The 224707-nt window shown below is 56.7% G+C and carries 226 protein-coding genes, 6 tRNA genes and 1 other RNA gene (2 of these 233 only partly in view); 116 read left to right on the forward strand and 117 right to left on the reverse strand.

Annotated features, from left to right (window positions below; all coding sequences use genetic code 11):
• From ACR0BZ_RS03635 to ACR0BZ_RS03655, 5 genes are all read left to right on the forward strand, one after another.
• Window positions 1-210, forward strand: partial view of a DctP family TRAP transporter solute-binding subunit gene (locus ACR0BZ_RS03635; RefSeq protein ID WP_480472519.1) — the end only. 792 nt of this gene lie to the left of the window's left edge; only the last 210 of its 1002 coding nucleotides appear in the window; its start codon lies off the left edge, out of view; it ends in the stop codon at window positions 208-210.
• Between the two features lie 116 nt (window positions 211-326).
• A complete protein-coding gene (locus ACR0BZ_RS03640; RefSeq protein ID WP_480772642.1) occupies window positions 327-1004 on the forward strand; it encodes a TRAP transporter small permease in 678 nt (225 codons plus the stop codon).
• On the forward strand, window positions 1004-2380 hold the full coding sequence (locus tag ACR0BZ_RS03645; RefSeq protein WP_480505350.1) for a TRAP transporter large permease: 1377 nt from the start codon (window positions 1004-1006) through the stop codon (window positions 2378-2380). The genes ACR0BZ_RS03640 and ACR0BZ_RS03645 overlap by 1 nt, the downstream gene beginning before the upstream one ends.
• 153 nt (window positions 2381-2533) lie before the next feature.
• Window positions 2534-2845 carry a DMT family transporter gene (locus ACR0BZ_RS03650; RefSeq protein WP_480485775.1) on the forward strand — a complete coding sequence of 104 codons (312 nt, stop codon included), beginning with the start codon at window positions 2534-2536 and terminating at the stop codon, window positions 2843-2845.
• Complete coding sequence (locus ACR0BZ_RS03655; protein WP_480481129.1) at window positions 2842-3357, forward strand: nucleoside deaminase; 516 nt, start codon at window positions 2842-2844, stop codon at window positions 3355-3357. The genes ACR0BZ_RS03650 and ACR0BZ_RS03655 overlap by 4 nt, the downstream gene beginning before the upstream one ends.
• Window positions 3358-3366: 9 nt before the next feature.
• Here ACR0BZ_RS03655 and tpiA read toward each other — a convergent pair whose 3' ends face one another.
• Together tpiA and ACR0BZ_RS03665 are read right to left on the reverse strand one after the other, a co-directional pair.
• Window positions 3367-4116 carry a triose-phosphate isomerase gene (tpiA, locus tag ACR0BZ_RS03660; RefSeq protein WP_480481128.1) on the reverse strand — a complete coding sequence of 250 codons (750 nt, stop codon included), beginning with the start codon at window positions 4114-4116 and terminating at the stop codon, window positions 3367-3369.
• Window positions 4117-4265: 149 nt separating this feature from the next.
• A complete protein-coding gene (locus ACR0BZ_RS03665) occupies window positions 4266-4631 on the reverse strand; it encodes a HesB/IscA family protein (protein WP_480831021.1) in 366 nt (121 codons plus the stop codon).
• A gap of 217 nt (window positions 4632-4848) precedes the next feature.
• Between ACR0BZ_RS03665 and ACR0BZ_RS03670 the strand changes: the two genes are divergently transcribed.
• Complete coding sequence (locus tag ACR0BZ_RS03670) at window positions 4849-5190, forward strand: hypothetical protein (protein ID WP_480919489.1); 342 nt, start codon at window positions 4849-4851, stop codon at window positions 5188-5190.
• 229 nt (window positions 5191-5419) lie between these two features.
• On the opposite strand, the gene ACR0BZ_RS03675 is transcribed toward ACR0BZ_RS03670, so the two are convergent.
• From ACR0BZ_RS03675 to ACR0BZ_RS03685, 3 genes are all read right to left on the reverse strand, one after another.
• Entirely contained in the window at window positions 5420-5782 is a 363-nt protein-coding gene (locus tag ACR0BZ_RS03675) for an SUF system Fe-S cluster assembly protein (protein WP_480481125.1), read from the reverse strand.
• 94 nt (window positions 5783-5876) lie between these two features.
• Window positions 5877-6155 (reverse strand): NfeD family protein, encoded by a 279-nt coding sequence (locus ACR0BZ_RS03680; RefSeq protein ID WP_480516877.1) that lies wholly within the window; start codon window positions 6153-6155, stop codon window positions 5877-5879.
• A complete protein-coding gene (locus tag ACR0BZ_RS03685) occupies window positions 6155-7045 on the reverse strand; it encodes an SPFH domain-containing protein (protein WP_480472533.1) in 891 nt (296 codons plus the stop codon). The genes ACR0BZ_RS03680 and ACR0BZ_RS03685 overlap by 1 nt, the downstream gene beginning before the upstream one ends.
• 175 nt (window positions 7046-7220) lie before the next feature.
• On the opposite strand from ACR0BZ_RS03685, the gene ACR0BZ_RS03690 reads away from it, so the two are divergent.
• The 3 genes from ACR0BZ_RS03690 to lon all read left to right on the forward strand — a co-directional run bounded on the left by ACR0BZ_RS03690 (window position 7221) and on the right by lon (window position 12014).
• Entirely contained in the window at window positions 7221-8132 is a 912-nt protein-coding gene (locus tag ACR0BZ_RS03690; RefSeq protein WP_480919490.1) for a nucleoside hydrolase, read from the forward strand.
• Window positions 8133-8195: 63 nt separating this feature from the next.
• The gene (gene tgt / locus ACR0BZ_RS03695; RefSeq protein ID WP_480919491.1) at window positions 8196-9326 is read left to right on the forward strand and encodes a tRNA guanosine(34) transglycosylase Tgt; all 1131 of its coding nucleotides are present in this window, start codon (window positions 8196-8198) and stop codon (window positions 9324-9326) included.
• 279 nt (window positions 9327-9605) lie between these two features.
• Window positions 9606-12014: an endopeptidase La gene (lon, locus tag ACR0BZ_RS03700; RefSeq protein ID WP_480919492.1), complete on the forward strand. Its 2409-nt coding sequence runs from the start codon at window positions 9606-9608 to the stop codon at window positions 12012-12014.
• Between the two features lie 138 nt (window positions 12015-12152).
• Here the strand turns inward: lon and ACR0BZ_RS03705 are convergent.
• Window positions 12153-12227: transfer RNA gene (locus ACR0BZ_RS03705), tRNA-Val, on the reverse strand.
• 181 nt (window positions 12228-12408) lie between these two features.
• Here ACR0BZ_RS03705 and ACR0BZ_RS03710 point away from each other — a divergent pair.
• From ACR0BZ_RS03710 to uvrA, 3 genes are all read left to right on the forward strand, one after another.
• Window positions 12409-12485, forward strand: a tRNA-Asp gene (locus tag ACR0BZ_RS03710).
• 45 nt (window positions 12486-12530) lie between these two features.
• Window positions 12531-12607: transfer RNA gene (locus ACR0BZ_RS03715), tRNA-Asp, on the forward strand.
• Window positions 12608-12784: 177 nt separating this feature from the next.
• Window positions 12785-15643, forward strand: coding sequence for an excinuclease ABC subunit UvrA (gene uvrA, locus ACR0BZ_RS03720; RefSeq protein WP_480919493.1), 2859 nt, complete (start codon window positions 12785-12787; stop codon window positions 15641-15643).
• A gap of 16 nt (window positions 15644-15659) precedes the next feature.
• Here uvrA and ACR0BZ_RS03725 read toward each other — a convergent pair whose 3' ends face one another.
• From ACR0BZ_RS03725 to ACR0BZ_RS03745, 5 genes are all read right to left on the reverse strand, one after another.
• Window positions 15660-15983, reverse strand: a complete 324-nt coding sequence (locus tag ACR0BZ_RS03725; RefSeq protein WP_209504052.1) for a hypothetical protein — start codon at window positions 15981-15983, stop codon at window positions 15660-15662.
• A gap of 107 nt (window positions 15984-16090) precedes the next feature.
• The gene (mmsB, locus tag ACR0BZ_RS03730; RefSeq protein ID WP_480919494.1) at window positions 16091-16963 is read right to left on the reverse strand and encodes a 3-hydroxyisobutyrate dehydrogenase; all 873 of its coding nucleotides are present in this window, start codon (window positions 16961-16963) and stop codon (window positions 16091-16093) included.
• Window positions 16964-16966: 3 nt separating this feature from the next.
• Window positions 16967-18007 (reverse strand): 3-hydroxyisobutyryl-CoA hydrolase, encoded by a 1041-nt coding sequence (locus ACR0BZ_RS03735; protein ID WP_480919495.1) that lies wholly within the window; start codon window positions 18005-18007, stop codon window positions 16967-16969.
• Window positions 18008-18014: 7 nt separating this feature from the next.
• Window positions 18015-19157: an acyl-CoA dehydrogenase family protein gene (locus ACR0BZ_RS03740; protein WP_209596109.1), complete on the reverse strand. Its 1143-nt coding sequence runs from the start codon at window positions 19155-19157 to the stop codon at window positions 18015-18017.
• A 110-nt stretch (window positions 19158-19267) separates the two neighbouring features.
• Entirely contained in the window at window positions 19268-20383 is a 1116-nt protein-coding gene (locus tag ACR0BZ_RS03745; protein ID WP_480485758.1) for a carboxylate-amine ligase, read from the reverse strand.
• 137 nt (window positions 20384-20520) lie between these two features.
• Between ACR0BZ_RS03745 and ACR0BZ_RS03750 the strand changes: the two genes are divergently transcribed.
• Together ACR0BZ_RS03750 and ACR0BZ_RS03755 are read left to right on the forward strand one after the other, a co-directional pair.
• The gene (locus ACR0BZ_RS03750) at window positions 20521-21372 is read left to right on the forward strand and encodes a class I SAM-dependent methyltransferase (protein ID WP_480919496.1); all 852 of its coding nucleotides are present in this window, start codon (window positions 20521-20523) and stop codon (window positions 21370-21372) included.
• A gap of 71 nt (window positions 21373-21443) precedes the next feature.
• Window positions 21444-21920, forward strand: coding sequence for a fasciclin domain-containing protein (locus tag ACR0BZ_RS03755; RefSeq protein ID WP_480472555.1), 477 nt, complete (start codon window positions 21444-21446; stop codon window positions 21918-21920).
• 68 nt (window positions 21921-21988) lie between these two features.
• Here ACR0BZ_RS03755 and ACR0BZ_RS03760 read toward each other — a convergent pair whose 3' ends face one another.
• Window positions 21989-22534 (reverse strand): L,D-transpeptidase, encoded by a 546-nt coding sequence (locus tag ACR0BZ_RS03760; RefSeq protein WP_480919497.1) that lies wholly within the window; start codon window positions 22532-22534, stop codon window positions 21989-21991.
• Window positions 22535-22773: 239 nt separating this feature from the next.
• Window positions 22774-24273 (reverse strand): CoA-acylating methylmalonate-semialdehyde dehydrogenase, encoded by a 1500-nt coding sequence (locus ACR0BZ_RS03765; protein WP_209596112.1) that lies wholly within the window; start codon window positions 24271-24273, stop codon window positions 22774-22776.
• Window positions 24274-24398: 125 nt separating this feature from the next.
• Between ACR0BZ_RS03765 and ACR0BZ_RS03770 the strand changes: the two genes are divergently transcribed.
• The 3 genes from ACR0BZ_RS03770 (at window position 24399) to coaD (ending at window position 26355) form a co-directional block, all read left to right on the forward strand.
• Complete coding sequence (locus tag ACR0BZ_RS03770; RefSeq protein ID WP_480919744.1) at window positions 24399-25280, forward strand: LysR family transcriptional regulator; 882 nt, start codon at window positions 24399-24401, stop codon at window positions 25278-25280.
• A gap of 60 nt (window positions 25281-25340) precedes the next feature.
• Window positions 25341-25778 carry a CBS domain-containing protein gene (locus tag ACR0BZ_RS03775; protein WP_267363439.1) on the forward strand — a complete coding sequence of 146 codons (438 nt, stop codon included), beginning with the start codon at window positions 25341-25343 and terminating at the stop codon, window positions 25776-25778.
• A gap of 85 nt (window positions 25779-25863) precedes the next feature.
• Entirely contained in the window at window positions 25864-26355 is a 492-nt protein-coding gene (gene coaD, locus ACR0BZ_RS03780) for a pantetheine-phosphate adenylyltransferase (protein ID WP_209596116.1), read from the forward strand.
• On the opposite strand, the gene gap (ACR0BZ_RS03785) is transcribed toward coaD, so the two are convergent.
• Window positions 26347-27351: a type I glyceraldehyde-3-phosphate dehydrogenase gene (gene gap, locus ACR0BZ_RS03785; protein WP_480485751.1), complete on the reverse strand. Its 1005-nt coding sequence runs from the start codon at window positions 27349-27351 to the stop codon at window positions 26347-26349. The genes coaD and gap (ACR0BZ_RS03785) overlap by 9 nt on opposite strands.
• 297 nt (window positions 27352-27648) lie before the next feature.
• Window positions 27649-28650, reverse strand: coding sequence for a type I glyceraldehyde-3-phosphate dehydrogenase (gene gap, locus ACR0BZ_RS03790; protein WP_480919498.1), 1002 nt, complete (start codon window positions 28648-28650; stop codon window positions 27649-27651).
• A gap of 181 nt (window positions 28651-28831) precedes the next feature.
• On the opposite strand from gap (ACR0BZ_RS03790), the gene ACR0BZ_RS03795 reads away from it, so the two are divergent.
• Complete coding sequence (locus tag ACR0BZ_RS03795; RefSeq protein ID WP_480919499.1) at window positions 28832-29791, forward strand: DUF808 domain-containing protein; 960 nt, start codon at window positions 28832-28834, stop codon at window positions 29789-29791.
• Complete coding sequence (locus ACR0BZ_RS03800) at window positions 29778-30200, forward strand: hypothetical protein (RefSeq protein WP_480919500.1); 423 nt, start codon at window positions 29778-29780, stop codon at window positions 30198-30200. The genes ACR0BZ_RS03795 and ACR0BZ_RS03800 overlap by 14 nt, the downstream gene beginning before the upstream one ends.
• 45 nt (window positions 30201-30245) lie before the next feature.
• Here ACR0BZ_RS03800 and tkt read toward each other — a convergent pair whose 3' ends face one another.
• The gene (tkt, locus tag ACR0BZ_RS03805; protein ID WP_480919501.1) at window positions 30246-32270 is read right to left on the reverse strand and encodes a transketolase; all 2025 of its coding nucleotides are present in this window, start codon (window positions 32268-32270) and stop codon (window positions 30246-30248) included.
• A gap of 236 nt (window positions 32271-32506) precedes the next feature.
• Between tkt and ACR0BZ_RS03810 the strand changes: the two genes are divergently transcribed.
• The 3 genes from ACR0BZ_RS03810 to ACR0BZ_RS03820 are packed head-to-tail and all read left to right on the forward strand — an operon-like array spanning window position 32507 to window position 33989.
• Window positions 32507-33250 carry a hypothetical protein gene (locus tag ACR0BZ_RS03810; RefSeq protein ID WP_480481109.1) on the forward strand — a complete coding sequence of 248 codons (744 nt, stop codon included), beginning with the start codon at window positions 32507-32509 and terminating at the stop codon, window positions 33248-33250.
• On the forward strand, window positions 33250-33645 hold the full coding sequence (locus tag ACR0BZ_RS03815) for a cell division protein ZapA (RefSeq protein ID WP_209504034.1): 396 nt from the start codon (window positions 33250-33252) through the stop codon (window positions 33643-33645). The genes ACR0BZ_RS03810 and ACR0BZ_RS03815 overlap by 1 nt, the downstream gene beginning before the upstream one ends.
• Complete coding sequence (locus ACR0BZ_RS03820) at window positions 33642-33989, forward strand: MliC family protein (protein WP_480558491.1); 348 nt, start codon at window positions 33642-33644, stop codon at window positions 33987-33989. Before ACR0BZ_RS03815 ends, ACR0BZ_RS03820 begins: the two co-directional genes overlap by 4 nt.
• Before the next feature lie 6 nt (window positions 33990-33995).
• Here the strand turns inward: ACR0BZ_RS03820 and grxD are convergent, their stop codons facing one another.
• The 6 genes from grxD to ACR0BZ_RS03850 form a co-directional block, all read right to left on the reverse strand.
• The gene (gene grxD / locus ACR0BZ_RS03825; protein WP_480481103.1) at window positions 33996-34358 is read right to left on the reverse strand and encodes a Grx4 family monothiol glutaredoxin; all 363 of its coding nucleotides are present in this window, start codon (window positions 34356-34358) and stop codon (window positions 33996-33998) included.
• Complete coding sequence (locus ACR0BZ_RS03830; protein WP_480558487.1) at window positions 34345-34635, reverse strand: hypothetical protein; 291 nt, start codon at window positions 34633-34635, stop codon at window positions 34345-34347. Before ACR0BZ_RS03830 ends, grxD begins: the two co-directional genes overlap by 14 nt.
• Window positions 34636-34870: 235 nt before the next feature.
• On the reverse strand, window positions 34871-35107 hold the full coding sequence (locus tag ACR0BZ_RS03835) for a BolA/IbaG family iron-sulfur metabolism protein (RefSeq protein ID WP_267363417.1): 237 nt from the start codon (window positions 35105-35107) through the stop codon (window positions 34871-34873).
• A 135-nt stretch (window positions 35108-35242) separates the two neighbouring features.
• Entirely contained in the window at window positions 35243-37402 is a 2160-nt protein-coding gene (gene purL, locus ACR0BZ_RS03840; RefSeq protein WP_480564918.1) for a phosphoribosylformylglycinamidine synthase subunit PurL, read from the reverse strand.
• A 180-nt stretch (window positions 37403-37582) separates the two neighbouring features.
• Entirely contained in the window at window positions 37583-39829 is a 2247-nt protein-coding gene (locus ACR0BZ_RS03845; protein ID WP_480919502.1) for a mechanosensitive ion channel family protein, read from the reverse strand.
• 269 nt (window positions 39830-40098) lie between these two features.
• Complete coding sequence (locus ACR0BZ_RS03850) at window positions 40099-41007, reverse strand: LysR family transcriptional regulator (protein WP_480481095.1); 909 nt, start codon at window positions 41005-41007, stop codon at window positions 40099-40101.
• Window positions 41008-41176: 169 nt separating this feature from the next.
• Between ACR0BZ_RS03850 and ACR0BZ_RS03855 the strand changes: the two genes are divergently transcribed.
• From ACR0BZ_RS03855 to ACR0BZ_RS03900, 10 genes are all read left to right on the forward strand, one after another.
• Window positions 41177-44596 (forward strand): indolepyruvate ferredoxin oxidoreductase family protein, encoded by a 3420-nt coding sequence (locus ACR0BZ_RS03855; RefSeq protein ID WP_480919503.1) that lies wholly within the window; start codon window positions 41177-41179, stop codon window positions 44594-44596.
• A 78-nt stretch (window positions 44597-44674) separates the two neighbouring features.
• On the forward strand, window positions 44675-45553 hold the full coding sequence (locus tag ACR0BZ_RS03860) for a lysophospholipid acyltransferase family protein (protein WP_480919504.1): 879 nt from the start codon (window positions 44675-44677) through the stop codon (window positions 45551-45553).
• A gap of 8 nt (window positions 45554-45561) precedes the next feature.
• Window positions 45562-46371 carry a glutamate racemase gene (gene murI, locus ACR0BZ_RS03865; RefSeq protein WP_209596136.1) on the forward strand — a complete coding sequence of 270 codons (810 nt, stop codon included), beginning with the start codon at window positions 45562-45564 and terminating at the stop codon, window positions 46369-46371.
• A 94-nt stretch (window positions 46372-46465) separates the two neighbouring features.
• A complete protein-coding gene (argC, locus tag ACR0BZ_RS03870; protein ID WP_480830993.1) occupies window positions 46466-47494 on the forward strand; it encodes an N-acetyl-gamma-glutamyl-phosphate reductase in 1029 nt (342 codons plus the stop codon).
• A 7-nt stretch (window positions 47495-47501) separates the two neighbouring features.
• Window positions 47502-47948, forward strand: coding sequence for a cytochrome c maturation protein CcmE (gene ccmE, locus ACR0BZ_RS03875; RefSeq protein ID WP_209504023.1), 447 nt, complete (start codon window positions 47502-47504; stop codon window positions 47946-47948).
• A gap of 116 nt (window positions 47949-48064) precedes the next feature.
• Window positions 48065-48676, forward strand: a complete 612-nt coding sequence (locus ACR0BZ_RS03880) for a holin-associated N-acetylmuramidase (protein ID WP_480919505.1) — start codon at window positions 48065-48067, stop codon at window positions 48674-48676.
• The gene (locus ACR0BZ_RS03885) at window positions 48667-49245 is read left to right on the forward strand and encodes a holin family protein (protein ID WP_480919506.1); all 579 of its coding nucleotides are present in this window, start codon (window positions 48667-48669) and stop codon (window positions 49243-49245) included. Before ACR0BZ_RS03880 ends, ACR0BZ_RS03885 begins: the two co-directional genes overlap by 10 nt.
• A 75-nt stretch (window positions 49246-49320) precedes the next feature.
• Entirely contained in the window at window positions 49321-51285 is a 1965-nt protein-coding gene (locus ACR0BZ_RS03890) for a heme lyase CcmF/NrfE family subunit (protein WP_480919507.1), read from the forward strand.
• Window positions 51282-51737 carry a cytochrome c-type biogenesis protein gene (locus ACR0BZ_RS03895; protein WP_480481083.1) on the forward strand — a complete coding sequence of 152 codons (456 nt, stop codon included), beginning with the start codon at window positions 51282-51284 and terminating at the stop codon, window positions 51735-51737. The genes ACR0BZ_RS03890 and ACR0BZ_RS03895 overlap by 4 nt, the downstream gene beginning before the upstream one ends.
• Window positions 51738-51813: 76 nt before the next feature.
• Entirely contained in the window at window positions 51814-52590 is a 777-nt protein-coding gene (locus ACR0BZ_RS03900; RefSeq protein WP_209504018.1) for an enoyl-CoA hydratase-related protein, read from the forward strand.
• Between the two features lie 6 nt (window positions 52591-52596).
• Here the strand turns inward: ACR0BZ_RS03900 and bmt are convergent, their stop codons facing one another.
• Both bmt and ACR0BZ_RS03910 read right to left on the reverse strand, forming a co-directional pair.
• Window positions 52597-53610, reverse strand: coding sequence for a betaine--homocysteine S-methyltransferase (bmt, locus tag ACR0BZ_RS03905; protein WP_267364607.1), 1014 nt, complete (start codon window positions 53608-53610; stop codon window positions 52597-52599).
• A 124-nt stretch (window positions 53611-53734) separates the two neighbouring features.
• On the reverse strand, window positions 53735-54055 hold the full coding sequence (locus ACR0BZ_RS03910) for a DUF1476 domain-containing protein (protein ID WP_267364605.1): 321 nt from the start codon (window positions 54053-54055) through the stop codon (window positions 53735-53737).
• 186 nt (window positions 54056-54241) lie between these two features.
• Between ACR0BZ_RS03910 and purC the strand changes: the two genes are divergently transcribed.
• From purC to ACR0BZ_RS03945, 7 genes are all read left to right on the forward strand, one after another.
• Window positions 54242-54997 carry a phosphoribosylaminoimidazolesuccinocarboxamide synthase gene (gene purC, locus ACR0BZ_RS03915; RefSeq protein ID WP_209504015.1) on the forward strand — a complete coding sequence of 252 codons (756 nt, stop codon included), beginning with the start codon at window positions 54242-54244 and terminating at the stop codon, window positions 54995-54997.
• 285 nt (window positions 54998-55282) lie between these two features.
• A complete protein-coding gene (gene purS, locus ACR0BZ_RS03920; protein WP_480485730.1) occupies window positions 55283-55513 on the forward strand; it encodes a phosphoribosylformylglycinamidine synthase subunit PurS in 231 nt (76 codons plus the stop codon).
• A 3-nt stretch (window positions 55514-55516) separates the two neighbouring features.
• Window positions 55517-56560 carry a zinc-dependent alcohol dehydrogenase family protein gene (locus tag ACR0BZ_RS03925; protein WP_480919508.1) on the forward strand — a complete coding sequence of 348 codons (1044 nt, stop codon included), beginning with the start codon at window positions 55517-55519 and terminating at the stop codon, window positions 56558-56560.
• A gap of 11 nt (window positions 56561-56571) precedes the next feature.
• Entirely contained in the window at window positions 56572-57240 is a 669-nt protein-coding gene (gene purQ, locus ACR0BZ_RS03930; protein WP_480919509.1) for a phosphoribosylformylglycinamidine synthase subunit PurQ, read from the forward strand.
• A 69-nt stretch (window positions 57241-57309) separates the two neighbouring features.
• A complete protein-coding gene (locus ACR0BZ_RS03935) occupies window positions 57310-59055 on the forward strand; it encodes a sensor histidine kinase (RefSeq protein WP_480481076.1) in 1746 nt (581 codons plus the stop codon).
• A 12-nt stretch (window positions 59056-59067) separates the two neighbouring features.
• A complete protein-coding gene (locus tag ACR0BZ_RS03940; protein ID WP_480919745.1) occupies window positions 59068-60402 on the forward strand; it encodes a sigma-54-dependent transcriptional regulator in 1335 nt (444 codons plus the stop codon).
• A gap of 503 nt (window positions 60403-60905) precedes the next feature.
• Window positions 60906-63698 carry an Rne/Rng family ribonuclease gene (locus ACR0BZ_RS03945; RefSeq protein WP_480919510.1) on the forward strand — a complete coding sequence of 931 codons (2793 nt, stop codon included), beginning with the start codon at window positions 60906-60908 and terminating at the stop codon, window positions 63696-63698.
• Window positions 63699-63741: 43 nt separating this feature from the next.
• Here ACR0BZ_RS03945 and ACR0BZ_RS03950 read toward each other — a convergent pair whose 3' ends face one another.
• Window positions 63742-63975, reverse strand: coding sequence for a sulfurtransferase TusA family protein (locus ACR0BZ_RS03950; RefSeq protein ID WP_480558467.1), 234 nt, complete (start codon window positions 63973-63975; stop codon window positions 63742-63744).
• A gap of 106 nt (window positions 63976-64081) precedes the next feature.
• On the opposite strand from ACR0BZ_RS03950, the gene ACR0BZ_RS03955 reads away from it, so the two are divergent.
• The 4 genes from ACR0BZ_RS03955 (at window position 64082) to ACR0BZ_RS03970 (ending at window position 68400) form a co-directional block, all read left to right on the forward strand.
• Window positions 64082-64834, forward strand: coding sequence for a cytochrome c biogenesis CcdA family protein (locus tag ACR0BZ_RS03955; protein ID WP_480919511.1), 753 nt, complete (start codon window positions 64082-64084; stop codon window positions 64832-64834).
• Window positions 64835-64896: 62 nt separating this feature from the next.
• Complete coding sequence (locus ACR0BZ_RS03960) at window positions 64897-66099, forward strand: hypothetical protein (protein ID WP_480919512.1); 1203 nt, start codon at window positions 64897-64899, stop codon at window positions 66097-66099.
• A complete protein-coding gene (locus tag ACR0BZ_RS03965; protein ID WP_480919513.1) occupies window positions 66096-67445 on the forward strand; it encodes a cytochrome P450 in 1350 nt (449 codons plus the stop codon). Before ACR0BZ_RS03960 ends, ACR0BZ_RS03965 begins: the two co-directional genes overlap by 4 nt.
• 73 nt (window positions 67446-67518) lie before the next feature.
• On the forward strand, window positions 67519-68400 hold the full coding sequence (locus tag ACR0BZ_RS03970) for a fructose bisphosphate aldolase (RefSeq protein WP_480830977.1): 882 nt from the start codon (window positions 67519-67521) through the stop codon (window positions 68398-68400).
• A 3-nt stretch (window positions 68401-68403) separates the two neighbouring features.
• Here ACR0BZ_RS03970 and ACR0BZ_RS03975 read toward each other — a convergent pair whose 3' ends face one another.
• The 4 genes from ACR0BZ_RS03975 to fumC are packed head-to-tail and all read right to left on the reverse strand — an operon-like array spanning window position 68404 to window position 70854.
• Window positions 68404-69006: a DNA-3-methyladenine glycosylase I gene (locus ACR0BZ_RS03975; protein ID WP_480830975.1), complete on the reverse strand. Its 603-nt coding sequence runs from the start codon at window positions 69004-69006 to the stop codon at window positions 68404-68406.
• A 59-nt stretch (window positions 69007-69065) separates the two neighbouring features.
• Window positions 69066-69287, reverse strand: coding sequence for a ribbon-helix-helix domain-containing protein (locus tag ACR0BZ_RS03980; RefSeq protein ID WP_209504003.1), 222 nt, complete (start codon window positions 69285-69287; stop codon window positions 69066-69068).
• The gene (locus ACR0BZ_RS03985; protein WP_480481060.1) at window positions 69284-69460 is read right to left on the reverse strand and encodes a DUF4169 family protein; all 177 of its coding nucleotides are present in this window, start codon (window positions 69458-69460) and stop codon (window positions 69284-69286) included. Before ACR0BZ_RS03985 ends, ACR0BZ_RS03980 begins: the two co-directional genes overlap by 4 nt.
• Window positions 69460-70854 (reverse strand): class II fumarate hydratase, encoded by a 1395-nt coding sequence (fumC, locus tag ACR0BZ_RS03990; protein WP_480919514.1) that lies wholly within the window; start codon window positions 70852-70854, stop codon window positions 69460-69462. The genes ACR0BZ_RS03985 and fumC overlap by 1 nt, the downstream gene beginning before the upstream one ends.
• A 206-nt stretch (window positions 70855-71060) precedes the next feature.
• Between fumC and ACR0BZ_RS03995 the strand changes: the two genes are divergently transcribed.
• Window positions 71061-71624, forward strand: a complete 564-nt coding sequence (locus ACR0BZ_RS03995) for a hypothetical protein (protein ID WP_480919515.1) — start codon at window positions 71061-71063, stop codon at window positions 71622-71624.
• A 27-nt stretch (window positions 71625-71651) separates the two neighbouring features.
• Here ACR0BZ_RS03995 and ACR0BZ_RS04000 read toward each other — a convergent pair whose 3' ends face one another.
• The 9 genes from ACR0BZ_RS04000 to ACR0BZ_RS04040 all read right to left on the reverse strand — a co-directional run bounded on the left by ACR0BZ_RS04000 (window position 71652) and on the right by ACR0BZ_RS04040 (window position 78641).
• A complete protein-coding gene (locus tag ACR0BZ_RS04000; RefSeq protein ID WP_480919516.1) occupies window positions 71652-72113 on the reverse strand; it encodes an SspB family protein in 462 nt (153 codons plus the stop codon).
• A 76-nt stretch (window positions 72114-72189) separates the two neighbouring features.
• A complete protein-coding gene (gene chrA, locus ACR0BZ_RS04005; protein WP_480919517.1) occupies window positions 72190-73443 on the reverse strand; it encodes a chromate efflux transporter in 1254 nt (417 codons plus the stop codon).
• Window positions 73440-74255 (reverse strand): chromate resistance protein ChrB domain-containing protein, encoded by an 816-nt coding sequence (locus ACR0BZ_RS04010; protein WP_480919518.1) that lies wholly within the window; start codon window positions 74253-74255, stop codon window positions 73440-73442. The genes chrA and ACR0BZ_RS04010 overlap by 4 nt, the downstream gene beginning before the upstream one ends.
• Window positions 74256-74386: 131 nt before the next feature.
• Window positions 74387-74818 (reverse strand): ester cyclase, encoded by a 432-nt coding sequence (locus tag ACR0BZ_RS04015; RefSeq protein ID WP_267364373.1) that lies wholly within the window; start codon window positions 74816-74818, stop codon window positions 74387-74389.
• Window positions 74819-74918: 100 nt separating this feature from the next.
• Window positions 74919-75265, reverse strand: a transfer-messenger RNA (tmRNA) gene (gene ssrA / locus ACR0BZ_RS04020).
• Window positions 75266-75301: 36 nt separating this feature from the next.
• Window positions 75302-75664 (reverse strand): DUF4345 family protein, encoded by a 363-nt coding sequence (locus tag ACR0BZ_RS04025; protein ID WP_480919519.1) that lies wholly within the window; start codon window positions 75662-75664, stop codon window positions 75302-75304.
• Between the two features lie 65 nt (window positions 75665-75729).
• The gene (locus ACR0BZ_RS04030) at window positions 75730-76380 is read right to left on the reverse strand and encodes a hypothetical protein (protein ID WP_480485707.1); all 651 of its coding nucleotides are present in this window, start codon (window positions 76378-76380) and stop codon (window positions 75730-75732) included.
• Window positions 76381-76393: 13 nt separating this feature from the next.
• Window positions 76394-77794 (reverse strand): selenium-binding protein SBP56-related protein, encoded by a 1401-nt coding sequence (locus ACR0BZ_RS04035; RefSeq protein ID WP_480919520.1) that lies wholly within the window; start codon window positions 77792-77794, stop codon window positions 76394-76396.
• Window positions 77795-77909: 115 nt separating this feature from the next.
• Entirely contained in the window at window positions 77910-78641 is a 732-nt protein-coding gene (locus ACR0BZ_RS04040; RefSeq protein ID WP_480564863.1) for a FadR/GntR family transcriptional regulator, read from the reverse strand.
• A 115-nt stretch (window positions 78642-78756) separates the two neighbouring features.
• Here ACR0BZ_RS04040 and ACR0BZ_RS04045 point away from each other — a divergent pair, with 115 nt between their 5' ends.
• From ACR0BZ_RS04045 to ACR0BZ_RS04135, 19 genes are all read left to right on the forward strand, one after another.
• Window positions 78757-79521, forward strand: coding sequence for a DUF2182 domain-containing protein (locus ACR0BZ_RS04045; protein ID WP_480545815.1), 765 nt, complete (start codon window positions 78757-78759; stop codon window positions 79519-79521).
• Between the two features lie 4 nt (window positions 79522-79525).
• A complete protein-coding gene (locus tag ACR0BZ_RS04050) occupies window positions 79526-80230 on the forward strand; it encodes a DUF1326 domain-containing protein (protein WP_209596177.1) in 705 nt (234 codons plus the stop codon).
• A 154-nt stretch (window positions 80231-80384) separates the two neighbouring features.
• Window positions 80385-80519 carry a DinB family protein gene (locus ACR0BZ_RS04055; protein WP_480564860.1) on the forward strand — a complete coding sequence of 45 codons (135 nt, stop codon included), beginning with the start codon at window positions 80385-80387 and terminating at the stop codon, window positions 80517-80519.
• Window positions 80520-81623: a dimethylsulfoniopropionate demethylase gene (locus ACR0BZ_RS04060; RefSeq protein WP_480919521.1), complete on the forward strand. Its 1104-nt coding sequence runs from the start codon at window positions 80520-80522 to the stop codon at window positions 81621-81623.
• Window positions 81624-81727: 104 nt separating this feature from the next.
• A complete protein-coding gene (gene acuI, locus ACR0BZ_RS04065) occupies window positions 81728-82723 on the forward strand; it encodes an acryloyl-CoA reductase (RefSeq protein WP_480919522.1) in 996 nt (331 codons plus the stop codon).
• 181 nt (window positions 82724-82904) lie between these two features.
• A complete protein-coding gene (frr, locus tag ACR0BZ_RS04070; RefSeq protein WP_480481034.1) occupies window positions 82905-83468 on the forward strand; it encodes a ribosome recycling factor in 564 nt (187 codons plus the stop codon).
• 9 nt (window positions 83469-83477) lie between these two features.
• A complete protein-coding gene (locus tag ACR0BZ_RS04075) occupies window positions 83478-84209 on the forward strand; it encodes an isoprenyl transferase (RefSeq protein ID WP_480919523.1) in 732 nt (243 codons plus the stop codon).
• On the forward strand, window positions 84206-84988 hold the full coding sequence (locus tag ACR0BZ_RS04080; protein WP_480919524.1) for a phosphatidate cytidylyltransferase: 783 nt from the start codon (window positions 84206-84208) through the stop codon (window positions 84986-84988). Before ACR0BZ_RS04075 ends, ACR0BZ_RS04080 begins: the two co-directional genes overlap by 4 nt.
• Entirely contained in the window at window positions 84988-86160 is a 1173-nt protein-coding gene (gene dxr, locus ACR0BZ_RS04085; protein WP_480919525.1) for a 1-deoxy-D-xylulose-5-phosphate reductoisomerase, read from the forward strand. Before ACR0BZ_RS04080 ends, dxr begins: the two co-directional genes overlap by 1 nt.
• 4 nt (window positions 86161-86164) lie before the next feature.
• Window positions 86165-87517 (forward strand): RIP metalloprotease RseP, encoded by a 1353-nt coding sequence (gene rseP, locus ACR0BZ_RS04090; protein WP_480919526.1) that lies wholly within the window; start codon window positions 86165-86167, stop codon window positions 87515-87517.
• 79 nt (window positions 87518-87596) lie between these two features.
• On the forward strand, window positions 87597-87725 hold the full coding sequence (locus tag ACR0BZ_RS04095) for a hypothetical protein (protein WP_267364732.1): 129 nt from the start codon (window positions 87597-87599) through the stop codon (window positions 87723-87725).
• Between the two features lie 128 nt (window positions 87726-87853).
• Window positions 87854-90214, forward strand: coding sequence for an outer membrane protein assembly factor BamA (bamA, locus tag ACR0BZ_RS04100; RefSeq protein ID WP_480545594.1), 2361 nt, complete (start codon window positions 87854-87856; stop codon window positions 90212-90214).
• Between the two features lie 6 nt (window positions 90215-90220).
• The gene (locus tag ACR0BZ_RS04105; protein WP_480616718.1) at window positions 90221-90799 is read left to right on the forward strand and encodes an OmpH/Skp family outer membrane protein; all 579 of its coding nucleotides are present in this window, start codon (window positions 90221-90223) and stop codon (window positions 90797-90799) included.
• A 73-nt stretch (window positions 90800-90872) separates the two neighbouring features.
• The gene (gene fabZ / locus ACR0BZ_RS04110; protein WP_267364735.1) at window positions 90873-91346 is read left to right on the forward strand and encodes a 3-hydroxyacyl-ACP dehydratase FabZ; all 474 of its coding nucleotides are present in this window, start codon (window positions 90873-90875) and stop codon (window positions 91344-91346) included.
• A complete protein-coding gene (gene lpxA / locus ACR0BZ_RS04115) occupies window positions 91343-92128 on the forward strand; it encodes an acyl-ACP--UDP-N-acetylglucosamine O-acyltransferase (protein ID WP_480564843.1) in 786 nt (261 codons plus the stop codon). Before fabZ ends, lpxA begins: the two co-directional genes overlap by 4 nt.
• Window positions 92129-92132: 4 nt before the next feature.
• A complete protein-coding gene (locus tag ACR0BZ_RS04120; RefSeq protein WP_480558440.1) occupies window positions 92133-92927 on the forward strand; it encodes an LpxI family protein in 795 nt (264 codons plus the stop codon).
• Entirely contained in the window at window positions 92927-94093 is a 1167-nt protein-coding gene (gene lpxB / locus ACR0BZ_RS04125) for a lipid-A-disaccharide synthase (protein ID WP_480919527.1), read from the forward strand. The genes ACR0BZ_RS04120 and lpxB overlap by 1 nt, the downstream gene beginning before the upstream one ends.
• Complete coding sequence (locus tag ACR0BZ_RS04130) at window positions 94086-94661, forward strand: hypothetical protein (RefSeq protein WP_267364740.1); 576 nt, start codon at window positions 94086-94088, stop codon at window positions 94659-94661. Before lpxB ends, ACR0BZ_RS04130 begins: the two co-directional genes overlap by 8 nt.
• Before the next feature lie 98 nt (window positions 94662-94759).
• A complete protein-coding gene (locus tag ACR0BZ_RS04135) occupies window positions 94760-95305 on the forward strand; it encodes a carboxymuconolactone decarboxylase family protein (RefSeq protein ID WP_480919528.1) in 546 nt (181 codons plus the stop codon).
• On the opposite strand, the gene mnmA is transcribed toward ACR0BZ_RS04135, so the two are convergent.
• Window positions 95302-96447 carry a tRNA 2-thiouridine(34) synthase MnmA gene (gene mnmA / locus ACR0BZ_RS04140; RefSeq protein WP_480919529.1) on the reverse strand — a complete coding sequence of 382 codons (1146 nt, stop codon included), beginning with the start codon at window positions 96445-96447 and terminating at the stop codon, window positions 95302-95304. The two genes, ACR0BZ_RS04135 and mnmA, sit on opposite strands and share 4 nt — an antisense overlap.
• A gap of 128 nt (window positions 96448-96575) precedes the next feature.
• On the opposite strand from mnmA, the gene sciP reads away from it, so the two are divergent.
• From sciP to ACR0BZ_RS04165, 5 genes are all read left to right on the forward strand, one after another.
• Window positions 96576-96869 carry a CtrA inhibitor SciP gene (gene sciP, locus ACR0BZ_RS04145; protein WP_267364743.1) on the forward strand — a complete coding sequence of 98 codons (294 nt, stop codon included), beginning with the start codon at window positions 96576-96578 and terminating at the stop codon, window positions 96867-96869.
• Window positions 96870-96954: 85 nt separating this feature from the next.
• On the forward strand, window positions 96955-97671 hold the full coding sequence (ctrA, locus tag ACR0BZ_RS04150; RefSeq protein ID WP_267364745.1) for a response regulator transcription factor CtrA: 717 nt from the start codon (window positions 96955-96957) through the stop codon (window positions 97669-97671).
• A 123-nt stretch (window positions 97672-97794) separates the two neighbouring features.
• Window positions 97795-100047 carry an NAD-dependent DNA ligase LigA gene (gene ligA, locus ACR0BZ_RS04155; RefSeq protein ID WP_480919530.1) on the forward strand — a complete coding sequence of 751 codons (2253 nt, stop codon included), beginning with the start codon at window positions 97795-97797 and terminating at the stop codon, window positions 100045-100047.
• Window positions 100044-102134: an ATP-dependent DNA helicase RecG gene (gene recG, locus ACR0BZ_RS04160; protein WP_480919531.1), complete on the forward strand. Its 2091-nt coding sequence runs from the start codon at window positions 100044-100046 to the stop codon at window positions 102132-102134. Before ligA ends, recG begins: the two co-directional genes overlap by 4 nt.
• 112 nt (window positions 102135-102246) lie before the next feature.
• A complete protein-coding gene (locus ACR0BZ_RS04165) occupies window positions 102247-102369 on the forward strand; it encodes a hypothetical protein (RefSeq protein WP_480772677.1) in 123 nt (40 codons plus the stop codon).
• 184 nt (window positions 102370-102553) lie between these two features.
• On the opposite strand, the gene ACR0BZ_RS04170 is transcribed toward ACR0BZ_RS04165, so the two are convergent.
• Both ACR0BZ_RS04170 and ACR0BZ_RS04175 read right to left on the reverse strand, forming a co-directional pair.
• Complete coding sequence (locus ACR0BZ_RS04170) at window positions 102554-103192, reverse strand: MarC family protein (RefSeq protein ID WP_209596212.1); 639 nt, start codon at window positions 103190-103192, stop codon at window positions 102554-102556.
• Window positions 103193-103250: 58 nt separating this feature from the next.
• Window positions 103251-103703, reverse strand: a complete 453-nt coding sequence (locus tag ACR0BZ_RS04175) for an iron-sulfur cluster assembly scaffold protein (RefSeq protein WP_480919532.1) — start codon at window positions 103701-103703, stop codon at window positions 103251-103253.
• Window positions 103704-103751: 48 nt separating this feature from the next.
• Here ACR0BZ_RS04175 and hisI point away from each other — a divergent pair, with 48 nt between their 5' ends.
• Complete coding sequence (hisI, locus tag ACR0BZ_RS04180) at window positions 103752-104141, forward strand: phosphoribosyl-AMP cyclohydrolase (RefSeq protein ID WP_480481004.1); 390 nt, start codon at window positions 103752-103754, stop codon at window positions 104139-104141.
• 4 nt (window positions 104142-104145) lie between these two features.
• Here the strand turns inward: hisI and gluQRS are convergent, their stop codons facing one another.
• The 4 genes from gluQRS to ACR0BZ_RS04200 form a co-directional block, all read right to left on the reverse strand.
• Window positions 104146-105027, reverse strand: coding sequence for a tRNA glutamyl-Q(34) synthetase GluQRS (gluQRS, locus tag ACR0BZ_RS04185; RefSeq protein WP_480919533.1), 882 nt, complete (start codon window positions 105025-105027; stop codon window positions 104146-104148).
• The gene (locus ACR0BZ_RS04190) at window positions 105024-105638 is read right to left on the reverse strand and encodes a class I SAM-dependent DNA methyltransferase (protein ID WP_480919534.1); all 615 of its coding nucleotides are present in this window, start codon (window positions 105636-105638) and stop codon (window positions 105024-105026) included. The genes gluQRS and ACR0BZ_RS04190 overlap by 4 nt, the downstream gene beginning before the upstream one ends.
• A 37-nt stretch (window positions 105639-105675) precedes the next feature.
• Complete coding sequence (gene trmFO, locus ACR0BZ_RS04195; protein ID WP_480919535.1) at window positions 105676-107016, reverse strand: methylenetetrahydrofolate--tRNA-(uracil(54)-C(5))-methyltransferase (FADH(2)-oxidizing) TrmFO; 1341 nt, start codon at window positions 107014-107016, stop codon at window positions 105676-105678.
• Window positions 107017-107271: 255 nt separating this feature from the next.
• Window positions 107272-108057 carry an enoyl-CoA hydratase gene (locus ACR0BZ_RS04200; protein ID WP_480919536.1) on the reverse strand — a complete coding sequence of 262 codons (786 nt, stop codon included), beginning with the start codon at window positions 108055-108057 and terminating at the stop codon, window positions 107272-107274.
• 58 nt (window positions 108058-108115) lie between these two features.
• Between ACR0BZ_RS04200 and ACR0BZ_RS04205 the strand changes: the two genes are divergently transcribed.
• Entirely contained in the window at window positions 108116-108559 is a 444-nt protein-coding gene (locus ACR0BZ_RS04205) for a PaaI family thioesterase (protein WP_480558422.1), read from the forward strand.
• Between the two features lie 60 nt (window positions 108560-108619).
• On the opposite strand, the gene ACR0BZ_RS04210 is transcribed toward ACR0BZ_RS04205, so the two are convergent.
• Complete coding sequence (locus tag ACR0BZ_RS04210; RefSeq protein ID WP_480472702.1) at window positions 108620-108847, reverse strand: DUF1127 domain-containing protein; 228 nt, start codon at window positions 108845-108847, stop codon at window positions 108620-108622.
• 99 nt (window positions 108848-108946) lie between these two features.
• Here ACR0BZ_RS04210 and ACR0BZ_RS04215 point away from each other — a divergent pair, with 99 nt between their 5' ends.
• The 3 genes from ACR0BZ_RS04215 to rpsI all read left to right on the forward strand — a co-directional run bounded on the left by ACR0BZ_RS04215 (window position 108947) and on the right by rpsI (window position 111462).
• A complete protein-coding gene (locus ACR0BZ_RS04215; protein WP_480919537.1) occupies window positions 108947-110350 on the forward strand; it encodes an aminotransferase-like domain-containing protein in 1404 nt (467 codons plus the stop codon).
• Window positions 110351-110511: 161 nt separating this feature from the next.
• A complete protein-coding gene (gene rplM, locus ACR0BZ_RS04220; RefSeq protein ID WP_209503960.1) occupies window positions 110512-110970 on the forward strand; it encodes a 50S ribosomal protein L13 in 459 nt (152 codons plus the stop codon).
• Between the two features lie 6 nt (window positions 110971-110976).
• Window positions 110977-111462, forward strand: a complete 486-nt coding sequence (rpsI, locus tag ACR0BZ_RS04225) for a 30S ribosomal protein S9 (RefSeq protein WP_209503959.1) — start codon at window positions 110977-110979, stop codon at window positions 111460-111462.
• 68 nt (window positions 111463-111530) lie between these two features.
• On the opposite strand, the gene ACR0BZ_RS04230 is transcribed toward rpsI, so the two are convergent.
• The 9 genes from ACR0BZ_RS04230 to ACR0BZ_RS04270 form a co-directional block, all read right to left on the reverse strand.
• Window positions 111531-112691, reverse strand: coding sequence for an ABC transporter substrate-binding protein (locus ACR0BZ_RS04230; protein WP_480919538.1), 1161 nt, complete (start codon window positions 112689-112691; stop codon window positions 111531-111533).
• Window positions 112692-112716: 25 nt separating this feature from the next.
• Complete coding sequence (locus tag ACR0BZ_RS04235; RefSeq protein ID WP_480919539.1) at window positions 112717-114603, reverse strand: AMP-dependent synthetase/ligase; 1887 nt, start codon at window positions 114601-114603, stop codon at window positions 112717-112719.
• A 5-nt stretch (window positions 114604-114608) separates the two neighbouring features.
• Window positions 114609-115382, reverse strand: a complete 774-nt coding sequence (locus tag ACR0BZ_RS04240) for an ABC transporter ATP-binding protein (protein WP_480919540.1) — start codon at window positions 115380-115382, stop codon at window positions 114609-114611.
• Window positions 115379-116143, reverse strand: a complete 765-nt coding sequence (locus ACR0BZ_RS04245) for an ABC transporter ATP-binding protein (protein ID WP_480919541.1) — start codon at window positions 116141-116143, stop codon at window positions 115379-115381. The genes ACR0BZ_RS04240 and ACR0BZ_RS04245 overlap by 4 nt, the downstream gene beginning before the upstream one ends.
• The gene (locus tag ACR0BZ_RS04250) at window positions 116140-117237 is read right to left on the reverse strand and encodes a branched-chain amino acid ABC transporter permease (RefSeq protein ID WP_267364860.1); all 1098 of its coding nucleotides are present in this window, start codon (window positions 117235-117237) and stop codon (window positions 116140-116142) included. Before ACR0BZ_RS04250 ends, ACR0BZ_RS04245 begins: the two co-directional genes overlap by 4 nt.
• Before the next feature lie 3 nt (window positions 117238-117240).
• A complete protein-coding gene (locus ACR0BZ_RS04255; RefSeq protein ID WP_480485668.1) occupies window positions 117241-118116 on the reverse strand; it encodes a branched-chain amino acid ABC transporter permease in 876 nt (291 codons plus the stop codon).
• A gap of 75 nt (window positions 118117-118191) precedes the next feature.
• Entirely contained in the window at window positions 118192-119199 is a 1008-nt protein-coding gene (locus ACR0BZ_RS04260) for an alcohol dehydrogenase catalytic domain-containing protein (protein ID WP_480919542.1), read from the reverse strand.
• A 230-nt stretch (window positions 119200-119429) separates the two neighbouring features.
• Window positions 119430-119984: a hypothetical protein gene (locus ACR0BZ_RS04265; protein WP_480919543.1), complete on the reverse strand. Its 555-nt coding sequence runs from the start codon at window positions 119982-119984 to the stop codon at window positions 119430-119432.
• A gap of 249 nt (window positions 119985-120233) precedes the next feature.
• Window positions 120234-120323, reverse strand: a tRNA-Ser gene (locus ACR0BZ_RS04270).
• Between the two features lie 123 nt (window positions 120324-120446).
• On the opposite strand from ACR0BZ_RS04270, the gene ACR0BZ_RS04275 reads away from it, so the two are divergent.
• From ACR0BZ_RS04275 to ACR0BZ_RS04315, 9 genes are all read left to right on the forward strand, one after another.
• Window positions 120447-121289, forward strand: a complete 843-nt coding sequence (locus ACR0BZ_RS04275; RefSeq protein ID WP_480919544.1) for a DUF2059 domain-containing protein — start codon at window positions 120447-120449, stop codon at window positions 121287-121289.
• Entirely contained in the window at window positions 121289-122092 is an 804-nt protein-coding gene (locus tag ACR0BZ_RS04280; protein WP_480919545.1) for a DUF2059 domain-containing protein, read from the forward strand. Before ACR0BZ_RS04275 ends, ACR0BZ_RS04280 begins: the two co-directional genes overlap by 1 nt.
• A gap of 219 nt (window positions 122093-122311) precedes the next feature.
• A complete protein-coding gene (locus tag ACR0BZ_RS04285) occupies window positions 122312-122923 on the forward strand; it encodes a 50S ribosomal protein L21 (RefSeq protein WP_480480969.1) in 612 nt (203 codons plus the stop codon).
• An 11-nt stretch (window positions 122924-122934) separates the two neighbouring features.
• Window positions 122935-123204: a 50S ribosomal protein L27 gene (gene rpmA / locus ACR0BZ_RS04290; RefSeq protein ID WP_050602452.1), complete on the forward strand. Its 270-nt coding sequence runs from the start codon at window positions 122935-122937 to the stop codon at window positions 123202-123204.
• A gap of 96 nt (window positions 123205-123300) precedes the next feature.
• Window positions 123301-123909 carry a LysE family translocator gene (locus ACR0BZ_RS04295; protein ID WP_480919546.1) on the forward strand — a complete coding sequence of 203 codons (609 nt, stop codon included), beginning with the start codon at window positions 123301-123303 and terminating at the stop codon, window positions 123907-123909.
• Window positions 123906-124442 carry a GNAT family N-acetyltransferase gene (locus ACR0BZ_RS04300; RefSeq protein ID WP_480472732.1) on the forward strand — a complete coding sequence of 179 codons (537 nt, stop codon included), beginning with the start codon at window positions 123906-123908 and terminating at the stop codon, window positions 124440-124442. The genes ACR0BZ_RS04295 and ACR0BZ_RS04300 overlap by 4 nt, the downstream gene beginning before the upstream one ends.
• Before the next feature lie 37 nt (window positions 124443-124479).
• Complete coding sequence (gene obgE / locus ACR0BZ_RS04305) at window positions 124480-125514, forward strand: GTPase ObgE (protein ID WP_480919547.1); 1035 nt, start codon at window positions 124480-124482, stop codon at window positions 125512-125514.
• Window positions 125502-126608 (forward strand): glutamate 5-kinase, encoded by a 1107-nt coding sequence (gene proB / locus ACR0BZ_RS04310; protein ID WP_480869285.1) that lies wholly within the window; start codon window positions 125502-125504, stop codon window positions 126606-126608. Before obgE ends, proB begins: the two co-directional genes overlap by 13 nt.
• A gap of 32 nt (window positions 126609-126640) precedes the next feature.
• Window positions 126641-127903, forward strand: a complete 1263-nt coding sequence (locus ACR0BZ_RS04315) for a glutamate-5-semialdehyde dehydrogenase (protein WP_480919548.1) — start codon at window positions 126641-126643, stop codon at window positions 127901-127903.
• On the opposite strand, the gene ACR0BZ_RS04320 is transcribed toward ACR0BZ_RS04315, so the two are convergent.
• Window positions 127900-128496, reverse strand: a complete 597-nt coding sequence (locus ACR0BZ_RS04320; RefSeq protein ID WP_480480960.1) for a histidine phosphotransferase family protein — start codon at window positions 128494-128496, stop codon at window positions 127900-127902. The two genes, ACR0BZ_RS04315 and ACR0BZ_RS04320, sit on opposite strands and share 4 nt — an antisense overlap.
• Window positions 128497-128538: 42 nt before the next feature.
• Here ACR0BZ_RS04320 and ACR0BZ_RS04325 point away from each other — a divergent pair, with 42 nt between their 5' ends.
• The 5 genes from ACR0BZ_RS04325 to tsf all read left to right on the forward strand — a co-directional run bounded on the left by ACR0BZ_RS04325 (window position 128539) and on the right by tsf (window position 132322).
• Window positions 128539-128721, forward strand: a complete 183-nt coding sequence (locus ACR0BZ_RS04325; protein WP_267364751.1) for a DUF3553 domain-containing protein — start codon at window positions 128539-128541, stop codon at window positions 128719-128721.
• Between the two features lie 102 nt (window positions 128722-128823).
• Window positions 128824-129579: an L-ornithine N(alpha)-acyltransferase gene (gene olsB / locus ACR0BZ_RS04330; protein WP_480480957.1), complete on the forward strand. Its 756-nt coding sequence runs from the start codon at window positions 128824-128826 to the stop codon at window positions 129577-129579.
• Complete coding sequence (gene olsA, locus ACR0BZ_RS04335; protein ID WP_480919549.1) at window positions 129545-130420, forward strand: lyso-ornithine lipid O-acyltransferase; 876 nt, start codon at window positions 129545-129547, stop codon at window positions 130418-130420. The genes olsB and olsA overlap by 35 nt, the downstream gene beginning before the upstream one ends.
• A gap of 166 nt (window positions 130421-130586) precedes the next feature.
• Complete coding sequence (gene rpsB, locus ACR0BZ_RS04340; protein ID WP_480919550.1) at window positions 130587-131369, forward strand: 30S ribosomal protein S2; 783 nt, start codon at window positions 130587-130589, stop codon at window positions 131367-131369.
• A gap of 77 nt (window positions 131370-131446) precedes the next feature.
• Window positions 131447-132322 carry a translation elongation factor Ts gene (tsf, locus tag ACR0BZ_RS04345; protein WP_480919551.1) on the forward strand — a complete coding sequence of 292 codons (876 nt, stop codon included), beginning with the start codon at window positions 131447-131449 and terminating at the stop codon, window positions 132320-132322.
• A 354-nt stretch (window positions 132323-132676) separates the two neighbouring features.
• Here tsf and ACR0BZ_RS04350 read toward each other — a convergent pair whose 3' ends face one another.
• The 3 genes from ACR0BZ_RS04350 to ACR0BZ_RS04360 form a co-directional block, all read right to left on the reverse strand.
• Window positions 132677-133432, reverse strand: a complete 756-nt coding sequence (locus ACR0BZ_RS04350) for an autoinducer binding domain-containing protein (RefSeq protein WP_480564792.1) — start codon at window positions 133430-133432, stop codon at window positions 132677-132679.
• A complete protein-coding gene (gene aroQ / locus ACR0BZ_RS04355; protein WP_480480949.1) occupies window positions 133429-133878 on the reverse strand; it encodes a type II 3-dehydroquinate dehydratase in 450 nt (149 codons plus the stop codon). Before aroQ ends, ACR0BZ_RS04350 begins: the two co-directional genes overlap by 4 nt.
• Window positions 133879-134001: 123 nt before the next feature.
• On the reverse strand, window positions 134002-135003 hold the full coding sequence (locus tag ACR0BZ_RS04360; RefSeq protein WP_480919552.1) for an NADPH:quinone oxidoreductase family protein: 1002 nt from the start codon (window positions 135001-135003) through the stop codon (window positions 134002-134004).
• Window positions 135004-135154: 151 nt separating this feature from the next.
• On the opposite strand from ACR0BZ_RS04360, the gene ACR0BZ_RS04365 reads away from it, so the two are divergent.
• A complete protein-coding gene (locus ACR0BZ_RS04365) occupies window positions 135155-135973 on the forward strand; it encodes an SDR family oxidoreductase (protein ID WP_480537861.1) in 819 nt (272 codons plus the stop codon).
• 14 nt (window positions 135974-135987) lie between these two features.
• On the forward strand, window positions 135988-137022 hold the full coding sequence (locus tag ACR0BZ_RS04370) for a phosphotransferase family protein (protein ID WP_480919553.1): 1035 nt from the start codon (window positions 135988-135990) through the stop codon (window positions 137020-137022).
• A gap of 7 nt (window positions 137023-137029) precedes the next feature.
• Here ACR0BZ_RS04370 and ACR0BZ_RS04375 read toward each other — a convergent pair whose 3' ends face one another.
• Entirely contained in the window at window positions 137030-137764 is a 735-nt protein-coding gene (locus ACR0BZ_RS04375; RefSeq protein ID WP_480564780.1) for a DsbA family protein, read from the reverse strand.
• Between the two features lie 106 nt (window positions 137765-137870).
• On the opposite strand from ACR0BZ_RS04375, the gene ACR0BZ_RS04380 reads away from it, so the two are divergent.
• The gene (locus ACR0BZ_RS04380) at window positions 137871-139085 is read left to right on the forward strand and encodes a serine hydrolase domain-containing protein (protein WP_480919554.1); all 1215 of its coding nucleotides are present in this window, start codon (window positions 137871-137873) and stop codon (window positions 139083-139085) included.
• Window positions 139086-139136: 51 nt separating this feature from the next.
• Window positions 139137-140006, forward strand: coding sequence for an acyl-CoA thioesterase (locus ACR0BZ_RS04385; protein WP_480564774.1), 870 nt, complete (start codon window positions 139137-139139; stop codon window positions 140004-140006).
• Here the strand turns inward: ACR0BZ_RS04385 and ACR0BZ_RS04390 are convergent.
• The 11 genes from ACR0BZ_RS04390 to ACR0BZ_RS04440 all read right to left on the reverse strand — a co-directional run bounded on the left by ACR0BZ_RS04390 (window position 140003) and on the right by ACR0BZ_RS04440 (window position 150439).
• Window positions 140003-140770 carry an SDR family oxidoreductase gene (locus ACR0BZ_RS04390; RefSeq protein WP_480564771.1) on the reverse strand — a complete coding sequence of 256 codons (768 nt, stop codon included), beginning with the start codon at window positions 140768-140770 and terminating at the stop codon, window positions 140003-140005. The two genes, ACR0BZ_RS04385 and ACR0BZ_RS04390, sit on opposite strands and share 4 nt — an antisense overlap.
• Window positions 140771-140948: 178 nt before the next feature.
• Window positions 140949-141638, reverse strand: coding sequence for a phosphate regulon transcriptional regulator PhoB (gene phoB / locus ACR0BZ_RS04395; protein WP_480480935.1), 690 nt, complete (start codon window positions 141636-141638; stop codon window positions 140949-140951).
• A gap of 12 nt (window positions 141639-141650) precedes the next feature.
• Window positions 141651-142352: a phosphate signaling complex protein PhoU gene (gene phoU / locus ACR0BZ_RS04400; protein ID WP_267366515.1), complete on the reverse strand. Its 702-nt coding sequence runs from the start codon at window positions 142350-142352 to the stop codon at window positions 141651-141653.
• Window positions 142353-142368: 16 nt separating this feature from the next.
• Window positions 142369-143166 carry a phosphate ABC transporter ATP-binding protein PstB gene (gene pstB / locus ACR0BZ_RS04405; protein WP_480480931.1) on the reverse strand — a complete coding sequence of 266 codons (798 nt, stop codon included), beginning with the start codon at window positions 143164-143166 and terminating at the stop codon, window positions 142369-142371.
• A gap of 12 nt (window positions 143167-143178) precedes the next feature.
• Window positions 143179-144510 (reverse strand): phosphate ABC transporter permease PstA, encoded by a 1332-nt coding sequence (gene pstA / locus ACR0BZ_RS04410; RefSeq protein ID WP_480480929.1) that lies wholly within the window; start codon window positions 144508-144510, stop codon window positions 143179-143181.
• Complete coding sequence (gene pstC, locus ACR0BZ_RS04415) at window positions 144507-145979, reverse strand: phosphate ABC transporter permease subunit PstC (protein WP_480919555.1); 1473 nt, start codon at window positions 145977-145979, stop codon at window positions 144507-144509. The genes pstA and pstC overlap by 4 nt, the downstream gene beginning before the upstream one ends.
• Window positions 145980-146067: 88 nt before the next feature.
• Window positions 146068-147108 (reverse strand): substrate-binding domain-containing protein, encoded by a 1041-nt coding sequence (locus ACR0BZ_RS04420; RefSeq protein ID WP_267365708.1) that lies wholly within the window; start codon window positions 147106-147108, stop codon window positions 146068-146070.
• A 185-nt stretch (window positions 147109-147293) separates the two neighbouring features.
• Complete coding sequence (locus ACR0BZ_RS04425; RefSeq protein WP_480772696.1) at window positions 147294-148340, reverse strand: ATP-binding protein; 1047 nt, start codon at window positions 148338-148340, stop codon at window positions 147294-147296.
• A 28-nt stretch (window positions 148341-148368) separates the two neighbouring features.
• Window positions 148369-148893, reverse strand: coding sequence for a gamma carbonic anhydrase family protein (locus ACR0BZ_RS04430; protein ID WP_480919556.1), 525 nt, complete (start codon window positions 148891-148893; stop codon window positions 148369-148371).
• Entirely contained in the window at window positions 148890-149531 is a 642-nt protein-coding gene (gmk, locus tag ACR0BZ_RS04435) for a guanylate kinase (protein WP_480584254.1), read from the reverse strand. The genes ACR0BZ_RS04430 and gmk overlap by 4 nt, the downstream gene beginning before the upstream one ends.
• A gap of 17 nt (window positions 149532-149548) precedes the next feature.
• Complete coding sequence (locus ACR0BZ_RS04440) at window positions 149549-150439, reverse strand: YicC/YloC family endoribonuclease (protein WP_480919557.1); 891 nt, start codon at window positions 150437-150439, stop codon at window positions 149549-149551.
• Between the two features lie 245 nt (window positions 150440-150684).
• Between ACR0BZ_RS04440 and ACR0BZ_RS04445 the strand changes: the two genes are divergently transcribed.
• Window positions 150685-151359 carry a PAS domain-containing protein gene (locus ACR0BZ_RS04445; RefSeq protein ID WP_480919558.1) on the forward strand — a complete coding sequence of 225 codons (675 nt, stop codon included), beginning with the start codon at window positions 150685-150687 and terminating at the stop codon, window positions 151357-151359.
• A 69-nt stretch (window positions 151360-151428) separates the two neighbouring features.
• On the opposite strand, the gene ACR0BZ_RS04450 is transcribed toward ACR0BZ_RS04445, so the two are convergent.
• A complete protein-coding gene (locus ACR0BZ_RS04450) occupies window positions 151429-152799 on the reverse strand; it encodes a class II 3-deoxy-7-phosphoheptulonate synthase (RefSeq protein WP_480919559.1) in 1371 nt (456 codons plus the stop codon).
• Between the two features lie 169 nt (window positions 152800-152968).
• Between ACR0BZ_RS04450 and ACR0BZ_RS04455 the strand changes: the two genes are divergently transcribed.
• The gene (locus tag ACR0BZ_RS04455) at window positions 152969-153973 is read left to right on the forward strand and encodes a GlxA family transcriptional regulator (protein ID WP_267365697.1); all 1005 of its coding nucleotides are present in this window, start codon (window positions 152969-152971) and stop codon (window positions 153971-153973) included.
• A gap of 2 nt (window positions 153974-153975) precedes the next feature.
• Here ACR0BZ_RS04455 and ACR0BZ_RS04460 read toward each other — a convergent pair whose 3' ends face one another.
• Window positions 153976-155073 carry a PQQ-dependent sugar dehydrogenase gene (locus ACR0BZ_RS04460; RefSeq protein WP_480919560.1) on the reverse strand — a complete coding sequence of 366 codons (1098 nt, stop codon included), beginning with the start codon at window positions 155071-155073 and terminating at the stop codon, window positions 153976-153978.
• A gap of 154 nt (window positions 155074-155227) precedes the next feature.
• Between ACR0BZ_RS04460 and ACR0BZ_RS04465 the strand changes: the two genes are divergently transcribed.
• From ACR0BZ_RS04465 to ACR0BZ_RS04475, 3 genes are all read left to right on the forward strand, one after another.
• Window positions 155228-156409, forward strand: coding sequence for an ABC transporter substrate-binding protein (locus tag ACR0BZ_RS04465; protein WP_209503916.1), 1182 nt, complete (start codon window positions 155228-155230; stop codon window positions 156407-156409).
• A gap of 106 nt (window positions 156410-156515) precedes the next feature.
• Window positions 156516-157304: an ABC transporter ATP-binding protein gene (locus tag ACR0BZ_RS04470; protein WP_209596275.1), complete on the forward strand. Its 789-nt coding sequence runs from the start codon at window positions 156516-156518 to the stop codon at window positions 157302-157304.
• Window positions 157305-157312: 8 nt separating this feature from the next.
• Window positions 157313-158143, forward strand: a complete 831-nt coding sequence (locus ACR0BZ_RS04475; protein ID WP_267366696.1) for an ABC transporter ATP-binding protein — start codon at window positions 157313-157315, stop codon at window positions 158141-158143.
• Window positions 158144-158281: 138 nt separating this feature from the next.
• Here the strand turns inward: ACR0BZ_RS04475 and ACR0BZ_RS04480 are convergent, their stop codons facing one another.
• Window positions 158282-158635 (reverse strand): hypothetical protein, encoded by a 354-nt coding sequence (locus tag ACR0BZ_RS04480; protein WP_480919561.1) that lies wholly within the window; start codon window positions 158633-158635, stop codon window positions 158282-158284.
• Window positions 158636-159196: 561 nt separating this feature from the next.
• On the opposite strand from ACR0BZ_RS04480, the gene ACR0BZ_RS04485 reads away from it, so the two are divergent.
• From ACR0BZ_RS04485 to ACR0BZ_RS04500, 4 genes are all read left to right on the forward strand, one after another.
• Window positions 159197-159526: a hypothetical protein gene (locus ACR0BZ_RS04485; RefSeq protein ID WP_480919562.1), complete on the forward strand. Its 330-nt coding sequence runs from the start codon at window positions 159197-159199 to the stop codon at window positions 159524-159526.
• 215 nt (window positions 159527-159741) lie between these two features.
• Window positions 159742-160752 carry a branched-chain amino acid ABC transporter permease gene (locus ACR0BZ_RS04490; RefSeq protein ID WP_267366195.1) on the forward strand — a complete coding sequence of 337 codons (1011 nt, stop codon included), beginning with the start codon at window positions 159742-159744 and terminating at the stop codon, window positions 160750-160752.
• Window positions 160749-162062: a branched-chain amino acid ABC transporter permease gene (locus ACR0BZ_RS04495; RefSeq protein ID WP_480919563.1), complete on the forward strand. Its 1314-nt coding sequence runs from the start codon at window positions 160749-160751 to the stop codon at window positions 162060-162062. Before ACR0BZ_RS04490 ends, ACR0BZ_RS04495 begins: the two co-directional genes overlap by 4 nt.
• Before the next feature lie 181 nt (window positions 162063-162243).
• On the forward strand, window positions 162244-162498 hold the full coding sequence (locus tag ACR0BZ_RS04500) for a hypothetical protein (protein WP_480919564.1): 255 nt from the start codon (window positions 162244-162246) through the stop codon (window positions 162496-162498).
• A 32-nt stretch (window positions 162499-162530) separates the two neighbouring features.
• Here ACR0BZ_RS04500 and ACR0BZ_RS04505 read toward each other — a convergent pair whose 3' ends face one another.
• Window positions 162531-164078 (reverse strand): helicase HerA-like domain-containing protein, encoded by a 1548-nt coding sequence (locus tag ACR0BZ_RS04505; RefSeq protein WP_480919565.1) that lies wholly within the window; start codon window positions 164076-164078, stop codon window positions 162531-162533.
• 432 nt (window positions 164079-164510) lie between these two features.
• Between ACR0BZ_RS04505 and ACR0BZ_RS04510 the strand changes: the two genes are divergently transcribed.
• The gene (locus tag ACR0BZ_RS04510; RefSeq protein WP_480919566.1) at window positions 164511-165089 is read left to right on the forward strand and encodes an invasion associated locus B family protein; all 579 of its coding nucleotides are present in this window, start codon (window positions 164511-164513) and stop codon (window positions 165087-165089) included.
• Between the two features lie 48 nt (window positions 165090-165137).
• Here the strand turns inward: ACR0BZ_RS04510 and ACR0BZ_RS04515 are convergent, their stop codons facing one another.
• The 4 genes from ACR0BZ_RS04515 to ACR0BZ_RS04530 are packed head-to-tail and all read right to left on the reverse strand — an operon-like array spanning window position 165138 to window position 169379.
• Window positions 165138-166346 carry a beta-ketoacyl-[acyl-carrier-protein] synthase family protein gene (locus ACR0BZ_RS04515; protein ID WP_480485622.1) on the reverse strand — a complete coding sequence of 403 codons (1209 nt, stop codon included), beginning with the start codon at window positions 166344-166346 and terminating at the stop codon, window positions 165138-165140.
• A 9-nt stretch (window positions 166347-166355) separates the two neighbouring features.
• Window positions 166356-166613: an acyl carrier protein gene (locus ACR0BZ_RS04520; protein ID WP_171723262.1), complete on the reverse strand. Its 258-nt coding sequence runs from the start codon at window positions 166611-166613 to the stop codon at window positions 166356-166358.
• Between the two features lie 32 nt (window positions 166614-166645).
• Entirely contained in the window at window positions 166646-167737 is a 1092-nt protein-coding gene (locus ACR0BZ_RS04525; RefSeq protein WP_480584270.1) for a UDP-3-O-(3-hydroxymyristoyl)glucosamine N-acyltransferase, read from the reverse strand.
• Between the two features lie 34 nt (window positions 167738-167771).
• The gene (locus ACR0BZ_RS04530; RefSeq protein WP_480919567.1) at window positions 167772-169379 is read right to left on the reverse strand and encodes a L,D-transpeptidase family protein; all 1608 of its coding nucleotides are present in this window, start codon (window positions 169377-169379) and stop codon (window positions 167772-167774) included.
• Between the two features lie 353 nt (window positions 169380-169732).
• Between ACR0BZ_RS04530 and mepK the strand changes: the two genes are divergently transcribed.
• Window positions 169733-170302 (forward strand): peptidoglycan L,D-endopeptidase MepK, encoded by a 570-nt coding sequence (gene mepK / locus ACR0BZ_RS04535; RefSeq protein ID WP_480472813.1) that lies wholly within the window; start codon window positions 169733-169735, stop codon window positions 170300-170302.
• 273 nt (window positions 170303-170575) lie between these two features.
• Here the strand turns inward: mepK and ACR0BZ_RS04540 are convergent.
• From ACR0BZ_RS04540 to iscR, 10 genes are all read right to left on the reverse strand, one after another.
• Window positions 170576-170652, reverse strand: a tRNA-Arg gene (locus ACR0BZ_RS04540).
• Between the two features lie 77 nt (window positions 170653-170729).
• On the reverse strand, window positions 170730-171950 hold the full coding sequence (locus ACR0BZ_RS04545) for a cysteine desulfurase (RefSeq protein ID WP_480919568.1): 1221 nt from the start codon (window positions 171948-171950) through the stop codon (window positions 170730-170732).
• A gap of 13 nt (window positions 171951-171963) precedes the next feature.
• Window positions 171964-172497, reverse strand: a complete 534-nt coding sequence (locus ACR0BZ_RS04550; protein ID WP_480919569.1) for a YIP1 family protein — start codon at window positions 172495-172497, stop codon at window positions 171964-171966.
• A 29-nt stretch (window positions 172498-172526) separates the two neighbouring features.
• Window positions 172527-173012: a YIP1 family protein gene (locus ACR0BZ_RS04555; protein ID WP_480919570.1), complete on the reverse strand. Its 486-nt coding sequence runs from the start codon at window positions 173010-173012 to the stop codon at window positions 172527-172529.
• Window positions 173012-174292: a Fe-S cluster assembly protein SufD gene (sufD, locus tag ACR0BZ_RS04560; RefSeq protein ID WP_480919571.1), complete on the reverse strand. Its 1281-nt coding sequence runs from the start codon at window positions 174290-174292 to the stop codon at window positions 173012-173014. Before sufD ends, ACR0BZ_RS04555 begins: the two co-directional genes overlap by 1 nt.
• Window positions 174292-175047, reverse strand: a complete 756-nt coding sequence (sufC, locus tag ACR0BZ_RS04565) for a Fe-S cluster assembly ATPase SufC (protein WP_480505147.1) — start codon at window positions 175045-175047, stop codon at window positions 174292-174294. The genes sufD and sufC overlap by 1 nt, the downstream gene beginning before the upstream one ends.
• A gap of 48 nt (window positions 175048-175095) precedes the next feature.
• A complete protein-coding gene (locus tag ACR0BZ_RS04570) occupies window positions 175096-175299 on the reverse strand; it encodes a hypothetical protein (RefSeq protein ID WP_267365771.1) in 204 nt (67 codons plus the stop codon).
• Window positions 175299-176819 carry a Fe-S cluster assembly protein SufB gene (gene sufB, locus ACR0BZ_RS04575; protein WP_267365773.1) on the reverse strand — a complete coding sequence of 507 codons (1521 nt, stop codon included), beginning with the start codon at window positions 176817-176819 and terminating at the stop codon, window positions 175299-175301. Before sufB ends, ACR0BZ_RS04570 begins: the two co-directional genes overlap by 1 nt.
• An 18-nt stretch (window positions 176820-176837) precedes the next feature.
• On the reverse strand, window positions 176838-177917 hold the full coding sequence (locus ACR0BZ_RS04580; RefSeq protein WP_480480881.1) for a cysteine desulfurase family protein: 1080 nt from the start codon (window positions 177915-177917) through the stop codon (window positions 176838-176840).
• A 51-nt stretch (window positions 177918-177968) separates the two neighbouring features.
• Window positions 177969-178427, reverse strand: a complete 459-nt coding sequence (gene iscR, locus ACR0BZ_RS04585) for a Fe-S cluster assembly transcriptional regulator IscR (RefSeq protein WP_209596301.1) — start codon at window positions 178425-178427, stop codon at window positions 177969-177971.
• 179 nt (window positions 178428-178606) lie between these two features.
• Between iscR and ACR0BZ_RS04590 the strand changes: the two genes are divergently transcribed.
• The 6 genes from ACR0BZ_RS04590 (at window position 178607) to ACR0BZ_RS04615 (ending at window position 184161) form a co-directional block, all read left to right on the forward strand.
• Window positions 178607-179260, forward strand: coding sequence for an alpha/beta hydrolase (locus tag ACR0BZ_RS04590; RefSeq protein WP_209503893.1), 654 nt, complete (start codon window positions 178607-178609; stop codon window positions 179258-179260).
• The gene (locus tag ACR0BZ_RS04595) at window positions 179260-179505 is read left to right on the forward strand and encodes a hypothetical protein (RefSeq protein WP_267366187.1); all 246 of its coding nucleotides are present in this window, start codon (window positions 179260-179262) and stop codon (window positions 179503-179505) included. The genes ACR0BZ_RS04590 and ACR0BZ_RS04595 overlap by 1 nt, the downstream gene beginning before the upstream one ends.
• Entirely contained in the window at window positions 179502-180671 is a 1170-nt protein-coding gene (locus tag ACR0BZ_RS04600; RefSeq protein WP_480919572.1) for an HD domain-containing protein, read from the forward strand. Before ACR0BZ_RS04595 ends, ACR0BZ_RS04600 begins: the two co-directional genes overlap by 4 nt.
• A 362-nt stretch (window positions 180672-181033) precedes the next feature.
• Entirely contained in the window at window positions 181034-181369 is a 336-nt protein-coding gene (locus ACR0BZ_RS04605) for an SMR family transporter (RefSeq protein WP_267366185.1), read from the forward strand.
• Window positions 181370-181445: 76 nt separating this feature from the next.
• Window positions 181446-183263, forward strand: coding sequence for a translational GTPase TypA (gene typA, locus ACR0BZ_RS04610; RefSeq protein ID WP_267366184.1), 1818 nt, complete (start codon window positions 181446-181448; stop codon window positions 183261-183263).
• 301 nt (window positions 183264-183564) lie between these two features.
• Window positions 183565-184161 (forward strand): hypothetical protein, encoded by a 597-nt coding sequence (locus tag ACR0BZ_RS04615; protein ID WP_480919573.1) that lies wholly within the window; start codon window positions 183565-183567, stop codon window positions 184159-184161.
• Window positions 184162-184376: 215 nt separating this feature from the next.
• Here ACR0BZ_RS04615 and ACR0BZ_RS04620 read toward each other — a convergent pair whose 3' ends face one another.
• From ACR0BZ_RS04620 to recA, 4 genes are all read right to left on the reverse strand, one after another.
• On the reverse strand, window positions 184377-185000 hold the full coding sequence (locus ACR0BZ_RS04620; RefSeq protein ID WP_480480872.1) for a transglutaminase-like cysteine peptidase: 624 nt from the start codon (window positions 184998-185000) through the stop codon (window positions 184377-184379).
• A gap of 371 nt (window positions 185001-185371) precedes the next feature.
• Window positions 185372-185659, reverse strand: coding sequence for a DUF1330 domain-containing protein (locus tag ACR0BZ_RS04625; RefSeq protein WP_480485606.1), 288 nt, complete (start codon window positions 185657-185659; stop codon window positions 185372-185374).
• 1 nt (window position 185660) lies between these two features.
• Entirely contained in the window at window positions 185661-188333 is a 2673-nt protein-coding gene (alaS, locus tag ACR0BZ_RS04630) for an alanine--tRNA ligase (RefSeq protein ID WP_480919574.1), read from the reverse strand.
• 169 nt (window positions 188334-188502) lie between these two features.
• Window positions 188503-189570, reverse strand: coding sequence for a recombinase RecA (recA, locus tag ACR0BZ_RS04635; RefSeq protein WP_267366220.1), 1068 nt, complete (start codon window positions 189568-189570; stop codon window positions 188503-188505).
• Between the two features lie 192 nt (window positions 189571-189762).
• Here recA and ACR0BZ_RS04640 point away from each other — a divergent pair, with 192 nt between their 5' ends.
• Window positions 189763-190356 (forward strand): sulfotransferase family 2 domain-containing protein, encoded by a 594-nt coding sequence (locus ACR0BZ_RS04640; RefSeq protein ID WP_480919575.1) that lies wholly within the window; start codon window positions 189763-189765, stop codon window positions 190354-190356.
• A 4-nt stretch (window positions 190357-190360) separates the two neighbouring features.
• Here the strand turns inward: ACR0BZ_RS04640 and ACR0BZ_RS04645 are convergent, their stop codons facing one another.
• From ACR0BZ_RS04645 to guaB, 3 genes are all read right to left on the reverse strand, one after another.
• Entirely contained in the window at window positions 190361-192652 is a 2292-nt protein-coding gene (locus tag ACR0BZ_RS04645; protein ID WP_480919576.1) for an ATP-binding protein, read from the reverse strand.
• A gap of 108 nt (window positions 192653-192760) precedes the next feature.
• Window positions 192761-193918 (reverse strand): RsmB/NOP family class I SAM-dependent RNA methyltransferase, encoded by a 1158-nt coding sequence (locus ACR0BZ_RS04650; protein ID WP_480919577.1) that lies wholly within the window; start codon window positions 193916-193918, stop codon window positions 192761-192763.
• 93 nt (window positions 193919-194011) lie between these two features.
• Window positions 194012-195460 (reverse strand): IMP dehydrogenase, encoded by a 1449-nt coding sequence (guaB, locus tag ACR0BZ_RS04655; RefSeq protein WP_480485596.1) that lies wholly within the window; start codon window positions 195458-195460, stop codon window positions 194012-194014.
• A 217-nt stretch (window positions 195461-195677) separates the two neighbouring features.
• Between guaB and ACR0BZ_RS04660 the strand changes: the two genes are divergently transcribed.
• Window positions 195678-197723, forward strand: coding sequence for an ASKHA domain-containing protein (locus ACR0BZ_RS04660; RefSeq protein WP_480919746.1), 2046 nt, complete (start codon window positions 195678-195680; stop codon window positions 197721-197723).
• A gap of 53 nt (window positions 197724-197776) precedes the next feature.
• On the opposite strand, the gene ACR0BZ_RS04665 is transcribed toward ACR0BZ_RS04660, so the two are convergent.
• From ACR0BZ_RS04665 to ACR0BZ_RS04715, 11 genes are all read right to left on the reverse strand, one after another.
• A complete protein-coding gene (locus ACR0BZ_RS04665) occupies window positions 197777-198883 on the reverse strand; it encodes an alpha-hydroxy acid oxidase (protein ID WP_480545566.1) in 1107 nt (368 codons plus the stop codon).
• Window positions 198883-199437, reverse strand: coding sequence for a sulfopyruvate decarboxylase subunit beta (comE, locus tag ACR0BZ_RS04670; RefSeq protein ID WP_209503877.1), 555 nt, complete (start codon window positions 199435-199437; stop codon window positions 198883-198885). Before comE ends, ACR0BZ_RS04665 begins: the two co-directional genes overlap by 1 nt.
• Window positions 199434-199940, reverse strand: a complete 507-nt coding sequence (comD, locus tag ACR0BZ_RS04675) for a sulfopyruvate decarboxylase subunit alpha (protein ID WP_480919747.1) — start codon at window positions 199938-199940, stop codon at window positions 199434-199436. The genes comE and comD overlap by 4 nt, the downstream gene beginning before the upstream one ends.
• A 46-nt stretch (window positions 199941-199986) precedes the next feature.
• Window positions 199987-200397, reverse strand: a complete 411-nt coding sequence (locus ACR0BZ_RS04680) for a universal stress protein (protein ID WP_480564692.1) — start codon at window positions 200395-200397, stop codon at window positions 199987-199989.
• 23 nt (window positions 200398-200420) lie between these two features.
• Complete coding sequence (locus tag ACR0BZ_RS04685; RefSeq protein WP_480919578.1) at window positions 200421-201401, reverse strand: alcohol dehydrogenase catalytic domain-containing protein; 981 nt, start codon at window positions 201399-201401, stop codon at window positions 200421-200423.
• Entirely contained in the window at window positions 201398-202159 is a 762-nt protein-coding gene (locus ACR0BZ_RS04690; protein WP_480919579.1) for an SDR family NAD(P)-dependent oxidoreductase, read from the reverse strand. Before ACR0BZ_RS04690 ends, ACR0BZ_RS04685 begins: the two co-directional genes overlap by 4 nt.
• Window positions 202152-203459 (reverse strand): histidinol dehydrogenase, encoded by a 1308-nt coding sequence (hisD, locus tag ACR0BZ_RS04695; RefSeq protein WP_209503872.1) that lies wholly within the window; start codon window positions 203457-203459, stop codon window positions 202152-202154. The genes ACR0BZ_RS04690 and hisD overlap by 8 nt, the downstream gene beginning before the upstream one ends.
• Before the next feature lie 12 nt (window positions 203460-203471).
• On the reverse strand, window positions 203472-204800 hold the full coding sequence (locus tag ACR0BZ_RS04700) for a TRAP transporter large permease (RefSeq protein ID WP_480564680.1): 1329 nt from the start codon (window positions 204798-204800) through the stop codon (window positions 203472-203474).
• A gap of 11 nt (window positions 204801-204811) precedes the next feature.
• A complete protein-coding gene (locus tag ACR0BZ_RS04705; protein WP_209503870.1) occupies window positions 204812-205324 on the reverse strand; it encodes a TRAP transporter small permease in 513 nt (170 codons plus the stop codon).
• A gap of 108 nt (window positions 205325-205432) precedes the next feature.
• A complete protein-coding gene (locus ACR0BZ_RS04710) occupies window positions 205433-206578 on the reverse strand; it encodes a TRAP transporter substrate-binding protein (RefSeq protein ID WP_480485587.1) in 1146 nt (381 codons plus the stop codon).
• A 23-nt stretch (window positions 206579-206601) separates the two neighbouring features.
• A complete protein-coding gene (locus tag ACR0BZ_RS04715) occupies window positions 206602-206787 on the reverse strand; it encodes a hypothetical protein (protein ID WP_267366030.1) in 186 nt (61 codons plus the stop codon).
• A 134-nt stretch (window positions 206788-206921) separates the two neighbouring features.
• Here ACR0BZ_RS04715 and ACR0BZ_RS04720 point away from each other — a divergent pair, with 134 nt between their 5' ends.
• From ACR0BZ_RS04720 to ACR0BZ_RS04730, 3 genes are all read left to right on the forward strand, one after another.
• The gene (locus ACR0BZ_RS04720; protein ID WP_480480847.1) at window positions 206922-207944 is read left to right on the forward strand and encodes a LacI family DNA-binding transcriptional regulator; all 1023 of its coding nucleotides are present in this window, start codon (window positions 206922-206924) and stop codon (window positions 207942-207944) included.
• 370 nt (window positions 207945-208314) lie between these two features.
• Window positions 208315-209535: an APC family permease gene (locus ACR0BZ_RS04725; protein WP_480919580.1), complete on the forward strand. Its 1221-nt coding sequence runs from the start codon at window positions 208315-208317 to the stop codon at window positions 209533-209535.
• 48 nt (window positions 209536-209583) lie between these two features.
• Complete coding sequence (locus ACR0BZ_RS04730) at window positions 209584-211200, forward strand: MFS transporter (protein WP_480919581.1); 1617 nt, start codon at window positions 209584-209586, stop codon at window positions 211198-211200.
• Here ACR0BZ_RS04730 and ACR0BZ_RS04735 read toward each other — a convergent pair whose 3' ends face one another.
• The 7 genes from ACR0BZ_RS04735 to ACR0BZ_RS04765 all read right to left on the reverse strand — a co-directional run bounded on the left by ACR0BZ_RS04735 (window position 211201) and on the right by ACR0BZ_RS04765 (window position 218530).
• The gene (locus ACR0BZ_RS04735) at window positions 211201-212793 is read right to left on the reverse strand and encodes a trypsin-like peptidase domain-containing protein (RefSeq protein WP_480919582.1); all 1593 of its coding nucleotides are present in this window, start codon (window positions 212791-212793) and stop codon (window positions 211201-211203) included.
• Between the two features lie 190 nt (window positions 212794-212983).
• A tRNA-Gly gene (locus tag ACR0BZ_RS04740) sits at window positions 212984-213057 on the reverse strand.
• A 69-nt stretch (window positions 213058-213126) separates the two neighbouring features.
• Window positions 213127-213954 carry a polyphosphate kinase 2 family protein gene (locus ACR0BZ_RS04745; protein WP_480919583.1) on the reverse strand — a complete coding sequence of 276 codons (828 nt, stop codon included), beginning with the start codon at window positions 213952-213954 and terminating at the stop codon, window positions 213127-213129.
• A 126-nt stretch (window positions 213955-214080) separates the two neighbouring features.
• On the reverse strand, window positions 214081-215136 hold the full coding sequence (locus ACR0BZ_RS04750) for a methyltetrahydrofolate cobalamin methyltransferase (RefSeq protein ID WP_267365939.1): 1056 nt from the start codon (window positions 215134-215136) through the stop codon (window positions 214081-214083).
• 9 nt (window positions 215137-215145) lie between these two features.
• A complete protein-coding gene (locus ACR0BZ_RS04755; protein ID WP_267365938.1) occupies window positions 215146-216072 on the reverse strand; it encodes a methylenetetrahydrofolate reductase in 927 nt (308 codons plus the stop codon).
• 25 nt (window positions 216073-216097) lie between these two features.
• Entirely contained in the window at window positions 216098-216394 is a 297-nt protein-coding gene (locus ACR0BZ_RS04760) for a virulence factor (protein WP_209503861.1), read from the reverse strand.
• A 249-nt stretch (window positions 216395-216643) separates the two neighbouring features.
• Window positions 216644-218530: a PhoX family protein gene (locus ACR0BZ_RS04765; protein ID WP_480919584.1), complete on the reverse strand. Its 1887-nt coding sequence runs from the start codon at window positions 218528-218530 to the stop codon at window positions 216644-216646.
• 178 nt (window positions 218531-218708) lie between these two features.
• Here ACR0BZ_RS04765 and ACR0BZ_RS04770 point away from each other — a divergent pair, with 178 nt between their 5' ends.
• Together ACR0BZ_RS04770 and ACR0BZ_RS04775 are read left to right on the forward strand one after the other, a co-directional pair.
• Window positions 218709-219821: a Ppx/GppA phosphatase family protein gene (locus ACR0BZ_RS04770; RefSeq protein WP_267365936.1), complete on the forward strand. Its 1113-nt coding sequence runs from the start codon at window positions 218709-218711 to the stop codon at window positions 219819-219821.
• Window positions 219821-220537: an RlmE family RNA methyltransferase gene (locus ACR0BZ_RS04775; protein WP_267365935.1), complete on the forward strand. Its 717-nt coding sequence runs from the start codon at window positions 219821-219823 to the stop codon at window positions 220535-220537. The genes ACR0BZ_RS04770 and ACR0BZ_RS04775 overlap by 1 nt, the downstream gene beginning before the upstream one ends.
• 2 nt (window positions 220538-220539) lie before the next feature.
• Here the strand turns inward: ACR0BZ_RS04775 and ACR0BZ_RS04780 are convergent, their stop codons facing one another.
• The 3 genes from ACR0BZ_RS04780 to ACR0BZ_RS04790 form a co-directional block, all read right to left on the reverse strand.
• Window positions 220540-220731 (reverse strand): hypothetical protein, encoded by a 192-nt coding sequence (locus ACR0BZ_RS04780; protein ID WP_480919585.1) that lies wholly within the window; start codon window positions 220729-220731, stop codon window positions 220540-220542.
• A gap of 87 nt (window positions 220732-220818) precedes the next feature.
• The gene (locus tag ACR0BZ_RS04785) at window positions 220819-222720 is read right to left on the reverse strand and encodes a tetratricopeptide repeat protein (protein ID WP_480919586.1); all 1902 of its coding nucleotides are present in this window, start codon (window positions 222718-222720) and stop codon (window positions 220819-220821) included.
• Window positions 222717-223583 (reverse strand): YihY/virulence factor BrkB family protein, encoded by an 867-nt coding sequence (locus ACR0BZ_RS04790; RefSeq protein ID WP_480472895.1) that lies wholly within the window; start codon window positions 223581-223583, stop codon window positions 222717-222719. The genes ACR0BZ_RS04785 and ACR0BZ_RS04790 overlap by 4 nt, the downstream gene beginning before the upstream one ends.
• A gap of 170 nt (window positions 223584-223753) precedes the next feature.
• Between ACR0BZ_RS04790 and ACR0BZ_RS04795 the strand changes: the two genes are divergently transcribed.
• Window positions 223754-224707 carry the 5' portion of an AI-2E family transporter gene (locus tag ACR0BZ_RS04795; protein ID WP_480919587.1) on the forward strand. The gene runs 135 nt beyond the window's last position, so 954 of the gene's 1089 nt are visible here — the first part of the coding sequence; it begins with the start codon at window positions 223754-223756; the stop codon falls past the right edge of the window.

Below are 224707 nucleotides of genomic sequence, written 5' to 3' on the forward strand. Positions count from 1 at the left end.
GAAGTTACTGACACCCGGAACAAAGAAGCCTTTGCTGTGAACGAAGCGGCCAAAGCCTCGATCATCGATGCGGGCGGCGTCATTCGTGAACTGACCCCTGAACAGCGTCAGGCCTGGGTCGACGCAATGAAACCGGTCTGGGACAAATTTGCAGGTGACGTGGGTCAGGACAAGATCGACGCGGCGCAGGCCATCAACGCCGGGTTCTGATCCGGTCAAAGGCCGCGCGTCAGGGGACTGGGGAGTATTCGACGCGCAGGCCGGGCGGGCTGAAATGGCCCGCCCCATTCTCAACTCTCTCTTCAATAAAATGCGGGGACTGAAAGATGTCTGGTGCGAACTCCGGCCAGGGCGGGCTGATCGACCATATCGAAGAAACCCTGATCGCGTTGCTTTTGGGCCTTATGACGGTCGTTACATTTGCCAACGTGATCGCGCGGTTTGTCTTTAATTCAAATATCCTATGGGCGCTTGAGTTGACAGTGTTCACGTTTGGCTGGCTGGTGCTGCTGGGCGCATCTTACGCGGTCAAGAAACATGCTCATCTGGGTGTGGATGCAATCCTGAACATGCTGGCACCAGCACCGAGGCGCATTATGGCGCTGGTCTCGGTCGGGTTCTGTCTGATGTTCTCGCTGCTGATGCTCAAAGGGGCATATGACTATTGGGCCGTCTTTGCAGATCTGCCGCCAACATCGGGCCGCTGGTTCCCGACCGGGTTCGATTTCGGCGCACGCAGCCAGAGTTTCTACGAGGTAGACGACATCCCCATGGTCGCTCCGCTGCGCTTTCTGGAAGACCTGATCAACTATGGCGAGGGGTATGAAAAACTGCCCAAGGTCGTACCTTATCTGGTTCTGCCGGTGTCCATGCTGCTGCTGGTGATCCGGTTTACGCAGGTCGCCGTTCAAATTTGGCGTGGTGAGACCGATCGCCTTGTCGCCAGCCACGAAGTCGAGGACGAGATTGAAGAAGTCCGCGCACAACAAGGGGTGCATGACTGATGGACGTTATCCTTCTTTTCTCGATGGTCATCGGCCTGCTGCTGATCGGGGTTCCGATTGCGGTTGCACTTGGCCTCAGCTCGACCCTGTTCCTGCTGATCTATTCCGACAGTTCGCTGGCTTCAGTTGCAGGCACGCTGTTTGAGGCGTTCGAGGGGCATTTCACCCTGTTGGCGATCCCGTTCTTCATTCTGGCCTCGTCCTTTATGACGACAGGTGGTGTAGCGCGTCGGATCATCCGTTTCTCGATTGCTTGCGTGGGGCATCTGCCCGGCGGTCTGGCGATTGCGGGTGTGTTTGCTTGTATGCTGTTTGCCGCGTTGTCAGGATCGTCCCCGGCCACGGTTGTAGCTATCGGTTCGATCGTCATCGCAGGTATGCGCCAGGTTGGGTATTCCAAAGAGTTTGCCGCTGGTGTGATCTGTAACGCGGGTACGCTGGGCATCCTGATCCCTCCGTCCATCGTGATGGTTGTGTATGCTGCCGCCGTCGAAGTTTCGGTTGGGCGTATGTTCCTGGCTGGCGTTATTCCCGGTCTGATGGCTGGCTTCATGCTGATGATCACCATCTATGTCATGGCAAAGGTCAAGAACCTGCCCAAGGGTGAATGGAAGGGGTGGGGTGAGGTCTTTACCTCGGCCCGCGAGGCCGGTTGGGGCCTGTTCCTGATCGTTATCATTCTGGGTGGCATTTATGGGGGTATCTTTACCCCAACCGAGGCTGCCGCGGTTGCTGCCGTCTATGCCTTCTTCATCGCCAGTTTCGTCTACAAGGACATGGGGCCGCTGAGTACGGAAGGGGACGCACAGAACCTGCCGCTGCTGAAAAAGCCCTACGCTTTGGTCACGGCGTTCTTTCATCCCGACACCAAGCATACTCTGTTCGAGGCAGGAAAGCTGACGGTGACGCTGTTGTTCGTGATCGCCAACGCGCTGATCCTTAAGCATGTTCTGACGGACGAACAGGTGCCGCAGCATATCGCCGAGGCGATGCTGACCGCAGGGCTAGGGCCGGTGGCGTTCCTGATCGTTGTGAACGTGATCCTGCTGATCGGTGGTCAGTTTATGGAGCCGTCGGGCCTGTTGGTGATCGTCGCACCGCTGGTGTTCCCGATTGCCATCGAGTTGGGCATCGATCCGATCCATCTGGGCATCATCATGGTGGTGAACATGGAGATCGGGATGATCACGCCTCCGGTTGGTCTAAACCTGTTCGTAACCTCGGGCGTTGCAGGTATGCCGATGATGAGCGTTGTTAGGGCAGCGCTGCCGTTCCTCGCTGTTCTCTTCGTCTTCCTGATTATGGTGACGTATATACCGTGGATCTCGACATTCCTGCCCAACACTTTCATGGGCCCGGAAATCATAACCAATTAAGTGGTTTGACGATGTACGTAGCCGGGCGGTTTCGACTGCCCGGTTTTTTCGTATCTTGAACCCCGGCATCAAGTGCTTAACTCGGGTTCAGAGGACGACCTCCCCATAATGGGACATCTTTCGGGACGACCCGAACGAATACGAGGTTGTCATATGCCCTGGATCTTTCTTCTTTTTGCTGGCCTGTTGGAAATCGTCTGGGCTGTAGCGATGAAGCAATCGGCTGGTTTCACCCGATTGTGGCCTACGGCCTTGATGGCTCTTTCGATGATCGGCTCTTTCGGCCTGTTGGCGCTGGCGATGCGCGACCTGCCATTAGGCACGGCTTACACCATCTGGACGGGTATTGGGGCAGTGGGGGCGTTCTGTGTCGGTATCCTGTTTCTGGGCGAAGCCCTAAGCCCTGCGCGGATTCTCGCGGCCCTTCTGATCGTGACGGGTCTTATCCTGATGAAGCTGGCATGAGCCCTTTATTGACCAAGCTATTGCGCTTGGGCAGGGTTCAGGAAACACGGGAAATGGAGACCGGAATGCTGACCGAGACCGACAAGCGCCTGCTACGCGTTGCTTATGACGAGGCCAAAGCCGGGTTTGACGAAGGTGGATGCCCGATCGGGTCAGTTCTGGCGCGGGGTGGCGATATTGTTTCACAAGGGCGTAATCAACGTGTGCAGGGCGGGGATCCGATCGCACATGGCGAAATGGATGCCTTGCGTAAAGCGGGACGTCAGAAAACCTATCGGGATACGGTTCTTTACACGTCGTTGTCACCTTGCATGATGTGCTCGGGCACTATCGTTCAGTTTGGTATCCCGCGTGTGGTGATCGGCGATACCCAGAACTTTGGTGGCAACGAAGACTTCCTGCGCGAACGCGGTGTCGAGGTGGTGATAGTCAACGATCCTGACTGCATCGCACTGATGCAGCGGTTCATCGAAGAAAAGCCAGAGCTTTGGGCCGAAGATATTGCCGAGTAAAGGCGAATCCTAGACGCTCTCCAGCGCCTGAATAATGCCCGTGAAATCCCCGGCCTTCAGGCTGGCGCCACCCACAAGCGCACCATCGACATTTGAAACCGCAAAGATCTCCGCCGCGTTGGAGGGTTTGACCGACCCACCATACAGAAGACGGACAGAGCGGCCCACACCTTCGCCAAAGCGGCGCTCTAGCCGGGCGCGGATGAAGTCGTGAACTTCCCCAATCTCATCAAGCGTCGGAACCTTGCCGGTGCCGATGGCCCAGATCGGCTCATATGCAATGATCAGGTTCTCGCCGGTTGCCTGATCCGGGATCGACCCCGACATCTGACCGCCGATTATGTCGAGCGTATTGGCCGCCTCGCGTTGCTCCAGACTTTCGCCTACGCAAATGATCGCTTTTAACCCCGCGTCCATCGCTGCACGGGCCTTGGCGCGTATATCCTCGTCATGCTCTTCATGGTCTACGCGACGTTCGGAATGACCCAGGATGACTGACGTCGCGCCCGCGTCCAGCAGCATCCCGGCGCTGATATCGCCTGTATGCGCGCCCGCGCTTGCCGCGTGGCAATCCTGCCCGCCGACGGTAACCGCTGACCCGCGTACGGTGTCCGCTGCGCGGCTGAGCAATGTTGCCGGAGGGCAGATCAGGATATCGACCGAAGCGTCTGGGTAGGACTTGCACAGTGCTTCAAGCTCGCTCAGCGCAGCACCGGTTCCGTTCATTTTCCAGTTTCCTGCCGCAAGCCTGCGCCGCATACCCGTATCTCCCTGATCATTCGATGATTTAGGATGCGGATAGCATTGTCGACGCGATCTTACAATTCCACGGATCGGGTGGGTTCAAGCGCTATGATCGACAATACGTCGTTCGGTCGGGCCCGTGTCACAGGATTACCCGGCGCAAACTAGGATTGCTGCGTGATGCTTTCATCGAATTTGATGGATTCACCACAACCGCAAGCGTCGACAACATTCGGGTTCTTGAACTTGAAACCTGATTCCAGCAACGACACCTCGTAATCGATTTCAGTGCCGAACAGGAACATCTGCGCCATTGGCGCGATCATGACGCGTGCTCCATTCTGTTCGACAACTTCGTCATGCGGATCGGCTTGATCGACATATTCCATGGTATATTCCATACCCGCACAGCCGCCTTTCTTGACGCCAATGCGCAAGCCAGCGTGGCCACCCGAGTTCATCAGGCGGGTGATTTGTTCTGCGGCTTTAGGTGTCATGGTCACAGCCTGTTTGCCGGGAATGCCGAACATGTAAGTCTCCGTTGTCGCGCGTTGCGTTTAATTTAGGGCTCAGGAGGTCAAGGCTCAAGACGGTGTGTTATAAAGAGTTTTATCCGGATGAAACAACCCGGCATTCAGAATGGGTTCGCTGAAGATATCCAACTGTGAGACCGTGGAACTGAATGGGTTCAAGTTGGTCAGCCGTTAATTCGGTTTGCTTTGATATACTATCGGAAAGGATATTATTGTGAATGATTTACAGGCGATTGTTAATTCGATCTTGATGCGCGCGGTGCTTACCATTGCAGTTCTTCTGTTTGTTCCGGATGATGCGGCGGCCACCAATGATGGAGAGAGGCATCCATTAAACTGCGCGACCGCCGAGGGCGATTTGCGCGCCATCGCGGCCGAGAAAAAGCACGCGCAGGACCAACAGTTGGAAAGTGTTGCCGCCATTACTCCTGCCGGGGCACTTTTGGGGCTGGTCACAGGAACGGAACACAAACGGCTGCAAATGCTGTCGGGCGACTACATCAATCAACTTGACGCCAGATCTGCGGAGATCAAAAAGACCTGCAATTTTAACTGATTACCCGACGTTCGGTGGTTTGGATAAGAAAAAGGACCGTTCTCGGGCAAGAACGGTCCGTGTTTCGGGGCCGGAACTCGGGGGGCGGTCAAATCATGTCTGGCCCGAGGCGACACTGATTGGTGCCGTCCACAGGTCTTTTCCTGCATCATTGTGACAGGGACAGCACGAGCAGGTAACAAAAACGCCAATGTTTTGTGACAAATACCCGGGAAACTGTGGCAGGTGCCTACATAAATCCCAGTTCCAGACGTGCTTCGTCTGACATCATCTCCATACCCCAGGGCGGCTCCCAGGTCAGTTCCACGTCAACCTCTTTGATGCCTGCAACAGGCTCGATCGCTTCCATGATCCATCCGGGCATGTCGCCGGCAACAGGGCAACCGGGTGCTGTCAGTGTCATGATCACCTTCACGGCGTTGTCCGAGGAAATGTCGATCGTGTAGATCAGGCCGAGGTCATAGATGTTCACCGGGATTTCCGGATCGTAGACCGTGCGACACGCCTCGACCACGGGCTCGTACAGGGGGTGCTCAATGGTTGACGGCGCAATCAGCGGCGTGCCTTCAAACTGTTCGCTGGGGTGAGTCATCTTTGCCTCGGGTCAGTTGCCTGAGTGATTATATAGGGAATTGGCGCAACAGGGTCCAGTAGGGCGGCGGCGCCGATTGGGGCGCCGCGGCAATTTAGTCGTTGATGTCGTGGTTGAAGGTTTTGACCTGACCTTGCGGCAATGCAAACAGTTTCCGCAAAACAAGCCACGCAATCAGTGACATCACTGCGAAGATCAACGCCAACACATTCAAAGACAGAGCCATACCGGATACGGCAAGGATAAGGCCCGTGACTGCGGCCCCGATTGCAAAGCCCAGAAAAATGAACCCTGGCAGGACAATCTCAAGGATACCCAGCGCCAATGCGGCGGCGAGCCAGATCCACCAGGTCAACCAGAAGGGGTCTGCCATCATTTTCCTCCTTTTAACATCTTGAATGCGTCACCAAAGGCTTCCAGTGCGTTGGCAGGCACAACAATAGTTTGCTTGCCAGTACCGTTTCCAAGCGCATTCAGGGCTTCAACCTGCTTCAAGGCAACCTGATACTGGGCCGCTTCAATGCCGTTATCCTGAATGGCCTTGGCGACCACACCTGTGGCATAAGCTTCGGCTTCGGCCTGAATGCGCCGCGCCTTGGCGGTTTGTTCCGCCGCATAAAGCTCGGCGTCGGCATGCAGCTCGACTGCGCGCTTTTTGCCCTCGGCTTCTGTCACCTGCGCACGACGGGCGCGTTCGGCGTTCAGCTGTTGCAGCATGGCGTCACGGGTGGCCTGATCCAGATTTACGTCCAGAATCTCGGCGCGGGTGACTTCGATGCCCCAGTCATCGACAGCGGTTTCAACGCTTTCCTGAATACGCGTGATCAGTTGGGACCGGTTCGACTGGACCTCATCCAAATCCATTTTACCGATCTCGGCGCGAACGATCCCGGCGACAGTGGTAGCAATCGCGCCATCAACGTCGCGGATTCGGTAGACCGTCTTTTCAGGTTCGAGAATACGGTAGAAGACCGATGTATCGATCTGCACCAAAACGTTGTCCTTGGTGATTGCGTCCTGCGTCGCGTTTGGCAGTTGGCGTTCCAGGATCGAGATCTTGTGGCGCGCAATGTCCAGCAGCGGAACGATAAAGTTGATGCCGGGGCCAAGCACGGAATGCAGGCGCCCAAACCGTTCTACCACGTATTTTTCGGACTGAGGTACAATCTTGATGCCCTTGAAAATGATAACAATTACCAGCACCGCGGCCAGCAGGTAAATGATGTTTGACGAAAGCAATCCGATGATTTGGTCTTCGGTCATACTGTCCTCTTGTTTTTGTGTACTATAGTATACATGTGGCGATTGAGTCGCTCGATTTCAACTCTGGTATGAGGGGAAAGCAGTCCCATGCAAATGCCTCGATAATGAAACGCTGTATCGAAAAATCGTGCTGTGACCGCTTTGCATCCCTAATTGTTTGCGGTATCGGGCGGGGATGAAACTGATAATCGATACAGATCCTGGCATCGATGATGCCATGGCTATCGCCTATGCCGCTGCAGCACCCGAGATCGAGCTGATCGGCCTGACCACGGTGTTTGGAAACACGCATGTACATCAATCCAGCCGCAATGCCCGATTCCTGCTTGATAAACTGGGTCTGGATTTGCCTGTCGCGGAAGGGGCTGCCGTTGCATTGGGTGCCGATGCGCATTCGCCATCCGAACATGTGCATGGTCCCGAAGGATTCGGTGACCTGACTGACATTCCCGAGATTGGAAGTAACCACGCCCTGCCGGCTGCTGAATTTCTGGTCGACATGGCACGAACCCATAAGAAAGAACTGGTGGTTTGCGCCGTGGGCCCTCTGACCAACATCGCCAACGCCATTCGTCTGGATCCGGAATTCGCCGACAATCTGGGGCGTTTGGTTATCATGGGCGGCGCTGTGTACTGCCCGGGCAATATAACCAACCATGCCGAGGCAAACATCTACCATGATGCTATTGCGGCTGAAGAGGTCTTTGCCACACCGCCGGATACGGTACTTGTCGGCTTGGATGTCACGCTGAAAACGCTCTACGAGACTGCGGATTTCGAAAGCCTGGCAATGCGATCACCTGACATGGGGTCCTTTCTGCGCGATATCTCTCGCTTTTACCTGAAGTTCTACAAGGACGTCGGTGGTCTGGAAGGTTGCGGCCTGCACGATTCGACGGCTGTGATCGCTTGTTCTCATGGTGCTATGTTTGACATGGTCGAAACGGGTCTGCGGGTTGTCACCGAAGGCGACCAGAAGGGTGCGACGCGACCTGATCCGGAACGTCCCGCAGTTCGGGTCTGCCGCGACGTGGATGGGGCAGGGGTTGTTCAACTGTTTACAGACCGTGTTGCCTCGCTACCCTGACGGGTTGCAAAGACCGAACGGATCGGGCAAAGCCTGCCCGGTTCGGCGACCCGAGGCGATGACATGACCCAACAGTTTTCTTTTGATCTGAAAGCCACAGACGGCAAAGCCCGGACCGGTGTGATCAGCACACCGCGCGGCGACGTGCGAACGCCTGCCTTTATGCCGGTTGGCACGGCGGCAACGGTCAAGGCGATGATGCCGGAAAGCGTTCGGGCGACAGGTGCAGACATCCTTCTGGGGAACACCTATCACCTGATGTTGCGCCCGACCGCTGAGCGTATTGATCGACTGGGTGGACTGCACAAATTCATGAACTGGGATCGGCCCATTCTGACAGATTCCGGCGGATTTCAGGTCATGTCGCTGGCCGGTTTGCGCAAGCTGACTGAAAAGGGCGTGACCTTCAAATCCCATATTGACGGGTCAAAGCACGAATTGACGCCGGAACGGTCGATGGAGATCCAGCGCCTGTTGGGCTCGGACATTGTCATGTGTTTCGATGAATGCCCCGCACTGCCAGCGGATCGTGACCGCATTGCCGAGTCGATGCGCCTGTCGATGCGTTGGGCCGAACGGTCGCGCGATGCGTTTGGCGATCGTCCGGGACATGCGCTGTTTGGCATCATGCAAGGTGGGCTGGAAAAAGACCTGCGCGAAGAAAGCGCCAAGGTTTTGAAATCTATTGGTTTCGAAGGCTACGCAGTTGGTGGCCTGGCCGTCGGCGAAGGGCAGGAGGCCATGTTCTCTTGCCTCGACTATGCCCCCGATTTCCTGCCATCGGACAAGCCGCGCTATCTGATGGGCGTCGGCAAGCCCGACGACATCGTCGGTGCTGTTGCCCGCGGGATCGACATGATGGACTGTGTGTTGCCCTCGCGGTCCGGGCGTACAGGGCAGGTTTTCACCCGCTACGGTGTGGTGAACATCAAGAATGCCCGTCACGCAGACGATCCGCGGCCGCTGGACGAACACTGCACTTGCCCGGCTTGTTCGAATTATTCCCGCGCTTACCTGCACCACGTGTTCCGTGCGAATGAGATGATTTCCGGCATGTTGCTGACATGGCATAACCTGCATTATTTTCAGGAGATCATGGCCGGCATGCGCGACGCGATTGCCGCGGGTGCGTTCGAAGTCTGGCAAGCCGATTTCCACGCGCAGCGCGCGCAGGGGGATATCGAACCGCTGTGATGTTTTGCCCCCTCCAAGGCGAAAACGGGCAATTCTGCACAGCCGGGCTGTTTTCTGGCGACTGATCGCGCAAGACCGGGGCGTATTCTACTATTTTGGTGGATATGTTCCCGGCACGCCTTGCAGTCCGCCAAACCTCGGTTCATTCTGATTGGTGATACATGGCGGTAAGGTTGAAAACGGGCGATGAGGCCCCACCTTTATCGTCCAAGACAGGAGACGGTCAAATGTTGCCTCGATGAGGGACAAGTGCCGTCTTGCCAACGATAAGGATAGAGCATGCAAGAGCCTCTGAATTCCTCCTACCCCGTCCTGCCGCTGCGCGATATTGTGGTGTTCCCACATATGATCGTGCCGCTTTTCGTAGGCCGTGACAAATCGGTCCGCGCGCTGGAAGAGGTGATGCAGGATGACAAGCAAATTCTGTTGTCCAGCCAGATCGATCCCGGCGTTGACGATCCGGATGAAGAAGGCATCTATCGCACCGGCGTTTTGGCAAATGTGCTGCAACTGCTGAAGTTGCCCGATGGCACGGTAAAAGTGCTGGTCGAAGGGCAGGCGCGCGTTCAGATCACCGAGTTTCTGGAGAACGAAGAGTTCTTCGAAGCCCGCGCGGAATACCTGACCGAAATTCCCGGCGACGTCACCACGACCGAAGCACTGTTGCGCACTGTCGCGGACGAGTTCGAGCGTTATGCCAAAGTGCGCAAGAACATCCCCGAAGAGGCACTGACCGCAGTGGGCGATACAACCGAGCCTGCGAAGCTGGCCGACCTTGTGTCGGGGCATCTGGGCATCGAAGTCGAACAAAAGCAGGAGCTTCTGGAAACCCTTAGCGTCAGCGAGCGGCTTGAGAAGGTCTATGGCCTGATGCAGGGCGAGATGTCTGTTCTGCAGGTCGAGAAGAAGATCAAGACCCGCGTCAAATCCCAGATGGAGAAGACGCAGCGTGAATATTATCTGAATGAGCAGATGAAGGCCATTCAGAAGGAACTTGGCGATGGTGAGGACGGCAGCAACGAAGTTGCTGAACTGGAAGCCAAAATCGCCGAAACCAAGCTGTCGAAAGAAGCGCGGGAAAAGGCCGAGGGTGAGCTTAAGAAGCTCAAGAACATGTCGCCCATGTCGGCCGAAGCCACAGTTGTGCGCAACTATCTGGATTGGATTCTTGCTCTGCCTTGGGGCACCAAATCCCGTGTCAAAAAGGATCTGGGCCGCGCGCAGGAGATTCTGGACGCGGACCATTATGGGCTTGAAAAGGTCAAGGAACGGATCGTTGAATACCTCGCGGTTCAGCAGCGCTCGAAAAAGCTGAAAGGGCCGATTTTGTGCCTTGTCGGCCCTCCGGGCGTGGGCAAGACCTCGCTGGGTAAGTCGGTTGCGAAGGCAACCGGGCGCGAGTTCATTCGCATCTCATTGGGTGGTGTACGTGACGAATCCGAAATCCGGGGCCATCGTCGGACTTACATTGGCTCGATGCCCGGCAAGATCATCCAGGCGCTGAAGAAGGCGAAAACCACGAATCCGCTGATTTTGTTGGATGAAATCGACAAGATGGGGCAGGATTTTCGGGGTGATCCGGCATCAGCAATGCTTGAGGTGCTGGACCCGGAGCAGAACAACACGTTCATGGACCATTATCTTGAGGTTGAATATGACCTGTCCAACGTGATGTTCCTGACCACGTCGAACAGCTACAACATGCCTGGGCCTTTGCTTGACCGGATGGAGATCATCCCGTTGGCCGGTTACACCGAGGACGAAAAGCGCGAGATCGCCAAGCAGCACCTGATCAGCAAACAGGTCAAGAACCATGGTTTGAAAGCCAAGGAGTTCGAGCTGACCGACGAAGCGCTGCAGAAGATCATCCGCACCTATACCCGCGAGGCGGGCGTACGGAACCTTGAACGTGAAATCGCCAAGGTTGCGCGGAAGTCGCTGACCAAGATCATCAAGAAGGACGCGGAGACCGTTAAGGTCACACCCGAAAACCTGCAAGATTTCCTGGGTGTTCCGAAATTCCGTTACGGTCTGGCTGAGCAGGACGATCAGATTGGTGTTGTCACCGGTCTTGCGTGGACATCAGTGGGTGGCGACCTGCTGCATATCGAAGCGTTGAAATTGCCCGGCAAAGGGCGGATGAAGACGACCGGTAAGCTGGGCGATGTGATGAAGGAATCCATCGACGCCGCTTCGTCCTATGTGCGCTCGATTTCGCCTCAGATCGGGGTGAAGCCGCCGCAGTTTGACAAGATCGACATTCACGTTCACGTGCCGGATGGCGCGACACCCAAGGATGGCCCATCCGCTGGTCTGGCCATGGTCACGTCTATTGTCTCGGTTCTGACCGGTATTCCCGTTCGGAAAGACATTGCTATGACCGGCGAAGTCTCACTACGCGGGAATGCGATGCCGATTGGTGGTTTGAAAGAAAAACTGCTGGCCGCGCTGCGTGGTGGGATAAAGACCGTTTTGATCCCGGAAGAGAATGAAAAGGATCTGGCGGATATCCCGGACAACGTCAAAGAAGGGCTGAAGATCATCCCGGTCAAACATGTCTCGGAAGTTCTGGAACATGCTTTGGTGCGTAAACCGGAACCGATCGAATGGGACGAAGCCGCGGAAGAGGCCGCGGCAGCGGCGGCCGCGTCGCCCGGTAATACCGGACCTTCCGCGACCGCGCATTAAGTCTTTGGTGAGTCAACAAAAGGCGAAGCAATAGCTTCGCCTTTTTTGTTGAGGGATGTAGTGAAGACCGCACCATGCAGCGCCAAGACGTTGCATGAAACCAGCGTTTCATTTTGGGCATCGGTGTGCTCTGGAAAATGGTGGGTGATAACGGATTTGAACCGCTGACATCTTCGATGTGAACGAAGCGCTCTACCACTGAGCTAATCACCCATGGGACGGGGTGATATCTTTCCCGAAGGTTGGCTGCAAGGGAAATAGAACCTGCGGCATCCGCAAAAAATCGCGCCGTATACAAAATTCTGGAATCTGACAAAAAACTTGAAAACGCCGCTTGACGCTGCCCGAGCGTAGCCATAATACACCCAAACGTTCAGCAATGAACATGCAGCGGGCGGTTGTAGCTCAGTTGGTTAGAGTACCGGCCTGTCACGCCGGGGGTCGCGGGTTCGAGCCCCGTCAACCGCGCCACCGCTGCCAACCTTGGTCCAGGCAAAAGGCCACGAAAATAGATGCGCGGTTGTAGCTCAGTTGGTTAGAGTACCGGCCTGTCACGCCGGGGGTCGCGGGTTCGAGCCCCGTCAACCGCGCCATTTTCATCCTCAAGCAGATCAACGGTTGCGCCTTTACGGGCACCTTTTTCCAATCCATTGATCATTGCAGGTTCTAATCGGCGAAATTTCGACTGTTCACTAAATGTTCTAACTTTTCTGTTGGAGTCTTGGTCTGGCTCGCCTATCTCTTAACCACTTGTTTGTTGGGGGCCGCATATGGCTGAGCTGAAGAATATCGAGGTGCGCGGCGCGCGCGAACATAACCTCAAAGGTATAGACGTTGATATCCCTCGGGATCAGTTGGTGGTCATCACCGGACTGTCGGGTTCGGGGAAGTCCTCATTGGCGTTTGACACCATCTATGCAGAAGGCCAGCGCCGGTATGTCGAAAGCCTTTCGGCCTATGCCCGGCAATTCCTGGATATGATGGAAAAGCCGGATGTCGACCATATCAGCGGCCTGTCTCCGGCAATTTCGATTGAACAAAAGACGACGTCCAAGAACCCGCGTTCAACTGTGGGCACGGTAACCGAGATCTATGACTATCTGCGTCTGCTGTTTGCCCGCGCCGGAACGCCCTACAGCCCAGCCACCGGGCAACCGATTGAGGCGCAGCAGGTGCAGGACATGGTCGACCGGATCATGACAATGGAAGACGGTACGCGCGGTTATCTTCTGGCCCCCATCGTGCGCGATCGGAAGGGTGAGTACAAAAAAGAATTCCTGGAGCTGCGCAAACAGGGTTTCCAGCGCGTCAAGGTGGACGGAGAGTTCTACGAACTGGATCAACCGCCTGTATTGGATAAGAAATTCCGTCACGATATCGATGTGGTTGTTGATCGACTGGTTGTGCGGGAAGGTATGGAAACGCGCCTGGCCGACAGCCTGCGCACCGCTCTGGATCTGGCGGACGGGATTGCCATATTGGAAACTGCCCCGCGTGTGGATGATCCGGAACGCATCACATTCAGCGAGAATTTTGCCTGCCCGGTCAGCGGTTTCACCATTCCCGAAATCGAACCACGCCTGTTTTCATTCAACGCGCCGTTCGGTGCCTGCCCGGATTGCGACGGTCTTGGGGTCGAGTTGTTTTTCGATGAGCGCTTGGTGGTGCCGGACCAGACGCTGAAACTCTACGATGGCGCTTTGGCCCCATGGCGCAAGGGTAAATCCCCGTATTTCCTGCAGACCATCGAGGCCATTGCGCGCCATTACGAGTTTGACAAGAACACGCCCTGGAAAGACCTGCCTAAAAATGTGCAGGAGGTCTTTCTGCGTGGGTCCGGGGATGATGAAATTCAGTTCCGGTACGACGAAGGCGGGCGCGTCTATCAAGTGACCCGCAGTTTTGAAGGCGTGATCCCGAATATGGAGCGCCGATACCGCGAAACCGACAGCGCATGGATTCGTGAGGAATTTGAACGATATCAAAACAATCGCCCCTGCGGTGCCTGCGAAGGCTACAGGCTTCGGGCCGAAGCGCTGGCGGTAAAGATCGCCGGGCTGCATGTGGGGCAGGTGGTGCAGATGTCGATCCGTGAGGCTCTGGCGTGGATCGAAGATGCGCCCAACCACCTGAGCGCCCAGAAAAACGAAATTGCCCGCGCCATCCTCAAGGAAATTCGCGAGCGACTTGGTTTCCTGAATAACGTTGGTTTGGAATACCTTACGCTGTCCCGTTCAAGCGGAACACTGTCGGGTGGCGAAAGCCAGCGTATTCGTCTGGCCAGTCAGATCGGCTCGGGGCTGACCGGGGTTCTCTATGTGCTGGATGAGCCCTCGATCGGACTGCATCAGCGTGACAATGACCGGCTTTTAGGCACGCTCAAGAACCTGAGGGATCAGGGCAATACGGTGATCGTTGTTGAACATGACGAGGAAGCCATCCGTGAAGCTGACTATGTTTTCGACATCGGTCCGGGGGCAGGCGTACATGGCGGGCAGGTGGTCAGTCACGGAACGCCTGCGGAAATCGCGGCAGATGCGGCCTCCATTACCGGGCAGTACCTTGCGGGAACGCGTGAAATCGCGGTTCCGGTGCAGCGCCGTAAAGGCAAAAAGCAGAAAGTCACGGTGGTCAAAGCCACGGGCAACAACCTGAAGAATGTCACAGCCGACTTCCCCTTGGGCAAATTCGTTTGTGTCACCGGTGTGTCGGGCGGGGGTAAATCCACCCTCACGATCGAGACATTGTTCAAAACCGCGTCAATGCGGCTGAACGGGGCGCGTCAGACACCAGCACCCTGTGAAACCATCAAGGGGCTGGAACACCTCGATAAGGTCATCGACATCGACCAGCGCCCCATTGGGCGAACGCCGCGTTCAAACCCGGCGACTTACACCGGGGCCTTCACCCCGATCCGAGATTGGTTTGCCGGCCTGCCTGAGGCTAAGGCACGCGGGTACAAACCCGGTCGCTTCAGCTTTAACGTCAAAGGCGGGCGGTGTGAGGCTTGTCAAGGTGACGGTGTCATCAAGATCGAGATGCACTTTCTGCCTGACGTCTACGTGACTTGCGAAACCTGCAAGGGAGCGCGGTACAACCGCGAGACGCTTGAGATCAAGTTCAAGGGCAAATCCATCGCGGATGTGCTTGATATGACAGTGGAAGATGCGCAGGAGTTCTTTAAGGCCGTGCCCTCAATCCGGGACAAGATGGACGCCCTTGCGCGTGTGGGTCTTGGCTATATCAAGGTGGGTCAACAAGCCACGACTTTGTCAGGTGGCGAGGCGCAGCGGGTAAAGCTGTCTAAGGAACTGTCGAAGCGTTCAACCGGGCGAACGCTCTATATTCTCGACGAACCGACAACAGGTCTGCATTTCGAAGATGTGCGCAAGCTGTTGGAAGTGCTGCACGAACTTGTCGATCAGGGCAATACTGTGGTGGTGATTGAACATAATCTGGATGTGGTTAAAACCGCGGATCATATCATCGACATTGGACCTGAAGGTGGTGATGGCGGTGGCGAAATCGTCGCCACAGGAACACCGGAAGACATAGCCGATGTTGAACGCAGCCACACCGGGCGATACCTGAAGTCGATGCTGAAAGGCGCGCGCGTCGCGGCAGAATAAGTGCCCAGACGCGGCCTCAGTTCAGGATATCTGCGATCGCGCCGATCAGGTTCAGGACTTTGCGTGTCTCGGGGTCGACCCGGTACACATAATCACCGGCACGGACATATGAGTAGTTTCGGTTCAACCCATAGCGATAAGGGTCATTGATCCAACGGTAATCATTGGTAATGAAGTCACCATCGCGATAGATTTTCTTTGCCTGACCAGGCGGCACGCAGGGAACGGATTTCTTGGCCAGACCCGGAGGGCAATGCCCGGCCTTGTTCTTTGCAACCGCGGCAACCGGGGAAAGGGCCAAAGCCGCCAGAGTTGCCGTCGTTACCAAAAATCTCGTCATGTCGCCGTCCTTTGCGAATTGGCCAGCCGGGCCTTTTGTTCATGACTGCCTAGATGGTCGCTTGCCCAAGATCTGTCAAATCGTTGGGCAAGATGCCGCCAGTTGTTTCAGTCACGTCCGCGGTTTTCGAACCGTGGCAACATGGCACTGAAATCGCGTCCCTTGCCATCTTCGTTCTCGACAAATTGCTCATAAAGCGCGGTGGCCGCCTGACCCATCGGTGTATCTGCATCTGCACTCTCAGCCGCCTGCTGGCTGAGGCGCAGGTCCTTCAGCATCAGCTCGGCCGCAAAACCGGGGGCGTACCCATTGTCGGCCGGGCTTTGCGGGCCGACACCGGGGGCAGGGCAATAGGCGTTCATCGTCCAGCTGTATCCGGACGACGTACTTACCACGTCAAACATCTTCTGCCGGTCCAGACCCAGTTTGTCGGCCAAAGCGAAGGCTTCACAGGTTGCAATCATGGTGACACCAAGGATCATGTTATTGCAGATTTTGGCAGCTTGACCGGAACCGGCCTCACCACAGTGAACAGCTTTCTGCCCCATGATGTCGAACAGAGGGGATGCCTTGGCAAACGCGGCTTCTGATCCGCCAGCCATGAAGGTCAGCGTGCCAGCCGCAGCACCACCGATGCCGCCAGAAACTGGCGCGTCTACGGACAACAGTCCGGCGTTGATGGCCTGATCCGCAACTGCCCGCGCGCTTTCCACATCAACTGTCGAGCAATCGATTAGCACGGCACCTTGTGCCATTGCAGGAATGATCTGATCCGCAACGGCCCTCAGAATCGCACCGTTTGGCAGCATCGTGATGACAGCATCGGCCGCTGCAACAGCTTCCGAAGCGGTTGCGGCTTGAGAAACCCCGTCAACCGTCACGCCTGCTGTGTCAAAGCCAAGTACTTTATGACCGGCTTTTGCAAGATTGGCTGCCATTGGCGCGCCCATGTTTCCCAGTCCGATGAAACCGATTTGCATCTCTTAATCCTCTTCGAATGTCAGGGCGTCCGCACCCAGGGGCTGAAGCATTTTCGACACGGTAACCAGAGGGACGTTCATGTCAGGAAACTGCCAGTTCGGGTTGCGATCCTTGTCGATGATCTGCGCGCGGATGCCTTCCAGAAAATCGCCATGCTCCATCGCGCGGTGGGTGAAACGATACTCCATCTCCAGAGCTCGGCGTATGGTCAGAGAAGGGGAGCGCAGGCGATGAAGAACCTCGATTGTGCAAGCCACGGAAAGCGGCGCGTTTTTCCTCAGCATGCCCAGAGTTTTCGCCGAAAACTCAGTGTCGTTGCTGTGCAGACTGTTCAGAACGTCGCCAAGGGTGTCACCGGAAAAATGCTGATCGATTTGGGCCTGCAAGTTCGCCAATTCACCAACAGGCGGTGTACCGGCATGGTCAGCCAATAGTTCAGCGTTTCCAGAGGCTTCGAGCAACTCGATCAGATCGGACCATTGTGATTGCGGGATGAAAAGGTCGGCAAACCCGGCATAGATCGCATCCGCAGGCCCCATCCGATAGCCGGTTGTTCCCAGAAACTCACCCGCGCGTCCAGGCGCAAGGGCCAGCATCAACGAGCCGCCGACATCCGGCACCAGTCCGATGGAACATTCTGGCATGGCAATCTTTGCGCTTTCTCCAACAACGCGATGGCTGCCATGGCATCCGATGCCAACACCGCCGCCCATCGCGAACCCCTGAAGAAAGCTGATGACCGGTTTAGGATATTCGAAGATCAGGGCATTCAGACGGTATTCGTCACGCCAGAATTTTTGACCGTAAGAAAAATCACCCTTGGTGCCGGTTTCATAAAGTTCAGCAATATCACCACCCGCGCAGAAGGCTTTTTCCCCCTCGGCGTCCAGGATGATCAGGTCAATCTCATCATCCTCGCGCCAGTTGCGCAGCGCTGTGTCGATGGCCATGCACATGTCATAGGTCATCGCGTTCAGCGCATGAGGACGGGTCAGGGTGATACGCCCGGCACAGCCTGTGGTGCGGATATCGATATCTGACATGGGTGCCTCAGCGATTGGCAAGCAACTGGCGCGATACGATCACACGCATGATCTCGTTCGTGCCTTCCAATATCTGATGCACACGAAGATCACGCACAAGCTTTTCGATGCCGTAATCCGCAAGATAGCCATAACCGCCATGCAATTGCAGGCACTGGTCCACCACTTTCGATCCGGTCTCGGTAACGAACTTCTTGGCCATGGCGCAGAATTTCGTGGCATCGGGTGCGCCCTGATCCAGCTTCCAGGCTGCCTGCCTAAGGAACGTTCGCGCGGCCTGCAATTCGATCTCCATATCCGCCAGACGGAATTGAAGGGCCTGAAACTGGTCGATGGACTGGCCAAAAGCCTTGCGTTCGGACATGTATTGCAGCGTCATATCCAGCCCGGCCTGAGCGGCCCCAAGCGAGCAGGCAGAAATGTTAAGCCGTCCGCCATCCAACCCCATCATCGCATATTTGAATCCGTCACCTTCCGTGCCCACAAGGTTTCCGGCCGGTATCTTGCAATCGTCGAACTGAACTTGCGCGGTGGGTTGGCTTTTCCAGCCCATCTTCTGCTCGAGCGCGCCAAAGCTGAGGCCGGGCGTGCCGTCTTCAACGTAAACGGTCGAAATTCCTTTGGGCCCGTCCTGGCCGGTACGCACCATACAGACGTAAGCGTCGGAATATCCGCCGCCTGAAATGAAGGCCTTTGTTCCGTTCAGCGTATAGCCTTCGTTGGTCCGTTCGGCGCGTGTTTTCAGCGCTGCCGCATCCGATCCAGAACCGGGCTCGGTCAGGCAATAACTCAACACAGTTTTCAAGCTCAGAACATCGGGCATGATGCGCGCCTTGAGGTCATCGTCTGCAAAGTTGTCGAGCATCTTGGCGCACATATTATGGATCGACAGGAACGCCGCGACCGACGGGCAGGCCATCGATAGGGCCTCAAAAACCAGAGTTGCATCCAGACGGGTCAGGTTTGACCCACCGCTGGCCTCGGACACGTAAAGGGCGCCGAAGCCAAGCTCTCCGATTTGGGGCCATAAGGTTTTGGGGATCGTTCCATCAGCCTCCCATTGCCGGGCAAAAGGGGCGATATGTTCCTGACCAAAGGCATGTGCCATGTCGAAAATGGCTGTTTGTTCCTCGCTGAGTGCGAAATCCATGGCGCTCCCTCCCATCGGCAATGAATTGAACAGTTGTTTATTTCTGAATTCTTACAGAAATTTTGCAGGCTCAACAATGGCTCTGGGCAGGGGACTGTTGTCGCCAGTGTCTAAAGATCCGCGTGGAACTCTTCGATCAGGTGGCGCACGACGGCCTTGCCAGGATCTTCCCCGCGCGCGGAAGCCTCGGCATGAACGCGGCGCTGGCGTGTGGCCGAGGTGCCGTTTTCGGCGATCTGCCGCAGGCGGGCCAGTTCCGACATTGTGCCCAGTGCCTCGGCGTCTTCGGCCAGCAATCCCATCAGATCACCGATCAGGTCGGACATGGGTTTGATCGAGCGATCGCCGAAATCGATCAATCCTTCGCCCACACCATATCGCTGCGCGCGCCAGCGGTTTTCACCTATCAGAAAGCGATCATATTGCCGCCAGCGCAAGTTGCGATCTTTCAAGCGGCACAACATTCTGGTCAACGCCTGAACAAGGGCGGCCAGTGAAAGCGTGTGTTCCAACCTTGGCTGGACATCCATAATCCGCGTTTCAAGCGTTGGAAAGCGATGCGAGGGGCGCAGGTCCCACCAGATCTTAGTGGTATCTTCGATGACCCCAAGTTCAATCAAAATACCCGTGGTGCGCTCATATTCGCCCCAGCTTGCAAAGACCGGTGGCAGACCGGTACGTGGCAGATTGTCAAAGACGGTCAGACGGTACGACGACAGGCCCGTATCCTCGCCGTTCCAGAAAGGCGAGGACGTTGACAACGCCAGAAGATGCGGCAGGAAGTAAGACAATTGCGGCATCAGATCAGAACGCAAGGCTCGGTCTTCGACCCCGACATGAACATGCATGCCGCAGATCAACATCCGGCGGGCCACGCCCCCAAGCGCGTGTTGCAGCGCATCATAGCGTTCCTTTCGGGTGTGATGCTGATCCTTCCAGTTCGCAAAAGGGTGGCACGACACGGCTATTGGTGACAGGTTATATTCCGCAGCCCGTTCCGATACACAGGAGCGCAGGCGTTTCAGGTCCTCGCGCGCCGAAGCAACGGTTGCATGCGGGCGGGTGCCGACTTCTATCTGACATTGCAGGAATTCGGGGCTGACCTGTCCTTCGAAATCATTCTGACAGGCTTCCATCAGCGCTTCGGGAGCTTCGGACAATTGGAGGCTGTCGCGGTCTACAAGAAGGTATTCTTCTTCGATCCCGATCGTGAATTCCTGCTGCATGGCGGCCCTCGCGGTAGTTATTTTGATCAGTGAATACGGAAATTTTCTTTTTGCCAAGGGTTTGCCCGGCTTGTCCTTGCAGAGGAACGACCACCAAAGGTATGGAATAACGCAGCAAAGACCACGGAGCCAGCGACTTGAAACCCAGAAAATTCCCGCAGATCAACGCCGCCCTGGATGACCTGGGTGTGAAACTGGTCGACAAGGTCACCGAACAGGATGAGCGCGCGCGGCTGGAAGCTTTTGAGGCTGCCGGAGGTCTGACGCGCCCCGTCTATGCTTTGTCGCCGGGAATGGATGGGTTTGATATTTCGCAACTGGTCAGTGAATACGCCGCGCATAAGCATGCGCTGGACGCGCTGAAGGATCCTGAGCGCAATCAGACCGGCTATCGTGCTGGAAACGGCTATTACGACAGCCCCGACGCGGATGCCTTGTATCTGATGATCCGACGCTTTCAACCCCGGCGGGTGATTGAGGTTGGATGTGGTAATTCGACCCGAGTAACCCGGCAGGCGGCCATCGATGGCGGGTTTGACACCACGATTACGGCAATCGATCCGTATCCCCGCGCTGACATTGCCCATGTTGTTGATCGGTTCGAGCAAAAACGGCTGGAAGAGGCCGACCCGGTACTGTTTTCAGAGCTGGAAGCCGGCGACGTCCTGTTTATCGACTCCAGCCATGTTGTGCGGATGAGCAACGACGTCGCACACTTGTTCTGCCGCATCATTCCGACACTGAAGCCCGGAGTGGTGATCCATGTGCACGATGTTTTTCTACCCTACGAATACCCCAAGCGGTTCTTCTATGACTGCCCGGGTTGGGGTGAGCAGTATATGCTGCACGCTTTGCTGCAATCTGGAGCGTATTCAATGCTTTGGCCGGGATATTACTTGCAACAGGATCGACCCGATGCTGTCGCCGATTTGCCCTTTTTGGCTGAAGGGCGCGCGCAAAGCATCTGGGTGCAGCTAAAAGAAAAATGATCTCAGACTGATCCGGCGTGACGAAAGCCCCGTATCCCTTTCCATAACAAGCTGGAGAGGAGAAGACAGCCATGTTTCGTCGTACTTTTATGGGTGCCGTCGCCGCATTTGCATTTGCCATGCCGCTCAAAGCGCAGGCTGCAGATATCGTTGATACCGCTGTAGCAGCCGGATCGTTCAACACGTTGGTGGCCGCAGTTCAAGCCGCAGGTTTGGTAGATACCTTGAAAGGAAAAGGTCCATTCACCGTCTTTGCCCCGACAGACGAAGCCTTTGCCGCACTACCCGAAGGCACGGTGGAAACGTTGTTGTTGCCGGAGAACAAGGATCAACTCGTATCGATCCTGACATACCATGTAGTACCAGCCAAAGTGATGTCCGGCGACATTGCTGGCAAGCGCGCCAAGGTTCTGACTGTTCAGGGTGATCGGCTTAGCGTGAATGCCAAAAACGGCGTCAAAGTGAATGACGCCAAGGTCATACAGGCAGATATTGAAGCCAGCAATGGCGTGATCCACGTGGTCGACGCTGTTATCCTGCCGGAATGACGCTCTGTTCCTTAAGAGATCAAAGCCCCGGCGTATGACCGGGGCTTTTGCTTTTCTGAGCTGGTAGATTAGATCAAACGAACCTGTGTGTCGACCTTAACCAGCGGATACAGTTCTTCGACATGCTGGTTGTAAAGGCCGATACAGCCAGAAGAGCTCTGCCGGCCGATCTTGCGGGTGTCATGCGTGCCATGAACCAGGTAAGCGGGCCAGTCCAAATACATTGCACGTGTGCCCAGCGGGTTTCCGGGATCACCGCCATCGATCCGAATAGGCAGGCTGGGGTCACGCTCGCGCATCGAGGCAGTCGGTGTCCAGCTTGGAAACTCGGTCTTGCGCACAACTTTTGTGTAGCCGCGTTTTGTAAGCTCTTCGCTCATGGGCACAGAGCTGGGGTACAGCTTATAGGTGCCATCCGGTGCCCAATAGTGAACCGCGCGGCTGGTAATGTCGGCCAACAGGCAGCCTACGCCCAGCTCATCAAAATGGTCCTGCCAGTTTTGCTGCGAGAAGGACGACACATTGCGCCGTACCGGCAACTGTGTGCTGATCGCGTCTTCGGTTTGCGGGAAAGCATCAGTGCTTTGTGCCCGAACAAGGGCGGGGGTCGCCATCAGGGATGCAACGCCTAGCAGGGCGGAACGACGGGTTATTCGGGAGTGGGACAAGGGTGCCTCCGGTAAATTCACTGCTCAATGTGTATTTGGCGGCAAGATATTTCCATTGGTCGCAATTTTCCAGAGTGACGCACCTGAATTTCTTGTGAACGTGGGGAATTTGAACGCTGCTCGGCGGAAAAATGCAAAAACCCGGCCCTGAATAGGGCCGGGTTCCATAGTCATGCAGGCTGAAATCAGTCCATGGCTTTGAAGTTGAACTCGCCACCTTCCTTGATGCCCGACGGCCAGCGTGCGGTTACTGTTTTGGTGCGGGTGTAGAACTTGAAGCTGTCCGGGCCATGCTGGTTCAGATCGCCAAACATGGATTTTTTCCAACCACCAAAAGTGTGATAAGCCAGCGGAACAGGGATCGGAACGTTGATACCCACCATGCCGATATTGATCCGGCTGGCAAAATCGCGCGCTGTGTCACCGTCGCGGGTAAAGATCGCTGTGCCGTTGCCGTATTCGTGGTCCATCGCCAGGCCGATCGCCTCTTCGTAGGAACCTGCACGGACAGTCGACAGAACCGGGCCAAAGATCTCCTGTTTGTAGATGTCCATGTCCGGAGTGACGTGGTCAAACAGGTGCGGGCCGACAAAGAAGCCGTCCTCATAACCTTGCAGGCTGAAATCACGGTTATCGACGACCAGCTTTGCGCCTTGCTCGACACCCGAATTGATCAGACCAAGGATACGCTCTTTCGCGGCGGCGGTTACTACAGGACCCATGTCGACATCGTCACCAGCGGTGTAGGGGCCCACTTTCAGCTTTTCGACGCGCGGGATCAGCTTTTCGATCAGCTTGTCCGCGGTTTCTTCACCAACCGGAACCGCAACAGAGATTGCCATGCAGCGTTCGCCTGCTGCGCCAAACCCGGCACCGACCAGCGCGTCGGCGGCCTGATCCAGATCGGCGTCGGGCATGACGATCATGTGGTTCTTGGCACCGCCAAAACACTGGGCGCGTTTGCCGTTTGCGGTGGCACGGCTGTAGATATACTGAGCGATCGGGGTAGACCCTACAAAGCTGACGCCCTGAATGATCTCGCTGTCGAGGATCGTATCAACGGCCTCTTTGTCACCATTCACGACCTGGAACACACCCTTGGGCAGACCGGCTTCGACAAACAGTTCGGCCAGCATCAGCGGAACCGAGGGGTCACGCTCGGACGGTTTCAGAACAACGGCGTTACCGCAGGCCAGTGCAGGACCGACATGCCACAGGGGCATCATCGCAGGGAAGTTAAAGGGCATGATCGAACCCACGACACCCAGCGGCTGGCGCATGGAATACATGTCGATGCCGGGGCCTGCGCTGTCGGTGAACTCGCCCTTCAGCATCTGCGGTGCACCGATGCAGTATTCGATCACCTCCAGACCACGCTGCAAGTCGCCCTTGGCATCGGGAATGGTCTTGCCGTGCTCGCGGCTTAGTGCCTCGGCCAGTTTGTCCATGTCGCGGTTCATCAGGCCGACCATTGCCATCATGACACGTGCACGTTTCTGAGGGTTGGTTGCGCCCCATTCCGGCTGGGCAGCGGCTGCGGCCTCAATGGCCGCCGTGGTTTCCGCAGCACTTGCCATCGGGCACTTGTATTGAACCTCGCCCGTAGCCGGGTTGTAGACGTTGTCGAAACGACCGGATGTACCGGCGACCATTTCGCCGTTCAGGAAATGGGTCAGATCTTGCATCAATAACTCCTCCGATAGATTTGTGCGCACAATAGGCTTGCAGAAATCCCGCGAACAGAGGCAATATCTCAAAAGAGTTTTGCAAAAATGCAAAGGTTAATGGTGTGACCCCAAACTGGGATGATATGCGGATCTTTCTGGCCGTGGCACGCGAGGAAAGTCTTTCTTCCGCAGGTCGTGTCCTGAAAATCGATCCCGCTACGGTGGGGCGACGTGTTGCGCGATTGGAAACGACGCTGGATTCTGCGTTGTTCACAAAGTCGCAGCAGGGATATGTCCTGACACCGGCAGGGCAGCGCCTGTTGGAGCATGGGTTGCATGCAGAAGAGGCGATGCGCGCAGCGGCCGGAGCTGTGGCCGGATCCACGAAATCACTCAGCGGGCAAATCCGAATAGGCGCGCCAGATGGCAGCGCAAATTACCTGTTGCCCCAAGTCTGTGCCAGGATCAGCGATTCAAACCCGGAACTGGATATTCAGATTCTGGCTCTGCCGAGGGTGATCAACCTGTCCCGTCGCGAGGCCGATATGGCCGTGACTGTCAGCGCGCCAACCGCAGGGCAGCTTTTGGTCAAGAAAGTCAGTGATTACAAACTGCATATGGTCGCGACCGATGAATATCTGAAACGTCACGAACCAATCCACTCGGTCGCTGACCTCAAGGGGCACCGGTTGATCGGTTACATTCCCGACATGATCTTTGACCGCGAACTGGATTACCTGAACGATATTGGGGTTGACCGTGTCGCGCTTGCATCGAACTCGGTCTCGGTGCAATTGCGGCAGGTCAGTTTGGGAACTGGCGTTTGCGTGGCGCATGACTTTACGTTGCCGTTCCATCCGGGGCTTCGGAAAATCCTGACGGATCAAGTGAGTCTGACGCGCAGTTTCTATCTGGTCCGGCATGAAGGAGATCAGCGCAACGAACGGTTGAACCGCTTTGCCGATGCCCTGACGCGCGGTATTCGCGAGGAAGTGCTTCGATTGGAAGCAGATGCCGGTGCTTGACAGGTCGCCACAATCGCGCAACGCTTTGGAATAAGTGTTATTATTCCGGAGGAATTCTTCATGTTGGTACAGGCTATCCTGACGTCCAAAGCGACAGACGGCGTTGTAACGGTGGCGCCAATGGCGACGGTTTCAGAAGCCTCGAAGATTCTTGCGGAAAAGCGGATCGGGACGGTTGTTGTTTCTGACGATGGCGGAGAAACCGCGATTGGAATTCTGTCTGAACGCGACATCGTCCGCGAGCTTGCCGCCAGCGGTAGTGGCTGTCTCGACCAGCCTGTAAAATCCTACATGACGCAGGACCTGATCACGACGACGCGTCAGGCCTCGGTTCAGGATATCATGGCCCGCATGACAGAAGGGCGCTTTCGCCATATGCCGGTTGTCGAAGACGGTAAACTGATCGGCATCGTCACACTTGGTGACGTGGTAAAGGCCCAGCTGGCCGAACTGGCGATGGAAAAAGATGCCCTGGAAGGCATGATAATGGGGCACTAACAGCAAGGGGTGCCAAAGCAATCACTTGCACCTGCAGCAAAGTTGTGTTTGCTTGCGCAGAAATTTTATTGCGCAGGAGGGCGTGATGCGGGTTGGTTTGTATCCGGGAACCTTTGACCCTATCACCATAGGGCACATCGATATCATTCGCCGGGCGGCTGCATTGGTGGATAAACTTGTCATTGGCGTCGCTATCAACCGGGACAAAGGCCCCTTGTTCTCGCTGGAAGAGCGCGTCGCGATGATCGAGGCCGAATGCGCCGAACTGACCGAACAAACCGGCACAGAAATCATCGCTCATCCCTTCGAAAACCTATTGATCGATTGCGCAAGGGATGTCGGTGCACAGATCATCGTGCGCGGTTTGCGCGCTGTCGCGGATTTCGAGTATGAATTCCAGATGGTTGGTATGAACCGCGCACTGGACGACTCGATCGAGACTGTCTTTTTGATGGCCGAGGCACGCCATCAGGCGATTGCTTCAAAACTGGTGAAAGAAATTGCCCGTTTGAACGGAGACGTGTCGAAATTCGTCACGCCCCGTGTCAATGCGGCACTGCGTGAGCGGTTAGGCTAGGGCACCCATCGCGGCGGCCGTATCCAGCATCCGGTTCGAAAATCCCCATTCGTTGTCATACCAGGCCAACACGCGAACCAGCGTACCGTCGGTGACTTTGGTTTCTGCCAGTGACACGGTCGAGCTGTGCGAGTCGTGGTTGAAATCGACAGAGACCAGAGGACGGCTTTCCGCCGCCAGAACACCGGGAATCTTTGCTGCGGCATCAATGAACAGTTGATTGACCTCATCTTCGGTCGTTGGGCGCGAAACCTCGGCAACCAGATCAACGACCGAAACGTTCGGGGTTGGTACCCGGATGGCCTGACCGGTCAATTTGCCCTTGAGTTGCGGCAGTACCAGCCCCACAGCGGCGGCTGCACCGGTTGTAGTAGGGATCATCGACAGGGCTGCGGCGCGCGACAGGTAGGGGTCTTTTCCAACCGTGTCATGCACAGGCTGGCTGGCGGTATAGGCGTGAACGGTGGTCATGTTGCCATGTTTGATGCCAAGACCAGCGTCCAGCGCTGCGGCAACCGGAGAAAGGCAATTCGTGGTGCAGGATGCGTTCGAAACGACCAGATCTTCGGCCGTCAACTCGCTGTCGTTGACGCCAAAGACGATGGTTTTCACACCGCCGTCACCCCGTGCAGGGGCTGAGATCAGGACTTTCCGTGATCCGTTCTTGAAGTGACGTTCAGCCGCTTCGCGTGTGCGGAAAACCCCGGTGCATTCCAGAACAACGTCGATATCAGACCATGGCAGGTCTTCGGGATTACGCTCACTGCTCAGGCGGATCGGGCCGCGCCCCACATCCAGGCCGGCGTCTGTAAGCGTGACAGGGTTGGGATAACGGCCATGAACGCTGTCAAACTCGAACAGATGCGCGTTCATGTCGGGCTTGCCTAAGTCGTTGATCGCGACGATCTCAACGTCTGTACGCCCGCTTTCCATCACCGCGCGCAGAACCCCGCGCCCGATCCGTCCAAATCCGTTGATCGCTAGTTTCAGGGTCATGGTTCGCTCCGTACAAATATCTCAGCCATATGAGTTAGCGCTAACAATTACAGATCAAGAGAAATGTCAAGAAAAACCTCAGTCATCGCCAAAAAGCGAGCCAATCCAGAAAGTCGTATAGCTTCTTACCGAGGAACAACATGTGCTCGGTACCATACAAGGCCACGTCCAGCATCATGCCCCCAAGCAATAGGACGCCAAGCCACATAGCAATTTGATTGTTCATGTCGGTTCCGAATGAAAATGCCCGCTCAGATAACCTGAGTGGGCACCAACGTACAAGCGAAGTCCGAAGGGTCAGTTAAGGCGGCCCATGGCGACGGCTACGTCTGCCATGCGAACCGAAAAGCCCCACTCGTTGTCATACCAGGCCAGCACGCGCACCATGCGATCATCGACGACACGGGTTTGGTCGGGTGCGAAGATCGAGCTTTCTTCGGTGTGGTTGAAATCGGTTGATACCAGAGGCGCGGGCTCATATCCCAGAACACGCTGCATCGGGCCTTTGGCTGCTTCTTCGACGATTGCGTTGATTTCGGTCACCGAGGTGTCACGCGACGCACGGAACGTCAGGTCAACCGCAGAAACATTCGGGGTAGGAACCCGGATGGCGGACCCGTCCAGACGGCCTTTCAGGTTTGGCAGAACTTCACCCAAAGCTTTGGCAGCACCGGTTGAGGTCGGGATCATCGACATTGCGGCAGCGCGGGCGCGATAGAGATCACTGTGGCGACGGTCCAGCGTGGGCTGGTCTCCGGTATAGGCGTGAATGGTGGTCATGATGCCATGTTCAATGCCGACACCCTCGTCCAGCACCTTGGCTAGCGGGGCCAGGCAGTTTGTGGTGCAGGAGCCGTTCGACACCATGTTGTCGTTCGCGGTCAGGGTGTTGTGGTTCACACCAAAAACGATGGTCTTGTTCACATTTTTGCCGGGGGCGGACAGCAGCACCTTGCCCGCACCGCGATCCAGATGTGTTTTGGCCTTGGTGCCATCATTGAATTTACCGGTGCACTCCAGAACGACGTCACAGCCGTCCCAGTCCAGTTCATTCATATCGTAGGTCGAAAACATCTGCATTGGGCCACGACCCAGATCCATCGTGTTGCCTTCGATTGAAACTTCGCGCGGGAAACGCCCATGAACGCTGTCATATTTCAGCAGATGCGCAGAGGTTTCCAATGGGCCGGTTGCGTTGACTTTGATCACTTCGATGTCGTTACGCCCCGACGCGGCGATGTGCGACAGGGTGCAGCGGCCAATACGGCCAAAACCATTGATACCGACCTTGATGGTCATGTGACGTCTCCTGATGCGCTTGCGTTGAGGGCCATATAGCGGCGAAATGGGAATCTCAAAAGGGCAAAAACGGCATATTTTTAAGGTGTTAGCGCAAACCTGCGACGGTTGCGCTAACGCTTGCGCTAGCCGTTGGATCAGGTAGGGTCCAGATGCGGCAGTGATTGGGAAAGGAAACGCAATGAGTGGTCTTTTGGCCTTGTTGGACGATGTGGCCGGGATCGCCAAGGTTGCGGCGACATCGGTGGACGATGTCGTGGCCGCGGCGGGCAAGGCAGGGGCCAAGACGGCCGGTGTGATCATTGACGACGCTGCGGTAACACCAAAATACGTTCAAGGCTTTGCCCCGGCGCGCGAATTGCCGATCATCTGGCGTATCGCGCGCGGTTCGGTTTTCAACAAAATCATACTCCTGTTGCCGGTAGCCTTGCTGCTGGCCAATTTCGCCCCGTGGCTGATCACCCCACTGTTGATGCTGGGTGGATCATATTTGTGTTTTGAAGGCGCCGAGAAGATTTTTCACGTTCTGTTTCCTCATGGAAGTCACGTCATAGAGGAAGACATGAAAAACCGGGATCCGGGCCACTTGGAAGAACAGAAGGTCAAGGGCGCGATCAAAACTGATTTTATCCTCTCAGCCGAGATTATGACCATTGCACTGGCGGCGATTGAAGCGCCGAACCTTTGGATGCAAGCCGCAACTTTGGCCGTTGTGGGGATTGGCGTGACGGTGGCGGTTTATGGCTCGGTGGCGTTGATCGTGAAGATGGATGATGTTGGGCTTTATCTGGCGCAGAACGCGCCGACACCTATCGGTCGCGGTCTGGGCCGAGGGTTGGTCAAGGCAATGCCCGCGGTGATGAAAACACTGTCCATTGTCGGAACAGCGGCGATGCTGTGGGTGGGGGGCTCGATCGTCATCCACGGGATGGAGGTGTTGGGCTTTGAATGGTTGGGCCATCATATCCATGATTGGGCCTATGCCATTGGGCATACTGTGTCTGATCAATGGGTTGGCGCGGTTGAGTGGGTATCCAAGGCCACGATGGATGGCGTATTTGGTTTGGCTTGGGGATTGGTTTTGATCCCTGTTGCAACCCGGATCATAGCACCACTGTTAAGTAAGAATGCGAAACACTGAATTGACCCGTTACCGTCTGGGCACGACCATCGATGGCCCGCTTAATCGAAAAGTGGGCACCCGCGGATCAAACGGCAGATCCTCAATTATTTCTGCTTTGAGTGTTGCTGCCGACGAGGTCCCATTCGATGAATCCGAGCTGTACAGTTTCTTGCATTTTCGTGTTGATACCGCTTTCAGGGCGCAGGAGCGTAGCCGTTGGTTCGGGGGACGCTTTTTCAACGCTTTAGTGGGTCAATCGGCTACTTATGTTCAGCTGTCTGGAACACATCTTCGCCAAGCATTGTCTTGCCTCGGCCTGCAAGCACCTGAGAAAGTGGTGGTGCAAGGACGGTATGAGTTGCGACTGGACTACGCTCTAAAAGCCTTTGAAGAACTTGCGCTTCGGGTAAAGGCTGAACCCAAATGAAAAGGGCGGCCAAGGCCGCCCTTTGCTCGATCAGGTGGGACTGATTTACAGCCCCAACAATTCCTTGACCTTTGCTACGGTCTCTTCGGCGGTGATGCCGAAATGCTTGTACAGTTCTCCCGCAGGGGCCGAGGCACCAAAGCTGGACATGCCGATGAACCCGGCTTTGGCTTCGCGGCCACGTTCACCCAGCAACCAACGATCCCAGCCACCAGCGCGAACCGCGGCTTCGATACCAACGCGGACCGGACCCGCCGGAAGGACGCGCTTGCGGTAAGCTTCATCCTGCTGTGCGAACAGCTCCATGCACGGCATCGAGACGACGCGGGTGCCGATGCCCTCGGCCTCGAGCATCGCTTTGGCTTCCATGGCCAGCGACACTTCGGAACCTGTGGCGATCAGGATTGCCTGACGCTTACCTTCTGCTTCGGCCAGAACGTAAGCACCCTGTGAGGTCAGGTTCTTGGTCTTGTGCTCGGTACGTACCGTTGGAACACCCTGACGGGTCAGCGACAGGACCGACGGGCTGTCCTTGAAGGTCAGCGCCAGTTCCCATGACTCGGCGGTTTCAATGGTGTCAGCGGGGCGGAACACAAAAGTGTTGGGTGTTGCGCGAGAGATTGCCAGATGCTCGACCGGCTGGTGGGTCGGGCCGTCTTCGCCCAGACCGATCGAGTCATGGGTCATCACGAAAACCGAAGGGATCTTCATCAGCGCCGCCAGACGCATGGACGGGCGGGCATAATCGGTGAAGGCCATGAATGTACCGCCATAGGGGCGGATACCACCATGCAGCGCCATTCCGTTCATCGCCGCCGCCATGCCGTGTTCACGGATACCATAATGGATATAGCGACCCTTGCGGTTTTCCGGAAGGAACACGCCCATATCGGCCGATTTTGTGTTATTTGACCCGGTCAGGTCCGCCGAACCGCCAACGGTTTCGGTCATGATCGGGTTTACAACGTTCAGGACCTTTTCCGAAGACGAACGGGTGGCCAGTTTCGGCTGATCTTCGGACATCTGTTTTTTGAAAGCGCGAATGGCTCCGGCCAGACGCTTGGGGGCCTCGAATGCATATGCGCGGGTGAACTCAGCCTGCTTACGCTCGGACAGTTGTGCGAAACGCTCTTCCCATTCCGAACGCTCGGCAGCGCCACGCGCACCGATAGCTTCCCATGCGGATTTGACACTGGCAGGCACGTCAAACGCGTCATGCGCCCAGCCATAAGCCTTCTTGGCGGCCTTCAGCTGATCCGCATCGGTCAGCGCGCCGTGCCCTTTTGACGTGTCCTGCGCCGCGTGGCCCAGAGCAATGTGGGTTTTACACGCGATCATGGTCGGCTTGTTCGACTTCTTCGCCTGAACGATGGCTGCGTCGATGGCCTTGGGGTCATGACCGTCGATTTCGATCACATGCCAGCCCGAGGCCGCAAAGCGGCGAACCTGATCGGTGCGGTCGGCGATGTCGACGGTGCCGTCGATGGTGATGTTGTTGTTGTCCCAGAAGACGATCAGCTTGCTCAGCTCGTGACGACCGGCCAGGGTGATTGCCTCCTGGCTTACGCCTTCCATAAGGCAGCCGTCGCCCGCGATGACATAGGTATAGTGGTCGACAACCTTCTTGCCATAATGCGCGCGCTGGATTTCCTCGGCCATCGCAAAGCCCACGGCGTTCGAGATACCCTGACCCAGCGGTCCGGTCGTGGTTTCAACACCAGCGACCAGAAAGTTTTCTGGGTGGCCTGCGGTTTTTGCGCCCAACTGGCGGAAATTCTTGATCTCCTCCAGCGTCACATCTGCATATCCCGTAAGGTACAGCAGCGAATAGACCAGCATCGAACCATGGCCGGCGGACAGGATGAAGCGGTCGCGATCCGGCCAGTTCGGGGCCGAGGCGTCAAACTTCAGATGCTTTTCGAACAGGACGGTGGCGACATCAGCCATGCCCATGGGCATACCGGAATGTCCGGAGTTTGCAGCGGCGACGGCATCAAGGGTCAATGTGCGGATGGCCGCAGCTTTGTCCCAGTGTTCGGGGTTGGCATTGCGCAGCGCAGTCAGGTCCACGGGCGTTGTTCCTTTGGATAAAAAGCAGATTGCGGGCTCAATACCACTCAGCACTCAAAGTGCAAGCAGAACCGGGGTTTATCCGCCTGGATTGCTTGAAGTGCGTGGCCCAAGTGGTTGAAAGCAAACAGTGGGTATTTTCTGTCGCATTCCGTTAGACTGGCGGCAGGCGGGATTCGATTTTGATTCGGATCGCTTCGCAACAGAATGAACCTTGATAAAGAGGTGACAGGGGCATGAGCCAACTTGAGGAATTACAGCACCGCATTATTGCGGCGATGGACCGTATCGGAGCGGGCGTCGACGCATTGGGCGGTGCGACCGTAGATGCCCGGCCAGATGACGGCCTCCAGGCAGCGCTTGAAGATGAAAAAGTTGCGAACGCGCAGCTTCAGGAACGTCTGAGAACCCTGAAGGAACAGCACGAACAGGAAGTGGACGGGTTGCGTGCCGATCTTGAGGAGTTGCGAACCGCTCCGGCCGATACAGCCGAAACAGACGCTCTGCGATCCGAGCTGGAAGAAGCCCGTGCGAAAATCGCATCGGTCGAAGCCGCACGCGCTGAACTGGCCGAAGCCAAGGCCGCATTGGACAATAGCACCGAGCTGGAGGCGCTGAAGGCGGAAAACAGCCGTCTAAAGGAAGAACTGTCAGACACTGTCCGCGTCGACGACCTGAGCGCCGAGCTTGAGATGCTGCGCGCTGAACGGACCAGCCACGGCGCTGCAATGTCGCGGCTGGACGACGATCTGCAACGGATGCGCAAGGCAAACGAGCAGTTGCGCACTGCGATAGACGAATTGCGCGCCGCCGCCGCCGAAGGTGTCGCAGATGCCGAGCTGCTGAACCGGGCCACCGTCGCGGAACTGGAAGCAACGCGCGCGGCGCAGGCGTCAGACGCCGCCGAAGCGCAGGCCGTTCTTGCAAGGTTGGAACCTCTGCTGTCGCAGGCGAAACTTGTTGAAGGTGAGGTAGAGTAATGCCCGAAGTGACCATTCATATCGGCGGGCGCGGTTTTGACGTATCCTGCCGGGACGGGGAAGAGCCCTTTCTGCACGCTGCCGCCAAAGTGTTGGACGACGAGGCACAGGTGCTGTCCGATCAGATCGGTCGTATGCCGGAATCCCGCATGTTGCTGATGGCCGGTTTGATGCTGGCCGACAAGACTGCGGCAACAGAGGACAAGGTCAAGTCGCTCGAAGGGAAACTGGCCGAAGCCGAAGCCGAGCTTCAGGCGCTGCGAAGCGCCCCGGCGCCCGAACCTGAGCGCATTGAAGTGGCTGTGGTTCCACCATCCGTTACAGATACGCTGGCCGAACTGGCCGCACGGGCCGAAGCGCTGGCCGCAGTAGTTGAGGAGAAAAAGGCACGATGAAGTTCCTGCGCAAATTCATCTGTGCGGTGGCGCTGATTGCGCCCGCGACAACAGCATTGGCTGAGATCGATATTCTGTCTGTCACCTTCACCTGTGAAAACGGAATACCGCTGCCTGTCACCTATTTCAACGCGCCGGACAGTACGGGTGCAGCGGCAACCTTGGTGGACAATTCTCTGGTTGTGATGCGTCAAGTCCAAAGCGGGTCTGGTATCCGCTACGAATCCATTGGTGATGGTGGAACCTACATCCTGCGCTCGAAAGGGTGGGACGCGTCCGTAAGCTATTTGGCGGCAGGCGCCGCCGTTGAGCAGGATATCTACCGGGGTTGTTCCAGCCGTTAGGCTGGATTACGCGTTTGCTTCGCGAATTTTGTCGGCTGCTTCCTTGTTGTAGCCGACGTTGTTTTCGTCGAACAACGCGTCCAGTTCGCCCGACAGAGTCATCTCGGTGATGATATCGCAGCCGCCAACAAACTCACCTTTGACGTAAAGCTGGGGCACAGTGGGCCAGTCGGAATAATCCTTGATCCCCTGACGCACCTCTTCATCGGCCAGAACGTTCACATCCGTGTATTCAACGCCCATGTAGTTCAACACGCCAGCCACGCGCGAGGAGAACCCGCATTGCGGCATTTCCTTGGTGCCTTTCATATACAGCACCACATCGTTGGCTTTGACGGTTTGGTCGATCTGGGTCTTAACGTCGGTCATCTTGTTTTTCCTTTTCATCCGCACCTGCGGGGATTGTTCCATCACTGGGCAAACTGGGTGCCCATCCTTCCGTTTCAAGCCGCCGGTGTTCGGCCTGCGCCATTTCCACCGGATCAAGCCCGTACCTCTCAAGGCCGCCCACTTTGCTGAGTTCACCCGGATCTGGACGCATGTCGGCGAGGTTGCGTTTTCTGTTCCGCTTCACATAGGCTTCGATCAGCGCGGCGGCAACTATCAAAGCTGCGATTGCTGATATCCAAACCTGCCATGAACTCATTTTTTGGGAACCATCGCTTTGGCGTAGGCCTGTGGGTCTCTGGTGACCCGAGACACGGTTACATGACCACCGCCGCCTCCCAACACGGTTCCGTGGTCTATCAATTGGTCTCCGTGACCAGGTTTCACACCCCGAATTTTGTCGGAGCGCCTATTTTTCATTGCCGATCTGATAATAAAGGCGCTGCCGGCAAAGGCAATCAGTCCACAAATGCCGTATATCCAGACGGTTGCACTCACTCAGGTACTTTCGTCGTCAGCGCCAGCGCGTGCAGCTCACCATCTGGGCCATCCATCTTGCCTTTCAGCGCGGCATAAACCGCGCGTTGTTGCTGCACCCGGTTTTTGCCGCGAAAGCTCTCGTCCACCACCATGGCGGACATATGAACACCGTCGTTGCCGCCGACCTGAATATCCGCGTCAGGAAAAGCTTCTCGCAGCAGGTGTTCGATTTGATGGGCGCTCATCGGCATGTAGGTAACTCCTGAAGGTCTTTCCAAAGATGTAGAGCGCCTGAACCGGGCGCGCAAGGGCACATGAATATGCCAAAACGACGAAACCTGCGCTTATTCAGAACGCAGGTTTCGAGCGAGATTTATTCAGCCTGATCAGGCGACGGCGTCGGCAAAGCTGTTGCGGAAAACGGTCGTCAGGTCTTCTAGCGAGGCCTCCGAACCGCCGATCCTGACGGTATCTCCAGTAAAACGACCTACAGAGACCAGCGGCACACCTGCCTGACCTGCCGCGATCATCAACGCCTCGGCCTGATCAAAGTTGCACGCGACCAGATACCGTGCCTGATCTTCCCCGAACAGGAATTCCGTCGGTGCATCATCGAGACAAACGCCAACCCCGGCCGCCTCGGCCAGTTCGAAGGCCGCAAGCGCAAGACCGCCATCACTCAGGTCTGTGCAGGCCTTGATCATTCCACGATTGGCGCGAATGAAATCACCATTGCGTTTCTCGGCGTCCAGATTCACATGTGGCGCGTCGCCATCTTCTCGGTTGAAGACCTCGGCCAGAAGGGCGGACTGACCCAGATGGCCTTTGGTTTCGCCGATCACCAAAGCCACGTGGCCTTCGCGCACCTCATTGCCGATGATTTCATCACTGTGTTTCAGCAGCCCGACAGCGCCAATTGTGGGGGTGGGCAGGATCGCCTGACCGTCGGTTTCATTATACAGTGACACGTTGCCTGACACGATCGGCATATCCAGCGCGCCGACTGCGGCGCCGATGCCCTGAATGGCGCCGACAAACTGACCCATGATTTCGGGCTTTTCCGGGTTGCCGAAGTTCAGGTTGTCGGTGGTAGCCAACGGTTTCGCCCCAACAGCCGTCAGGTTACGGTAGGCTTCGGCCACCGCCTGTTTGCCGCCTTCAACCGGGTTGGCGCGGACGTAGCGCGGGGTCACGTCAGAGGTAAACGCCAGCACCTTGTCGGTGCCGTGCACGCGCACCATACCCGCACCCAGGCCCGGTGTCCGGTTTGTATCCGCCATTACCATCGTGTCGTATTGCTCATAAACCCACTGCTTGCCCGCGTAGTTGGGCGACGATAGCAGGGCGCGCAGGCCGTCAATCGGGTCGATCTGAGGCACTTCAGCCAGTTCTTCGGCTTCGGGCGTCGGCACCCAAGGGCGATCATATTCGGGCGCGGTCGAAGACAGTTTGGACAGGACGAGATCGGCCTTGACCTCACCGTTGTGCATGATCAGGAAGCGGTCTTCGGCAATGGTTTCGCCAACGATTGCGAAATCGAGATCCCATTTTTCGAACACGGCGCGGGCCTCGGCCTCAAGTTCGGGTTTGAGAACCATCAGCATGCGTTCCTGAGATTCGGACAGCATCATTTCATAAGCTGTCATGTTCTCTTCGCGCTGGGGGACGTTTTCCAGATCCAGACGTACGCCCAGACCGCCCTTGTCGCCCATCTCAACCGCGGAACAGGTCAGGCCCGCGGCACCCATGTCTTGAATCGAGATCACGGCACCGGTCTGCATCAGCTCAAGCGTTGCTTCCATCAGGCGTTTCTCGGTGAAGGGATCACCCACCTGAACAGTAGGGCGTTTTTCCTCGATGGTGTCGTCAAACTCGGCCGAGGCCATCGTCGCGCCGCCAACACCGTCGCGTCCGGTCTTGGCACCCAGATAAACCACAGGCATTCCCACGCCCGACGCGGCAGAGTAGAAAATCTTGTCGCTGTCGGCCAAACCGGCGGCAAAGGCGTTCACAAGGCAGTTGCCGTTGTAAGCCGGGTGAAAGCGGACCTCGCCCCCAACGCAAGGCACACCGAAACAGTTGCCATAGCCGCCAATGCCTTCGACCACGCCGTTGACCAGCTGGCGGGTTTTGTGGTGGCCGGGTTCACCGAAGGACAGCGCGTTCATCGAAGCGATCGGGCGGGCACCCATGGTGAACACGTCCCGAAGGATGCCGCCGACACCCGTTGCCGCGCCTTGATAGGGCTCGATGTAAGACGGGTGATTGTGACTTTCCATCTTGAAAACAACGGCCTGACCGTCGCCGATATCCACGACACCGGCATTCTCGCCCGGTCCGCAAATGACCTGAGGTCCCGAGGTCGGAAGAGTGCGCAACCACTTCTTCGACGACTTGTAAGAACAATGTTCGTTCCACATAGCCGAGAAAATGCCAAGCTCGGTAAAGGTCGGTTCACGCCCGATGATCTCGAGGATCATGTCGTATTCCTCGGGCTTGAGCCCATGTGCGGCAATCAGATCGGGTGTGATGGCGGGCTCTTGCATCTTCTGTCCTGTGTCCAAGTGGGCCGAGATTGCGCGCCTTGTAGGGCAAGCACGCGCGTGTGGAAAGGGTCAAGACGGCGCAGGTCGCGTCTTTCAAAGAAAAACGGAACCGGCATCACGGCCGGTTCCGAATAACCGTACAGCAGTCCTGCTGCAAATCGCCGACGTAAACCCCGAAGGTTACGCCGATCCCTGGTCTTTGTTGACCTCGGCAGCAGCTGCGGCGCCAACAGCAGTCTTCTGTTCGGGCGTCAGATGCTCGACCTCTTCCAGTCCGGGAATTGCAACGCGCACCTCGCGGCGGGCAAAGTCGATGCCGTTGGCCTTGAACTCGGCCTTGACCTTGTTGAAGATTTCCTTGCGCAAGGTGAACTGCTTGCCGGGCTTTGCCATGAATTTACCGCGAATGATCATGCCGACATCGTCGAAGTCGAACACACCCTGAGACTTGAAGGGTTGCAGGAAGCCTTCTTTGTGGGTTTCGTCCTCCATCATCTCGGCCCCGATCTTCTTGAAGATTTTCTTGACCTTGTTGGGATCGGTATCGAAAGGCACGGTGAATTTCAGCTTCATGATCACCCAGTCACGGCTGTAATTCGTCAGCTTCTGGATTTCACCATAAGGGATTGTGTGCACAGGCCCCCTGTGATGACGCAGTTGCATTGAACGGATCGAGATTTTTTCGACCGTTCCGGTGGTTCCGCCCACATCGACATATTCGCCGACGCGGAAGGCATCATCGACCAGAAAGAAAACACCACCGACGATATCCGCCACCAGTTTCTGAGCACCAAAGCCGATGGCCAGACCCAGAACACCGGCACCGGCCAGAAGCGGTGTGATGTTGATACCCAGCGCACCCAAGGCCAGCAGGCCAAAGATTACCGAAATTGTGACTTGGGCCGTAATCCGCATCAGCGGCAGAACCGTCGCCAGACGAGAGCCCCCGGCACCGCCGCCTTCACCGCTTGCTTCCTCGTCGACTGCTTCAGCTGCGGTCTGTTCCTTGGCCAGCCTGCGGTTGATCCATAGTGAAACAACCTCGTTCAGGATGTAGCCGACCGCAATGATCAGAAGGAATTCAATGACAGCGCCGCCAACTTCGGCACTGACACCGGCCGAGGCGACATTGCGCAGGTCAAGATGCCACGTGCGGGCGATCATGAAAACCACGACCAAACCCGCAATAACCCGCCCAATCCGGATATAGCTGCGCTTGGCCGCGCGATGAGCGCGTTCGGCCAGCGGGCCTTCTCCTGACATTGGCGGCTGCAAGTGGCGCACCAGCCCGCGGATCAAAGTGTCGAGGGCAGGGGCAATCAGCAACCAGAACATGGTTGTGAAATGCGCACCACCTCCAAGCAATCTGAGCGTCGACGGATCGCGTTGCGCGACCAGGAATTCGACCAGCAGCCAGATTGTCACCGAAACGCCAATGGCGAAGTAGGGATAATAATGCGCAACTTCTTCATCGAATTTTGTGCGGTCCGGGTCTGTTCCCAGCATCATCTGAGACAACCCGTCGCGCGCGGTCCAAGCGATGACGGCGATATAGACATGGATTGCCGCATTCAGCCAGAAGGCGATGCGTGTGTCGTCCCCTGTGATACCATTTAGGGCGTTGAATCGCACAACAAACAGTGTGAACCCGATCAGGATCAACAGCCCGATCAGATTGCGATGCAGATATTTTGCCCAATGGTCGTCAATACTCACCAGCCGATATTTTGGCTTCTCCGGTGCCAGAACAAAACGTGAGGCCGCAGCCCCCAGGCGCGGAATCCAGATCAGATAGAACACAAACGGAGCGGCATAAGTGATCTGTTCGGGTGTCAGAAGCCCGCGACCAATCGCGCGAATGACAACATAGAACACGATCAGCCCGGCAATTTCGCGGCAGAACCTGCGGAACAGGTAACTGATGGCGCCCCTGAGATCGGCCTCATCCCCAACTTCGGTCGCTTCATGCCAGCGACGGGTCAGGAAAATGAACAGTTTCTCGGCTATGAAACCCGCAATCAACACAGAAAGAACAAGCCCAAACAGGGTAAGGACGCCGGACGTTCCAAACGTGTCGCTGAAATTGCCAAACGCAGTTATCTGTGCCGTGACAATATTGGGAAGCGTGGTCAGAACATGTGTCCAGGACGAGACCATCTCGGCCCATATCTCACTGATTTCGGTCAGCGGGTCTTCCACGTTCGCCTTCTCGGCAGCCTGCTTTTCGGCGACCGCATCAAGGCGCTCTAACAGAATGGCGCGCACCTGGTCATCTGACATGCGGGCAACCAGACCATCGACCTGCTCAGGTGTTAGATCGTCCGGAATGGTCACTGAAGAAGTTGAGCCGGTATCTTGCGCATAAAGCGGAACCGCCAAAAATAGAGTGCAGACAATCGCCAACATAAGGCGGAATGGGTGGAACATGATTCTCCCTCGAACACGAAATTATCTCGTTTTTTTGGGATCATATGCCTATGCGTGTATTTTTCCCAGAGCTTTCGCTGACTTGATGCAACGCCTAGAGCAAAAAAAAGGCCGAGCAATAAGCTCGGCCGTAGTCCAACAGGGAGGTATGAAGATGATGAGCGTTTCAGCATCACCGCCTTCGAGTGCTCATTTAGGGGTCAGATTGTAAACGTTCAAGGAATTTAACCCTGAAATGTCCTCATGCCCGCTATGCCATTTATGCATAGCTAAAGTTTTCCCATCTTTTTCAGTTGTTTGCGCTGTGCGATGATCTCGTCCTGCACAAAGTCGCGGAACGCCCCGACACGTTTGGAGTGTCGGAGTTCTTCGGGATAAGCCAGATAGACCGGCACGTCAGCGGTTTCGACATCCGACAGAACTGGCACAAGATGCGGGAAATCCTGTGTGACGTAATCTGGCAGAACCCCAATGCCGAGATTGTGCAACACTCCCTGAAGGACGCCGAAGTAGTTGTTTACCGTCAACAGGGATGCGGGATTGTAGGTCATAAGGTGGCGAACCATGGCCGCGCTGGCGCCCACCTGGGGTGCCGCGGGTGTTTGACAGATCAGCCGGTGATTTTGGATATCCTCCAGAGATTTCAGCATTCCGCCATGCGCTTCGATGTAGTTGTGCGTCGCGTAAAGCGCCATCTGAACCGTCATAAGGCGTTTTCGCACAAGATCTGCCTGGCTGGGTTCCTTCATGCGAATGGCGACATCCGCTTCTCGCATGGGAAGGTCCAGAACTCGTTCTTCCAGCATCAGGTCGATGTTCAGATCAGGATATTGTTCATAAAGCTTGGGCAGGCGAGGGGCGAGCCACAGTGTGCCGAACCCAAAGGTCGTCGTGACCCGAAGAACGCCAAAGACCTCTTCTTCACTGTCGCGAATGCGTGCGGCAGCTGCGTCCAGCCGTTTTGACATGGCGGATGTGGCGTCGAACAACAATTCACCCTGTTCGGTGAGAATCAGCCCCCGGGCGTGACGGTGAAAAAGGGTGGCATCCAACGACTCTTCCAGCGCACGGATCTGTCTGCTCACGGCGGATTGAGACAAATTGAGCTTGTCCCCTGCATGTGTGAGGCTGCCCGCATCGGCCACCGCGTGAAATATTCTAAGCTTGTCCCAATCCATCGCCGCAACTTTCGTTATCTTTTCGAACGCCTATATGAAACAGGTAACAAGTTCTACAATCAAAGGCCGAAATCGTTACAGTTCAGTGCATAAAACCTATACAGGTCAGAAATTATGACCTAAAATGCGCTGAGTACATGCACACTGATCTGGCGAGGGGAGACGTCTGATGAGTCAGCCACAGATTACGTTAAACGACCGGTTCGATCTTGAGAAAAGCCCCGTTCTTCTGAACGGAACACAGGCGCTTGTCCGGTTGATGCTGATGCAAAAGGCCAGAGACCGGCTGGCGGGACTGAACACTGCGGGGCTGGTGACTGGATATCGTGGCTCGCCACTTGGCGCTGTTGATCAGCAGATGATGCGGGCGCAAAGGCAGTTGTCCCAAAGCGATGTTACGTTTCAGTTCGGATTGAACGAAGATCTGGCAGCAACGGCGCTGTGGGGCAGCCAACAGGCCGGCTTGCGCGGCGACGGCAAGTTCGATGGGGTTTTTGGGCTTTGGTACGGCAAGGGGCCGGGCGTAGACCGGTCCGGTGATGTCATGCGCCACGCGAATATGGCCGGAACCGCCAAACATGGCGGTGTGCTTATGGCGATGGGTGATGACCATACCGGCGAAAGCTCGACCGTGTTGCATCAGTCCGAATGGTCACTGGTAGATATGTATATGCCGGTCGTCAGCCCGGCGGGCGTGCAGGAAATCCTCGACTACGGAATATACGGCTTTGCGCTCAGCCGTTTTGCCGGGGTTTGGGTCGGGCTAAAGACCATGAAGGACACAATCGAGGTTACCTCGGTTGTGGATGGTCGCCCCGACCGAATGCAGGTCGTCGTACCTGATTTCGATATGCCGGAAGGCGGTTTGAATATCCGCCTTGGGGACACGCCGCACCTGCAAGAAACGCGCGTTATCGATTACAAAAGGTTTGCAGCCGAGACGTTTTCGCATGCCAACAAGCTGGACAAGCGGATTTGGGGCAAACCGGGTGCAAAGATCGGGTTTGTTGCCGCGGGCAAGAACTGGCTAGACCTGACCCATGCGCTGTCGCTGTTGAACATCGATGAATCCGAAGCCGAACGGCTGGGGATCACGACCTACAAGGTGGGGCAGACTTTCCCGCTGGACATGGTCGGGTTCCACGACTGGGCCGAAGGGCTGGACCTGATCGTGATCGTCGAGGAAAAGCGCAAGCTGATCGAGGTTCAGGTCAAAGAAGCTATCTTTGACGACCGCCGCGGTCGCCGGGTTTATGGGTGGTACAAGGGCGGCGCCGGTACGTTGCACCGCGATGAACTGTTCCCGACCCGTGGCGCGCTGGACCCGATCATGATTGCTGAAAAGCTGGGTGAGATCCTGATCGAAGAAGGGCGTGAAACCGATGGTATTCGGGCCGGGCTGGCCTCTTTGTCCGAGGCGCGCCGGGCCGACAACGCACAGGAAATCGCAACACGGCTTCCGTATTTCTGCTCGGGCTGCCCGCATAACAGTTCGACCAAAGTCCCCGATGGCAGCCGTGCCTATGCAGGGATCGGTTGTCATTACATGGTCCAGTGGATGGACCGGAATACCACGGGCTTTACCCAGATGGGCGGTGAAGGTGCGAACTGGATCGGTGAGGCCCCGTTTTCGACCACCAAACACGTGTTCCAGAACCTTGGCGATGGCACCTATAACCACTCGGGCGTTCAGGCGATCCGCGCGGCGTTGTCTGCGGGCACGAACATCACTTTTAAGATCCTGTTTAACGATGCCGTCGCCATGACGGGCGGGCAGGAGAATGAAGGCGATCTGACCGCAGAACGGATCGTTGCCGAAGTCAAAGCCATGGGTGTCCGTGAGGTTGCTCTGGTCTATGACGAAAAGGAAGACGTGAACTTCAAGGCTCTGCCGTCGAGTGTTCAGACATTCGAGCGTGCGGAACTGATGCAGGTGCAGGAGAAGTTCCGCGAGATTGAGGGTGTTTCGGTCATCGTTTATGTTCAGACCTGTGCGGCCGAGAAGCGCCGCCGCCGCAAACGCGGCACGTTCCCGGACCCGGACAAGCGTGTGTTTATCAATACCGATGTTTGCGAGGGCTGCGGCGATTGCGGGGTGCAATCGAACTGCGTGTCGATCGTTCCCAAGGAAACAGAACTCGGGCGCAAGCGGGCCATCGATCAGTCAAGCTGCAACAAGGATTATTCCTGCCTGAACGGCTTTTGCCCGTCCTTCGTTACGCTTGAGGGGGCGAAGATCCGCAAAGAGGCAACAACCGAAATCGACTTGCCCGACCTGCCGATGCCGGTGCTGCCCAAAATCAGCGGTACGCATAACGTGGTGATCACGGGTGTCGGGGGAACCGGTGTTGTCACGCTGGGTGCGATCCTTGCGCAAGCTGCCCAGATTGACGGCAAAGGCGCGGGCATGATGGAAATGGCGGGCTTGGCGCAGAAGGGCGGCGCGGTACACATCCATTGCCGTCTGGCCAACACACCCGAAGACATCAGCGCCATCCGTGTCGCAACCGGCGAAGCCCATGCGCTGATCGGCGGTGATCTGGTGGTATCCGCCGGAGCCAAAACATTGGGCCTGACCCGCACTGGCCGTACAGGCGCCGTTGTGAACAGCCATGAGACGGTAACAGGCGACTTTACGCGCAATACCGAGTTCCGCATTCCCGCCGATCAATTGGAACTGGCTCTTCAAGCACGACTGAAAGAAGATGTCTCGCTGTTTGACGCGACCGAGTTGGCACGCGCCGTGATGGGCGACTCGATCTATTCCAACATGATGATTTTTGGCGCAGCGTGGCAGCGCGGGTTGTTGCCCGTCAGCCATCAGGCGATCTTTGATGCCATCGAATTGAACGGAACTACGATTGAACGAAACAAGCGTGCGTTTGATATCGGGCGTTGGGCGGTTCTTCATCCGGCAGAGGTACAGTCCATTCTGTCCCCGACCGTAACCGAGATGCCCAAATCGCTGGATCAGAAGATCGAATCCCGCGCAAGCCACCTGACCGACTACCAAAGTGCGCGGCTGGCCAAGCGGTATCGCAAGCTGGTCGACAGTGTTGAGGATGCGGATATCCGCGAAGCGGTGGCAAAAGGCTATCACAAGCTGTTGTCCTACAAGGATGAATACGAAGTCGCGCGCCTTCTTCTGACAAGCCGTGACAAAGCGGCCGCCGAGTTCGATGGCGATTTCAAGATGACATTCCATCTGGCTCCGCCCTTTTTGGGGGGATCGGGCAGCAACGACAGACCCCGCAAACGTGCGTTTGGCGAAGCCATCCTTGGCCCACTGAAGCTTTTGACCCGGTTGAAGGTGCTGCGCGGTACGCCATTGGACATCTTTGGCTATTCGTCGGAACGCAGGATGGAGCGTGCGTTGATCCGTCAATATGAAAAGGACATGCGCGAGGTTCTGCCGCGTGTGTCGCAGACCACACGCGATGCGATTGCCGCCCTGGCCCGTTTGCCGCTGGATATCCGTGGGTTTGGCCCCGTATTGCGCGCGAACGAGGCCAAAGCAGCCAAGCGGCGCGAGGAATTGCTGGCCGTCATTCGCGGCGGAGGGGCAGGGTTGCAGGCCGCGGCAGAATAAAACGTCACAAGCGAGTCACGATAGCTAGGCAAAATTGTTACTTGCACTTATTTTGCAGGCAGCAAGCCGGAGACCCATATGCCTTCTCGTCGTCATGCCGTTCGCGACATTTCCTACGCGCATTCCGCCGAAACCAAAGGCGGGCGGATGGTTATCAAGCTGATGGAGAACACGACGGGCCGTATGCGCCTGATCAAACGCGCGGACGGGTACGAGAAAGACGTTGCCAATGGGCGCGACTTTTGGGCCGTGATGGTCGAACGCTATGGGCTGACTCTGGACGTGGCGGGGGGATCGCTTTCGAATATTCCGAAAGACGGTCCTCTGATCCTGATTGCCAATCATCCCTACGGAATTCTGGATGGCCTGATGATGGGACATATCCTGTCCGAGACGCGGGGAGATTTCCGCATTCTGGCTCATCGGGTGTTTCGCAAGGCCGAAGACCTGAATCGCATCATTTTGCCAATTTCGTTTGATGAAACGAAAGAGGCGATGCAACTGAACCTTGAGACCCGCAAAACCGCGCTCAGCTATCTGGGCGAAGGCGGCGCGATCGGCATTTTTCCCGGTGGGACGGTCAGCACCGGGGTTAAGCCGTTTTCCCACCCCATGGATCCGGGTTGGCGCGGGTTTACCGCGCGGATGGTGGCCAAATCGAATGCCACGGTTGTTCCGGTTTTCTTTGATGGCCACACGTCTCGTCTGTTTCAGATCGCCAGCCATCTGCACAGTACTTTGCGCATGGGCCTGCTGATTAAAGAGTTCAAGAAACGCGTTGATACATCGGTGAAAGTCGTGATCGGAGAGCCGATACGCCGTGACATTCTGGACCCGCTCAGCAAGGATACGCGCAAGATGATGGATTTCCTGCGCAAAGCCACGTATGAGCTGTCTCCAACGCCGTTGAAGTCTTATGATTACGGCTATGAGTTTGAGGAACGGCATCGCGCCTGAAGGATCTAATGGCAGTAGGTATCTTCGATTCCGGTTTGGGCGGTCTGACCGTCCTGAGCGCCGCGCAGCAACGTCTGCCGGACGTTGATTTCCTGTATTTTGCAGATAGTGCACACGCGCCTTACGGAGTGCGTGATGCCGAGGATATCTATCAGCTGACCCGCAAGGCGGTTCAGGATCTGTGGTCGCGTGGCTGCAATTTGGTGATTCTGGCCTGCAACACGGCTAGCGCCGCAGCGTTGCGGCGCATGCAGGAAGAGGGCGTGCCCAGCGGCAAACGCGTTCTTGGCGTTTTTGTCCCGTTGATCGAAGCGCTGACCGAACGGCAATGGGGCGACAATTCTCCGCCGCGCGAAGTGGCCGTCAAACATGTGGCATTGTTTGCAACGCCTGCCACGGTATCCAGTCGGGCCTTTCAGCGTGAATTGGCCTTTCGGGCCATCGGTGTGGATGTCGAGGCACAGGCCTGTGGCGGCGTTGTGGATGCCATAGAAGACGGCGACATGATCCTGGCCGAAGCCCTGGTGCGCAGCCATGTGGATGCGCTCAAGCGCAAGATGCCGGAACCTCAGGCCGCTATTCTGGGCTGCACGCATTACCCGTTGATGGCCGAAGCATTCCAGGCTGCGTTGGGTGAAGATGTGCAGGTTTACAGCCAGGGTGCGCTTGTTGCTGACAGTCTGGCAGATTACCTGCAACGTCATCCCACCATGTTGGGCGAGGGCCCAAGTGGTTTTCTGACAACGGGCAAACCCAATGTTGTCAGCGACCGGGCGACGCAGTTCCTCCGACGACAAATCACGTTCCAGGCTGCCTGACTTAGGTCAAGGACGCAGCCGCTCTGCTTCCCTTATTTCAAGGCCGTCGCATCGGCGGTCGAAACATGTGACACTCAAGTGAAAGAGGTCTGACATGACCCATAAAATCGCAATTCTGGGCGCTTCGGGCTATACCGGCGCTGAACTGGTGCGGCTGATCGCCGAGCACCCGAACATGGATATCGTCGCGTTGGCCGCCGAACGTAAGGCTGGCATGACAATGGCGCAGGTCTTCCCGCATCTGCGCCACTTGGATCTGCCGGACTTGTGCAAAATCTCCGAGATCGACTTTGCGCAGGTCGACCTGTGTTTTTGCGCCTTGCCGCACAAAACCAGTCAGGAAGTGATCCGGGACTTGCCGAAAGGCCTGAAAATCATTGACCTGTCCGCAGACTTCCGGCTGGCAGACCCCGACGAGTACGAAAAATGGTACGGTAATCCGCATATCGCGCTAAAACAGCAGGAAGAGGCGATTTATGGTCTCACCGAGTTCTACCGCGAAGACATCAAGGGGGCACGGCTTGTTGCGGGTACCGGGTGCAATGCGGCGACCGGGCAATATGTTCTGCGGCCACTGATATCCGCCGGGGTCATTGATCTGGACGATATCGTTCTTGATCTGAAATGCGCCGTATCAGGGGCAGGGCGGTCACTGAAGGAAAACCTGCTGCACGCTGAACTGAGCGAAGGCAGCAATGCCTATTCCGTCGGTGGGACACACAGGCATCTTGGCGAGTTCGATCAAGAGTTTTCGAAACTTGCCGGTCGGGCTGTGCATGTGCAGTTCACGCCCCACCTTATCCCTGCAAACAGGGGTATTCTGGCCACAACCTATGTGAAGGGTGACCCGCACAGCATCTACGAAACGCTTGCCAAAGCCTATGCGGATGAGCCGTTCATCCAGATGCTGCCGATGGGTGAGACCCCTTCGACCCACCATGTGCGGGGGTCGAATTTCTGTCACGTCGGTGTTGTGGCCGATCGGATTGAGCGGCGCGCAATTGTGATTGCGGCGCTGGATAACCTGACAAAAGGTAGCAGTGGGCAAGCCTTGCAGAACGCGAACCTGATGTTAGGTGAAGATGAAACTCTGGGCCTGATGATGGCCCCGCTTTTCCCGTGAGGATGGTATGAAAACGCTCAAGAAACGTCGGCGCGTACAAGTCATTCTGGTGGCAGTTGTTGCCTTGGTGGCGGCAACTGCGTTGATTGGTTGGGCATTGCAGGACGGGATCAACTTTTTCCGCTCGCCCAGCGAGGTGATTGCAGAGCCGCCGAAACCGACCGAAGTGTTTCGGATTGGCGGCTTGGTCGAAGAAGGCTCGATCATCCGCGGACAGGGCGAAACCATCCGTTTTGTTGTAACGGATGGCGGCGAAAGCGTTCCGGTCTCGTTCACAGGTGTTCTGCCTGACCTTTTCTCGGAAAATCAGGGAATGATCGGCACGGGAAGTTACGTGAACGGCGTCTTTGAAGCGACTGAAATTCTTGCCAAACATGATGAGACCTACATGCCGAAAGAGGTCATGGACGCTCTGAAAGAGCAAGGTGTCTACAAAGGCGCGGAAGAAAGCTGAAGCCGTTTGACTCTGTTACGGAGCGTTGCGTGCATGGTGCATGCAGCGCTCCGTTTCGTTTTAAATCATTAATTTCTGTCGGAAACGGTGTGGCCACCTAACGTTACGAGGGTGGTATGCAAACGGTTCGGCAAATTGCCAAAGAGATTGTGGCCCGTGAAGGGGGCTTTGTTGATGACCCCGACGATCCGGGCGGGGCAACCAAGTTCGGGGTCACGATTCACACCCTGCGCAGGCTGGGTTTGGATCTGACTGGCGACGGTCGGGTTGACGAGGCGGATGTGCGCGCAGTGTCCGCTCGACAAGCGGTCGACATCTTTGTGCAGCACTATTTCGACAAGCCGCACATTGCGGAGCTTCCCGAAACCCTGCATGCTTCGGTTTTCGACATGTATGTGAATGCCGGTGCGCAGGCGGTGAAGATCCTTCAGCGGCTGCTACAGGAAATGGGGTTTAACGTCACCGCCGACGGCGTGATAGGCCCGCAAACCGTGGCGGCCTGCGAAAGCGCGGCGCAGCCAGAGCCTGACGTCTTGCGCGACGCATACGGAATTGCGCGGCGAAACTACTATTTTCGCCTTGCTGATCGGCGGCCTGCATCCAGAAAATACGCGCGTAGCCGATCAGGCGGCAAAGGTGGCTGGATAATACGGGCGGAAGAGTTCCTTTCGCCGCGTTATCACCTGTCGGACAGCGATTTTAACAGAAGGATCGCGGCATGGGGCTGATTTCAGGTGTGTTGGCGCTGCTGTTTGGCAACGGGCGCAACGTCTTGCAGGAAACCGCAGAACTCTATCGTGAAAACACCGAAGCAAGCGCAGTACGCGCTTACGAGGTTCAAACTCAGGCCATGTTGCAGTTCGGTAGCGAATTTCAGGCACCTCAGAAGGGCCTGTTTGACCGTGTCATGGACGGCGTAAACAGGTTGCCGCGCCCGGCACTGGCATTGGGAACGCTTGGCTTGTTCGTTGCCGCCATGGTCGACCCAATATGGTTTGCCGCACGGATGCAGGGCATAGCCTTGGTGCCAGAGCCGTTGTGGTGGTTGCTGGGCGTGATCGTTTCGTTTTACTTTGGCGCGCGTCACCAAAGTAAAATGCAGGATTTTCAGCGGGATATCCGCTCAACCATGACGCAACTGCCAACGGTCATGAGCAATATCGAAGCCTTGCGCACAATGCAGAGCGACAGCCCCGGTGTTGCTGACCCCGGGCCGGATGCTGTGCTGAACCGCGATGTCATACGTCCCGAGGAAAACCAGGCGCTAAACGATTGGCGAAAGCTTCGCGGTATCTGACCCGCGACACTTTGTGCGTGCAGAACAAGCTAAAGGTCATGGCCCCCGGTTCCGCACCGGCGTATATTCCGGGGCATGATTACAGAACTTGGCCACTTCACCCTGATCCTCGCGTTCTTTGTCGCAATTGTGCAAAGCGTTGTGCCGCTGATCGGCGCCTCAAAACGCTGGACCGGCTGGATGGTTTTTGCAGAGCCCGCCGCCATCGTGCAGTTCCTGCTGACGGCGTTTGCGTTTGGTGCTTTGATCTGGGCGTTTGTAACCTCTGACTTTTCCCTCAGGATCGTGGTCGAGAACAGCCACACGGCAAAGCCGATGCTGTACAAGATCAGCGGAACATGGGGCAACCACGAAGGATCCATGCTGCTTTGGGTGCTGATCGTCACCCTGTTTGGAGCGATGGCGGCTTTCTTTGGTGGCGGCTTGCCACCGACACTCAAAGCCCGTGTTCTGGCCGTTCAATCGGCCATTGCCGTGGCGTTTTTCGGTTTTATCCTGTTAACGTCGAACCCGTTTGACCGGCTGGCCATCGCTCCGTTTGACGGGCGCGACCTGAACCCGCTGCTGCAGGATCCCGGGTTGGCCTTCCACCCACCGTTTCTGTACCTCGGCTATGTCGGGCTGAGCATGGCTTTCAGCTTTGCGATTGCTGCCCTGATTGAAGGGCGTATCGATGCGGCCTGGGGCCGGTGGGTGCGCCCCTGGACGCTGGCGGCCTGGGTTTTCCTGACTATCGGTATCGCGCTGGGGTCCTGGTGGGCCTATTACGAACTCGGTTGGGGCGGTTTCTGGTTCTGGGACCCGGTCGAAAACGCGTCCTTCATGCCCTGGCTGTTGGCGGCGGCGCTGTTGCATTCGGCAATAGTTGTGGAAAAGCGCGAAGCATTGAAAAGCTGGACCATTCTGCTGGCAATCATCGCGTTTGGATTTTCCCTCATCGGCACCTTTATCGTGCGTTCAGGTCTGCTGACCTCGGTACATGCTTTTGCCAATGATCCTGAACGGGGAGTGTTCATCCTGATCATTCTGGTCTTCTTCATCGGTGGCGCGCTTACCTTGTTTGCCGCGCGGGCACAGGCGATGGAGGCCAAGGGCGTTTTTGGCATGGTCAGCCGCGAAAGCGCGCTGATCGTGAACAATGTCCTTCTGGCGGTCAGTTGCTTCGTCGTCTTTGTCGGGACGATGTGGCCGATGGTGGCCGAGATGATGTTTGACCGCAAACTTTCGGTTGGGGCACCGTTTTTCAACGCGGCGTTTTCTCCGTTCATGGTTTTGCTGGGGTTGATTCTGCCAATCGGGGCGATGCTGCCGTGGAAACGCGGTCGGCTGGGCAAAACGGCCTGGTCCCTGCGCTATGCCTTTGGTCTCGCGCTGGCGATTGCGCTGTTGGTTTGGGCCATGCAGACCGGCCGCAGCGCGTTAGGGCCCGTAGGCCTGTTCCTGGGGGCATGGATCACATTCGGTGCAGCCATTGATTTGTGGAGCCGGACAGGCCGCAATGGCAGCTTCAAACGTCTGATCCGACTTCCAGGCGCCGATTGGGGTAAGGCAGTTGCCCATACAGGCCTTGGGGTGACGATCTTTGCGATTGCCGGTCTGACCGCATGGGAGGCAGAAGATATCCGTGTGGCGCAGCTGAACCAGCCCTTCGAAGTAGGTCAGTTCACACTGACGTTGCAGGACGTGCGACGGGTTCAGGGGCCGAACTATTTTTCAACCACGGCTGATGTTCTGGTCGAAAAGGGCGGTCGCGTCATCGGAACGCTGCATCCCGAGAAACGGGATTATCCCGTTGCACGCATGCCGACGACCGAGGCCGCGATTGACTATCGTTTTCTTGGTGATCTTTACGTCGTCATCGGGGATCAGCAGGCAGATGGCGGCTGGGTCATGCGCACCTATATCAAGCCTTTGGCGAACTGGATCTGGGGTGGATGTATCCTGATGGCGCTCGGCGGTGTCCTTAGCCTGAGCGACAGGCGGTTCCGTGTCGCCGCAGGTGCGCGCAAATCCCCCGCTGGCGGAGTACCCGCAGAATGAAACGCCTTGTATTGATCCTGCTGCTGCTGGCAGCGCCGGTGTTTGCGGTACAACCTGATGAAGTTCTGGACGACCCTGTACTGGAGCAGCGCGCGCGCGACCTGAGTGTTGGGTTGCGATGCCTGGTGTGTCGCAATGAAAGCATTGACGAAAGCAACGCTGAACTGGCACGCGATCTGCGCTTGCTTTTGCGTGAACGCCTGGTTGCGGGTGACAGCGACGAAGAGGCCGTCGCGTTTATCGTTGACCGCTACGGCGAATATGTCTTGCTCAAGCCCACCACCAGCGGCTCGAATCTGCTGTTGTGGCTCGCCGGGCCGATCATGTTGCTGATCGCTGCCGCAGTCGGGTTGAACTTTCTTCGCACACGCGCCAGGGCGCAGGTTTCAGGTGAAACCGAAGCTCTAAGCGCAGAAGAACAGGAACGCCTTCGCCAAATTCTTGAAGACTGACGTTTGGTTCTGCTTTTCCCAACCTGCCCGGACAAGTAAATGTGCTGAAACACGTGGCGCGAGGGAAAAAGTCTTCATGAATTACGAAACGGTTCTATTGGACATATCGGACGGTCTGGCGGTTCTGACCCTGAACAGACCGGACAAGATGAACGCGCTGACCACTCGGATGCGGGCAGAGATTACCCACGCGATGAAAGACGCCGCGGTTAAAGCGCGCTGTATCGTTATCACCGGGGCAGGTCCGGCGTTTTGTTCCGGGCAGGATCTGGGCGATGCATCATCGACCGGCAAGATCGATCTGGAACGATCATTGCGCGACGAATACGAGCCGATGCTGGAAACCATCCACAGCTGTCCGGTTCCGACGATCGCGGCTGTGAACGGACCTGCTGCGGGTGCAGGCGCCAACCTTGCGCTGTGTGCGGATGTGGTTATTGCAACGGAAAGTGCGTATTTCCTACAGGCGTTTGCACGTATCGGCTTGCTGCCCGATGCCGGGGGCACCTGGTTCATGCCGCGCCAGATGGGCTTGGCCAAAGCGATGGGGGCCGCCTTGTTTGCTGACAAGATCAGCGCCCGGCAGGCCGAAGAATGGGGCATGATCTGGGAAGCTGTGCCCGATGATGCGTTTGCCGCACATTGGCACAAAAGGGCAGAATATCTGGCCAAAGGTCCAACTGCGGCCTATGGCGCGATCAAACGTGCCATTCGCGGGACGTACGAAAACACACTGCAGCAGCAGCTTGCGACCGAGGCGCATCTTCAAGGCGAATGTGGCCGGTCGCGGGATTTTGCTGAAGGTGTAGTGGCGTTCATGGAAAAACGCCCTCCGAAATTCGAAGGGCGTTGATAAGCGTTAGGCGCGGCGGCGGCGACGCGTACGGCGTTCGGGGCCCGCGTCGTCCTCGGTTCCGTCGGAAGCCGACGAAAACGGCCCCAATGCCTCGGTGATCTGATCCAGTGTCGGGCGCTCGCCGCGCGAAGTGGTATCCAGCGCTTCGCGCATTTTGCGCAGATGATCGGGCATGGTGCCGCAGCACCCGCCAATGATTGTGGCGCCCGAATCCCGCGCCATGGCAGCATACCGACCCATCAGTTCGGGTGTCCCGTCATAGTGGATATGGCCATCCACGTATTTCGGAATGCCCGCATTGCCCTTTGAGATCAGCGGGCGCTCGGTGCCTTGCGCAGCAAAACCCAGAACCGTGCGCAGGATATCCGACGCGCCGGTACCACAATTGGCCCCAAAAGCGATCGGTGGGTTTGGCAAGGTTTCAACCAAAAGCGCAAGATCGGCCGAGGTGACACCCATCATTGTGCGCCCGGCCGTGTCAAAGCTCATCGTGCCGCACCAGGGCATGTCGGCCAGTGCAAAGGCCTCGGCTGCCGCGCGGAACTCCTCGGGCGCGCTGATGGTTTCTACCCAAAGAACGTCAACCCCGCCCGCTTTCAAAGCCTCGGCCTGTTCATGGAACATTTCAACCGCTTCGGAATGCGACAGGCTGCCGACCGGCTCCATAATCTCGCCGGTGGGTCCAACCGATCCGGCCACGACAACAGGGCGCCCGGCTTTGTCTGCGACTTCACGTCCGAGTTCTGCGCCGATACGGTTCAGCTCGCCCACGCGGTTCTGCGCATCATGCAGTTTCAGACGCGCCGCAGTACCTCCAAACGTATTGGTCAGAAACAGGTCGCTGCCCGCATCGACTGACCCCTGATACAGCGCCCTGATCTTGTCCGGAGCATCCACGTTCCACAGCTCAGGCGCATCACCTGATTGCAGACCCATGTTAAATAAGTTGGTCCCCGTTGCACCGTCCGCAAGGATGGCGTCTTTGGTGTCCAGAAGTTTGCTCAGCGCGTTTGTCATAGGGTTATTCCAGAAAAAGCGTATAAACGCTGCTAAAAAACAGAGACGCCCCATGTCTCATGACCAGGGCGTCAAATCAAATTCATAAAACTCATGAAGATCATGAGTTTTGCAATTCAGGCAATCAATGCTCGCCTTCCGCCATCACCTGTTCTTTGGCCTCAACCAGAAGCTCGGCCATTTTCGAACGGATCGTGGCTTCGTCCGCAAGATCACCCAGGTAGGCTTTGACTGCCTCGACAACATCGTCCTCGCCGACATGCTGCAGGTCGGTATGAACCAGTTCCTGTCCGTATTTCCGTGCCTGTTCAACAGTTTCGCCCTTCAGCGCTGACGCCCAGACAGCCATAAAGCGGTTGCGGCGCATCCGTGCGATAAACTGCATCTTTTCGTCATGGGCGAATTTGCTTTCAAACGCGGCTTCACGTTCGTCGAATGTGGTCATTGGTTGGGGACCCCTTGGATTACCGTTTCTCACTGATGATATGACAATAGGACACTCTGGGTGCAAGGTATTTGCGCTGCGTCAAAGGCCCTCGGGGCAGCGAACTTGCGGGAACGCAGGGCTTGCACTATGAGGACGCCAACGTGAAGGGACTCATTCCCTTTCGCCAGTCTGGAAAGGTCGCTTATGGCGCGTCGCAAGAAAATTTACGAAGGCAAGGCCAAAATTCTGTATGAAGGCCCCGAGCCGGGCACCATCGTACAGTATTTCAAGGATGACGCCACCGCATTCAACGCCGAGAAGAAGGACGTGATTGACGGCAAAGGCGTGCTGAACAACCGTTTGTCCGAGTTCTTCATGACCGGGCTGACCCAGATTGGCATTCCGAACCACTTCATCCGGCGCCTGAACATGCGTGAACAACTGGTGCGCAATTGCGAGATCATTCCGCTGGAAGTGATCGTGCGCAATTACGCGGCCGGTTCGATGTCGAAACGTCTTGGCATTGCCGAAGGGACGCAATTGCCACGTCCGATCGTTGAATATTGCTTCAAGGATGATGCCTTGGGCGATCCTCTTGTCACCGAGGAACACATCGCCGCGTTTGGCTGGGCCAGCCAGCAGGACATGGACGACATCCTCAGCCTTGCGCTGCGCGTGAACGATTTCCTAAGCGGCGTGATGCTGGCGGTGGGCATCCGTCTGGTTGACTTCAAGATCGAAATTGGGCGCGTGTTTGAAGGCGACTATCAGCGGCTGGTTGTTGCGGACGAAATCAGCCCGGACAGCTGCCGCCTGTGGGATATCAAGACCGGTCAGAAACTGGACAAGGATGTATTCCGCCGCGATCTGGGCAGCCTGACAGATGCCTATTCCGAGGTCGCCCGAAGGCTGGGTGTGCTGCCTGCCAGTAATGTCACCAAGCCGACGCTGATCAACTAAACATTCCATCTCAGCAGCGCCGCCCCCTCAGGGCGGCGTTTTGCCTTTGCCAAGTTGTTGGCAGAGCAGGGTGTTTGCGTGTGGCCGGGCCGTTAAATCAGATGACTATACCGAAGTTTCCAGCTGCTGCGCCAACAAAACTACTCAGGTCCAACTGACGGCGCAGGATCGTCACTCGCCTGCGGCAAACTGCGTTTGAAACAGGGTTGTCGAAACCCATCAGGCGCGCTATCCCCCGCGCAACGAAATGGGCCTTGTATGCGGCCCACAGTTGGAGTTGCCAAAATGAAAGCACGGGTTCATGTGATGCTCAAGAACGGGGTGCTGGACCCGCAGGGCGAAGCAGTACGGCACGCATTGGGTGCTATGGGCTTTGATCAGGTCGAAGGCGTGCGCCAAGGCAAAGTCATCGATCTTGAGCTTGCCGATGGCGCGACCGAGGCAGACGTGACCGAGATGTGCGAGAAGCTTTTGGCCAACACCGTCATCGAACGCTACGAGATCGAACTGGCCTGATTGATGCGGGCCGCGCGTCTGATCACCTATCGTCAACCGCTTGAGGTGTCGACGATCCCCGACCCGGTTCCCGCCGAAGACGGTGTTGTGGTGCGGGTGCTGGCCTGCGGCGTGTGCCGGTCCGACTGGCACGCCTGGTCGGGCTCAGACCCCGACGTTGTCCTGCCCATGACACCCGGTCACGAGTTTTGCGGCGAGGTGGTCTCGGTCGGAACGCGCGTCGCACGGTGGCGTGTCGGGGACCGGGTGATTGCGCCCTTCATCCTAGCCTGTGGGCATTGTCCGGACTGCGCGCAGGGTCATCAGACAATCTGTCCTAACCAGGTCGTACCCGGCTTTACCTGTGACGGGGCTTTTGCTGAATATGTTGCCGTCGCTCATGCCGATGCCAACCTGACATCCTTGCCCGACAGCATCGCGCCTGAAATCGCCGCCGCATTGGGGTGCCGCGTAACCACGGCGTGGCAGGCGCTTGTTGGCCGGGCGCAGGTGCGGGGTGGTGAGTGGATTGCTGTCTTTGGCGGCGGCGGTGTCGGAATATCAACGCTTCTTCTGGGCAAGGCGCTTGGCGCGTGTGTAATCGTTGTCGATATCGCCGAAGACAAGCTGGCCTATGCCAAAACTCTGGGCGCCGATGCGGTGGTCAACGCCGCGACATGTGATGCCCCACAGGCGGTGAAGGACATCACCGGTGGCGGTGCCGATGTTGCGATCGAGGCACTTGGCGTCCAAGCCACGACCGTTTCCGCCATGCGATCCCTGCGTAAAATGGGCCGCATGGTGCAAATCGGAATGCCCGCGGGGGACCATGTGCAGATGTCGCTGCCGATGGATGTGCTCTATTCTGGTCAGCTCTCCGTGTTTGGCACCCGTGGAATGCCAAGCTGGCGCTATCCATCGCTGTTGTCCCTGATCACCGGTCAAGGGGTCGACCTGAGCCCGCTGGTGACCCGGAAAATAACCCTGAACCAGGTAAGCGCCGAGCTTGCCGCTTTTGACCATCCAACGCCTCCGGGTGTTGCGGTTGTCACAGATTTTGTCTCGTAGGAGGGCCCGCCATGCGCGCAGCCGTAATCGTATTCCCCGGATCCAACTGTGACCGAGATCTTGCCGTCGCCTTTGAGCAGGCCGGTTTTCAGGTCGATATGGTCTGGCACAAAGACGCGGCTTTGCCCGAAGGTATTGATATCGTGGGTGTTCCCGGCGGGTTCTCTTACGGAGATTACCTGCGTTGCGGCGCAATCGCGGCGCAATCGCCGATTTGCAAGGCCGTGGTCGAACACACGCAACGTGGCGGTTATGCCGTTGGAATTTGCAACGGTTTTCAGGTTCTGACCGAAACCGGCATTTTGCCGGGCGCCTTGCTGCGTAATGCCGGGCTGAAATACATCTGCAAGACCGTTGGCCTAAGGGTTGAAACCAGCGACAGCGCGTTTACCAGCGGTTACAACGCAGGCGATGTGATCGGTATTCCGATTGCGCACCACGATGGCAACTATTTTGCGGATGACACGACACTGGCCGCTTTGAAAGATCAGGACCGGATCGCGTTCACCTATGCCGAAAACCCGAACGGCTCGGTCGGGGATATCGCCGGGATCCTGTCGGAAAACCGCCGCGTGCTTGGAATGATGCCGCACCCCGAACGCGCAGCAGATCAGGGCCATGGCGGCACAGATGGGGTGGCGTTGTTCCGCGCATTGTCAGGTGTGTTTGAAGCGGCGTGACTTGAGGTCTCGCCCGCCGGGGCGTAACCTTTCGCCATGAACCCCGAAGTTCGATCTGGCTGGTCAAATATGTTGAAACCGTTTCGTGGTGCACCGCTGGGCTGGCGGTTGCGGCTGGCGGTTCTTGTTCTGCTGGTCGCGACAATTGCAACGGTGTGGGTCACGAACCGGCTGTTGACCGACAGGTTCACCGAATCCACGCGCAACCGGGCGGAACTGCGGCTGACGCTGTATTCGGGCAACTTGCTGAGTGAACTGCGCCGCAACTCGATTGTTCCGCAATTGCTTGCCCGCGACCCGACGTTGATTTCGGCATTGCAGTCAGGCGATTACACCCTGTCGACACAGCGCCTTATTTCATTCGTGGAAGAGATCGGCGCGGCCTCACTGGTATTGCTGGACAGCGACGGGCGCACAGTTGCCGCGACCGACCGGAACAGGTTGGGCGAGGGGCACCGGAACACACCCTATTTTGTGGATGCGATCCGCTCGAACGCGACGATATTTTCCGTTATTCCCAAGGATGCAGGCGGATACAGCTTTGTGTATTCGCGCCGGTTGGAGAACGGGGCGGAGTTTCTGGGGGTGATCGTCGTCGAGGTTGACCTGCAGAAGTTCGAACGCGCCTGGGCCGGTATCTCGGATGCAGTGATGGTTACCGACAGCACCGGCAACATCATTCTGTCTACTGAACCCCGGTGGCGCGGGCTGGATGAGAACACGGCGATGCTGCGCCAACCGCCACAAGGTGCGATCCAGCGCGCCATCCGGGCAACAACCGATTGGACCGCGCTGCCGCCTGATGCCTATCTTCAGGGCGAAGCGGTGATGCGGATCGAGACGCGTATTCCTTTCCGCGGCTGGCAGATGACCTCGTTCACGACCTATGCCTCGATCCGGGAAAAGGTGAACAGTGTTCTGGCGCTGGAAATCATGGGGTTTGCGATTCTTCTGGCGCTTGCGTTCTATGCGTTGAGCCGCCGTGCCACGTTGCGCATGACCCTGTTCCAGCGCGAGTCGGCAGAGCTTCGCGCATTGAATGCACGGCTACAGCGGGAAATCGCTGAACGTGAACGGGTTGAAAAGACGCTGGATTTGGCCGAACAGACGCTTGCGCAAAGCTCGAAACTGGCCGCCCTGGGCGAGATGTCGGCGGCGGTCAGTCACGAGTTGAACCAGCCTCTGGCGGCAATGAAAACCTATCTGGCCGGGGCCCGTCTGCTGCTGCGCCGCAACCGGCCGGAAGAGGCCCTTGCCAGCTTTGGTCGCATCGATGGTCTGATCGAACGGATGGGCGCAATTACCCGGCAGCTGAAGTCTTATGCACGCAAGGGGGCAGATGCGTTTTCACCAGTAAATCTTGGTGAAGCGCTGGCCTCGTCCCTGTCGATGATGGAGCCGCAATTGCGTCAGCGACACGTGAAGATCACACAGATCGTACCAGAGGAACCCGTGATCGTGATGGGGGACCGAATGCGCATCGAACAGGTCATGGTCAACCTCTTGCGAAACGCGCTGGACGCCACCAAATCAGTGGCGGAGCCGGATGTGGAAATCATCTTGGCAGCTGGTGACACGGCTGTGCTGACCGTACGCGACAACGGGCACGGAATCGAGGATATCGAAAACCTGTTCGAGCCGTTCTACACAACCAAACAGCCCGGAGACGGTGTTGGTCTGGGGCTTGCCATCTCGTCGGGGATCGTGAACGACCATGGGGGACGGCTGACTGCACGCAACGGCCAATATGGCGGTGCGGTGTTTGAAATGCAGTTGCCTGCACTGGGAAGCGACGGCCTTGAAGCCGCGGAATAACGAGGAATGACTATGGCACAAGCCATGAAAATTGCCATTGTTGACGATGAACAGGACATGCGCCAATCGATCAGCCAGTGGCTCGCTTTGTCCGGCTATGACACGGAAACCTTCGCCAGCGCGGAAGATGCGCTCAAGGTGTTGGGTCCGGATTATCCGGGGATAGTGATTTCGGACATCAAGATGCCCGGAATGGACGGCATTCAGCTTCTCAAAAAGCTGATGGGCGCTGACAGCACCTTGCCCGTGATCATGATCACCGGTCACGGCGATGTTCCGATGGCTGTTGAGGCGATGCGTGTCGGTGCATTCGATTTCCTTGAAAAACCCTTCAACCCCGACCGCATGTCTGAACTGGCCAAACGGGCCAGCAGTGCGCGGCGTCTGACATTGGACAACCGCGCGCTGCGCCGGGAATTGTCCGGCGGCACCCAGATCATGAACAAACTGATCGGTGCCAGCCCGGTTATGGAACGCCTGCGCGAGGATATCCTCGATCTAGGTCAGGCGGATGGCCATGTGCTGATCGACGGAGAGACAGGGACCGGAAAGACGCTTGTCGCACACGCCCTGCACGCGGTTGGAAGCCGTGCCGGCAAGAAATTCGTGCTGGTGTCCTGCGCGGCGCACGAGGAAGACGCGTTGGCCAAACGTCTGTTTGGGCCGATGATGCCTGAAGACGCCCAATTGCCCGCCATCGAAGAGGCGCGGGGCGGAACGCTGGTTTTGGAAGATGTCGAAGCGCTCAGCGATTCCCTGCAAGCCAAGCTGCTCAGCGTGATGAACGAGCAGGGCACGCCGGCCGAGACACGCATCGTAGCGATCTCGAACCTGCAAGAGGCCGGAAAAACCTCCGAAGATGTCTTGCGGCCTGACCTGTTCTATCGATTGGCCGCCTTGCGCATCACCATGCCGCCCCTGCGCCAGAGGGGCGAGGATATTCTGACCCTGTTTACCCGTCTGAGCGAGCAGTTCGCCGAAGAATACGGCTGTGATGCGCCTCAGGTAAGTGCTCAGGAAGCGGCGCAGCTGTTACAGGCGCCCTGGCCGGGGAACGTGCGCCAGTTGATCAATATTGCCGAACGCGCGGTGCTGCAATCGCGCCGCGGGTCCGGAACGATCGCTTCACTGTTGATGTCGGATCACGAGGAAATGCAGCCGGTCATGACCACCGAAGGCAAGCCGCTGAAGGAATATGTCGAAGCCTTTGAACGGATGCTGATCGACAACACGATGCGGCGGCACAAAGGTTCGATTGCGTCTGTGATGGATGAGCTGTGCCTGCCGCGCCGGACGCTGAATGAAAAGATGGCCAAATACGGTCTCCAGCGCTCGGACTATCTGTAAACTTTGTGGCGGAGGCTCTGCCCCCGTCGCCTTTGGCGACTCCCCCGGGATATTTTTGGCCAGATGAAGGCGATCCCGCACGCCGTGGCAGGGGCGGTGCAGTTTGCCCATTGTCTTTTCCACAGGACTGCTTTTATTGTGTCCGGACGGGCCGGGCCAGTTTTTGTGTCCATAAGCCCCGAATCATTGAGTTTCGCTGCTTTGCTGATGGTGATGACGGATTGTTCGCCGCAAAGCAGACCGATTGTGCCTCATTTGGGGCAATGTAGTACCTGAGTCCGACATGTCGGGCGAAAGGAATAATGGGCAGGCTGCGGCTAACGCGCCTGTCGGAGAAGAACCGCGATGACGCGCGCGCAACGATTGAGTGACCGGGCAGGGGGCCACAGCGCCAGACCCTGCCGCGCGCCGTCCAATATCGCCCTGACAAGACACCTCCCCAAATGTGCCTGTCCACCTGGACGGGTCAGGACAACGCGTTTGGCGCGGTGCACCAAGGACACATGGCTAAGAAAATGCTTATCGATGCCACCCACGCGGAGGAAACCCGCGTCGTGGTGGTCGACGGAAACAAGGTCGAGGAGTTCGATTTTGAATCCGAAAACAAGCGCCAGCTTGCTGGCAACATCTATCTTGCAAAAGTAACACGGGTTGAGCCGTCGCTTCAGGCGGCCTTTGTGGATTATGGCGGGAACCGGCACGGCTTCCTGGCGTTTTCGGAAATTCACCCGGACTATTACCAGATCCCCATCGCCGACCGCGAGGCGTTGATGGAGGAAGAGCGCGCCTATGCCGAGGCCATGAAGGCGCGGGATGAGGCCGACGAGGGCAAGCCGAAAAAGCGGCGTTCTCGGTCCCGATCAAAGGCCGCGGATCTGAAGTCGGACGATTTGGTCGAAACGATGGAAGTTTCGACCGAGCCGACCGGTATGGAAACCATCGATTTTGACGACAGTGACGAAGCGGACATGGAGGTGCCCGAGGGGACATCGCCAATGGAAGTCGTCGCTGAAACACCTGTTGAGGAGCCTGAGGACAACGAAGCGCCGGAAGCTGTGTCAGATGACACTGCAGAGGAAGCGGCTTCGGAAGACGAGGCTGAGGTTGAAACGGTTGAGTCTTCACAAGACGACGCAGCAGGGGATTCTGATGACGCGGCGGATGCTTCAAGCGCTGACGATGGCGATGAAGCGTCTGAATTGTCTGAAGATGACCAGGACGCAGATGATGGCGACGCGGATGAAGAACACGCTGACGCTGCCGCGAAAGATGACACGATTGAATCCGTGGCCGAGGAAGACGACAGCGAAGACATCCGCCCTCCGCGCAAGCCACGCCCGCGCCGGTACAAGATTCAGGAAGTGATCAAAGTGCGCCAGGTTTTGCTGGTGCAGGTCGTCAAGGAAGAGCGCGGCAACAAAGGGGCGGCCCTGACGACATATCTGTCGCTGGCCGGTCGCTATTGTGTTTTGATGCCAAACACCGCCCGTGGCGGTGGGATCAGTCGCAAGATCACCAACGCGGTTGACCGCAAGAAACTGAAAGAAATTGCCGCGGATATTGATGTGCCCACGGGGGCAGGTTTGATTATCCGGACTGCGGGCGCCAAGCGCACCAAATCGGAAATCAAGCGCGACTATGAATACCTGCAACGCCTGTGGGAGCAGATCCGGGCATTGACCCTGGAATCCATCGCACCTGCGAAGATCTATGAAGAAGGCGATCTGATCAAACGGTCGATCCGGGACCTTTATAACCGCGATATCGATGAGGTTTTGGTCGAGGGCGAGGGCGGATACCGCATCGCCAAAGACTTCATGAAGATGATCATGCCGTCGCACGCCAAGAATGTGAAACGGTACGAGGACGCGCTGCCGCTGTTTGCACGCTATCAGGTGGAAAGCTACCTGGCGGGGATGTTCAACCCGACTGTTCAGCTGAAATCTGGCGGGTATATCGTGATCGGCGTAACCGAAGCGCTGGTGGCAATCGACGTGAACTCGGGCCGGGCCACGAAAGAAGGCTCGATCGAGGAAACGGCGCTGAAAACCAACCTGGAGGCCGCGGAAGAAGTGGCGCGCCAGTTGCGTCTGCGTGACCTTGCCGGTCTGATTGTCATCGATTTCATCGATATGGACGAGCGCAAGAACAATGCGTCCGTTGAAAAGCGTCTGAAGGACAAGCTGAAAACCGACCGTGCCCGCATTCAGGTCGGCCGGATTTCAGGTTTTGGCCTGCTCGAGATGAGCCGTCAGAGGCTGCGCCCCGGTATGATCGAGGCGACCACGCAGCCATGCCCGGCATGCCACGGCACCGGCCTGATCCGTTCGGACGACAACATGGCACTGTCGATCCTGCGTCAGATCGAAGAGGAAGGCACGCGCCGCCGCTCACGCGAGGTTCTGGTGCGCTGCCCGGTCAGTATCGCGAACTTCCTGATGAACCAGAAGCGCGAGCATATTGCGCAGATCGAATCGCGCTATGGCCTGTCTGTGCGGATCGAAGGCGATGTGCATCTGGTCAGTCCGGATTTCTCGATGGAGAAATTCAAGACTGCCAGCCGCATTGTTCCCGAAGCGACAGCACCTGTCGTGTCGGTCGATGCCTCGCTGATGGATCTGGTCGATTCTTCGGACGAGGAAGAAACCGAAGAGGATATCGCGCCGACCGAAGATGACACCAAACCCAAGCGCAAGCGCCGCCGTCGTCGTCGCAAGAAGGGCGGGGGCAATGGTGACGCGCCGGAACAGGGCGCGGATGAAGGTGAAGGGACAGAGCAGGAGGATGCCGCAGGCGAATCCGCTGAAACCGAGACCGCCGTCGAGGCAACCGAAGCCGAAGCGACGGAAGAGGAAAAACCCGCCAAGCCCAAACGCAAGCGCGCTCCGCGCCGTCGTAAGAAAGATGCGGTGGCAGAAGAGGCTTCGGAACAGACAGAAGCAACTGGTGCCGATGCTGGGGCTGATGCACCGACGGTTGAAGAGGCGGCCTCAGACGCTGAATCCGAACCTGCCGAGGCGACTGTCGCCGAGCAAAGCGAAGCCGCTGAGGCCGCTGATGCTGCGCCTGAAGCAACAGAGGTTGCCGAGCAGACTGAGGAAGTCGCCCAAGCTGAAGCGATCGTTGCGGTGGAAGAACCTGAAGTTCAATCTGCCGATGAGCCGGTCGAAGACGCGCCCGTGGAAGAAACACCCGTGGCAGCAGAACCTGAACCGGTGCTTGAAACTGTGGCAGATGAACCTGAGCCAGAATCCGACAGGCCCAAACGGCGCGGATGGTGGTCGTTGGGCAACTGATGAAAGGGCGGGCAGATTTGCCCGCCTTTCTTATTTCATTAAGTCAGTCGGATTTTCGGATCAGATAGACCTGATGTTCGCCATCCAAATCCTGAGACAGCAATGTGTGGCCAGCTTCGGCGCAAAAATGCGGGACATCGATGATGGCTGCCGGGTCATCAGCCAGTACACGCAGCACAGAACCTTGCGGCATGGATTTTAGCCGTTTGCGGGCCTTGAGGACGGGCAGGGGGCAAAGAAGGCCCAGCGCATCCAGCGTATCTGTAATCTCTGACATGATTTTCGGGATAGGGCGTAGTTGTAATATTGTCCAGATTCCAAGCACGAGGATGTGACTCATTGGCCCCGTGACGGACCGCCAATCATCACTTATGTGCTTAGACATGTTCGGAATAGAAATCATTGACGCGGGGCTGCTGCCCGCCATGTTTGTTGCCCTGCTGGGTGGCCTGATCAGCTTTCTGTCGCCTTGTGTGCTGCCCATCGTGCCGCCCTATCTGGCATATATGAGCGGCGTCACGATAAACGAAATGCAGGATGAGACCCGCGCCCGGCGCAAGGCAACCATGTCAGCGCTGTTCTTTGTGCTGGGCCTGTCGACGGTTTTTCTGCTGTTGGGCTTTACCGCATCTGCCTTTGGAGTGTTCGTGCTGCAAAATCAGGTGCTTTTTGCCAAACTGTCCGGTGCCGTTGTCATTGTCTTTGGCCTGCATTTCCTGAATGTCTTCCGCATCCCCTTTCTGGACCGCGAAGCGCGGATCGAAACCGGTGATTCCGGTGGCTCGGTCTTTGGTGCTTATATTCTTGGATTGGCCTTCGCATTCGGTTGGACGCCTTGCATAGGCCCCCAACTTGGCGCGATCCTGTCACTTGCGGCATCCGAGGCCTCGGTGGCGCGTGGAACGCTGTTGCTGGGTGTCTATGCGGCTGGATTGGGTATTCCGTTCCTGCTCGCAGCCATGTTCCTCAACCGCTCTATGACCGTGATGAACCGGATCAAGCCCTATATGGGTGTGATCGAAAAGGTCATGGGGGGGCTGCTGCTGTTCGTGGGCATCATGCTGGTGACAGGCCTGTTCACCCGCTTCAGCTGGTGGTTGCTGGAAACCTTTCCGGCGCTTGCGAATTTCGGCTGAGCGTCTGACCCCCTTACCTTGACCTAAAGCCTGCGTTAACCTGCGCGGCAGAAGGTAAAGGCATGAGCAGTCAGAGAAATCAGTCACAGGTGCGCAAACGCCGGGTGTTCTACATCCCCGGTTATGACCCGATGCCGCCGCGACGATATCGCGAGCTTTACCGAACCGAGTCGCAAGCGCAGGCCCGGATTTCGGGATATGAGATCGCCATGGCTCCCAAGTCCGCGGAGGGTCTGTTCGGCTGGTCCGTGACGTCCATTCAGGACGGTGCGTCCGTCGAGACAGAGATCGAAGTACTGGTCTGGTCAGACATCGTGCGCGACAGCATGTCCGCGTCGATCCCTGCCACCTATGCGCAGTTGGCCCACACGGCGTGGATATACATTTCGACCGGTGCTTTGTGGCGCCTGATGCGGTTGCGCAAAGGCCCGGTGATTGCGGCGCTCTATCCGGTGGCGATGTTGGTGTCTCAGCTGCTGGTTGCGTTTGCAGTCGTGTGGGCATCCGTGGCGACGGCTGGCTGGTGGGGTCTGTTTCCGGGTATCGCCGTTGCGGTTGCGCTGATGCTGTGGTTCCGCAAGATCGACAACCGGTTGTTTGCCTACTACCTGATGCATGATTACGCCTATTCCGCACAGTTAAAGGGGGAAACTCCGCGCAAACTGAAAGACAGGCTGGCCGCATTCCGCAAAGCGATTGAAGCCGCGCTGATATCCGGTGTGGATGAGGTTCTGGTGGTGGGCCACAGTTCGGGTGCGCATCTGGGGGTGTCTGTTCTGGCCGACCTGATCCGCGACAGGGCGGTGCCGCAACAAGGGGCAGAGTTGTCCTTTCTCAGCCTGGGACAGGTGATGCCTATGGTGTCCTTTCTGCCAAATGCGCATGGCCTTCGGTCCGACCTTCAGTTCCTTTCCTCCAGTTCAGCCGTCACATGGGTCGATGTCTCGGCCCCCGGGGATGGCTGTGCATTTGCGCTGTGTGATCCGGTGGCCGTTACAGGGGTGGCCGGGAAGGAGAAACGGTGGCCGCTTGTCCTGTCGGCAGCCTTTACCCAAACCCTGGCGCCTGAACGTTGGAAAGCCCTGCGCTGGCGGTTTTTCCGGCTGCATTTTCAATACCTTTGCGCATTCGATAAGCCGGGTCTGTACGACTATTTTCGGATAACAGCAGGCCCTTTGACGCTGAAACAGCGTTTCCGAGGACGTGCCCCCTCACGCAGCCGGATTGAGACGCCTGTGTCCAAATACACTTCGGTTCGCCCATGATCCCGCCCAAGCCCCAGCCGCGCGCAGACAAGGTTTCCCTATTGCGTTACCTGAAACTGTTTCGTCAGGATCTGCTGTCTGCACAGCCAGCGCGCCTTTATCGCGCGTGGATGGCCGAATTCAGGACACCCTTCTTCCGGTCCTTCCTGATCAATCAGCCGGACCTGATTGACACCGTCCTCAGGAAAAGACCCGAAGATTTTCCTAAATCGGGCCGGATCAGCGAAGGCCTGCGCCCCTTGCTTGGAAATTCGGTGTTCCTAACCAATAGAGAGACGTGGAAACGACAGCGGCGCATCATTGACCCGGCATTTGAAGGCGGGCGGCTGAAAGACACGTTTCCTGCCATGCTGGCCGCGGCAGACGCTTGTGTTGAGCGGTTGCGCCCCCATGTCGGCAAACAGATCGAAGTCGAAGAACAGACAAGCCACGCCGCAGCGGATGTGATTTTTCGCACCTTGTTTTCGGTGCCAATCGACCACGCCATAGCTAGCAAGGTGTTTGAAAAGTTCCGCAACTACCAGCGCGAACAACCTTTGCTGAACCTTGCAGCCTTCGTTCCGCTGCCCAAATGGATGCCTCGGTTTCACTCCCGGACGACACGGAAAAACGCCGAAGACATTCGTAACCTGATCACTGACCTGACCCATGAGCGGGCCGAGGCGATCAAGGCCGGAACCGCCCCCGATGATCTGGCAACCAAGATCATGACAACCGCTGATCCTGAAACCGGCCAGTTTTTCGGGCCCGAGGAAATGGTCGATCAGGTCGCGATCTTCTTTCTGGCAGGCCATGAAACCAGCGCATCGGCTCTGGCGTGGACATTGTACCTGCTGGCAATTTATCCCGAGTGGCAGGAAAGGATTGCTGACGAAGCTGCCGCTCTGGACGATCCGACCTTTGCCTCGGTTTCCAAACTCAAGATCAGCCGCGACGTGTTTCGCGAGGCACTGCGCCTTTACCCACCAGTTCCCATGATGGTGCGAGAGGTCACGTGCCCACACCAGTTCCGAAACAGAGACGTTCCGAAAAGGTCACAAATCGTCATCAGCCCCTGGCATCTGCACCGTCACGAACGGTTATGGGAAAACCCCGACGGCTTTGACCCCACCCGCTGGAACAGTGAAAACGGCAAAACATGCCAGCGTAAGGCATATATCCCATTTTCCGCAGGTCCCCGCGTCTGTACCGGGGCCGGGTTTGCCATGGTCGAAGGGCCGCTGATCCTGTCGATGCTGGTGCGGAATTTCAAATTCGAAACAATCAGCGGCAAAACGCCGGTTCCGGTGGCCCATCTGACCGTTCGATCCAGGGATGGCATATGGTTGCGGCTGGTTGAGCGCTAACAAACTACCATCGGTCCTGACTGTGATGTATGCGGGGGAAGACATCGGAATCATCATTGAACGGGAAAACATTATGGCCAAAGCAGAACAGCGCGCGCAGATGATCAACGGCGCAGGCTTTATCGCGGCATTGGATCAAAGCGGCGGCTCGACCCCGAAAGCTCTGGCGTTGTACGGCGTTGACGCGTCGACCTACGGCTCGGACGCTGAGATGTTCGGCGAAATTCAAAAGATGCGCGCGCGGATCATTCTGGCAAATGACTTCACCAAAGACAAAGTCATCGGTGCGATCCTGTTCGAACGCACCCTTGGTGAAGAGATCGAGGGCCGCAAAGTCGCTGATTACCTCTGGTCGGTCAAAGGAATCGTGCCATTCCTGAAAATCGACAAGGGCCTTGAGGATCAGGCCAACGGTGTTCAGTTGATGAAACCGATCCCCGGTCTGGCCGACACGCTGGCTAAGGCAGAAGGCGTGTTCGGTACCAAAGAACGTTCGGTCATCCACGAGGCCAATGCCGAAGGCATCGCGGCCGTGGTTGGCCAGCAATTCGACGTTGCCCGTGAAGTGACTGACGCCGGAATGGTTCCGATCGTCGAGCCTGAGGTCAACATTCATTCAGAAACCAAGGCTGAGGCCGAGGAGATTCTGAAAGCTGAAATCCTGAAGAACCTCGACCAGCTGGGTGAGGGGCAGGAGGTCATGCTGAAGCTGACGATCCCGACACAGGCAAACCTGTATGACGAACTGGCCGACCATCCTCGCGTTCTGCGCGTTGTTGCGCTGTCAGGTGGGTATTCGACCGAAGAGGCCTGCGACCTGTTGGGGCAAAACGGCAAGATGATTGCGTCTTTCTCGCGCGCACTGACCGAAGGTCTCTCGAAACAGCAGTCGGACGCCGATTTCAACGCCGCCTTGGGCGGCAATATCGACAAGATCTTCAAAGCCTCTGTCTGATCCTCAGACAGGTTTCGTGAAAGAGCGGCGCAACTGTGCCGCTTTTTTTCTGCTGATACAGCCTTTGGCATGGTCATTGACCAGCCCCATGGCCTGCATGAACGCAAACACCGTCGTGGGACCAACAAATTTCCAGCCCCGTTTCTTGAGGTCCTTCGACATTGCCACCGACTCGGGCGATGTGGATGTCGATTGTGGCGGCGGCGGGGTTTCCGCCTCATACCGCCAGACATAAGCCGCCAGCGATCCTTCCGATGCCACCAGTTCCTGCACGCGGCGGGCGTTGTTGATCACCGCCTCGATCTTGCCCCGGTGGCGAATGATCCCATCATTTTGCAGCAGACGTTCAACATCGGCTTCAGAGAACTCGGCCATCTTGTTGAAATCAAACCCGTAAAACGCTTCTCGGAAATTCTCGCGCTTGTTCAGGATCGTGCGCCAGCTAAGACCCGACTGAAAGCTTTCCAGGCACAGTTTCTCGAACAGTCGCTGGTCATCCGAGACCGGAAAGCCCCATTCGGTGTCATGATAGTCAAAGAATTCCGGCGCCGCCTGGCACCAGGAACACCGAGGTTGACCGTCAGGTCCCAATACCGTGTTTCCCATGAGTGTACCCCTTTTGTTCCTTGGGGACGTTACACCCAACAGCCAAGATCTGACAAGCGTTAAACCTTGTCTCGGTACCAGTTCAGAATAAACACGCGAATAGCCGAGGCCAATCCGGTTTCCGGGTCGCGGTCAACATCAATTTGCGCGGCCAGTGCATTGATTGGCTGATCTTTTTCTTTCGCAATGTCGCGAAATGCCCGCCAAAACTCATCTTCAAGCGAGACAGATGTCCGGTGTCCTTTGAGGGTCAATGAACGTTTTACCGGGCGGCCGCTCATTCATCCAGCTCGTGATTGTCAAGGTCACGCCTCTGCTTGTCCTGCTGAAGCCTGACGATTGTTTTCTCGGACTTGGTGCGCCCAAAGGCGACGGCATTCTGGTCTGCGCGGGCCTTCTTTTCGGCCCGCGCCTTTTCTTTTCGATACCGGTTCAGGTTGACCGGCTTGCCCATCAGTCTTTCGGGCCGATCATCTGTTCGGGGCGCACAACGGCATCAAAGGTTGCCTCGTCCACAAACCCCAGCGCAATGGCTTCTTCCTTGAGGGTTGTGCCGTTCTTATGCGCGGTCTTGGCGACCGTGGTGGCGTTGTCATAGCCGATGGTCGGGGCCAGCGCCGTCACCAGCATCAGCGATTCCTTCATCAGCTTGTCGATGCGCGGCTCATTGGCCTTGATGCCCAGCAACATCCGCTCGGTAAAGCTGTCGGCGGCGTCGCCCAGCAACTGGATGGATTGCAACAGGTTGTAGGACATCATCGGGTTATAGACGTTCAGCTCGAAATGGCCCTGACTGCCTGCAAAATTCATCGCGGCGTTGTTGCCCATCACGTGCGCAGCAACCTGTGTCAGAGCCTCGGCCTGGGTCGGGTTCACCTTGCCGGGCATGATGGACGAGCCGGGCTCGTTCTCGGGCAGGATCAGTTCGCCAAGCCCCGAACGCGGACCAGAGCCCAGGAAACGGATGTCGTTGGCAATCTTGTAACAGCTGCCCGCGATGGTCGCCAAAGCCCCGGACATAAAGACCATGGCGTCATGGGCGGCCAGCGCTTCGAACTTGTTCGGCGCGGTCACGAAGGGCAGGCCGGTGATCTGCGCCATATGGCCCGCAACCGCTTCGCACCAACCGTTTTGGGTGTTCAGGCCGGTGCCTACGGCGGTGCCGCCTTGCGCCAGTTCGTAGATGCCGGGCAGCGCTGCGTGAACGCGTGCAATCCCCTGACGAATCTGGTGGGCATAACCGCTGAATTCCTGCCCCAGTGTCAGAGGCGTTGCATCCTGCGTATGAGTCCGGCCGATCTTGATGATGTCCTTGAACTCATCAGCCTTCTGCTCAAGACCAGAGGCCAGTTTTTCAAGCCCAGGCAAAAGGACGTCACGAACACTCATCGCTGTGGCGATGTGCATCGCGGTGGGAAAGGTGTCATTCGACGACTGACCCATGTTGCAGTGATCGTTCGGATGCACGGGGTCTTTTGAACCGATGACACCGCCCAGAATTTCGATGGCGCGGTTCGCGATGACCTCGTTCGAGTTCATGTTCGACTGGGTGCCGGAACCCGTCTGCCAAACAACCAGCGGAAAGTTGTCGTCAAACTGGCCTTCGATCACCTCACCCGCGGCCTGAATGATGGCATCGGCAATCCTGGCATCCAGCTTGCCGGTCGCTTTGTTTTCCATCGCGCAGGCTTGCTTGATCACGCCCAGCGCACGCACAATGGCAATGGGTTGTTTTTCCCAACCGATCGGGAAGTTCATGATCGAACGCTGCGTTTGCGCGCCCCAATACTTGTCGGCAGGAACCTCGAGCGGGCCAAAGCTGTCGGATTCGGTGCGGGTCTGAGACATCTGTCACTCCGTCTGGTATGCTGTTGTATGCCGTTTAGCCGCAGCCAAGCCGTGACGCAATCGGCCAGTTGCGCGCACCTTAAACCCAAGGGCGTCAAAGGTATAGGCGTGGGGTGCGTCACTTTAATTGTAATCGTCGGGGAATGTGCCATTGTGCGCGGCCCCCTCTCAGCTACAATAGGTTCGTAGCCGCCTTGGAGGACAAGATGTCAAATTTCCATCGCATTACGCTTGAAAAAGCGATCGTGTTATTTGCTGTCTGTGCTTTGTGGCTGTCTGTTCTGGGCGCACCTGCGCGTGCCGCAGACATAACTCCGTTCCTGGGGGATTATGTGGGTTCGGCAAATGTCGTGGATGCGGACGGAACCTCAACCCCGCGGGATATGAGCGTTTCTATTTTCGAAACCAAGAACGGGTTCAACGTCAGCTGGCAAACCACGACCTATAAGCTGGACGGGCGGGTAAAAGAACAGCAGTTTTCCATCGACTTCGTGCCCTCGGACCGCCCGGATGTGTTTTCAGCCGCGATGAAGCGCAACGTATTTGGTCATGAGGTCCCGCTGGATCCGATGAAAGGTGAACCCTTTGTCTGGGGGCGTATCGAAGGCGAAACGCTGACGGTGTTTTCGTTGTTCATCGACGTGGACGGCGGATATGAACTGCAGCAGTTCGATCGAACATTGGCCGAGGACGGGCTGAACCTGTCATTCTCGCGCTTCATAGACGGTCAGAAATCCCGCTCTGTCGAAACATTTCTGATGAAACGCTGAACCCCGCGCCCTGCGGGGCTCAAAGGCTTATTTGCGGAAGCTGTCCAGCGACACGACATCGGCGTCGTGATGCGCCTGTTCTTCCTCTTCGACTTCGATCAAGTCATCTGCAACATAATCGTCCTCATCTTCGTCATCGGGGCTTTCGAACCGCAGTCCAAACTCCACCGATGGATCGACAAAAGTCTTGATCGCGCCATAAGGAATATAGAGCGGCTCCGGCGCGTCCCCGAAATTAAGGGTAATGGCGAATCCGTTCTCTCCGACCTCGAGGTTTTCAAACCAGTGCTGCATGACGATTGTCATTTCTTCCGGATACCGGTCGCGCAGCCAATCGGCGATATCCACGCCTTCTTCGCGTGTGTCGAAGGTAATGAAAAAGTGATGCGCTCCGGGCAGACCGGATTTCGATACATCCGTCAGCACAGTCTTGATAAGCCCGCGCATGGCGGTGTGCATCAGGTTGCCATAGTCGATGCCTTGCGACATGTGTCATCCTCAAAAGTGGTTAAGCTCAGCATAGGGGTTTTGTTCGGAAACGAAAGGGCAGGTATGATCGGATTGATCAGATATTATGCGCAACCAGCCCTGCCAGTGACATCAGAACCAACACTTTTCCGATCCCCAATTTTAGTCGAAATATCAATATTCCAGCAATAAAGGTTAACGCAAGCGCCGGGATGTCGAGCGAAGACACTTGGGGCACGGGTATTGCCGCCGGACCCAAATTCATGTCTGGCACCGATTCGAAAAGAACATTCAGGGCAAACCACACGGAAAGGTTGAGAATCACTCCGACAACAGCGGCGGTGATACCGTGAAGGGCGGCAGACAGGCGGGGACGTGTGGCCAGACGGTCAAGGTAAGGGGCCGTCAGGAAAATCCACAAAAAGCAGGGCACAAACGTTGCCCATAGCGCAACAGCGCCCGCAGCAAGCGCCAGTGAGAATCCACCGTTGATCTGTCCCGCCAGCATGGCGACAAACTGTGTAACCAGTATCAATGGCCCAGGGGTGGTTTCTGCCAGCCCCAATCCGTCGATCATCTGGTCTGCACTGATCCAGTGGTACTGATCCACAACCGTTTGCGACATATAGGCCAGAACGGCATAGGCGCCGCCAAAGGTCACAACAGCCAGACGGGCAAAGAACCACCCCAGATCGCTGAGCAGTTGATGGCCGCTGAGTGTTAACGCAACAAGCGGCCCCAGCCAAAGCGGCAACCAGACCGCTATCGTCCGGGCCGAACGGGCAAGGTGCGGCGTGTCCTGAACAGCGGTTGCCACAATGGATCCATTATAACGCAAATACCCCCACAGGGCTGCGATCAGAATGATCAGCGGGAAGGGCAGGTTGAACAGAAAGATTGACAGAAACGACAGGCCCGCGATGACACGATGTTCCGTATCCGTCAGCGCCTTACCTGACAGCTTGCGCAGGGCTTGCAGGACGATCACGATGACGGTCGCCTTGATGCCGGTAAATGCGGATTGCACCAGTGGAACGTCGCCAAATGCTGAATAAAGCGCAACCAGGGCAGTAATGACAAACGCCCCTGGTAAAACGAACAGGCTGCCCGCAATCAGCCCGCCCGCGACACCGCGCAAGCGCCAGCCTGCGTAGGTCGCCAATTGCATTGCCTCGGGACCGGGCAGCAACATGCACAAGGAAAGCGCACGCAGATAGGTCTGTTCATCCAGCCAGGGCCTGCGCTCGACCAACTCTTGATGCATCAGCGAGATCTGGGCAGCCGGGCCCCCAAATGACAACAGGCCGATCCGTCCGAATACCTTGAAAAGGTCCAGTGCCGTAGCTCTCATGCGCCATGACCCGATGGCCAGTCATGCTTTTCATCAAACCCGTCGCGTGCCCAGCGGAACAGGGCATCATAAAGGTGCAACCCGGCTTCAAGCTGAGCATGATCATCGCGATACTGGCGGGACAAACCGACCGAGAACGCCAGCAACCCAGCGGCTTCCGGGGCCAGATCATTCTGGTCGGTATCTGCAGCGCGAATGATCCGGGCCATACGCTCAAGCGCCTCGGTTCGCAGGTCAAATGCCCGGATCATCGTGTCAAATGTGCAGCCGCTGTCCCGATGCGTCCAAAATGTATTCGGAACGTCAAAGGGGGTGGCACCAAAGTGATCAGCGACTCCCTGAACTTCTTCCGACGCGACGAAAAGGAACCGTGCATTGCGATCAACAAACCGGCGGATCAGCCACGGGCAGGCGATACGGTCAATTTTGGGCCTTTGACGCGTAACCCACAATGTGCTGCCGTCAATGCGCGCCGGCAAAATCGATTGGGGGACCAACGGCGCCTCGCGCTGTTCGTGCCACCCTTCAAACCCGCCTTCCAGATGTTCGGCGTTTTTGCCCATCCCGCGCAGCCAGGACGACACCCCTTGGCTCAGCTTTTTTCCCTTGTGGCAGATAATTACACAAGGGTCGTCGCCAATCAGACGACTCATCGCGTCGATTTCCGTGTGCGGGCAGCGAATTGACCCCGGAATCAACCGCGGATCGTCGCTGAAATCCGCATCGGTGCGTATATCGATCAGAATCGGCGCCCGAGGCGTTCCGATTAACCGGCTCAATTGGGTCGGTGTGATGGCGTTAAGAGCAGCCATAGCATGTCTCCTTTAGTCATTCGGATCCATGCGAAGCTTGGGCTGACGCCTCACGGGGTGTTCGCAAGCTGACCCCCTGCATCAGTGCTACCGCGCAAGAACGTAGGGGGTCAAGTTTGCGTTTTGAACCGTCAGGCCCAGTCGAGCCGCTGACCGGTCATACACACGGGAAGGGTGTCGGCGGGAAACTGACCCATCTCTTCAAAGAACGAGATGAAATCGAAATGATTATACGCTTCGACCATCTTATTGTCCTTGAACCGGGCCATGACCTGACCGGTCACCTCCAAAGGGGCACCATTATCGGCCCGGCACGTCTGCACATGCAGGATGGCGGATACCCAATCGCCATTCTCGATGATCTTGGGCAAATCCACTTTGATATCCCCCAAGACATGACGAAAAGCCGTTACGAGGTCCCGAAAATCGTCTGCACCCACCTGCATTTCGGGGATCAGCCCCTCGGCCATGGTTTCGGGCGCAAAGAACTGATCGATTGCCTCGGTGTTTCCGTTTTCCCAAACCTCAGAATACCAGGATCTGAGTATCTCTGAATTCGTCATCTCAACGCTCCTGTCCAACTGCGAACACGATGGCAAAAAGGAATGAACAAACTCTGAATCTGCGCAAAGGCGGCATAAATATCAGACATATTGGGGGGGGAGTGCAGGTTTCTGTTGCCAGGTACCTGCGAACCCCGCCTTACGCGGCTAGGCGCAAGGACTTAAGTTTCGGTCTTGTTACTGCTTACGCAGCAACTGCAACCGGAGCACGATTGTCGTTTGCAATTGTACTGTTTTCGCCGGTAACGGTGGCAGACAGCCGAGACAAAGCTTACCCCTTTAGACGTTCGTCGATCCTGTTTCGGCCCCGTGATCCTCAAACGAAGGATTTTGGTGGAGCCGCCGGGTACCGCCCCCGGGTCCGATCCGCTTATTACGAGCGCGTTTATGTCCATAGTCCCGAAGGACACCTCATATATAGGTGAGGAGAGCTGCGGATGCAAACCCGGATTGCACATCTTTGTTAGCTTTAATTACAGAGCGTTACGCGGCCCTATTGAAGTTTGCGGCGATCAACCATATCGCCAGAACCAGTTCGATTCCACCAAAAGTCGCTGCCTTCCAAAAAGGCGGGTTATCCAGCGCCAGTGACAGGAAGCGGCCCAATGCGGCACCGGCATAGACAATGCCCAGCATCGTGTAGGCCATCGGAGCATTCAGCCAGATGACAGCAATGCCCGAGACCACAAACAGCCCTCCGACCGAAGCGCGCAGCTCGCTCAGACCCATGGTGCTGTTGGTAGGCGCAAGATCCAGCGCGTTGGCGGTATGAACTGGCGCCAGAAAGCCGAACAGGCCAAAACCGATTGTCAGCAACGCGGCAATGACATTCAGGGTCGTGATCATCCGGGCCTCATTGAATTGTAATATCAGCACCTGAGGATAGTGTGTTGCGGCCCAAAGGAAAGCGATTAAACCGCCGACCACAGCCCCAAAAGACCAACTAAAACAAGGCTGAGCGCCCAGATGAGTTCCAGGTTGAACCAGCTGCGGGACAGGAAACGCAGCCCCAGCCAACGATAAACAGCGAAGGCCAGAAACCCTCCGCCCAGAACCATGGCGGCGGTATGCAAGGCCGCAACTCCCAGAACCAGCAGACCGTTTGTTGTCATGATTTTGGAGATCGCCTGATGACCGGCATCCAGTTCATCCAACTGGCACAGACCCAGATAGATCGGAACCAGCATAAGGGCGGCCCCGTGCGCAAGAGCCACCAGAAACGACCACAGCGCCAGTTTGCTGGGCGGTATGCGCGACAGAAAACGGGGGTGACGGCGGGTGATCGCAATGTAAAGCCCCATCGCGATGACAATCAACGCAGCCCCGATGCGGATTTCCCGTTGATAATCGACCAAAACGGCCATCAGGGCAAAGGGCAGAAGGACACCCAGCATGGCAACAAAATGCCCGCCGGCCAAAGCTGCCAGCGCGCGCCACAGGGCGGATTGGCGCTGCTCCATCAGGGCTGACGAAACCGCCAGCGGCCAGCCCATCCCGGGGTTCAGCCCGTGATACGCGCCGCTCAGAACAACGGCCAGCCAAAGGCCAGCCGTTGATGTCATCAGGATTTCCAATTCAGACCGAAGGGTAACAGAAACTGTCGGTTGAACAATCTCCGCCCTCCAGCCGGATTTGGTGGCTGCGATATCCTTTGGGAAAATCGACCCAGAACTTCGGATCCAAAACCAGCCCGCCATTGTAGCCGACATCCGCCTTGACCATGGCCGCACCGCCTTCTTCGGGATAGAACTGATCGTCCCACGTGGAATAAAGCGAATTGGTCCAATAGACGCGTTTACCATCGCGGCTGATCTCGACCATTTGCGGGCCATAGCCAAAGGTCTGACCGTTCGGATGTTTGGTCTTTTTGACAATCCCTCCGATTTCGACCTTCCCGGCAAGGGTCGGGTTCATCGGATCGGACACATCATATTGATGCATCTCACCGGTGCCCCAGCAGGCGACATAAAGGTATTTGTCATCCAGGCTCAGGTCGATATCGGTGACCAGTGGCGGTACAGCGGCAAACCCCTTGAGAAGATCAGGAAGATCATCAGGATCAGCGGGTTGCGGGTCGATGGTGATCGTTTTCTTGGCTTCGAACGTGCCGTCGTCATTGCGCCACCACGTAAAGATTGCGCCTTGCAGGTTGGTTGTATCAACGACAACGCCGCAGAACCCGTATTGTTTGACCGGGTCATGCGCGGGCCGGATTTCCAGCGCCATCTGGTGGTTTTCGCCCAGATCGATGGTTTGAATATTGGTCCGGTTGCGCAGGTTCCAGAAATGGATGCGGTGACCGTATTTGTTCGAAAGCAGATCTTCGGCCACCAGCCCGTTTTCAAATTGCGGGGGAAGGCCCCATTCGGAACTGACCATGTAATCGCGCGGCAGATTCCACCAGAAATCATAGTGCTTGTCCTGCACGCCGCGCTCGATCTCATAGCGCCCGATGATCTCGAAGGTTTCACAATCCATAATGAAAATACCCGGAGGGCCATCGGTGCCGTCCGCGCCGCCGCCGCCCAGCGTGCTGACATAGATGCCTTCCGGCCCGCAATGGATCGTGTGCGGTCGTGAATACCCTGTTTTGTCAAAGACTTCCTCGGGCTCGATGATCTTATGAATCTTCGCCTCAAGCGGGTTCTTTACATCGATGATATATATCCGGCTGGAACGGATGCCGGGGATAATCAGATAGCGTCGTTCCAGAAAGGCATGACCGCTGAGCGGAGACAGCGACGAGGAACAGGCATTCCAACCGAAATGGTGAAACTCGTCGCCTTTTTCGGGCATGATCACCTGGTGCACGATCTTCCCGAAATCGGCCGAGGTCGGATCGACATTCACAACTGCCAGCCCGTCGGGTTGCGAAAAATCGGGGCTGAGCATCAGCGTGAATGCAAGCGTTTCAGCGGGGCCTTCCATCGCCAGCTTGGCCGACGGATAAAAGGTTGGGTCCGGTCTTTTGTTCATAACGTCCTCCCGTAAATCATTGTCATTCAATTCTTATTGAGAGTTCCGGTCTTGATGCCGGATGACATTCTGCCTGCTCGACCTCTGCCTTTAAAGTATGTTTCCGTTTAAGCCTTCAGGCCGGTTTACGTTTGCGTTCAGCCACATCGTGGGCCAGCTGCTGTGTGTAATGTTCCAGATCGACCAGCGTGGCGTCGACGGTATCTGCGTCTCTGGCCTCAAGCGCGTCTGCAATTCTGGTGTGCAATGCGATGATTTCTTCGCGCGAACGTGCCGTGAAGGTAATCATGTTCATCAAAGGCTGCATCGCCTCGACCGCGCCAGCCAGTTGATAGGACAGGACCGGGTTGTCGGCCCCGTCCACCAAGGCCCTGTGGAAGGTGACGTCTGATGCACAAAACGCCTCATCCGTCAGACCGGGCTGGGACTGGCGAAAGATTTCCGCCCGCATCGTGGCAAGCTGATCCGCTGTTCGTCTCTGGGCAGACAGGGGGGCACAGGCCCGCTCCAGCGCATAGCGGGCCTCGCAGGCCGTATCAAAGCTGACAGCGTTCATCGACAGCAGCAGGGTCGAGGTCGTGATCTGCTGCGAATAGGCATCTTCGAAACTCAGACGGTTTACGAACGCACCTCCGGTTGCGCCACGCTGTGTGCGGATCAGGGATTGCGCCGCCAGTCGTTTCAAAGCCTCACGCACCGTTGGGCGCGAAACTTGAAATTGCTCGGAAAGTTCCGCTTCCGAGGGCAGGCGTGCATCCACGATCAACTCGCCTGAGACAATCGCGTCCCGGATGGCATGTGCAATCTGGGCAGACAGGTCGGCGGTTTTCCGAGGCGCGGTTTTCATGTTCAGAAGACCCTGAGCAAATTTTTATTTGTCTGACATTTAAAAGTCTGACATTTGAAAAGCAAGAGAGTTGAGTCGGGAGGCCGAAGTGAGTCGTACTTGGCTGCGCAGCGGAATGTGGCTGGGCTTTTATGTCCTGATCCTGTGGGCATGGTGGGTCATGTTCGCGATGGGCCGCGACATGGACCTGGACCTGATCGGTCGTCCGGGGCCTATGGGGCAGGCGATGGCTGCGATGGACCCGCGCATGGACATGTACATGCCGATGGCCGAGTTTGGCACGCTGTTCTGGATGTGGGCGATCATGATGGCCGCCATGATGCTGCCGACGCTTGTGCCAACCCTGCGCAGTTATGACGACCTGATCCGCAGTGCCAATGGCACCCGTGCCGGGTGGCTGGGTGTGCTTGCAGGGTATTCCTTGGTTTGGGTCGGGTTTGCGGCTGTGATCGCGGGAACGCAACTGGCTTTGCTGTTTGGTGGCGTGATCGACATGCTGGGCATTGCCAGATCCGGCTGGGTTGCGGGCGGGTTGATGATCGCGGTTGGCGCGTTTCAGTTCTCGCGCGCCAAAGAGGTCTGCCATGGCGTGTGCCACGCCCCGATGACCTATTTCCTGGGCCATTGGAAAACCGGATTTGCGGGCGGTGTTCGCATGGGGCTAGGCCTTGGTGCCTTCTGCGTCGGATGCTGCTGGGGTTTCATGGCGCTGGGTTTTGTGGGCGGCGTCATGAGCCTGTTGTGGATGGGTCTTGCGACCCTGTTCATGGTTTTGGAAAAACTTCCCCAGATCGGGCATGCTGTAACCCGACCGGTGGGAGTTGCATTGATTGCGGGCGGTCTTTTCCTGCTCGTCTACCCTATTAGCTACGGAGGATAAGCCAATGGCTAAGAACAGAAAACCAGATGCCGACCGGTTGCCCGTCAGCCAGCGTATCGACAGCCGTATGCCTAATCCCAAACGGCGCGAGATGAGCCCGACGGACTGGGCCATCAAGGGGGAGTTGATCCTGAACTGCTCGTGCGATGTGTTCTGTCCCTGCGTCGTTTCACTGGGCGCGCACCCTCCGACCGAAGGGCATTGTCATGCCTGGATGGGTATTATCGTTGATGAGGGCCATTACGAGGGCGAGGACCTGTCGGGTCTGAATGTCGGCCTGCTGGTCGATATTCCCGGACGGATGGGCGAAGGCCAGTGGAAAGTGGCGGCTTACGTAGATGAACGCGCCAGCGGCAAAGCCTACAACGGGCTGCTGCAAATCTTCAGCGGGCAGGCGGGCGGCACCACCGGTCTGTTCACCATGCTCGTCAGTGAAATCATCGGGGCCGAACGGGCGCCGGTTCAGATCGAGCGCGACGGCACCAAACGCCGCATCATGATCGGTCGCAAGATTCAGGGTGAGATCGAGATGTTGGCGGGCAAAGACCCCGAGCATCCCGTGATGGTTTCAAACTCAAAATACTGGATGGGACCGGACATCATCGTGGCGCGCGGCACCAAATCGAAAGTGCGCGACTACGGTCGCGTTTGGGATTTTGGTGGCAAGTCCGCTGAGATTTGCCCGATTGATTGGCACGGGCCCAAATGATGATCACAGGCGCGTTTGCGCAAGATGTGGCGCGCCAAAAACACTGGCAAAACTCGCAGTTGGCCGCGTTTCTGCATTAGCTGTCGCATCAGGAACTGACCTGTTTATCGGGCCAATCACCTGTTGCTTAGTCGTAAAAGAGGTCGATGTCACAATGCCTTACGAAAACTATGTGATCCATTTCTTCAACCATCAGACCCACCACCGGGGTCAAATGCGCAAGATGCTGACCGAAGTTGGGTCGCAAGCGCCCGTCAGCGATATCATTTTTATGCCCAAGGAGGTTTGAATGCCGCAGATTTCCGCCTCTCGCCGCTTGCGGCGCACACCGTTTTCAGAAGGGGTCGAGGCCGCAGGGGTCAAAGGATACACGGTTTATAACCGTATGCTGTTGCCCACGGTCTTCGAAAGCGTCCAAGCCGATTACCGGCACCTGAAATCCCACGTGCAGGTCTGGGATGTCGCATGCGAGCGGCAGATCGAGCTACGCGGACCGGACGCCGCGCGCCTGATGCAGATGCTGACCCCGCGCGATTTGCGGGGGATGTTGCCGTGGCAATGTTTCTATGTCCCCATCGTGGATGAAACCGGCGGTATGCTGAATGACCCGGTTGCGGTAAAACTGTCCGAAGACCGCTGGTGGATTTCAATCGCTGACAGCGATCTGTTGTTGTGGGTCAAGGGAATCGCCGTTGGATATCGTCTGGATGTGCTGGTGGACGAACCGGATGTGTCACCTCTTGCTGTTCAGGGTCCCAAAGCCGACGATCTGATGGCGCGTGTCTTTGGCGACCGGGTGCGCGACATCCGGTTCTTCAAATTCGATATGTTCCAGTTTGAAGGTCGCGATCTGGCTGTGGCGCGATCGGGTTATTCCAAACAAGGCGGGTTCGAGATTTATGTGGAAGGCAGCGATATCGGCATGCCCCTGTGGAACGCTCTGTTTGCAGCAGGGGAAGATTTGCAGGTGCGCGCCGGGTGCCCGAACCTGATCGAACGGATTGAAGGCGGTCTGCTGTCTTATGGCAATGACATGACCGACGACAACACCCCGCATGAGTGCGGTTTGGGCAAGTTCTGCAATACACATACCGCGATTGGCTGTATCGGCAGGGACGCGTTGCTGCGCGTGGCCAAGGAGGGGCCTGTTCAGCAAATCCGCCCCGTCGCCATTGCGGGCGATCCGGTGCCGGGCTGTGACCGACCATGGGGCCTTTACGCGGACAGCAAGCGTGTGGGGCAGGTGACCTCGGCCGCGTGGTCACCCGATTTCAACACCAACGTCGCCATTGGCATGGTACGCCTGAGCCATTGGGATTCGGGAACGGAGCTGGACGTGGAAACACCAGATGGAATGCGCCGCGCGACCGTGCAGTCACATTTCTGGATTTAAAGGGGATTTGGGGGCGCTGCCCCCGTCGCTGCGCGACTCCCCCGGGATATTTAGGGCCAGGTGAAGCAACGGGCCGGTTACAGAAACACGAAAGGAATTGAGAGATGTTCAATGCACTTGTGATGGACAAGGACGAAGAAAGCGGTTTGGCGAGCGCGTCGGTCAGGCAGCTTACGCTGGATGATCTGCCGCATGGCGACGTCACGGTCGCGGTTGAATATTCCACAGTGAACTACAAGGACGGTCTGTGTCTGTCCCCCAAGGGGGGCGGTTTGGTGCGGGCGTATCCGCATGTCCCCGGAATTGATTATGCCGGTACCGTCGAGGCATCTTACGACGCGCGTTACAAGCCCGGTGACAAGGTCGTTCTGACCGGGTGGCGGGTAGGTGAAGCGCACTGGGGTGGTTATTCGCAGAAAGCCAGTGCCAAAGCGGACTGGCTTGTGCCTCTGCCGGATGGGCTTGACGCCCGGCAAGCGATGGCTGTTGGGACTGCCGGGTTTACCGCGATGCTGGCCGTGATGGCGCTGGAGGATCACGGGCTGACCCCCGATCGCGGCCCAGTTCTGGTAACCGGGGCGGCCGGTGGTGTTGGGTCTGTGGCCACTGCCATTCTGGGCCATCTCGGGTATGAGGTGGCCGCCGTGACCGGGCGACCTGAAACCGGCGATTATCTGAAATCGCTGGGCGCAACGACAATAGTGCCCCGCGATGAGCTGAATGAGACAACCAAGCGCCCGCTGGAAAGTGAAACCTGGGCGGGCTGCGTGGATGCCGTGGGCGGTGCGATGCTGGCGCGTGTGCTTGGGCAAATGAAATACGGCTGTTCGGTTGCGGCCGTGGGTCTGGCGGGTGGCGCGGCGCTGCCTGCAACGGTGATTCCCTTCCTGTTGCGCGGCGTGAACCTTCTTGGCATCGACAGTGTGATGCAGCCTTATGAAAACCGGGTTCGTGCCTGGAAAAGGATTGCCACCGACCTGCCGATGGACAAGCTTGAGTCGATGGTTCAACCAGCGGCCTTGTCCGACCTTCCGCAACTGGGTGCCGATATCCTGAAAGGGCAGGTCAAAGGGCGCGTTGTTGTCGATGTGAATGCCTGAGCGCAGTTGACAGCCTAAACCCGATACGACGCCGTGTCGGGTTTTGCGCAGGCGCGTTTGGTACAAAATGATCGCAACACCTCTGGCCATTGGTACAAAACCGCCTCATGATTGCTATACATCCCAAATGTGATGGCGTAAGACCCATCCAAAGAGTACCTGAATACGGGGAGTGAGCAGCATGTCTGACGACTTCGAACTGGACACCGATGACCTGAAACGCCGTATGGATGGCGCAATGGCCAATCTGAGAACCGAATTTGCCTCGCTGAGAACCGGGCGCGCCTCGGCCTCGATGCTGGAACCTGTCATGGTCGACGCGTATGGCTCGATGACACCGATCAACCAGGTGGGCACCGTCAACGTGCCTGAGCCCCGCATGGTCACTATAAATGTGTGGGATAAGTCATTGGTCGGGAAGGTTGAAAAGGCCATTCGTGAAAGCGGCCTTGGCATCAACCCGCAGCTGAACGGCACCATCATCATGCTGCCGATTCCCGAGTTGAACGAAGAGCGTCGCCGTGAACTGGGCAAGGTCGCTGGCCAATATGCGGAAAGCGCCCGGATCGCGATCCGCAATGTGCGCCGGGACGGCATGGATCAGATCAAGAAGGCAAAAGCGGATGGTATGTCTGAAGACGACCAGAAGCTTTGGGAAAGCGAAGTGCAGGATCTCACGGATGCGATGATCAAGGCGGTCGATGCGGCGCTTGAAACCAAGCAAACTGAAATCATGCAGGTCTGATCTGGTCTGATGCCGAAAGATCCCCAAACCGATCCGGTCTGCGGCCCGCGCCACGTCGCTATCATCATGGATGGCAATGGCCGTTGGGCGCAGGCGCGTGGTCGCCCCAGGTTGTTTGGGCACCATGCCGGTGCGCGGCGTGTTCGCGAGGTTGTCGAGGCCTGCCCGCATCTGGGGATCAAGTACCTGACTGTATTTGCATTCTCGACCGAGAACTGGAAGCGAACGCAGGTTGAGGTGGCCGGGTTGATGAGCCTGTTTCGGCGCTACATCATCAAGGAGACACGGACCCTGGCGGACAATGGCATCCGGGTTCGGTTCATAGGTGATCGGGTAAGGTTGGATTCGAAACTGACCGAATTGATGGATTCACTGGAAGAGGAAACCAAGGACAACGACCTTGTTCATCTGACGGTCGCCCTGAACTATGGCGGTCGGGACGAGGTGGCGCGCGCGACCAAACGTCTTGCGCGGGATGTGGCCGACGGGCGGCTTAAACCCGATGATGTGGATGAAGAAACGTTACCTAAGTATCTGGATACACGCGTTCTTCCGGATCCTGACCTTGTCATTCGCACCAGTGGAGAAGCACGGATTTCGAACTTTCTGCTGTGGCAGTCCGCCTATTCCGAGTACGAATTCATAGATACCTTGTGGCCGGATTTCACCGCCGCAGAACTCGAACGGCTTTGTCGCAACTATGGGGCCAGAGAGCGTCGGTACGGGGCGGTTCTGGCATGAGTGATGGCCGGTGGTCTGATCTGACGAGCCGGGTCCTTTCTGCCGCCATTCTGGTTGCAATAGGGGCCATCGAAGTCTGGCTTGGCGGTCTCTGGTTCGAGGTCTTCATTGCGGCCGCTTGTGGCCTGATGACCTGGGAACTGGTTCGGATGATTGACCCTGAAAGCCAGGGTGTGGCCGTCCAGTTGGGCGTTCTGACTGCGTTTGCGGTTATCCTCAGCTACCACCTGCCGGCGCTATACACGCTCCCGGTCGTGCTTGCGCCAGCTTTGGTGGGCATGGGACAGATCAGCCGTTCGAAACCCTTGTACGGAATGTTCGCGGTCTGGATTGTTGCGGCTGGTCTGGGTTTCATTTCCATTCGCGAAAACTCGGGTTTTGGCTGGATGGTCTGGCTGATCGCGGTGGTGGTTGCCACCGATGTGGCGGGCTATTTTGTGGGTAAAATGGTCGGTGGACCCAAGTTCTGGCCAAAGGTCAGCCCTAAGAAAACATGGTCGGGAACGGCAGGCGGATGGGCTGCCGCGGCCTGTGTCGGTATCGCCTTTGCAAGCCACGCGGGTTTCGGGTTTGCCTTTGTTGTTGTTTCCGTTCTTGCATCAATGGCCAGTCAGGCGGGTGACATAATCGAAAGCGCGATCAAACGTAAATTCGGGGTCAAGGACAGTTCAAATCTGATCCCCGGCCATGGCGGCTTTCTGGATCGGTTCGACGGCATGATGGGGGCTGCGGTGTTTGTTCTGATGGCAGGGCTTCTGTACACGCCGGGTGAGATGTAATGCGACGGATTTCCGTTCTTGGGGCCACGGGTTCGATCGGGCAAAACACGCTTGATCTGATTTCGCGTAAACCCGAAGACTATGATGTGGTGGCCCTTACCGGCGGCGCAAATGTTCGACAACTTGCTGATGACGCTCGTCGGTTGCGTGCCGATCTGGCTGTCACGGCACATGAAGACAGGTTGGAGGACCTGCGCGCCGCCCTGTCGGGCAGTGGGGTCGAAGCGGCGGCCGGGGCGCGTGCGATCGCCGAGGCCGCAGCGCGCCCGGCGGATTGGGTCATGTCAGCCATCGTCGGAGCAGCGGGCCTTGCGCCTGGGATCGAAACCCTGAAACAAGGGACAACACTGGCCTTGGCCAACAAGGAAACATTGGTCTGCGCAGGATCATTGGTTCTGGACACTGCAAAAAACCATGGCGCGCGTTTGCTTCCTGTCGACAGTGAACATTCGGCGGTGTTTCAGGCATTGGTTGGTGAAGATATCGACGCTGTCGAGAGGGTGATTATCACCGCAAGTGGCGGAGCGTTCCGCGATTGGCCGCTGAAAGATCTGGCAAATGCCACCGTCGAACAAGCGTCCAGCCATCCGAATTGGGATATGGGCCAGCGGATCACGATCGACAGTGCCTCGATGTTCAACAAGGCGCTGGAAGTTATAGAAACAAAAGAATATTTCGGAGTTTCCCCGGACCAGATCGAAGTTTTGGTTCATCCCGAATCCATTGTCCATGCAATGGTCGGGTTTCGGGATGGCGCGATGATGGCACATATGGGCGCCCCCGATATGCGCCACGCCATTGGGTATGCGTTGCACTGGCCCGACAGGCAGGAGCTGCCGGTTCAGCGGCTGGACCTGGCAAAGCTGGGACAGCTGCGCTTTAACGAACCGGATCTGACACGCTATCCAGCCCTGAAACTCGCCTGGGACGTGATGCAGCGTGGTGGGCTGGCTGGCGCAATATTCAATGCCGCCAAGGAACGCGCGCTGGATCACTTCATTGCGGGCCGGATCGGCTTTCTTGATATGGCGGATGCCGTTTCTGCCGTATTGGACAGGTTTGACGCAACGGGCGGCCTTATTGATGCCCCGATGACACTTGATAACGTGCAGCTAACCGACCATCTGGCACGTCAGTGGGTCGATAACACTGTGATGGAACGAGCAGGATAGAAATTTGGACGTACTTTCGCTGATCCCGCAATTCGGCAATCTGCTGTGGACGATTGTTGCCTTTGTTATTGCGCTGTCGGTCATTGTGGCCGTGCATGAATATGGCCATTACATTGTGGGCCGGTGGTCTGGTATCCATGCCGAAGTCTTTTCGCTCGGGTTTGGGCCGGTGCTTTGGAGCCGCAAGGATAAGCGCGGAACCAAGTGGCAGATCGCAGCGTTGCCTTTTGGTGGATACGTGAAATTTCTGGGCGATGCCAATGCGGCCTCGGGCAAGGATGAAGAGGCGATGGAAGACATCGCGATCCAAAATCCTGAGGAATTGCGCCGCACCATGCACGGCGCCCCGCTATGGGCACGAGCCGCCACTGTTGCCGCTGGCCCGGCCTTTAACTTTGCTATGTCAATTCTCGTTTTTGGCCTGATCTTCTGGTCGCAGGGCGTTTCGCGCGAACCCCTGACCGTTGGCGCGTTGCAGCCTTTGGCGGGCACCGTGCAGGAGTTACGCGAAGGCGATGTGATCACGGCTATCGCCGGTCGTCCGACACCGGACTATGACGAAGAAGTCGCATGGAAGGAGTTTATCGACGACCTGCCTGTTCAACCGGTTCTGGATTATTCTGTGATCCGGGATGGTGAACCCCTTGAGGTTCAGGCCCCATGGATGTTCCCGCCGCTGATCCGTCAGGTTGCCCCGCGCAGCGCGGCGATGGATATCCAGCTTAAGCAAGGGGACGTCATCACCTCGGTCAACGGTGAACCGATCTTTGCTTTCGATCAGCTAAAGGATCATGTCGAAGGATCGGACGGTCGCGTCTTACTGCTTGAGGTCTGGCGGGATGGGTCCGAGTTGGAATTTGCCCTTGCGCCGCGGCGCACGGATGAGCCCCAGCCTGATGGTGGCTTTGTCACGCATTGGCGCATTGGAATCGTCGGTGGCATGATGCTGGAGCCGGCAACCGTACCGGCCGGGCTTTTCGATTCCTTTTGGGGCGGTGTCATCCAGACTGGTCGCATCATCGAAGGGTCCTTGTCCGGCATGTGGCACATGGTGACGGGCGCAATCAGTACCTGCAACATCTCAGGGCCAATCGGAATTGCCGAAACCTCGGGGGCAATGGCCAGCCAGGGGGCGCAGAACTTTATCTTTTTCATCGCTGTCCTGTCGACGGCGGTCGGGTTGTTGAACCTGTTTCCCATTCCTGCATTGGATGGTGGGCATCTGGTCTTCTACGCCTACGAGGCCATCGCAGGGAAACCACCCAGCGACCGGGCGTTGCGTGTGCTCATGGGCATTGGAATTGCGATCATCCTGACGCTGATGCTGTTTTCGGTCAGCAACGACCTGTTCTGCTGAATGTGGCGGCTGGAGCAAATTCCAGCCGCATTCCCGCCATATTTCGACGTTACTGTATTCCCGTCTAAAGGGAACAGTCATGTCCAAAACGCTGAAAAAATCGTATCAAAGCTTTAGCTTCCTGTTCATGTTGAATTGGGATGTTATGCTGAGTTTTGCCGTTACAGCGTTGGCGATGGCTGGGGCCGCCTATCTGGCGGGAATGTGATTCTCGGGAAAATCGTAGGTCTGTTGTCGCGTGGTCGTCTGCCTGACTGCTTCGATATCGCCTTTTGACAAGCTCATTCAATCCCGTTACTCAGCATTAAAGTCTCAAAATTCTGGGTAGAGCATAAAATGACTGACAGGCGAGACGCAGGCACATCCTGCGGGGGGCATATGCCGACAAACAATATTTTGTGGCAGGCGCTAACGGTTTTTTTCCTTTTTGTTGCGGTAAGTTTACTGGCGTTTCCGCATGCGGCATCGGCGCAAAACTACACAATCAACTCGTTTGATGTTGAGGGGAACCGCCGGATCGAAACCGGAACAATTATCGCTCGAACCGGAATCGAACCGGGCCAGACCGTAACGGCCGGGCAGCTTAACGATGCCTATCAGCGTTTGCTTGACAGTGGTGTATTTGAGACAGTTGAACTGACGCCGCGCGGCACGACTCTGGTCATTCAGGTCCAGGAATATCCAACGATCAACCAGATCAGCATCGAAGGGAACGCTCGCGTCAAAGACGACGTTCTTCTGGACGTGATCTCGTCGCAACCCCGCCGGGTCTTTACGCCACAGGCGGCCGAAGCAGACGCCGACACCATTGCCGAAGTGTATTCCGCCCAGGGTCGCGTCGCGGCAACCGTTATTCCTCGCATTATCCGTCGCAGCGACAACCGGGTTGATCTGGTCTTTGAAGTGGCAGAAGGCACGACCATTGAGGTCGAGCGCGTCAGCTTTGTCGGCAACCGCGCCTATTCGGACCGGAGGCTGCGCCGGGTTCTGGAAACCAAGCAGGCAACCTTCCTGCGGACGTTCTTCCGTAACGACACGTTTATCGGCGACCGCATTGAATTCGACAAACAGGTCATTCGCGATTTCTACCTGTCGCGGGGCTATATCGATTTCCGTGTGAACAGCGCCAACGTTGAATTCACCCGCGAACGGGATGCGTTCTTTCTGGTGATGAACGTCACCGAAGGCCAAAAGTTCTCGTTTGGAAAGATCACGACGGTTAGTGAAATTCCCGGCGTTGATGCAGCGCCTTATCAGGATGTGCTGAAAATCAAACCGGGCGTGACGTATACGCCGACGCTGGTGGAAAACTCGATCGCGCGGCAGGAACGCCTTGGGTTGAAACAGGGTGTAGATTTCCTGCGGGTTGAACCGCGTGTGACGCGCAATGACCGTGATCTTACCCTGGACATTGAATTTGTTCTGACGAAAGGTCCGCGGATTTTTGTTGAACGGATCGATATCGAAGGCAACACCACCACGCTGGACCGTGTGATCCGCCGCCAGTTTGACACTGTAGAAGGTGACCCGTTCAACCCACGTGAAATCCGTCAGGCCGCGGAACGCATCAATGCGCTTGGGTTCTTTGCAGTTGCGGAGGTCGAGCCTCGGGAAGGGTCGTCACCCAGCCAGGTCATTCTCGATGTGGATGTCGAGGAACAGCCTACAGGTTCGCTGAGCCTTGGCGGCAGCTATTCGGTCACAGACGGCTTCGGGATTGCAATCGGCCTGAACGAGGCAAACTTCCTTGGACGTGGTCAGAATCTTGGTGTTTCGATCTCGACGGCACAGGATTCAGAACAGTACACGATTAACTTTACCGAACCCTATTTGCTGGGCCGAAAGCTGCGTTTCGATCTTGGACTGGGACTGTCGGCAACCAATTCCGGCTTTGCCAGCTACGACACGAGCTCGTTGTTCTTCACACCTCAGCTGACCTATGCAATCGGTGAACTGTCCGCTCTTCGTCTGCGCTATGGCTGGGACCGCAGCGAGATGACGCAACAAAGCAATCAGACCAATGGCGCAGTGATCGCATCCGAGATCGCACAAGGCAAACGGACGTCCAGTTCACTGGGACTGTCCTACATTTATGACAGCCGGATTGGTGGTCTGGACCCGAATTCTGGTGTTCTGTTCGAGGTGGGCGTCGACGCGGCAGGCCTTGGTGGTGATAACAAGTATTTCAAAACCACTGCGCGCGGTATCGCCCAAACGCGGGTCTGGAATGAAGAAGTGGTACTACGGGCCACATTGGAGCTGGGTGCGTTGAATTGGAGTGGAAATGACTTCAGCCGCACCGTCGACCGTTTTGTGTTGGGGCCTCGTACTTTCCGCGGTTTTGAGCCTGCGGGTCTTGGCCCGCGTGATTTGTCCAATGGTCAGGACGATGCCATCGGCGGCAACTATTACTGGGTCGCGCGTTTTGAAACCGATTTCCCCTTGGGTCTGCCCGAGGAACTGGGCCTGCGGGGCGGTCTGTTCTATGACGTTGGAAACCTTTACAACATCAACGATGTGAACACCGCAGGGGCAAATATCGTTGGCGCAGACGGGTCCATTCGTCACGTTATCGGTATCTCGGTCTTGTGGGAAACGCCGTTTGGACCTTTGCAGTTCAACTTCTCGAAGGCTCTGAAAAAGGAAACGTTCGACAAGGAACAGAACTTTGACCTGACCATTCAGGCCCGGTTCTGATCTGCGATGACGAACAGGTTCTTTACCTTGATACAGGGCCCGCTTTGGGCCCTGTGTGCATTTATGATGCTGTTTCAGGCCCCTTCGGCTGATGCGCAGCAGCTAGGTGTTCCGCAAGCCAGCGTGGTTACGTTGTCCGGTGAGCAGCTGTTCAAGAATTCCGCATTTGGGCAACGTGTGTTGCGCGAGATCGAAAAAGAAAGCGCAATGCTTGCGGAAGAAAATGAACGGATTGTCGCGGAACTCAGCCGAGAAGAAAAAGACCTGACCGAAAAGCGTGCGACCATGCCAGCGGAGGAGTTTCGCCCGCTGGCCGAAGCGTTCGATGTCAAGGTTCAGTCCCATCGAGACGGACAAAGGGCAAAGCTGGACGCGCTGGCACGTCGCAGCGAGGAAGCGCAGCAAACGTTTTTTGAAATTGTTCGCCCGATCCTTGTTGATTTGCTACGCGAATTCGGGGCCAGCGTGATCATCGAACGCTCCAATGTCGTTGTAAGCACGTCAGATATCACCGAGGCCGCGATAATCCGCGTGAACACGGCAATTGGCGATGGCAGCGGGTTGCAAAAGGACACAAGCGAATAGGTTCGCTTGCCCTTGCGAGGCTGTATTGCTAACCACGCTGAAAAAGAAACATTCAGAACGGGATACCTGAATCATGACAACGGAACCCAAAAGCGCCGATATTCAGTTGATCCAAAGGATCCTGCCGCATCGTTATCCGTTTTTGCTGGTCGACAAGGTGGTGGACATCTCTGGCTATCAATCAGCCCGAGGTATCAAGAACGTCACCATGAACGAGCCGCATTTCCAGGGCCACTTCCCGGGAACACCGATCATGCCGGGTGTTACCATCGTCGAGGCGATGGCGCAGACAGCAGGCGTAATGCTGGGCGTGGGTATGGATGTCATCGACACCGAGTTGCTGATCTATTTCATGAGCATCGACAAATGCAAATTCCGCAGGAAAGTTGTTCCTGGCGACGTCCTGGAAATGCATGTCGAAACGGTTCGCGGCAAGAAAGGTGGCAAGCTTTTCAAATTCAACGGCCGCGCAACTGTTGATGGTGAAGTGGCCGCCGAGGCAGAATTCTCGGCCTATGTCGATTGGGATATGGAAAAAACAACATGAGCCGTATCCACCCCAGCGCGATTATCGAAGACGGGGCGCAGATCGGGCAGGATTGCGTCATCGGTCCTTTTAGCTATGTGGGCGCCAATGTAAAACTGGCTGATCGGGTCGAACTGAAGTCTCATGTCGTTGTGACCGGTGACACATCGATTGGCGAAGACACCGTGATCTTTAATTTTTCGGTGATCGGTGAGATTCCGCAGGACCTGAAATTTGGCGGTGAAAACACGCGCCTTGAAATCGGTCAGCGCAACCGCATTCGCGAGCACGTGACGATCAATACCGGGACCGAAGGTGGCGGCGGTGTAACCCGGATCGGGGATGATTGCCTGCTGATGGCAGGTGTTCATGTGGCCCATGACGTGCAGATCGGCAACCGGGTTATCATGGTGAACCACGCAGGGGCAGCTGGTCACTGCATCGTCGAGGATGATGTGATCGTCGGTGGCATTTCGGGCCTGCACCAGTGGGTGCGTGTTGGTCGCGGGGCGATCATCGGTGCGCTCACCATGGTGCCAAAGGACGTCATTCCCTACGGTTTGGTACAAGCCTCCCGGGGTGAGCTTGAAGGTCTGAACCTCGTGGGTCTCAAGCGTAAAGGTGTTTCGCGCGAAGACATCTCGGCGTTGCGTGCCGCGTTCAAGGAGCTGTCTGAAGGCGATGGAACATTCATGGATCGCGCCTACCGTCTTGGTCAGGGTAACGACAGCGACTATGTGCAGCGGATCGTTGATTTTGTCACCGGACACAGCGATCGGTCGTTCCTGACACCGAGGAAATAGGAACATGCTTGCGTTGATTGCGGGAACCGGGGCACTGCCGACCGAATTGGTTGCCCAACTGGCGGAACGTCCGCTGATCTGCGCGATGGAAGGGTTCCTGCCGGATGATCTGGTCGCAGATATCGTGTTTCCGCTTGAACAGCTTGGCAGTTTTATTGCCGGGCTTCAGGCGAAGGGCGTGACCGAGATTTGTATGGCCGGCGCAGTTCGGCGCCCGAAGGTTGATCCTAAACGTATTGACGCGGCGACGATGCCATTGGTTCCGGTGATCCAGCAGGCCATGCTGTCGGGTGATGACGGAGCATTGCGGGCTGTCATTGGCCTGTTGGAAGGCGCAGGATTGCGGGTGTGCGCCGCGCATGAAATCGCCCCTGGCCTGTTGCCGCCTTTGGGCTGTCTGACTGATGTGCACCCATCCGAGAGTGATATGGCAGATGCAGACCGCGCTGCCGGAATTCTGCGGGCCATGGGGGCTGTGGATATTGGTCAGGCCTGTGCAGTCTCAAAAGGGCAGGTGTTGGCAATCGAAGGCATCTTTGGAACCGCCTGGATGCTTCAATCCCTGACGCAACGCCCGGACGCGGGGGGCGGCATACTGTTCAAAGGCCCAAAGCCCGATCAAGATCGGCGTGCTGATCTGCCGGCCATCGGGCCAGATACCGTCACGGATGCGGTCGCGGCAGGCTTGTCTGGCATCGTTCTGGAAAAGGGCGGTGTGTTGGTTTTGGACAAAGAACAGGTCATCGCCGAATGTAACCGCCTTGGGCTGTTCCTGTATATTCGCGAGCGGGCGGTCTGATGCGCGTCTTTCTGGTCGCCGGTGAACCTTCGGGCGACCGGCTGGGCGGCGCGTTGATGGAGGGGCTGAAAACACTGATCCCCGATATTGAATTCGACGGCGTGGGCGGACCATTGATGGCGGCTCAGGGGCTGACCAGCCGGTTTCCGATGTCGGAACTTTCGGTGATGGGTTTGATCGAGGTTCTGCCGAAGTTTTTCCACCTCAAGCGTCGAATCTCGGAGACCGCGCAAGCAGTGTTGGACACGCGGCCGGACGTTCTGATCACCATCGACAGCCCCGATTTCAGCCTGCGTGTCGCCAAAATCGTCAAAGTCGCCAGTGATATCCGCACCGTGCATTACGTCGCGCCCAGTGTCTGGGCCTGGCGTCCGGGGCGAGCGGACAAAATGGCAAAGGTCATCGACCATGTGCTGGCACTGCTTCCGTTCGAGCCGCCATACATGGAGCGGGCAGGGATGGAGTGCGACTTTGTCGGCCACCCTGTTGCCGGCGAACCGACGGCAACACAGGCCGAGATTGCGGCCTTCCGGAGCAAGTACGACCTAGGGGATGTACCAGTCCTGCTGGCTCTGCCCGGATCGCGCCGGGGTGAGATCGAACGTCTGGCAGACACGTTCGGTGAGGCATTGCGGCTGTTTTTGACGGACCATCCCAGTTATCGTGTCGTGGTTCCAACCGTGGGTGCGACAACTGACCTGGTCAACGCTCTGACGCAAAGCTGGCCGGGCGCACCAATAGTGCTCGACCCGCGAAAAATGGGGGCCGGGCAAGCCACGGTCGAAAAACGCGCGGCTTTTGGCACGGCATGTATCGCGCTGGCCGCTTCGGGTACGGTTTCTTTGGAACTGGCGGCGCAGAATACACCTATGGTGATCGCCTACAAACTCAATTGGCTGACCCAGAAAATGGCCGAACGCATGGTCAAGCTGGACACTGTTACATTGGTCAATCTGGTATCTGAAACACGCGCCGTGCCTGAATGCCTGCTGAACGATTGCCAGCCAGACAAGATCGCCAAAGCCCTGCATGATGTGACCAATGCCCCTGACGCTCAGCAACTCGCGATGAACCTGACAATGGAACGGTTGGGGCGCGGAGGAGAAGCACCGGGGTTGCGGGCGGCACGAGCTGTGCTGGACAGAATGCAGATTGAGCATGCTTGATCACACGCTGTTCGCCGCTTCAGCCGGGGTTGCCATGATATCCACCAATCTGGACAATCTGGCCGTCCTACTGGGTTTGATATTGGTGATTGAGCAACGCCGCGCCATCATTGGCTTTGCCGTCGCGCAGACAATTGTTCTGACATTGGCCATGACTGTCGCATTGGGTGTTGACCAGAGCGGCGCACCGTTTTGGATCGGGTTTCTGGGTCTTGTACCACTGGCCTTTGGTTTGCGCGGAATCTGGCGGCAGTTTTTCGGGGCCAATTCTGAAGGAACCGAGGTAAAAGGGGCCGTAACATCGGTGGTTACCCTGTTCCTGAGCCTGTCGATTGACAGTTTCGCAGTCATGACACCGCTATTGGCGGAGTCTGCCCCTTCATACCGTGTTGCCGCCTTGATCGGCGCAGCACTGGCCGCTTCAGTTCTGGTCGTAGTTGCCGCCTGGGGCGCACCTCGGGCCAAAAGCCTTGGGCCACGCGTCGCCCGTATGGATCGGATCGCCCCATATATCATGGTCTGCGTCGGGCTTTACATCCTCTTCAATTCGCCCACGGATGCCCTGTAACAGGCCTGTTTCGGCATTCCGTCTCGGGTTTGTTATCCGAGACCGTCTGTTGCAGCGGTGCGGACTTAAGATATCCTCGCTGAAAAGGAGATTTCATCATGACCCGCATCCCCCCTTTGTCAGACCCTGAGATGGCAGACGAGACACGCGCGTCACATGCGGCTTTGGGTGCTTATGGCCCGTTCGACAATTGGGCCCGGGTTGCCGCACATTGTCCACCGGTTCTGGAACATGTCGCGGGCATGTTGACGGCGTTGCGGGAACAGCAAACCTTGCCGCGTCGTGCGCTGGAACTGGCCATGGTGACGGTTTCCAAATTGAACGCCTGTGACTACTGCGTCTCGCATCATACTCCGCTGTTGACGGTTGCAGGTCTCAGCCCCGAAGGCGCGGCGCGCCTGCCAGATGTCGAAAACCACCCCGAACTGGACGCGTGCGACAAGGCTGTCGTGCGATACACCGAGGCGGTGACGACACGTTCAGGCCGCATGCGCGACGCTGAGGTTTCCAACCTACGGGACTGGTTCAGCGATGCCCAGATTGTCGAGTTAACCTGGCGCATCGCATTGTGCGGTGCATTCAACCGGTTCAACGATGCGCTTCAGATCCAGATCGAACCCGAGGTTGAACCCGTTTCAGCCTAGTACCCGCGCCAGATCCAGCCGCCGCCAAAGATGCGGCTGCCTTCCGAGGCATAGAAGACGCAGGCCTGACCGGGCGAGATGCCTTCTTCGGGTGTCAGCAATTCCACCTCAGCAGTGGTGTCGGACAGCGGTCGAATAATGGCCTCGCGCGGGGGGCGGGTCGAACGGACCTTGACTGACAGGTGCCATTCTTCGCGCGATGTGAAGGCTTCATCGCCCAGCCAGTTGATCTCACGCACGGGAACGACACGCGTTGCCAGCATCTCTTTGGGGCCGACAACGACCTGTTTTTTGTCCACGTCCAGCTTGACCACATAAAGCGGCTCGCTCAGGCCGCCGATGCCCAAGCCGCGCCTTTGGCCGATCGTGTAATGGATCACCCCGTTATGCTGTGCCAGAACGCGGCCATCGGCATGAACAATCTCACCCGGTTCCGCAGCACCGGGGCGCAGCTTTTCAATGACGCTGGCATAATTGCCGTCGGGCACAAAGCAGATGTCCTGACTGTCGGGTTTGTCCGCCACAGACAACCCATATTGAGTCGCCATTTCGCGGGTCGCGTCTTTTGAGGGCAAATGACCCAACGGGAAGCGCAGGAAATCAAGCTGTTCGGGCGTTGTCGAGAACAGGAAATAGGATTGGTCCCGGTTGGCATCTTCGGCGCTGTGCAGTTCCGGGCCGTTTGGCCCCATCTTGCGTTGGATATAGTGCCCGGTGGCCATACAGTCGGCCTCAAGATCCTTGGCGGTTTCCAGAAGGTCCTTGAATTTTACGCGCTCGTTGCAGCGAATGCAGGGGACGGGTGTTGCGCCTGCCAGATAGCTTTCCGCAAATTCATCGATCACCGCGTCCTTGAAGATGTTTTCATAGTCCAGAACATAATGGGGAAATCCACGCTCTTCCGCTACGCGGCGCGCATCGTGGATATCGATCCCGGCACAGCACGCCCCTTTCTTGGCCAAAGCCGCGCCATGGTCATAGAGTTGCAGTGTCACCCCCACCACATCATAGCCCTGATCGGCCAAGTAAGCCGCGACGACGGAGCTATCGACGCCCCCTGACATGGCCACAACCACCCGCGTTTCCGAGGGCGGTTTGGCAAAGCCAAGCGAGTTCAGCGGGGTCTCGGTGTCGAGGGCCATTGGCGGTTCCTGTCCGGGTTAAGAAAGACCGGCAGAATATAGGAAAATTCTACACACTCTCAAGGGGCGGTTTCATACGACCTTAAGTAGGCTGGTGCCAGCTTTGATGCAGCAAAAAGGGTAAAGCGATGTATTTGCACAAAGTGGAAGGGCCAAGGTCTGTTTCTCTGCCGGATGGATCCATACTGACGCGCGCCGATCTGCCGCCGACAAGCACTAGGCGGTGGGTGGCCTCACGCAAGATTCTGGTCGTGCGTGGGGTGCTTTACGGGCTGATCAGCCTGTCTGAGGCAAAACAGAAATACGGCATAAGTGACGAAGAGTTCAACGGCTGGGTTTCCCTGGTCGCGGAACACGGTGTCGAGGCTTTAAAAGCCACGGCCTTAAAAAAGTATCGACAACCTAAAGGTGAGCGGGAATAAATGATTCAACGGTAACGTCAGATTAACCATTCTTGGTCAGGTTTAATTTTAATTGGAATTATTGACCCGAATTGGAGCAGTGAAAATGCGTATACTTCTTGTCGAGGATGATCCGACCACGTCTAAAAGCATCGAACTGATGCTGACGCATGCGAACCTAAACGTTTATGCAACGGATCTTGGCGAAGAAGGTATCGATCTGGCAAAGCTCTACGATTACGACCTGATCTTGCTGGACCTGAACCTGCCGGACATGAACGGGCATGAAGTGTTGCGCCAGCTACGGATTGCCCGTGTGGAAACACCGATCCTGATCCTTTCGGGCGCAGATGATACGGACAGCAAGATCAAAGGTTTCGGGTTTGGCGCGGATGACTATCTGACCAAACCCTTCCACCGCGAAGAACTGGTGGCCCGCATTCATGCCATCATCCGCCGGTCGAAAGGGCATTCGCAGTCCATCATCCACACAGGTCGCGTGGCTGTAAATCTGGACGCCAAGACCGTTGAGGTGGACGGAAAAACCGTGCACCTGACAGGAAAAGAATACCAGATGCTGGAATTGCTCAGCTTGCGTAAGGGTACGACTCTGACCAAGGAAATGTTTCTGAATCACTTATACGGCGGCATGGATGAACCCGAGCTGAAAATCATCGACGTCTTCATCTGCAAACTGCGCAAAAAGCTCAGCAACGCAACGGGTGGCGAGAATTATATCGAAACCGTTTGGGGGCGGGGCTACGTGTTGCGCGACCCGCAAAGCAACACTCTGGACGAGACGCGAATGGCGGTCGGCCTCTGATTTGAACCGTTTGTGTTGCTGGTGGTCCAGGGCGGCACATTGCACTCACGGCTCAGCACATCTGGACCTGGCCATGACCTCGCCCTATCACTGAGGTCCAAGAACGCGTGACAGGGCGAGGCCATGAGCAAATCCACTCCCATATCAAACCTGACCGATGATGAGGCGCGTGCCGAACTGGCGCGGTTGGCGGACATCCTGTCCCGAGCCAACACGCTGTATCACGCAGAAGATGCGCCCGAGTTGTCGGATGCGGATTATGATGCCCTCAAACGCAGAAACGCCGAGATCGAGGCGCGTTTTCCCCACCTGAAACGTGCTGACAGCCCGACAGACCAAGTCGGGGCCAAACCGGCGGACGGGTTTTCAAAACTTACTCATGCCGTCCGAATGATGTCACTGGGAAATGCGTTCGACGATGGGGACATTGCCGATTTCGACGCCTCGATTCGCAAATATCTGGGCTTTGATGCAGGCGCGCCGCTGGCTTTCACAGCTGAACCCAAGATTGACGGCCTGTCTTTGTCCTTGCGATATGAGAACGGACAGCTGGTTCAGGCCGCAACGCGGGGCGACGGTGAAGTTGGCGAGAACGTAACGGCCAACGCCTGTACTGTCTCTGATATTCCACAGCAGATTGAAAACGCGCTCGAAATTCTTGAGGTCCGGGGCGAGATTTACATGTCTCACTCTGATTTCGAAGCGTTGAATGAGCGGCAGGCTGAACGGGGGGGCAAACCCTTTGCCAACCCGCGCAATGCGGCGGCAGGGTCACTGCGCCAGCTGGATTCGGAAGTTACCCGATCCCGCCCATTGCGCTTCTTCGCCTATGCCTGGGGTGAACTGTCAGAGCCTTTGGCGGATACCCAGATGGGAGCGATTGAGCGTCTTGCGACGCTTGGGTTCCCCACGAATTCCTTGACGCGCCTATGTGCCACGACTGAGGACATGATCGCTCATTACCGGGATATCGAAGCGCAGCGTGCGACTTTGGGGTATGATATCGATGGGGTCGTCTACAAGGTAAACGATCTGTCATTGCAGGCGCGTTTGGGTTTCCGTTCGACGACGCCAAGATGGGCAATCGCACATAAGTTCCCAGCCGAACTGGCCTGGACCAGATTGGAGGCGATTGACATTCAGGTTGGTCGTACAGGGGCGCTCAGCCCTGTGGCACGGTTGCATCCTGTAACGGTTGGCGGGGTGGTCGTCTCCAATGCCACTTTGCACAACGAGGATTATATCGCTGGGCGCGACGCCAAAGGCGGCACGATCCGTGATGGAAAAGATATCCGAGTGGGCGATTGGGTTCAGGTCTATCGCGCGGGCGACGTGATCCCCAAACTGTCGGATGTCGACTTGTCCAAACGCCCCGCCGATGCACGCCCCTTTGCCTTTCCGACACATTGCCCCGAATGCGAGAGCGATGCGATCCGCGAAGAAGGCGACGCGGTTCGACGGTGCACCGGCGGCCTGATCTGTCCTGCGCAGGCCGTTGAAAAGCTGAAACATTTCGTGTCGCGCAAAGCCTTTGATATAGAAGGGCTGGGTGCAAAACAGATTGAAATGTTCTATGGGGATCCAACCCTTCCGATCAATGCGCCAGCTGATATCTTCACGCTGGAACAGCGGGACGCAGCCAGTCTGACGCGGTTGAAAAACCGGGACGGGTGGGGCGAAACATCCGCCAGGAACCTGTTCGAAGCCATTGATGAAAAGCGGAAAATTCCTTTTGCGCGCTTGTTGTTTGCACTGGGCATTCGACATGTGGGCGAAGTCGGTGCGCGCGATCTGGCACTGTATTATCGTGATTGGGATGCGATGGCGCTCGCGTTGGACACTGCACGACCGGCTGCACTGGCGCAACGGCGGGCGGATGAGGCGGAAGACGCAGAGCGTGCGGCAGCGCAGCTTGAAGGGCGTCGCGCACGCGTGAAAGAAGTGCGGGACGCAGCCATCGCGGAGGCCAATGTCGCAGCCGATGCCAATGCCGCCTGGGCAGAGCTGATTGGCATCGACGGAATTGGCGCAACGCTTGGCCTTTCACTGTCGGACGCATTTGCCAATGAAGAGGAACGACGGGCTTTCGACACGCTGCGCAGCGAATTGACGGTTATCGCCCCCGACGCGCCAGCCTCGGACAGTCCGGTCGCGGGTAAAACCGTAGTGTTCACCGGAACGCTGGAAAAATTGACCCGCGCCGAAGCCAAAGCGCGGGCCGAGGCGTTGGGCGCCAAGGTTTCCGGATCTGTCAGCAAGAAAACCGATATTCTGGTCGCGGGTCCCGGGGCCGGGTCAAAGGCGAAAAAGGCAGCGGAACTTGGGATCGAAACTTTGGACGAGGATGGCTGGCTTCAGCTGATAGAAGGCGCATGAGCGGACGGCCCGAACAGCTTTTCCCGCTATTTGCGGGGCTGGAAACGTTGGATGGCGTCGGCCCCAAGACAGCGCAGGCCATGGCGCAGACCGGGGTGGAATCCCCGCGCGATGTTCTGTTCAGCCTGCCTTATGCCGTGGTGGATCGGCGCAGGCGGGATTCAATACAGGGGGTGAACCTGCCGGCCACTCTGACCGTGGAAGTGACAGTTGGCCCGCACAGACCGCCCCGCAGCAAGGGGGGTGCCTATCGCGTTCATGTCGAAGACAGTCAGGCCGATTTCCAGCTGGTCTTCTTCCACGCACGTGGTGAGTATCTGAAGAAAGTGTTGCCACAAGGATCACGCCGCGTGGTTTCCGGCAAGTTGGAACTGTTCGACGGTATGGCGCAGATGGTGCATCCGGACCACATGCTGCCCGTTGAACAAGCAGGAGATATCCCGGAATTCGAACCGGTTTACCACCTGACGCAAGGGCTGACGCAGAAAACAGCGTTCAAGGCCAGCCGCAGCGCATTGGCACGCGCACCCGAACTTGAGGAATGGATCGATCCGGCGCAGGTGTCGCAGCAAAACTGGCCGAACTGGTCCGCGGCCATTCACGCCGGTCACAATCCGCGCGGCGCGGATGATGTAGCGCCGTTTGCCCCTGCACGTCAGAGGTTGGCGTATGACGAGTTGTTTGCGCATCAGCTGACGCTCGCTCTGGCCCGGCAGCGAGAGCGCAAGTCGCGGGGAATCGTCAGCGTGGGAACCGGGGTACTGCAATCGAAAGTGCTGGCAAGCCTTCCATATCGCCCGACCGGCGCACAAACGCGCGCCATTGATGAGATTTCGGCTGATATGGCATCTGACGCCCGAATGAACCGGCTGTTACAGGGCGACGTCGGCGCCGGTAAGACGCTGGTGGCCTTCATGGCCCTTCTGATCGTGGTTGAGGCAGGCGGGCAGGGCGTGATGATGGCCCCGACCGAAATTCTGGCGCGCCAGCATCTGGAAGGATTGCGCCCCCTGGCGGAGCAAGCCGGAGTGGTTCTGGAACTGCTCACCGGGCGTGACAAGGGCGCGGAGCGGCGTGCCAAGCTTGAGGCGCTTAAACAAGGCGATATTCACATACTGGTTGGCACACATGCAGTGTTTCAAAGCGATGTTGAATTCCAGGCGCTGAGATTGGCCATCGTCGACGAACAGCACCGGTTTGGCGTTCGGCAGAGGATGGAGTTGTCGGAAAAAGGCAAGGGGGCCGATGTTCTGGTAATGACCGCCACTCCGATCCCACGTAGTCTTGCGCTGGCGCAATATGGCGACATGGATGTTTCGGTGCTGGATGAAAAGCCTCCGGGGCGAAAACCGATCAAAACGGCGATTGTCAACACACAGCGCATGGACGAAGTCATCGCCCACCTGCGGCGAGCGATTGATGAAGGGCGACAGTGTTACTGGGTGTGCCCTCTGGTCGACGAATCCGAAGTTTCAGACCTGACAGCGGCCGAGGAACGCTTCAAACGCCTGCGGGCCATTTTGGGTGAGGGCGTTGTGGGGCTGGTTCATGGTCAGATGCCACCCGCCGACAAAGACGCCGCGATGAGCGCATTTCAGAATGGGCAAACAAAGGTCCTTGTTGCCACGACGGTGATCGAGGTCGGCGTGAACGTACCCAACGCAACGATCATGGTCATTGAACGGGCCGAGATCTTTGGGCTGGCGCAATTGCACCAGTTGCGGGGGCGCGTCGGGCGCGGGGATGCGGAATCCACCTGTTTGCTGATGTATCAACCACCGCTCAGCGAGGGAGGGCGCAAGCGGCTGGAGGTTCTGCGCGAGACAGAGGATGGCTTCCGAATCTCGGAAACTGACCTTGAGATGCGAGGCGCGGGCGATCTGATCGGGACTGCGCAATCCGGTTTGCCAAAATTCCATATCGCGGACCTGGAACGTCAGGCAGGATTGATGGCTGTCGCCCAATCCGATGCGCGGGCGCTGCTGACGACCGATCCAAAACTGACCACCGACAGGGGACAGGCCGCGCGTGTTCTGCTTTGGTTGATGAAGCAGGATCAGGCGATCCGTTTGATTTCAGTGGGTTAGCTGTAACGTTCCCTAAAGTTCACAAATGTTCTCAAAAAGTTCTTTACCTGCGTTTAGAAATATGAGAACAAAAGGTCAACAAAGGATTAAAACTCTGACCGGAGGTGACCCTATGCTGACCCAGATCAAGACCGCTTTCAGCCGCGCGCAATCGACTATCCTACAGGATGCCGTTGGCGTGGTATCTTTGGTCGTGATGCTGATGGTGGCCCTTCACCTGCCGGTTGGTTTCTAAGCCTTTCTGCCTGCGATCTCGTGCCGAAAAATCCGCACTGTCATCCCCATTTCAGTCAAGGGTGACCTGCCTGTCCCAAACCCCTTGAGGGGCCATGCCTCGGCCCCGCGCGGTACACCGGACCCCACGCGAGACACGCAATACCTGCCGCCGCCTTTTCGCCCGGAAAGCGCGGCGGCTTTTTTTACAATTGGCCGGTTTTGAAGATTTCCAACAGCGCGGACAGGACTGAGTTGGCAGCAACCGAGGCCAAGATCATGCCCATGACACGGCTGATGATTGCCGCGCCTGAATGACCGATCAGCCGAATGATGGGCTCGGCCAATAGCATCAGCACAAACGCAACCAGCAATACAGAAAGCATGACAAGCGCTGTGATACCCTGATCTGCGATACTGTAGCGGTGGTTGTCCGTCAGGATAACGATTGCCAGCATTGCACCGGGCGATGCCAGTGAAGGCACGGCAAGCGGGAAGATCGCCGGGTTCTGCTGGTGATACGCGTCTTCACGGTCTTCTTCGGCTTGCCTTTGTTCAACCTCTTGTTTGCTCTCACCAAAGATCATCGTCAGGGCAAAAAGAAACAGGATAATACCGCCAGCGACCTGAAACGAATTCAGCCCGATATCCAGCGCTTCAATCAGCACCTGACCAAATACTAGGAAGAACAGCAATACGGCAGCACTTATCACGGCTGCTAACAGCGCTGTCCGCCGCCGGCCTGCCGCGTCCAATCCGGCCGTAACGGCAATAAAAACGGGAATTGTTCCAATCGGGTCGATAACGACCCAAAGCGTCACGAAATGCTCGAGCAAATTATTCAAACCCATCCCTCCTGAAATCTGTGCTGAGGGTAAACGGGTTTACGCCAAATAGCTATAATCAGGCACAGTTTGCCTGTTCAGCCTGCGCCATAGCCTCAGCCGCGGCATCCAGAACCAGCAGGATCGACGCGTGGCGGTTCTTATAATCCCGTGCGGGCATAAGCACCTCAAGGCCGTCAAACGGCGCATCAGGTGCGGGGCCACCAGTCTTGAGCATGGCCGCCAACTGATCGCGCGCAGCTTCGACCTGCACCCGCGACGCACCAATTATTGCATCTCCGACGACCGAGGCGGACGCTTGCCCCAAAGCACAGGCCTTGACGTCCTGACCAAAGGCACTGATCTGACCGTCGCGAACCTTGATGTCCACAGTTACAGTCGATCCGCATAAAGGCGAGCGTTTCTTAACAGTTGCATCGGGATCTTCCAGTCGCTCAAGATGCGGAATATCCGCAGCCAGCGCCAGAATGCGCCCGGAGTACAGTTTAATCAGGTCGTTCTCGCCGCTCATGGCTTTCCCTCGTCGTGTGTTACCCATACATAGTGGCCAGCCCACCGGTTGCAAAAGGTTTTTGAGATGTCTGACCCAGTCGTGTTTGATCCCTCTACTTTGAGATTTAATGAGGCGGGTCTGATCCCGGCGATTGCGCAGGATGAAACATCAGGCGAGGTTCTGATGATGGCCTGGATGAATGTACAGGCGGTTGAAAAGACCCTCGAAACCGGGCGGGTGACCTATTGGTCACGCTCGCGGCAGGCTTTCTGGATCAAGGGCGAAACCTCGGGCCATGTGCAGGAATTGGTGGATTTCCGGATCGATTGCGACCGGGACTGTCTACTGGTTCTCGTCCGTCAAACCGGAGCAGCCTGTCATACCAACCGACGAACCTGTTTTTTTACCGCCGTTCGGGGTGGGGTGGAAACTGAACTGATGGCGCCAATGGAATAGGGGGTCAAAGCCCAACCATTCGGCGTATGTCATCTGGGCTGGCTCCGTCGGCCCGGTACTTTGCAATTGCGCGGGCATCGTCGCGTTTGGCCAGCCGTTTGCCGGCATCATCGCGGATCAGATCATGATGGAAATACTCGGGTGTCGGTAGGTTCAACAACGCCTGCAAAAGAACGTGGATGCGGGTTGCTTCGAACAAGTCCCGCCCTCGAACCACCTGTGTTACGCCCTGAGCGGCATCGTCAAGCACAACGGACAAGTGATACGACGTCCCCATGTCGCGGCGGGACAGAACTACATCACCTATGGTGGTAACTACCTCATCAGGCGTGAAAGTGATAATGCCGGTTTCGCCGTCCGGACCCGATCCCAACTCAAGAAATTGGTACCTGTCCAGGTTGCAGACCGCCTGACACGCCTTGACCACGTCCAATCGCAAGGGGTCCTGAGTTGGACGAGGAAGGATCGATAAATCTTTGCCAAAAAACCTTTTTCGACAGGTCCCGGGATAAACAAGCCCGTCGGGTCCAAGCATGGGTGCGCCTTCCTGCGGCGCACTGGCTGCTGCTGCGATATCTTTGCGATTACACGTGCATGGATACAAAAGCCCCTGCGCCCATAGCTGGTCCAACGCCTTATGGTAAACGTCCATACGATCCGATTGGCGCATTACGGGTTCTGGCCATGTCAGCCCCAGCCATCTGAGGTCGCTGTATATCTGATCCTCCCATAGCTGTCGTGAGCGGGATCGATCGATATCCTCAATTCGAAGCAAGAACCGGCCGCTTTCAGATGCGGCCCTATCGCTGGCAACCAACGCGGAATACGCGTGCCCAAGGTGAAGGGGGCCTGTTGGGGATGGCGCAAAGCGCGTTACAAGAGTCACGCTTTTTCTAATACATACACGTCAGAGTTAAGGTTGATCCCAGGCAGGTGGGGACCGTGTTCACGAAATAACAAACGTGCTGCCCCCATGTCGACCCAATCCGTCAGACGGCAAGTGAATTTATGGTCCGCCAACGCATGATCGTTCAGCGAAAAGCCAAGCAAACCGCCCTTGGGCAGTGCGTGCATCAACAAATCCAGTGTCTCGGGCGGGGCAGCACCTTTTCCGATCACTCCTATGGCTGTGATCATCGTGTACTCCCCACGCTTCAACGGCGCGGGTTTGGCGATATCGAATCCGGTCAATGCTCGGTAAACGCCTTTGCTGGCGGCTTCCTGAAGCATGTTCTCTGTTGGATCCATCCCATCGATGACCTCAAAGCCAACTGCGCGCAGGGCAAGCCCCGACAACCCGGTGCCGCAGCCGTAATCCAGAATGGGTGTCTGAGGCTTCGGTGCGAAAGACCACAAAGCCGCTGCAACACGGCCCGGCGTGGCGTAACCGTGTTCACCAACTTCCTTTTCATAGGTTGCAGCCCAGTTCTGATAGTGCGCTTCAGTCGCTTCAGGCGTGCTAAGGTTGTATGTGCTGTTCAGAAACGTGTCGTTCATTCCAGCATGCTAGGCCGAGACCGCATTACGCGTCCAGTCAGCAATGCTCCAACCAGGTACTCCATTCGGCTTTGGCCCGGTCGGTATAGGCCTTGTACCGGTCTTTACGACCCCGACGCCCGCCTTTCAGACCATCCACGGGGCGAAACAGGCCGAAATTCACGTTCATCGGCTGAAAGGTCTTGGCCTCGGCACCGCCCGTTATGTGGTGAATCAAAGCACCCATTGCGCTGTCTTGCGGAACGGTTGGCAGGTCACGCCCCAAAATCTGAGCGGCGGCAAGCCGACCGGCCAGCAACCCCATCGCGGCGCTTTCTACATAGCCTTCGACACCCGTGATCTGTCCGGCAAACCGGATGTTGGGTTTGGATTTCAACCGCATTTGCGAATCCAAAAGCGTGGGAGAGTTGATGAACGTGTTTCGGTGGATGCCGCCCAACCGGGCGAAGCTGGCATTTTCCAAACCCGGGATCATACGGAACACTTCGGTTTGGGCACCATATTTCATCTTGGTCTGAAAACCCACGATGTTGAACAAGGTGCCCAAAGCGTTATCACGGCGCAGCTGCACCACCGCATGAGGTTTCACGTCGGGCTCATGCGGGTTGGTCAGCCCGACCGGTTTCATCGGACCATGGCGCAGCGTTTCGCGACCGCGTTCGGCCATAACCTCGATGGGTAGACAGCCGTCGAAGTAACCTGCTGTCTCTCCTTCGTGAAATACGGTTTTATCTGCTGCCAGAAGCGCGTCTATGAAGGCTTCGTACTGGTCCCGGTCCATCGGACAGTTCAGATAGGCTGTGCGTTCTTCTTCGGTCTCGCCCTTGTCGTAGCGTGATTGCATCCACGCTTTGCTCATGTCGATGCTCTCGGCATAGACGATCGGTGCGATGGCGTCGAAAAAGGCAAGTGCGTCAGACCCTGTCTCGGCCTGGATGGACTGACCCAGCGTGGGTGACGTCAGGGGACCGGTCGCAAAGATCCACTGGCCTTCGTCGGGCAGGGTCGTCACTTCTTCGTCGGTTACCGTCACACGCGGGTGGGTGCGAAGTTTTGCGGTCACACTTTCTGCAAACGGGTCACGATCCACAGCCAGCGCGCCACCGGCTGGCAGGCGGTGTTCATCGGCCGTTGTCATGATCAACCCATTGGCGGCGCGCATTTCCCAATGCAGCAGGCCCACGGCATTCTGCTCATCATCATCCGAGCGGAACGAGTTCGAACACACCATTTCCGCCAGATTGCCGGTCTGATGTGCAAAGGTGCCGATGGTCGGACGCATTTCGTGGATCACAACATCCACACCCATTTCAGCAGCTTGCCAGGCCGCTTCTGACCCGGCCATGCCGCCGCCTACAATATGCAAAACTTGTGTCATGCGATGCCACATAGGGCAGACCACAATCGGGCGCAACTGAGGCAAAGCGGTTTCGCGAATTTTATGGAAGGGGTCTTGGGGTCGCCGCTGCGGGATTGTCAGCGCTGGTGAGAGAGACCAGCTGGAGGGACCTTCCGCCCACGGCGACCCAAAAGTGTCCTGAGGCCTTGGCCTCGACCCAGCTTTGCCACAGTGTCGCCCTTTTGAAAAGTGCAAAATTCAAAACAGTGGCGAAAAATGTGCAAAACAATTGCATTATTGGGACCAATTTGGGGGGCGTTTTTCGATAAAGGCTGAAATGCCTTCTTCTGTATCCCGGTACAGCATGTTTTGCGCCATTACGTCGCCGGTATAGGCATAGGCCTGATCCAGCGGCATCAGAAGCTGTTGATAAAAAGCCTCTTTACCGATTTTGACAGCGACTCCCAGCTTGGAGGCAACCTGTTCTGCAAGCGCGTTGGCTTCTTGTTCAAGATGCGTCATGGGGACAACGCGGTTGACCAAACCCAAATCGGCAGCACGTTCGGCTGATATGAAGTCTCCTGTTGTCAGCATCTCAAATGCCTGCTTTCTGGGGATATTGCGGCTGAGGGCCACCATTGGGGTGGAGCAGAATAAGCCGATATTAACCCCGTTCACTCCAAACCGCGTGTCTGCGGCGGCGACGGCCATGTCACAGGTTGCCACCAACTGACACCCGGCGGCGGTTGCAATGCCGTGGACCTGTGCGATGACGGGCTGGGGTAGGGAATGGATTGACATCATCACCTTCGCGCAGCGCGAAAACAGGTCATTGAAATAAGCTTTGCCGCCATCTTCGGACTGGCGTCCGGCCGTCATCTGTTTCAGATCGTGGCCAGCGCAAAATGCCTTGCCCTGACCCGCCAGGATCACTGCCCGGATCGATGTGTCTTCACGCAACGTGTCCAGTTCAGCCTGAAGCGCCGACAGCATCTCGTCACTCAGCGCGTTCAGCCTCTCTGGGGCGTTCATTGTAAGCCGCGCAACAGCGCCGGTGTCGTTACGTTCCAGAATTGCCATCTTGCCCTCCGATCCCATGTTGGGCCAACTCTAGGTCGGTATGAGCAGGAGGGAAAGCATGGCGTTGGCAATGAACCGGGACGAACTGTCACAATACCTTAAGCAGGTTTTCCCGCAGGTGCACAAAGACTTTGTCGTCGAGGACCTGACCGAAGATACAATCACCATGCGCCTTGTTGTGCAGGATCAGCATCTGCGGCCGGGGGGCACGGTTTCGGGGCCATCCATGTTTGGGTTGGCCGATGTTTGTGTATACGCAATGGTTCTGGCGCGAAAAGGGCGTCAATCCCTGGCGGTCACAACGAACAGTTCCCTGGATTTTTTGCGCAAACCAGAAGGCAACACGGACATGATCGCCAAATGTCGCCTGCTGAAACTGGGCCGGACTTTGGCCGTCGGTGACGTGCTTATGTATTCCGATGGCGCAGAAGACCCAGTTGCCAGAGCGACGATGACCTATTCCCTGCCACCTGCAGGGTCTGCAGCCGCGAAATTCGGATAAAAAAGACCGGGGACAAGCCCCGGCCTAGGAAGAGGTCCCAATAATGGGACTGGGGATCAGTTAAATCTGCCAAAAATGGCGCTTTACTTCGCGGCGCGCATCATGACGGGTCAGACCGACGTCTTTCAGCAAGCGGTCATCCAGATAACTAAGATTGACGCGGCTGCGGCGACGACGCTCCCATTGAGTGACCGCTGCCGCAAACCGCACGGCCAGTGCAGCGGCCAGAGGCAGCCGGGGGCTGTCGGTCAGCAGCAGAAGGGCGGGGGTGTGCATTGTGCGTGTCATCTCGGAATTCCTTTCAAATTGTATTGACACAAATTAGCTGTACTTGGTACACATGACTGATACATTCGAAATTGTGTCAAAAGCAAAGGAAGAATTGTAATGGATACAATTTGGCCAGAGGCGCTGTCAAAATCTAAAGGACCGAAATACACTCTGGTTGCTGACACAATTCGAAAAGCCATAGATAACAAATCTTTGGAAGTCGGTGTCAAACTCCCTCCGGTGCGCGAACTGGCGTATCGTCTGCAAATAACACCTGGTACAGTCGCGCGCGCCTATACAATCCTGACAGATGAGGGGTTGTTACAAGCCGAAGTCGGACGTGGTACATTTGTTGCGCCGCCGAAATCGCCCATTCTTGACGACGTTTGGGCGCGGCAACTGCATCTTCGCGACGACAAGTACAATGCCAATGTAAGCCTGTTCAGCCCAAGGTTGGCGGATATGGGGCAGGTGTCCCTGATCCGTGAATGTCTGAAAAAAGTGTCGCAAGCCGATCCGGGTTTGTTTCTGAATTACCCGACGCGCGATGCGTACCAGCCCGTGCGACAGGCGGTTGTGGACTGGTTGTCAGATCTTCCGCTGGGTGCACTGACCCATGATGATATTGTGTTGACACATGGTGGCCAGAACGGGCTTTGCGTTGTGTTTCAGACGATCCTGCGCGGGCCCAAACCTGTCGTACTGGTCGAGGACCTGTCTTATGCCGGGTTCCGTCGCGCAGGCGAACTGATGCGCGCGGAAGTGGTCGGTGTGAAGATGGACAAATGGGGTGTCGATCCCGCAGCGTTGGAGCATGTTCTGCGCCAGACCACAGCGCAGGCCGTCTGTGTGTCGCCAGAAGTTCAGAACCCAACGGGCGCGCACACACCGTTGGAGCGGAGGAAAGAGATCGTTGAGATTGCCCGTCGCTTTGATTTGCAGATCATTGAAGATGACTGCTATCGCATGGGCGATGCCCGAGAGCCCAGCTTTCGGGCGCTGGCGCCTGAACGGGGATGGCACGTGTCATCAATCTCGAAGATTCTGACACCGGCATTGCGTGTGGGTTTTGCTATCGCTCCCAGAGAAAAAAGTGTGGATCTGCGCCGGTCCGCTGAATACGGATATTTCGGATTGGCCCAGCCCCTGGCGGAATTGACCCGCCTTCTGCTGTCCGATCCGCGTACGCGTCAGATCGCCAAGGATGTGCGTACGCGGATGGGGGATTATCTACGCGTTGCCGTCAATACCCTGGGTGGGTTTGATTTGAACTGGGCCCCGGACGTTCCCTTTGTCTGGTTGAGCCTTCCGTCTGGCTGGCGGTCGGCTGCATTCAGTCGCGCGGCCGAGCGGGAAGGAATACAACTCCGATCCGCCGACGAGTTCGCGCTGCGCGATGGGCGCGCGCCGAACGCGGTACGTATTGCCATGAATGGTCATGTGTCACTGGAACGGTTCGAGGACGCGATGCAGCGCCTGCGTGTTCTATTGGACAATCCGCCTGAACAAATCAGCGTTTGAATATGGGGTAATATAATACCTATTTTCTAAGTATTTGGTTTTACATGCATAAATAAGACTAATGCCGCTTGACCTGCGTGCAGGCACCTCATAAAACCCGTCCATCGAATTCGGGCCGCTCCGCTGGGGCGGTCTTTCACATCAAACAGGACTATCCTGCCATGAAAACCTTTTCTGCAACACCTGCAGACATCGACAAGAAGTGGATCCTGATCGACGCCGAAGGCGTTGTTCTGGGCCGTCTTGCTTCGATCGTCGCCATGCGCCTGCGTGGCAAGCACAAAGCGTCGTTCACCCCGAACATGGACATGGGCGACAACGTCATCGTGATCAACGCTGACAAAATCCAGATGACCGGCAAGAAGCGCGAAGAAAACTTCTACTGGCACACTGGCCACCCGGGCGGCATCAAGTCGCGCACCAAACAGCAGATTTTGGAAGGTGCGCACCCCGAGCGCGTGGTCTTCCAGGCCGTCAAGCGCATGCTGCCAGGCAACCGCCTGTCGCGCCAGCAGATGACCAACCTGCGTATCTATGCCGGTGCCGAGCACCCGCACGAGGCCCAGGCCCCCGAAGTTCTGGATGTCAAGTCCATGAACAAGAAAAACACCCGGAGCTAATGACCGATGGTTGATCAGATCAATACTCTCGAAGAGCTGAGCGCCGTCGCAGGCGTTGAAACCGTGGCCGAAGAAGTCATCGTGCGTGAACCCGTACGTGACGAGCTGGGCCGTTCCTATGCCACCGGCAAGCGTAAAGACGCTGTTGCCCGCGTCTGGATCAAGCCGGGTTCCGGCAAGGTCACCGTGAACGGCAAAGATCAGGACGTCTATTTTGCACGCCCCGTTCTGCAGCTGATCCTGCGCCAGCCGTTCCAGGTTGCCGGCGTAGAAGGTGAATTCGACGTTGTTGCAACCGTCAAAGGCGGTGGCCTGACCGGTCAGGCCGGTGCGGTCAAGCACGGCATCTCGAAAGCGCTGCAACTCTATGATCCGAACCTGCGTGGTGCCCTGAAAGCCGCTGGCTTCCTGACCCGCGACAGCCGCGTTGTGGAACGTAAGAAATTCGGTAAGCGCAAAGCCCGCCGTTCGTTCCAGTTCTCGAAGCGTTAATTCGCCGGGAATACCCAAAAGAAAGGGCTCGCACTTGCGAGCCCTTTTGCTTTGCGCGGGTCAGGGATTCATTCTTCGTGAACGAGTTTCCACGCACCGTTTTCAACAACGTTGACGAACACAGTATCCGCGCCCTGATGGTCTTCAGGACCATAGGTGATGTGATTGCCGACCAGATCATCCTGATAATCCAGAGTTTCCATCGCTGCGATGAAACTGTCCTGCGTCAGATCGGGGCCTGCGGCTTCTAACGCCTTGACCATCATCTCAGCCGCCGAATAACCCAGCATGGCAAATCCGACCGGATCTTCGCCCGTGGCTGCCTTGTATTCCTCGATAAATGCGGCCGGGGCAGGTTGATCCGCACGCGCCCAAAGATCCTGCCACGAAGCTGCCGCGTAGAATCCATCAGTCACGCCACCGGGCACCTGCGCCACGACCGTCAGGAAACTGGCCGAGGTGCCGAGAAATTTCATATCAGTCAGGCCCATTTTCTTAGCGGTGCCCACGACGGTGATCGCCTGCCGCACCCCAAGCGCCATGGTGACGATTTCGCAACCCTCTTCCTTGAGCTTGCTCAGCGATCCGACAAAGTCCGTCTCATCCGGTTTATGGGTGGTTTCTGATCCAAAAGTGATCCCGGCCTCTTCGGCTCCGGCCTTGCTGCCTTCTAGAATTTCCTCACCAAAATCTGTCGGCAGGTACATGGTGCAGACCGTCTTTGATCCAAACTCGCCTGCCAGATAGTTCACACCGACACGCGCCTGATCGAAATAGGTCGAGAAAGAGGTGAACTTGTTCCGCATGGGTTCCTGCAACATCTGACGCGCAGCAGTAAGAGGCGCCACGTTGGGAATGCCCTTGGGATCCAACAGCTTGAAACCTGCCATGTTCATCGGCGTTCCAAGCGACTGCAACATGGCAAATACCTTGTCGCGATTCAGCAGTTTGTTATAGCCCTGCATGGCTCGCGGCATCTGATAGCCATTGTCTTCGACCACGTAACGAATTTTGCGCCCGTGTACGCCACCAGCCGCATTCACCCGATCAAAGACAACATTTGCACCTTTGGTTGCCGGAACACCAACCGCGGCGAAAATCCCGCTCAGGTCGTTGACAGAACCAATGACAATCTCATCATTGGTCACGCCCTGTGTTTGCGCCCAACCAAGTGTTGCCGATGCTGTCAGCAATGATGCAGCCGCCAGACTGTTGCGTAATTTCTTCATCTCTTTCCTCCCGTTAATCTTTTGGTCAAGTGTACATGTCTTCGATCAGATGCCCGTGTTTCTTTTCCACCAATCCGCGCTTCAGCTTCATCGTGGCTGTAAGCTCGTCGTCTTCAGCGGTCAGCAGGACGTCAATCAGACGGAAATCCTTGATCTGCTCGACCCGGGCAAACTCTGCATTCACAGCGGCAATTTCTGAACTGATCAACTGCCTGATTTCCGGTGCTGCGCATAGCGAGGCGAAATTCGAGAAGGGGATTTTATGGCCCTGCGCGTATTTTTCGACATTTTCCTGATCAATCATGATCAGTGCCGTCAGAAATTTACGCCTGTCCCCGATGAGGATTGCGTCAGCGACATAGTGACTGAACTTAAGGCGGCTTTCGATCTCGGCTGGGGTGATGTTCTTACCACCTGCGGTGATGATGATATCCTTAAGGCGGCCGGTAATGGTGACATAGCCATCCTTATCTATTGACCCCATATCACCGGTACGCAGCCAGCCGTCGGCGGTAAAGGTTTCTGCGGTTTTCGCGTTGTTGCGCCAATATCCCTGAAAAATGTTCAGGCCCTTCAGTTGGATTTCGCCATCGCCCGAGATACGGATGTCGCAGCCTTCGACGGCTTTGCCTATGGTTCCGATCTTATTGCTGTCTGTGGTGTTGAGCGTGGCAAGGCCCGAAGTTTCGGTCATCCCGAACCCTTCCACCAACGGCACGCCGATGGACCAGTACCATTTCAGCAGATCAGTCGAGATTGGGGCGGCACCTGTTCCGCCTCGTCGCAGTTTGTCCAGACCCAGCATCCGGCGCAGGTTTTTCAAAACCAGCTGATCCCAGAACCAGAATCTGGTGGCGACGCCGGATGGAACTGGTTGGCCTGCGCTCAGATATCCGGCACGGCGCGCACCAGCTTTCAATGCCAAACCGAATGCCAGCCGCCCCAAAGGCGTGGCTTCCTGTGTTAGGATCTGGACATGTGAGTAGATCTTTTCCCAAACCCTTGGCACCGCTGTGAAGGTTGTCGGCGAAACCTCCTGAAGGTTTGCAAAAACAGTTTCAGGGCTTTCGGCAAAATTGACAGTGCAGCGGGCCGCCAAAGGAAAATAGACCGAGACATTACGTTCCAGAATGTGACACAGGGGAAGGAAACACAGCTGTTCATCGCCGGGCAGTGCTGGCAGCGCCCTTGCAGCGGATTCGATGGCGGCCAGAATGTTTTCATGGCTAAGCATCGCGCCTTTCGGCTGACCGGTTGTGCCCGACGTATAGACCAGCAAGGCAGTGTCCTGCGGTTTGGCCAATGCAATTTCCGCTTCGAAGCGCCCGGGCTCGGCCAGTTCTGCCTTTTGGCCCAAGGCGAACAGCTCGTCGATCATCATGCAGCGCGGATGGTTCAGGTCATGCAATCCTTCGTCCTCAAGGATGATTACCTTGATCAGATCGGGAACCTCGGTCTCAATTCCCAGAAACTTGTCCAGATGTTCTTCGTCCTCGACAATCAGAAACCGGCTGCCGCTGTCGTTGATCAGATACTGCAACTGACTGGCGGAATCCGTGGTGTAGACGCCGGACGCGATACCGCCAACGCCCTGAATACCCATGTCGAGCCAGGCCCATTCCTTGCGATCTTCGGACAGGATAGAGACCACATCGCCACGTTCCAGTCCCAGCTTGCGCAAGGCCAGCCCGATCCATTTGGCATGCTGCCAGTAATCGGCCCAGGAATAGGATTTCCAGATACCAAGGTCTTTTTCGCGATGCGCCGTTCGGCTGCCCAGTTCGGCACATCGGCTTTGGAACAACTCAGCAATGGTGATGCAGCCATCAACTCGCACCGGGCGCTGACCTGCCGTTGCGTTGAGCTGAACGCCGTTTATCACGACCTGTGGGGGTAGGGGCGTGGCGTCCATCCGTTTTACCTCCACGTCTTTTTCCGCTTCCAGCGGCGGCTTTCGCGCGCGCCTTCTTCTTGTTTTCCAAGATAGAAGCTTTGGATATCCTCGGATCGCGAAAGCGCGTCGGCGGCCCCGTCCATGACGATGCGACCGACCTCCATGACATAGCCGTGATGCGCCAGTTCCAGCGCCGCGTTGGCATTCTGTTCAACCAGCAACATCGTCATATTCTTTTCTTCGTTCAGACGTTTGAGAATGCCAAAGATCTCTTGCACCAGCAGAGGGGACAGGCCCAAAGACGGCTCATCCAGCAACATGATACGAGGTCTGGCCATCAATCCGCGCCCTATGGCCAGCATCTGTTGCTGCCCACCCGAAAGGGTTCCGGCCTCTTGCGACCGACGGCTTTTCAGAACCGGAAAATAACGAAAAACCAGCTCACGATCCTGTTCGATCTGGTCTTTGTCTTTGCGGGTGTAGGCGCCGAGGCTTAGGTTTTCATCAACCGTTAACAGAGGAAACACTTCGCGCCCTTCCGGGATGTGGACCACCCCGCGCTGGACAACCTTGTGCGGCTCCCAGCCCTGGATGTCACCGCCGTCAAAGGTAATCGTTCCCTTTTCCGGGTCCATCACTCCAGATATGGTTTTCATCAAAGTGGTTTTGCCTGCGCCGTTTGCGCCAAGGATCGACACGATTTTTCCTTCGTGCACATCCAGAGAAACGCCCCGAATGGCCATGATCGGACCGTAGAAACTTTCGATATTGCGAACTTGCAAGATCGGAGCGTTCATGAGGCTTTCCCCAGATATGCCTCGATCACGGCCGGATGCGATTGCACGTCTGCAGGTGGCCCGAGGGCCAGCTTTGCCCCATCTGCCATGGCCAGGACCCGGTCGGACACGCCTGATACCAATCCCATGTCGTGTTCGACCATCAGCACGGTAATTCCCATTTGCCGCCGGATATCGTCGATCCACCAGCGCATATCGGTCGTCTCTTCCACCGACAGCCCCGACGCCGGTTCATCCAGCAACAGTAGCTTGGGATCAGTCGCCAAGGCACGTGCCACTTCGACCACTTTGCGCACGCCGTAAGGCAGCCCTGAAATCATCTTGTCGCGATAGGCCTGCAGGTCGAGGAAATCGATGATCTGTTCAACTTTTTCCCGGTTCTCCAGCTCTTGCCGTCGGACTGAAGGGGTGAACAAAAGTTCCGAAATCAGGTTCGTCTTGCGGTGCCGATGCCGTCCAACCAAAAGGTTTTGCAGGACAGTTGCGTGTTCGAAGAGCTCGATGTTCTGGAAGGTCCGCGCCACACCAAAGGCCGCCACGCCTGACGGTTTGACCCGAAGCAGATCGTGACCATCAAACCGGATCGACCCTGAAAACGGTTCGTAAAAGCGCGAGATCAGGTTGAAGACCGTCGATTTGCCCGCGCCATTCGGCCCGACTATGGCAAAGACTTCGCCCTGCTGAACTTCGAAGGACAAATTGTCCACGGCCGTCAGGCCACCAAATTTCAGGGTAACGTTTTCAAATTCAAGCAAGCTCATCTCAGACGCTCCGTCTTGAGATAGGATTTCTGCCGTTTGAACATGTCCTTGCGATAGAAGGGAAACAGTTCGAACCAGGTGCGGATTTTCAGCCAGCGGCCATAGATGCCCATGGGTTCGAAAAGGATGAAGCCGATCAGGATCATGCCAAAGATGCCGAACTCCAGCCCCGGAATGGCAACGGTGTTTCCGCCGATGATCGCGCCGACATATTCCTTTGAAATCGATAGAAACTGCGGCAAAAAACCGATGACAATCGCGCCCAGAAACGCGCCGTGGATCGAGCCCAGCCCGCCGATAACGATCATCATCAGCAATTGGATCGAGATCAGGACGCTGAAGGTTTCATTGTTAAACGCACCAGCAAACAGACCCATCAACGCGCCGGCCCAACCTGTAACCGCACAGGACAGGGCGAATGAAATCATCTTTGTTCGCGCGATATCTATACCCATCGCCTGCGCCGAAACCTCGGAGTCGCGCACGGCGATGAAGCTGCGACCCAATGGGGCCCGCAGCAGGTTTATATATCCCAACGTGACCAGAACGGTGACGAACAGAACCAGCCAGTAAAAAAGATCAGGCGTCCCCCAGCGGTCAACCGTAAGGCCAAAGATCTCGACCCCGCCGATATATTTACCAGCGACACCACCAGTGATCGGCTCGGACAGAACGATGATGTCATCCATCAGGATGGACAGCGCCATGGTAAAGATCGCCAGGTAGATACCGTGAAGCCGCAGCGCAGGGACTGCGACGGTCACACCCGCGATCCCGGTCAGAATTCCGGCCAGCGGAAACGCGACTAGAAAAGGAACGCCTGCCTCAATCAGGGCCACGTTGGCGTAACAGCCAAAGGCCAGAAAGGCCGCATGGCCCAGGCTGACTTGCCCTGTATGTCCGGTCAGGATCATCAGACCCAGACCGGCGATGGCCCAGATCAGAACGTTTGTCAGTTCACCCAGATAGAAATCGTCCAGTGCGAAAGGCGCGGCCGCGACGACAAACAGTAGAAGCAGATAAAGGCGCAGCTGGAACCCGTCTTTCCAGGGGCGGATATCCTGCATGTAGTCGGTTTTGAAAACGATCCGCATGGCTCAGACCTTCTTGACCCGGACCTGACTGAACAGCCCGTTTGGTCGGAAGATCAGGACGGCAAGCAGCAAAGCGTATGGCGCGACCTGGCTGTAACCTGCCGCAATGTACCGGCTGGCGAAGGGTTCGATAATGCCGACAATCAGCCCTCCGGCCAATGCACCCGGCAAACTGCCGAATCCGCCGATAACGGCGGCGGCAAACGCCTTGATGCCCAGCAGTCCGGTTGTCGGATCCACAGCGCCTTTTGCAGCAAAGAGAATTCCGGCAATTCCTGCAACGCCTCCGGCCAAAGCCCAGACCCATCCCTGAACACGCCTGACGGGAATGCCCATGTAATAAGCTGCCAGCTGGTTTTGCGAGGCACCCTGCATCGCCAGACCCAGCTTGGTGCGGCTGAAGAAAACATAGAGTGCCCATGTCAGCAGCACCGTAACAACGATTATCGCGACATCCTCCATCCCCAGCACAAGACCGCCCATACGCACTTCTTTGCCCGCAAGCGGGTTTTGCAGCGTTTGCGGCTCGTGCCCCCAGATCAGACCGGCAACGAAACGGATCACAAAGCCCAAAGCAATGGTCAGTATGACAACGGCGGTCTGGCTTTCACCGAACAAGCGGCGAATGATCAGGCGATCCAGAAGAAAACCGAGCGCGCCCATTATTCCCAATGAAACAGGCAGAGCGAGCCAGAACGGCAACCCCATGTATTCGGTATTTGTCAGGCCGATGGTCACAAATGCGCCCAGCATCATGAAATCGCCCTGCGCAAAGTTCACCGCTTCGGTAGCCTTGTAGATCAGTACAAAGCCAAGCGCGATCAGGCCGTAGACACACCCGTTCGCCAGCCCGCTAATCAGCAGCTGCGCGTTATCCACACTGTCCTCCCTCCACCGGTTTTCCAGCGTCTTCGTCCGCCCGCGTGTATCCTCCGGTAACGCAGGTGAGTTCTACTATGGGGTGATAATCACCTTTCCGTCACTCTTTTTCAGCGCATCGGCAAGATTCGACACAAGATTTTCGAGAGTAAGGTGTTCGGAAACATCCGTTTTCCAGCGTCCATCGGCAAAGCGGGCCTGAACTTCGGCCACAACCCGCATTTGGTCAGCGGGCGGTGTCGACATCATCCATTGCGTCAGCCAGAAACCTTCGATCCGTTTGCCCATGAAGATCAGCTGGCCGGTCTGAGAAAGCGTTGGCGCTTCGGTCGAAAGTTTGCCGTAGCTGACCCAGCGCGCCCGGTTGGGCATGGTGCAGAACAGTTTCTCGGACAGTTGATCCGTCAACGCATCAAGGAAGACCCGAGGTTTCAGCGTGGCGCTTATCGCGGCAAACTTCTCGACGATTTCAGGATCGGACGTCACAAGCACTTCGGCAGCTCCAAGACTTTTCAGCGTGTCGACTGTCTCGGCCCGGCGCACCAGCGCGATGGGTTTCAACCCCAGATCACGCCCGAGGCTGCACATCAGTTTTCCCAATTGGCTGGACGCAGCGGATATCACAAATGCATCGCCGTCTTCCCTTGCCATGTCCACCATCGCCATCGCGGTGAGAGGGTTGACGATTTGCGCGGCGCCGTCATCATCTGAAATATCCGGACGCAAGGGAATACACATTTGCATCTGCGTCACGATGTATTCCGCCCAGGCGCCGGAACCTGCGGCCACGAAAGCGACGCGCTGTCCCTTCAGCGCCTCGGCACCTTTTCCGGTTGCAACGACGTCGCCACAGCCTTCGAAGCCGGCCGCGGCACCTTTGACGCGCGGCTGGCCGTATTCACCCTTAATGAAGTGGAGGTCGGACGGATTGACCGACGACGCGCGCAGGCGGATCAAAACCTGACCGGGGCCGGGATTGGGAACGGGCAGTTCCGCGGGTTCAAGCCAATCAGCCGCATTCTCGATGACTGGTCCGGTCGAAGTGGCCGAGTACCCGCCGTGTTTCAGGATGGCAGCTTTCATTGTTTGGGGCAGGTCAGTCATGGGATCGTCCTCAAGATGGCTTGTTCAATGTGCACACCCCCTTAAACAGGAGATTGCCAACGGGCGACCTCGGGGTGAGGATGTGTTGTCGGGGCAGCCAATCAAAAGCCGAACACTGGGTCAATTCAGAGAAACGATAACGTAAGGGCACGACTGGAAAATTGGCGTGCGGGGTAGGGGCCGGAAACTGGCAACCGGCCCCTTCTTTGTTACTGCTGCGTCAACAGCGCGGTCAGTTCCTGAATCTTCAAGGCGATGGTTTCAGGCGACTCTTTAATGTCATTTACAATCTTGATCGCCTGTTCTTTCAGATCCGTGGCCAATGTGCTGTCCTGAATCGAGCTCATGATACCTTCATAGTCGAAATTGGTGGGGTCCAGCTTGCCTTCCTGAATCCAGGAGCTCAGCAATTCCTGTCCCTGACCCGCCAGCGCCGCCACCTGATCACCGGCTTGCTGTGCTGCCTCGGATGCTTGTTCCGCAACAGACGAAGCTGCCTCACTGGCTTGATCGGCAACCGACGATGCGGCTTCCTGCGCCTGTTCGGTCAAGGATGAAGCTGCCTCGCTGGCCTGTTCTGTTGCGTCTTCAAGCGCGTCAGTCGCAGCTTCCTGAGCAGTTGACGCGGCATCAGCCACTGCATCGCCCGCCTCCTGCGTTGCGGATTGCACTTGTTCAGCCGGGGTTTGTTCGGACTGGTTGAGATAGTAGTAACCACCAACACCGACAGCGGCGATGATGATCAGGATAAGAATACGCGACATGTGTGTCTCCTTTGGAAAATGTGTCGCTGGGATGCGTTAAATGTAGCGGAGATACAAAGGGGAATTCCTGTGAATTCTCAGCAGAATACAGGTTTGGGCCGTGCTACGCTGATTGCACCAGATTTCACGGCAAGAACACGCCGGGTGACCCAGGCCACTACATTTTCTGACAGCGAACCACTTGTAATTTTGTTGAGAACCCAAATCAGACCGGAAGACGTTTTCTGACAGCCTTCGATATTGGGAATGTGGCGGAGAGACAGGGATTCGAACCCTGGGTGGGCTTGCACCCACAACGGTTTTCGAGACCGCCCCGTTCGACCACTCCGGCACCTCTCCGCGGGGGTCTGTGAGGGGGGGATTTAGTCAGGAACGAACGGGGGCGCAAGCAGAAAATTCCGGAAATCGTGATTGCCGGGATTTTCCGTTGCCTGCCGGCGCAAAACACCTACTCTGAAAGGTATGACACAGTTTGCACACCGCATCGCCTTTTGGTTTCTCGCCCCGTTTCTGGCGCTTGTTCTGGTTCCTTTGGAGCTTTCTGCGGCGAACCGGGATCGGATTGAGGCTTTTCTGACGACGACCGGTTTTGACGTAGCTCTTGAAAGCATCGCCCTGAGCTCACGGTCCGCGCCGCAGATGTTGGGTGTTGACCCAGAGGGTTTCGGCTCGGACTGGACCCGTTTGACGGACGAGGTTTTTGAAGTCGGTGCAATGCACGACACCGCAGTTTCCATTCTGGAACAGACCCTAAGTGACGAGGCCCTGGCACACGCTGTCGAGTTTTACACGTCTGACCTTGGTCAACGTCTGGTCGTGGCCGAAAATGCCTCACACATGCAAGAGGACGATGACGTCAAGCAATTGGCAGGCCAAAGGATCATTTCTGATCTGATCAAGAACGGGTCGAAACGGGTCGAAAGTTTTAAACGCATGAACACGGCGATCGATTCCACAGGTACGGCGTTGCGTGCCTTGCAGGAAATTCAGGTGCGCTTCCTGCTGGCGGCCAGCGCATCGGGAGTCATCGAGCTACAGCTGGACGGGGATGAACTGCGTGAATTGATGAAGCAAAATGAACCGGCAATGCGTCAGTCACTGCAATTGTCCAATCTGGCGGGCGCTGCTTACACCTATCAGGATTTTTCCGACGCTGATGTCGATACATATGTTGACGCGCTGGAACAGCCGCTGATGCAGGAAGTTTACGAGCTGTTGAACGCCATCCAATATGAGATCATGGCCATGAGGTTCGAGGTTCTGGCCGCACGGATGGCCGAGTTGCACCCGGCACAGGACATTTGATGCAGCGCGCTATTCTGGCATTTGTGGTCGCCCTGTGTTGGGCACTGCCGCTGTATGCCGATGGAAAAGTCGACCGACTGGCGAAAGCCATGCGCCTGACACAGGTGATGGAAATCCTTGTTCACGAGGGGCAGGGCCATCGCGAGACTCTTGACGATACTTTTTTGGATAACAAGGGTGGCGCTTTTTTCGAGTCGCAGGTCAATCGTATCTACGATCCCCTTTGGATGCGGGAACATCTGACGGACGCCTTCAAAGAAGGTATGTCCGATGTTCAGCTTGATCAGGCCATCTTGTTTTTTGAAAGCGATCTTGGCCAGACCATCGTAACACTGGAAAACTCGGCCCGGCGCGCCATGTCGGATCAGGCAATCGAAGACATGGCCCGAGAAGCCTACAAATCCGCAGAACGCAGCACCGCTCAGTTTGCTTTGGTCAAGGAATATATCGAGGCAAATGACCTGATCGAAAAGAATGTTCAGGGGGCATTGACGTCTGACTACAGCTTCTTTCAGGGACTTGATGTTGAAGCGCGGACCGATGATCAGGAACTGCTGGCAGAGCTTTTGTTGCAGAAAGAAAGCCGGGCCGAGGACACTGAGGAGTGGCTTTATTCGTTTCTTCTTATGGCCTACCGCCCGTTGGACGAGGCGCAGATGCGCGAAAATATCGCGTTTTCCAGAACCGAGACGGGACAGGCCCTGAATGACGCCGTGTTTGACGGCTTTGATCGCATGTTCAATGATATTTCCTATCGCCTGGGGCAGGCGGTTGCACAGGCGCTGAGGGCGTCCGATCTTTGACGCCGCTTTGGTGTTGACTTTTACCTGTAATCTATGGATAAGCGCGCATCCCGGCCGGTTTTCCGCGCCGGGTATCGTTATTATTTGGCCCTCATGACGTTGTCAGGGGCCATTCACACAGCCCGAAAAGGGCGCGCTGTTCGAGGTGGCTTTCAAGTTTCTTGGGGCCAAAACACCCAACCGGGGACCACAGAACGCGGGTTAGAAAAGGAAAGACGCATGTTTGCGGTCCTCAAGACTGGCGGCAAGCAGTACAAGGTTCAGGCGGGCGATATCCTCCGCGTTGAAAAACTGGCTGCCGACGCAGGTGAAAAAGTTCAATTCAACGATGTTCTGATGCTGGGCGGTGACGCTCCGGTCGTTGGCGCACCTTTCGTTGCAGGCGCAGGCGTTCAGGCCGAAGTGATCGAACAGATCAAAGGTGACAAGGTCATCAAGTTCGTCAAACGCCGTCGTAAGCACAGCTCGAAGCGTACCGTTGGCCACCGTCAGAAACTGACACTGGTCAAAATCACCGACATTCTGGCGTCGGGCGCCGACAAATCCGGCATCAAAGCTGCAACCGGTTCCGCTCCGGCTGGCGAGGCGGCACCCGCTGCAAAGCCTGCCAAGAAAGCCGAAGCCAAGGCAGAAGCACCCGCTGCTGCCGCTGCTGACGATCTGACCCAACTGAACGGTGTCGGCCCTGCCGCCGCCAAGAAGCTGGTTGAGGCCGGTATCGAGAGCTTTGCCGCTCTGGCCGCCTTGTCGGATGAGCAGATTGCTGCTATCGAAACGGTCAAAGTGAAACCCGAATGGGTTGAGCAAGCCAAAGAATTGGCTAAAGGCTAAGGAGAGAGAGAATGGCACATAAAAAAGCTGGCGGTTCCTCCCGTAACGGTCGCGACTCAGCTGGTCGTCGCCTTGGCGTAAAACTGTATGGTGGCCAGGCCGCTATCGCAGGCAACATCATCGTGCGTCAGCGCGGCACCAAGTTCTGGCCGGGCGAAGGCGTAGGCATTGGCAAAGATCACACCATCTTTGCAACTGTCGATGGCGCCGTGAAGTTCCACAAGGGACTTAAAAACCGCACCTTTATTTCGGTCCTGCCAGTGGCGGAGGCCGCAGAGTAAGCCGAGACCCAGAAGGTTTAAGAAAAATTCATGGGGGACCGGCACAAAGTGCCGGTCCCCTTTCTCGTTTTAACGCAGTCGTGATCGAAAGAACCGATGACAGTCGCAACCACCAGTTTCCTGATCTTTGCCGCCTCTCAGGTCGGTACGCCGGGGCCGGCCAACATGGTCCTGCTGGGAACGGGTGCGCGCTATGGGTTTCGTGCCGCATTACCTTTTGTGGCCGGTGTCGTGCTTGGTAAGCAGCTGATTATCTGGCCCGTGGGCTTTGGTCTGCTGGAACTGGCGGAACAGGTTCCGACGGCCTTTGCGGCGCTGAAATATGCTTCGGCTGCATATATTTGCTGGCTGGCGTGGAAGATCGCGAATTTGCGACTGTCGCGCGAAACTGCGGTTGGTGATGTTCCGGGATTCTGGGCGGGGTTGATCGTGCATCCGCTGAACCCAAAAGCCTGGGCCATGATTGTTGCAGGTTTTACGGGCTTTGTCGCGGCGGGGACGTCCAGCTTTGACGCAACGCTCACGATCGCTCTTAGTTTGTTGATCTGCCAGATTGTTTTGCACCCGATCTGGACTTTTGCGGGGGATAGAATCGCGCATGCGGTTGAAGGTCGCCCGGCGGAAAAATATCTGATGTGGACGTTGGCGGGTCTTACGGTCGCGTCCGTACTATTCGTGTTGTTCGGAGGAGGAACACACCAATGAAGCTTGAGACAATAATAAATCAGCCGGTCATTGAAACCGAGCGGTTCGATCTGCGCCCCCTGCGCCGGTCAGATATGGGCCTTATCGAGCATTATGCAGGTGATGAGCGCGTGGCGCGGATGACCACCAGTATTGCACATCCACTGGCCCCCGGTTCGATCGAAGCCTTTGTAACCCGTTCGATGGCTGACAACCGGGACGAGGACGTCTGGGTCATGGATGCCACCAAGGACGGTGGCCCGGAACTGATCGGTGTGATTTCGCTGAAACGGCTCGATCGGAATCAGTCTGAAGTCGGCTATTGGGTCGCGCCGATCTATTGGAACACGGGCATTGCCTCGATGGCTGTGGAAGCGCTTGTTAACGCCAACCCGCTGGAAAACGCGACGATGTTTGCCAGTGTGTTTCAGGACAATCCGGCCTCGGCCCGGGTCCTGACCCATTGCGGGTTCCAGTATCTGGGCGATGCGGAAAGCTATTCGGTGGCGCGCGATGCGAATGTGCCCACCTGGACATACAGTAAAAAACTCTGACTTGTGGCCGATGGGGCCTTTGCAGTAGGGGACACACATGAAATTTCTCGATCTCGCAAAGGTCTACATCCGGTCCGGGGCCGGCGGTAGCGGCTGCGTCAGCTTCAGACGCGAAAAGTTTATCGAATACGGCGGCCCCGATGGCGGGGACGGCGGCAAAGGCGGGTCTGTCTGGGCCGAAGTTGTGGATGGGCTGAACACCCTGATCGACTTCCGCTATCAGCAACACTTCTTCGCCAAAAACGGGCAACCGGGCCGGGGGCAGCAACGCACTGGCAAGGATGGGGACGATATCGTTCTGCGTGTTCCGGTTGGCACTGAAATCCTGGACGAAGACGAAGAAACCGTCATCTGCGACCTGACCGAAGTCGGGCAACGCGTTCTGCTGGCCAAGGGCGGAAATGGCGGCTTTGGCAACCTGCATTTCAAGTCCGCCACCAATCAGGCCCCGCGCCGCGCCAATTCGGGGCAGGCGGGGATTGACCGCACAATCTGGCTGCGGCTCAAGCTGATCGCCGATGTGGGTCTTTTGGGTATGCCGAATGCAGGCAAGTCGACCTTTCTGGCGGCCACGTCGAATGCGCGGCCCAAGATTGCCGACTATCCGTTTACCACGCTGCACCCCAATCTTGGCGTTGTCGGCGTGGACAACGTCGAATTTGTTGTGGCCGATATCCCGGGCCTGATCGAAGGTGCTCATGAAGGCCGTGGCATTGGTGACCGTTTTCTGGGTCACGTGGAACGCTGTGCCGTGTTGTTGCATCTGGTCGACGGCACCTCTGCGACGGTCGCCGATGATTACCGCACGATCATTCACGAGTTGGAAGCCTATGGCGGCGAGCTGGCTGAAAAGCCCAGGATCACTGTTCTGAACAAGATCGACGCGCTGGATGACGAAGAACGTGCCCTTGTCGTCGCAGAGCTTGAGGAGGCCGTGGGCGGCCCCGTCATGACGATGTCCGGTGTGGCGCATCTGGGTGTAACCGAAGTTCTGCGGGCGCTGCGCAGCCAGATTGACGACAACCGTGTGCGTCAGAAACCCGCTGAGGAGGCACAGCCTTGGCAACCCTGACCTCGGCACGCCGTCTGGTGGTAAAAATCGGGTCGGCTTTGCTGGTTGATCGCGACACTGGCCTGCTGCGGTCTGACTGGCTGCTGTCGTTGGCGCAAGATGTTTCCTGGCTCAAGGGGCAGGGGAAAGATGTGATCCTTGTTTCGTCCGGTTCGATTGCACTGGGTCGCGGCGTTCTGGGCCTGCCGATGGCGGCACTGCCCTTGGAACAGTCACAGGCTGCTGCTGCGGTTGGGCAAATCCGGCTTGCACGCGCTTATGAAGAAGCGTTGGCACCCCATGGGATCACCACGGCGCAGGTTCTGGTGACGCTTGAAGACAGCGAAGATCGCCGCAGGTATCTGAACTCACGCGCAACCTTGGAAACTCTGCTTGGGTTGGGCGTCGTTCCGATCGTCAATGAAAACGACACGGTCGCAACGGACGAAATCCGGTATGGCGACAATGACCGCCTTGCCGCGCAAATCGCCGTAACAGTAGGCGCCGACCAACTGATTCTGCTGTCGGATGTGGATGGTTTCTATTCCGGTAATCCAAAAGAAGATTCTTCGGCGACGCGCTTTGAAACAATCGACAGGATCACACCCGAGATTGAAGCCATGGCTGGTGATGCGGGATCGGGCTTGTCCAAAGGCGGGATGAAGACAAAGCTGTTGGCGGCCAAGATGGCAACCGCTGGTGGTTGCGCCATGGCAATTACTGAAGGGTCGGTTCTGAACCCTCTGAAAACGCTCGAAAACGGTGCCAATTCCACATGGTTTACCGCGACATTGGATCCACACGCTGCCCGCAAACGCTGGATTTCGGCGATGAAACCTCGGGGTGAGATTACCGTGGACGAGGGGGCGGCCAAGGCACTGGCCAATGGCAAAAGCCTGCTCCCTGCCGGGATTGTGGAAGTGACCGGAGATTTCGGCCGTGGCGATCCTGTCGCCGTCCTTGATCTGGAATCCCGCCGTCTGGCTCAGGGGATCAGCCGGTATACGGCGCAGGAAGCCGATGCGATCAAGGGGCGTAAGTCTTCTGAGATTGAAGCGACGCTGGGCTATCCCGGTCGCGCAGCCCTCATCCACCGGGACGATCTGGCCCTTTAACCTTCAATAAGATGATCTGAAAGGCACGCGATATGAAAGACTTCGACAGCATTCCTGCTCTGATGGAAGATCTTGGGAAACGTGCCAAAGCCGCTTCGCGTGAACTGGCTTTCGCAACAGCTGAACGAAAGCACGCGGCGCTGATTGCAGCCGCCGACGCGGTTTGGGCCAATCGGGCACGGATCATCGAAGCCAATCAAAAAGATCTGGAATTCGGCCGCGACAAGGGACTGAGCCCCGCAATGATGGATCGCCTGATGCTGGATGAGGCGCGTGTTCAGGGCATGGTGGACGGGCTGAGAACCGTCGCGGATCAGGCCGATCCGGTGGGTGAGGTTCTGTCTGAATGGAATATGCCCACGGGCCTTAACATCCAGCGCGTCCGGACACCGTTGGGGGTTATCGGCGTGATCTATGAAAGCCGACCCAACGTGACTGCGGATGCCGGGGCGCTGTGCCTGAAATCGGGCAATGCGGTAATCCTGCGTGGCGGATCCGAAAGCTTTCATTCCTCAACCGCGATCCATGCCTGTCTGGTCGAAGGGCTGAAGGCCGCGAACCTGCCCGAAGACGCCATTCAACTTGTGCCCACACGCGACCGCGCCGCGGCGCAGGAGTTGCTGACATTGACCGACTATGTCGACGTCATCGTTCCACGCGGAGGCAAGGGACTGGTGGGCCTTGTACAACGAGAGGCCCGTGTGCCGGTCTTTGCTCATCTCGAAGGCATCGTGCACATTTACATCGACAAGGCTGCTGATCCGCATAAAACGCTGGAAGTTGTGCTGAATGCCAAGACCCGCCGCACTGGTATTTGCGGAGCCGCTGAATGCTTGCTGGTTCATCAGGATATCGCCGACACACTGGGGCGTGACGTGGTTGCGGCACTGGTCCAGTCAGGCGTCGAGGTTCACGCCGACGGTGTTCTCGCTGGGGAGGGTACAGTTGCTGCTACGGCGGAAGACTGGGGAAAAGAGTTCCTCGACAGCGTGATCGCGGCGAAGCCCGTTGCCGATATTGATGCCGCGATTGCTCATATTCAGCTATACGGCTCGAACCACACCGATTGCATCATGACCGAGGATGACGCAGCAGCGGCCCGTTTCTTTGAGCGTCTGGACAGCGCAATCCTTATGCACAATGCCTCGACTCAGTTTGCGGATGGTGGCGAGTTTGGCATGGGGGCAGAAATCGGAATCGCGACGGGCAAGATGCACGCGCGCGGGCCGGTTGGGGCGGCGCAATTGACCAGTTTCAAATATCTCGTGCGCGGGAACGGAACGATCCGGGCTTAAAACCGAAGTGACACGCGGGTTGCCGAGGTTTCAACGGCAATCCGCCGACCCATCGCAGCTGCCGTTTCAGGCAGCAACGCGAACTGAACGTGCGCGGGCGTGATCTTGGTGGGAAACCGACCTGTCACGACGTTCTTCCAAAGATCACTATCGACATTCAACCGGTCTGCAACCCCGGTCACTATCCAATTGTTACCTTGATTGACGATCTCGACCGCGCCGCCCAGCGGCATAGCACTTTCGCAGCACATAAGCGCCAGAAAGGCCAGTTTGACCTGATTACGCGGCACTGGCCCGGTCAGGTTCCAGTTGACCCGTATCCGCCCGGCACGCTCGATATCTTTCAGCAGTTCGGTTACTTCGGTCCGACCAAGCGGCTGATCACTGGCCGAACCAAAGGCAACGCGGAAAAAGCGAATACGTGCCCCGGCGCTTCCGACACTGCCCGAGATCAGTTCCATCTCGGGGCCCTGTACGGCGCCCACCATATCCAACAGCTCAAGCCCGTTGGTGATCGCGCCGATCGGGCTGATTAGATCATGGCAAATCCGCGAACCGATCAATTCGGCCAGGTTGACGTTGCTCTCGCCCATGCGTACCTCCGACTGTATCTGCCGCACGTCCCGGAGGCCCCTATGACAGACATGAATGCTATACTTGCACCGGGCATGTTTGTCCGCCACCCGGATTTTCCCGAATGGGGCGTCGGACAGGTTCAGTCCAACATTGCAGGCAAGATCACCGTGAACTTTCGCGAGCAGGGAAAAGTGGTGATCGACGGAACGCGCATCGCCCTGATGCCGGTCTTTGATCTGTGAAAGTGGTTTAGGAAAGGTTAACAACGCTGACCGAAGCGGGGCTTGTTGCCTTTGGCTGAAAAACTGCGGTATCAGCAGCCAAAAGAACACGGATCACCCCATATGCCGGATACTGGCCCTTCTTTCACCGTAAAACTGGCCGAGACCGAAGCCGACCTGCAAGCAGCTCAACGCCTGCGCTATGACGTCTTCGTGCGTGAGTTGGGGGGCGGCGGAGAGATGGTTGATCACGATGCTGGCCTCGAGAAAGACCGTTTCGACCCGTATTTCGATCATATGTTGGCCTATGATGATCACACCGGCGAAATTATTGGCGTCTACAGGATGTTACCGGGCGAACGTGCTGCGGAACTGGGACAATTCTATTCCGAAGATGAATATGACCTGACCGTTCTCAAGAACAGTGGGCGCAAACTGCTGGAGTTGGGACGGTCGTGCCTACACCCCGACTACCGTGGGGGTACGGCAATGTACCACCTGTGGAACGGTTTGGCCGCTTATGTAGCGGAACGTGACATTGAGGTGCTGTTCGGCGTTGCGAGTTTTCACGGAACAGACGTGGCCACATTGGCGCAGCCCTTGTCGATGCTTCACCACAACCATCTGGCTCCGCCAGAGTTGCGCGTACGGGCGCAGCCCGATGTTTTTCAGTCGATGGACCTTGTGAAACCAGAGGCTTTGGACCGCCGCGCCGCCATGGTTCAGGTGCCAGCATTGATCAAAGCCTACCTTCGCTTGGGTGGTTTCGTGGGCGAGGGCGCCTTTATCGACCACACCTTCAACACAACGGATGTGTGCCTGATCCTCGACACGACGCGCATGAATGAACGGCAGCGTCGAATTTATGGCGGGGCGTGACGCTGTGAACGACCCGCTCTGGAATAGTGAAGACGCGCCCGATCCGATCGAGCTGGGCGTTACCGGATGGGTTCTGGTCATTCTGCGCGGAGTCCCGCTGGCGGCCCTTGTCTTTGGTGGCCTGATCATCCTTCTGGCCGTTCGCCTGATCGAGTATCCGATTTTCGGCGTCCGGCGACCTGTGACGCCGTTCATCACACAGTTTGTCTGCCGCAACGCGTTTCGAATTCTTGGCATCGGGTTCCGCACATCAGGCGCGCTGATGAAAGAGAGGGGGGCGGTGGTGGCAAACCACACGTCCTGGCTGGATATCTTTGCTCTGAACGCGCGCAAGCGGATCTATTTTGTCTCCAAGGCAGAAGTTGCCAAATGGCCCGGTATCGGCTGGCTGGCCCGTGCGACCGGGACACTGTTTATCGAACGGGATCGCAAGAAAGCCAAGGAACAAACCAAGCTGTTTGAAACCCGCCTGAAAGTGGGTCACAAACTGTTGTTTTTCCCCGAAGGCACCTCAACCGACGGGCTTCGCATTTTACCTTTCAAAACAACGCTTTTCGCCGCGTTCTTTGCAGATGAGTTGCGTGATTTCATGTATATCCAACCCGTTTCTGTGGTGTTTCACGCGCCCATAGGCCAGCCAAAACGCTTTTATGGCTGGTGGGGGGATATGGAGTTCGGGCCACATTTGCTGAAGACCCTTGGCGCACGTCGGCAAGGAACGGTTGAACTAATCTATCATGCGCCAGCGCGGGTCAGCGACTTTGAAAACCGAAAGGCTCTGGCCGCCCATTGTGAAGACGCCGTCAGGCATGCGCACGCATTGGCGCAGCTTGAAAAATAGGGGCGATTGGCCCTTGCGTAGCGCGCAAACCTGCCTTATACGCGCGCCATTCAAACCCGCAGGCGGGGTTTGGCCTTTTTGAGGGAGACATCCTCATCAAGACCGCCGGTTGGAGCGTCCGCTTCTTTCACCCCCGCCCAGGCGTAAACCGGAAAAGGAAAATTGCATGGCTCTTCCCGAGTTCACCATGCGTCAGCTGCTGGAAGCTGGCGTTCACTTTGGTCACCAGACACAGCGTTGGAACCCCCGCATGGGCCCGTTCATCTACGGCTCGCGCAATGGTATCCACATCATGGACCTGACCCAGACCGTTCCGATGCTGGATCATGCTCTGCAGGCTGTTCGTGACACCGTCGCAAAAGGTGGCCGCATTCTGTTCGTTGGTACCAAGCGCCAGGCCGCTGGCCCGATCGCTGAAGCGGCCGAAAAGTCGGCTCAGTACTATATGAACCACCGCTGGCTGGGCGGCACGCTGACCAACTGGAAAACCGTTTCCCAGTCTATCAACCGTCTGAACCAGATCGACGAAGCCATGGAATCGGGCGCAGAAGGCCTGACCAAGAAAGAGCGTCTGGGCATGGAACGTGACCAGGGCAAACTTCAGGCGTCGCTGGGTGGTATCCGCGAAATGGGCGGCGTTCCGGACCTGCTGTTCGTCATCGACGTCAAGAAAGAAGCACTGGCCATCGCAGAAGCCAACAAACTGGGTATCCCGGTTGTGGCTGTTGTCGACACCAACTGCTCGCCCGATGGCGTTGACTACATCATTCCCGGCAACGACGACGCAGCTCGCGCAATCGCTCTGTACTGCGATCTGGCCGCACGCGCCGCTCTGGACGGTATGACCGCGCAGATGGGCGCAGCAGGCGTAGATCTGGGCGCATTCGAAGAAGCTCCGGTTGAAGAAGCTCTTGCGGAAGAAGCCGCAGAAGCCCCTGCCGAAGCGTAAGCTGCCCGTCACGTAAATGACATATGGGGCAGGGTATGACCTGCCCCAATTCCGTTTGAATTGAGGAGAGCCAAAAGATGGCAATCACAGCAGCAATGGTTAAAGAACTGCGCGACTCGACCGGCGCAGGCATGATGGACGCAAAAAAAGCGCTGACCGAAACCGGCGGCAACATGGACGACGCCGTTGACTGGCTGCGTACCAAAGGCCTGGCCAAAGCGGCCAAGAAATCAGGCCGTACCGCAGCAGAAGGTCTGGTTGCTGTTCACGTCAACGGTAGCAACGGTGTTGCTGTCGAAGTGAACTCGGAAACCGATTTCGTTGCGAAAAACGCTGAGTTCCAGGAAATGGTCAGCAAGATTGCAAACGCTGCTGAAGGTGTGGACAACATCGAAGCACTACTGACCGCTGATCTGGGCGGAAAAAGCGTTGCCGACACGCTGACCGACAAGATCGCCACCATTGGCGAAAACATGTCGGTGCGCCGCATGGCCAAACTGTCGGGTGAAACAGTTGTGTCTTATGTGCACAACGCTGCGACCAACGGCATGGGCAAAATCGGTGTGCTGGTTGCACTGTCGGGTGGTGATGAAGCTATCGGCAAGCAGGTTGCGATGCACATCGCCGCTGTGAACCCGGCCGCCCTGTCTGAGGCCGACATGGACCCGGCAATTGTCGAGAAAGAAAAGCAGGTTCAGATGGACATCGCCCGCGAATCCGGCAAGCCGGAGCAGGTGATCGAAAAGATGATCGATGGTCGCATGAAGAAATTCGTCGCCGAATCGACATTGCTGAGCCAGCAATTCGTTGTGAACCCTGATCTGACCGTTGAAGCCGCTGCAAAAGAAGCCGGCGCAACCATCACCGGCTTTGTTCGCCTGGAAGTCGGCGAAGGCATCGTTGTGGAAAAAGAAGACTTCGCTGCCGAAGTCGCAAAAGCCGCTCAGGGCTAAAGAAAGGCTCCGACAGGGGCCTTGCTGAACAAAGTGAAAGGGTTACGCGTCGCGTAGCCCTTTTTTGTTGGTGGCACATCAGAGAATTGGCAAAGAAGTGAAGGATTGGAGGGCCCCGCATGATGGGGATGGTCGAGGCCCCCCAAAATTCCGACACAGGTACGCGGACGAATAGGCGCCCCCTTGTCAGAGTGATTGGAGAGCTTTGAAATCGCAAAGATCCAACCGAATGTTCCCTGGCTAAAGCCACCACTCACGGAACACTCTCACTTTGCAACTTTTAGGTTTGATTTGAAAAGTAGTGATTTCCTTACCTAGGGTAAACTGACGCGGGATGGCGTCATAAAAACACTCCTAAACTTCCATAATGAACATCTGATTATGCAAAGATGCCTTCAAAACAGCCTGAGCCGTCGTTTCAACCGACAACGCCTCACGGGCGAGTCGAAGATGCTTTTCGACAGTTGCCGCTGTCAGGCCCATCAGCAAGGCTATGTCCTGCGTGGTTTTGCCGTCACCAACCCATTGCAACGCCTCGCGCTGACGCTTTGTCAGGGCCCGGTTCGGTGGGTTGAAAGGCAATGTCAGGATCTTCAGATGCGCAACGTTGTTCATCAAAAGAATGTCTTCGCCATGCTCTTGCCAGATCGCGTCAATGTCTTCCTGGCTCATCCCTTCCTTGGCGGATAGGGAAATCGCCCCTTTCGAGCGCACAGAGACCGAGTTGAAGCTGATGGTGTAACCAGAAACGACGCCCATGGACTTGTTGAACTCGAAAACCTCACGCTCTTTATCGGTCATCGACCCGCGAGAGTGCATGTCCAGCAACATTTTCCAGCTGGCGGCACCTTCATTGTCCAGCGCCCATTTCAACATGGGGGCGTGAAAATACAAACCGTCCTTGATGAAGCCATCCACATAGGCACGGTTATGGTTAGTCAGAATGACAAAGTCCTCTGGATCACCCAGTGAGGTTGCCGTCCTGTATTGCGTGTGGCCGTAGATAAGACGATCGAACCCGAATTCCGCCATCTGTCGGCAATGCGCATCCCACAGGTCTTCCAGGGTCTTGGCATAGCTGACAAACCGCAGATAATCCCTGAGGGTCATGCCGTGCCACCTGCTTTCAAATGTGCGGCCAGCGCGTCCAGAGCAAGAACATAGCTTTGGGCACCAAAGCCACAGATCTGACCCAGAGCAACAGGCGCGATATAGGACTTGTGACGGAATGCTTCCCTTGCATGGATGTTGGATAGGTGAACTTCGACAACCGGCAGTTCAACTGACGCGATGGCATCCATCAACGCAACCGACGTGTGTGTGAACGCCCCCGCATTGATCACAAGGCCATCCTGCACACCGCGTGCGCCGTGGATCGCATCAATTAACACACCCTCATGGTTGGATTGCAGATGCGAGACTTCAAGGCCAATGGACGCGCCATGGCGCTGGCACTCCTCCTCGATCATCTTCAGAGTGGTGCTGCCGTAAACCTCGGGCTGCCGTGTGCCAAGCAGGTTGAGGTTTGGGCCATTCAATACCAAAACGTTGTGCATGTCTTCACGATCCCCATTAATGGTACATAGACGCCTAAAGGTTGGGTTGTCTACCTGCCTTTGCCGGATCGAGTACAGTCGAAAAACCGGTGTGCGAAGCGGGTCGCTATTTTGTTCAGGGCTTCAACTTTCCGCCATGGTGACAACGATTTTTCCCAGAACGGAACGTTGTGACAATTGTTCAAGCGCCTCGTGCGCGCGGGCAAGCGGGAACCGCGCGCTAATTCGCGGTTTGATTTTGCCGGCTGTGTAAAGATCGAACAGGTTCTTGACGTTGTCAGCATGGCCGATTGGGTCGCGGAAAACTGACGCGCCCCAAAACACACCAACGATCTGACATCCTTTCAAAAGGGCCAAATTCAAGGGAATCCGCGGAATGCCCGCTGGAAAACCGACGACAAGGTAACGACCTTTCCAGGCCATGCTGCGCAGGGACGGTTCGGCCAGCGTACCGCCAACAGCGTCGTAGACGATGTCTACGCCGTCAAGACCGGCAAGTTTCTTAACTTCGGCTGAGAAGGCTTTTTGCGCATCCTTGTCCATGTCGCGCGGGTAAATCACCACGTCATCGGCACCGATCTGGCTACAGAATTCGGCCTTTTCAGGTGATGAAACGGCTGCGATCACCCTGGCACCCATGGCTTTGCCCAGTTCAATGGCGGCTGACCCCACACCTCCGGCGGCACCCAGTACCAACAGGGTTTCACCGGGTTGAATCTCCGCCCGATCCTTCAACGCGTGGTAGGACGTGCCGTAGGTGAAAATGAAACAGGCGGCATCTTCATAGGGCATCGCATCAGGAATTCGGATTGCAGTGTCCGCCTTGAGTGTGACATGGGTCGAAAACCCACCATGCCCGGTTAGGGCCAAAACACGGTCGCCTGGCTTAAATCCATTGACGCCTTCGCCCACAGCCAGAACTTCACCCGCAATTTCACCGCCCGGAGCAAAGGGCCGTGGCGGCTTCATCTGGTACAGATCGCGGATAATCAACGTGTCCGGAAAATTCACGCCCGCTGCTTTCACACCGATCAAAAGTTGGCCTTTGCCCGGCTGCGGATCTGGTAGGGTCGTAAGCTCCAGGGTTTCGGGACCGCCCGGTGCGACGCTGAGTAATGCTTGCATACCGCCTCTGATCTGCCTGTACTTTGTGTCGAGGAAGTTTTGGTGCAGCATGGTTTTTTGTCAACGCTACGGTCCAACGCCTGCCGCGACGGCAAGAGGAACGCAATTTGTATCACAATGAACTGGTGACAAAGAAACTGAGGAGCACAAAATGACCCCCGACACCCTCTTTTCGCTTCACGGCAAAACCGCTTTGGTAACAGGTGGGGCGACAGGTATTGGCCGCATGGCAGCCGAGGCGCTGGTTCGTGCGGGCGCGCGCGTGCTCATTGCCTCAAGAAAAGGAGACGCCTGTGCCACGGTCGCCGCAGAACTGAACGCGCTGGACGCGCCGGGCAGCGCCGAAGGCTTTGCCGGTGACATTGGCAGCGCAGCCGGTATAGGCAAGCTGGTCTCTGACATTCAGGCGCGTACGGACAAACTAGACATCTTGATGAACAATTCGGGGGTGTCCTGGGGTGCTCCCATGGGGCAGTTTCCCTACGATGCTTGGGAAAAGGTCATGTCTGTCAACGTGACAGGGATATTCGAACTGACCCAGCGGCTTTTGCCAATGCTAATGAAATCAGGCACCGCCGAAGACCCGGCGCGCATTGTCAATGTGGGGTCAGTCATGGGTGAAGTCCCAATGGGCGATGGGGCCTACAGCTATTCGGCCTCAAAGGCTGCTGTTTTGCACCTGACCAAGGTCTTGGCCAAGGAACTTTCGCCGCACCACATTACGGTTAACGCACTCGCTCCGGGGCCGTTTGTGTCGCGCATGACTGCCTTTGCGACAGCCGATGAGGATATCAGAGAACGGGTTGGCAAGTCTGTACCTCTGGGTCGCGTCGGACGGGACGAGGATATTGCAGGCTGTATGTTGTTCCTGTGCGGTCGCGGCGGCAGCTATGTGACAGGCGCAGTGATCCCGGTTTCGGGTGGGATCAACGTGGTGACCGCCGGAAACATCTTTGCCGAGGCCCTGTGACGGGAAGACAGCCGATGAAAACCGAAACCAATCTGGATCTGGCGGCGGTAGATGCGTATCTGAGCGCGCATCTTTCCGGCTACAACGGGCCATTGGAGGCGAGGAAATTTGATGTCGGGCAATCCAACCCGACGTTTGAGTTACGCACACCAGAGAAGGAATACGTACTGCGCCGAAAGCCCGCCGGCGTATTGCTGAAATCGGCACATGCCGTTGATCGCGAATTTCGGGTTCAAAGCGCCCTTGCCGGAAGCGAGGTTCCGGTGCCCAAGATGTATCTGCTGTGTGAAGACGACAGCGTCATCGGCTCGGCCTTCTATGTGATGGAACGCTTGCAGGGCAGGGTGTTTCCGGACCCAACGCTGCCCAAAGAAAGCAACGAAACCCGCGCCGCCATCATTGACGAAATGAACAGAGTTCTTGCCCAATTGCACATGGTGGATATCGATGCCGTTGGCCTGTCTGACTATGGGCCGATTGGCAACTATTACGAGCGTCAGATCGCGCGCTGGACCAAGCAATACCGCGCGTCCGAGACCTCGGCCATTGCGGATATGGATGCGCTGGCTTCAGCGCTCGAGACCTCGGTACCGGCCGATGACGGGCAGCGCACGCTGGTGCATGGGGATTACCGCATCGACAACCTGATGTTTGCGCCGAACCGGGCGGAATGTATCGGGGTGCTGGATTGGGAACTGTCGACGATCGGTCACCCTTATGCGGATCTGGCCGCAGTAATCATGCAATGGCAGTTGCCGCCGGGAAAACAGGGCCGGGGGCTGGCGGGTGTGGATCGATACAGCCTGGGCCTGCCCAGCGATGAGGCATTCATTGCCCAATACTGCAAACGTCGAGGCCTGGATGGCATAGACAATTTCGGCTTTTATCTCGGCTTCAATTTCTTTCGCATGGCAGGCATCCTACAGGGTGTCTACAAACGCGCGCTGGATGGGAATGCGTCAGACCCCGACCGCGCAAAGGCTTTTGGCGCATATGTTCCTATATTCGCCCAGCACGGCCTGAAAGCACTTGAGTCCACATTAGAGTGACGACCTATCAAGCTGTTTTTATGTCACTATCTTGCCTTGAAAGTTCAACCTCAAGATTTGGCAGACTGTTCTTTCCAAAAAACAGCTCAGCCCCGGTGAACATGCTGGGAACCCCAAACACACCTCGCCGAACCGACGACTTGGTCATCTCTTTCAGTTTCAGTTTAACGTCGGGGCTCGCCATGGCTTCGCGAATTTTGCGAACGGGCAAGTCGTTTTCATGCAGGATATCCGTTAGGACACCGATCTCGTCCGCCTTCTGACCATGTACCCATATCGCATCAAAAACCGCGTTTATATATCTGACTTCCCAAGGTTTTCCATTGGCAAAACACGCGCCGCGCATGGCAAGTTTTGTGTTGATCGGAAAATGCGGGCTCATATGAAAGCTCAACCCACGACGGCGGGCAAACCGGTGCAGATCATGCGTCAAATAGGCTGTCTTTTGGCGGTTTTCGGAATACGCCTGAAATGGGCTTTGGTTATGCGTCGCCTTGAACACCGCAGGCAGCAGGACAGGAACATAAGTAATGCTTGCGTCATAGCGCTCGGCAAGATCGGGGAGCATCTTATGGGCGAGAAACGCGTTCGGGCTGCAAAAATCGTAAATGAAGTCTATGGTCTGCGTCATGGGGTTCCTCCCTTTCGGTTCCTTGAAATCTTGTTCATTGAACTTCAGGCGAATCTGCGTCGAAATCAGTCTAACATTCCATTGTGAGGCACGCTGATGAAGCCCGTTCACGAATTTCTCTGCAACACGCAACTTTTTGCTGCTATTTCAGGTCACAAGCTCAAACAGTCGCAGTTTAGTACCTCACGGAAGTTCCCAAATGTCCCACAGGCAATCCATGTTTGATCAAACCCGGCTGGATCGGCTTAGCCATTGGATGGAAAACTATGTTGAGCAGCGCAAATATGCCGGATCATCCTTTTTGCTGCGCCACAAAGGGAGTGAGGCCTTTTTTCATGCCTGTGGTGTCAGCAGCCTCGAGACTGGCCGGCCCTTCCAACGCGACACGTTGGTGCGCATTTATTCCATGACCAAACCGGTCACATCGGTCGCGTTGATGACATTGGTCGAACGCGGGCTTGTTCACCTGAACGTGCCTGTGTCTGAGTTTCTGCCTGAATTCAAAGATATGCAGGCGCTGGTCCCGGGGGCGGAGAAACTGGATCAGACCGAAGCTGCACCGCCTCCCACTCTGCATCAGTTACTGACGCATACCAGTGGGCTAAGCTATCCGTTCAACTCCGGGCTTTTGCCCCAAGCGATGGATGAACAGGACCTTATTTTCAAACCTAATCAGGGACTTCTGGAACACCTTGTGCGCGATCTGGCAGGGCTGCCACTGGCGTTCCGACCCGGTGCACGCTGGGAATACTCGGTCGGGATTGACGTGCTGGGTCGAGTGATCGAGGTGGTCTCGGGCCAGTCATTGGAGCAGTTCTTTCGAAGCGAAATCCTTGAGCCGCTGGACATGCGCGAAACAGGTTTTTCCGCACCCGCTGGGGCAGGGGATCGTTTCGCATCGCTCTATACCCCATTGGCTGGCGACGCGATGGCGCTGAATTCCGCGGATCACGGTAGCGAAAGCCTGAGACTGTTCGATTCCCACATAGAATCCCCGTTCGAAAACACGACGACCTTTTCCGGCGGTGGCGGTCTGATTTCGACAATCGATGATTATGCCAAATTCGCGGACATGCTTCGAAATCGGGGGGCCGGGAACGGGTACCGCATACTTGGCCCGAAAACCGTCGATTTCATGATGCGCAATCACCTTCCCGGGGACATTGCTTCAATGGGTCCGCAGAGTTTCGCAGAGCAACCGATGGAAGGAATGGGCTTTGGGCTAGCCGGTGCGGTTGTTCTGAATCCCGGTCTGGTAAGGGTTCCCGGCTCTTTCGGGGATTTCAGCTGGGGTGGAATGGCGTCGACCTATTTCTGGATTGACTGGCAGAATGACCTGACGGCGATTTTCTTTACCCAACTGTCCCCCTCAAGTTCGTACCCATCCCGCGCCGAACTCAAGGCACTGGTTCATGCGGCCATGATTGAATGATTTCCTCTGTACTGATACCCGGTGCCGGACGACACAACTTGCGAGCAGACGATGACCGAAGCGGAACGTATCTTACTGGATCTTCTGGATATTGAACGGCTTGAGATCGATCTGTTTCGCGGGACAGGGTCGGGCGGTGAAACCCCCACACGCATCTTTGGCGGACAGGTCATCGCGCAAGCGCTCGCTGCGGCGTATCGGACTGTTGAAGAACGGTTGTGCCATTCGCTACACGCCTATTTCATTCGCCCGGGAGATCCAGAGAAACCCGTTATTTATCAAGTTGATCGCGCGCGAGACGGAGGTTCGTTCACAACCCGCCGTGTGGTTGCGATTCAGCATGGAAAGCAAATCCTGAACATGTCGGCATCCTTTCATGTCCGGGACGAAGGTTGGGACCATCAGCATCCGATGCCCGTCGTGAACGCACCGGAAGCGTACCCGTCCCGATCTGAATTGCGTAAAACATACGTTGAACGTGTTCCCGAAAGGTTGAGGGGCGAATTGCTGCGCGAGCGCCCGATAGAGGTTCGGGAAGTCGATCACCTGGATCCATTCACACCGAAAGTCTCTGACGATCGAAACCAGACTTGGTTCCGTATGCCTGCAGCCGCTTCCGTTGACGCCAGAACGCAGCACTTACTGCTGGCTTATGCGTCTGACATGAACCTGATGTCCTCTGGATTGCGGCCACACGGTCTGAGCTGGTTTAGCGGAGAGTTCAACGGCGCAAGTCTGGACCACGCGCTATGGTTTCACGCACCGGTAAATTTTCAGAACTGGCATCTGTACGTAATGGACTCGCCGTGGACGGGGCAGGGACGCAGTTTTAACCGTGGATCGATCTATTCCGAGGACGGTACCCTTGTTGCATCTGTCGCACAGGAAGGATTGATGCGCAGAATTCGCGCACGACCTTAAGTATTGCCAATAAACCTTTGATTTAACTTCTGCATTCCGCTAAGCCACCGATCGTAATCAGCCGCTTTGAATTGCAAATAATCAGCGACTTGTGGATGAGGCAGAATCAAAAACCGTTCATTTCGAATAGCTTGCACACAGGATTCAGCCACATCTCTGGGCTCAAGCATCCCATCAATCGAAGCTACTGAGATTTCATGGCCTTCGGTCATTTTCGAACGTACCGCCTGCGGACACAGGACCGAGACTTTCAATCCTTCAGCGCCATATGTCAGCGAAAGCCATTCGGCAAATCCTACAGCCGCGTGTTTGGTAACCCCATATGGGGCTGCACCAGGTTGGTTCAGCAAACCTGCCGCAGACGCAGTTATCATTATATATCCGCCGCCGCGACGAACCATGCGTGGAACCAGATGGCGAGCAGTCCAGACATGGGACATGACATTGATCTTCCAGATCCGATCCCAATCTTCGTCCGCAACATCGAGACCGCCAAGCGTCAGAATTCCGGCATTTGCGCAAAACAGGTCAATTGGACCGACAGTTTCTTCAACAAAATCAATCAGAGCCTTGATCTGCGCTTCGCTGGAAACGTCGCAGGGATACGCCTGACCACCAATTTGCTCTGCGACCAAATTTGCGCCAGCGATGTCGACATCCGAGCAGATTACACGTGCACCTTCTTGGGAAAACCGTTCTGCAAGACCACGACCAATACCTTGGGCAGCGCCGGTGACAACGACAGTTTTGTTCTTAAGCTCCATGCGTATTCCGGACAGGTTCGTTACAGTGTTTTCAATGTGTTGGCTTGCCTTCCGTATTACAAGTATTACGTTTTTACCATAATACCGATTACACGCTAATTGAAAGTAGCGGAGATATACTCAGATTCCACTGCAATCAGTCATCAGACCAATGCGATCAACACAGGTCTGATGCGATTTATCCCAACGCGTAACCTGCACCGCGGACTGTTCGAACCGGATCATCCCCGCCGTGTTGCGTTAAGGCTTTGCGCAGTCGTCCAATGTGAACATCAACGGTACGCGTATCGACATAGATGTCGCGTCCCCAGACCCGATCCAGCAATTGTTCACGGCTCCAGACCCTGCCCGGCTTTTCCATGAACGTGCTAAGAAGCCGGAATTCGGTTGGACCAAGTTTCAAGGGCTTGCTGTCACGGCTGACCTTGTGGGTTTCCGAATCCAGAATGATGTCATCGTACTCCAGTCGCAAGCCAACAGTTGCAGGTCGGACGCGGCGCAGTTGTGTTCGGACACGCGCCATCAGTTCGACGATCGAATATGGTTTGACCACATAATCGTCGGCACCAGTTTCCAGCCCGCGAACCTTGTCTACCTCTTCTGATCTGGCCGACAGCATTATTATCGGGATCGAACGTGTGTCCGGACGGCTTTTGAGCCGGCGGCAAACCTCAATCCCGCTTAGGTTGGGCATCATCCAGTCCAGAACAATGATATCCGGGCAGTCTTCGTCGACCAGCAGCATAGCTTCGTCACCGTTGGCCGCCTTTGAGACGCGAAAACCTTCGGCTTCAAGGTTGTAGGCCAGCACCTCGCGTTGGGCCAACTCATCCTCGACCACCAGAACCGTCGGTTGATCTGCGGACATCTCAAGCCTCTCCTACGCTGTTTGCGACGTTATATCGGCCTTGGGCCGAGCCTCGGTCGGGCGGTCGCCTGTAACCAGATACACCACCTGCTCGGCAATCGAGGTTACATGGTCGCCCATACGCTCGATGTTCTTGGCGATGAAATGCAGGTGCATACAGGCCGAAATATTGCGCGGATCCTCGGCCATAAAGGTCAGGAATTCGCGGAACAGGCCGTTATACATCTGGTCGACCTCTTCATCGCGGTTGATGACGTCGGTGGCCAGTTCCGCGTCGCGCTGAATATAGGCGTCCAACGCGTCGCGCAGCATACGTTCAACTTCGCGCGCCATGCGGCGTAAGGCAGCTGCGCTGCCGCTGATCTCGCCCGCATTGGCCAGAACGGTCGTACGCTTGGCGATGTTCTTCGCGTAATCGCCAATCCGCTCAAGATTGCCGGATACTTTCAGGACCGAAAGAACCAGTCGCAGGTCACTGGCCGTGGGCGCGCGCAACGCAATCAGACGCGCGGTTTCCTCGTCGATCAGGTCTTCCAACGCGTCGATGGCCTTGTCACCTTGTCGTACTTCCTGGGCCAGCTCAACGTCACGGCTTTCAAGCGAGCGCGCCGCGCCCATGATAGCGGCCTCAACCAGACCGCCCATCTTCATGATATGCGCCTGGATTGTTTCGAGGTCGCGGTCAAAAGCAGATGCAATATGTTGTTCGCTCATTGTTTGATACCTGTGCTTAGCCGATACGGCCTGTAATGTAGCTTTCCGTGCGCGGATCGACCGGATTGGTAAAAATCTGACCGGTTTCACCGAATTCCACCAGATTACCCAGGTGGAAAAAGGCCGTTTTCTGACTGACGCGCGCGGCCTGCTGCATCGAGTGTGTGACGATCACAACCGAATATCGGGAACGCAATTCGTCGATCAACTCTTCGACCTGTGCGGTTGCAATCGGGTCCAGCGCCGAGCACGGCTCGTCCATCAACAGGACCTCCGGTTCGGTTGCCACGGCGCGGGCGATACACAAACGTTGCTGTTGCCCCCCTGACAAACCCGTGCCAGGCGCATCCAGACGGTCCTTGACCTCATCCCAGATTGCGCCTCGACGCAGGGATTTCTCAACGATCTCATCCAGTTCCGCCTTATTCTTGGCCAAGCCGTGGATGCGCGGACCATAGGCCACGTTGTCGTAGATCGACTTGGGGAACGGGTTCGGTTTTTGGAACACCATGCCGACTTTGGCGCGCAACTGAACGGGGTCGACCCGCTTGTCATAAATGTCTTCGCCGTCCAACAGGATATCACCTTCGACACGGCAGATATCGATGGTGTCGTTCATCCGGTTCAGACACCGCAGGAAGGTCGATTTTCCACAACCCGAAGGGCCGATAAAGGCCGTGACGGTCTTGTCTTCGATCTCAACACTCACGTCCTTGATGGCGTGGGTATCACCGTAATAAACCTGAACCTTCTTCGCGTTGATCTTGATGTCTTTGGAGTCCACGGTTCTCTCCACTCGTGTCATGTCGTTCATTATTGCCCCCATTTACCAGCGGCGTTCAAAGCGGCGGCGCAGGATGATAGCGATGATATTCATGGTCAGCAGGAACATCAAAAGGATGATGATTCCGCCCCAGGCCTTTTCGTAAAACCCGACATCAGCGCGTGCGGCCCAAGTGTAAATCTGGGCGGGCATTGCCGAGTTTGGCTCGGTAAAGCCGGCAAGGAACCCGTCGGGATATCCCCGCGCCACAAAGCCTACCATGCCGATCAGCAACAACGGTGCAGTTTCACCCAAGGCTTGTGCCAGACCGATGATGGTGCCGGTCAGAATGCCTGGTGCGGCCAAAGGCAGTACGTGGTGGAACACAGCCTGCATTTTCGAGGCCCCTACCCCCAACGCTGCATCACGGATCGACGGCGGAACCGCTTTCAGCGAGGCGCGGGTCGAGATGATGATCGTCGGCAATGTCATGAGGGTCAGAACCAGACCTCCAACCAGCGGCGCCGATTGTGGCAGGTGCATGAACTGGATGAACACGGCCAGACCCAGAATACCGAACACAATCGACGGCACGGCTGCAAGGTTCGAGATGTTCACTTCAATCAGGTCGGTGAACCTGTTCTGTGGAGCGAATTCTTCAAGATAGATCGACGCTGCCACACCAATGGGCAGCGACAGGCCCAAAACCACCAGCATCATGAAAAACGACCCAATGACCGAGGCGCCGATGCCGGCACCGCCCGGGTTGTCAACGCCAGAATCCGCGCCGGTGATGAACGGCCAGTTGAAAGCCTGCTTGATGATGCCCGCCTGTTCCAGCGCATCAACCAGATCCAGATCGCTTAGCTGTAGAAACCGGCTGTCCTGCAAGGAGTCACGGGACACGCGGCCTTTGAAATACCCGTCGACCCGGCTGGAGGCGGCCAGATCAAACTTGACCGGATCACCCAGCTTGCCGGGGTTATCGGCATAGTAAGTTCGGATTGTACCGCCGATTTTACCAAGAAGACGTTCGATCGCCTCTTCGTCGAAATCAACGCTGATCCCTTGGTCTTCCAGTTCCTTGCTCAGCTGAGCGATGAACAGGTTGGAATAGGCCTTGGTCTTGAACAACGTACCTTCCGCCTCGTCTCGCTGCGCAGCGGACAAGGTGAAATCCACGCTGACAACAGTGCGCTGAAAGGCCGGAATACCCTGCGACAGGATTGAGGCGAACAGAACGATCAGGAAGAACAGGCCCGTTGCAATAGCGACAATCCCGTAGGCCCGAAATCGTTTCTCTGCATTTGCACGTTTTTTGGTATGTGCATCCGCTACAGTCAGAGAGACAGAGCGATGACCTGTTTCAGGGCTTTGCATACTGGCGTCGGTCATTCGTATTGCTCCCGATACTTACGCACGATGTAGAGGGCAAAGATGTTCAGCCCAAGCGTGAGGGTGAAAAGGGTCATGCCCAGTGCAAAGGCCACAAGCGCCTCGGGCGATGCGAAATCCGCGTCTCCGGTTAGCTGGCTCACGATTTTTGCGGTGACCGTCGTCATGGCTTCAAACGGGTTCAGGCTCAGCCGTGCTGCCGCCCCTGCCCCAAGAACCACGATCATAGTCTCACCGATGGCGCGCGATGCGGCCAGCAGGATCGCCCCCACGATACCCGGAAGCGCAGCTGGCAGAACGACCTGACGGATGGTTTCCGATTGCGTTGCGCCCAATCCGTAAGAACCGTCGCGCATGGCCTGCGGCACCGCATTGATGATGTCATCGGACAAAGAGGACACAAACGGGATCAGCATGATGCCCATGACCAACCCAGCGGTCATGACTGCCGTGCCAGCTTTCATCCAGCCAAGCCCGTCATCCCCGAACAGGCCAAGCAAAAGCGGACCAACGGTCAGCAGCGCAAAAAGGCCGTAAACGATGGTCGGAATGCCGGCCAGAATCTCGAGCAGCGGTTTTGCGACGGCGCGGACACGGGGGGAGGCGTATTCGCTGAGGTAAATCGCGGCGAACAACCCGATCGGGACGGCCACCAGCAGCGCAACGAGCGAGATATAGAATGTCCCCCACAACAAGGGAATAATACCAAGCTCAGACGACCCGCCGCGTCCCGAAAAACTGGGGGCCCATGTCGTGCCGAAAAAGAAATCGGTAGCAGGGTAGAGCTTGAAGAATTCCCAAGTATTGAAAACCAGAGACAGGACGATCCCGACAGTGGTCAGAATTGCGATGGATGCGGCCGCCAGCAACAGAAAACGCACGCCCTGCTCGACCACATTACGCGCGCGGTATTCTGCGTGAGTTTGAAACCAGCTGACCGCAGCACCGGCGAGTGCCGTCAGTATGACGGCGACAGTCATGACCGAATAGCCGGTCGCATTCATGATCCGATAACTTTGCGCCGCGCGCAGCACAGGTTGCGTGATATCCGACGTCACCACCTGCCCGGCATCCTTCAGACGCTGGGTGATGTCGATTACATCCGCGCGCGCGTTGCGCGCCAGTTCCTCGGGTATCTGCCCGGCGGCAACCGCGTTATCCAGACCGTAAGCGGTGCGACGGACCTCGGCCATGACCAGATTTAGGGACGAGCCGTCTTGGATGGCGGGACCCGAGATCGTTTCAGAAACCTGAGAGTTCACGTAAAGCGGTTGTACCAGCAACCAGAGGATCATAAGGCCGAATGCGGGTACGATCGTCTTGAGAGCGACATTTGCGCCATAATACGACGGCAGCGAGTGCAAAGCCCGGATATCTCCTGTGGCGCTTTGCAGGGCGCGTGTGCGCCCCAACACGTAACCGACTGAAGCAATCGCAAGCACGATCAGAACGAGCCATACTATCGGCATGAAACCCCCATTTGGTCTTGGCCGGGAAAGCTGAAAAATGTGGGGGCGACATAAATGCCGCCCCCGGTATTTCGAACCAAAGGCGGGATTAGCTGCCCGAACCCATGGTGACTTCGTTGGCGATTGCATCCTGAGTTTTTGCCAGCTCAGGGTCCGCAACCAGACCATAGTTTGCCAGAGGACCCGAAGCACCTGCGATTTCGTCGTGGGTAAAGAACTGGGCATATTCTTTCAGGCCGGGGATCACGCCGATATGGGCTTTCTTCACGTAGAAGAACAGCGGGCGCGAAACCGGATATTCACCGGTCGAGATGGTTTCGGTCGAAGGAGCGATACCCGACATGGTGGCCACTTTCAGCTTGTCGGTGTTGTTCTCGTAGAACGCCAGGCCGAAGATGCCGATGCCATTGGGGTTGGTGTCGATACGCGCCAGCGTTTCGGTGTAGTCACCATCGATGTCGACCGCCTTGCCGTCGGTACGTACAGCCAGACATGCATCTTCTGCGTCGTCTTCGCTCATACCGCCAGCAATCATGGCTTCCATCGCGCCGGTTGCTTCACACCCGATCAGCAGAACTTTTTCTTCGAACACTTCACGGGTGCCGTGTTTTGTACCCGGAATAAAGCCCGCGATTTCTACATCAGGCAGTTCGGGGTTGAATTCAGCCCAGGTGGTATAAGGGTTATCAACCACTTCACCGTCTTTCAGAACTTTCGCGCCCAAAGCGTTAAAGATGTCGGCAGGTTCAAAAGCGGTGAAGGCAGGACCGGTCTGCTGGCTTGCAAAAACGATGCCATCATAACCAATGCGGACTTCCATGATGTCAGTCACACCGTTTTCGGCGCAGGCTTTGATTTCTTTTTCACGGATCGCGCGCGATGCGTTTGCGATGTCGATGGTGTTTTCACCAACACCCTCACAGAAACGCTTCAGACCAGCTGACGAACCGCCGGATTCAACAACCGGGGTCGGGAAGTCGGTGTTCTCACCAAACAGTTCCGCAACGATCGAGGCATATGGAAGAACGGTCGACGAACCGGCAACCTGAACGTTGTCACGGGCAGCAGCGGTGGTTGCCGAGACGGTGGCGATTGCCAGCGCAGAAGCCGACAGTTTTACAAAGGACATTTCAGTCTCCTTGAAAAGGTATGATTGATCACCCCCATGATGATCCTGCGTGCACCCCTAGGGGCCGTGCGTAAGCCTTTTGTGACAAGTGTGTAACGCTTTTATGACAACCTCCGTTTATCCGGAGATTTCGGGTCAAAAAATCGTAACGAGGCAGATTTTGAAGGGCGGTAATGCGGGAAGGGCTACCGTGGTAAGATGACCGTAAAGACGGAACCTTTTCCCAACTCACTTTCCACGCGCAACCGTCCGCGGTGGCGATTGACGATGTGCTTGACGATGGCCAGCCCCAGCCCCGTTCCACCCAACTGCCGGGATCTGTGATTGTCGGCGCGATAGAATCGCTCGGTCAGACGTGGCAAATGCACGGAATCAATTCCTGGCCCCTTGTCGATGACCTTCACCCGCACCCCAGGTCCACGCATCGCCGCGTCACGCTCTGATGACAGAACGCTGACTGTGACGCTGCCACCGCTGGCACCGTATTTGATTCCGTTTTCGATCAGGTTGGTGAATACCTGCCGTAACTGATCGCTGTCTCCGGTCACGGAAAGTGGGCCGTCCTGTGCGTCAAGCGTTAGCGTCACACCCGCCTCTTCCGCCAGGGGGCGCAACGAGTTCAGGGTGGATTGCAGCAGCCCTGTCAGCTCCAGCTGTTGATTTGGGCGTACTCTTTCTTCGCTTTCCACGCGGTTCAGGGACAAAAGATCGCCAACCAGCCGGTTCATCCTGTTGGCTTCATCAGCCATGATTTGCAGGAACCGGTCACGCGCAGCCGGATCGTTGCGTGCAGGGCCGCGCAGGGTTTCAATGAAGCCCATCAGTGCCGTCAAAGGCGTCCGCAATTCGTGACTGACATTGGCAACAAAGTCGCGGCGCATCTGACTTGCCTGTTCCAGATGCGTGACATCTTGAAAAGTGGTCAGAACGGCCCCGCCCGACACGGCTCCGACCCCGTTCATATACCGGCATTGCACATCAAATGTTGTGTCCTGTGCACCATCATTGGAAAGATGACGCGCCGTCTTAGTTCCCTTCGATTGAAGGCTTTGTTCAATTGCTTCAAGAACCTGTGGCTGCCGCAGGATGGTCGCAAAATGCCGCCCCACGATATTCTGCCCCAAAAGGGTTTTCGCATCCGTATTGGCGGCAACGATCCGTTCGGTCTGATCCACCATCAGCGCGGGCATAGGGATGGCCTGGACAAATCCATCAAGAAGGTCATCTGACATGCTTCAAACCCCGATCAATCCACGCGCCTTATTGAGCAGCTCTCAGGGTGTCACGAAACCTGCGCATGTTTTCCTGATAGTGCAGCGCGCTTAGGGTAATCCGTTTTGCTGCGACCTCGTCCAGCTGGCGTACCACTTTGCCCGGAGCCCCCATCACAAGGGAATTATCCGGAATCTCCTTGCCTTCCGTGATCAGGGCCCCTGCCCCGATCAGGCAATTCCGGCCGATCCGGGCACCATTCAGAACAATCGCGCCCATTCCGATCAGAGTATTTTCTCCGATCGTACACCCGTGCAGCATCACTTTGTGTCCGATGGTGCAATTCGAACCGATCGACAAAGGATACCCGGCATCGATATGCATGACGCAGTTTTCCTGAACGTTGCTGCCTGCACCAACGCGGATTTCCTCGTGATCTGCGCGTATCGTGCAGCCGAACCAAACCGAGGCGCCCTGTTCCAGCACGACCTTGCCGATCAGGTTGGCATCGGGCGCAACCCACGTGTCCTCGTGAATATCCGGCATGTGCTCACCTAAAGCGTAGATCGTCATGACAGCCCCTCGAATTCGTTTTGAAGTTTGCGCACGTGCTGTTGCAGATTTGGCTGTTGAATACGGCGCATCCGTTCGGCGCTGACGATGGTCTTCAGCTTCTTTTCGGTCGCCTCAAGATCGTCATTGATCAGGACATAATCGTAATAGCCCCAGTGGCTGATCTCGTCCCAGCTTTTGAGCATCCGCCTTGCGATAACTTCATCGCTATCCTGTCCACGCGATTCCAGACGGCGGCGCAGTTCAGGGATCGACGGCGGCAGGATGAAGATCGACAGCGCGTGTTTACCCAGATCCGAATTGCGGATCTGAACCTCACCTTGCCAGTCCACGTCGAACAGAACGTCCTTGCCCGCGTGAATCGAGCTACGCACCGGATCAGCGGGTGAGCCGTAGAAATTGCCGAAAACATGCGCATGTTCCAGCATCTGGCCATTGGCGACCTTCTGCTTGAACTCGTCTTCTGAAAGAAAATAGTAATCCCGCCCATGTTCTTCTCCCGGACGCGGGGCGCGGGTTGTGGCCGAGACCGAAAACTCAAGGTCCTTGTCCCAGTCCATCAGCCGCTTTGCCAGGGTGGATTTGCCTGCCCCGGACGGGGAAGACAGGATGATTAAAAGGCCTCGGCGATCCGCCATATCAGTCGTTCCTATCTTTATTCTACGTTTTGCACTTGTTCGCGCATCTGATCGATCACCGCCTTCAGTTCCAGCCCGACAGCCGTTAGTTCCGTACTCTGAGCCTTGGAACACAGCGTGTTGGTTTCGCGGTTGAACTCTTGCATCAGGAAATCAAGCTTGCGTCCGACAGCCCCTTCCTGCCCAAGCAACTCTCGCGCTGCGGCCACATGTGCAGACAGGCGGTCGATCTCTTCGGTAATGTCGGCTTTGACCGCGATCAAAGCCAGTTCCTGCGCGACGCGATCCGGGTCCGCGCCCTGCGCGTTGTCCAGTACGTGCACCAGATTGTCCCGCAATGTCGCGGCCATCTTGTCCTTACGATGCACGGCCAGATCAGCTGCCTGAGCTGTCAGCGCCGCAACCTGATCCAACTGAGTGTTCAGCACAGTAGCCAACGCTTCGCCCTCGGCCCGGCGCATTTCGACAAAAGCGGCCAACAGGTCGTTGAAATCTTCGGTCAGGCGCGCAACCAGCGGAGCGGGATCATCCGCATCTGCGGTTGCATCCAACATGCCTTTCAGTGCCAATAGGTCCGAGGCGCGCGCCGGCTCCAGAGCAATACCGCGCGCAGCTGCCATCTTATGTGTTTGTTCCAAAGCGCTCAGGGCAGCGGCCATAGCGACCTCGTTCAATGCCAGTTCCGAGGCAGAGTCCTCGCGGGTCAGACGCATTGAAAGGGTCACATTCCCTCGGCTCAGGGATTTTGACAGCGCGGCCCGAAGGGCCACCTCAAGCCCGGTCAGCCAATCAGGGACGCGCAGGCGCATATCAAGGCCTTTGCCGTTGACACTGCGCAACTCCCACGTCCAGTTGTGCGGTCCGTATTCCCCCTTCCCCGAGGCAAACCCGGTCATGGATCTGATCATGACTGTCCTTTCCTGTGACCTCACCCATTTGGATGTGTGCCGCACCTAATGCTATTGGCCGGTGCAGAGCAAGAGTTTGCTGAGGCCGCATTTGTTTGGCGTAAGTTAACCATTCGTTAAAGAATTGCTCCAAAATTGAATAAACCCGAGTCAAACTACCCCTGGTAATGGCTTGCAGGCCACAAATGCTCCGGTTGTGTTGCATTTTATGAAAATGGCGGCCAATTGACGTAAGGGTGAAGAAAATGAAAACCTTTTTCGGGACTGGTTCCGGGTCAGAATTTGGAAAGATCGTCGCAATGGATCGCTTTGACAGTGGGCGCAGCCTTACGCCGATCCGCCAGGCCGAGGCGTATTGGACTGCATTGCTGAGCGGTGACGGTGTTCCGATGCGGTCTCAGGTCGACCCGCGTGGACTGGAAAACATACTTGAATATACTTTCATTCTTGAACGGATCGCGCCCGGCCTGGCCCGGTTTCGCCTTGCCGGAAGCCACTTGAACGCACTTGCGGGGATGGAGGTTCGTGGCATGCCTGTGACGGCCTTTTTTCAGCCCGATGACCGCGCCAGGATTAAGGATGTTCTGGAGCAGGTATTTGCAGCACCCGCCGTTGCCGAACTGGATCTGGATTCGAGCGGGATACTGGGGCGTACCCGGATGCAGGCCTGCATGATCCTTTTGCCGCTCAAAAGTGATCTGGGCGACGTCAGCCGGGTTCTGGGCGTCATGGTCGCGGATGGTGCGATTGGTAAAGCCCCACGCCGATTTTCGATTTCTGATACGCGGATCAAGTCATTTTCGGAAATTCAGATACCAACTCCTGCTGGGCCTCAAACCGTTGACGGTTTTGCCGAAGACCAAACGGATTTCAAACGCGCGGCCAAGCACCTTCGTCTGGTCGTGTCGCGCGATGACTGAACCAGTCTGAACACCCGGAACAAAAAAAACAGCGGACCGATGGCCCGCTGTTTTTCTCTTTTTAGACGCTTAAATTGCTGCGCGTTTTGATCCGTTGCGGCGCAGGTTGGTCAGTTCTTCCGCCACCAGAAACGCCAGTTCCAGCGACTGAGACGCGTTCAGGCGCGGGTCGCAAGCGGTGTGGTAACGATCCGACAAATCCTCTTCGGTCACGGCCCGCACACCACCGGTGCATTCGGTAACGTCCAGACCGGTCATCTCGAAATGGACACCGCCGGGGATCGTGCCCTCAGACTGATGCACGCCAAAGAAATCGCGTACCTCACGCAAGACAGAATCGAACGGACGGGTTTTGTAGCCCGTGGCCGATTTGATGGTGTTGCCGTGCATCGGGTCGCAGACCCAGGTGACCTTGGTGCCTTCTTCCTTCACGGCCTTGACCAGACGCGGAAGGTGTTCACCCGCCTTGCCTGCACCAAAGCGCGCGATCAGGGTCAGGCGGCCCTCTTCATTTTCAGGGTTCAGCTTCGACATGAGAACTTTGAGGTCTTCTGCCGTCGTCGTCGGACCACATTTCAAACCGATCGGGTTCAGAACGCCACGACAGAACTCGACATGTGCACCATCAGGCTGGCGTGTACGGTCGCCGATCCAGATCATGTGACCAGACCCGGCCAGCCAGTTGCCCGAGGTCGAATCCAGACGGGTCAGCGCCTCTTCATATTCCAGCAACAGACCTTCGTGACTGGTGTAGAATTCAACGGTCGAGAATTCGTGCGTCGTGTCTGCCGTGATGCCAGCTGCTTCCATGAAGTCGATGGTGTCCTGAATGCGGTCTGCCACCTCGGAGTACTTCTGAACGTCCTGTTCGTCGGTAAAGCCCAGCGTCCACGAATGAACACGGCTCATGTCGGCGAAGCCACCGGTTGAGAAGGCACGCAGCAGGTTCAACGTGGCCGCCGCCTGCGTGTAGGCCTGCAACATCTTTCCGGGATTCGGAATCCGCGCTTCGGGCGTGAACGCCAGTTCGTTGATGATGTCACCCCGGTAGCTGGGCAGTTCTACACCATCCACAACCTCGGTCGGGGCGCTGCGCGGCTTTGCAAATTGACCGGCCATGCGACCGACCTTCACCACGGGCACCTTGGCACCATAGGTCAGAACCATCGCCATTTGCAGCATCACCTTGAAGGTGTCACGGATCGCATCGGCGCTGAATTGTTCAAAGCTTTCAGCACAGTCCCCGCCCTGAAGCAGGAAGGCCTCGCCGCGACCGGCGGCACCAAGATGTTGCTTGAGGCGCCGCGCTTCACCGGCAAAGACCAGCGGGGGATACTGCGAAAGCTGGGCCTCGACCTTGGCCAATGCGGCCGCGTCGGTATAGTCTGGCATCTGAACCCGGGGCTTGTTGCGCCAGTTCGACTTTTGCCATTCGGTCATAGCTTTGATCTCCGCTGAAGTGTTCAGGTCGCCTCTATACAAAAAGCAATGAAGAGTGACCATATCCCATTTGCGCCTCTTGACGCCGCAAACAAGCTTTGATCATGGTGACTGCCAAATACGTCGCCGGATACCAGGTTTTCCCGCGCAGAATTAAGGACATTTTGTCATGCAAGTGCAACGCCAAGCAGTCACGGTGGAAAATGCTGGGGCCACACCCCGCCATTTCGTTTTTGTCCTGCTGGACAAGTTTTCGCTGCTGTCTTTTGCGTCGGCGCTCGACAGCCTGCGCATCGCAAACCGCATGGCCGACAAACAACTTTATACATGGACGCTTTCAGGTGAAGGCGGAGATTCGATTTCATGCTCGGCCGGAACCGAATTCAAACTGGATCGTGACCTGGACGAACTGCAACGCGACGATGTCGTTCTGATTTGCGGGGGCGTTGACGTACAAGCCGCGACCACCAAACGCATTCTGAACTGGTTGCGGCGCGAGGCACGGCGCGGATTGCGGATCGGCGGCCTGTGCACGGCTGCTTATACCTTGGCCAAGGCCGGCCTGCTGGACAACAAGCGCGCCACGATACATTGGGAAAACTCAGACAGTTTCATCGAAGAATTCGATGAGGTCGAGTTGACGAAAGCTGTCTTTCAGATTGACGGCGGTCGTATGACGACGGCTGGAGGGACCTCGTCTATCGATCTGATGCTCAAGTTGATTGCAGACGATTTCGGCGAAGACCTGGCAAATGCGGTGGCGGATCAGATGATCTATTCGTCTATCCGGACAGATCAGGACACGCAGCGCCTATCTACACCGACACGGATTGGCGTGCGTCACCCCAAGCTGAGTCAGGTCATCCTGATGATGGAAAAGAACATAGAAGAGCCGATCTCTCCTTCGATTCTGGCCAAGGAAGTCGGTATGTCGACTCGCCAGCTTGAGCGTCTGTTCCGGCGCTATCTCAGCCGCTCGCCCAAGCGGTACTATATGGAACTTCGCTTGCACAAAGCGCGGAACCTGCTGATGCAAACAGATATGAGCGTCATCAACGTAGCCCTGGCATGCGGCTTTGCCTCGCCTAGCCATTTCTCAAAATGCTACCGCGCGCATTACAACACCACGCCCTATCGCGAACGCGGAGCGCAAAGCGGGCGGCTATCGGTGTAAGGTCACTCCGCCGGAGATATTCTGTAAACTGCCCCCTTACCAACCGAGATAAACCAGATCGACCCGTCTGGCGCTTCGACGATATCGCGGACACGCTCGGTTTCAGGGCTTCTGATCTGTTCGGCCTCATGCATTGGATCGCCCTGAAGTCGGGCGATATAGTCAAATTTCAAAGATCCTACGAAAACATCACCTGCCCATTGCGGCCAGAGCTTGCCGGAATAAACCAGCAGGCCGGACGGCGCGATGGAAGGATCCCAGTAGTGAGCTGGCTGTTCTAGCCCTTCTTTGGATGTACCCTCCCCGATTTTTTCACCCGAATAATGCGTACCATAGGAGATAACAGGCCAGCCGTAATTGACACCTGCGCGGGGTTGGTTGATTTCATCTCCACCCCGCGCCCCGTGTTCCGAAATCCAAAGTCGGCCAAGCGCGTCCAAATCCGCGCCCTGTGGATTTCGATGACCGTATGACCATATCTCGGGTTCGATATTCAATTGCCCGACAAAGGGGTTATCTGCCGGAACCGTCCCATCGCGGTTGATATGAATGACCGAGCCCAAAGGATTGGACCGATCCTGTGCATTCTCCGCCTCTCCCCGGTCACCGAGGGTCACGAACAATGTCCCATCATGCGCTTCGACCACACGGCTGCCAAAATGGCGACCACCTGTACCACCTGGCGATGCCACGAAAACTACTCGGAAGTTCTGAAGGTTTTTGCCAGTCTCGGACAGGTGCGCAACCGCAACCGCAGTCCCTGCACCGTCGCCCTGAGGTTTTGCGAAGGTCAGAAAGATCTCTCGGCTTTGATTGAAATTGCGCGAAATCGTGACGTCCAGCAATCCGCCCTGCCCCAGAGCCGCAACCTTTGGAACGCCTGAAACATCCCCAACTTGTCCATTTCGCACATACAGCAACCTTCCATCCCGTTCCGTAACGAGGAAGCTTTCATCGGGCAAAATGCCAACCGCCCATGGGGTCTCTAGCCCGCCGATCATTTCTTCCAGTTCGATCATTCCGGTGGAAACCGACAACGTCTGGGCTGCGGCATTCAAGGCGCAGAGTGAGAAAGACAGAATCATCGCCGTCCTGAACATTCTGATCCCTTTCGATAACAATCAGGAGTGAGTCCCAACAAAACAGATAGATTTTCAACCGAAAAAGACACGTTTGCGTTAGGACTTTTCTTTTCCGAACAGCTTGCCTAGGGTCGTCGCCAGAACGAATACGTTCACAACTGGGAGTAACCATATGAAAAAGCTGCTTACTGCAACTGCAGCAACTGCATTGCTGGCCGGCGCAGCCATGGCCGAAGATGTCAAACTGGGGATTTTGATCGGCTTTACCGGCCCCATTGAATCGCTGGCCCCTGCCATGGGGTCGGGTGCTGAGCTGGCAATCGCCGAAGTCAACGAATCCGGCAAGTTCATGAACGGTGCCAGCGTGGCTGGTGTACGTGCCGATACCGGCTGTATCGACAATGGTCTGTCCACCTCGAACGGCGAGCGTATGATCGCCGACGGCGTTGCAGGCATCATTGGCGGCGACTGTTCGGGTGTAACCGGCGCGATCCTGCAGAACGTTGCCATTCCAAACGGCATGGTCATGATCTCGCCTTCGGCGACCTCGCCCGGCCTGTCGACCATGGAGGACAACGGCCTGTTCTTCCGCACCGCGCCGTCGGATGCGCGCGAAGGTCAGGTTATGGCTGATATCCTCAAGGATCGCGGCATCAACTCGATCGCGCTGACCTATACCAACAATGACTATGGCAAAGGTCTGGCCGATGCGATCCAGACGTCCTTCGAAGCGGTTGGCGGAGAAGTGACCATCGTTACGGCGCATGAAGATGGCAAGGCCGACTATTCGGCTGAAGTTGGCGCGCTGGCTTCGGCCGGTGGAGACATTCTGGTTGTCGCGGGTTATCTGGACCAGGGTGGTCTGGGCATCATCCAGTCGTCGCTGGACAGCGGTGCGTTTGACACCTTTGGTCTGCCCGGTGGCATGATTGGCGACTCGCTGCCCGCAAATGTCGGCCCCGACCTGAACGGCTCGTTCGGTCAGATCGCCGGGTCGGGTGGTGAAGGTGCAGAAAAGTACTTTGCACTGGCCGAAGCAGCCGGATTTGACGGTTCGTCGCCCTATTCGCCCGAATCCTATGACGCGGCAGCGCTGTTCATGTTCGCCATGCAAGCCGCCGGTTCGACCAACCCGGCAGATTACGCGGGCAAAGTTATGGACGTCGCTAATGCACCGGGTGAAAAGATCTATCCGGGTGAACTGGCCAAAGGTCTGGAACTGCTGGCCGCCGGTCAGGACATCGACTATGTCGGCGCGTCCGGTGTCGAGTTGATCGGCCCCGGAGAAAGCGCAGGGTCTTACCGCGAGATCGAAGTGACCGACGGCGAAAACAAGACCGTCAACTTCCGTTGATCCCGCATATCAAACCATAAAATCAAACAGCCCGGGCCTTGTGCCCGGGCTGTTTCAATGACAAAAGGCTGCACCTCGTTTCACGGGGACAAGGCAAGGGGATACCATGATCGTCGTCGAGGACGTGCATAAGCATTTCGGCGGGTTTCACGCGGTGGACGGGGCGTCGCTGGAAATCCAAAAAGGGTCGATCACCGGCCTGATCGGGCCCAACGGGGCCGGAAAAACCACTCTGTTCAATGTAATCGCCGGTGTTTTGCCCCCGACCAGCGGCAAGGTGGTTATGGATGGTGAAGATATCACCGGCCTGCCCCCGCATGAGCTGTTTCACAAGGGTTTGCTGCGCACGTTCCAGATCGCGCATGAGTTTTCGTCGATGACCTGCCGCGAAAACCTGATGATGGTGCCCGGTGCGCAATCGGGTGAGGCGCTATGGAATACCTGGTTCGGACGCAAGCGCATCGCTGATGAAGAACGCGCGCTGAAAGCCAAGGCAGACGAGGTGCTGGAGTTTCTGACCATCGAACATCTGGCCGATCACAAGGCCGGTCAGGTTTCGGGCGGTCAAAAGAAACTGCTGGAACTTGGTCGTACCATGATGGTGGACGCCAAGATCGTATTTCTGGACGAGGTCGGAGCAGGCGTGAACCGCACCCTGCTGATGACCATCGCTGATACGATCCTGCGCCTGAACAAAGAGCGTGGTTATACATTTGTTGTCATCGAGCACGACATGGATTTCATCGGCAAGATCTGCGACCCGGTCATCTGCATGGCCGAGGGCAAGGTTTTGGCCGAGGGTACTCTGGATGAGATCAAGGCAAACGAGCACGTGATCGAAGCCTATCTTGGCACCGGCCTCAAAAACAAAGACAAGCTGGAGGCCCAGACATGACCGCTGGCATGAGCGACAACCCCTATCAGGACGACAAGGGCAACAAGGACGCATCGATTACCAACACGCAAGGTATCGGAACAATGACGCCTGCGCATCGTAAAAGCGGGACGACTCATCGCGTTGAAGGCGGCCCGTTTCTGATCGGCGACACCATGACCGGCGGTTATGGCAAAGGCCCGGACATCCTGCACGACTGCACCATTGCCGTGGACAAGGGTGAGATCGCAGTCATTGTCGGCCCCAATGGTGCGGGCAAGTCAACGGCGATGAAGGCCGTGTTTGGGATGCTGGATGTGCGCGCCGGCTCTGTACGCCTGGACGGCGAGGATATCACCAGCCTCACCCCACAAGACCGCGTGATCCGCGGTATGGGCTTTGTTCCTCAGACATCGAACATTTTCACCTCGATGACTGTCGAGGAAAATCTGGAAATGGGTGCCTTTATCCGTCACGACGATTTCTCGGACACAATGGAGCAGGTCTATGATCTGTTCCCAATTCTGCGTGACAAACGCAACCAACCTGCCGGCGAACTGTCTGGCGGTCAGCGCCAACAGGTTGCCGTGGGTCGCGCGCTGATGACGCAACCCAAGGTCCTGATGCTGGACGAGCCCACCGCAGGTGTCTCACCCATCGTGATGGATGAGCTTTTTGACCGCATCATCGAGGTCGCACGCACCGGCCTGCCGATTCTGATGGTTGAACAAAACGCCCGCCAGGCGCTGGAGATTGCGGACAAAGGGTATGTTCTGGTTCAGGGGCGAAACGCCTATACCGGTACGGGCAAGGAATTGCTGGCTGATCCGGAAGTGAGAAAGAGTTTCTTGGGCGGTTGAGGATGAGACGGCGCGCAAACTCCCTTTTGGTGCGCACCGTCCTCCTCATTCTAGCAGTGGGTTCGCAGAAACACGTTGCTTCAAGGAAAACAGTGCAGAAAATCACTGCATAACCAAGTACAACCGCCTTCCTAATTCTCACCCCGCCGGATTGCTACAACATCCGGAGTCATTCGCGGCATGTGGGCCTTTGACCGACATGTCATAGTGCAGGTTATCGAAATCCACCACAAAGGTCACCACGTCCTGATCCATGATATGCAGGAAGGTGAGCGAGTTCAGACCGGGAATAATCTGCGCCTCGCCCTTGATGTTTTCGGCCACGATGAACCCCTTGTCCGTCTCACCCGACCGCGCCAGAGTCACCGATCCCCCGTTTTTGTCGGAGAGGCAATTGACGACAAAATCCGCGCCATTCAGCGGGTCGTCGATTGCAGCTTGTACGAATGTGGGCATCAACAGGCCAGCCGTGATCAGCGCGGTAAATCTCATGAGTTTCTTCCTTCGGTTACTTATGCCTGCCCTCGCGCGCTATTACGCTCGCGAGATCAGCCTTATATTTCGGTCCTGGCTGCGCTCGACAATCACATCTTCCGCAGCTCAACGAAGTGAACTTAGGAAAAACCCTTTCGTATCATAGACCTGACCCAGCCATTTCACCGGAACTTGAGGCCAGGTGAGGTGGTGTGCGCTCAGCTTGAGACAAAAACAATCTGGGGCCCTAGATTGGCAGATAGAACGGCCCGGCGCGAGTCACTTTGAACCTGAATCGCTCAACCCATGTCTGATTGTGTTTTCAATATGTCAGGATAATGGTGCGTTGAATTTGAGGACGTTAAACATGACTGTTATTTACTTGTTTTAATGGCTCTTTCACGAGACCAAATCGGTTATTTTCACGCGTTATTCAAAGGGCAAAAAACACGCTTAAGTTCAATTTGTGACATAATGGAGCTTTAGGCGGGCCATCCACGCCGGTCGGGCCATATTACTGAACCATTGGCTCGACAGTTCGAAGGCGAATGCAAAATCGAAGACAAGGACCCGCAGACTATGAAACTCTGGATCGCTTTGCCGCTTGCGCTATTTTCGGCCACTCAGGCAGTAGCCGAAGAACGCCACCTATTGTGCACCTCCGACCGCGACGGCAGCGAAATCCGCCTTAGCCGTGCCGCGGACGGTGACAAAGGTAGCATTGAAACCCCAATAGCCACAGGCGATGCTGTGATCCTCAAAGGCGTGGGCAGCATGACGTTCATGTATATCGAAGGTCAGAACGTGATGACGCTGGTGGTTCAACTTGACGACATGTCCTATGATCTGTCTGTCAAAGGTCCCCATGCCGACGAGGATTTCGGCAAATGCCAAGACGTTCAGGCGTGACTTTGCATCCAAGCAATACTGCCGGGTGGCCACGCTGACCTCAAAAGTCGCGCGGCTTCACCTGCGCGTTTGGTTCTCGGAAACTCACAAGCCTTGCTGGTTCCGCGTTACCCTGGCAAAAAACGTTCGTCCAATTCGTTGAAAACCATAGCCGTGTGTTGAATTACCAATGGTACACATGCCATAAAGCCGCACCCGGACAGTGAGAAGAATTCATGGATTTACTGAACGCGTTGGTCACACTGGCCAACTTTGTCATCGTGCCTGCGATTGCCTATGGCAGTCAGTTGGCATTGGGGGCGCTTGGCGTGACCCTGATCTACGGCATCCTGCGGTTTTCGAACTTTGCCCATGGTGACACCATGGCCTTTGGGGCGATGATCGCTGTGCTTGTCACTTGGGGCTTACAGGCCGCTGGTGTCAGCTTTGGGCCGTTGCCGACTGCCCTGCTCGCCCTGCCCTTTGCCATCCTTGGCTGCATCCTGCTGGTGTTGGTCACGGACAGACTGGTCTACCGCTTTTACCGCGAACAAAAGGCCAAGCCGGTTATCCTTGTGATCGTATCTATGGGTGTAATGTTCATCATGAACGGTTTGGTGCGCTTTATCATCGGGCCGGATGACCAAAAGTTTTCGGACGGTGCAAGATTTCTGATATCCGCGCGGGACTTCAAATCCATGACGGGCCTTCAGGAGGGGCTGGCTATCAAGACCTCGCAAGGGATTACACTGATAGTGGCCGTTATTGCCGTGGCCTTGTTGTTCTGGTTCCTCAATAAAACACGAACCGGGAAATCGATGCGCGCCTATTCCGACAACGAGGATCTGGCGCTTTTGTCCGGCATCAACCCTGAACGTGTTGTGATGATCACCTGGATCATCGTGGCCGCCTTGGCGACCACAGCGGGTGTTCTTTACGGGTTGGACAAGAGCTTTAAACCCTTCGTCTATTTCCAGCTTCTGCTGCCGATATTCGCTTCGGCCATCGTGGGTGGCCTTGGTAACCCACTGGGCGCAATTGCCGGCGGGTTCATCATCGCGTTTTCCGAGGTGACGATCACCTATGCCTGGAAAAAAGTACTGACCTATGTGGCCCCCGAAAACCTGGAGCCGTCCGGATTGGTCCAGCTCCTGTCCACCGATTACAAATTCGCTGTCAGCTTTGTCATCCTGCTGATCGTGCTTCTGTTTAAGCCCACGGGCCTGTTCAAGGGGAAAGCAGTATGACCGAATCTGTCAAAAACACTCTGCTTTTCATAGCTGTTGGCAGTCTCATTCTGCTGACCGGTTTCACGCAAAGCTGGAACACTGCCGTTCTGATCCTGAACATGGGGCTGATCTCGGCCATCATGGCGATCGGTGTGAACCTGCAATGGGGCTTTGCGGGCCTGTTTAACGTAGGGGTCATGGGCTTCGTCGCGCTGGGCGGTCTGGCGGTTGTGCTGGTATCAACAGCGCCTACCCCAGGCGCCTGGGGCGCAGGCGGTTATGGTATCGTTCTGTCCTTGCTACTGGGGGCTGCCACCGTTGTTGCTGCAGTACTGGTGGCAACAAGAATGCCCAAAGGCCGGGTGCAGACGCTCACAATAATCACTGTCCTTATCGTCGGCTTCTTCCTCTACCGGGCCGTGTTCGACCCCAATGTTGCCGCGGTCGAGGCCATTGACCCGGCGATTGCCGGTAACATCGGTGGACTGAACCTGCCCGTTCTGCTGGCCTGGCCTGCCGGAGGTCTGCTGGCTGCCGGGGCGGCGTGGCTGATTGGCAAAACCGCGCTAGGGCTGCGGTCAGATTATCTGGCGATTGCCACGCTGGGTATCGCCGAGATTATTATCGCCGTCATGAAGAACGAGGACTGGCTGGCCCGCGGCGTGAAGAACGTCTATGGCATCCCGCGTCCCTCCCCAGTTGTCGGTTATGAAGTTGACTTGCAGCAAGATCCGGCTTTTCTTGCCCGCGCCGAATGGCTGGGGCTGGATCCGGTCACTGCATCCACCCTCTCGGTGAAACTTGGGTATTCGCTGCTGTTCATGCTGGTTCTTCTGGTGCTGCTCTGGATGGCGCAAATGGCGCTGAAAAGCCCGTGGGGCCGTATGATGCGCGCAATCCGCGACAATGAAATTGCAGCCGAAGCGATGGGCAAGGACGTCACCCGTCGCCACTTGCAGATTTTCGTATTGGGATCGGCCATTTGCGGCATCGCAGGCGCGATGATGACCACTCTGGACGGACAGCTGACGCCGGGCACCTACAATCCGCTGCGCTTTACCTTCCTGGTTTGGGTCATGGTGATCGTTGGCGGTTCGGGCAACAACTTCGGGGCCGTTTTGGGTGCGTTCCTGATTTGGTTCTTGTGGGTTCAGGTCGAACCGATTGGCTTGTGGTTGATGAGTGTTATCACTGCAGGCTTGCCGGATGGCAGCGCGCTGAAGGCACATCTTATTGATAGTGCCGCACATATGCGCCTGTTCACGATGGGCCTGATCCTGTTGATTGTTCTCAGATTCAGCCCAAGGGGTCTGATCCCCGAGAAATAGGTCCGCGCCACGTTCCAATGTGCAAAACCGCGCCACTTATCTGGCGCGGTTTCTTGATTCTTAAGGTTTTTCTGAATAAACGAACCCACCACAGTGTTTTCGATTTGCGGCAGGTTGCTGGCACTCACCCTCGCCTATGCCGTTTCAATCGATCAACAAGACGAGTAGATAAGAGTAGAAAATGAAAGCACCACATCTGAAATCACTCATTCTGTTTCCGGCTATTGCGGTCGCGTTATCCGCTTGTGTCCCCAGCCCCGAAGATCTTGAGACGACGCCCGTCAAGGTTCAGACACCTAAAGGTGTCGTGACCTGTCAGCTCTATCGTCAGGATCGCGTCACCTGGGACCGTGCAATCGACTTCCCAGCCACGAAGATGTCTGTTCCCGAGGCTGACGCCTATTGTCGCCAGGAAGGCCAACGCCGACTGAAGTAAACGCTGTAGCGCCCACCAAGGACGCCACGTTTTTACCTGTTGCGAAACAATCCGCCGAGGATACCGCGCACGATCCGGCGCCCGGTTGTGCCCTTAAGCTCTTTGATCACCGCTTCGGTCATTGCCGTAGCAAACGTGTCCTGCTTGCGCTCAACCCGGGAGGAGGACCGGCCGACCCGGCTGCCCGAATATCTGCGGGCCGAAGAATATTCGCGTTCGATCGGCGATTGCGCTTCAAGAACTTCGTCGGATTCGGCCAGTTCTGCGGCATTGGCCGCAGCTTGGGCCCGCGCCTGAAGAATCTCGAAGGCAGATTTTCGATCTATGCTCTTGTCGTATTTCCCTGCCATCGCCGAAGCGGCAAGGATATCCCGGCGTTCGGCATCTGAAATTGGCCCCAGCTGAGATCCCGGCGGACGAATAAGCGTACGCTCGACCACGCCCGGAACACCTTTCTTTTGCAGCATTGAGGTGACAGCTTCGCCAACGCCGACTTCGCGAATTGCCGTTTCCGTGTCAAAAGTAGGGTTCTCGCGATAGGTTTCAGCGGCCAGCCGCAGGTTCTTTCGGTCCCGTGCCGTGAATGCCCTTAATGCGTGCTGAATACGGTTGCCCAGCTGTCCAAGAATATCTTCCGGGATATCAGCGGGGCTCTGAGTGATGAAGTATACACCCACACCCTTTGAACGGATCAGGCGGGCGACCTGTTCGACCTTGTCCACCAGAACCTTTGGCGCATCGTCGAACAGCAGATGGGCTTCGTCAAAAAAGAACACCAGCTTTGGTTTTTCGGGGTCTCCAACCTCTGGCAGCTCTTCGAACAGTTCACTCAACAGCCACAACAGGAACGTTGCATATAGCCGTGGGGCTGCCATCAGCTGGTCTGATGCCAGAATGTTCACCATTCCCTGCCCGTTTTCGTCAGTTCGCATCAGATCGGCCAGATCCAGCGCCGGTTCGCCAAACAATTTTGTTCCGCCCTGATTCTCGAGAACCAACAGACGTCGCTGGATCGCCCCAATCGAGGACGTGGATACATTGCCGTATCGCAATGACAGTTGCGCCCGATTCTCTCCGATCCAGACCAGCAGCGCCTGTAGATCCTTGAGGTCCAGCAACGGCATCCCTTCTTCGTCGGCCACGCGGAATGCGATATTCAGGATACCTTCCTGCGCGTCGCTCAACTCCAGTAACCGCGACAGCAACAGCGGGCCCATTTCTGTCACCGTCGTGCGCACTGGATGGCCCTGTTCACCGAACAAATCCCAGAATGTCACCGGGCAGGCAGAATAGGCAAAATCCTCGAACCCGATCCGACTGGCCCGGTCCTGAAAGGCCTGATGCAGTTTGTGGGCCTCGCTTCCAGGAAGGGCCAGACCAGACAGATCCCCTTTCACATCCGAGAGGAATACCGGGACACCCGCCTGAGAAAAACCTTCTGCAAGAATCTGCAATGTCACGGTTTTGCCGGTACCGGTTGCCCCGGCAATCAACCCGTGGCGGTTGGCATATTTCAACGCCAGTTCCTGCGGCTGGCCATAGTTTTCACCGCCACCGCCCAAAAAGATATTCGTGCCCATTAACATTGCCTTATTGTTCACCGATCTGCCGCCAGCATACAAAGTTAACCTTTGACTGCGATAGTCTATTTGCCTTGCAGTGCGGGGCAGACTTCCTCCCTGTCGACTGGCCGTGCCTGCTGGCACGGCCTTTTTGGTTTGGCCATCGGATTATTATTCTGGCGCATAGATTAAAAATTGAGGATAGCTGTTGACCCGTGTGCGCCCCTTCCGTAGGGTTTGCGCATAAATAAGTCGGCCAGTCCGACGGGGAGAAACTTATGGGGAAGGGAGCTGGTCGAACAGCTCCCTTTTTCTAATCTCCGAAGGTGCGGTTCCAGGCCTCAGGCAAGAATCCGTTCACGTTCGCAAAGGCTGTTCTGTTAGTGCCTGACACTGGTTCAGAAGAGTGTTAAACGAAGCAAAAAGATCAATCATCAACCCGAGGCATTCATGTTCAAGAAAATCCTCTCGTTCAACACGGTCGCCGCTGTTCTGCTATCCGGCGCAGCGTATGCACAAGACACAACCACAACCGCGCCAGACGCCGGTCTGGACCTTGGTCAGGAAGGCCCCCGGGTCGGAGAACAGTTCGTAAAGGAAGAACTCGGCGATTGGGACGTATCCTGTATCAAGGCACAGGAAGGCGAGGATCCTTGCGCCATCGTTCAGGTTCTGGAGGGTAAAAATGGTGATCCGATCGCAGAAGTATCCATCGGGAAACTGCCAGAAGGTGGTGCCGCCGTTGCTTGGGCAAATGTGATCGTACCCCTCGAAACTCTGCTGCAAGCGCAACTGGCCCTGTCAATCGATGGCGCGCCGCGTAAATTGTACAACTACCACCAATGCGTTCCCGTGGGCTGCATCGCGCAACTAGGTCTTAGCCAAGGGGATATCGACGCGATGAAAGCTGGTACCAAAGCGACGTTTTCACTGGTTCCCGCCCGTTTCCCGGATCAGGTTCTTGAAATGGACATGTCGCTCTCCGGCTTCACATCGGGCTTTGACGCTCTGAACGTCAACACAAACTAAGAAAAAACATCCGTGGAAGCCGCCGTTTTATTAACGGCGGCTTTTTCACTAAACCCGCTTCAGGGCCAGTACCGCATTCAACCCACCAAAGGCGAATGCGTTGCTAAGCGCGACGTTGACCTTTGCTTCGCGTGCTTCGTTCGGGACCACGTCCAACGCGCATTCCGGGTCCGGTTCCTCATATCCAATCGTCGGTGCAATGACACCGTCCCGCAGTGCCATGATGCAGGCCAGCAGCTCAACAGCTCCGGTCCCGCCTATCAGGTGGCCGTGCATGGACTTCGTGGACGATATCATCAGATCGTCTGCGTGCGGCCCAAACACGTCGGCCACGGCTGCGCATTCGGTTTTGTCATTTGCAGCCGTTCCGGTGCCATGCGCGTTGATATAACCCACATCTTTTGCGTTCAGCTTCGCATCGGCCAAGGCACCGGCCATGGCACGCGCGGCCCCTTGTTTGCTGGGCATCACAATGTCCGAGGCATCCGATGACATGGCAAAGCCGACAACTTCGCACAGTATTTCGGCCCCTCGGGCGCGGGCGTGTTCGTATTCCTCAAAGACAAAGACGCCAGCCCCTTCACCCTGCACCATTCCGTTGCGGTTGGCACTGAACGGGCGGCACGCGTCTTTCGACATCACGCGCAGACCTTCCCAGGCTTTTACACCGCCGAAACACAACATCGATTCGGACCCGCCCGTAACCATGACCGGAGCCGCGCCGCTGCGCACCATCTGAAAGGCCTGAGCCATCGCATGGTTTGATGACGCACATGCTGTCGACACGGTGAAACTGGGGCCCTTCAGGTTATGTTCCATTGAAACATGACTGGCGGCTGCATTGTTCATGAGCTTTGGAACGACAAAGGGGTGTACCCTGTTCTTCCCATCCTCATAAACAGAACGGTAATTGTCATCCCAAGTCGAAACACCACCACCCGCGGTTCCCAGAACAACACCTGATCTTGCTGCCAACTCGCCGTGAAACTCGATGCCCGACTGCTCAATCGCCTCTTTGGCTGCCGTCAGGGTGAATTGCGTGAAGCGGTCGTACAGCGACATCTGCTGTCGGTTGAACCGCCCTTCCGCCTCGAAACCCCGGACCTGTCCGCCGATCTTGATGGCCAACCGATCAACATCCCGGAATTCAAGTTCCGAAATACCACAACGACCTTCGCGCATTGCTTCCAGCGTGTCAGGGACCGAATGGCCCAGCGAATTGATCGTACCTGCTCCGGTAATGACAACGCGTTTCATGAGCGTGTGTCAGACCTTTTCCGACACAAGCTTTTCGATCCCAGAGATGATCGCGGCCACATTGGAGATATCGAAGTCATTGGCCTCGGGCTCGTTGGCATTGAAAGGAATCGAAATGTCGAACTCTTCCTCGATGGCAAATATGCTTTCGACCAGCCCGAGGCTGTCGATACCCAGATCTTCCAGCGTGCTTTCGGGCGTTACATCCGATGGCTCCAGAACGGCCTGCTCTGCAATGATCGCGATGACGCGGTCGCTGATGCTCATGTCGATCCCCTGATTATCAGTTTGAGGTTGATTTAATCGCTCGGGGTCTGTTTGAAAACAGCCTTTTTCAATGCCTCGACGTCGCGTGCCATACGGGGCAAACGCCGTTGTGCCTTGTAGATGTCCGTATGCGTTTCCATTTTGACTCCGGGATACCCCATGATCACGCGACCAGCGGGTACGTTGGACAGTATCTTAGTGCCGCCACCGGCAATAACCCCATCCCCGATGAAAATGTTGTCGACAACGCCGGTCTGACCGCCCAGAACCACGTTGTTTCCGATCTCAACCGAACCCGACACACCAGTCTGACCGCACAACAGGCAGTCCTGACCGACTCGGGTGTTGTGCCCGACATGGACCAGGTTATCCAACTTGGAACCGTGGCCAATATACGTATTTCGGATCGTGCCATTGTCGATTGTGCAATTCGCGCCAATTTCGACATCGTCACCGATTTCCACAGCACCCAGCGAGTGAATGCGCAGCCAGCTCTGAGCTTTGGCCTCACCCTGATCGCCCATTGTCTTGCGTACATTTTCGACGCCCGAGACTTCGGGGGTAACAAAACTGAACCCGTCCCCTCCGATCCGGGCACCGGGTTGCGCGATAAAACGATCTCCGATCTGCGCCCGTGCGCCAATGCTGACCATTTCGCGCAACACCGCCTGGTCGCCCAATATGGCATCCATTCCCACCGCGCAATGTGCCCCTATGACAGAGCCTGCGCCGATCCGGGCGCGCGCGCCCACAACAACCAACGGACCAATCGCCACATCCAGACCAATTTCAGCGGTCGGGTCTATCACGGCCGAGGGGTGAATCCCCGGCTCAACTCCTTGCCCACGGTCCAGCATGGAAGTGATGCCAGCCATCGCCATACGGGGACGTTTTACAAAAATCGCCGCACGCAATCCCATCGCCTGCCAGTCGGCGCCCTCCCAAAGGACGGCCGCACGAGCGGCTCCGTTGGTAAGTGCCTCGGCGTATTTCGGAGACATAGCCATCGCCAAATCTGTCGGGCCTGCATCGCCCGGTTCGGCGGCGCGCACAATCGTCAGGCCGCCATCGCCCTGACATTCGGCACCCAGAGACTCGGCAATCTGTTGTACGGTAAACTGCATGGCGGGCTTCCTTTTGGCAGGATTTGCCCTGTGCTTACCCCTGAACGTCCGGCAGGGCCACCCCTGCCTTTTGTAGGGCATCCCAAATCTTGCCGTCCCGCCCATAGACATCGCGGCGATACTGCACTTCGCCTTTGGGCCCGATATAGGCCGTGCGGTAAATCAGATGCACCGGAACTTTCTGTTCCAAATTGACTTTGGTCTCTTTTCCGGTGTTCAGAACGCGATGGAAGAATGCCTTTGGATCTTCCTCTTGTTTGGCCAGCAAAGCGTAAGCAAATTCAAAAGGCTGGGCCAAGCGGATACACCCATGTGAAAAGGCCCGAACCTCACGCGAGAACAGGTTTTTCTGTGGAGTATCATGCAGATAGATGTTGTGCTTATTGGGAAACATGAACTTCACCAGACCCAGCGCATTGCTTTGGCTGGGCGGTTGACGCATTGCGAAGGGAAAATTTCTGGTCGTGAACTGAGTAAAGTCAACCGCACCCCGATCGACCTGCCTGCCGCTTCTGTCAGTAATCAGAATATGGCCCACGGAATTCGGGTTTGATTGCAGTTTCGGTAGGTATTCCTTGGTCACAATCGAGCGGGGAACATGCCAGCTTGGGTTGATCACCATATGCTCCATCTCATCCGAAAATTCCGGACTTCTGCGATCATGCACATTTTTACCGATGACTGCGCGGGTTTCAAAAGTGACTTGCCCGTCGTCCACGATCTTGGCCGTGAAATCGGCTTGGTTCACAAGGATATGACGCGTGCCGCGTTCCCGAGGCAGCCAGCGTTCGCGTTCCAACGCAACGTAAACGGCTTTTAACCGGTCTGTGGCTGGACGGTTAATTTCGGCAATCGTCCCCTTGCCCGCCACACCATCGGTTTCAAGCCCATGCGCGGATTGAAAGGCACGAACGCCTTCAAGCAACGCGCTGTCGAAAGACGGGCTGGCGGACGGTTTCATGTAACCCATCACCACCAGACGGTCGCGCAGCTTGACAACATTCGGTCCCGTGTCGCCGTATTCCAGTTTGCTTTCGGGAACTGTTGGCCCCCATCCCCCTTGAAACACCAGCTTTTCCAAGGACAACTTCTGCTTCATCAATGCGCGGTATTGATGTGATTGCGGCGCCAAGACAGTAAAGTAGGCCGCGCCCAGAGTGCTTATTCCCTGCAAATGCTCAACAGTGCTGCGTCGTTCTACGGACCGAACCAGCCCATCATCCACACTGCCGGGCCGGATTGCGCCCGCATAAAGCGCGTCGGCATATTCGACAAAGATACGGCTAAGTTCTGCTTCAACCGCACCGAGATCGCGCACCGAACGGGCCTTTTCCATCTTCTCCATCACGGCGGCAACAGTCGGCTCGGCCTGTGGAAGGCCGTGCAGATGCGCATTCGTAAGCGCATTTATCAGCGCCGCCCTGCGTAGAGTGTGTTCAGGCGTATCGCCGACCCAAAGCGGCGAAAATCCGTTTGCCCGGTAGAACTCAACCAGTTGCGGCGCCTGCTGAGTATGTTCAGCCATCGCCATCTGAAACGCAGTTCCTGGCGCAGCTTCGGACGACACATTGGCGACGGACGCGGTAGCCACGAAACACGCGGCAAACAGGATGCTGGTACTGGTGCGGAGAACAGAAAACATAGGATGGCCTTGGAATTCAATAGGTTGAACTGGTGATTTATACGTCGAACAACTATGCAGTCGTGCCAGAACGCTTGTCCACTCACGATATCCTTACCAAATCGCTTCTTCGTGGGCCTGATGCGCGTTTGCATCGGCTGCGCGGCCCAAAGCCCACAACTGCGAAATATTTGTGATGCTCTGTGGCAAATGCGCAAAAAACTGCCGAAAATTCCCCCTTGAAAAGGTGAAAATGAAACACTTCTTGGCCGTCGATTCCGATTGTGCCATAAATCCCGCATCTGGGATGGGAATAATTAAGACAGTGCACGTAACATCGTGTGCAGGCAGGAACAGTACGGGACGAAACCAAAATGACAGAGAGCAGTTCCTCGGGCTTGACCCGGCGTGCCCTATTGGGAGCGTTTGCAGCAACGGCAGTCGTAGCAGCACCCACCTACTCCAACGCAGCAGGCTTTTTACGCGGTGGCGGTGACATCCGTCGCATCCGTATGTATTCCGGTCGCACAGGCGAACGGTTGGATATGATTTATTGGGTCGATGGTAAGTATATCAAGGACGCTGTCAAAGAAGTGAACAACTTCATGCGTGATTGGCGCACAGATCAGGTAAAATCCATCGATTTACGCACGATTGATATCATGGCGGCATCACACAACCTGCTGGATGTCAACGAACCCTATATGCTGTTGTCCGGCTATCGCTCTCCTCAGACCAACGCAATGCTGCGCTCCCGGTCGCGCCGTGTGGCGCGCAATTCGCTTCACATGGAAGGGCAAGCAGCTGATCTGCGCCTTGCCTCCCGCTCGGTTTCACAGATGGCCAAGGCAGCGATGTCGTGCCGCGCAGGCGGAGTTGGTCAGTATTATGGATCGAACTTCGTACACATGGATTGTGGCGTGGTTCGCACCTGGCGCGGGTAACACCCGGACGCTTTTGGTCTGTTCAGAACTTATACTGACTGTATCTTCCGGTCGGTTTTCTCGTAGTCGTAGCGATTGGCGGCAGAGCCGCCAAGTCTGCTAATTTGCTATTCTCGGCACCTGACAGAATATCTCTCCCTCAAGCACTGCAACTCAGCTATGATTATTAGCTTGCGAGCCGTTGCAATGACTGCACAATCAATGCGCTAAGCAAGCCAAATGACAAGCCCACTGTTCAGGGCTTCCGAATTCAATCCGACGTTGAATACAGGGTGGCGCACCTGAGAGGATTCGAACCTCTGGCCTCTGCCTTCGGAGGGCAGCGCTCTATCCAGCTGAGCTACAGGTGCCTTGGCCGTTAGCTAACCTTGTTCCAATCCGGGTGCAACTGCAAATCGCGATTGCCGCACCCTTATCAAGACCAAAATCAGGCAAACAGATCATGCGCCAATTCAAGCGCTTCGATCAGTGTATCAACTTCATCGGTAGTGTTATAGAGACCAAAGCTGGCGCGGCATGTTGCAGTCACCCCCAGATGGTCCATCAGCGGCCCAGCACAGTGGTGACCGGCGCGAACCGCTACACCTTTCTTGTCGAGAATGGTAGAAACGTCGTGTGCATGGCCAGCACCGTCCAGCGTAAAGCTGAAAATCGCGGCCTTGTCCGGGCGAGTGCCTTGAACCTGCAACCAGTTCAGCCCAGTCAGACGTTGCATCGCGTAATCGCGCAAGCTGGATTCATGGGTAGCGATGTTTTCCATCCCCAGGTCCATCATATACTCCAGCGCCACGCCAAGACCGATGGTCTGTACGATCCCCGGCGTGCCGGCCTCGAACTTCATTGGCGGGTCATTATAGATGACCTGATCCTTGCTGACCTCTTTGATCATGTCGCCACCACCGATAAAGGGGCGCATTTCGGCCATGCGTTTGGATTTGATGTAAATCGCACCAGACCCTGACGGCCCATAAAGCTTGTGGCCTGTGATCGCGTAGAAATCGCACCCGATTTCTTCGACATTTACCGGCATGTGAACGGCACCCTGACTGCCATCAACCAGAACCGGGACGCCCTTGGCGTGGGCACCATCAGTTATGGCTTTCACATCTACAACTGTACCCAGCACGTTCGAGCAGTGTGTCACCGCAACCAGTTTGGTTTTCGGTCCGATTGCATCGATTACCGCCTGCGGGTCAAGCCCGCCCTCTGCGTCGACGTCGACCCATTTCAGCACGACGCCCTGTCGTTCGCGCAGGAAATGCCAGGGTACGATGTTTGCATGGTGCTCCATCACACTCAGAACAATCTCATCGCCCGTTTCAAGTCGCGGCATAGCCCAGCCATAGGCGACCAGATTGATCCCTTCGGTGGTACCAGAGTTCAGGACGATCTCATTCTCGTTCGATGCCCCCAGAAACCGCGCGATCGTGCCACGAACGGCCTCGTATTTCTCTGTCGCAAGATTGGACAGGAAATGCAGGCCACGATGGACATTTGAATACTCCTCGGCATAGGCCCGCGTCACCGCGTCAATGACCACCTGAGGTTTCTGAGCCGAAGCACCATTGTCGAGATACGTCAAAGGCTTGCCATTCACCTGACGCGACAAGATCGGAAAGTCAGAGCGGATTTTCTGCACATCATACATAAGAGAGGTATTCCTAGACGGGCCCGGTTGGGCTTAGAATCAGAACGAAGGGGATGGCGACAAGGGCTGACAACACAATTACCGCAAAGGATTTCCAGAGCGACCCGAGTTGATGCGCTTCGTTCAGAAAATGAAGCGTGACGTAAAGGCTCAGGATTGCTGTTGCCAACAATGACATCATCATCAGGAACGGTAGGGTCAGGCTCAAGATCAGCGTCACGACCAAGGCGGCTATTTGCAGGAATTGCAGCCAGATCGTCAAAACCATCAGATCATCGAACTTCGCCAGACCTCCAAGCATTCGCCCGACCAGCAGGAATGCGACGATGCTCAGCATCATGGCCCCGGCCGAGCGCACCAAAACCATGGGAATGCTTTCGAGCACGGGAGAGGGTTGACCTGCCGCCATTGTTATCGACAAACCTATTCCCAATTGGACAACGCAGTTCAAAACGACCGCCAGTGCAAATGCCAGCCAAAGCACTTCTCGCCCCAGCTTGAGCGCCATCAGCCGTCGCGCCGCTTCGGCCGGGTTCCTGATCGTCATGACAGCCATATTTCCCAGAAAACTCGAATTCATGCGACGGACCTTTGCACTTGTCTGAGACCGGATACCCAGAACCAGACAAAAACAGCAACCCAAACAAGACCTACAAACGTCAATGTAGGCCCTGGCCCGATGAACCCGGCGACAAGGCCGTTCAGCAGAACCAGCGGTGCAGACGACAACAGCGCCCAGAACAGCGCCAGGCGCGCGCCATATGCGCTTCCCTGACCGCCAAACAAGCGCGCCGCCCAATGAGACACCAGTGCCAGCGTGTAAAAGACCAAGGGCAGAATGAACACGGATCCGAGCAGAGCACCACCCAAAAGCATGTTCAGCTCAACGCCTTCCAGATGCGCTTTGCGCGCAAGGCCAGGCATCTGGGCGATGAATGCCACCACACAAAACGCCATAACAAAGATCAGCGCCCGGTCTTCTCGTTGACCCATATCCAGAAGCCTGCGCACCACCCGCCCCGGCCCCTTGTACGTTGCTAGGATATCCGACGACAGGGCCATCAGCTTCGGCGCGCCAGCCACCCTTCCAGACGGCTTACGATTTCATCTGCCAAAGCACTGTTTTCGATTTCGTCCACCGCTTCGGCCAGGAACGCCAGCGTCAACATGTTGGTCGCGTCCTTGACCGGTACACCCCGTGACCGAAGATAGAACAGCGCTGTTTCGTCAATCGCCCCCGAGGTTGAGCCGTGGGAACATGCCACGTCATCGGCGTAGATCTCAAGTTCCGGTTTAGCGAGGAACTGGCTGTCATCATCTAAAAGCAGCGATTGACTGATTTGGTAACCATCGGTTTTCTGGGCCCCTTGCTTTACAAGGATCTTGCCCTGAAACACTCCGGTCGCACCGTTGCGAAGCACTTTCTTAAAGACCTGACGGCTTTCGCAATTCACCGCGTCATGGGTGATGAACACCGTGTCATCATGGTGGAAATCACCATCCCCAACACAGGCCCCGGCCACATGCGCCACCGCATTGTCGCCGGTCAGTTCAACAACCTGTTCGTTACGGGTCAGCACCCCATTCGCAGTCAAGGTGAAGGACTTGTAGACCGATTCTGCCCCCAAACGCGTGAACATATGGGTCGCGGCGCGACGTTCGTGGTCCCTGCCCTGCGCCCGCACATGATGCAGCGTCCCCTTGTCGGCAATTTCAATCTCTGTACATTTGTTGAAACGCGACGCCGCCGGGCCGGATTCAAGAATAGTCACCTCGGCCCCGCTTTCCACGCGAATAACGTGATGCAGGATCGCGTCGGATGTCGGCGAGGCATGACGATAGATCAGGTTGATCGGTTTGGAGGGTTTGCCCGTAACGTGAATGGCAACGCCGTCCGACGCAAAAGCCGTGTTCAATGCAGCCAACGGGCGTTGAACCGGGGACTGGCCGCGCGCTTCCAGAACGCCATACAGGTCTTTTGCCCAATGAATGTCTTTGCAGCAGATGTCTTCAATCCGGTCGATCTTGACACCGTCCAGCGACAGGTCATCGGATTCCTCGGCGCTGAAGACCCCGTCGACAAAAACAATTTTCAAACGGTCAAGGTCGTTGAAAAGCACCGGTTCATCATTGATAAACACCGCCGCAGGCAAAGCCTCGGCAGAAATCAGACTATCGGGTTGAGTGTATTTCCAATACTCATCCCGGCGCCCCGGCAGGCCGGATTCCAGAACACGCGCCAAAGCGTCTTCGCGTGCACCACGGGTGCAGCCCGCATCGGGCATGATCAACGTAGCCAGACGCGCCTCGGTTGCGGATTGTTTCGCTTGCGGCAAAGCCATCAGTTCACCTCGGCCAGAATGTCGGCATAACCGTTGTTTTCAACCTCAAGCGCCAGATCCGGGCCTCCGGTTTTGACAATGCGGCCATCGGCCATGATGTGCACGACGTCAGGTTTGATGTGATCCAGCAGGCGCTGGTAATGGGTGATGACCAGGAACCCACGGCCTTCGTCCCGCAGGGCATTCACACCTTCGGCGACCAGCTTCATCGCATCCACATCAAGGCCCGAGTCGGTTTCGTCCATGATGCACATCTTCGGTTCAAGCATAGCCATCTGCAGGATTTCGTTACGCTTTTTCTCACCGCCCGAAAAACCAACATTGACCGGGCGCTTAAGCATATCCGCGTCGATCTTTAGCGTCTTGGCCTTGGCACGCACCTCTTTCAGGAAGTCTGCGGCAGACAGTTCCTCTTCTCCACGGGCCTTGCGCTGCGCGTTTACTGCGGTGCGCAAGAACGTCATGTTGCCAACGCCGGGTATTTCAACCGGGTATTGGAAGGCCAGGAAAACACCTGCTGCTGCGCGTTCTTCCGGTTCCATCTCCAGCAGGTCCTGACCGTCCAGAGTGGCCGAACCTTCGGTCACTTCGTACCCGTCGCGCCCCGACAGAACATAGCTGAGGGTCGATTTGCCCGACCCGTTCGGCCCCATGATCGCGTGTACCTTGCCAGCCTCGACCGTCAGGTTCACACCTTTGAGAATCTGTTTGTCTTCTTCTTCAAGCTGTACGTGCAGGTTTTTGATTTCCAGCATTTTTTGTCCTTTTGCGTATCGCAAGGGGCGCCGTGGCCCCGCATTGTTCTAGCCCAGCAATCTGCGGATCAGTCTGGCGAGGATCCAACCCAGGATTGCCCCGCCACCTACTGCCCAAACCGGGTTGATGAATTCCATGTAATGGGTGTTGACGTAGGCCACGCCAAGCAGACCGCCCAGAACCGGCAATGCGTACCCAAGCCAGGTCAGCACATCATCCTTACGGATGCGGGTTCCGGGTGACCGCGTCATTACCCAACCGAACCTTCAAGTGAGATGGCCACCAACTGCTGTGCTTCCATCGCAAACTCCATTGGAAGCGCCTGAAGCACATCTTTGCAGAACCCGTTGACCACCAGCGCTACGGCTTCTTCTTCGTCCATGCCGCGCTGACGGCAGTAGAACAGCTGATCGTCATCCACTTTTGACGTCGTCGCCTCGTGCTCAACGCGGCTCGAGTTGTTCTTGACCTCGATATAGGGAACCGTATGTGCGCCGCATTTGTCGCCGATCAGCAGACTGTCACACTGCGTGTAGTTCCGGCTGTCCTTGGCTTTCGGGTGCATCGACACTAGCCCACGATAGGTGTTCTGGGCCTTGCCCGCGCTGATGCCCTTGGACACGATGCGCGACTTGGTATTCCTGCCCAGATGAATCATCTTGGTGCCGGTGTCGGCCTGCTGATAATTGTTGGCTATCGCGATCGAATAGAACTCACCCTGGCTTTCATTGCCGCGCAGGATGCAGGACGGGTATTTCCATGTAACGGCCGATCCGGTTTCCACCTGTGTCCACATCACCTTGGACCGATCACCCCGGCAGTCGGCGCGTTTAGTCACGAAGTTATAGATACCGCCCTTGCCGTTTTCATCCCCCGGAAACCAGTTCTGAACGGTCGAGTATTTCACCTCGGCATCTTCTTCGACGATGATCTCGACCACAGCGGCATGCAGTTGCGCCGTGTCGCGCTGGGGTGCAGTACAGCCTTCCAGATATGAGACGTACGAGCCCTTATCAGCAATGATCAGAGTGCGTTCGAACTGACCGGTATTTTCGGCGTTGATCCGGAAATAGGTGCTCAGCTCCATCGGGCAGCGAACCCCCGGCGGGATGTAGACGAATGAGCCATCCGAGAATACGGCCGAGTTCAGTGTCGCGTAGAAGTTGTCTGAAACCGGAACCACGGTTCCCAGGTACTTCTTGACCAATTCGGGATGCTCTTTGATCGCCTCAGAGATCGAGCAGAAGATCACGCCTGCCTTTTTCAGTTCGGCCTGAAAAGTCGTGCCCACGGAAACCGAGTCAAACACTGCATCGACTGCCACCTTGCGGCCTTCGGCAGGTGCATCCTCAGCCCCTTCAACACCAGCCAGAATCATCTGTTCTTTCAGAGGGATACCAAGCTTCTCGTAAGTGGCGAGCAGCTTTGGATCAACCTCATCCAAAGATTTGGGTTTCTCTTCCATCGATTTGGGGCGGGCATAGTAATACTGGTTTTGAAAATCGATTGGCGGATAGTGAACCATCGCCCATTTGGGTTCTTCCATTTTGGTCCAACGCTCGAACGCGGCCAGACGCCATTCGGTCATCCACTCGGGCTCATCGTTTTTCCCCGAGATCAGACGGACGATATCCGGGTTCACGCCTTTGGGCGCGTATTCCATCTCGATATCGGTGTCCCAGCCATATTTGTATGTGCCGACCTCGCGAACCGCGTCCACGGTTTCCTGATCGACACCTTCTTTTACCTGGGTCTGGTCCAAAGCGGCCATGACTTACCCTCCGTCAGATCACGCAGCCCGCGCGCGATGCTTTTTCTCTTTTTCAAGCCACGTTTCGGCGAAACGCAGCACATCTTCTTCAGTCGTCTCTGGCCCCAACGATACGCGGATTGCGCATGACGCCACCGTCTCATCAAATCCCATTGCCGTCAGAACCCGACTGGTTTTGACCTTCCCGCTAGAACAGGCGGATCCCGCACTGATGGCAAAGCCAGACAAATCCATCTGCATCACCTGCGTTTCGCCTTTCCAGCCGGGCGTCGCGAAACACAGGGTGTTCGGGAGTCGCTCCTGATCTTTCCCGACAAAAATAGTAGATATTGCACCAGCCTCAAGAGCGTTTTCTAGAATATTTCTAAGTTCTCTGACTTTTTCCCATACTCCATCCGCCAGATCGCGCTGAGCAGCCTCGGCAGCCGCGCCAAATCCGGCAATGCCCACCACATTTTCAGTACCGGATCTTCGGCCCATTTCCTGTCCGCCACCGCTGGCCAAAGGTTCGATATCGATACCTTGTCGCAGGATCAAAGCGCCAACACCTTTTGGCCCGCCAATCTTATGCGCCGACAGGATCGCCATATCAGCGCCGCTCCAGGCGAAGGAAAATGGAATGCGTCCGACAACCTGCGTAATATCCAGCAACAGCCAGTCCGCGCGCCGCGCGCCATAGGGCCACTGGTTCTCAACTTTCTGTGGCGGCTGCGTGATGACTCCGGTTTCGGAGTTCGCAAGCCCCATCGCCAATATGTGCCCAGGGCCAAAGGGATGCTCGCTACAATGGGTCAGATCGAAATGCGACCACAGCGCATCGTGGGCAGTGCTGTCGACAAAGACGTCGCAGCCTTCGGGGCGATTTTGCAGAACCCGCGCCGCTTCAGTCGCGCCAGAGGTAAATATGACCTCTTGCGGACGGCAACCGACGGCCTCGGCGACCTGCGCCCGCGCGCGTTCGACCAGCGCTTTTGCGGCACGTCCTTCCGCATGAACAGATGACGGGTTCCCGACCACATCCATCGCCGCGATCATTGCCTCGCGCGCTTCGCGTCGCAGCGGCGTAGTCGCGTTATGATCCAGATAAACACGTTTCATGGATACATCTTTTCCTGCACAGAACTCATATGCATGTTCGACTTACCCAGCTCATTCATCGACGACGGAAAACAGGCTTGGAACTGCCGGGCAAGGCGCAAGGTCGTTTCTGATCACATCCGACAGGCGCGTCTGGTGCAGGAAGACATAAACATGCGCGCTCAGGCTTTCCCACAAGCGGTTCGTCAGGGATTGCGCCCTGCTACCCGATGACGCACCGGATGCTCCGGCCCCTTTTTGCAGCGCATCAACTGTCTCATCCACAGCGGCCAGAACCTCGACCACGCGAATCTCGGACGCGGGGCGTGCAAGACGATACCCCCCTCCGGGCCCACGGACAGAAGCAACCAGTTCCGCGCGACGCAGCTTGACGAAAAGCTGCTCAAGATACGGCAGAGAAATGTCCTGCCGTTCCGAGATTTCGCCCAGGGTTACCAGCCGGTCTGTTGGCTGAAGCGCAATATCCGCCAAAGCGACCATCGCGTAACGCCCTTTGGTCGAAAGCTTCATGCCCTGCCCCCTTTTAGCCGGATCTGCGCGAAATCATTGACGCCGACGCTGCCAGTGCGTATCTCCGACTGACAGCGCGATTGCGCCAAGCAATGTAATTAGAACCGTTCTAAGGTGTCCGACGATTATAGTCAAGTATATCCGGATACCCGCACGAAAATGACAGGACCAAAGCACACATGCCCGAGGTGATTTTTCCCGGACCCGAAGGCCGCCTGGAAGGCCGTTACCACCCGCAAAAGGAAAAAGACGCACCGATCGCTATCGTGCTTCACCCGCATCCTCAGTTCGGCGGGACTATGAACAACAAGGTGGTCTATAACCTGCACTATGCCTTTTACAACATGGGCTTCACCGTGCTGCGCTTTAACTTCCGCGGCGTCGGTCGCAGCCAGGGCGAATACGATCAGGGCGTAGGCGAGCTGAGCGATGCGGCATCTGCGCTGGATTACCTGCAATCCATGAACAACAACTCGAAACACTGCTGGGTTGCAGGCTTTTCGTTTGGGGCGTGGATTGGAATGCAGTTGCTGATGCGCCGCCCCGAAATCACGGGTTTCATTAGCGTGTCACCGCCTGCCAACATGTATGACTTTTCCTTCCTTGCGCCCTGCCCGTCTTCGGGTCTGATCATCAACGGATCGGCTGACCGTGTGGCACCACCAGCGGATACCACCGCGCTGGTCAACAAGCTGCACGAGCAAAAAGGGATCACGATCACCCATAACGAGGTTGAGGGCGCGGATCATTTCTTCCAGGAACGCCACATGGACACGCTGATCACAGATGTCAGCGACTATGTGAAACGTCGGCTGACCGAGAACACCCGCTAATGTCCGACACCATCACATCGCTCGCGGCCAAACTGGCCGAAGATACGATGAAGGTCATGGACGAAACTGGCGAAGACCGGTTCTTCGTGGAGGTAGGTGAAGTGCTTGGTGCGGCGTCTCAATCTCTGGAAGAGGCTTTCCTGACAGAAATCCGCGTGCGTCTGGCTGAACGCAAGGCCAGACAATTCGTGATCAAGCGCCTCGCTTCGCATCGCGCGAAACTCAAGGCGATTGAAAAGCAATGACCGATCGCCTGGTTGCGCAGGTCGCATTTCTGAAACGGGCCGACAATCTGAAACTGGTCGAGCGGGCAAATGTCCTGCTTGACCAGTCAAGGCCCGAAAACTCCGCCGAACACAGCTGGCACTTGGCATTGTGGGCAATGGTCATGGCACCACTGGCCGGGCCGGACATCTCGGTCGACCGGGTCATCCGCATGTTGCTGCTGCATGATCTGGTCGAGATCGTGACAGGTGATCACCCGATTCACCTCAACACGGATTGGGATACCGTGGCCGAGGCTGAACAGGCCGCAGCACAGGAATTGTTTGGCCTGTTGCCCAACGAACAGGCACAGGAATTTCTTTCTCTCTGGCACGAATTCGAGGCGGACCAGACCCCGGATGCCCGGTTCGCCAAGATTCTGGATCGCTGCCAGCCGCTGTTTCAGGTTCTGTGCGCCACCGACCCGCGACACGATCATGTGGACATTGCGCGGTCGAACCTGGCGGGAGGGCGCGCAGCTTACCTGGCCCATGCGTTTCCACTGGCCCATCAGCATGCCACAAACCTCTTGACCAAGTCGGACCCTCAGGATGACGCATTCACGAAAAGATTGGCGTTTCTCACAGAAGCGGACCAGTTGAAATCCGTTCTGCGCGCGTCACGCCTGATGGCCAGTGACCGGTTCGAAAACTCGGCGGAACATTCGTGGCATGTCATGCTCTACGCCTGGGTATTGTCGGAATACGCGCATTCGGATGTTCAAGTGGACCGAACCCTCCAGATGTTGCTTTTGCACGATGTTGTCGAAATCGACGCGGGCGACCACCCGATCCACGGACATGTCGACCACGCGGAACAAGAAGCCAAGGAACAGGCCGCCGCCAAACGACTGTTTGGCCTTCTGCCTGACTGTCAACACAGGTCATTTACTGAACTATGGCGCGAGTTTGAGGCGGCTGAAACCCCGGAAGCCAGATTTGCAAAGGCTGTTGACCGGTTTCAAACACCCATAGCAAATCTGGAAACAGGTGGCGGATCATGGGTCGAATACAAAGTAAAATTCGATCAGATTGTAACACGTGTCCGACCAGCTATTGCAGCGGGAGCACCTCAGCTGTGGGACTGGTTGCAACCGCAACTGGTTGCGCATTTCGATAATGGCGAAACACCCGATCCTCAAACATAAAAAAAGGAGCCTGAAGGCTCCTTTTTTCTTGCTTGGTTTCTAGCGGCGTTCAAAAAACACTACTACCATCAAACTGTTGAACCACGTTGGCTGCATTCACTTCGACGGACCCCCCGTCAGCAAGCCACCCAATCGCCACTATCAGACCCGAAGCAAATATGATTGATTTCGCAAATAACGTCATCGCTCAAAACTCATTAACAAAAATAAAAAATATAGGGCGAATATTACATTCATTCGATTGAAAAAACAGTCAGGTATACCTGACCCAAGGTAATCTTGTAGACTGCATGGCGGTCGACGTATTTCACTCACGAAAATCGCCACCAAGCCATTCGACCCACCCTTTTCGAGGTACTCAAATGCCCCAAGCCTATCTGTATCTGTTACTGGCAGTGCTGGCGGAAACCATTGGCACGACGGCCTTGCAAGCCAGCCAGCAGTTTTCGCGGTTCTGGCCATCCGTGATCGTTGTCGTTGGGTACGCGTTTGCGTTTTACCTCATGGCACTAACGCTGAAATTCATGCCAGTCGGTATTGTTTATGCAATCTGGTCCGGTCTCGGTATATTCCTGATCGCCGTGATAGGATTCATCGTGTTCGGCCAAAGGCTGGACTGGCCTGCGATCCTGGGGTTGACGTTGATATTGTCCGGAATCCTGATCATTCACCTCTTTTCAAAGACTGCCGGGCACTGAAGGCCGGTTAGGGCTGGTATATTTTGCCGCGCCGCGTTATGCGCGCGGCAACTTCCCGTTCAAAGGCTGACCTCTCATGGACCTGCGCAACATCGCAATCATCGCTCACGTGGACCACGGCAAAACGACCCTGGTGGACGAGCTGCTTAAACAATCCGGTGCATTCCGGGAAAATCAGGCCGTCGCGGAACGCGCCATGGACAGTAACGACCTGGAGCGTGAACGCGGCATCACCATCCTGGCCAAGGCCACCTCGGTTGAGTGGAAAGACACACGCATCAATATTGTCGACACCCCTGGCCACGCCGATTTCGGCGGCGAGGTCGAGCGCATCCTCAGCATGGTCGACGGTGTTGTTCTTTTGGTGGACGCCGCAGAAGGCCCAATGCCCCAGACCAAGTTTGTAACGTCCAAGGCACTGGCGCTGGGCCTACGCCCGATCGTGGTTCTGAACAAGGTCGACAAGCCGGATGCCGAACCGGATCGCGCGCTGGACGAATGCTTTGACCTGTTCGCCAACCTCGGCGCGGATGACGACCAGTTGGATTTCCCTTCAATGTACGCCTCGGGCCGTTCGGGCTGGGCGGATATGGAGCTGGACGGCCCCCGCAAGGACTTGAGCGCGCTTTTCGACCTGATCGTCGATCATGTTCCTGCTCCGAAGCAGGTCGATCACAAAAATGAACCCTTCCGGATGCTGGCCACGACACTGGGCAGCGATCCCTTCATCGGCCGTATCCTGACCGGCCGTGTGGAAAGCGGTACGCTGAAGGCTGGCGACAGCCTCAAGGCGCTCAGCCGCGATGGTTCGGTCATCGAAAACTTCCGCGCCACGAAAATCCTGGCGTTCCGGGGACTGGCCCAGCAGCCCATCGATGTGGCCGAAGCAGGCGACATCGTGACCATCGCTGGCATGAGCAAAGCCACCGTAGCGGATTCGCTGGTTGCCCCTCAGGTCACTGAGGCCCTGCCCGCGCAGCCCATCGATCCGCCGACCATTACCGTGACCTTCGGTATCAATGATTCTCCACTAGCAGGCCGTGACGGCAAAAAAGTTCAATCTCGCGTCATACGTGACCGCCTGATGAAAGAAGCCGAGTCGAACGTCGCCATCCGTGTCACCGACACCCCCGGCGGCGAGGCGTTCGAAGTTGCGGGCCGCGGCGAGCTGCAAATGGGCGTTCTGATCGAGAATATGCGCCGAGAAGGCTTTGAGCTTAGCATCTCGCGCCCGCAGGTTCTGTTCCGTGAGGAAGACGGGCAGCGGCTTGAGCCCATCGAAGAAGTCACCATCGATGTGGATGACGAATATTCTGGTTCCGTTATCGAAAAGATCACCGGCGCCCGCAAAGGTGAACTGGTCGAGATGCGCCCGGCTGGTACCGGCAAGACGCGGATCATCGCCCATGTCCCGTCCCGTGGTCTGATTGGTTACCACGGCGAATTTCTGACCGACACGCGCGGTACCGGTGTACTGAACCGTGTGTTCCACGATTGGGCGCCACATAAGGGGCAAATTCCGGGCCGTCGCGCAGGCGTTCTGATCTCGATGGAGAAAGGTCAGGCTGTGGCTTATGCGCTGTGGAACCTGGAAGAGCGTGGCCGTATGTTTGTTGGTCCGCAAACAGACGTATATCAGGGTATGGTGATCGGCGAACACTCGCGTGACAACGACCTGGAAGTGAACCCGCTCAAAGGCAAGAAGTTGACAAACGTGCGCGCCAGTGGATCCGACGACGCGGTCCGCCTGACGCCGCATATTCAGTTCTCACTGGAAGAGGCAATTGCCTATATCGACGATGATGAACTGGTGGAAGTCACACCAAACGCGGTACGCCTGCGAAAGCGTTTTCTTGACCCGCACGAGCGTAAGCGGATGGCCAAATCTGCCTAGAACACCCTCAGGTTGCAAACTGACCAAACGGAAACAATGGCATTAGTGTGGCATATTTGCTTCCAATACGACAAAAGACGAAATCAGAAAAACCGGGCTCACTGCCCGGTTTTTATTTGAAAACTAACACCTTTCTCCGCATGGTTGAAGATTTCTGACACAAACCACACCAACAAGATATTGTACGCGCCCTCGAATTATGGTCAAAACACGTCAGAAGTGTGACGTCCTTCGCAAACACCGATACGGGAATGGTGCATAGAAGGACGTAGTTTAGTTATCGAGTTCCAAGGAGTTCAAAATGGGTAATAGAGCTCGCAAGTTTCCACTGTTTTTTATTGCGACAACTTTTCTGCTTTCACCTGCCGGTGAAACCTTTGCCGCTGGGACATGTACGGTTGCAACAGCACGGCAATCCGCTGCGTCCGCGCAGGTTTTGTGCGAATGCGATACTGTGACATCCGGCATGATCCGCTACATTCAACGCCGTCATGACTTCGATCAGATCCTGGCGCGCGTCGGTGCAGAATGCGCCCCGCTGGCAGGTCTGCTAAGTGACTTCCCGACCGCATCGATCGGTGTCTCAGACCAGAGATCCGGCGACGGACCTTCCCAGGAAAATGGCACGCCCCCCAATGGTGGCGACGGTAACCCAACCGGTGGCGAAGAGCCTGGTGGTGAAGAACCAGGTGGCGAAGAGCCCGGTGGTGAAGAACCCGGTGGTGAAGAGCCCGGTGGCGAAGAGCCCGGTGGCGAAGAGCCCGGTGGCGAAGAACCCGGTGGCGAAGAGCCCGGTGGCGAAGAGCCCGGTGGCGAAGAGCCCGGTGGCGAAGAGCCCGGTGGCGAAGAGCCCGGTGGCGAAGAGCCCGGTGGCGAAGAGCACGAAGAAGACCGATAGAGACGAAATCGAGTATCAGCGAACCGGGCCTAGGAAAGCGGAGCGTATTCGACAGCAAAAGCTTTGCTGGTCAAGGCTTCGGGGCTAGAATACGTCGATACGCAAAACGTTCGGATTAATCCGTCCAAACGTCAGGTCAAAGACTACACTCTTGGGCGCAGATCAAATCTGCGTCTAAGGGCAGGAATTTGTGTATGTCGAAGATTCCGCTGAGATCAGCTGCGCCCGTAAACGCCAACCCATTGACTGGGCCGCTTCGGGTCTTGCATGCGCAGGAACAGATAGCGCGTAGCTGTCCAGGGCTTGATCCGGTTTGTGAGATTGTCCAAGATCAGGTCGCCCTGCGCCGAGCGGTAGACCAGAACCGCATGAGGCGTCCGGCGTGTGTCCAGAACGGTCGCAATCAAAAGCTTACTTGGATCAACCCCGGCATGGATCAGATCCCTTTTCTTCAACAATGCAAAGTCTTCACAATCACCGCCTCTGGGTGTTGGCAAGGCCCATCGCTCGCGCGTTTTGTACTGGGACTGATCCGTAACTTCCCGGGTCGACGCGTTTACGCGGCGATTCACTTGATTTACCACCGTCAGCTCTTGGTGGCTGGACAACGTGACCGAGCGTTTTGCAGTGCAAGCCCAGTTATATTGGTTGCATAGGTTGATCGCGCCTGAGGGCGGAGGTGAAGACGCAACGATAGGGATAAAGACGCCGTCGGATGCCTGCGCGACAGGTGCGGAGGCGATGACGCCGATACACACAGTGCAGATACCCAATGCGCGCGCCGCAGCCGATGCAAGAGCGGCAACACACCTCTTGGCTAAATTCGCGAATGAAATCATGCGAGTTCCCCGATCCGATGTTCTTCGAACGATTGCATGTCCAACTGCACCACATTCTGTTTCTTGAAACTATCTGTGACCAGGCGTTTCGCGCAATCTTTTGAGACCCTGCAAAGGAAACGGGGCGAAAATTCGTCCGAGAATCTGACAATTTCACGTAAGAATTTTGTTGGCGCGGCCACAATTCAGCCAAGAACCATTCGGCAGAGCGGGAGCGTTGAAGGGTAAGCAATTGAAATAAAACTATTAAACAAAAAAAGCCCGCTGTCGCGGGCTGATCTTTATGAACTGAACAGGACATAAGCCGAATCTTGCTTATTCACCGTCAGTTTTCTCGGAATTATCAGTATCTTGGATACTAAACCCGAAGTTCACTCCGTGATTTCGACCACAACCAGTTCACGCTCGCTTGCGCCGCGCGCGTGATTCAGGGCCTGCTGGTAGTCATCCGAGTTATAGCAATCAACCGCTGCCTCCAGCGTTGGGAAGCGGGCCACCACGTTTCGTGGACGTTCCTTGCCTTCCAGCTGAACGTATCGCGCAGCACGGGCGATAAACTCGCCCCCGTGCTTGGCGATGGCCGGTCCGGCCAGTTCGGCGTATTTGCCGTAAGCCTCGGTGTCCGTCACCGTGACATGCGCAATCCAAAGAGCAGCCATATTATCCTCCCAAAACCTGTTGTGCGGCCTTGATTGCCGCCTCTGCATTTGACGCATCCTTGCCGCCGCCCTGGGCCATGTCAGGACGGCCGCCGCCGCCTTTTCCGCCCAACTCGATCACGGCCGCTTTTACAAGATCCACCGCCGAAATTCGTCCGGTCAGATCTTCCGTCACACCAGCCGCAACGGCCGCCTTGCCGCCCGTATCCGCAATCAGCAGCACCGCACCCGATCCAAGGCGGCTTTTGTGTTCGTCGATCAACGCAGGGAGGTCCTTGCCTGAAACACCGCTGAGGGCTTGCGCCAGGAATCTCACACCATTTACGTCCCGCGCCTCGGCACCACCGCCCTGACCGGCCCCGCCAGCCATAGCCAGATCCCGGCGCAACTGAGCCACTTCGTTCTGCAAAGCCTTGCGTTCGTCCAGAAGGCTTTTCACGCGCGCCACAACGTCGTCCGGTTGCGCCTTCAGTTCTGATGCGACCTGAGCCAGACGTTGATCCTGTGCCGAAAGATAGCGGAAGGCTTCATCCCCGGTCAGCGCTTCGATCCGGCGCACACCTGCACTGCTGGCGCTGTCACCCAACACAACAAAGGTGCCGATATCTCCTGTCTGGCGCACATGTGTACCGCCACAGAGTTCTATCGACCACGTATCGCCGTCATGGCCTTTGCCTGTTGGTGCCTTGCCCATGGAGACGACACGAACCTCGTCACCATATTTCTCGCCGAACAGGGCCTGCGCGCCCAATGCGCGCGCGTCGTCGGGTGTCATGACCCGGGTTTCAACAGTCGAATTCTGGCGGATGAAATCGTTCACCTCGCGTTCGACTTTTTGGATTTCCTCCAGGCTCAGCGCTTTGGAATGACTGAAGTCGAACCGCAGACGATCCGCCGCGTTCAGCGAACCGCGTTGTGCTACGTGGTCGCCCAGTGTTTCGCGCAATGCTTCATGCAGCAGGTGCGTGGCCGAGTGATTGGCGCGAATGGCGGAACGGCGGGCGTGATCAACCTCAAGCTCTACCGCATCGCCTTTGCGAACAACTCCGCTTTGAACTGCTACCTTATGAGCATAGACCTTGCCGTCGGCAAACTTCCTCGTGTCCTCTACGCGGCTCAGGTGATCGCGATCCTCCAGCCTACGCAACGCGCCAGTATCGCCGACCTGACCGCCGGCCTCCCCGTAGAACGGGGTCTGGTTCACGACGACCCAACCGCTGCTGCCCGCGTCGATCTTGTCAACCAGTGCGCCATCAACAACCAGGGCGACAACCTGCGCTTCGGCTTTCTCGGTATCGTAGCCCAGAAAATCCGTCGCACCGGCGGTATCCAGCACATCAAACCATACAACCTGATCCGCTGCTTCACCTGACCCGGCCCATGCAGCACGTGCCTTGGCCTTCTGTTCAGCCATCGCGGTGTCAAAACCGTCCGTGTCGACGCTCAGGCCCTTTTCACGCAGCGCATCCTGCGTAAGATCCAGTGGGAAGCCATACGTGTCGTAAAGCTTAAAGGCCGCTTCACCTGACAGGGGTGCCCCCTCGGAAAGCCCTGAAACCTCATCATCCAGCAACTTCAAACCACGGTCCAGCGTCTGCTTGAACCGGGTTTCTTCCAGCAGCAGCGTCTCTTCGATAAGCGGTTGCGCCTGTTTCAGTTCAGAATAATGCCCGCCCATCTGCTGCACCAGCGTAGGCACCAGGCGATGCATGACAGGATCCTTGGCGCCCAGCAGGTGCGCATGGCGCATGGCGCGGCGCATGATCCGGCGCAGAACATATCCCCGGCCGTCATTGCTGGGCATCACACCGTCTGCAATCAGGAACGAGGTCGACCGCAGGTGATCCGCGATCACCCTGTGATGCACGTTCTGGTCGCCATACGGGTCGACACCAGTCGCATCTGCCGAAGCCTCGATCAGGGTTTTGAACAGGTCGGTGTCGTAATTATCATGGCTGCCCTGCAACAGCGCCCCAATCCGTTCTAGCCCCATACCGGTATCGATAGACTGCATGTCAAGCTCGACCATCGAGCCATCTTCGAACTGCTCGTTTTGCATGAAAACGACGTTCCAGATTTCGATGAACCGGTCGCCATCTTCTTCGGGTGAACCCGGAGGGCCGCCCCAGATGTGATCGCCGTGATCATAGAAGATCTCGGTACACGGGCCGCAAGGTCCGGTCGGACCCATCTGCCAGAAATTGTCATTGGTGGCGATGCGAATGATCCGGTCCTCGGGCACGCCGACCTTTTTCCAGATTTCAAAGGCTTCATCATCGGTATGATAGACGGTGGTCAACAGGCGGGTCTTGTCGATACCGAATTCCCTGGTGATCAGCTCCCAGGCAAATGGGATCGCTTCATGTTTGAAATAATCCCCGAATGAGAAGTTTCCCAGCATCTCAAAAAACGTGTGGTGACGCGCCGTATAGCCAACATTGTCAAGATCGTTGTGCTTGCCGCCCGCACGCACACATTTCTGGGCCGTGGTGGCGCGTTTGTAATCGCGGGTTTCCAGACCGGTAAACAGGTTCTTGAACTGCACCATGCCTGAGTTCACGAACATCAGTGTCGGGTCATTGCGCGGCACCAGCGGGCTGGACGCGACGACCTCATGCCCTTGTTTTTCAAAGTAGTTCAGAAAAGTCGATCGGATGTCGTTCAGGGTTGGCATAGGGCTCTCTCGGCGCACATATATCTTGGTCTCCGTTGGTTTAGCCCCCTGTCAGGTGAGTGTCCACAGCAGAGGCACTCAGGAACGAAACAAGGCGACCCGATCAGGCCGCCTTGTTTCAAGTGATACAGTCTTTGCGCAGATGTCAGGGGTTACCCACCTCAGGACATCAGGCCTCCAGAATATCGTCATCCTCAGCAACGCCTGGCGACATATCGAATTCCAGCCCATGCGCCGCGCGGATCTTGTCTTCGATGTCCAGCGCCACCCGGCTGTTTTCCCGCAGGTATTGTTTGGCGTTCTCACGCCCCTGCCCGATCCGCTCATCACCATAGCTGAACCAGGACCCGGACTTTTCGACAACACCAGCTTTAACACCCAAATCCAGCAATTCGCCCATCTTCGAGATGCCTTCGCCGTACATGATATCAAACTCGACCTGCTTGAACGGCGGTGCGACCTTGTTCTTCACAACTTTGACGCGGGTCTGGTTCCCGACCACTTCATCCCGGTCCTTGATTGCGCCAATCCGGCGGATATCCAGCCGAACCGAGCTGTAGAATTTCAGCGCATTGCCACCGGTTGTGGTTTCCGGGCTGCCGAACATCACGCCGATCTTCATCCGGATCTGGTTGATGAAGATGACCATGCAGTTCGAACGGCTGATCGAGCCTGTCAGTTTGCGCATTGCCTGGCTCATCAGCCGGGCCTGAACACCCACGCTGCTGTCGCCCATGTCCCCTTCGAGTTCCGATTTCGGCGTCAGGGCAGCGACCGAGTCGACAACAACCATATTGACTGCGCCCGAGCGTACCAGAGTATCTGTGATTTCAAGCGCCTGCTCACCGGTGTCAGGCTGGGAGATCAAAAGCTCATCCAGATCAACGCCCAGCTTGCGGGCATATTGCGGGTCCAGAGCGTGTTCCGCATCTACGAACGCGCAAACTCCGCCGCGCTTTTGCTGCTCAGCAATGCAATGAAGGGTCAAAGTGGTTTTACCCGAGCTCTCAGGCCCGTAAATCTCAACGATACGCCCCATCGGCAGCCCGCCGATACCCAGCGCGATATCCAGACCCAGCGACCCGGTCGAGCTCGCCTCGATGTCCTGCCGGGCATCTTCTCCCAGCTTCATGATCGACCCCTTGCCGAACTGCCGTTCGATCTGGGCCAGCGCACTGTCGAGCGCCTTTTGCTTGTCTGCGTTTTTCTTGTCGCTCATTGTCAGAAGATCCGCCATTGTCCTGTCGCCTTCCCTTTTGTCACACCCTTAATCGGGCGGCAATCGCTGCTTTGTTCGCCTCTTGTTCCTTATGAGATCAAAAAGAGAACATTTCAACTAAAACTTACAGATATCAGTCTTCTGCAATTGTGTTAAAGAGTCGTTTACGACAATCTGCACAAGTAACATGGCAACCTTGGGAACCAATAAATGCTTGTTTTTTATAAAGAACGACTTGCTTTTCTTTCAGTCCCCAAGACCGGAAGCACGGCTTATCACACGGCGTTGCGTGACCGGGCCGATCTCATCGTGACACATCCACCTGAGCTGAAACACGCCCCGGTGCGTCGGTATGACCGGTTTTTCCAGACCATGTTTCGAAAACTGTTTGATACCGAGATGGAAATTATGGCCATTGTGCGCGAACCGTTGGATTGGCTGGGCAGCTGGTACCGGTTTCGCAGTCGTGAAGACTTGATAGGTCAACCGCGCTCGACACGTGACATGAGTTTTGACGCATTCGTGCAAGCCTATTTGCTGGACACACGTCCCGAGTTCGCCAATGTCGGCAGCCAGGCGCATTTCTTCCGTACCCGCAACGACAGTTCTGGCGCTCGTCATATCTTCAAATACGAACATCAAGACAAGGTGTTGGACTTTCTGCAAACACGTCTGGACATGCAGATCGACCTGAAGCGCGAAAACGTATCGCCTCCGGGAGATTTGCATCTGTCACCTGCTACCGAACAGAAGTTTCGAAATGCCTGCCCGGAAGAATTTGCGCTGCACAAAGCCGCATTGTGACCCATCAATTGAGTTGTTGAAACACAGCCTCTGTCAATTGGTTGAGGGAAAACGGTTTGGGCAGGAAGGTTGAGTTGGCAATATCCGGACCGGTATCACCGAAAACACCTTCGGTATACCCGGACACGAAAATCACACGCGCATCCGGGCGCGTCTCCCTAGCCTTGCGCACCCAAGTGGGCCCGTCCATTCCTGGCATGACAACATCTGTGACGAATACATCAACACTTAACGCGGAATCTTCAAGCAGTCGAAGCGCCTCTTCCGCCGAGTCCGCCTCGAGCACGGTGTAACCTTTCAGCCGCAGGGCGCGGGTCGCAAAGGCGCGAACAGGCGCCTCATCCTCGACCAGCAGCACCACGCCTTCGCCCTGCCTGGCGCTCTGGGCTTCGGGCTGGACTGGCGATTCAGTTTCGACCTCGGACGTCGTCGCGCAAACCGGAAGAAAGACAGTGAACTCGGTGCCCCGTCCAATTGCGCTGTCGACAAAGATAAACCCACCGGTTTGCTTTACGATCCCGTAGGCTGTTGACAACCCCAACCCGGTGCCCTCACCAGTTCGTTTCGTGGTGTAGAAGGGTTCGAAAATCTTCTGCAGCTTATCTGCTGGGATACCAACACCGCCATCCACAACCTTGACTGTCACATAGTCGCCCGGTTGTACGGTTGCCCTGTCCCGCATGAGAGGTTGAAAAAGGGTCAACACACTGGTTTCAATGCGAATTTCACCACCGTCCGGCATGGCATCTCGTGCGTTAACGACAAGGTTCATCAGCACCTGCTCAAGTTGACGCTTGTCCGCCCGCACGGGTTTGAGCACCGGATCGTGGCTCAGCGTCAATTGCACCTTCTCGCCAACCAAACGGTTCAGCAAGTGAATAAGATCCGATATCGTGTCACGCAGATCCAACACTTCGGGCCTGAGGGTCTGTTTTCGCGAAAACGCCAAAAGCTGACTGACCAGCGCGGCGGCCCGGTTGGCATTCTGATTGATCTGCACCAAATCCCCGTAATCCGGGTCATTCTGATCATGGCGCAACAGCAGCAGATCGCAGTGACCGGAAATGGCCGTCAGCAGGTTGTTGAAATCATGTGCAACACCTCCGGCCAATTGCCCTACGGCCTGCATCTTCTGGCCCTGAACGAATTGAGCTTCCAGAGTCTTCAGTTCAGTCGCATCGTTCAGAACCGCGATCAGGCATATCTTTCCATCGACAAACACACGGCTCAGGGTGACTTGAACAAAGATTTCCTTGTCGTCCCTAATGAACTGCAAAAACTCTGATCGCTGCGTTTCTTCATGCGCCTCGGTTCGTTTCAACCAATCCAGCACAGGGCCCCCTACGCCCCGCATGATGTCGCTGATGTTACTGCCTTCAAGCTGCTTCTTTCCCAACAGTTTCGCCGCCAGCCGATTACTGTCCAGAATGATGCCGTCCTCGGAAAGTCTGAGGATTGGAACCGGGAGGTCAGAGAAGGACATGACCGCATCCTGTGCGGGCATCTGCGTAATCGGTAACAAACAAAGGCTTCGTTCCGACCCGGATTGAGAAAATTCGGACACGGCTGCCAGAATATGACCATCGCGGGTCCTGACTGCGTTGACAGCCCCGATCCGCGGTTCGGCTTCGCTGAAAATATCCTGCGCCCCGGCAGGGTGCGCACCAAACAAACGCTCGGCCGTGGCATTGACGCGCAATATTTCACCTTCGCGTCCAAGTGTTATGACCGGCAAGCCAAGGGTTTGCCAACTCTCCTGTTGAACACAGCTGAAACTCCAGCAGAACAGCCCCGGCCTCAATTGATGCACGGAAACCGAAATGGTCCGGTCGCCACCGGGAAACTCGCTCTGGGCGCGTCCCGCGGACTGCGCCCGCGATTGCAGGCTTAGTAAAATCGCCGACGGATTGGCAAACTTGGAGCGCAAACAGCGGGTCAGGGGTTCGCCCCGTACGGCCCCCAGCTTTTTCTCGGCCAGGACGTTCGCGGCCAATATATCACCATACCCGTTTGAGATCGCAACCGGAGCATCCTCGCGTTCTGCGAAAGCGACAAAAAGGGCTGATGTCTGTTGCAAATGCCTGTTTGCAATCGCCCCCTTGATCCCAAACAAAAGCGCCACAACCAGCAGTGAAATGCCTGTTGCCAGCAAACCCTTTGTCCAATCCGACGGCAGAAACCCAACCGCAGGTGCCAGGCTAATCAACAGCGCCACAAACACCAACGACCCGATCCGAAACACCGATGGAGTATTGGCGGCTGAAGGGGCTGGAACAAATTCAGTGATGTCAGGCATAAACGGCTCGGGCACAGGTTTTGCGGTAATAACAGGTAGAATTGGTTAACACTCGCCTAACGGCGCTAAAAAACAAATCAGCTACCCAGGGTTGTATTTACCGAAAGATCAGCGCGTCAAGTGTGACGTAAAGAACCCGTCGGACCCGCGCGTTACCTGCCATGCCTGCCGGAAGGTTTCGCGCCAACCCGAATGTTGTGTCAGAAACCTGTCGACAACCGCATCGTTCTCGTCGGCAAGAACCGAACACGTTGCATAAGCCAGCACTCCGCCTGCTTGGACCAATGGCGTGATATCTGCGAGAATGTCAGCCTGAATGACCGTGAGTTCTTGCAAACGTTCTTCAGTCAACGCCCATTTGCCTGCCGGTGCGCGCCGCCACGAACCGCTGCCAGAACACGGGGCGTCGGCCAAAACGACGTCAAAAGGCCCGTGACCAGCAAGTTCCGCGCTGTTCAGGATGGTTATTCTGGCCCCTGCCCGTTCTGCCCGCGCTGGAATATCCTTCATTCGGCGCGCATTCACATCATGAGCGTAAACCTCGACACCCTTGTAGGCAGCAATCGCAAGCGACTTGCCGCCGCCCCCAGCGCAATAGTCCAAAACGCGCATTCCAGGGCGCAGATCCAAGGAAGCAACAACCGCCTGACTTGCCGCATCCTGAAGCTCGACCAAACCCTGAGCGTATGCCTGGCTTTGCGCGATCCGACGCGCGCGCTCTGTCACCTCCAGAGCGGTTTCACATATCTGCGTTGGACGGGCTGAAATACCGTCGGTCGCCAAAGCATCAATCGCCCGGGTTACATCCGTTTTCAACAAGTTGACCCGCAGAATAACCGGAGCGCGTTCCTGCAATGCCAATGCGCAAGGAACGGCGGCATCATTCAAGGATGCGACGAACTTTGGCCACAGCCATTCGGGAAAATCATATCTCTCGGCTTCGGATGCAAAATCCCTTGATACTTCGTCATTTTGAAGGGCTTCGGGCGCGTGGCGGTCGCTGGTAAACAACTCAACCGGATCTTCACCCGATGCGCGAAAGGCGCCGATCATCAGGCCGCGACCAGTTCCGGAACCACCCAACGCAGCAAACGAGCGTTTGCACCGCAAAGCGTCAAACACATGATCGCGAATAGCTGCCCGATCCTTGGAGCCCGCAAACCTGCTGCGCCGCGCCCAGCCGGTCAGCGCCTTTTCAACCGGGGCCCCGGCGAGAATTTCATCCAGAATTTCAATCGAGGCCTGAACGCGGGCAGCAGGTGTCATCACGGATTACCTTGGCTGAAAAAGGCCGTGACAGGCCAATCCAAAATCACTACGGCACCCCGTGCTAGGGTGCCGTATGTCATGCGCAACGGCTTACATCACCCGGTAGTTCGGGCTTTCACGTGTGATTTGAACATCGTGTACGTGGCTCTCTTTCAGACCTGCGCCCGTGATCTTCACGAATTGGCAGTTTCTGCGCATCTCTTCGACGGTCGCGCAGCCGGTGTATCCCATCGCGGCGCGCAAACCACCAACAAGCTGGTGGATCACTGCACTGGCTGATCCTTTGTAAGGAACCTGCCCTTCGATCCCTTCGGGTACCAGCTTATCATTTGCCGCGTCCTTCTGGAAATACCGATCCGCTGATCCGCGCGCCATCGCACCAAGACTGCCCATACCGCGATAGGATTTGAACGACCGGCCCTGATACAGAATGACCTCACCCGGGCTTTCGTCTGTGCCCGCGATCATCGAACCGACCATGGCGCACGACGCACCGGCGGCAATTGCCTTGGCAAAATCGCCCGAAAACTTGATGCCACCATCCGCAATGACCGGAACATCCCCCGCCGCGGCGGCACAATCACTGATCGCGGTCAACTGAGGGACACCAACGCCCGCCACCATGCGTGTTGTACAGATCGAGCCGGGGCCAATACCCACCTTGATGGCGTCAGCACCTGCGTCGATCAGCGCCTTGGTCGCCTCGCCTGTAGCAACGTTTCCGGCAATGATCTGAACCTCGTTCGACAGGGTTTTGACCCGTCTCACCGCATCCAGCACGCCCTGAGAGTGACCATGCGCCGTATCGACGACAATGATATCAACGCCCGAAGCCACCAGCTGCTCGGACCGCTCAAAACCCGCGTCTCCAACCGAAGTCGCGGCAGCCACTCGCAGGCGGCCAAGCCGGTCTTTACACGCTGTTGGGTTCAGAACCGCCTGTTCGGTGTCTTTCAACGTTAGCAGACCTGTAAGTTTTCCCGTGCCATCGACCACAAGCAATTTTTCGATACGACGGGCCCGCATCAGGCTTTTAGCCTCTTCCAGATCGGCGGGTTCTTTCAGCATTGCCAGGTTTTCCGAGGTCATCATCGCCTTGATCGGAGTGTTGTCGGAATTGGCAAAGCGCATATCCCTGTTGGTCACGATACCAACCACGCGGCCATCCGCGTCAACTACCGGGAAACCGGTAAAATTATAGCGCTCGACCAAAGCCTTCGCATCGGCCAGGGTTTGGTCCGCGCGCAAGGTAACAGGGTTGTAGACGATGCCCGACTCGAACCGTTTGACGCGGCGAACTTCGCGAGACTGCTCTTCTACGGAAAGGTTCTTGTGGATGACCCCGATACCGCCTGCCTGTGCCATGGCAATGGCCATGCGCGCCTCGGTCACCGTGTCCATGGCCGAGCTCAGCAGCGGGATGTTCATGGTAATCTCACGCGTGACACGCGTGGTGGTGTCCGCTGTTGCCGGCAGCACTGAAGATGCGGCCGGAACCAGAAGAACGTCGTCAAAGGTGAGTGCCTCACGAATCTGCATCTGAATACCCCATGCAAAAGCCCGTTTGGCGGTGACCCTATTGCATGGATTGAACCAAAGGAAAAGCCCTTGAGGGCAACTCTGTGGCTCTAGTTGACTATACAGCCAAAGAAAACGACGCATGCCGTGCAAATCGTGCCGCTGATAGCCCTTTCCCTTTGCGCTCAAACCCATATCTTGCCGGGAAAACGCGCGAACACAAAAAGGCATGTCACTCATGACCAACGACCCACTTGTCGTCTTTACCCCGTCCGGCAAACGCGGGCATTTTCCTGTCGGCACGCCCATTCTGACCGCAGCCCGCCAATTGGGAGTGGATCTGGATTCGGTCTGCGGGGGCCGCGGTATCTGTTCAAAGTGTCAGATCACCCCAAGCTATGGCGAGTTTCCCAAGCACGGCGTCACGGTGTCCCAGGATGCGCTGAGCGAATGGAACGCGGTCGAGCAACGTTATGACGACAAGCGCGGCCTGAAACCCGGTCGTCGTCTGGGCTGTCAGGCCTCGGTTCAGGGCGATATCGTGATCGACGTGCCGCCGGAAAGCCAGGTGCATCGTCAGGTCGTTCGCAAGGCCGCCACGGCACGCGCCATCACCATGGATCCGGCAACGCGTCTATATTTCGTGGTGGTGGAAGAGCCCGACATGCATTCGCCAACCGGCGATCTGGAGCGCCTTGAACGTGCGCTGCGTGAGCAATGGAAAATTGACGCGGCCACGGCGGACCTATCGCTTCTGTCCAAGCTGCAACCGGTTCTGCGCAAAGGCAAATGGGAAGTCACTGTGGCCGTTCACAAAGGCCACAAGGACAGCGTCGCACGCATTGTCGAAATCTGGCCCGGCCTGCACGAAGGCGGGTTGTATGGGCTGGCCATCGACCTAGGCTCAACTACGATTGCGGCTCATCTGACCGACTTGGAAACCGGCGAAGTTAAAGCGTCATCAGGTCTGATGAACCCGCAAATCCGCTTTGGCGAAGACCTGATGAGCCGTGTTTCATATTCCATGATGAACCCCGGCGGGGATCGGGAAATGACAAAAGCCGTGCGCGAGGCGATCAATGATCTGACCACCTCAATCGCCGAAGAAGCCGGCATTGACACCACGCTGATCGTTGAAACGGTGTTTGTCTGCAACCCGGTCATGCACCATCTACTGCTGGGTCTGGATCCCGTCGAGCTGGGTCAGGCGCCCTTTGCCCTGGCCACGTCCGAGTCGATGTCCCTGCCCGCACGTGAGATGGAACTGACCACCATGAACCCCCGCGCGCAGGTCTATATCCTGCCTTGCATCGCGGGCCATGTGGGCGCGGATTGTGCGGCGGTTGCCCTGTCCGAAGAACCCGGCAAATCCGAGGACTTGGTTCTGATCGTCGATGTGGGCACCAATGCCGAAATCCTGCTGGGCAACACCAGCCGCGTTCTGGCCTGTTCCTCACCTACCGGGCCTGCGTTTGAAGGCGCTCAGATCAGTTCTGGCCAGCGCGCAGCACCCGGCGCGATCGAGCGGATCGAAATCGATCCCCTTACCAAGGAACCCCGCTTTCGCATCATCGGGTCCGAGAAGTGGTCGGACGAAGACGGCTTTGACCTTGATGTCGCCACCACTGGTATCACCGGCATCTGCGGCTCGGGCATTATCGAAGCTGTGGCCGAGATGCGTATGGCTGGCCTTCTGGATGAAAGCGGCCTGATCGGATCGGCCGAACAGACTGGAACGGCCCGTTGCATTCCTGAAGGCCGCACACACGCTTACCTGATTCACGATGCCAGCGCCGAAGGTGGCCCCCGCATCACCGTCACGCAGGGCGACATCCGCGCCATCCAGCTGGCAAAATCCGCGCTATATGCCGGTGCGCGTCTGCTGATGGACGAGATGGAAGTTGACAAGGTGGATCGTGTGGTTCTGGCCGGTGCCTTTGGAGCTCATATTTCGACCAAGCACGCCATGGTTCTGGGCATGATCCCTGATGCGCCCCTAGACAAGGTCACCAGCGCGGGTAATGCCGCTGGTACAGGCGCGCGGATTGCGCTGTGCAATATCGGATCACGCGCTGAAATCGAACGCGTCGTGCGCGAGATCACCAAGATCGAAACCGCCATTGAGCCGAAGTTCCAGGATCATTTCGTGGCCGCCAACGCGATCCCGCACAAAACCGATCCGTTTCCGGAACTGGCGCAGGTTGTCACGCTGCCCAATCCAAGCTTCAACACAGGTGGAGAGAGCGAAACAGGCGGTGGGCGCCGTCGCAGACGCCGCGGTTAAACCAGCATAGGAACGACTCGCAGGTACGCCTCGGGTCGTTCCCCAAACTGGTTTCAGGTTTCGAGACGCACCTCGCCCAGCGACGAAACGCCCATCTGCGCCATGGCAATACTCATTTCATCACTCAGCACAGACCACAATTGCTCAAGCCCTTCTTCCCCTTCTGCCGCGATTGCAAATTGCAGGATGCGGCCGAAGAAGGCAAAATCTGCGCCGTTTGCCAAGGCTTTCAAAACATCCTCGCCCGAGCGCAAACCGCTGTCGTAAAACAGCGGATATTCCGGACCGACGGCGTTCCGAATTTCAGGCAATACGGCAATCGGCGCGGGCGCACTGTCCAACTGGCGGCCACCGTGGCTTGAGACCTGAATGGCATCGACACCTGCCGACTTGAGGTTCAGCGCGTCCTCTGCATCCAGAACGCCCTTGACCACCAGTTTCCCGGCCCACTGGTCGCGCAGACGGGCCAGTGTCTCCCAAGTCGCCTTGGCCCGGCTTTCCCGGCGATCAAAATCATATCCGTCCATCAGGAAATTCGCCATTTCGGGCTTGCCCCGCAGTAGCGTTGATAGCGACCACCGGGGGTGAAGCGCAAAATCAAGCACCTGTTTCGGGCCCATTTTGAATGGCATCCTAAACCCATGGCGCAATTCACGCGGTCGACGTCCCACTTCGGGCACGTCCACCGTCAGCACCAGCGTTTCGTACCCCGCAGCCTTTGCGCGCTCGACCAACTTGAAGGTGCCACTGCCATCGCCGCTGAAATACAGCTGAAACCAGGCATGTCCCTCTGCCTCGACAATCAGGTCTTCCATTGGCGTCGATGCGACGGTTGATACCCCAAGCGGCACCTCGTACCGCGCCGCAAGGCGTGCCAGCATCAGATCTGCACCGGGGGCCGACAGGTTGCACATCCCCATCGGTGCGATGCCAAACGGGCGCTGAGTCGACCTGCCAAAGACGGAACAAGCAAGCGACCTTTCGCTGACATCATTCAGAATTCTAGGGCGAAGGGTCAGCGCATCCAGTGCAGCCCTGTTTCGGGCTGCGCCAACCTCGGACCCGGCGGAACCGTCGATATAGTCAAATACCATCCACGGCAGACGCCGCCGCGCGAGGCGGCGGGCGTCCTCGGAACTGTGGATAGCGCTGGATAACATCAGGCCTGTACGGCCTTCATGAACCGGTCGCGGATCACCACCGGATCCATCGTGATAACAGGCATCTTGGCATTTCCGCTTTCGCACTTAGCCACGATGATGGTCATCTGTTTCGAATCCAGCGCTTCTTGCAGCACGCGGCCGGTGTCTTCGGCCTGACATTCGATTACGCGCTCGCATCCTGCGGCTTCCGCCATTTTCGCCAGAGAGGTCTTCTGCCCGGCATACGTCGGCTGATCCCCAGTGGACCCGTACGACCCATTATCGACGATCAACAGGATATAGTTGTCCGCCACGTTATTGGCGATGGTCGGCAATGTACCCAGATTGGTCAGGACCGACCCGTCCCCATCGATCACGATAACCGGCTTGGGCTGCGACAAGGCCAACCCCAAGCCAATAGATGAGGCCAGTCCCATCGTGCCCAGCATGTAGAAATTGGTGGGCTGGTCGTCGATGGCGTGCAGCTCCTGGCTTGGAATGCCAATGTTACAAACAACGAGCTGATCGCGCAGGATCGGAGCGATTTCTTTCAGAATTTCAGAGCGGATCATTGGTCGCCATAGCCTCCCCAGAAACTGGCATCGGTCAGAATGGCGACCGGTTTGTTGCACATAAAGGTGTATTTGAGGATCGCGTCGAGTTCCTCAACATCTGACTGATGGTGGAAGTGATAAGTCGGGATATTCAGCTGAGCCAGCAGCGCTTTGGTGTGCACAGCCATTTCAACCTGGCAGGCAACCGGTTCGCGCAGCTCTCCGCGATAGGAAATCAGCATCGGCAATGGCATGCGGTAAAACTGGATCAGTGTCGCCAGCGTGTTGATCGTCACACCGATTGCGGTGTTTTGCATGATGATCGCGGGACGCTTGCCGCCCATCCATGCCCCGGCGCACAGGCCCATCCCCTCGTCTTCCTTGTTGGACGGGATGTGATAAATGTCCTCTCGCTGGTCGATTTCAGCGATGACGCCTGCCAGTTGCTTGCAGGGGACGGTGGTGACGAACGAGATATCGTTGGCCACCAGATCGTCGGTTATCTTCTTGTCTATGTTCATGGTCGGGCTGTTGGTCCTGTTGGGGCGCTTGGCGCGATTAAGGAAATCAGGTTCTGCGATGCACATGTACAGCGCAGGGGGCATGACGAACAACGCGTGACGCTGTCGATCCCAGAAAGTAGTCGCTTAGATCCGGTTTATGCGAACCTATGACAATACAGTCCACATTGTTGCTGGTCGCGTAGTCAATGATGGTGCGGGCGGTGTGCCCTTTGATGATTTCGGCTTTCACACCATCCAGCCCGTCAACTTTTTGCAACAAGGCCTGCCTCGCGCGCTCGAACCCTTCGGCTACTGCGGATTTGTCCAGATAGGCGCTGACCGATCCCTGTGGCATTTCGTAGACATGCAAGCCGATGACCTCGGCCCCGTTTTCGGACAAGGCACGCGCGATCTCCAGCGTATGCTGTGAAATGCCGTGATCCAAAGCCATCGGGACCAGAATTTTCTTGTACATGGTGGCCTCCAGTTCTGTCAGGTTTATCCCCAGGGTCTCAGGATAATCTTTGGTGCGGCTACGGAGCCAGAGCGGATATCGCGAAACGCCTGCGCGCCATCAGCCAGTGCACGCTCATCAACCCAATTCAGGGCGCCAAGACGGCTGTCAAAGATCGCCTGAGCCGTGTCGCGGAAATCCTGCGCGGTGTAGGTGTAGGTTCCGATAAAGGTGATCTCCTGCAAGGTCATGCGACGCACGTCCAGACCTCCGGCATCATCACCCAATCCGACATGCGCGATCACGCCACCCGGCGCGACCAGGGCCGAAGCGACCGACCGTGTCGCGGCATATCCAACAGCATCAATGACCAACGGGAAAGACCCATTGGGCGCATCCACAAGTGCAAAACTTTCGATTTCCGCCAGATAAGTCCGGCGCAACGCGTTTGGTTCCGCGATTGTAACGTCTTCAATACCCTGCGCCCGCAGGGCCAAGGCCGCCGCAAGGCCAATAGCCCCTCCGCCAATCACCAAGGCGCGGCGGTCCATCGCAGAATGCTGAGCCTCGATCCCCAGTCTGACTGCGTGCCAGCTTACAGCCAGAGGTTCAGCCAGCGCAGCCTTGGCGAAAGGGACATCATCGGGCACGTCGACAAGATTTCTGCCTGGCATCGAGACATATTGCGCGAACGCCCCTTCGCGCGGTGGCATCGAGATGATCTGGCGGTCCGGGCACAGATTCTCGCGACCCGCCCGACATGCCGCGCATTGGCCACAGGTTACCAGCGGGTTGATCGTCACCCGGTCACCGGCGCGGATACCATCAGCTATGACACCGGCTGCCTCGTGCCCGAGGATCAGGGGCGCTGGGCGACGTGCATCATGGCCCAGATAGGCGTGCATGTCCGATCCGCAGATGCCAACCGCCTCGACCCGGATCAGGTGTTCCGATGCGCCCGGTTCGGCATTCGGCACATCGTCAAACACCATGTGTTCAACACCTTTGTAAACCAGAGCCTTCATTTGGCAGTAAACCCTCCGTCAACCATCAGAACCTGTCCCGTGACATAGTCAGACGCCCGAGAGCATAAGAACAGGATCGGCCCGTCGATATCCTGCATCCGCCCATTGCGTCCGATACAGGTTTGCGCGGCGTTCCGTTCCGCGCGCTTGGGGTCGTCGAACACAGCCTGCGTCAGTTCGGTGGGAAAGAACCCCGGTCCGATGGCGTTGGCGTTTATGCCAAAGGGCGACCACGCCTCGGCCATGGCGCGTGTCAACTGCCCGATCCCCGCCTTGGACGCGCCATAGGCGATACCACCTGGAAAAGCGCGCGTTGTTTGCAGCGAGGCGAAATTGACAATTCGCCCCCACCCCTTTTCCTTCATTGTCGGCACCATGGCTTGGCTAAGGAAGAACGGCGCGCTCAGGTTCAGGGCAAGCGTGGCATCCCACCCCTCAGGAGTAACATCAGCAGCAGCCTCACGCGTATTCACCCCAGCCGCATGGACCAGAATGTCGGGGGGGCCAAACTTGGAAGTGACGGCCTGTGTCAACGCATCTACCCCAGCGCGATCTGCAACGTCTGCAACAACCGCTGCAGCGCGCGTGCCAATCTCGGCCCGCATCTCCGCCAACGCATCACTGCGCCGGGCAACGCCGATAACACGGGCACCTGCTGCGGCAAGAGTCCGTGCCACTTGCCGCCCAAGTCCCGAGCTGGCACCGGTGATACACGCCACCCGGCCAGTCAGGTCAAACAATGAGCGCGGGTCATCCATCGGCAGTCAAGTCGAACTGCTCGTCCGGGAAGTACTTCGCAAGACGCACATCTGCTGCACGGGCGTGACCCTCCATTCCTTCTAACCGCGATATCCGCGCGGTCGCTTCGGCAATGGGCTTCGACCCTTCGCGCGTAGCCCGCTGCCACGTCACTATCTTCATGTATTTGTGGACACTCAGCCCGCCAGTATAGCTGGCCGCGCCCGAGGTTGGCAGAACATGGTTCGTACCGGTCGCCTTATCTCCGTATGACACGGTTGTTTCCTCGCCCAGAAACAGCGATCCATAACAGGTCAGTCGTTCCAGCCACCAATCTAGATCCTCAGCCTGAACCGTCAGATGCTCAGGTGCATATTCGTCGGAACAGGCGGCCATCTCTTCGCGGTTGGAACAGACGATAACCTCAGCATAATCGCGCCATGCGGCCGAGGCGTTCTCGCGGTTCAGTTCCGGCAGATCGGCGATGAGCGCAGGTACCAGTTCCATCACCTTTTGCGCAAGGTCGCGATCATCGGTGACCAGCCAGACCGGCGAGTTGTATCCGTGCTCGGCCTGACTGACCAAATCGGTGGCGACGACATGCGCATCGGCAGACTGATCGGCAAGGATCAAACTGTCGGTCGGACCTGCGATCATGTCGATACCAACCTTGCCGTAAAGGATGCGCTTGGCTTCGGCCACGAACTGATTGCCGGGGCCCACAAGGATGTTGGCGCGCGGCAAACCGAACAGACCGTAAGTCATGGCGGCAACACCCTGCACGCCCCCCATGGCCAGAATGCTGTCGGCCCCGCAGATATGCGCCGCATAAACGATGGCAGGCGCAACCCCTTCGCCAGGGCGCGGAGGCGAGCACGCTGTGATGTGGCGACATCCCGCAACTTTCGCGGTGGTCACTGTCATAATCGCACTGGCGATGTGGCTGTATCGCCCCCCTGGCACGTAACACCCTGCAGCATCCACTGGAATTGCCTTCTGCCCGGCGACGAAACCCGGAACGATCTCGGTCTGAACGTCAGATACGGTCGCTTTCTGCGTTTCGGCAAAGCGCCGCACATTGTCATGGGCGAAACGGATGTCGGCCTTCAGCTTTTCGGACACTTTTGCACAGGCGGCCTCAATCTCAGCCGGGGTCAGCAAGACATTCCCTTCGTACTTGTCGAACTTGGCGGCGTATTCTCTTGCCTTTGCATCACCGCCCGCCTCGATATCGGTAAGAATGGTCTTCACCGTATCATGCACCTCTGAGGCGTGTGATTGAGCCGTTAAAGTTGCCTTTTTCAGATATTCACGAGGCATGTTCAGCAGGTCCTATTGGTAGATTTCAGGTAGCAATGTTGTCGACACGGCTGGCACGTAGGCGATCAGGATCACTACGATCAGCATGGTCAATACGAAAGGCACGGCTCGGGCGGCAATCTTCAGAATGGATTCACCGGTAATGCCAGATACGACAAACAGGTTCAGCCCCAGCGGCGGGGTGATAAAACCCACTCCCAGCGCGGTGATCATCATGATGCAGAACTGGATCTCATTCATGCCGATATTGTCCGCCAGTGGTTTCAGGATAGGTGCCAGGATGACGATATTCGGCGTCGTCTCCATGACGCAGCCCGCTGCGATCAGGATGCCGATCATCAACAGGATCAGCAGAGATGGGTCGTCTGTCAGCGAGGTCACCGAAGTGACAAACCCCTGAGGAACACCCATGATCGCCAGCGCCTCGGCCAGCGGAGCCGAAAAGGCGATGATCGGCAGGATCACCCCGTTCACCTTTGCAGAGCTGACCAGCATCGACGGAAAATCCGCCAATGTCAGCGTACGCAGGATGAAGCCCATGATGATGGTGACGACAACAGCCGTGGCACCAGCCTCAGTCGGCGTAAGTCGGCCCGAAAAGATGCCGTAAAAGATAATCCCCGGCACGATAAAGGCATACCAGCCAGACCTGAGCGCCTTGCCCAGATTGGCCAACCACTCCCCCATGGTCATCATGCCGCCGCCTTCGTATGCATAAAGGCGGTTCATGATGATGTTGGTGATCAGGATCGACACCAGGATAGCCAGACCCGGGATCAGGGCGGCCAGAAAAAGCGTCGATGCGGAAATACCCAGCACAAGGCCGATGATGATATAGGCGATCGAGGGCGGTATCAGAATGCCGGTGCAGGCACCGGCCGCGACCAGAGCACAGGCGTAGGGGCGCGGATACCCGCTTTCCACCAACCGGTTGATGGTCATCCTGCCAACCGCAGCAGCCCCGGCGGCGTCTGATCCCGAAATCGCGGCAAACATTCCGCAGACCAGCACCGTGGCCGATCCGAAGCCGCCCTTGGCGAAGCATGTCAAAGCCTCGGCAACATCCAGAAACTTGCGTGACAACCCCGTCCGAACCAGAACATCCCCGGTCAGGATAAACAGGGGCACGGCAGTCAGGGCAAAAGCATCGATGCCGGTAAACAGGCTCTCTCCGACAAGGCTGAGAGGAAGGTCACCGGACATGATCAGCATTACGATCGCAGCCGTTCCAATGGCCGCCCAAACCGGTACGGCCAAAGCGATCAGGGCAACAAACAGGATCACCGGCAGATAAAAATCCCAGCCCAGTTCAACAGTTTGATTGAGGGAGTTCCAAAGCATCCGGTCTCTCCTCAGTCAAACAGTTTGTCGCCTTCGAAGACGGGCGTGCCGTCGCGAAGGCATTTCAGATCGCGCAACAGGGATTGGATCAGCCGCCAGATCATCAGGGCAAACCCGGTCGGCACGGCCATCAGGAACCAAACCTTGGAAATCCGCAATCCGTCCGTAACGGAACCAAACTTGGCCGAAACGTGCACGGCTTCATACGACCAGTAGAGTGCGATGATCGCCACCAGGAACATCACCAGATCGCCGAAGATATAAAGCAGTGCCTTGGGGCGCGGCCCGACATAGTGCATGATCACATCGATCCGGATATGAGCGCGCTCTTTCACCGCGGCAGCAGCACCGATCCAAGCCAGATAGATAAAGGAATACCGCACGATTTCCTCGCCCCAGATCGAGGAATAGGCGAATATCTCGCGCCGCAGCACCTCGATGGCCATGGTGATCACCAGCATCACGTAGAACACCAGCAGCAACCAGCGTTCTGCGTTTCGGTCAATGTTCTGAAGAACGGTCATCTGATCCTCCGGCGATGGGACAGCCCGGTCCGTACCTGCCTTGACGGGCCACTGTCGGCCGCGCGGTACAAGAATCGTGGACGCCAGCAGGCGCCCACGGGTTTCACCTTAGGCGTCGTGGACGTAGTATTTGCCCTGCGTACCGGCCGCTTCGACCAGCTTCTCAAAGTTGTCCATCGAACCGGCCAGTTCCGTCTTGAAAGGATCCCATTCCGAACGCTGATACCCACCGGCATCCTGCCATTCCGCCAACTGATCATCGCTGAGTGAATGGAATTCAACACCTGCCTTGTTCAGCTCGGACATGGCGTAAGCACGCGCCGACGGAACCTTGGACAGGTTCTGATGGCCAGTCATCTCGGCACCCCACATAATGCCTTCCTGCACGTCAGCAGGCATCGAGTTGAACCACTCCAGATTACAGGAATAAACCTGACTGTCCGGAACGGCCTGCGTGAAGGTCACATGGCTGAGGATGTCCTTGAAACCAAAGACATACAGTGCTCCAACTGACGGGTCGAGCGCGTCGGCAACACCCTGCTTGATCGCCGAAGGTGTTTCACCCCATGCCACAGGCGTCGGGTTGGCACCAACCATGCGATAGTATTGTTGCAGCATCTTCGAACCGGGAACGCGGAACTTGATCCCGCCCATGTCCCCCGGTGTTATGACCGCATTGCCACCCTGCCGGACTGCGACAACACGCGGATCGATATTCACGTAGAACAGGGCCTTGAAGCCTGCCGCCTCGACCTTGGGGTGGACTTCGCTTTTCCACGTGTCCGAATGGACAAGGTTGGTGAAGCGCTGGTTCGACCCGCACAGATACGGCATGTTGATCAGGTCGACCGTGGACGCAAAAGGCGCAAAATTTGACAGCGAGTGCTGCGCGGCCTGAATGGTTCCACCTTGTACTTTCTGCACCAGCGCACCGCCCGCGCCTAGCTGGCCACCGGGGGCCAATTTGACATAGACCTTGCCGTTGGTAGCATTCTGGATGTTTTCCTTCAGATCCAGCTGCATGATCGGATAGCTGCGCGACGCACCCAGCACATAGGCTGTGGCCACCGTCATAATGTGGTCTGCGGCCTTTTCGCGCTCACTCTCTTCTTTTGCGGTTTGCGCGGCAGCCTCGGAAGACCACAAAACACCCCCTGCCCCGGCAACCAATGCGGCCGTGAACGCGCCACTCGCGCTCAGCTTCAGAAAGTTGCGACGTTCTGTTGACGCCAGTTCAATCTCGTCGTTGTTCATGAATTGCCCTCCCAAGCAAAAGTTCAGCTGCCGTCTGTTGCGTTTCGGTCAGCTTCCTTTTTCAGAATCGCGACAACGAACAAAATCGACGCCGCGAACAGAACCAACATCTCTCCTACGTCACCAAGAAACGCGCGGCCTGCAAAAGCACCCAAAGCAACGTTGGCGAAATAGATCGCGAAAACGACGACAGATGCAGCAAGGACCATTTCCGGGACTCCCGTTCAGAATCGGTTCAACACCTTTGTAAGCGCTTACATCAATATTGCAAGCGCTTACATTGGTGCTTTCATCATTTGAAAAATGCGATTAACTTAAGCCAACTGGAATTGAGAGTTCGAGAATGTCAAAACATCGGTCTGCTCCGACACTGGATGACGTTGCCAAGGCCGCGGGTGTTTCGACCGCGACAGTGTCCCGGTGTCTGAACAACCCGCAACAAGTTGTTGAAGCAACGCGCAAGCGTGTCCTGTCGACGGTCGAGGAATTGGGGTACACGCCAAATTTCGCGGCCCGCGTGATGGCGGCCAAGCGGTCATTTACCATTGGCGCCATCATCCCCACCATGGAAAACGCGATATTCGCAAGAGGGTTACAAGCGTTTCAGGAAGAAATTCATCAGCGTGGCTACACGCTGCTGGTCTCCAGTTCAGCTTATGAACCCGAAGCGGAAAAGGATCAGATCCGAACCCTGGTTGCACGGGGTGCAGATGGATTGTTGCTGATCGGTCATGACAGGGACGCAGATATTTACGATTATCTGGACAGACGGAAAGTGCCCGCGCTGGTTGCCTGGTCCTTTCTGCCGGATAAACCTGTGCCGTCAGTTGGGTTCGACAACCGCAAGGCCATGAAAGCGCTGGCAGACCAGATCATCAGACAAGGACATACGCGTCTTGCGACGATATCGGGTATCAGTTCGGGAAATGATCGGGCGCGGCTCAGGATCGCAGGGATAAAAAGCGCCATGGCTGAGCACGGCTTGCAGCCGGATGACCTAATGGTGATCGAAACCACATATGAGTTCGAGAATGGCGCGACGGCATTCAGGGATCTCATGGCGACTGACATGCCGCCGACCGCAGTTTTGTGCGGAAACGATGTTCTGGCAGTCGGCGCATTGAGGCAGGCGCAGAAAATGGGGCTCCGAGTGCCCGAAGACGTGTCGATAACCGGCTTTGACGACATCGAAATCGCGCGCATTGTCAGCCCTGCCCTGACAACGGTTCACGTGCCCCACCGTGAAATGGGTCAAAAGGCTGCGCAGGAGTTGATACGAATGATCGAAACGAACTCTGCGGGCCAGTCTTTGGAGCTTTTGACCCATTTGGTCACCCGAGACTCCTTGCTTGACCGCATTCCTTAAGGCTCAGAAAGTTCGGCGGTTCATTGCGTGTAAAAGGCGCACCGGTCTACGATTCAGTGTGACGATCCGCTTTCATTGACCTGAATCAAAGCACGCAAAGTGACCACATAGTGAAGTACGAATATATCAACGGGCCCGACGCTCACCTGCCTGACCCCAAGCAAATTTACCGGTGATCAGTATTTCAATGGCGCGAAGGTTTCACTCCACGGGCGCGGCAAATGCGAGGCGCGCTCTTCTGCCGACTACGCTCTGGCTTCTCGGGACCAACCGCACGTCAGTCACTGCATATGATCGAGGCAACTAATCAAGTACAGAAACGTCGAAGCCAACTTAAGACACGCGGAGCGAAGCAATTGGCGGATAGATGATGTCCATCGTTGAACAAAAGACACCAAAGCTGCGGCGGGCGCTGACGACCCCGCTGCTCACGCTCTATGGGCTTGGAGTTACCGTTGGAGCCGGAATTTACGTGCTTGTTGGTGCGACGGCCGGGATTGCGGGCCCGTATGCCGCTGTTTCGTTCCTGATTGCTGCACTTGTAGTTGCGCTGACTGCCCTGTCTTACGCAGAATTGGCAACCCGATATCCAGTGAGTGCAGGTGAAGCCGCTTATGTCGAAGCAGGGTTTCAGAAAAGCTGGATGGCCGTTCTGGTTGGTCTCGCGGTGGCCGCCTCGGGCATCATCTCGGCCTCGGCCGTGGCTATCGGGGCCGCGTCGTACCTTCAAACGCTTACAGGTATAGGCATTTCAAGTCTGACAATCGGTGTTGTTCTGGTCATGGGGCTGATCGCCCTATGGGGGATCACGCAGTCGGTAATGGTGGCGGCAGTCATTACCATCATAGAAATCAGCGGGCTACTTGTCGTTATTGGTTGGGGCCTGTCCCTTCCTGAGCCTCAGGGCTATGCGCTCACCCAGATGGTTCCCGGGCTGGACCCAAACGCCTGGAGAGGGATTTTGGCCGCTTCGCTTCTGGCGTTTTTCGCCTTTGTCGGTTTCGAGGACATGGCGAATGTCGCTGAAGAAGTAAAAGACCCCGCCGGAACAATCCCGAAAGCGATCCTGTTGACGCTTGTTCTGGCCACGGTCTTGTATCTTGTTACGTCCATGACTGTTCTGTATGTGGTGCCGATCGATGTCCTTTCGACGTCCGCCGCTCCGCTGGCCCTGATTTTTACGGACGCACCCGAGGTTATCCAGCAGGGGTTTTCGGCCATTGCCATCGTAGCCACGATCAATGGTGTTCTGATCCAGATGATCATGGCATCCCGCGTGATTTACGGGCTCGCGGATCGGGATCATTTGCCTAAGTTTCTGGCTACGGTATCTCAGGTCACTCAGACGCCAACGGTAGCGACAATCATGGTCACGGCGATAATCCTGTTGCTGACCCAAACGCTTCCAATCGCCATTCTGGCCGAGCGCACGTCGCAAATTGTTCTGGGGGTCTTTGTGCTGGTCAATCTTTCACTGATCCTTTTGAAGACCCGGGCTGAAACCGATGAACCGCAGTTCCGCGTGCCTCTTGTTGTTCCCCTCTTTGGGGTGGTGACCAGTTTGTTGCTTTTTGCGTCCGCGTTTCTGTAAGCCTGTATCATTGGGTCAAGGAAATCCTGCGATGCGATTTACGTGAACATGACCACTGACCAGCCTTCTACAGGAGCGCCGCTTTCTGCATGGTGGCAAAGAACCTTTGTTGATCTGGCGCGACAGATGCGATGGTCCTACCTGCCACCGCTCATGGTCTACTTTGCCGCCGGGGTTTCTGGCCTGACATCGGTCGTCGGCGCTTTTTTTCTTAAGGACTATCTTAACCTATCCGCTTCCTTTGTAGCCGGGTTGGCGTTTTGGGCCGGGCTTCCCTGGATCTTGAAAATGCCACTGGGTCATATCGTTGATCTGTTTTGGCGGTGGAAGTCATTGCTGATCCTATTGGGGGCAACCCTGATCACCTTGTCCCTGCTCACCATGTACGGGCTTGTGGCCTTTCCCGGACATATGGTTGATGTCATACCGCTGGAACACTGGTATATCATTGCCCTGCTCTTGGCGCCTTCCGGCTATGCCATTCAGGATGTCGTCGCCGACGCGATGACGGTCGAGGCCGTTCCAAAGATCAATCCCCACGGGCAGCCGTTTTCGCCCGAGGAAACCCGTGCGCAGCATACAACAATGCAAACACTGGGCAGGATCGCCATTTTCTCGGGATTTGCAGCCGTAGCCGCGGTCAATATCTGGGTGTTCTCGGGAACCGAGGGCATGCAGAAATCAGACCGTCTTGCATTGTATGGCAACGTCTATCTGATCGCGCTTGTCATTCCGCTGTTGTCCGTCAGCGGTGTGGTTTTGCACGGTTTGATACAGCGTCAACATCTTCGCCTAGGTCATCCCCCGCATAACCCTGACGAAACCACCGAGGTCAAATGGCCAATCCTGTTGGGCGGTCTCGCCTTTGTTGTACTGAGTATCGTGTTGGGAACATCGAATTTCCAACTCGCCCAGGAAACTATTTTTGTAGTCTCACTGAGTGTGATCTTGTACCTGATGTCGCGCTTGGTGAAGGAACTGAACCCAAATCAGGCAAAGGCTCTGATTGGTACGGCGATAATCATTTTCGTGTTTCGTGCGGTTCCCCTGCCCGGGCCGGGGCTGACCTGGTTCGAAATCGACGAGTTGGGGTTTGACGAGCAGTTCCTGGCAATCCTGGCGCTTCTGACGTCCCTGCTTGCACTGGTCGGGCTCATCGTCCTGAGACCGTTTATGGCCAACCGCTCGATTGCGCAGGTCGTCATCATTCTGACCATAGCGTCGGGGGTCCTCGCCCTGCCCAACCTTGCGCTGTATTACGGCGTGCATGAATGGACATCTGCGCATACCGGCGGGATCGTAGACGCAAGGTTCATTGCAATCCTCGACACCGCAGTTGAATCTCCGCTGGGTCAAATCGCGATGGTTCCGATGCTGGCCTGGATCGCACGTAATGCTCCTGTGCATCTGAAGGCAACTTTCTTTGCCGTCATGGCGTCATTCACCAACATGGCCTTGTCGGCCAGCAGTTTGGCAACGAAATACATGAACCAGATTTTCGTGGTGTCGCGCGCGGTAACCGACCCGGAAACCGGTGTCGTCACATCGATTGCCGATTACAGCCAACTTGGACACCTGTTGATCGCCGTAGCCGTGACTTCCGTGATCGTTCCGTTGACGGTCGTATTCTTTGTTCAAAAATCGCCGTTCCAGACCAGTGATTGATTACTGGCTGACAGTTTCATTCAGCAAGGTTTTCAGGTGCAAAACCGGAACCCCGATGTTTGAACCCCCGAACTCTGGCAGGATCGCGGCGTTAATCGCGACCACCTCTCCCTTGCGGTTCAGGGCCGGCCCTCCGCTTCCTCCTGACGTTGTTTCTGCGTCGTAAACGACTGCACCCGGGCTTGTCTGCGCCACGATTCCTCGGCTGGCGAGAGGTTGAACCTGGTTTTGCGCAGATAACCGTGCGGCGATCGTCCAGAAATTGACGGACCCGTCTTTCTCGAGCGTTTTCAGAAATTCCGGCCCCGCCTGCGCAATTAACGCTTTCAGGCCAGTAGGATACCCCAGAAGAAAGACTTCGTCACCGCTGCGAGGAAGGTCATCGGCCAGTCGTAATCCCAGCCCCTCGATACGGCTTGGATCAACCGACAAAAGCGCAAGATCAGCGGTCTCACTGAACCGGTCCAAAGTGGCCTCGATCGGGTCGGCCTGACCTGGCAGATAGGCCAGCAACCGCAGCATCTCGGCCTCAAGACCTGCGTTTTTCAGCGCCTGAGCCTTGTCGCCGGATGTCCAGGGCAAGGCAACGTGGCGGTTGGTGGCCAACAGCGGCGTACCCTCCAGCAGAAACCCGGTGCCGGTGAACTGGAACTCTGCGGGCTCACCCGTTGCGTCCGGTTCGATCCAGGGTTGACCGAAGGGCGTTTGCAACTTCTCTCCGTTTGGCCCCAACACATGGCGCAGCAGTTTACCGCTTTCGATATGACGTAATCCGTAGGCGCCCTGAATGAAAGCCACGGATTGAGTAGAGGCGGTGATAACCCGGGTGGACGCCCCCGCGCGCTGTTCAAGGGTACCCAACCGCTGCTCGGTTGATATCAGTTGGTTCTGAAAGGCATCCCTCAACGCCACAAGGTCTTCTGGGGTCAGCACATCTTCCCGCGTCTGGCTAAGCATGGCCGACACCGCTTCGATCTTGCGGGCTTCCTGTTGCAGGCTGTCGGCCAGTCTACGGTCGTTTTGATAAAGCAGGAACAGCAGACCTGCGATCAGCGCAATCGCTGCAACCACCGCAATCCTGAAGAACATAGTGGTTTGAGAAACAAGCCTTCGCCCACTCTCACGCAGCGCACCCGACATTCTTTGGGCAAAGGGCCGGCGACTTGACCGCGCATAGGCATAGGCGTCACTCAGGATATCCTCGACCGTGTGACGAATGGGAAACCTCTGAGTACAAATGCGATACCGGGATATCGGACCCAATTCGCCAAATTCGATCATGTCGCCGTGTTTCAGCGTTGCCGAGACAATCTTGTGGCCATTGACCCAGATGTCTTGCCCTGCCAGCGCGTTCAGCACATAGCCCCCCTCGGACCACTGAAGCGTTGCGATATCTTCGTCATGGGGCGGCGTGTTGTCTTTCAGGCGCAGACCTAGCGCACGGCCTTCGCCAACAGAAACAGTCAATGCGCTGTCAACAAGCCAGGAAACCGTTCCACGGGACGGGCCGGTCAGGCTCTCCAGAAAAGCATGAACATCACCTGCGCAAGGCTCTTGGGGTGTACTCGTGCCGGTCTGATCAATTTCCCGCATAGTTGGGCTCTGCTCAACAGTGATGGCGTCACTCTATCATAAGACGCCCGGAATCCTACCAATCGCAAGGGGGATGCCCAAAACCGGAAATATCCACTGGCACAAGTCAATTTGGTGGAACGTCCCGAAACGACCCCCATGCCTGCCGGAGCAGGCCTTCACCGGAAATCGCCGTCTGACCTAAGAGTTCTGGAGCGGGTAGCGGGAATCGAACCCGCGCGTTCAGCTTGGGAAGCTGACAGGCTACCATTACATCATACCCGCCGCACCCCCGAGATATAACCAGAGTTCCCTGACGCGCAAGCCGGATCGTTTCAGCTCGCCCGGAAAATGTCACTCAGTCCGCGCACGAAGACTGTCGATCAGCGAGTCTTCAACATCCAAAGCCTGGATGGCCGCCTCAAGCGTACGGCTGTCCAGATGTTGCGGGTTCAGATCGACCCCTGCTGAAAACGCTTTGACAATGGCCTTCATGGCGCTGATGCGCGCATATCTTTTGTTATTGGCCGGTATTACGTGCCACGGCGCCAGATCGGTTGACGTCCGGGCCAACATTTCATCCACGGCGATCTCGGTAACATCCCATTTCTCGCGATTCCGGAAATCCTCGTACGTCAACTTCCAGCGCTTCAACGGGTTTCTTAGCCGTTCTGTAAACCGCTGCATCTGTTCATCTTCAGAGATGTGGAAGAACAGCTTGACGATCCGGGCACCATCGTCGACCAGCATGCGTTCGAAATCGTTGATTTCCTGATAAGCAGCGCGCCAGCGTGTTTCCGGTGTCAGGTTCTCGATCCGCTCGACCAACACGCGCCCGTACCAGCTGCGGTCGAATGCGGATATCGCTCCGGACGGTGGCAAACGTTCCCAAAACCGCAGCAGGTAATGCCGGTTGAGGTAGTAGTTCCGGGGCGCCCCAATTGGCCAGACCTTAAAGCTGCGCGGGTCCAAAGCCTGGCTGATCCTACGAATGGTTCCCCCCTTGCCAGCCGCATCCCAACCCTCGAACACCAGCACACCCTTGAGCCCGTGAAACAGATACGCTTGTTGAATCCTGGCCAGCTTGGCCTGAAGATCAATCAGTTGCTCGAAATACTCCTTTTTGCCCAACCGCTTGGTCAGTTCCGCTTCTGAGAGGTTCGGGGGGTGATGTTTGCGCATGGTGCCACCTGATCGTTGCGTCCCGGATCAGGATATCCTGAACCCTTGCGTAAAATCGACATTGATCAGGGGCAAACGAAAAAGGCCGGGCACAGTGCCCGGCCTTAGCTGTCTTTGTTGATGTAATCAGGCGCGGCGACGACGGCCACCGCCGCGACGACCACCGGCTGCGCCACCGGCCTCGTCAGGTGATTTGTTGAACCTGATCCACTCCCCACCATGCGGGTCGTTGTTGGTCAGCAGGTTGGCGGCGCGGATGGCCTCCATCTCCTTACCGGCGCGCGGCTTGGTGGAGCCCAGGCCAAACATCTGAACGAACGTCTCGTCATCCATGCCTTCGGGCAGGATGATGCCAGCTGCGGCAACGGCTTCTTTTTTCTCGGCGATTTTTGCCTGCGTCACCGGCAGAGCCACCGGGTTCATGATCGCCGAGGTCATGCCGGCACCCATTGCCATCGGCAGGAAGGCATTGTTGATGCCGTGGCGGTTCGGCAGACCGAACGAGATGTTGGACGCGCCACAGGTGGTGTTAACGCCCAGCTCCTCGCGCAGGCGACGGACCAGAGCAAACACCTGCTGACCGGCAGTTGCCATCGCACCGATCGGCATGACCAGCGGATCAACAACGATGTCGTGCGCAGGGATGCCGAAATCAGCGGCACGTTCAACGATCTTTTTGGCCACTTCGAAACGGACATCGGGGTCTTCCGAGATGCCTGTGTCGTCGTTCGAGATTGCCACAACAGGAACATTGTATTTTTTGACCAGCGGCAGAACCAGTTCCAGACGCTCTTCCTCACCTGTGACCGAGTTCAGCAGCGGGCGACCTTCCGCCGCCTCAAGACCCGCTTCCAGAGCACCGGGAACCGACGAGTCGATACACAGCGGAACTTCAACCAGACCCTGCACCAGCTCAACGATCTTGCGCATAAGCGGCGGTTCGGTCTCGTTCGGGTTTGGGTTCGAGTTGTAGACGACGCCCGCATTGATATCCAGAACGGTTGCGCCCGCCATCACCTGTGCCAGCGCATCTTTCTCAACCGTCGAGAAATCGCCTGCTTCCAGTTCGGCCGCCAGCTTTTTCCGACCGGTCGGGTTGATCCGCTCGCCGATCACGCAGAACGGTTCGTCAAAGCCCAGAACGGCGGTTTTTGTTTTTGATTCTACGACTGTACGGGTCATGTCCGTTCCTTAGGAGTTTGCAGGCTGCGCCGAGGCGCCGCCATTATTGATCGCCCAGTTGGCGTTGGTTTTGATCCCGCCCAGCGGGAAGAAGTGCACGTTGGTGATGTTGAAATCCGGGTTGGCCGCCTTGTGGTTGGCCAATTCAGTCACAACATCATTCGGCTCATAGGGCAGCAGAAGCTTCGACACATCCATGGCGCGCTTTTGCAGAACTTTCAGCGACGGGCCGACGCCGCAGGCAATTGCGAACTTGATAAGGGTCTGCAGTTTGGCCGGACCGGCGATACCGATGTGGATGGGCAGGTCGATACCCGCCTCTTTCAGACTATCTGCCCAGGCGATGATCGGTTTGGCATCGAAGGCAAACTGGGTTGCCAGCGCCATCTCGGCATCCGTGGTCTCGTTGAATTTCTGTTTCCAGCGCAGGGCGTCATCGACATTCTTGGTGGACCCATCGGGATCGATGTCCTTGTTCCCCTCGGGGTGACCGGCAACATGAAGACGTTTGAACCCTGCCTTGTCGAACAGACCGGTTTCCATCAGCTGCATGGAACTGTCGAAATCGCCATGCGGCTTTGTCACGCCACCGGCCAGCAACAGCGCCTGCTCGACGCCCGCCTCGCCCTGGTACATCGAGATCCAGTTTTCCAACGTCGCCGCATCCTTGATGATCCGCGCCGGGAAGTGGGGCATGACAGGATAGCCTTCGGCTGCAATCCGCTTGGCTGTCTTGACCATATCTTCAATCGGGGTACCTTCGATATGGGCAATGTAAACGCGTGTGCCCTCGGGCAGCAGAGCGCGGAAATCCTCGACCTTTTCGGCGGTCCGCGGCATGACCTCGATCGAATAGCCTTGCAGGAAGGCTTCGACGGTCGGGTTCACAGGGCTGTTTTCGACCACATCACGTTTCTTGAAGTTCAGCAAAGCCATTGAGGCCTCCCATTAAGATCCGGGCTTATGCCCAACCGTCATTTGCGATCAGCGCTTTAATGCGGTCCTGATCGTATTCCTTTTCCAGACGCAGGGCCTCGGCCTCGGCTACTTCTGCCGGGTCGCCATCAACCGCAAAAGGCTCGGCCTTGCGCCATTCGGCCAGATAGGCATCACTGTCCTTGGCGTTTACCTTCATGGCGGCGCGGTCGATGGCTTGCTCGAACCGTTCTTCCAATTGCCGCTTCGCGCCGCGACGGCCTTTGCCGACGATGACCTGAGCGGGAATGTCGCGCCAATACACGATGGTGACGTCAGGCATTACTGTGATTCCTCCTAACCCGATGGGCCGGTTCTAAACTTCAATGTGGGGATGGGTCGGTCGGTTTTCGACACCCGGCGCTTTTCAAGCGACGTTTTCGCCCACGGTGGCGTGGCGGGGTTTTAACCCGTCTCGCGGCGAAAACGCATACCAAAATTCTCATTGTCACTATGAGAGCGCTGCATAATGAACAAAAAGCCCCGGACGGCATGACCCGCCCGAAGCTTGATTCAGCGCGTCTTGCCAGGGTTAACCGACCAGCCCGCCGTCTTGACGAGTAACCGCAATGATGGCTGAACGTGGAACCGAGCTACCACCGTCGGGCCAGTGGCTGTTGCCGTCTTCACCGGGGTGCTGAATACCAACAAACATGGTGCGGCGATCCGGCGACCAGCTGAGCCCAGTGATCTCACACTCGTTCGGGCCAACCAGAAAACGACGGATTTCACCGGTAACAGGGTCGCCTGCCAGCATCTGGTTATTCCCCTGCCCTTCGAAGTCGCCCTCGTTGCTGTATTTGCCGTCGGTCTGGATCCACAGCAGGCCGTTGCTGTCAAACTTCAGCCCATCGGGCGAGTTGAACATATTGTCGGCGTTGACATTGTCCGAACCGCCATACGCATCCTGATGCACGGTCGGGTTTCCGGCCAGTACATACAGGTCCCATCCGAACCCCGATGCGCCATGGTCTCCGCCTTCAGGACGCCAGCGCACGATCTGACCGTACTTGTTCGCCTCGCGCGGATTCGGCCCGTTGACCGAAGTGTCGTCGCCACCGGCATTCGGTTTCACACCGCGGTTCTTGTTGTTGGTCAGGCAGCAATAGACCTCGGGCGCGTTCGGATTGGCCGCAACCCATTCCGGGCGATCCATAGTGGTCGCGCCCACGGCCGACGCTGCCTGTCGCGTATGGATGCAGATTTCGGCCTGCGACGTCATACCCGTTGTTTCGGGGGTCAGGTCCAGCCACTCACCAGTCCCGTCGTCGTTGAACTTTGCTACCGACAACGTACCGTTCTCGAGCAGCGCATTCGTATCCACACCAGCGGCATAAACACCTTCCGAGACGAAGCGATACAGGAACTCGCCCCGTTCATCATCGCCCATGTAGACGACGACGCGACCGTCATTGTTCACAATGGCCTCGGCGTTTTCATGCTTGAACCGACCAAGCGCGGTCAGCTTGCGAGGCGTCGAGGCCGGATCGGTTGGGTCGATTTCGACAACATAGCCTGCGCGGTTCGGCTCGTTGGGGTTTTTCGAGACATCGAAACGCTCGTCAATTCCGGCCCATCCGTATCCCCAGTCCTTGGACGAAACGCCGTAGCGCTGAAGTTCGGCGCTGACCTCATGGTTTTCGTCCTCAGTCGAGAAGTAACCATTGAAATTCTCTTCACAGGCCAAATACGTCCCCCATGGGGTCATGCCATTACCACAGTTGTTCCAGGTGCCTTTACAGATGGTGCCTGTCGGATCGGCGGCAGTTTTCAGCAGATCATGGCCAGTGGCAGGCCCCGTCAATGACATGTCTGTCTGCGGCGTGATGCGGCGGTTATACGGGCTATCCTTAACAATGCCCCACTTGCCATCGGTAGCTGCAATCTCGACCACCGTCACACCATGCGCCATCATGCCTTTGGCAACATCGTCATCCGAGGCGGCCTTGGCGTCCGGGTTGTTTCCCCAAAGGATATCGCGATTGGTGTATTCGTTGTTTACGACCAGCAGAACGTGACCCTCGTGCAGAAACACATCCTGACCGTCGGTGTTATCACCAAATGCACGTTCCTGACTGGCGGCAGTTCCACGGGTGGCCGGATCGAATTCGGGCGCATCAGACCAAAGCGGATCACCCCAGCGCACCATCACCTCGGCCTTGTAGCCCGGCGGTACAATGACGTCATCGGCAGTTGACGCCGGAATCGCCTCGAACGCAAAGCGATCTGCGGCTGCACGTACACCAGTCGGAAGCAGCGCCCCACCCAACGCCGTGAAACTTCCCATCGCCAATACGCCGCCCAAAAACCCACGACGTGACAAGGCACGCTCAACGACGCGGTCAAACTCACATTCCTCTGGGCGCGGATTCACCACTTCATCGAATTCGTCAAAGGTCAGGACACGTTCATCTTTCATGGCAGGCTCCGTCTGCGGCTAATTGCGATCAAGAATCCCTCAAACGGGATCAAAGTTCAAATCGCACCTCAGTATGAACGGCGTGTGACATCCAGACTAAATTCGAAATGGAAATCGCTTGCACGTCGGCGATGCGCCGCCTAGGGTCAAATCAACTCGAAAATCGGAGGGCGTTACGATGGCGCCCAAGCGTCCCAAAGGTGCGGGCGCGTTCCCGCAAGCGGTCGAAAGCCCCGCGCCGGCAAGACCCGATCCGGATGCCCTGTATGCGGCTCTGGATTTGGGAACAAATAGTTGCCGCATGTTGATAGCCCAGCCCAAGGGCAGCGGGTTTCATGTGGTTGACAGCTTCTCCAAGTCCGTGCAGCTGGGCGCGGGTCTGGAACGCACCGGACGTCTGTCGCGGGCGTCGATGGCACGCACCGTTCAAGCGCTGCGAATCTGTCAGCAAAAGCTGAAACGGAACAAAGTGAAACGGATGCGTCTGATCGCAACCGAGGCCTGCCGCCGCGCCAAGAATTCCCGCGAATTCATCCGACAGGTCAAACGCGAAACCGGGCTGACGCTTGAAATCATCCAACCCGAAGAAGAAGCCCGTTTGGCGGTGATTTCCTGCGCCCCGCTGGTGTCCACCAAGACCGAACAGCTGTTGGTTGTCGATATTGGCGGCGGTTCGACCGAGCTGGTCTGGATCGACATTTCGTCCGTCCCTCGCCGTGACCGCCCGGCTGCGATCATGCGTTTGCATAACGGATTTCACACGGTCGACAGCCCTTTTCCGGCTGCAAAAGTCGTGGACTGGATCAGCGTGCCGCTGGGTGTTGCCACGTTGCGGGATCAGTTCAATGACGTCGAAAACGACGCCGCGCGGTTTGCGTTAATGAGCTGGTTTTTCGAAGAAAACCTGGCCGATTTCGCACCTTACAAAGATGAACAAACCCGTGAAGGTTTTCAGATCGTCGGCACCAGCGGAACTGTCACTACGGTTGCGGCATCGCATCTGGGGCTCAAGCGGTATGACCGGACCAAAGTTGACGGGCTGCGTATGACCAGTGACCAGATTGACAAAGTGATACGCGGGTATTTAGAACTCGGCCCTCATGGGCGCCGCCGGGATCCTCGGATTGGGGAAGACCGGCAGGCCCTGATCATGTCCGGCTCGGCCATTTTGCAGGCATTGTTGCGCTGTTGGCCCACTGATCGCCTTTCCGTGGCAGATCGGGGGCTGCGCGAGGGCCTGCTTTATGCACAGATGAGCGCGGACGGGGTACTGGAAGACGGACCGTTCTGATGGCGAAGACACCAACTGGCAAAAACAACTCGGGGCGCGGGCAACGTGACCTGAAGGTAAAGGTAAAAACCGCTCGTGGTCGCAAGCTGAGTTCGACCCGCTGGCTCGAACGGCAATTGAACGACCCCTATGTCAAGCGCGCCCAGACCGAAGGATACCGTGGGCGGGCCGCGTATAAGATCATGGAGCTTGACGACAAGTTCCGCTTTCTCGTACCCGGAGCACGGGTTGTTGATCTGGGATGCGCACCCGGTGGCTGGTGCCAGGTTGCAGTCAAACGGGTAAACGCGCTTGGCGAAAAGTCAGGAAAACGGATAGGAACGGTGCTGGGCATCGACTTGCAGGAAGTCGAACCGGTTGCGGGTGCCGATACCCATGTGCTGGACTTCATGGAGGATGACGCCGACCAGAAGGTCAAGGACTGGCTGGGTGGCAAGGCCGATGTCGTGATGTCGGACATGGCCGCAGCGTCCTCGGGTCACAAGCAGACCGACCATCTGCGGATCATCGCGCTGTGTGAAACTGCGGCCCATTTCGCCTTTGACGTGCTGGAAGAAGGTGGCACATTTGTAGCCAAGGTTCTTGCTGGCGGCGCCGAGGGCGATTTGCAAAAACTTCTGAAGCAGAAATTTCAGAAAGTGGCGCATGTTAAACCGCCCGCATCCCGCTCGGACAGCTCCGAGAAATTCGTTATAGCAACCGGGTTTCGCGGCTGAACTTAATCTTCCAAACGGATACGGTTTCCGGTCAGACGTTGTTCACGCAACGACGTGGCCGCCATACCCTGCAACATCAGTGTGTCCCCATGCGAAACACATACAGGCTCGCGATTGCGCAACTCTTCAATGCGCTGCGCCAGCGTAGCGGGGTTCGTTCCGGTTGCTTTCTGTCTTGTTGACTCAGCGGACATGCATCACCTCAAAACAACAGTTCCGAAATGCTGTTAGCGTAAAATCTTGCCGTGAAGATGGAACAAATCGGGCAAGCCTGTGCCGGATCAGGGGCCCAGTTGTTGCAACAATTGCAGCAAAGCCGGGTCATCGGGCAACCTGATCAAGGCTTCGCGCAAGGCGATACGTGCGGCTTCCGGGCCGCTGTTGATCTGCGCCAGCTGTACCACCATGGGCCACGCTTCGGCGCGTTGAGGGTCCAGCGCGACAACCTCACGAAATGCCCGTTCGGCGGCCGAGGCGTTGCGCAGCGTCAACGCCATGCCCCCCAGAACCAGATGGGTTTCCGGGGCATCCAGCCTGTTCGAGATCGCCGCCTGCCACTCGGCCATCCCTTCCCCGGCCAAATCCTGTTGCTGAGATGTCAGAGCTTGAGGAGGAATACTCAGAAATTCCTTGGCGGCGGCTATGCGAACGTTGCGAAAAGGATCAGACAAAAGGGGCTCTAACCTTTGGGCACGATCTGTTGGGCTCGCCTGACGCTGCAAGGCTGCTGCATTTGCGCGTATCAGCGGATCGTCTTCCTGCAACAGTGGCGCTGTATGCGCGGCAACCTCGGGCGAGCCGAAGGGTTGCAGCAAATACGCCGCTGTTGCGCGCACGATAGCGGGTTGCGAGGGATCCATTGTGACAGCAATCAAACCCTCTGGCGAATTCAACTGACGATCGGCAGCAGCTCTGAATACCGTACCAAAATGCGCGCCCCTATTGTCTGTGTCAGGAAACCAGCCGTTGATCCGGCTGGCAGCCCAGGCCTGATCCTTATTCTGGTGGCAATCAGTGCAGGCATCAGTCCCTAATCCCAGATCCGGTCGCGGCACGCGAAAGCTGTGATCCCGGCGACCGTCCACACCCATATATGTGCGTTCGATCATGTGGCAGCTTTTGCACTGGGCGCCCGCGCTATCCATGACGTGATGATGGTGATTGGGTGTATCGTATTCCCTTTTCGCTAGCGTCGGGAAATCTGGGTTTCCGGCCGTGGAATGACATTGCGTGCAAATACCGTTGCCTTCGGCCTTCAACTGCGCGCTATGTGCCTCGTGGCAGTTCATACATCCGACCCCTCGGGCATACATTTTGGATTGCAGGAACGAGCCGTAAACGTAGACCTCATCCAGTATCTGCCCGTCCGGATGATACGAACCGGGCCGCAACACAGCCAGGTTATAGGCATCATGATACGGGGTTCCCGGCAAGGGGTTTCCGTTGCCGTGCGCCTCGCGCCGCGAATGACACCCTGCGCATTGCTGGATCTCGGTCTCGGTCTGGCCCTTGCCCCAGCTCATCGAGAAGCCTCTATCACTCAGCCCCTCGGCAACGCCCTGCCCTTTGGTCCAATCGATATGTGCCGACCCCGGTCCATGGCAAGCTTCGCAGCCAACTCCAATCTCAGCCTGTCGGGAAGAGTATGTTCTGGATTGCGCGTCGTAGTTCTTTTCAAACCCTGTGGCGTGACATTCGGCGCAGCGCGCGTTCCAGTTCTTGTAAGGGCCCGTCCAGTGCAGCCCGTCTTCTGGCGGCAGATCCTGATCGGGGTATAAGTGATACCAGCGCTTCTGCTCGGTATCCCAGACCACATCAAAACTTTGCAACCGCCCCGGTTCGGTTTCAAACAGAAATTGTTGCAGAGGCGTAATCCCAACGACGGAATGCACATCATATGCCGTCGTCGCACCGTCTTTTTCAGTTACACGAGCTGTGAACCTGTCTGCCTGTTTAGTAAATTCAACCGTCATCCCGTTCTGCACGAACCGGGTTCCATCGAAATCGGCGACCAGATGGCCGTCGCCAACTTCCGTCCAGGCCAAGGCATGATGAGACGAAGCCCATGCCTCGGCCTCGCGTTGATGGCAGTCCGAACATTGATCCGACCCGACATATTCCAGTGACTGCGCCTGCCCTTCACTTGCGAGGGTTAAGCAAGCCGCCAGAATGGCAAATCTCATGCCATATCTCCTTCAGCGGCGTTCCGAAGGTCGATTAATGCGCCGTTGTATTCAGCGCCAAGGATCAGCATCGCAGAACACAGATACAGGAAGATCAGCGCAGCCATTGCCCCGGCCAAACCCGCATATGTGGCACTGTAGGTGGCGAACTGGCTGATATAGACTGAAAATGCCCATCCGCCAGCTGCCCACAAAACCAATGTCAGTATGACGCCGGGCAGGATCTGGGTCAGGCTGTGCCTGCGGGTTGGCAGGATTAGATGAGCCAGCAGGACGGTGCCTGCCGGAACGGCCACGGTAAACGTCCACCGCAGGCGATCTACGGACAGCCAGTCCGCTACCGGAGCTTCGGTATGCTCTGCCACCAGTTTCGTGTAGACCGGCAAGACCACCTCGACCGTTGCAATAACAAGGATTGCCGAACCGCCAAGGATAACCAGAACCAGACACAAAAGCCGGGTCTTCCAAAAAGGCCAACTGTCCTGATCGTGATAGGCCTGATTCATCGCAGCGCGAACTGCGGCAACCCCGTTGGAGGCAAAGTAGATCGCAAGTAAGCCACCCAGCGTAATCACACCCGACCCTGCCCCGGCCAGAACGGCACGCAATTCGGCCACGATAGGGTCCGCAACATCCTTGGGCCATGCCCCGAACAGCAGATCAATCAACTCATCAGTGACATAGTCCTGCGACAATGCCCCGGCCAGCGCCACGGTGAACAACACAAAGGGAAACAGGGCCATCATCAGCGACATGGCGACGTGGCTGCTCATGACAGGTCCGTTTTTCCTGACGAACCGGCGAAGTGCCAGCCACAGTGCCTGAAGCGGGCGGCCAAACGGGGGAATCGTGGGCTTTGTCATCCTGCAACCCTAACCTGCCGAAATAAAACACAGAACCCGTCATCGGTATCAAAGTGACAAATGCCGATCTGCAAACGGCTGACTGCATTGCTAAAAACGGATTGCAGGTGCAGGATTGGAAAAGCGGGGCGATCACCAGCCTGCGTAAGAACAGATAAACAGGATACTGAATGATCCCGGATCAGGAAGATCTCACGGCTCGCCCCAGGCTAAAACTGTCTGTTGTCCGCGACACCTGCATTATCGCGACGCTGATAGTGTTGGGGCTTTATGCGGGGGCGAACTTCCTGATCCCTCTTGCCATGGCGCTGCTGGTCAACGTTCTGATCATTGCGCTGAGCGACCGCGTTACCGCGCTGACCCGTGCTCCGGTCTGGTTGGCCAATATCGCCGGAGTGACCGTGGTTCTGGTGGGATTGTTCATGATCATGTACGTGCTGGGCAGTCAGGCAACGCAGTTTGCTCGGTCCGTCAGCACCTACGAAAACCAGTTCGACGGGGCGGTTGAGCGCATAACCGGTCTTGTCGGCAACGATGTCACCACTTTCATCCGCGACAATCTGGTCAGCATCGACATGACCTATGTCGCACGCCTGTTGCTGGGCAGCGCTACGTCCTTGCTGAACCAGTTCTTTCTGATCAGCCTCTATGTCGCGTTCCTGATGGCCGAGCGTCTCGCCTTTCGCAAGAAAATTCAACTGGCGGCTGGCGACCCCCAAACCGGTGCGGATTTTGCGACCATGCTTGATGCCATATCGATCAGCCTGCAACGATATGTTGGGGTAAAGACGCTGATCAGCCTGATCACAGCGGGCATCAGTTATTTTGTATTCAGGGTTCTTGGTTTGGAATATGCGGAAACCTGGGCCGTTTTGACCTTTGCTCTGAACTTCATTCCCTCGATCGGGTCGATCATAGCGGTGTTTTTCCCAGCCATGATCGCGCTTGTTCAGTTTGATACGATCGTTCCGTTTCTGATTATCTTATTTGGGTGCGGCACCCTTCAATTCCTGATCGGTAACTTCCTTGATCCGGCAATGCTGGGCCGTTCGCTGAACATGTCGACATTCCTTGTCATTCTGGCGTTGACCTTCTGGACAACTGTCTGGGGCCTGATCGGTGCT

It is taken from the genome of Ruegeria sp. P8, from assembly GCF_056534665.1.

Bases quoted from the DNA above. Each gene is read 5' to 3' on its own strand.
- ACR0BZ_RS03640 (WP_480772642.1), top strand. From the start codon at position 327: ATGTCTGGTGCGAACTCCGGCCAGGGCGGGCTGATCGACCATATCGAA.
- ACR0BZ_RS03645 (WP_480505350.1), top strand. From the start codon at position 1,004: ATGGACGTTATCCTTCTTTTCTCGATGGTCATCGGCCTGCTGCTGATC.
- ACR0BZ_RS03650 (WP_480485775.1), top strand. From the start codon at position 2,534: ATGCCCTGGATCTTTCTTCTTTTTGCTGGCCTGTTGGAAATCGTCTGG.
- ACR0BZ_RS03655 (WP_480481129.1), top strand. From the start codon at position 2,842: ATGAGCCCTTTATTGACCAAGCTATTGCGCTTGGGCAGGGTTCAGGAA.
- tpiA (WP_480481128.1), bottom strand. From the start codon at position 4,116: ATGCGGCGCAGGCTTGCGGCAGGAAACTGGAAAATGAACGGAACCGGT.
- ACR0BZ_RS03665 (WP_480831021.1), bottom strand. From the start codon at position 4,631: ATGTTCGGCATTCCCGGCAAACAGGCTGTGACCATGACACCTAAAGCC.
- ACR0BZ_RS03675 (WP_480481125.1), bottom strand. From the start codon at position 5,782: ATGACTCACCCCAGCGAACAGTTTGAAGGCACGCCGCTGATTGCGCCG.
- ACR0BZ_RS03680 (WP_480516877.1), bottom strand. From the start codon at position 6,155: ATGGCAGACCCCTTCTGGTTGACCTGGTGGATCTGGCTCGCCGCCGCA.
- ACR0BZ_RS03685 (WP_480472533.1), bottom strand. From the start codon at position 7,045: ATGACCGAAGACCAAATCATCGGATTGCTTTCGTCAAACATCATTTAC.
- ACR0BZ_RS03690 (WP_480919490.1), top strand. From the start codon at position 7,221: ATGAAACTGATAATCGATACAGATCCTGGCATCGATGATGCCATGGCT.
- tgt (WP_480919491.1), top strand. From the start codon at position 8,196: ATGACCCAACAGTTTTCTTTTGATCTGAAAGCCACAGACGGCAAAGCC.
- lon (WP_480919492.1), top strand. From the start codon at position 9,606: ATGCAAGAGCCTCTGAATTCCTCCTACCCCGTCCTGCCGCTGCGCGAT.
- uvrA (WP_480919493.1), top strand. From the start codon at position 12,785: ATGGCTGAGCTGAAGAATATCGAGGTGCGCGGCGCGCGCGAACATAAC.
- ACR0BZ_RS03725 (WP_209504052.1), bottom strand. From the start codon at position 15,983: ATGACGAGATTTTTGGTAACGACGGCAACTCTGGCGGCTTTGGCCCTT.
- mmsB (WP_480919494.1), bottom strand. From the start codon at position 16,963: ATGCAAATCGGTTTCATCGGACTGGGAAACATGGGCGCGCCAATGGCA.
- ACR0BZ_RS03735 (WP_480919495.1), bottom strand. From the start codon at position 18,007: ATGTCAGATATCGATATCCGCACCACAGGCTGTGCCGGGCGTATCACC.
- ACR0BZ_RS03740 (WP_209596109.1), bottom strand. From the start codon at position 19,157: ATGGATTTCGCACTCAGCGAGGAACAAACAGCCATTTTCGACATGGCA.
- ACR0BZ_RS03745 (WP_480485758.1), bottom strand. From the start codon at position 20,383: ATGCAGCAGGAATTCACGATCGGGATCGAAGAAGAATACCTTCTTGTA.
- ACR0BZ_RS03755 (WP_480472555.1), top strand. From the start codon at position 21,444: ATGTTTCGTCGTACTTTTATGGGTGCCGTCGCCGCATTTGCATTTGCC.
- ACR0BZ_RS03760 (WP_480919497.1), bottom strand. From the start codon at position 22,534: ATGGCGACCCCCGCCCTTGTTCGGGCACAAAGCACTGATGCTTTCCCG.
- ACR0BZ_RS03765 (WP_209596112.1), bottom strand. From the start codon at position 24,273: ATGCAAGATCTGACCCATTTCCTGAACGGCGAAATGGTCGCCGGTACA.
- ACR0BZ_RS03770 (WP_480919744.1), top strand. From the start codon at position 24,399: ATGCGGATCTTTCTGGCCGTGGCACGCGAGGAAAGTCTTTCTTCCGCA.
- ACR0BZ_RS03775 (WP_267363439.1), top strand. From the start codon at position 25,341: ATGTTGGTACAGGCTATCCTGACGTCCAAAGCGACAGACGGCGTTGTA.
- coaD (WP_209596116.1), top strand. From the start codon at position 25,864: ATGCGGGTTGGTTTGTATCCGGGAACCTTTGACCCTATCACCATAGGG.
- gap (WP_480485751.1), bottom strand. From the start codon at position 27,351: ATGACCCTGAAACTAGCGATCAACGGATTTGGACGGATCGGGCGCGGG.
- gap (WP_480919498.1), bottom strand. From the start codon at position 28,650: ATGACCATCAAGGTCGGTATCAATGGTTTTGGCCGTATTGGCCGCTGC.
- ACR0BZ_RS03795 (WP_480919499.1), top strand. From the start codon at position 28,832: ATGAGTGGTCTTTTGGCCTTGTTGGACGATGTGGCCGGGATCGCCAAG.
- ACR0BZ_RS03800 (WP_480919500.1), top strand. From the start codon at position 29,778: ATGCGAAACACTGAATTGACCCGTTACCGTCTGGGCACGACCATCGAT.
- ACR0BZ_RS03810 (WP_480481109.1), top strand. From the start codon at position 32,507: ATGAGCCAACTTGAGGAATTACAGCACCGCATTATTGCGGCGATGGAC.
- ACR0BZ_RS03815 (WP_209504034.1), top strand. From the start codon at position 33,250: ATGCCCGAAGTGACCATTCATATCGGCGGGCGCGGTTTTGACGTATCC.
- ACR0BZ_RS03820 (WP_480558491.1), top strand. From the start codon at position 33,642: ATGAAGTTCCTGCGCAAATTCATCTGTGCGGTGGCGCTGATTGCGCCC.
- grxD (WP_480481103.1), bottom strand. From the start codon at position 34,358: ATGACCGACGTTAAGACCCAGATCGACCAAACCGTCAAAGCCAACGAT.
- ACR0BZ_RS03830 (WP_480558487.1), bottom strand. From the start codon at position 34,635: ATGAGTTCATGGCAGGTTTGGATATCAGCAATCGCAGCTTTGATAGTT.
- ACR0BZ_RS03835 (WP_267363417.1), bottom strand. From the start codon at position 35,107: ATGCCGATGAGCGCCCATCAAATCGAACACCTGCTGCGAGAAGCTTTT.
- purL (WP_480564918.1), bottom strand. From the start codon at position 37,402: ATGCAAGAGCCCGCCATCACACCCGATCTGATTGCCGCACATGGGCTC.
- ACR0BZ_RS03845 (WP_480919502.1), bottom strand. From the start codon at position 39,829: ATGTTCCACCCATTCCGCCTTATGTTGGCGATTGTCTGCACTCTATTT.
- ACR0BZ_RS03850 (WP_480481095.1), bottom strand. From the start codon at position 41,007: ATGGATTGGGACAAGCTTAGAATATTTCACGCGGTGGCCGATGCGGGC.
- ACR0BZ_RS03855 (WP_480919503.1), top strand. From the start codon at position 41,177: ATGAGTCAGCCACAGATTACGTTAAACGACCGGTTCGATCTTGAGAAA.
- ACR0BZ_RS03860 (WP_480919504.1), top strand. From the start codon at position 44,675: ATGCCTTCTCGTCGTCATGCCGTTCGCGACATTTCCTACGCGCATTCC.
- murI (WP_209596136.1), top strand. From the start codon at position 45,562: ATGGCAGTAGGTATCTTCGATTCCGGTTTGGGCGGTCTGACCGTCCTG.
- argC (WP_480830993.1), top strand. From the start codon at position 46,466: ATGACCCATAAAATCGCAATTCTGGGCGCTTCGGGCTATACCGGCGCT.
- ccmE (WP_209504023.1), top strand. From the start codon at position 47,502: ATGAAAACGCTCAAGAAACGTCGGCGCGTACAAGTCATTCTGGTGGCA.
- ACR0BZ_RS03880 (WP_480919505.1), top strand. From the start codon at position 48,065: ATGCAAACGGTTCGGCAAATTGCCAAAGAGATTGTGGCCCGTGAAGGG.
- ACR0BZ_RS03885 (WP_480919506.1), top strand. From the start codon at position 48,667: ATGGGGCTGATTTCAGGTGTGTTGGCGCTGCTGTTTGGCAACGGGCGC.
- ACR0BZ_RS03890 (WP_480919507.1), top strand. From the start codon at position 49,321: ATGATTACAGAACTTGGCCACTTCACCCTGATCCTCGCGTTCTTTGTC.
- ACR0BZ_RS03895 (WP_480481083.1), top strand. From the start codon at position 51,282: ATGAAACGCCTTGTATTGATCCTGCTGCTGCTGGCAGCGCCGGTGTTT.
- ACR0BZ_RS03900 (WP_209504018.1), top strand. From the start codon at position 51,814: ATGAATTACGAAACGGTTCTATTGGACATATCGGACGGTCTGGCGGTT.
- bmt (WP_267364607.1), bottom strand. From the start codon at position 53,610: ATGACAAACGCGCTGAGCAAACTTCTGGACACCAAAGACGCCATCCTT.
- ACR0BZ_RS03910 (WP_267364605.1), bottom strand. From the start codon at position 54,055: ATGACCACATTCGACGAACGTGAAGCCGCGTTTGAAAGCAAATTCGCC.
- purC (WP_209504015.1), top strand. From the start codon at position 54,242: ATGGCGCGTCGCAAGAAAATTTACGAAGGCAAGGCCAAAATTCTGTAT.
- purS (WP_480485730.1), top strand. From the start codon at position 55,283: ATGAAAGCACGGGTTCATGTGATGCTCAAGAACGGGGTGCTGGACCCG.
- ACR0BZ_RS03925 (WP_480919508.1), top strand. From the start codon at position 55,517: ATGCGGGCCGCGCGTCTGATCACCTATCGTCAACCGCTTGAGGTGTCG.
- purQ (WP_480919509.1), top strand. From the start codon at position 56,572: ATGCGCGCAGCCGTAATCGTATTCCCCGGATCCAACTGTGACCGAGAT.
- ACR0BZ_RS03935 (WP_480481076.1), top strand. From the start codon at position 57,310: ATGTTGAAACCGTTTCGTGGTGCACCGCTGGGCTGGCGGTTGCGGCTG.
- ACR0BZ_RS03940 (WP_480919745.1), top strand. From the start codon at position 59,068: ATGGCACAAGCCATGAAAATTGCCATTGTTGACGATGAACAGGACATG.
- ACR0BZ_RS03945 (WP_480919510.1), top strand. From the start codon at position 60,906: ATGGCTAAGAAAATGCTTATCGATGCCACCCACGCGGAGGAAACCCGC.
- ACR0BZ_RS03950 (WP_480558467.1), bottom strand. From the start codon at position 63,975: ATGTCAGAGATTACAGATACGCTGGATGCGCTGGGCCTTCTTTGCCCC.
- ACR0BZ_RS03955 (WP_480919511.1), top strand. From the start codon at position 64,082: ATGTTCGGAATAGAAATCATTGACGCGGGGCTGCTGCCCGCCATGTTT.
- ACR0BZ_RS03960 (WP_480919512.1), top strand. From the start codon at position 64,897: ATGAGCAGTCAGAGAAATCAGTCACAGGTGCGCAAACGCCGGGTGTTC.
- ACR0BZ_RS03965 (WP_480919513.1), top strand. From the start codon at position 66,096: ATGATCCCGCCCAAGCCCCAGCCGCGCGCAGACAAGGTTTCCCTATTG.
- ACR0BZ_RS03970 (WP_480830977.1), top strand. From the start codon at position 67,519: ATGGCCAAAGCAGAACAGCGCGCGCAGATGATCAACGGCGCAGGCTTT.
- ACR0BZ_RS03975 (WP_480830975.1), bottom strand. From the start codon at position 69,006: ATGGGAAACACGGTATTGGGACCTGACGGTCAACCTCGGTGTTCCTGG.
- ACR0BZ_RS03980 (WP_209504003.1), bottom strand. From the start codon at position 69,287: ATGAGCGGCCGCCCGGTAAAACGTTCATTGACCCTCAAAGGACACCGG.
- ACR0BZ_RS03985 (WP_480481060.1), bottom strand. From the start codon at position 69,460: ATGGGCAAGCCGGTCAACCTGAACCGGTATCGAAAAGAAAAGGCGCGG.
- fumC (WP_480919514.1), bottom strand. From the start codon at position 70,854: ATGTCTCAGACCCGCACCGAATCCGACAGCTTTGGCCCGCTCGAGGTT.
- ACR0BZ_RS03995 (WP_480919515.1), top strand. From the start codon at position 71,061: ATGTCAAATTTCCATCGCATTACGCTTGAAAAAGCGATCGTGTTATTT.
- ACR0BZ_RS04000 (WP_480919516.1), bottom strand. From the start codon at position 72,113: ATGTCGCAAGGCATCGACTATGGCAACCTGATGCACACCGCCATGCGC.
- chrA (WP_480919517.1), bottom strand. From the start codon at position 73,443: ATGAGAGCTACGGCACTGGACCTTTTCAAGGTATTCGGACGGATCGGC.
- ACR0BZ_RS04010 (WP_480919518.1), bottom strand. From the start codon at position 74,255: ATGGCTGCTCTTAACGCCATCACACCGACCCAATTGAGCCGGTTAATC.
- ACR0BZ_RS04015 (WP_267364373.1), bottom strand. From the start codon at position 74,818: ATGACGAATTCAGAGATACTCAGATCCTGGTATTCTGAGGTTTGGGAA.
- ACR0BZ_RS04025 (WP_480919519.1), bottom strand. From the start codon at position 75,664: ATGATCACGACCCTGAATGTCATTGCCGCGTTGCTGACAATCGGTTTT.
- ACR0BZ_RS04030 (WP_480485707.1), bottom strand. From the start codon at position 76,380: ATGACATCAACGGCTGGCCTTTGGCTGGCCGTTGTTCTGAGCGGCGCG.
- ACR0BZ_RS04035 (WP_480919520.1), bottom strand. From the start codon at position 77,794: ATGAACAAAAGACCGGACCCAACCTTTTATCCGTCGGCCAAGCTGGCG.
- ACR0BZ_RS04040 (WP_480564863.1), bottom strand. From the start codon at position 78,641: ATGAAAACCGCGCCTCGGAAAACCGCCGACCTGTCTGCCCAGATTGCA.
- ACR0BZ_RS04045 (WP_480545815.1), top strand. From the start codon at position 78,757: ATGTGGCTGGGCTTTTATGTCCTGATCCTGTGGGCATGGTGGGTCATG.
- ACR0BZ_RS04050 (WP_209596177.1), top strand. From the start codon at position 79,526: ATGGCTAAGAACAGAAAACCAGATGCCGACCGGTTGCCCGTCAGCCAG.
- ACR0BZ_RS04055 (WP_480564860.1), top strand. From the start codon at position 80,385: ATGCCTTACGAAAACTATGTGATCCATTTCTTCAACCATCAGACCCAC.
- ACR0BZ_RS04060 (WP_480919521.1), top strand. From the start codon at position 80,520: ATGCCGCAGATTTCCGCCTCTCGCCGCTTGCGGCGCACACCGTTTTCA.
- acuI (WP_480919522.1), top strand. From the start codon at position 81,728: ATGTTCAATGCACTTGTGATGGACAAGGACGAAGAAAGCGGTTTGGCG.
- frr (WP_480481034.1), top strand. From the start codon at position 82,905: ATGTCTGACGACTTCGAACTGGACACCGATGACCTGAAACGCCGTATG.
- ACR0BZ_RS04075 (WP_480919523.1), top strand. From the start codon at position 83,478: ATGCCGAAAGATCCCCAAACCGATCCGGTCTGCGGCCCGCGCCACGTC.
- ACR0BZ_RS04080 (WP_480919524.1), top strand. From the start codon at position 84,206: ATGAGTGATGGCCGGTGGTCTGATCTGACGAGCCGGGTCCTTTCTGCC.
- dxr (WP_480919525.1), top strand. From the start codon at position 84,988: ATGCGACGGATTTCCGTTCTTGGGGCCACGGGTTCGATCGGGCAAAAC.
- ACR0BZ_RS04095 (WP_267364732.1), top strand. From the start codon at position 87,597: ATGTCCAAAACGCTGAAAAAATCGTATCAAAGCTTTAGCTTCCTGTTC.
- bamA (WP_480545594.1), top strand. From the start codon at position 87,854: ATGACTGACAGGCGAGACGCAGGCACATCCTGCGGGGGGCATATGCCG.
- ACR0BZ_RS04105 (WP_480616718.1), top strand. From the start codon at position 90,221: ATGACGAACAGGTTCTTTACCTTGATACAGGGCCCGCTTTGGGCCCTG.
- fabZ (WP_267364735.1), top strand. From the start codon at position 90,873: ATGACAACGGAACCCAAAAGCGCCGATATTCAGTTGATCCAAAGGATC.
- lpxA (WP_480564843.1), top strand. From the start codon at position 91,343: ATGAGCCGTATCCACCCCAGCGCGATTATCGAAGACGGGGCGCAGATC.
- ACR0BZ_RS04120 (WP_480558440.1), top strand. From the start codon at position 92,133: ATGCTTGCGTTGATTGCGGGAACCGGGGCACTGCCGACCGAATTGGTT.
- lpxB (WP_480919527.1), top strand. From the start codon at position 92,927: ATGCGCGTCTTTCTGGTCGCCGGTGAACCTTCGGGCGACCGGCTGGGC.
- ACR0BZ_RS04130 (WP_267364740.1), top strand. From the start codon at position 94,086: ATGCTTGATCACACGCTGTTCGCCGCTTCAGCCGGGGTTGCCATGATA.
- ACR0BZ_RS04135 (WP_480919528.1), top strand. From the start codon at position 94,760: ATGACCCGCATCCCCCCTTTGTCAGACCCTGAGATGGCAGACGAGACA.
- mnmA (WP_480919529.1), bottom strand. From the start codon at position 96,447: ATGGCCCTCGACACCGAGACCCCGCTGAACTCGCTTGGCTTTGCCAAA.
- sciP (WP_267364743.1), top strand. From the start codon at position 96,576: ATGTATTTGCACAAAGTGGAAGGGCCAAGGTCTGTTTCTCTGCCGGAT.
- ctrA (WP_267364745.1), top strand. From the start codon at position 96,955: ATGCGTATACTTCTTGTCGAGGATGATCCGACCACGTCTAAAAGCATC.
- ligA (WP_480919530.1), top strand. From the start codon at position 97,795: ATGAGCAAATCCACTCCCATATCAAACCTGACCGATGATGAGGCGCGT.
- recG (WP_480919531.1), top strand. From the start codon at position 100,044: ATGAGCGGACGGCCCGAACAGCTTTTCCCGCTATTTGCGGGGCTGGAA.
- ACR0BZ_RS04165 (WP_480772677.1), top strand. From the start codon at position 102,247: ATGCTGACCCAGATCAAGACCGCTTTCAGCCGCGCGCAATCGACTATC.
- ACR0BZ_RS04175 (WP_480919532.1), bottom strand. From the start codon at position 103,703: ATGAGCGGCGAGAACGACCTGATTAAACTGTACTCCGGGCGCATTCTG.
- ACR0BZ_RS04190 (WP_480919534.1), bottom strand. From the start codon at position 105,638: ATGAACGACACGTTTCTGAACAGCACATACAACCTTAGCACGCCTGAA.
- trmFO (WP_480919535.1), bottom strand. From the start codon at position 107,016: ATGACACAAGTTTTGCATATTGTAGGCGGCGGCATGGCCGGGTCAGAA.
- ACR0BZ_RS04200 (WP_480919536.1), bottom strand. From the start codon at position 108,057: ATGGCAATTCTGGAACGTAACGACACCGGCGCTGTTGCGCGGCTTACA.
- ACR0BZ_RS04205 (WP_480558422.1), top strand. From the start codon at position 108,116: ATGGCGTTGGCAATGAACCGGGACGAACTGTCACAATACCTTAAGCAG.
- ACR0BZ_RS04210 (WP_480472702.1), bottom strand. From the start codon at position 108,847: ATGACACGCACAATGCACACCCCCGCCCTTCTGCTGCTGACCGACAGC.
- ACR0BZ_RS04215 (WP_480919537.1), top strand. From the start codon at position 108,947: ATGGATACAATTTGGCCAGAGGCGCTGTCAAAATCTAAAGGACCGAAA.
- rplM (WP_209503960.1), top strand. From the start codon at position 110,512: ATGAAAACCTTTTCTGCAACACCTGCAGACATCGACAAGAAGTGGATC.
- rpsI (WP_209503959.1), top strand. From the start codon at position 110,977: ATGGTTGATCAGATCAATACTCTCGAAGAGCTGAGCGCCGTCGCAGGC.
- ACR0BZ_RS04230 (WP_480919538.1), bottom strand. From the start codon at position 112,691: ATGAAGAAATTACGCAACAGTCTGGCGGCTGCATCATTGCTGACAGCA.
- ACR0BZ_RS04235 (WP_480919539.1), bottom strand. From the start codon at position 114,603: ATGGACGCCACGCCCCTACCCCCACAGGTCGTGATAAACGGCGTTCAG.
- ACR0BZ_RS04240 (WP_480919540.1), bottom strand. From the start codon at position 115,382: ATGAACGCTCCGATCTTGCAAGTTCGCAATATCGAAAGTTTCTACGGT.
- ACR0BZ_RS04245 (WP_480919541.1), bottom strand. From the start codon at position 116,143: ATGAGCTTGCTTGAATTTGAAAACGTTACCCTGAAATTTGGTGGCCTG.
- ACR0BZ_RS04250 (WP_267364860.1), bottom strand. From the start codon at position 117,237: ATGCGGATCGTTTTCAAAACCGACTACATGCAGGATATCCGCCCCTGG.
- ACR0BZ_RS04260 (WP_480919542.1), bottom strand. From the start codon at position 119,199: ATGAAAGCTGCCATCCTGAAACACGGCGGGTACTCGGCCACTTCGACC.
- ACR0BZ_RS04265 (WP_480919543.1), bottom strand. From the start codon at position 119,984: ATGTCGCGTATTCTTATCCTGATCATCATCGCCGCTGTCGGTGTTGGT.
- ACR0BZ_RS04275 (WP_480919544.1), top strand. From the start codon at position 120,447: ATGACACAGTTTGCACACCGCATCGCCTTTTGGTTTCTCGCCCCGTTT.
- ACR0BZ_RS04280 (WP_480919545.1), top strand. From the start codon at position 121,289: ATGCAGCGCGCTATTCTGGCATTTGTGGTCGCCCTGTGTTGGGCACTG.
- ACR0BZ_RS04285 (WP_480480969.1), top strand. From the start codon at position 122,312: ATGTTTGCGGTCCTCAAGACTGGCGGCAAGCAGTACAAGGTTCAGGCG.
- rpmA (WP_050602452.1), top strand. From the start codon at position 122,935: ATGGCACATAAAAAAGCTGGCGGTTCCTCCCGTAACGGTCGCGACTCA.
- ACR0BZ_RS04295 (WP_480919546.1), top strand. From the start codon at position 123,301: ATGACAGTCGCAACCACCAGTTTCCTGATCTTTGCCGCCTCTCAGGTC.
- ACR0BZ_RS04300 (WP_480472732.1), top strand. From the start codon at position 123,906: ATGAAGCTTGAGACAATAATAAATCAGCCGGTCATTGAAACCGAGCGG.
- obgE (WP_480919547.1), top strand. From the start codon at position 124,480: ATGAAATTTCTCGATCTCGCAAAGGTCTACATCCGGTCCGGGGCCGGC.
- ACR0BZ_RS04315 (WP_480919548.1), top strand. From the start codon at position 126,641: ATGAAAGACTTCGACAGCATTCCTGCTCTGATGGAAGATCTTGGGAAA.
- ACR0BZ_RS04320 (WP_480480960.1), bottom strand. From the start codon at position 128,496: ATGGGCGAGAGCAACGTCAACCTGGCCGAATTGATCGGTTCGCGGATT.
- ACR0BZ_RS04325 (WP_267364751.1), top strand. From the start codon at position 128,539: ATGACAGACATGAATGCTATACTTGCACCGGGCATGTTTGTCCGCCAC.
- olsB (WP_480480957.1), top strand. From the start codon at position 128,824: ATGCCGGATACTGGCCCTTCTTTCACCGTAAAACTGGCCGAGACCGAA.
- olsA (WP_480919549.1), top strand. From the start codon at position 129,545: ATGAACGGCAGCGTCGAATTTATGGCGGGGCGTGACGCTGTGAACGAC.
- rpsB (WP_480919550.1), top strand. From the start codon at position 130,587: ATGGCTCTTCCCGAGTTCACCATGCGTCAGCTGCTGGAAGCTGGCGTT.
- tsf (WP_480919551.1), top strand. From the start codon at position 131,447: ATGGCAATCACAGCAGCAATGGTTAAAGAACTGCGCGACTCGACCGGC.
- ACR0BZ_RS04350 (WP_480564792.1), bottom strand. From the start codon at position 133,432: ATGACCCTCAGGGATTATCTGCGGTTTGTCAGCTATGCCAAGACCCTG.
- aroQ (WP_480480949.1), bottom strand. From the start codon at position 133,878: ATGCACAACGTTTTGGTATTGAATGGCCCAAACCTCAACCTGCTTGGC.
- ACR0BZ_RS04360 (WP_480919552.1), bottom strand. From the start codon at position 135,003: ATGCAAGCATTACTCAGCGTCGCACCGGGCGGTCCCGAAACCCTGGAG.
- ACR0BZ_RS04365 (WP_480537861.1), top strand. From the start codon at position 135,155: ATGACCCCCGACACCCTCTTTTCGCTTCACGGCAAAACCGCTTTGGTA.
- ACR0BZ_RS04370 (WP_480919553.1), top strand. From the start codon at position 135,988: ATGAAAACCGAAACCAATCTGGATCTGGCGGCGGTAGATGCGTATCTG.
- ACR0BZ_RS04380 (WP_480919554.1), top strand. From the start codon at position 137,871: ATGTTTGATCAAACCCGGCTGGATCGGCTTAGCCATTGGATGGAAAAC.
- ACR0BZ_RS04385 (WP_480564774.1), top strand. From the start codon at position 139,137: ATGACCGAAGCGGAACGTATCTTACTGGATCTTCTGGATATTGAACGG.
- ACR0BZ_RS04390 (WP_480564771.1), bottom strand. From the start codon at position 140,770: ATGGAGCTTAAGAACAAAACTGTCGTTGTCACCGGCGCTGCCCAAGGT.
- phoB (WP_480480935.1), bottom strand. From the start codon at position 141,638: ATGTCCGCAGATCAACCGACGGTTCTGGTGGTCGAGGATGAGTTGGCC.
- phoU (WP_267366515.1), bottom strand. From the start codon at position 142,352: ATGAGCGAACAACATATTGCATCTGCTTTTGACCGCGACCTCGAAACA.
- pstB (WP_480480931.1), bottom strand. From the start codon at position 143,166: ATGAACGACATGACACGAGTGGAGAGAACCGTGGACTCCAAAGACATC.
- pstA (WP_480480929.1), bottom strand. From the start codon at position 144,510: ATGACCGACGCCAGTATGCAAAGCCCTGAAACAGGTCATCGCTCTGTC.
- pstC (WP_480919555.1), bottom strand. From the start codon at position 145,979: ATGCCGATAGTATGGCTCGTTCTGATCGTGCTTGCGATTGCTTCAGTC.
- ACR0BZ_RS04420 (WP_267365708.1), bottom strand. From the start codon at position 147,108: ATGTCCTTTGTAAAACTGTCGGCTTCTGCGCTGGCAATCGCCACCGTC.
- ACR0BZ_RS04425 (WP_480772696.1), bottom strand. From the start codon at position 148,340: ATGTCAGATGACCTTCTTGATGGATTTGTCCAGGCCATCCCTATGCCC.
- ACR0BZ_RS04430 (WP_480919556.1), bottom strand. From the start codon at position 148,893: ATGACGATCTACGCTTTAGGTGAGCACATGCCGGATATTCACGAGGAC.
- gmk (WP_480584254.1), bottom strand. From the start codon at position 149,531: ATGGCGGATCGCCGAGGCCTTTTAATCATCCTGTCTTCCCCGTCCGGG.
- ACR0BZ_RS04440 (WP_480919557.1), bottom strand. From the start codon at position 150,439: ATGATCAGATCCATGACCGGGTTTGCCTCGGGGAAGGGGGAATACGGA.
- ACR0BZ_RS04445 (WP_480919558.1), top strand. From the start codon at position 150,685: ATGAAAACCTTTTTCGGGACTGGTTCCGGGTCAGAATTTGGAAAGATC.
- ACR0BZ_RS04450 (WP_480919559.1), bottom strand. From the start codon at position 152,799: ATGACCGAATGGCAAAAGTCGAACTGGCGCAACAAGCCCCGGGTTCAG.
- ACR0BZ_RS04455 (WP_267365697.1), top strand. From the start codon at position 152,969: ATGCAAGTGCAACGCCAAGCAGTCACGGTGGAAAATGCTGGGGCCACA.
- ACR0BZ_RS04460 (WP_480919560.1), bottom strand. From the start codon at position 155,073: ATGTTCAGGACGGCGATGATTCTGTCTTTCTCACTCTGCGCCTTGAAT.
- ACR0BZ_RS04465 (WP_209503916.1), top strand. From the start codon at position 155,228: ATGAAAAAGCTGCTTACTGCAACTGCAGCAACTGCATTGCTGGCCGGC.
- ACR0BZ_RS04470 (WP_209596275.1), top strand. From the start codon at position 156,516: ATGATCGTCGTCGAGGACGTGCATAAGCATTTCGGCGGGTTTCACGCG.
- ACR0BZ_RS04475 (WP_267366696.1), top strand. From the start codon at position 157,313: ATGAGCGACAACCCCTATCAGGACGACAAGGGCAACAAGGACGCATCG.
- ACR0BZ_RS04480 (WP_480919561.1), bottom strand. From the start codon at position 158,635: ATGAGATTTACCGCGCTGATCACGGCTGGCCTGTTGATGCCCACATTC.
- ACR0BZ_RS04485 (WP_480919562.1), top strand. From the start codon at position 159,197: ATGAAACTCTGGATCGCTTTGCCGCTTGCGCTATTTTCGGCCACTCAG.
- ACR0BZ_RS04490 (WP_267366195.1), top strand. From the start codon at position 159,742: ATGGATTTACTGAACGCGTTGGTCACACTGGCCAACTTTGTCATCGTG.
- ACR0BZ_RS04495 (WP_480919563.1), top strand. From the start codon at position 160,749: ATGACCGAATCTGTCAAAAACACTCTGCTTTTCATAGCTGTTGGCAGT.
- ACR0BZ_RS04500 (WP_480919564.1), top strand. From the start codon at position 162,244: ATGAAAGCACCACATCTGAAATCACTCATTCTGTTTCCGGCTATTGCG.
- ACR0BZ_RS04505 (WP_480919565.1), bottom strand. From the start codon at position 164,078: ATGGGCACGAATATCTTTTTGGGCGGTGGCGGTGAAAACTATGGCCAG.
- ACR0BZ_RS04510 (WP_480919566.1), top strand. From the start codon at position 164,511: ATGTTCAAGAAAATCCTCTCGTTCAACACGGTCGCCGCTGTTCTGCTA.
- ACR0BZ_RS04515 (WP_480485622.1), bottom strand. From the start codon at position 166,346: ATGAAACGCGTTGTCATTACCGGAGCAGGTACGATCAATTCGCTGGGC.
- ACR0BZ_RS04520 (WP_171723262.1), bottom strand. From the start codon at position 166,613: ATGAGCATCAGCGACCGCGTCATCGCGATCATTGCAGAGCAGGCCGTT.
- ACR0BZ_RS04525 (WP_480584270.1), bottom strand. From the start codon at position 167,737: ATGCAGTTTACCGTACAACAGATTGCCGAGTCTCTGGGTGCCGAATGT.
- ACR0BZ_RS04530 (WP_480919567.1), bottom strand. From the start codon at position 169,379: ATGTTTTCTGTTCTCCGCACCAGTACCAGCATCCTGTTTGCCGCGTGT.
- mepK (WP_480472813.1), top strand. From the start codon at position 169,733: ATGACAGAGAGCAGTTCCTCGGGCTTGACCCGGCGTGCCCTATTGGGA.
- ACR0BZ_RS04545 (WP_480919568.1), bottom strand. From the start codon at position 171,950: ATGTATGATGTGCAGAAAATCCGCTCTGACTTTCCGATCTTGTCGCGT.
- ACR0BZ_RS04550 (WP_480919569.1), bottom strand. From the start codon at position 172,497: ATGACGATCAGGAACCCGGCCGAAGCGGCGCGACGGCTGATGGCGCTC.
- ACR0BZ_RS04555 (WP_480919570.1), bottom strand. From the start codon at position 173,012: ATGGCCCTGTCGTCGGATATCCTAGCAACGTACAAGGGGCCGGGGCGG.
- sufD (WP_480919571.1), bottom strand. From the start codon at position 174,292: ATGGCTTTGCCGCAAGCGAAACAATCCGCAACCGAGGCGCGTCTGGCT.
- sufC (WP_480505147.1), bottom strand. From the start codon at position 175,047: ATGCTGGAAATCAAAAACCTGCACGTACAGCTTGAAGAAGAAGACAAA.
- ACR0BZ_RS04570 (WP_267365771.1), bottom strand. From the start codon at position 175,299: ATGACGCGGTCACCCGGAACCCGCATCCGTAAGGATGATGTGCTGACC.
- sufB (WP_267365773.1), bottom strand. From the start codon at position 176,819: ATGGCCGCTTTGGACCAGACCCAGGTAAAAGAAGGTGTCGATCAGGAA.
- ACR0BZ_RS04580 (WP_480480881.1), bottom strand. From the start codon at position 177,917: ATGAAACGTGTTTATCTGGATCATAACGCGACTACGCCGCTGCGACGC.
- iscR (WP_209596301.1), bottom strand. From the start codon at position 178,427: ATGAAGCTTTCGACCAAAGGGCGTTACGCGATGGTCGCTTTGGCGGAT.
- ACR0BZ_RS04590 (WP_209503893.1), top strand. From the start codon at position 178,607: ATGCCCGAGGTGATTTTTCCCGGACCCGAAGGCCGCCTGGAAGGCCGT.
- ACR0BZ_RS04595 (WP_267366187.1), top strand. From the start codon at position 179,260: ATGTCCGACACCATCACATCGCTCGCGGCCAAACTGGCCGAAGATACG.
- ACR0BZ_RS04600 (WP_480919572.1), top strand. From the start codon at position 179,502: ATGACCGATCGCCTGGTTGCGCAGGTCGCATTTCTGAAACGGGCCGAC.
- ACR0BZ_RS04605 (WP_267366185.1), top strand. From the start codon at position 181,034: ATGCCCCAAGCCTATCTGTATCTGTTACTGGCAGTGCTGGCGGAAACC.
- typA (WP_267366184.1), top strand. From the start codon at position 181,446: ATGGACCTGCGCAACATCGCAATCATCGCTCACGTGGACCACGGCAAA.
- ACR0BZ_RS04615 (WP_480919573.1), top strand. From the start codon at position 183,565: ATGGGTAATAGAGCTCGCAAGTTTCCACTGTTTTTTATTGCGACAACT.
- ACR0BZ_RS04620 (WP_480480872.1), bottom strand. From the start codon at position 185,000: ATGATTTCATTCGCGAATTTAGCCAAGAGGTGTGTTGCCGCTCTTGCA.
- ACR0BZ_RS04625 (WP_480485606.1), bottom strand. From the start codon at position 185,659: ATGGCTGCTCTTTGGATTGCGCATGTCACGGTGACGGACACCGAGGCT.
- alaS (WP_480919574.1), bottom strand. From the start codon at position 188,333: ATGCCAACCCTGAACGACATCCGATCGACTTTTCTGAACTACTTTGAA.
- recA (WP_267366220.1), bottom strand. From the start codon at position 189,570: ATGGCGGATCTTCTGACAATGAGCGACAAGAAAAACGCAGACAAGCAA.
- ACR0BZ_RS04640 (WP_480919575.1), top strand. From the start codon at position 189,763: ATGCTTGTTTTTTATAAAGAACGACTTGCTTTTCTTTCAGTCCCCAAG.
- ACR0BZ_RS04645 (WP_480919576.1), bottom strand. From the start codon at position 192,652: ATGCCTGACATCACTGAATTTGTTCCAGCCCCTTCAGCCGCCAATACT.
- ACR0BZ_RS04650 (WP_480919577.1), bottom strand. From the start codon at position 193,918: ATGACACCTGCTGCCCGCGTTCAGGCCTCGATTGAAATTCTGGATGAA.
- guaB (WP_480485596.1), bottom strand. From the start codon at position 195,460: ATGCAGATTCGTGAGGCACTCACCTTTGACGACGTTCTTCTGGTTCCG.
- ACR0BZ_RS04660 (WP_480919746.1), top strand. From the start codon at position 195,678: ATGACCAACGACCCACTTGTCGTCTTTACCCCGTCCGGCAAACGCGGG.
- ACR0BZ_RS04665 (WP_480545566.1), bottom strand. From the start codon at position 198,883: ATGTTATCCAGCGCTATCCACAGTTCCGAGGACGCCCGCCGCCTCGCG.
- comE (WP_209503877.1), bottom strand. From the start codon at position 199,437: ATGATCCGCTCTGAAATTCTGAAAGAAATCGCTCCGATCCTGCGCGAT.
- comD (WP_480919747.1), bottom strand. From the start codon at position 199,940: ATGAACATAGACAAGAAGATAACCGACGATCTGGTGGCCAACGATATC.
- ACR0BZ_RS04680 (WP_480564692.1), bottom strand. From the start codon at position 200,397: ATGTACAAGAAAATTCTGGTCCCGATGGCTTTGGATCACGGCATTTCA.
- ACR0BZ_RS04685 (WP_480919578.1), bottom strand. From the start codon at position 201,401: ATGAAGGCTCTGGTTTACAAAGGTGTTGAACACATGGTGTTTGACGAT.
- ACR0BZ_RS04690 (WP_480919579.1), bottom strand. From the start codon at position 202,159: ATGGATGACCCGCGCTCATTGTTTGACCTGACTGGCCGGGTGGCGTGT.
- hisD (WP_209503872.1), bottom strand. From the start codon at position 203,459: ATGCCTCGTGAATATCTGAAAAAGGCAACTTTAACGGCTCAATCACAC.
- ACR0BZ_RS04700 (WP_480564680.1), bottom strand. From the start codon at position 204,800: ATGCTTTGGAACTCCCTCAATCAAACTGTTGAACTGGGCTGGGATTTT.
- ACR0BZ_RS04705 (WP_209503870.1), bottom strand. From the start codon at position 205,324: ATGACCGTTCTTCAGAACATTGACCGAAACGCAGAACGCTGGTTGCTG.
- ACR0BZ_RS04710 (WP_480485587.1), bottom strand. From the start codon at position 206,578: ATGAACAACGACGAGATTGAACTGGCGTCAACAGAACGTCGCAACTTT.
- ACR0BZ_RS04715 (WP_267366030.1), bottom strand. From the start codon at position 206,787: ATGGTCCTTGCTGCATCTGTCGTCGTTTTCGCGATCTATTTCGCCAAC.
- ACR0BZ_RS04720 (WP_480480847.1), top strand. From the start codon at position 206,922: ATGTCAAAACATCGGTCTGCTCCGACACTGGATGACGTTGCCAAGGCC.
- ACR0BZ_RS04725 (WP_480919580.1), top strand. From the start codon at position 208,315: ATGTCCATCGTTGAACAAAAGACACCAAAGCTGCGGCGGGCGCTGACG.
- ACR0BZ_RS04730 (WP_480919581.1), top strand. From the start codon at position 209,584: ATGACCACTGACCAGCCTTCTACAGGAGCGCCGCTTTCTGCATGGTGG.
- ACR0BZ_RS04735 (WP_480919582.1), bottom strand. From the start codon at position 212,793: ATGCGGGAAATTGATCAGACCGGCACGAGTACACCCCAAGAGCCTTGC.
- ACR0BZ_RS04745 (WP_480919583.1), bottom strand. From the start codon at position 213,954: ATGCGCAAACATCACCCCCCGAACCTCTCAGAAGCGGAACTGACCAAG.
- ACR0BZ_RS04750 (WP_267365939.1), bottom strand. From the start codon at position 215,136: ATGACCCGTACAGTCGTAGAATCAAAAACAAAAACCGCCGTTCTGGGC.
- ACR0BZ_RS04755 (WP_267365938.1), bottom strand. From the start codon at position 216,072: ATGGCTTTGCTGAACTTCAAGAAACGTGATGTGGTCGAAAACAGCCCT.
- ACR0BZ_RS04760 (WP_209503861.1), bottom strand. From the start codon at position 216,394: ATGCCTGACGTCACCATCGTGTATTGGCGCGACATTCCCGCTCAGGTC.
- ACR0BZ_RS04765 (WP_480919584.1), bottom strand. From the start codon at position 218,530: ATGAAAGATGAACGTGTCCTGACCTTTGACGAATTCGATGAAGTGGTG.
- ACR0BZ_RS04770 (WP_267365936.1), top strand. From the start codon at position 218,709: ATGGCGCCCAAGCGTCCCAAAGGTGCGGGCGCGTTCCCGCAAGCGGTC.
- ACR0BZ_RS04775 (WP_267365935.1), top strand. From the start codon at position 219,821: ATGGCGAAGACACCAACTGGCAAAAACAACTCGGGGCGCGGGCAACGT.
- ACR0BZ_RS04780 (WP_480919585.1), bottom strand. From the start codon at position 220,731: ATGTCCGCTGAGTCAACAAGACAGAAAGCAACCGGAACGAACCCCGCT.
- ACR0BZ_RS04785 (WP_480919586.1), bottom strand. From the start codon at position 222,720: ATGAGATTTGCCATTCTGGCGGCTTGCTTAACCCTCGCAAGTGAAGGG.
- ACR0BZ_RS04790 (WP_480472895.1), bottom strand. From the start codon at position 223,583: ATGACAAAGCCCACGATTCCCCCGTTTGGCCGCCCGCTTCAGGCACTG.